Genomic DNA, 230,686 nt, shown 5'->3' with positions numbered 1-230,686 from the left:
CGTGCGATCGTGCGGTTGTCCAAAGAAGTCGGGATCGGCCACCTGCTCCTGCAGCGTCTGCAGTTCGGCCTCGAGGGCTTCCAGCTTCTGCGGCAGCTGTTCCAGCTCGCGCTGCAGGTTATAGCTTAGTTTGTTCCCGCCGCGTTTGACAGTTTCTGCTTTTGGCTGAGCGACTTCCAACGTTTTTTTCGCTGCCGGCTGCTTCTGCGCCAACGACTGGGCCTGCTGTCCGCGGGCGTCGTGATAGCCGCCGATATACTGGCCGATGCGACCGCCGCCTTCGAAGATCCAGCATTCGGTTACGGTGTTATCCACGAACTGACGATCGTGGCTCACCAGCATCACGGTGCCCTGATAGCCATCGATCAGCTCTTCCAGCAGCTCCAGCGTTTCGACATCCAGGTCGTTTGTCGGTTCATCGAGAATCAACAAGTTGCTGGGTTTCAAAAACAGCCGCGCCAGCAGCAGGCGGTTACGTTCCCCGCCAGAGAGCGCCCGCACCGGAGTCATCGCCCGTTTCGGATGGAACAGGAAGTCCTGCAGATAGCCCAGCACATGGCGCGGCTTACCGTTAACCATCACCTCCTGCTTACCTTCCGCAAGGTTATCCATCACCGTCCGGTCCGGATCCAGCTCTGCGCGGTGCTGGTCGAAGTAGGCAACTTCCAGTTTGGTACCAACGTGGATCCGCCCGCTGTCGGCCTGCAGCTGGCCAAGCATCAGCTTCAGCAGCGTGGTTTTCCCACAGCCGTTGGGGCCAATCAGGGCAATCTTGTCGCCGCGCTGGATCTGCGCGGAGAAATCTTTCACCAGCACTTTGCCATCAACCTGATAGTTGACGTTCTCCATTTCGAAAACGATTTTGCCGGAGCGCGAAGCCTCTTCAACCTGCATCCTGGCGCTGCCCATCACTTCCCGGCGCTCGCCGCGCTCACGACGCATCGCCTTCAGGGCGCGAACGCGGCCTTCGTTACGCGTGCGGCGCGCTTTGATCCCCTGACGGATCCACACCTCTTCCTGAGCGAGCTTGCGGTCGAATTCCGCATTCTGCAGTTCTTCAACCCGCAGGGCTTCTTCTTTATCCAGCAGATACTGATCGTAATCGCCCGGGTAGGTCACCAGCTTGCCGCGATCGAGGTCGACGATGCGCGTCGCCATATTGCGGATAAAGGAGCGGTCGTGCGAAATAAAGATAATGGTGCCTTTAAAGGTTTTCAGGAACCCTTCCAGCCAGTCGATGGTTTCGATATCCAGGTGGTTGGTAGGTTCATCGAGCAGCAGCACGCGCGGCCCGCTGACCAGCGCGCGGCCCAGCGCCGCTTTACGCAGCCAGCCGCCGGACAGGGAGGCCAGCTGCGCATTGGCGTCAAGGCCAAGCTGCTCAATCACTTCGTTAATGCGGCTGTCCAGCTGCCACAGCCCCAGGTTATCGAGCTGCTCCTGCAGGCGCGCCAGTTCATTTAAATTTTTGTCGCTCGGATCGGTCATGACCTGATGTGATACGTCATGGTAGGCCTTCAGGTAGGCCGCCTGCTCGGCGATGCCTTCCGCGACAAAATCGTACACCGTACCGGCGACATTACGCGGCGGATCCTGCTGCAGACGCGCCACAATCAGATCCTGTTCATAAATAATGCGCCCGTCATCCAGCCCCTGCTCGCGGTTGAGGATCTTCATCAGGGTCGATTTACCGGCGCCGTTGCGTCCGACGAGGCAGACGCGTTCGTTATCTTCGATATGCAGCTCGGCATTATCCAGCAGCGGCGCATCGCTGAAGGAAAGCCAGGCGCCATGCATACTAATCAGTGACATTCTTTATTCCTTTCAGGCTGCGGTAATCAGCCAGCAGTTGTGGATCTGACGGTTGCGGGCAAAATCCTGCGACAGCGTTTTTTGCGAAATCTCTTGCGCCTTCAGGCCAAGCGCCGCCAGCCCGTCATGATCCATACGGAAACCGCGTTTGTTATTCGAGAACATAATGGTGCCGCCTTTACGCAGCAGACGTTTCAGATCGGTCATCAGGCGAATGTGATCGCGCTGGACGTCGAAAGCATCTTCCATTCGTTTGGAGTTGGAGAAGGTCGGCGGATCGATAAAGATCAGATCGAACTGCTCGGTGCTCTCCCGCAGCCAGCCCAGGACGTCCGCCTGCATCAGGCGATGCGCGCGGCCGGTCAGGCCATTGAGACGCAGGTTGCGTTCCGCCCACTCCAGATAGGTGCGCGACATATCCACCGTGGTGGTGGAGCGAGCGCCGCCGAGGCCGGCGTGGACGCTGGCGCTGCCGGTATAGGAGAACAGATTGAGGAAATCCTTGCCTTTGCTCATCTGGCCAAGCATACGGCGGGCGATCCGGTGGTCGAGGAACAGACCGGTATCCAGGTAGTCGGTGAGGTTGACCCACAGACGCGCGTTGTACTCCTGCACCTCGATAAAGTCGCCTTTCTCCGCCATCTTCTGATACTGATTTTTCCCCTTTTGCCGCTCGCGGGTCTTCAGCACCAGCTTATTCGGCGCGATTCCTAACACCGCGATAGTCGCGGCGATAATATCGAACAGGCGCTGGCGCGCTTTATGCGCGTCGACAGTTTTCGGCGGGGCATACTCCTGGACCACCACCCAGTCGGCGTAGCGATCGATGGCCACGTTGTATTCCGGCAGGTCAGCATCGTACAGGCGATAGCATTCAATGCCTTCCTGACGGGCCCATTTTTCAAACTTCTTCAGGTTCTTACGCAGACGGTTAGCAAAATCTTCCGCCAGCATCGCCGGCTTGCCGCCTTCGCTCTCCGCCAGGTGATAATTCTTCTGCACGCAGTCCAGCGGGCCGTTCTTGGCTTTAAACTGTTTGTCGGCGCGCAGCTGCAGGCAGCTTAACAGCTCCGGCGAGGCGCTGAACACCGACAGGTTCCAGCCGCCAAACTGACTTTTCATGATCCGGCCCAGCAAGCTGTGCAGGGCGATCAGCGCCGGCTCGCTTTCCAGACGCTCGCCGTACGGCGGGTTGCTGATCACGGTGCCGTACGGGCCTTTCGGCAGCGGATTATTCAACTGGGCGACGTCTTTGACTTCAAAATCGATCAGCTCGCCGATGCCGGCCCGACGGGCGTTGCGGCGGGCGCGGTCAATGACGCGTGCGTCGACATCGGATCCATAGAAGCGTGAACCATATGCCGCCAGCCCCTGACGGGCGCGGGTTTGCGCTTCCGCTTTGACCTCTTTCCAGATGACGTCGTCGTGCTGCGCCCAGCCGCCAAAGCCCCAGTGGCCGCGGTGCATGCCCGGCGCGCGGTCGGTCGCCAGCATCGCCGCCTCAATCAGCAGGGTACCGGAGCCGCACATCGGATCGAGCAGCGGGGTGCCCGGCACCCAGCCGGAGCGCATCACGATCGCCGCCGCGAGGTTTTCTTTGATCGGCGCCATACCGGTGCCATCGCGGTAGCCGCGCAGGTGCAGACCTTCGCCGCTCAGATCCAGCGAGATGTGCGCCGTCTCTTTGTTCAGCCAGACGTTGATCCGCAGATCGGGCGACTCACGATCGACGTTCGGGCGCGGCAGATTCTTACGGGTGAAGCTGTCGACAATAGCGTCTTTGACCTTCAGCGCGCCGTACTGGCTGTTGCGGATCTCCTCATTGAGGCCGCTAAAATGCACCGCGAAGGTGGCGCCAGGGTTGAACATCTCCGTCCACGGAATGGCCTGTACGCCGAGGTACAGATCCAGATCGCTGTATACGCGACACTCGCCCAGCGGCAGCATGATGCGCGAAGCCAGCCGGCTCCACATCAGGCTCTGATACAGCAGGCGCGTATCCCCCTGAAAATGGACCCCGCCCTGGACTACCTGGCAGTCCGTCGCGCCAAGCCCTTCCAGTTCAGTTTTTAACAGCTCTTCCAGCCCACGAGCCGTACTGGCAAACAGAGAATTCATATCGTCACTTTTACTTAAAGAAAATTGGTGCGCATTATAGCCAATATGTGCCCTATGTCATAAAGTTATAGGCTTATTTTTGGAACCCGGAGGCAGCGTATGGTAACGCTCTCGCGTCTTTTTATTCATCCCGTTAAATCCATGCGCGGCATGGGCCTGACCCACGCCTTTGCCGATATCAGCGGCCTGGCCTTCGATCGCCTGTTTATGGTCACCGAAACCGACGGCACCTTTATTACCGCCCGTCAGTTTCCGCAAATGGTGAAATTTATTCCGGCGCCGCTGCATGATGGCCTTCACCTGACCGCACCGGACGGCAGCAGCGCCGTGGTGCGTTTTAACGATTTCGCCCCTCAGGCCGAACCGACAGAAGTCTGGGGCAACCATTTTACCGCCCTTATCGCGCCCGCAGCGGTTAATCAGTGGCTCAGCGGCTTTTTCAATCGCGACGTCCAGCTGCGCTGGCTGGGGCCACAGTTAACCCGCCGGGTGAAGCGCCACGATGCGGTACCGCTCTCCTTCGCCGACGGCTACCCTTACCTGCTGGCGAACGAAGCCTCCCTGCGCGATCTGCAGCAGCGCTGCCCGGCCAGCGTAAGCATAGAACAGTTTCGCCCTAATCTCGTGGTCACCGGCGCGGCGGCCTGGGATGAAGATAGCTGGAAAGTGATCCGCGTCGGCGAGGTGGTATTTGACGTCGCCAAACCGTGCAGCCGCTGCATTTTTACCACCGTCAGTCCGGAGCGCGGGCAGAAGCATCCCAGCGGAGAGCCGCTGGAAACTTTAAAGCGCTTCCGTACCGCGCAGGATAATGGCGATGTCGACTTTGGTCAGAACCTGATTGCCCGTAACAGCGGCGTGATCCGGGTGGGGGATGAAGTGGAAATCCTCGCCCGCGGCCCGGCGAAAGCCTACGGCGCCGGCGAAAGCGACGATACCTCGGCTCCCGAGGCGCAGCAGCAGGCCACGGTTGCCATTGAATGGCAGGGTCAACAATTTACCGGCAATAACCAGCAGGTGCTGCTGGAACAACTGGAGCAACAGGGCATTCGCGTACCCTACTCGTGTCGGGCGGGGATCTGCGGCAGCTGCCGCATCCGTCTTGAAGAGGGGGAAGTGAGTCCGTTAAAGAAAAACGCGGTCGCCGGAGATGGCACCATTCTCGCCTGCAGCTGCGTGCCGAAAACGGCCCTGCGCCTGGCGCCTTAAACCGCCTGCCCCAGGCTGTAGCTGACCGCGCTCTGCGCCGGCTGCAGCCTGTCGTTCATGATTTTAATGACATCGCCCAGCTGCATAACCCGGCCGGCAAGCGTAAGACCCGGCTGAGCCAACAGACAGAGCGCGGCGTTATCGCCCGGCTCCACCACCAGTAAATTCACCTGCTCGCCGGTATCGCTCAGCCAGACGCAGGCCGCGTCGCCGCCGCTCGGCTGCCAGTGATGGGTATGGGCGATAAAGTGCCAGCTTTTCGGCATCTGCGGTTTGAGAAAACGGATGGCGGTGAGCGCGTTAAGGACTAATTCCGCCCGCTGCTCTTTCGATAGCTCGAGATCGCGACATTTTTCTTCAAAAGAGAAATAGAGCGCGGCGTCATCAACGCAGAATCCCGATGGGGCAAAGGCGTCCGGCGTCAGCATGCGCCGGGCGAAGCGCGAGCGAAATAACATGCCATTGGCCAGATCGAGCATCATGCGGTCGTGCTCTTCATCGTAATACCAACGCCAGTTATCGTCAGGTTTAATCCGCATTTTTCCCCCTGTCCCCTTTCATACGCCTCTGCAAAGCTGTTGCGACTTACCGCAGAATATTTTCTAAAATTAAGAAAAGTCTAAAATGTTTAAATAAGCAACAGTGAGGGAATATAAAACAACCAGGGCCGGAAATAAAGCCCTGGGGGGATTCAAAGGAGGAAAAGATTAGATGTGGGTAACAATTTCTTTAATCAGCGGCGGACCTTTAAAAATAAATCCGGAATAAATCTGCACCAGCGATGCCCCAGCGGCCATCTTTTCCCGCGCGGCAATCACGGAATCAATACCGCCCACGCCAATGATAGGCAAACGGCCATTCAACTCTGCGGAGAGCATGCGAATAATTTCGGTACTCTTTAATTGTAATGGACGACCGCTAAGCCCGCCGGTCTCATCGCAATGTTTCATTCCCTGGACCAGAGAACGATCGAGAGTAGTATTGGTGGCAATCACCCCATCAATATTATGACGCACGAGGCTATCGGCAACCTGGATCAATTCCTCAGGCAAAAGATCCGGCGCGATCTTCACGGCGACCGGAACATATTTTTGATGCTTCTGCTGCAGCTCAAGCTGCTTATTTTTAATACCGGAGAGTAAATCGTCGAGCGCTTCGCCGTATTGCAGCGTGCGCAGCCCCGGGGTGTTCGGCGAGGAGATATTAATGGCGATATAGCCAGCGTAAGGATAGACTTTTTCCATACAAATCAGGTAATCATCTTTCCCGTGCTCAACCGGCGTATCTTTATTTTTACCGATATTGATGCCCAGCACGCCGTCAAAATGCGCCTTTTTCACGTTCTCGACCAGGTTATCGACGCCATGGTTATTAAAGCCCATGCGGTTGATCAACCCCTCAGCATCCACCAGACGGAAGATCCTTGGCTTATCGTTGCCCGGCTGCGGACGCGGCGTCACGGTGCCGATCTCAATGGAGCCAAAACCCATCGCGCCCAGCGCGTCAATGCATTCCCCGTTTTTATCCAGCCCGGCCGCCAGACCCAGCGGGTTTTTAAAGGTCAGCCCCATGCAGGTGACAGGCCTGGCCGGCACCTTCTGGCGAACCAGGATTTCCAGCGGCGTCCCGGTGACACGGCGTAATTGTTGAAAAGTAACTTCATGAGCGCGCTCAGGATCGAGCTGAAAAAGGGCTTTACGAACGAAGGGGTAGTACATGAACTCTCCTGGATTCCCGGTGTGCAAACCGGGGGCGTATTATGTGCGATCTGTTGCGGAAAGGGAATTGACCTGCGACAAAAAATCCCCCATCAGCGCAAACGATTACCTCCCCGCGCGCCGTTATGCGCTTTTCGGCTATCTAACGGTGGATAAATCATTTAGGGAAATAATGGCCCTCTGTCACACTCACTATAAATGTTATCAATTATAGATAAATGCAAACATTTAGTTATAAGGAGAGAGAGATGCGCGTCATTACGCTTGCGGGCAGCCCGCGTTACCCTTCCCGTTCCAGCGCCCTGCTGGAATATGCCAGAGAGACGCTCACCGCCGCCGATATCGAAGTCTGCCACTGGCATCTGCAGAACTTTGCCCCGGAAGACCTTCTCTACGCTCGCTTTGACAACCCGGCGCTGCAGACGCTCAATGAGCAGCTTGCCGGGGCTGACGGCTTGATCATCGCCACGCCGGTGTATAAAGCCTCGTTTTCCGGCGCCCTGAAAACGCTGCTCGACCTGCTTCCTGAGCGGGCGCTGGAGGGCAAAATCGTACTGCCGCTGGCCACCGGCGGCACCATCGCCCACATGCTGGCGGTGGACTACGCCCTGAAGCCGGTGCTGAATGCCCTCAAGGCTCAGGAGATCCTCCACGGCGTCTTCGCCGACGACAGCCAGGTGACCGATTACCAGCACAAGCCGCAGTTTACCCCGAACCTGCAGCGGCGCCTCGATGAAGCCCTCGAGACCTTCTGGCAGGCGCTGCACCGCCCCAGCAGCCGCGCGCCGTCATTAACGTCTCTGCGTGGGGTGGAACATGCTTAATCCTCTCCGCGCTCTGACCCTCGGCGGACTGCTGCTCTTTTCCACCCTGGGCCACGCCGCCCCGGCGGCGCCTGACGCCCTGCGCATTGGCTATCAGAAAGGCAGCGTCAGCATGGTGCTGGCGAAAAGCCATCAGCTGCTGGAGCAGCGCTACCCAAAGACCCATATCTCGTGGATAGAATTCCCGGCCGGTCCGCAGATGCTGGAGGCGCTGAACGTTGGCAGCATCGATATCGGCAGCACTGGCGACATTCCGCCTATCTTTGCGCAGGCGGCGGGCGCCGACCTGGTGTATATCGGTTCGGAACCGCCCAAGCCCAAAGCGGAAGTGATTCTGGTGGCGCAGGGCAGCCCGATTCATAACGTTGCTGAGCTGAAAGGAAAAAAGGTCGCTTTTCAGAAAGGCTCCAGCTCCCACAATCTACTACTGCGCGCCCTGCAGCTGGCAGGTTTGAAGTTTAGCGACATTCAGCCGGTCTATCTCGCCCCCGCCGATGCGCGCGCCGCCTTCCAGCAGGGCAATGTCGACGCCTGGGCGATCTGGGATCCGTATTACTCCGCCGCGCTGCTGCAGGGCGGCGCCCGCGTGCTAACCGACGGAACAGACCTGAAACAGACAGGATCCTTCTATCTCGCTTCCCGCCCTTACGCTGAACGCAATGGCGCCTTTATTGAGGGTGTACTCGATACCTTTACGCAGGCCGATGCCCTGACCCATAGCCAGCGCGCGCAAAGCATTACGCTGCTGGCGAAAACGATGGGGTTACCGGAGGCGGTGATCGCCAGCTACCTGGACCATCGTCCCCCCACCTCGGTTACCCCGGTGAGCGCCGAAACCGCCGCTCGCCAGCAGCAGACGGCCGACCTGTTCTATGAGAACAAGCTGGTGCCGAAAAAAGTAGATATCCGGGCCCGCATCTGGCAGCCCACCGCCGCACAAGGAGCGAAATCATGAGTCTGAATATGTTCTGGTTTTTACCGACCCATGGTGATGGTCGTTATCTGGGTACCGAAGAGGGAGCCCGTCCGGTCGATTATGGCTATCTGCAGCAAATCGCGCAGACGGCGGATCGGCTGGGGTTCACCGGCGTGCTGATCCCGACCGGGCGCTCATGTGAAGATGCCTGGCTGGTTGCGGCCTCGATGATCCCGGTAACGCAGCGGCTGAAATTTCTTGTCGCCCTCAGGCCAAGCGTGGTGTCGCCGACGGTGGCCGCGCGCCAGGCGGCGACCCTGGACCGACTGTCAAACGGCCGGGCGCTGTTCAATCTGGTCACCGGCAGCGATCCCGCCGAGCTGGCTGGCGACGGTGTCTTCCTCGACCACACCGAGCGCTATGAGGCCTCGGCTGAATTTACCCACATCTGGCGCAAGCTGATGGAAGGGGAAACTGTCACCTTTAACGGTAAGCATCAGCGCGTTCGCGACGCTAAACTGCTGTTTCCGCCGCTCCAGCAGCCGCGTCCGCCGCTCTATTTCGGCGGCTCGTCTGAGGTGGCGCAGGATCTGGCCGCTGAGCAGGTCGATCTCTATCTTACCTGGGGGGAACCACCGGCCCAGGTGGCAGAGAAAATTGCTCAGGTGCGGGAGAAAGCCGCCCGGCACGGTCGCCGGGTGCGTTTCGGCATCCGCCTGCATGTGATCGTGCGGGAAACCAATGAGGAAGCCTGGCAGGCAGCGGACAGCCTTATCTCTCATCTTGATGATGAGACTATCGCCCGCGCCCAGGCAGCCTTCGCCAGAACCGACTCCGTCGGCCAGCAGCGGATGGCGGCCCTGCACAATGGCCGACGCGATAAGCTGGAAATCAGCCCCAACCTGTGGGCTGGCGTCGGTTTAGCGCGCGGCGGCGCCGGGACCGCGCTGGTGGGCGATGCCGCCACCGTGGCCGAACGGATCAATGAGTACGCCGCGCTGGGTATCGATAGCTTTATCTTCTCCGGTTATCCGCATCTGGAAGAGGCGTATCGGGTCGGCGAACTGCTGTTCCCGCTGCTCGACGTCGCGGTGCCGTCTGTCCCGCAGCCGCAAAGCCTGCGCCTGCAGGGAGAAGCCGTCGCTAACGAGTTTATCCCGCGTAAAGTGGCGCAGAGCTGAGGAGGTCGTGATGGCAAAATCAACCCATCCCCTGTTATTACGCCTCGCCCCCTGGCTGCTGCCGGTGGGAACGGTCATTGTCTGGCAGCTGGCCTCGTCCGTCGGCTGGCTGTCGACGCGGGTGCTGCCCTCGCCGGAGGGCGTATTGAAAGCGTTCTGGACCCTCTCGGCCAGCGGTGAGCTGTGGCAGCATCTGGCCATTAGCTCGTGGCGGGCGCTGGTCGGCTTCGCCATCGGCGGCTCCATTGGGCTGGTGCTCGGCTTGATCAGCGGTCTGTCACGCTGGGGCGAGCGCCTGCTGGACACGTCGATCCAGATGCTGCGCAATGTGCCGCATCTGGCGCTGATCCCGCTGGTGATCTTGTGGTTCGGCATCGATGAGACCGCCAAGATCTTCCTCGTATCGCTGGGCACCCTGTTCCCGATCTATATCAACACCTGGCACGGGATCCGCAATATCGACCGTGGACTGGTGGAGATGGCGCGCAGCTATGGTTTATCCGGCTTTGCTCTTTTCCGTCACGTGATTTTACCCGGCGCCCTACCCTCGATTATGGTCGGCGTGCGTTTCGCCCTCGGTCTGATGTGGCTGACGCTTATTGTCGCCGAAACCATCTCGGCGAACGCCGGTATCGGCTACCTGGCGATGAATGCGCGTGAATTTCTGCAAACCGACGTGGTGGTGGTCGCCATCATTCTTTACGCCATTCTTGGCAAACTGGCCGACGTCAGCGCCCAGCTGCTGGAGCGGCTCTGGCTGCGCTGGAACCCGGCGTATCATCTTCAGGAGGCGAACGCATGAACACTGCCCGTCTAAACCCAGGTATCCCGCTGCTGCTGAACGGGGTGACTAAACGCTATGGCGACAACACCATTCTTAACGAGCTGGATCTGCATATCCCCAGCGGCCAGTTTGTGGCGGTGGTGGGCCGCAGCGGCGGCGGCAAAAGTACCCTGCTGCGCCTGCTGGCGGGCCTGGAAACCCCGAACGCTGGCGAGCTGCTGGCGGGCGCAACGCCGCTGGCGGCGATCCAGGACGACACCCGGATGATGTTTCAGGATGCGCGCCTGCTGCCGTGGAAAACGGTGATTGATAACGTGGGGCTGGGGTTAAAAGGCGCCTGGCGCGAAGCCGCCCTGCAGGCACTGGCCAGCGTCGGACTCGAGAGTCGCGCGCAGGAGTGGCCGGCGGCGCTGTCGGGCGGGCAAAAGCAGCGCGTTGCGCTGGCCCGCGCCCTGATCCATCGCCCGCGCCTGCTATTGCTGGACGAGCCGCTGGGGGCGCTGGACGCCCTCACCCGTCTGGAGATGCAGGAGCTGATCGTCTCCCTGTGGCAGGAGCATGGCTTTACGGTCCTGCTGGTGACCCACGACGTCAGCGAAGCGGTGGCGATGGCCGACCGGGTGCTGTTAATTGAAGAGAAGAAGATCGGTCTCGATTTGAACGTGGATATTCCGCGACCGCGGCGCACCGGTTCGGCGAAGCTGGCCGAGCTGGAGGCGGAGGTACTGGATCGGGTGATGAAACGCGGCAAGAGCGAGAGCGTGCCGCGTTTATTTAGTCATGGCTGACCGGAGTAACGGTCTGCTGTCAGAACGGGGGCATATCGTCATCCGACATGTCCCCGGCTCGCGCTTTGCTCAGCCGGGCGACCAACGACAAATCTGCCGCGTATTCCAGACCGGGTAAGCATCGCGCCACCCGACAACATCACCGCGGCACCAGGTAACCCGGACAGGGCGCAATGTGCGCCGCAATCCGGGTTTACGCCACGGTTACGCCAGCGCCTTACTGATTTTCTCGTACAGATCGCCTGAGAGATCCTTCAGACCCTTCAGCTGCTCCAGCGCGGCGCGCATCAGCGCCTGGCGTTTCTCATCGTAACGCTTCAGGCGAATCAACGGCTCAATCAGTCGCGATGCGACCTGCGGGTTGCGCTGGTTAAGCTCGGTCAGCATCTCCACCAGGAACTGGTAGCCGCTGCCGTCTTCCGCATGGAACGCCGCCGGGTTGCTGCTTGCGAAAGCGCCGATGAGCGACCGCACGCGGTTCGGGTTGCTCATGCTGAACGAACGATGGTTCAGCAGACCGCGTACCGTTTCGACCACATTGGCCGCCGGGCTGGTGGACTGCAGGATAAACCACTTGTCCATCACCAGGCCGTCCTGATGCCATTTGTCGTCATACTCCTGCATCAGCGCATCGCGGCACGGCAGCTCAGCGGCAACCGCCGCCGACAGCGCGGCCAGCGCGTCGGTCATGTTATCCGCCTGGTGATACTGCGCCGCCACCAGCTTATCGCCCAGCGTCGGTTCTGCGAACGCCAGATAGCGCAGGCAGGTATTGCGCAGGGCGCGCTTACCGATATCGGCATGCTCCACCCGGTAGCTGTCGAGCTTATTGGCGTTATATACCGCGAGGAATTCGTCCGCCAGCTCGTTCGCCAGGGTGCGGGTGAGCGCCTCGCGCACGGTGGCGATGGCGATAGGATCGATAATGGCGAACATCTCGGCGATTTCGTTGGCCGACGGCAGGGTTAAGATCTCGGCGGCCAGCGCCGGGTCAATCTTCTCGTCGAGCAGAATCGCGCGGAAGGCGTCCGCCACGTGCACCGGCAGCGACAGCGGCTGTCCCTGCTGATGACGGTTAACGTTCAGCTTGATGTAGGTCGCCAGCAGACTCTGCGCCGCATCCCATCGCGAGAAATCATTCCGCGCATGGCGCATCAGGAAGGTGAGCTGCTGATCGCTCCACTTGTATTCCAGTTTCACCGGTGCTGAAAACTCGCACAGCAGGGCCGGTACCGGCTGGAAATAGACATTATCAAAGACGAAGGTCTGCTCAGCCTGAGTCACATTAAGCACCGGGTGCAGCGGATGGCCGCCCTTCTGCAGGGGGATAACCTTACCTTCGTTATCGTACAGCTCGATGGCAAACGGAATATGCAGCGGTTGTTTCTCAGCCTGCTCGGCGGTCGGCGGCGTGCGCTGGCTGATGGTGAGCGTATACTGCTCGGTTTCCGGGTTATAGTCGTCATGGACGGTGACGATCGGCGTACCGGACTGGCTGTACCAGCGGCGGAAGTGCGACAGATCGACGTTCGAGGCATCTTCCATCGCCTGGACGAAATCGTCGCAGGTGGCGGCGCTGCCGTCATGACGTTCAAAATAGAGCTGCATCCCTTTCTGGAAGTTTTCTTCACCCAGCAGAGTGTGCAGCATGCGGATCACTTCGGCGCCCTTTTCGTAGACCGTCAGGGTGTAGAAGTTGTTCATCTCGATAACCATATCCGGGCGGATCGGGTGCGCCATCGGGCTGGCGTCTTCGGCAAACTGCAGCCCGCGCATAGTGCGCACGTTGTTGATGCGGTTCACCGCCCGCGAGCCGAGGTCGGAGCTGAACTCCTGATCGCGGAACACGGTCAGCCCCTCTTTCAGGCTTAGCTGGAACCAGTCGCGGCAGGTAACGCGGTTGCCGGTCCAGTTATGGAAATACTCATGACCAATTACCCGCTCAATATCAAGGTAGTCTTTATCGGTGGCGGTATCGGTCCGCGCCAGGACATATTTGGAGTTAAAGACGTTGAGTCCTTTGTTCTCCATGGCACCCATATTAAAGAAGTCGACGGCGACAATCATATAGATGTCGAGGTCATACTCGAGGCCAAAGCGCTCCTCATCCCATTTCATGGAGTTTTTCAGCGACGTCATCGCCCACGGCGCGCGGTCGAGATTGCCGCGATCGACGTACAGCTCCAGCGCCACTTCACGCCCGGAGCGGGTGGTAAAAGTGTCGCGCAGGACGTCGAAATCACCGGCCACCAGCGCAAACAGGTAGCACGGTTTCGGGAATGGATCCTGCCACTGTACCCAGTGACGACCGTTCTCCAGTTCCCCTTCCGCCATACGGTTGCCGTTGGAGAGCAGGAACGGATATTTGGCTTTATCGGCGATAATTTTGGTGGTAAAGCGCGCCAGCACGTCCGGACGGTCCAGATACCAGGTGATGTGGCGGAAACCTTCCGCTTCACACTGGGTGCACAGCGCTTCGCCTGACTGATACAGGCCTTCCAGCGCGGTGTTCGCCGCCGGGCTGATCTCATTGACGATGGTCAGGGTGAAATGCTCCGGCAGGCCGCCGATCACCAGCTGATTGTTTTCTTCTTTATAGTCGCTCCACGGCTGTCCGTTCACCTGCAGCGAAATCAGAGTCAGATCTTCGCCGTCCAGGCGCAATGGCACATCAGACGCTGCCGCGTGGCGGGAGACCTTGCTCTCGGCCGTAACAACGGTTTTTGCGGCATCCAGGTCAAAGGTCAAATCGATATCGCTAATCAGATACTCCGGCGCACGATAGTCGTGGCGGTATTTGGCTTGGGGCTGTTGTGTCATAAAAAACCTTTCGCATCTTCGGTAAAGTGTCGTCCCAGTCTATTCCCGTTGTGTCAATCGCGCTATGCAGAATCTTCATCTTTTCAACGTGAAACACGGAAATCGCTACATTTTGTTAACACTCGCGGCACGAAATGCCCTCGACCCGACGCAAAGCTTGTGGTGTGATCCATGTTCAATATATTAAACTAGGCCTCGCAAATGACCGTCAGCGTCGCCATTGCTCGCCATCGCGGGACAGAGCCGGGTAATAAAGGTATACTCCGCCTCCTTTTTCCGCGTTGGTTTCGATGGAACGCTCCAGTGAGAGGATGCTACTGCGCACCATGACACAATTCACTTCTCCTGTACTGCACTCGCTGCTTGATACGGATGCCTACAAGCTGCACATGCAGCAGGCTGTCTTCCACCGCTACGGCGATGTACATGTGGCGGCGGAGTTTCGCTGCCGCGGAGACGACCTGCTCGGCATCTATGCCGACGCGATCCGCGAGCAGGTGGAGTCCATGCGCGACCTGAGGCTGCGGGATGATGAATATCGCTGGCTGTCCACCCTTCCTTTTTTTCGCCAGGATTACCTCGACTGGCTGCGCGATTTTCGCTATGACCCACGCCAGGTCACGGTCACCAATGACAACGGCAAGCTGAACATTCGCCTCACCGGCCCGTGGCGGGAAGCCATCATGTGGGAAGTCCCCCTGCTGGCGGTGATAAGCGAGCTGGTCCATCGCTACCGTTCACCCGAGACGGGCGTGGAACAAGCGCTAAACGCGCTTGAACATAAGCTAGGCGACTTCGCCACCATGACCGCTGACCTCGATATGAGCGCCTTCCGCCTGATGGATTTCGGCACCCGCCGTCGTTTTTCACGCGAGGTGCAGGAAGCCATTGTGCAACGCCTGCAGCAGGAGCCATGGTTTGTTGGCACCAGCAACTACGATCTGGCGCGCCGTCTCAACTTAACCCCGATGGGCACCCAGGCCCATGAGTGGTTCCAGGCTCATCAGCAGATCAGCCCGAACCTGGCCAGCAGCCAGCGGGCGGCCCTCGCCGCCTGGCTGGAAGAGTATCCTGACCAACTGGGCATCGCGCTGACCGACTGCATCACCATGGATGCGTTCCTGCGCGATTTCGGTCCGGAGTTCGCCACCCGCTATCAGGGTTTGCGCCACGACTCCGGCGACCCGGTGGAATGGGGTGAAAAAGCCATCGCCCATTATCAGAAGCTGGGCATCGATCCGCTGAGCAAAGTGCTGGTCTTCTCCGATAATCTCGATCTGGCGAAAGCCGTCGACCTGTATCGCCACTTCGCCTCGCGGGTGAAGCTGAGCTTTGGGATCGGCACCCGTTTAACCTGCGATCTGCCGCAGGTTAAACCGCTCAATATCGTGATTAAGCTGGTGGAATGTAACGGCAAGCCGGTGGCGAAACTCTCCGACAGCCCGGGGAAAACCATCTGCCACGATAAGGCCTTCGTCCGCGCCCTGCGCGAAGCGTTCGACCTGCCGCCGATTAAAAAAGCGAGCTAATTTTCTTAAGGAGCCTTTCAGGCTCCTTTTTCTTTATTATTTATTGCCGAATTATCCGCTTATGATGCGAAATCTACTTGTCTGATGGAAGATGACAGGTAACATAGATATCCCCCCCGCTGTAGGGGGAAGAGACTTTTTTATTGGACTATATAGAGAGATTATTATGAGCGTTGTGCCTGTAGCCGACGTACTCCAGGGCCGCGTTGCCGTTGACAGCGAAGTCACGGTCCGCGGATGGGTGCGTACCCGCCGAGATTCAAAAGCTGGCTTTTCATTCCTCGCCGTCTATGACGGTTCCTGCTTTGATCCTGTACAGGCCGTTATTAATAATTCTCTGCCCAATTACAATCAGGAAGTGCTGCGTCTGACCACCGGTTGCTCGGTGATTGTCACCGGTAAAGTCGTGGCTTCCCAGGGCCAGGGTCAGAGCTTTGAGATCCAGGCGACCAACGTGGAAGTGACCGGCTGGGTGGAAGACCCGGACACTTATCCGATGGCGGCCAAGCGCCACAGCATCGAGTATCTGCGTGAAGTGGCCCACCTGCGTCCGCGCACCAACCTGATCGGCGCGGTTGCCCGCGTGCGTCACACCCTGGCGCAGGCGCTGCATCGCTTCTTTGATGAGCAGGGCTTCTTCTGGGTCTCCACCCCGCTGATCACCGCCTCCGATACCGAAGGCGCTGGCGAAATGTTCCGCGTGTCGACGCTGGATCTGGAAAACCTGCCGCGTAACGATCAGGGCAAAGTCGATTTCGACAAAGACTTCTTCGGTAAAGAGTCGTTCCTGACCGTTTCCGGCCAGCTGAATGGCGAGACCTATGCCTGCGCGCTGTCGAAGATTTACACCTTCGGCCCGACCTTCCGCGCGGAAAACTCCAACACCAGCCGCCACCTGGCGGAGTTCTGGATGCTGGAGCCGGAAGTGGCCTTCGCCAATCTGAACGATGTTGCCGGCCTGGCGGAAGCGATGCTCAAGTACGTCTTTAAAGCGGTACTGGAAGAGCGCGCGGACGACATGCAGTTCTTCGCCGAGCGCGTTGATAAAGACGCTATCGACCGTCTGCAGCGCTTTATCACCGCTGATTTTGCGCAGGTGGATTATACCGACGCCGTCACCATTCTGGAAAACTGCGGCAAGCAATTCGAGAACCCGGTGTACTGGGGCGTGGATCTCTCCTCCGAGCACGAACGTTACCTGGCTGAAGAACACTTCAAAGCGCCGGTGGTGGTGAAAAACTACCCGAAAGATATTAAGGCGTTCTACATGCGCCTTAACGAAGACGGTAAAACCGTCGCGGCAATGGACGTCCTGGCGCCGGGTATTGGCGAGATCATCGGTGGTTCCCAACGTGAAGAGCGCCTCGACGTGCTTGACGCGCGTATGGCCGAGATGGGCCTGAATAAAGAAGACTACTGGTGGTATCGCGATCTGCGCCGCTATGGCACCGTTCCACACTCCGGCTTTGGCCTGGGCTTCGAGCGTCTGATCGCCTACGTGACCGGCGTGCAGAACGTCCGCGATGTCATTCCGTTCCCGCGGACCCCGCGCAACGCGACATTCTAAATTTTTCTGACATAAACCTGAAAGGCCAGCGCAAGCTGGCCTTTTTTTATGTCAATTACTGTTATCAAAATTCAACAAACTTAAACATCAAGGCCTCGAATTCACATTTATGTTACGCACTGTTTCGGTGCATCCTGGTGATACAGATCGCACTTTTTGTTCATAACAGAGCAAAACCCCTGATTAATTTGCTCATTTTTTAACCATACGCCGCACATCTTGCCAAGACAAAGGCTGAATAAAAAGAAGGCGAATTCAACACATAAAATGAGCAAATTTACCTTTATCCAAATTAATCATAAATATTTCATATAGATAGATATGGAAGGGCGATTTACCTCACCATGTGGAACGGAATTTTGATTAAGTTCACAAAGTTCCCAAAAATACATATTTAGTTACATGTTTTTTCGTTTTGTTACTCATATGAGATATTAGTAGCATTTTCCGGCTAGCGAAACGTTGTCGCGGATGGAAAGATGCCTTCAGACACCAAACTCTCATCAATGGTTCTGTAAGTTTTTATTGACAGAACTTATTGACGGCAGTGGCACGTGTTCATATAAAAAATATTAATGAGGGTAATAAATAATGATGAAGCGCAATATTCTGGCAGTGGTGATCCCTGCCCTGCTGGTAGCCGGTGCAGCTAACGCTGCAGAAATCTATAACAAAAACGGCAACAAACTGGACTTCTATGGAAAAATGGTCGGCGAGCACGTCTGGACCACCAATGGCGACACCAGCAGCGACGATACCACCTACGCCCGTATCGGCCTGAAAGGCGAAACCCAGATCAACGATCAGCTGACCGGCTACGGTCAGTGGGAATACAACATGGACGCCTCCAACGTTGAAGGTTCCCAGCCGACCAAAACCCGTCTGGCGTTCGCAGGTCTGAAAGCGGGCGAGTATGGTTCATTCGACTACGGCCGTAACTACGGCGCAATCTACGACGTCGAAGCAGCAACCGATATGCTGGTTGAATGGGGCGGCGACGGCTGGAACTACACCGACAACTACATGACCGGCCGTACCAACGGCGTGGCAACCTACCGTAACTCTGACTTCTTCGGTCTGGTTGACGGCCTGAGCTTCGCGCTGCAGTACCAGGGTAAAAACGACCACGACCGTTCGATTCACAAGCAGAATGGCGACGGCTTCAGCACCGCGGCGACCTACGCGTTCGACAACGGTATTGCGCTGTCTGCTGGCTACTCCGGTTCCAACCGTAGCGTAGATCAGAAAGCTGACGGCAATGGCGACAAAGCCGAAGCCTGGGCAACCTCTGCAAAATATGACGCCAACAACGTTTACGCGGCCGTCATGTACTCCCAGACTTACAACATGACCCCGGAAAACCAGGGTAACTACTTCGCTGGCAAAACCCAGAACTTCGAAGCCGTTGTACAGTATCAGTTCGACTTCGGCCTGCGTCCGTCCATCGGCTACGTACAGACCAAAGGCAAAGACCTGCAGGCGCGCGGCGGCTTCTCCGGCGGCGATGCGGATCTGGTTAAATACGTCGAAGTGGGTACCTGGTACTACTTCAACAAGAACATGAACGTCTATGCGGCGTACAAGTTCAACCAACTGGACGACAACGCTTATACGCGTGAAGCTGGCGTAGCGACCGACGACCAGGCGGCCGTGGGTATCGTTTACCAGTTCTAATTTGCAGTACACCCCTTCGTGATATGCCTTCAGAGCAGGACTTCGGTCCTGCTTTTCTCTATTCGTGAGGCAAAGATCGTATCTTTCGAAAACCTTCGCGCTTTTTGTCGCAAACGGTTGGCAATTCGTTGTTCTCCCGTTAACCTGATAGCGGATTTCCCTTCAGTAATCACAATGGAACCTCGTCATGTTTGAGAACATTACCGCCGCCCCAGCCGACCCGATTTTAGGTCTGGCCGATCTGTTTCGTGCCGATGACCGCCCTGAAAAGATTAACCTCGGAATTGGTGTTTACAAGGATGAAACTGGTAAAACCCCCGTTCTGACCAGCGTCAAAAAAGCAGAGCAGTACCTGCTGGAAAATGAAACGACTAAAAACTATCTGGGCATCGATGGTATTCCTGAATTTGGTCGCTGCACCCAGGAGCTGCTGTTCGGTAAAGGCAATGCGATTATCGCCGATAAACGCGCCCGCACCGCGCAGACCCCGGGCGGTACCGGTGCACTGCGCGTCGCCGCAGACTTCCTCGCCAAAAACACCGACGTGAAACGCGTGTGGGTAAGCAACCCGAGCTGGCCAAACCATAAGAGTGTGTTTACCTCCGCCGGGCTGGAAGTGCGTGAATATGCCTACTACGACGCGGCTAACCACGCGCTGGACTTTGATGGTCTGCTTGCCAGCCTGAACGAAGCCCAGGCGGGCGACGTGGTACTGTTCCACGGCTGCTGCCACAACCCGACCGGTATCGATCCCACGCTCGATCAGTGGCAGACGCTGGCGCAGCTGTCGGTCGAGAAAGGCTGGCTGCCGCTGTTCGATTTCGCCTATCAGGGCTTCGCCCGCGGCCTGGAAGAAGATGCTGAAGGGTTGCGCGCCTTTGCTGCTCTGCATAAAGAGCTGCTGGTCGCCAGCTCCTACTCGAAAAACTTTGGCCTGTACAACGAGCGCGTCGGCGCCTGCACTCTGGTCGCCGCCGATCAGGAGACTGTAGACCGCGCATTCAGCCAGATGAAGTCGGTGATCCGCGCTAACTACTCCAACCCGCCTGCGCACGGCGCGTCCGTGGTGGCGACCATTCTGAGCAACGATGCGCTGAGGGCGATCTGGGAGCAGGAGCTGACCGATATGCGCCAGCGCATTCAGCGCATGCGACTGCTGTTCGTCAACACCCTGCAGGAGAAAGGCGCGAGCCGCGACTTCAGCTTTATCAGCAAACAGAACGGTATGTTCTCGTTCAGCGGCCTGACGAAAGAGCAGGTGCTGCGTCTGCGTGAAGAGTTCGCCATCTATGCGGTCGCGTCCGGCCGTATCAACGTGGCCGGCATGACGCCTGACAACATGGCGCCGCTGTGCGAAGCCATCGTCGCCGTGCTGTAAGCAATATTATTCGATATCAAGAAAAAGGCCGCGAATGCGGCCTTTTTTATGTTCGCGTCAGGTGGGTTACCAGACCGGCATCTCATCCTGCAGGAACGGGTTGTTGCGGCGTTCCTCACCCAGCGTCGACAGCGGACCATGGCCGGGAATAAAGGTCACGTCATCGCCCAACGGCAACAGCTTATCCTTAATGGCAGCGATCAGCTGCCCATGGTCGCCGCGTGGAAAATCACTGCGCCCCACTCCGCCTTTGAAAATCACATCCCCGGAAATAAGCAGTCGGGAAGCGTCATCAAAGAAGACCACATGACCCGGCGTATGACCTGGGCAGTGCAGCACCCGCAGCGCCACATTCCCTACATTAACCACATCGCCTTCATTGAGCCAGCGATCCGGACGCAGCGGCTGGCAATCCTCCAGGCCGAACATCCGGCTTTGCGCCGGTAAGCCTTCCAGCCAGAACTCATCTTCTTTTTCCGGACCAATAACCGGCACGCCATAATGCTCCGCCAGTTCCGCAGCGGCGCCGACGTGATCGAGGTGGCCATGCGTCAGCAGAATCTGCATCAGCGTGACGCCAGCCTCCGTCACCACCGCTTTGATACGTTCAGCATCGCCGCCAGGATCGACCAGCGCCGCCAGCCGGGTTTGTTCGCACCAGATAAGAGAACAGTTCTGCGCGAACGCGGTAACCGGAATAATACGATAGTTCATGACGCTCCTTTCGTTACCAGTGCCTTACGGGACCGGTATCAATATGCACAAAGTTACTACGTGGGTAATATCCTACACCACCTGCGCGCATAGATAACGCCGCTTTGCGAATATTGCTTAACGAAATACCTTCAATATGGAAATCCATTGCCTGCCCCTTGGTGTGATAGCTGTGTTTTGCTACACCACGGCTTCGTGCGCGAAGCTCATCATTGGTATCGAGGGAACGATAGCCAGAGATAAGCTGGACAGGTTTGTTGGTGCCAAGTAGTCCCTGCAACCGATAAAGATGATCGAACAGATTTGGATCGATGGACTTAATTTTATTCGCGCGGTAATCACGGAAAAAATGGTTAAGTCTTGCTAATTCATCCTGAATATAGCCTCTGCCATCGAAAAACTCCGCCTTGAGTGATTCACCAGTATGCAGGTTATTCAGCGTCAAAATACGCGGACGGGGGGTCGAGAGGGTGGCAAATGCCGGCGCAGGGAGAATGGCGGCAGCACCCAGCGCAGCACCACCCAACGCCAGCAATCTGCGGCGATTAGCGTCAAATTTGTCCATGATAATCAGGTCTACAGTCAATGAATCGTTATATACTTTTTCCGCCTTGCGCGATGCTGAACCTCAGCACGCCATCGCTCGCCACAGCCGTGATGCAGCCCGGCAAAAGAGAGCGTTCGCGCTGACCGCGCCACGCATTGAGCGGAATGATATGTATATGCACTTCTGGCGCACGAAAGGCACCTTACCGGGCATTATTGCCAACGTCAAGGCAGCCTCACCCCAGGAAAATCGGGCGCTGCAGAGGAGCAGCGCCCTTTTTTACCCAGTGCTAGGACAACAAAATCCATTGAACTACTTCATTTACCTGATTAATTGTTCAGCTTTCGTCAGAATTTGTGCGCTGGATCGCGCGGTGATATCGTAATTGTAAATATCTGTTCGATATTGTGTACGTCCATCAGCGTCCACAAACGCCGTTAAGTAATATAAATTCACCGGTATATTTTGCCGAATATTGACATAGCGCGTGTCCCCTTGCTTCAGGGCATCAGAAATACGCGAGTCATTCCAGCCCGCATCCTGCAGCAGCATATTGGCCAGCTCCGAAGCCTTATTCACCCTCACACAGCCGGAACTGAGCGCACGAACATCCTTCTGGAACAGATTATGGTTCGGCGTATCGTGCAGGTAGATAGCATCGGAGCTCGGCATATTGAACTTGTAGCGTCCGAGCGAGTTACGCGCCCCGGGCGCCTGCTGGAAGCGGAACGGTAAGTTGTTCTCGGTGATGGTCGACCAGTCAACCCGATAAGGATCGATGGTCTCTTTACTGTTCCAGCCGCGCATCACGGTGTAGCCATGCTGCTCCAGATAGCCTGGATTGTTACGCACCTTCGGCAGGATATCTTTGCGCGCCAGGGTTGGCGGCACGTTCCACGGAGGATTGACCACCACGTTATTCAGCGCGCTGCTCATCATTGGCGTTTTGCGGTCCGGACGCCCCACAATCACCCGCGAGGCCAGCACCTGGCTGCCGTCCTGGTAATAGACCAGCGAGAACGCCGGAATATTGACCATAATGCCGGTGGATAGTTTGCCCGGCAGTAAGCGTAAACGCTGAATGTTCAGGGCCAGCACCCCTGCGCGCTGCGCGGAAGAGACGTTGAGCCAGTCGCGAGTCGACTGGCCGATGACGCCATCCGCCCCCAGCCCCTGCATCGCCTGGAAGCGCTTAACCCCCTCCACCAGCTGGCGATCGTACACGCCGCGCGCCGCGGGTTTGCTCTTTTTCTTCGCCGACGGGCTCACCACATCGCCAGGCAGAACGATATTGGCGGTATTGTCCAGCATCCCGGTACGCTGGAGGATCTCGCGCAGGGCACCGATATCATTGCTCCATTCGCCGGGGCGCAGCGAGCCGCTGCCGGTCATCTGCGGCCACGGGCGAGAATCAGCCACCAGCGCAAGCAGCGACTGATGCATGGCTTCATACTGCGGATGATGCGGCGCCAGGCCGGCGATAAACGCCGGCAGGGAGCCATTGTCCAGCGCCAGCTGCCACTGGTTAATCACCGACAGCGGCGGGGTCGCCATCTTGTACGGCGTTGAACTGTACAACCAGCGGGTCCCCTGGGTGGGGATGCCGCTGATAAAGTGCAGATAGCCCATCATGGCGTCCGACAGCACCACATCGCGCGCCATGCCGCTGACGGCGGGATCGGTCAGCAGACTGACCCAGGTGGTAAATTGCGGCTGAAAACCGGCGATGGCGATCTCCGCCAGCTGCTGCTGGAACGCCTGCACCGCCTCGCGGTTTTCCCACATCGGTTTCATATCCCTGGCGGCGTACAGCGACACCAGCGGATTCATAAAGACGGGTTTATACCCTGCCGGCAACAGCGCCTCGATCTGGGCGCGACTGTTTGCCGCCGTCGCCATCGACAGCGGCTGCTCACCGGCCAGCTTCGCGACCGCCGGCGATTGCCCATCGCTTTGCGCCAGCGCGACAGAGACCTCAGCGGGCGTCGCGGAACTGTCGCCGGGTACGACTTCAGGCTCTTCGGCCTGGACATTGAACAGCGGAGCAAATGCCAGTGCCAGGCTCAGGCTGAGCGCTGACAATGGACGACCATACCGTTTCTTTAGCAACATCCCTTGCCCCCTGTTGTCACACATTGCAGCCCACAAAATTGGGGCTCTTTTTCAGTATATAAAGACGAAAAGGCTTTTGCCTTACCTAATGTAAAGAAGTTTAAAGATTATACCACCCTGGCATACCGGGCTGGATAGAAAAAAAGGGCAACTTAACGTTGCCCTCTTCACCGCTTAGCCGCCAGAATGTTGCCGCAGCCTCAGGAGGCGTCGGCCGTTCCCGGCAGCGCTTCCGGCAGCGGCGCGGCAAACCCGCGCAGCCCCACCACGTGGACGTGTTCGTGATTATTGAACACTTTACGCACCAGTTTATAGGTGGTGCCTTTCTCCGGACTGATGTTCTCCGGCGCCGCGATAATCAGCTGCATCTCCAGACGTTCGCACAGCTCGAACAGCGTGGCGATGGAGCGGGCATCGAGACGCGCCGCTTCATCGAGGAACAGCAGACGGCAAGGCGAGATATCCTTGCCGCGCAGCCGGCGGGATTCATCTTCCCAGCTCTGGACGACCATCACCAGAATCGACATCCCGGTACCGATCGCTTCCCCGGTGGACAGCGCGCCGGACTCCGCGCGTAGCCAGCCGTCGGAGCCGCGGTTAACTTCCACTTCCATCTCCAGATAGTTGCGGTAGTCGAGCAGCTCTTCACCGATAGTTTGCGGCGTGCGCTGCCCCATGTCGATCTGCGGATTCAGGCGCTGATAGAGCTTAGCCAGCGCTTCCGAGAAGGTCAGGCGGTTGCTGTTGAAGAGATCCTGATGCTGTTCATGCTGCTCGGAGAGCACATCGAGCAGCATCGAATGGGTCTCACGCACATTGACGTTCAGACGCACGCTGTTGACCTGGCCGAAGGAGACGCTCTGCAATCCCTGATTGAGCATCCGGATACGATTCTGCTCGCGCTGAATGGTTTTGCGAATAATGTTGGCCACGCTGCGGGAGCTGATGGCCAGCTTCTGTTCGCGGTTTGTTAGCTCTTCGGTCAGGCGGCTGAGCTCAATCTCCATCTGCTCGATCGCTTCCACCGGATCATCGGTGCGGATAATATCCTGGCGGATACGCTCGCGCAGATGCTGGTAGACGGCAACGAAGAACTGAATTTTGCGCTCCGGACGCTTCGGATCTTCCGAGATACGCAGCACGTCGCGCAGATGTTCGTTATCAGCGACCGCCAGACGCAGCGCACCGAGCGCCTTATCCGACATGGAGCGCAGCTCGTCGGCGGAAAGATAGGCCAGCTCGCGGCGGTGCAGACGACGCTCGACGCCGTTGTCTTTCACCAGGCGCATCACCGCGCACCAGCCCGCCTTGGCGGTCACCACCTGCTCGCGCATTTCGCAATAATCGCGCTCTAACTTGCGCAGTTTGCGGGTCAGGTTGTCCATTTCCGCTTCGCAGAAGGTCAATGCTTTCTCCAGCTGATTGCGACGGGAGCGGTTATTGCTCAGCTGCATGTGCAGCTCATCGCGACGCGCACGGGCCCGCTCTTCCGCGCCGGCATCGGCGCGCACGCCAATGTCCTGCAGCTCTTTATACAGATCGTTAAGCAGCTCTTTCTTGGTGTCATACGAGCTCTTCAGCGAGGCCAGCACCTGATTGTACTGGCTAAGCTGCGCCGCATGGGCACGCATCGCGTCGCGCGCGCGGCTGCGTTCGGTTTCCGCCTGCTCCAGGCGCTGGCGCAGCTTCTCGTTGAGATCGCTGTTGCCGCTGAGCATTTCCGCCGAATCGGAGTAGCTGAAGTGGGCCCGGCGCTGGACGACTTCCGCCAGGGCAAAAGCCTGCTGGCGCGCATCGCGCTGGGTCTGCTGCGCATAGGCGTAATCTTCTTTCAGCTGCTCAAACTGCTCCGGATCGCTCTGCAGCACCGAAACAATAGGCTCCAGCTTCGCCAACTGATTGCCGTGCTGCTGAATAAAGCGCGCGGCCTCCTGCGCTTCATCCAGACGTTCCTGGATCTCGTCCACGCGGTCGGCCAGCGTATCATCCGCCAGCAGATTCAGGCGCGGCAGCAGGCGGTTAAGCGCCGACACGCCCTCTTTCGCCTGCTCATACTGCACGCGGTTCTGTTGGTTATCGCTTTCATGGGCGCTCAGCGCGCGCTCCAGCTCGCCGCGGCGGCTGTTGAGTTTGCGGATCTCTTCTTCCGGATCGTCCTCGAAGGCCACCGCCAGATGGCTGCCGATGAAGCGGCTAAAGGCCTGATGCAAACGCTGTGTTTTCTGCACGTCAAACGACAGGGTCGCAAAACGCTCGGACAGCGATTCACGCTCGGCATGCAGGGTTTCAATGCGGTTTTCACGCGCGGCGCGGCCAAACAGCGGCAGCGACGGGAAGCGCGAATAACGCCACTGGCGGTCGGCAATCTTCACCACCACCGCTTTTTCCAGCTCGTCCACGCTGAATACGCTATCGTCAAAGGACTGCGGATCGCCTTCGATCAGATAGAGATCTTCGGGACAATCTTCCAGCCCTTCAAGCTGCTCGGCTACCTGCGACAGATCCGGCACCACGATGGCATGGCGCGACGGACCGTACAGCGCGGAGAAGTACGGCGCATCGTCAAGGCTAACATCATCGTAGATCTCGGACAGCAGAACGCCGCCGAACCGTTCCGCCAGCGCGTTGAGGCGCGGATCTTCCGAACCGCCCGGCTGGCTGAGACGCTCGATTTCTTCGTCGATGGCGCGCTTGCGGGCGCCGACCTCGTCACGTTCAACGATAGCTTCGCGCTCGCGCTCCAGCAGCTGCTGCAGGTATTCGGTAACCTCCTGGCCGGATTCAAACTGCTCGCCGCTCTGCTCGCACAGCTGGTTAAGGCTATTCTGCGCCGCCAGCCAGACCGGCGCCCGGCGCATCAGCGTCTGAGTGCGCGACTGCAGCTGCTCCAGCTCCTGGCGCAGGGTCATGCGCTGTTCCTGAGCGTTAGAAACGCTGTCGGCCAGCGAAGCGATGCGCGCTTCCAGCTCCTGATGCAGCGTTTCCAGATCGTCGATATCGTAGCGTTTGCCCTGGCGTTTGCAGAACTCAGCCAGCTGGCGCTCGGCGTCCTGCTGCTCGCGCAGGCGCTGCTCCAGCTCGTTGAGGCGGCTGCGCAGCCCCTGCGCCTGCTCGGCCTGGTGGCGCTGGTTCACGCCGTCGCGCAGCAATTCGCGCGCCACGTCCCAGGCTTCATTGCGCGCCAGCGGGCCGTTAATCGCCGCCACCAGCTGGTAGGCCTGTTCAAACTGGCTGTGCGCGGTTTGCGCCACGCTCATTTTCTGTTCCAGCGACAGCATTTTCTCCGTCGCTTCCTGCTCTTTCGCCTGGAAGGTTTCCAGCCACTCGTCGGCGCTCTCCGGCGTCAGGTCCGGCAGATGGCACAGCGCCTTCGCGCGCTCCAGCGCCTGCAGCGCCTGGTGATACTGAATGGCTCGGGTCTGCTGCACGTCAAGCGCCTGCTGATAGTCGGCGAGCTGGTTTTTCAGCTCATCCACTTCCAGCTCGGCGGCCTCGGCGCGGGCTTCGTTCTCTTCCTGGCGATCGATGGCTTCCGCCACCACTTCGTTCTGCTCTTCCAGACGGATCTGCAGCTCGTCGAGATCCGCTTCGTAGCGCTCGATTTTTTCCTGCTGACGCAGCGCGGTCTGCACCAGGTTCAGGTGATCGCTGGCGGCCTGGTAATCCGCTTCCAGATCGCCTTCTGCGCCGTTATGCTCCTGCAGCTCGCGCGCCATGTCGACGTGCTTATACTGCTCCGCCGCCAGTTGCGAACGCGAGGTAAAGAGATCGCGACGATACTCCAGCGCCTTATCAAGATGAATACGCCGCTCGTTGGCGTGACGCATATAGTCCGCCGCCACGTAGTTGGTGGCTTCGCTAATCAGATGTTTGAACAGATCGCGATCGGACTGGGTGACGCGGATCGCCTCGAGAGTCATGCGGTTTTCCCGCAGCGCCGCTTCCATATCCTGGAATGCCTTACGCACGCCGCTGTTTTCCGGCAACAGGTAGTCGCGCAGCGAGCGGGTAATGGTGCTGGAGATCCCGCCGTATAGCGAGGCCTCGATCAGGCGATAATATTTACTTCGGTCGGAGGCGGAACGCAGACGGCGCGCCACCACGCCCAGATCGAACATCAGCGAATGATACTCGGTGATCGAGTTGAACTGCTTAAACTGGACCCCTTCCATCGCCTCGAGCTTGTCTTTCAGCTCATTGAGACTGACTACGCGCGCCTGGCGATCGTTCAGCGTTTCGGTTAACAGCTGGGTCGGCAGGATAGAGGTGGGCAGCCCCTGAATGGCGAAAGGCTTGATATCGACTTTGCGATCGCGCCCGGCAACCTGCTGCAGGCGCACGCCGACCACCACGCGCTGATGGCGGGAGTTGATAACGTCGAGCACTGAGTAACAGACGCCGGCGCGCAGCTTACCGTGCAGGCCTTTATCGCGTGAGCCGCTGGTGGCCCCCGCTTCGGTGGTGTTACGGAAGTGCAGCAGGGTTAAATCGGGGATCAGCGCCGTGACGAAGGCCGCCATGGTCGTCGACTTACCGGCGCCGTTCCCCCCGGAGAGGGTGGTGACCAGTTCATCAAGATCAAAGGTCCGGGCAAAGAAGCCGTTCCAGTTAACCAGCGTCAGCGAGCGAAACTTACCGCGTTCAATCATTACTCTTCCTCCCCGCTATCCGGCTGGTTCTCTTCATTCTCATCATTGAGCTGCAGGTGATTTTCCAGGGCCATCGCTTCCCCGTCGCGGATCAGGCGGCGCTGCGCCTCGCGCGGGTCGTCGCCGGCGCGTACATCGGCGCCAAAGCGGAATACCGATTCGGTAATGCGGAACTTACTGCTGTCGTGGCCCATAAACCACACCATCCCCAGACGGCGCAGGCGGTTTAGCGACGCGCGCATTTTTTCCTGCAGCTTCTGACGGTCCAGATCCGAACCGGTGGAACGGTTGTTGACCAGCTTCAGCAGCCTGGATTCATCCGCCAGGGTCAGCAGCTCGTCATACAGCTCCTGCTGGGTGAAAATTCCTTCGTTTGCCAGGCGCTCCGGGCTGAGATAGAGATAGCAAAGAATTTTGCCCACCATCATATCCAGTTCGGACAGCACCGAGCGTGAAATCAGGGTTGTGGAACGCGGGCGCAGGTAGAAAAACCCCTCCGGCGCGCGGATCAGCTCGACGTTATAGCGAGCGTAAAACTCTTCCAGATAATCCTGGAAGTCCATCAAAAATGCGTGATTATCCAGCTCGTCGAGGCCGATATGTCGGCCCGCGCGCAAGGCGCTGTCCAGCGCCGGAAATAACGGATTGGCTAACGCCTGCGCCAACTTAACCGGCATCACTTGTTCAATATTTGTCAATGACATGCGCCTGTACCTTGGCTCCGTAATCATTAATCGGCTGCCATTTGGCTGGCAGTCCGGTGAAATCTGCTTGGGCGACGCCCAGCTGTACCGCCTGATCCACGACGATCCGCGCCACGTCGAAGTGACGCCCGCGCGGATACTGCGCCAGGAACTCCCGCGCCACCAGGCCGAGATCCAGCGGTATTCCTTTCTCTTTATAGACCGCCAGCTGCGCTTCGATCAGCGCCGCCAGCTGCTCGCGAATTTCGTTAAACTCTTCAAATTCGAGGTCCGCCGGCAGCTCGCCGGTGACCTCTTCATCGCGCAGGGCCATCTCCTCGTCGCGCATATCCAGCAGACGGTCGGCGTTGGCGTAAGTCAGCGCCCACGGCTCATCAAAATAGGTCTGTACCGACTGGCGCAGACGCTGGGCGAAGACGCGGTTCTTATCCATATCGATAGCGGTACGGATAAACTTGTGCACGTGGCGGTCATAGCCGATCCACAGGTCAATCGCCTGTTGGCCCCAGCTGACGATGCGGTCGAGCTTGCTTTGCAGGTCGAACACCAGCCGGTCGACAAAATGGAGATCGTCGCGCGCCATGGTCGAATCCTGAATGCGCAGCAGATTCGCCTGCAGCTTATCCCCCGCCGCATCCAGCGTATCCTGCAGTTCACGCAGGGTGCCAGAGGTTTCCGACAGCAACAGTTCACAGCTGGAAATCGCCGCGCGCCAGTCTTTGTTCAACAGCTGCGCGATATCGTCTTTCACCAGCTGCTGCTGCTCATCCATGATGCGCTGCGTCAGGTCGATGCTGTCGAAAATTTCCGCTACCGAATACTTCAGCGGGGCAAAAACGTTGCGATGCCAGTGAAACTCATCGCCGCCCTCTTCCGCAGCATCCGCCGCGCGCTTCAGCTCGCCGGCGACGATCGACAACTGCATCGAGAGACGCAGCGTCGAAAATTCGCGCTGCCGGATATAATAATCGGTGATCCCGATCCCCAACGGCGTCAGACGATAGATTGCATTGCCTTCGGTAATTTCGCTGGTAAAGCGGTTCAGCAGACGCTGGCGCACCAAATCGTTGATGGCGTTATTGGCGCGCTGGCTGATGGTTTCGCTGGTCTGCTCAAACGCATCACTCACGTGGCGGAACGCATCCACCAGTTCTCCCTCGCTCATTTCCCCTTCCAGCCGTTCGCCATTCAGGGTGGCGATCGCCAGCAGGAAAGAGAGTCTGTCGACCGGCAGCGAGATAGAAAAATCATTTTTCCTGGCCCAGGCAACCAGTTCGGGGACTGTCTGGGAAAATTCACTCATACTTTATCCTTGCATCTGCGGCTATGAGCCTGGCTCTTAAGCGCGGTGACATGAATATAACGGCCCAGGCTGAGGTACGGCTCCTGACGACAGTAGCGCGTCTCCAGCTCCAGCAGCGCCGCATAGCTGTCATGCTGTTGGCGTTTTTCACGCAGATAATCATGAAACACCCGCACGCCGGTTTTGCTGACAATCTGCCAGCCAATCTCTTCCAGCCAGTGATAAACCTGCTGCGGCTCACGCGGATAGTCCGGCGACAGCGTGCGTTTTTTCTTTTTTGGCATGCCCAGTTGTACGTAATCGAAATTACCGGCAACCATATTGTGCATCAGCAGGCCGTTAGCATTGTAGAACATCAACGACAAGCCGCCGCCAGGACGCAGCGTCGACCACAGGGTACGCAGCACCGCCTGGGGCTCCGCCACCCACTCCAGCACCGCATGAAACAGTACCAGATCGACCGGGCTTTCCAAGTGCTGCGCAATATCCTGAGCCGCGCATTGTACAAAATGCATGTTGTCGATCACACCTTTATCGACAGCAGCCTGGCGGGCGCGGGCCACCATTTCAGCGGAGAGATCGCACAGCGTCACGTGATGGCCCAGTTGCGCCACTTTAATGGCCGTTTGCCCTTCGCCGCCGCCGGCATCCAGTACCCTCAGCGGCCCCGGCCCCAGCTGCGCCAGCAGCGGCTCCAGATCCTGCCAGAGGATCGCCTGGCGCAGCTGGCCTTTTGTGGTGCCGTAAATATTGCGCGAAAACTTTTCAGCAATGTCATCGAAATTGCGATCCTGCACGGGCGACTCCACAAGCCAACACAAAACCGCTATTTTGTCATACCCACGCCGAGAATGAAGCGATCTGTTATAAGATCCGAACATAACTTTGGTTATATGGTTAAAAAAGGAACCATCTGGCATGCTTTTCACGCTAAAAAAGATCGTCGGCGGTCTGCTGCTACCGCTTCCTGCCCTGCTGTTGCTGATCGGTATCGGGATCGCCCTGTTATGGTTCAGCCGCTTTCAACGTACCGGGAAGTTTTGCGTGAGCCTCGGCTGGCTGCTGCTGACGCTGCTGAGCCTGCAGCCCGTGGCAGACAGCCTGCTTAAACCGATAGAAGATCGCTATCCCACCTGGCGCGGCGAGCAGCCGGTGAGCTACGTGGTGGTGCTGGGCGGCGGCTATACCTGGAACCCGGAGTGGGCGCCTAGCTCTAACCTTATCAGCAACAGCCTGCCGCGCCTGACGGAGGGCATTCGCCTGTGGCAGGAGAATCCGGGATCGAAAATGATCTTTACCGGCGCGGCGGCAAAAACCAACCCCGTCAGCACGGCGGAGGCCGGGGCGAGAGTGGCGGAGAGCCTCGGCGTACCGCGCAGCGATATCATCGTGCTCGATAAGCCGAAAGATACGGAAGAGGAAGCGCTGGCGGTGAAGGGCGCCATCGGCGACGCCCCCTTCCTGCTGGTCACCTCGGCGTCGCATCTTCCGCGGGCGATGATCTTCTTTCGCCATGCCGGTCTGGATCCGCTGCCCGCGCCGGCTAATCAGATGGCGGTCACATCACCGCTCAATCCGTGGGAGCGGGTCATTCCTTCACCGGTGTGGCTGATGCACAGCGACCGGGTCGGCTATGAAACGCTTGGTCGCGTCTGGCAATGGCTGAAAGGCAGCTCAGGCGAGCCAGGGCAGGAGTGATTTTGCGGCGAGGTCGAAACGGGCGCGGTCAAAGCGCCCGGTATTGACCAGGCTATCCACCTCATCCCACAGCAGATAAAGCCAGCGCCGCCAGACAAAGGCCTCGGAGACCGGCGCCTGCTGCAGATAACGCCATAGCAGCTGCTCGGCCTGGCCCCCCTCCGCGAGACGGAACAGTTCGTACTCCCGCGGCGCCCACAGCATCATCCCCGGACCAACCATCGCCAGCAGCTGATCGCTGCGCGGATCTTTCAGCATGCTGCGCAGGGTGAAATTGCCGTGCACCAGTACGGCATTATCATTGAAATCGCGGAACAGCTCCGGCAGACACTCGCGGGAGCGGAACAAAACCCGCTTATCCTGCATGGTCAGACCGGTGTCCTGATACAGGTTCAGGGTGCTCCACAACATCGCCACCCGCTGCCGGTACCAGTTCGGCCACAGATTGTCCTGGGTATTATCGACCATCCCCACGCAGCCGCCGCTGTCCTGACGATGCCAGGCCAGCAGCGCCTCGACGATCTGCTCCTGCAGCTGCTCCCAGCGCGCCGGGGTGCGGGTGGGCGCCTCCACCGGGACGCCGCGCAGACGCTCAAGCAGCAGCACGTCCGGCCCGGGATGCTCTTCATGCGTCATCACGCCATAGACCACCGGCATGCGCACCGTACCGCTGCGCGCCAGAGTGGAGATCTTCCAGGCCAGCTGCCGCGCCACGCCGGGGGTGGTGAAACTTCGCGCCAGCAGCGGCATCGGATTTCCCTGCGCGTCATACAGGGACCACAGCGCCGTAGCGGCTTTTTCACTGACACACTCCACCCGGCTCAGCTTTTCGCCAAGCAGGTGACTCAGTTCGGTTCGCAACTGTTCCATTGTCGATTACCCCTATGAACACTACTGATTTCATAATGAGCGCCCGCACCTGGGTTGTCATCGGATAAGATCAAAAATGGGCAAAAAAAGCATAAAACCGGTGGGGATATCCCCTCCTGCAAGGAGGGGACAGAGGACTAACGCAGTTCAGCGCGGACGCGCGCCAGATCTTCAGGGGTATCGACGCCGGTGCCGGGCACTTCGGCCGCCACGGCGACATGGATCTTCTCGCCATACCACAGCACCCGCAGCTGCTCGAGCATTTCTATCTGCTCCAGCGGGCTTGGCGCCCAGCTGACATAGCGGCGAATAAAGCCGGCGCGATAGCCATAGATGCCGATGTGGCGCAGCAGAGAATCACCAATGGCGTCGCGGGAGTGGGCAAAGCGATCGCGATCCCAGGGAATGGTGGCGCGGGAGAAATAGAGCGCATAGCCCTGCGCATCCATCACCACTTTGACCGCATTTGGATTAAACGCCTCTTCCGCATCGTGGATCGGTACCGCCAGCGTCGCCATTCCGCTGGTGCTGGCAGCCAGATTCTCCGCCACCTGGCGGACGATAGCCGGGGGGATCATCGGCTCATCGCCCTGGATATTGACGATGATGGTGTCATCGCTGAACGCGCACTTCTCCACCACCTCCGCCAGCCGTTCGGTGCCGGATTGATGGTCGGCGCGGGTCATGCAGACCTCGCCGCCGGCGGCTTCAACCGCCCGGGCGACCTCTTCGTGATCGGTGGCGACAATAATGCGATCCGCGCCGGATTCGCGGGCGCGCTCCAGCACATGGACAATCATCGGCTTGCCGTTAATGTCCTGCAGTGGTTTTCCCGGCAGGCGCGTGGAGGCGAAACGCGCAGGAATAATGACCACGAAACTCATGAGTGACTCTCTTCTACCGCCAGCGGACGCGCTTCTGTCTCCAGCAGCACAGGGATACCGTCGCGCAGTGGAAACGCCAGACTATCAATTTTGCAAATAAGTTCTTGCTTATCCTGACTGTAATACAGCTTACCGTTACAGACCGGGCAGGCGATGATTTCAAGTAAACGGTGATCCATGTTTCCTCCTGATGGACCGGATAGATTTCTCAGCAGCATAACACAGGAAGGTCGGCGCCGGGATCAATCGGCATCGATTTCCCATCCTCGCTCCTGGCCGACAAACAGCCCTTCCGGCAGGCGTCGACACAGGATCCGGTCTGCCGATTGCCAGCGTGCGAAGTCGTTGATCGCCCGGCGCAGCCCCTGCTCCAGACCACGGGTGATCTTCACCTCATCCTCCAGCCACAGGGCGAAGATCTCCAGCTCCCGGCTTTTGCGATGCATTTTACTGTCCATCCGCCCGACCAGTTTCCCCTGGTGCAGCAGAGGCAGTACGAAGTAGCCATACTGACGCTTCGGCGCCGGGGTATAGCACTCCAGGCGATAGCTGAAGTTGAACAGTTGCTCAGCGCGCTTCCGATCCCAGACCACCGGGTCGAAGGGCGAGAGCACGGCGCTATGGCTGGCGGTAAGTTTACCGCCGGGCGCGGACTCCAGCTGCGCCAGCGCGTCGCGATGCAGCCACATCTCGCCAAGCGCTTCCACGTCGACTGGCACAACCAGGCCCTCTTCCTGCCAGGCCGCCAGCAAACCCGGTAGCGCCGGCTGACGTAAACGATAGTAATCCGCCAGCCACTGGGGGCGAAAGATGCCGAGGCTGCGGGCGCTGTTGCGCAGCATGATGGCCTCTGCAGCGTCGCGGGACAGCGCATCGCGCTCGTCGTCCCAGTGCGGCATCACCCGCCGGGTTAAATCATACACGCGGTGAAAGTTGCGCCGCTCCACCACCATCACTTCACCGGCGGTAAACAGCCCTTCCAGGTGGCGCTTATGCGGTTTCCACTCCCACCAGCCGCTGGCGCCTTTGCGTGGGTGGGCAAAATCCGCCGAGCGAACCGGTCCGTTTTGTCCGATATGCGCCACCAGCTCTGCAATACTTCCGGCATGCTCCTCCATCCACGCGCGATGATATTTCCAGCCCATCTTGTCGGGGTTCAACATCCGGTGGCGCACAAGGGCGAAATCGCTGCGCGGCAGAAAACAGGCTTCATGCGCCCAGTATTCCATCAGCTCGCCGCTGCGCAATGACTCATCCAGCCAGTGCTGCGGATAGCTGCCGAGGCGGCTGAACAACACCAGGTAGGGGCTGCGGGCCACCACGTTGATGGTATCGATTTGCAGCAGCGACATCTGCTGGATGGTGGAAAGGATGTCATTCGGGCGAGCGCGACGCCGGGGCTTTTTTAATAACCCCTGCGCCGCGAGATGGAGATGGCGCGCCTCATTAAGCGATAGTTGCAATACCGGCATGCAGGTTCTCCGTCAGGAATTCCAGCACAGCGGCGAGCAAAGCCGGCGCGTCGGTTAACGTTGCGCCAACGTCGCTAAGTCCGCAAGCAACCGCTGTGCGCGTTCATCGGCCATTATGGCGTCGACCGGTAAATACCACCAGTTCGCAGCGGCGAAATCGCGACATTTCACGGCGTCTTTCTCGGTCATCAGCAGCGTCTGCCCGGCGGTTACCAGAGCGGCGACATCGGCCTGGCTCAGCGCCTGATGGTCCGCCAGCGCCACGGTTTTGACCGGCTGGACGCCACAGCTTTCGAGGGTGGCGAAAAAGCGCGGCGGATGGCCGATGCCGGCCATTGCCACTACGTTAGTGAAGGTAGAGACATCGCGACGTTCGCCGGTGAGCAGGTTGACTGCCATCCCGGGACGCAGCTGCATCGGGATCTCTCCCGGACGCGCCACGCCGCCGTTGACGATAATCGCATCAACGCTTTGCAAGCGCGATGCCCGCTCACGCATCGGCCCGGCAGGCAGCCACCAGCCGTTGCCAAAGCGGCGCACGCCGTCGATGACGACAATTTCCCGGTCCCGCGCCAGCTTATAGTGCTGCAACCCATCGTCGGTCACGATAATCTGCAGCTCGTGCGCGCTGAGCAGCGCTTTCACCGCGTCGCTGCGCAGCGGAGAGACCGCCACCGGCGCGCCGGTGCGCTGATGGATGAGCACCGGTTCATCGCCTGCCTGCGCCGTACTGGTCCGGTCAGTTAATACCAGCGGGTAGCGTTCGGCTTTACCGCCGTAGCCGCGAGAGACCACCCCAACGCGAATGCCGCGCTGCTGCAGTTGCTCCACCAGCCAGATCACCACCGGCGTTTTACCGTTGCCGCCGGCGGTCAGGTTACCGACCACCACCACCGGCACCGGCGCGCGCCAGGCTTTTTTCCACCCCAGCTGATAGCTGAGGCGAATCAACGCGCTCACCAGGCCATACAGCCAGGAGAGCGGCAGCAGCAGGCGCCACAGCGGCGACTCACCGGACCAGATGCGCGCGATCATTCGCCGAATTGCATCTTATGCAGCTGGGCGTATACGCCTTTATGCTCCAGCAGGTCGTGGTGCGTTCCGCGCTCCACGATCCGCCCGTCTTCAACCACCACAATCTCATCAGCCTGCTCAATGGTTGACAGACGGTGGGCAATAACCAGCGAGGTGCGGTTTTTCTGCAGCTCATCCAGCGCCGCCTGAATCGCACGCTCGGACTCGGTATCCAGCGCCGAGGTGGCTTCATCGAGGATCAGGATCGGGCTGTTACGCAGTAGCGCACGGGCGATAGCAATACGCTGGCGCTGGCCGCCGGACAGCATCACGCCATTTTCGCCGATGATGGTATCCAGGCCATTGTCCATCTTGTTGATGAAGTCCATGGCGTAGGCCATTCGCGCAGCCTCTTCAATCTGCTCGCGGCTGTACTCTTCAGTACGGGCATAGGCGATGTTATTGGCGACGGTATCATTGAACAGGTGCACGTTCTGTGAAACCAGCGCTACCTGGTCGCGCAGCGAGCTCAGCTTGTACTCGCGCAAGTCATGGCCATCCAGCAGGATCTGCCCATCGTCGACATCGTAGAAGCGCGTGATCAGGCTGGCGATGGTCGATTTACCCGAACCGGAGCGTCCCACCAGCGCCACAGTTTTCCCTTCCGGGATATCGAGATTGATATTGCGCAGCGCGGCCACTTCGCGACCCGGATAGGTAAAGGTGACGTTCTCGAACTTGAGATTGCCTTTCGCCCGCTCAATGACGCGGGTACCTTCGTCTTTCTCCTGCTCGGAATCGAGGATCGCAAACAGCGTCTGGCATGCCGCCATCCCGCGCTGGAACTGGGCATTGACGTTGGTCAGAGACTTCAGCGGACGCATCAGCGCAATCATGGAGGAGAAGACCACGGTAATGGTCCCAGCGGTCAGGGTGTCCATCACGCTCGGGAAGCTGGCGGCATACAGGACAAAGGCCAGCGCCAGGGAGGCGATAAGCTGAATGATCGGGTCGGAGATAGACGAGGCGGAAACCATTTTCATCCCCTGCAGGCGCATTTTATTGCTGACCTTATCAAAACGTTTGGTTTCCACTTCCTGGCCGCCAAACATCAGCACCTCTTTGTGCCCTTTCAGCATCTGCTCAGCGCTGGTGGTGACCTGCCCCATCGTGTTCTGCATATTCTTACTGATATTGCGAAAACGCTTGGAGACCACGCGGATTGCTACCGACACGATCGGCGCCAGTACAATTAGGATCAACGACAGCTGCCAGCTGTAATAGAACATCATCACGAACAGGCCGATAATCGATGCCCCTTCGCGGACCACGGTGATCAGCGCGCTGGAAGAGGAGGAAGCGACCTGTTCAGAATCATAGGTGATACGTGACAGCAGCGTCCCGGTAGACTGCTTGTCAAAGAAAGCCACCGGCATGCCCATCATGTGGCCGAACAGGCGACGACGCATGGTCATTACCACTTTGCCGGAAACCCAGGAGATACAATAGCTCGAGATGTAGCTGGTGATCCCACGCAGCACCATCAGCCCGATAACCACCAGCGGCATCCATAGCAGCACTGAGCGATCCGTTTTACCAAAACCATCATCCAATAACGGTTTAAGAAGCGATAACATGAAGGTGTCACTGCCCGCGTTAAGCACTAACGCCACCGCCGCTACGATTAGCCCGGCTTTAAACGGTGCAATAATCGGCCAAAGTCGGCGGAAGGTCTGCCACGTGGAGAGATCTTTATCGTTCTGCATTCAATAAACCAGCTTGTGTTGAAATAGCCGCATATTCTACCCGTTATCGGCGGGCGCGCCAAACCACTGATGATACCAACGAGGTAAAACTTGATCCCGTAAGCTATGGATTTGCCACCCTTCTGCAGAAAAAACCACCGTTATCTGCCCCTGCTGCGGCGTGGCGAACCAGCGATACCCCCGCTGGCGATAGCGCTGAACGACCTTGTGCGAGGGCATCCGCCACGCATTGTAGCGCGAAGCGGAAACCAGCGCGGCCGCGCCATCCACCCGCCGGACCAGCAGTTCGCTGGAAGAGGTGTTGCTGCCGTGATGGGGAACCTGAATAAGTGTAGACGCCAGATGCTGCCAGTAGCGGCTGATCATCGCCTGCTCCGCCTGACGTTCTATATCGCCGGTCAGCAGGATGCTGGAGCGACCATCATCGATTCGCACCACGCAGGAGTGATTGTTTCCCTTTGCCGCGCTGCCCGGCAGCGGCCACAGCGCCTGGAAAGTGAGTCCCTGCCACTGCCAGCGTTCGCCGCGATGGCACGGCAGATGATGCGCCCAGCCTAAAGGGCTGCGCACCCACGCCTGCGGCCAAGCCTGCAGCACAGATTCGAGGCCGCCGCGATGGTCAAGATGCTCGTGGCTCAGCATAATCCCCTGCAGCTGCAGATGGTGCCAGCGCAGCCAAGGGATAATCACCTGTCGACCGCTGTCGCCCTGCGGCCATGCCGGCCCGGTATCGTACAATAACGCCTTGCCGTGACGTTCGATCACCATCGCCAGCCCCTGTCCGACATCCAGCATCGTCACCCGCCATTGGTCCGCGGGCGGTTGCCGGCTGAATGGCCGCGCCAGCAAAAACAGCACACTCAGGCACAGCGCCGGAGTATACCGCCAGCTCTGAAAACGCCAGCCCATCACCAGCAGCCACGGCAGGCTACTGATCCAGAGCCAGCGGGCATCCAGCGTCAGCCAGCCGTCCGGTAAACGTCGTAACCCCCAGAACAACACCGCCAGCACGCGATCGGCTGCCAGCCAGATCAGCGACGCCACCACCTCCGGTCCAGTGAGATGCAGGAGCATTCCGGCGAGAATGAGCGGCACCGCCAGCAGGGTCACTAACGGTACCGCCAGCAAATTAGCGGCCATCGACGTCAGGCTTATGCCATGGAAGAGCAGCAGCTGCAGCGGCATCAGCAGCAGCGTCACGCCAGCCTGCAAATGCACGAGGGCGAACAGCGCTTTCCACGGCCAGCGCCAGCGACTGTCAGGCAGCGGTAACCACTGGAACCAGAAGATCAGCCCCGCCACCGCGAAGGCGGATAGCCACAGGCTTTGCGACAACACCGCCAGCGGATCGGCAACCAGAATCGCCCCCAGACAGCAGAGCCACACCTGCCACGCCGTCCAGCGTTGACCCGACAAACGTAAAGCACAACAGACTGCAAGCCCTACGCAAGTGCGCAGGGCCGGTGGCTGCATACCGGTCAGCCAGGCATAGCCGACGGCGCCCGCCAGCCCGGCCAGCAGCGGTAGCCGCCAGCCGATCCAGCGCCCCGGGAAAAGGGACTGTAAACCGCGCAGCAGGAGCACGATCAGGGAAGCCGCAAGGGCAATATGCAAACCGGAGATAGCCATCAGGTGGGAGGTGCCTGTGTTCTGCATCAGGACTTTGATCTCCGCCGGCAGCACCAGCCGCTCCCCCATCCCCAGGCCCAGCATCACCGGATGCCAGGGATAAGTCTGCAATCGCCGGGTCAGCGACGCCAGGTAGCGGGCGCGCAGACTGCAGCGGGTATCCAACGCGGAAGCGGCGACGATCCCCCCGCTCAGCGGCCGATGCTGGGCCAGCGCATAGCGCTGGCTGTCGAAGCCTCCGTCATTGAGCTGCCCATGCACCGGCCGCAGGCGCAGCGTCATTATCCAGCGCTGCCCCGCACAGACGGGGGCTGGTGCAAGTTCCCCGTATAACGTCACGCCAACCGGGGGGAACAGGAAGCGGTCCGCCAGGCGCACAATCTGTCCGCGGTGCAGAGTCTGGCCATCCGTCTCGTGGAGGAACACTTCCGCCTGCCGGGCGGCGCCGGTGAGGTGCTGCGTTGGCCACAGCGCCTGATATGCGCTCAATACTCCCCAGACCATCAGCAGAAGCGTCATCGCCACAACGGCGATGACCGTCCCGCGCAGACGGGTCAGCAACAGCGCCAGTACGCCGGCGAACGCCAGAATGCCCGGGCCCGGCAACGCGGGTAGCCAGAGTAGCGGCAGTATCGCGATGATGGCGCATCCGGCAAGCCATGGTAGACGCATAAACACCTCCCTGTGAGCGGGCAGTGTTACGTAAAGCGAAGCTGACGTCCTCGGGCTGAATTCAGACGCGCGTGCAGCGTTCCAGACAATCGTCACGCTTGCAGTCAGGCGCTTTTTTTTTGCGAAGCGGGACGTAAATGGCGGGCACAAAAAAAGCACCCGAAGGTGCTTTTATCGTCAGGCCGGTTGCACGTCGTGCAACTCACCCTTCATAAATATTGGCGCGGTCACGTAATTCTTTCCCGGGCTTAAAGTGCGGAACGTACTTACCTTCCAGTTCGACTTTATCACCAGTTTTCGGGTTACGTCCGGTGCGAGGTGCACGATAGTGCAGAGAGAAGCTGCCGAAACCGCGGATTTCAATGCGCTCACCTTGAGCAAGCGTTGAGGCCATATGTTCCAGCATTTCTTTAACAGCATCTTCCACCGCTTTCGCCGGAATGTGAGATTGCTGGCTGGCAAGTCTTTCAATCAATTCTGACTTGGTCATTATTCCTCCGGTTTCCTTCAAGGCAAAAATTAGCTAACAGCTTAAACAAGGGCGGCCGTAGCCGCCCTTTGTGCTTGATTACAGGACGAATCCTGCAATCTGTCAAGTAAACTCGTCACTATTCAGGTTGTTATTACCTGAATGACAAAGATTACTCGCCTTTCGCTGCTTTGAACGCTTCAGCCATGGCGTTGTTGGAGAAGTTCGCGTCTTCCTGCTTGTTCACGGTAGCGATAGCGTCTTTTTCTTCCGCTTCGTCTTTCGCACGTACAGACAGGCTCACTACGCGGTTCTTACGATCCACGCCAGTGAATTTCGCTTCAACTTCGTCGCCAACGCTCAGAACCAGAGTTGCGTCTTCAACGCGGTCACGGGATGCTTCAGAAGCACGCAGGTAACCTTCTACGCCGTCAGCCAGTTCTACGGTTGCGCCTTTAGCGTCAACTGCAGTGACTTTACCAACAACGATAGCGCCTTTCTTGTTCAGAGCAACGTAGTTGTTGAACGGATCTTCCGCCAGCTGTTTAACGCCCAGGGAGATACGCTCACGCTCTGCGTCAACCTGCAGAACAACTGCTGCGATTTCGTCGCCTTTTTTGTATTCACGAACTGCTTCTTCGCCTGCAACGTTCCAGGAGATGTCAGACAGGTGAACCAGGCCATCGATGCCGCCGTCCAGGCCGATGAAGATACCGAAGTCAGTGATAGACTTGATTTTACCTTCAACACGGTCGCCCTTGTTGTGGGTTTCCGCGAACTGCTGCCATGGGTTAGATTTGCACTGCTTCAGACCCAGGGAGATACGACGACGTTCTTCGTCGATATCCAGAACCATCACTTCCACTACGTCGCCAACGTTAACAACTTTGGACGGGTGGATGTTTTTGTTGGTCCAATCCATTTCGGAAACGTGAACCAGGCCTTCAACGCCTTCTTCGATTTCAACGAAGCAGCCGTAGTCGGTCAGGTTAGTCACGCGACCGGTCAGTTTGGTACCTTCCGGATAACGTTTAGCGATAGCTACCCACGGATCTTCGCCCAGCTGTTTCAGGCCCAGGGATACACGGGTACGCTCGCGGTCGAACTTCAGCACTTTAACAGTGATTTCGTCGCCAACGTTTACGATTTCGCTCGGATGCTTAACGCGTTTCCAGGCCATATCGGTGATGTGCAGCAGGCCGTCAACGCCGCCCAGATCAACGAATGCACCGTAGTCAGTGAGGTTCTTAACGATACCTTTGACTTCCATGCCTTCCTGCAGGTTTTCCAGCAGCTGATCGCGCTCTGCGCTGTTTTCGGATTCGATAACGGCACGACGAGAAACAACAACGTTGTTACGCTTCTGGTCCAGCTTGATGACTTTGAACTCAAGCTCTTTGCCTTCCAGGTGCAGCGTGTCGCGCACCGGACGAACGTCTACCAGGGAACCCGGCAGGAACGCACGAATACCGTTCAGCTCAACAGTGAAGCCACCTTTAACTTTGCCGTTGATAACACCGGTAACAGTTTCAGCGTCTTCGTAAGCTTTTTCCAGCGTGATCCAAGCTTCGTGACGTTTAGCTTTCTCACGGGACAGCAGAGTTTCACCGAAGCCGTCTTCTACTGCATCCAGAGCAACGTCAACTTCGTCACCAACCTGGATTTCCAGCTCGCCCTGGGCGTTTTTGAACTGCTCAGCCGGGATGGCGGACTCAGATTTCAGACCGGCGTCAACCAGTACTACGTCTTTGTCGATAGCAACAACAACACCACGAACGATGGAACCCGGGCGGGTTTCGATTTCTTTTAAGGATTCTTCAAACAGTTGAGCAAAAGATTCAGTCATGTTTAATCTTCAGGTTAATATTAACGTCCACCTGGCTCCGTGCCGGATGGGGTTGTTTCACATACCCGCTGACCATCCATTGCCGCGGGGTACTGCTATAATTCGGAGGCTTCGGCGCGTTACCGGTTAAGGCTTACGCAACGGCCAATTTTTCGCGCGCATATTGTAGCGCTTTTTCAATCACTTGCTCAATGTTTAGTTCAGTTGAATCGAGAACTAATGCATCGGCAGCCGGGACAAGCGGCGCCACGGCGCGATTTCTATCGCGATCGTCACGCTCTTTTATCTCGGACAAAAGACGTTCAAAGTTAACATCAAAGCCCTTTTCCTGCAACTGCCGCATGCGGCGATGCGCTCGCTCATCGGCCGAGGCATCGAGGAAAATTTTCACCGGCGCGTCCGGGAAAACCACCGTGCCCATATCGCGCCCGTCGGCGATAAGCCCCGGCAGTTCACGGAAGGCGCGCTGGCGGCGCAGCAGCGCTTCGCGAACGCGAGGGAAAGCCGCCACCTTCGAGGCGGCGTTCGCGACCTCCTGGGTGCGAATTTCGCCGCTGACATCTTCCCCTTCCAGCACCACTTCCAGGTTGCCGTCAGTAGAAATAAAGCGCACGTCAAGATGGGCAGCCAGGGGTACCAGCGCCTCTTCGGACTCCACGTCAACATGATGATGCAGCGCCGCCAGCGCCAGAACGCGGTAGATCGCGCCTGAATCTAACAGATGCCAGCCCAGCGCTTCCGCCATTGCCTTGCACAACGTACCTTTACCCGCACCGCCAGGCCCATCAATGGTGATTACCGGAATATTCGCCGTCATCTTTTTCTCCTTCAGCAAGGCGCATGGAATATAAACGCCGCGCATTATACGCATCAATACGCCGGAAAGTGAGCATTGCTTGTAAATTACGGACTACAGGAAATGAAAAGCAGAAGTTTTGCGCAATTATAGCGGGCTGACAGGACATCAGCCCGCGGGATGACAAAGTTTTACTCAGGCAAGGGTACTAATCCGCGCCAGTTGCTCAAAATAGTCGGGGAACGTTTTCGCCGTACATTTGGGATCAAGGATAGTCACCGGCGTATCAGACAGCGCCACCAGCGAGAAGCACATCGCCATCCGGTGGTCGTTATAGGTGCCGATTTCAGCAAACTTCAGCGTCGCCGGCGGGGTGATGCGAATATAATCTTCACCCTCTTCCACCTCGGCGCCTACTTTACGCAGTTCTGTCGCCATGGCGAACAGACGGTCCGTCTCCTTGACCCGCCAGTTGTAGATATTGCGCAGCGTGGTAGTGCCTTGCGCGAACAGCGCGGCGGTGGCGATGGTCATCGCGGCGTCCGGAATATGGTTCATATCCATATCGATAGCCTTGAGCTCGCCACGGGTGCAGGCGATGAAATCGTCGCCCCAGGTGACGGTGGCGCCCATTTTTTCCAGTACGTCGGCGAAACGAATGTCGCCCTGTACGCTGCCGCGGCCGATACCGGTAACCTTCACCGTGCCGCCCTTAATGGCGCCAGCGGCGAGGAAATACGAGGCCGATGAAGCATCTCCTTCCACCAGGTAATCCCCCGGTGACTGATACTGTTGCTTGCCGCGCACCACAAAGCGCTGATAAGACTGGTTGTCCACCTCAACCCCGAAGGTTTTCATCAGGTGCAGGGTGATGTCGATATAGGGTTTCGACACCAGATCGCCCTTAATGGCGATAACGGTATCCTGCGGCGCCAGCGGCGCGGCCATCAGCAGCGCGGTCAGGAACTGGCTGGAGACACTGCCGTCAACGTCGACGTTGCCCCCCTGGAACCCCCCGCGCAGGCGCAGCGGCGGATAATTGTCCTGCTCCAGATAGTCGATCTGAGCGCCGCCCTGACGCAGGGCATCCACCAGATGGCCAATCGGGCGCTCTTTCATTCGCGGCTCGCCGGTCAGCACGATATCGTTGCTGCCAAGGCACAGAGCTGCCGCCAGCGGGCGCATCGCGGTACCGGCGTTGCCGAGGAACAGCTCCAGCGCCGCTGCGGCATGCAGCGGGCCGCCGTTGCCGGTCACTTCACAGCGGGTACGGTCAGCAGACAGGGTATATTGAACCCCCAGCGCACTCAGGGCATTCAGCATATGGCGCACATCGTCGCTGTCCAGCAGGTTGGTCAGCACCGTCGTGCCGCGGGCCAGGGCGGCCAGCAGCAGCGCGCGGTTGGAGACGCTTTTCGAACCTGGCAGGTTCACGGTGCCCTCTACGCGTGCGATGGGTTGTAACGTCAGGGATTCCATCAAACTTCACTCTCAAACAAACAGAATAAAAACCCCGCAGACAGGCCGCGGGGAGGAAGAAAGAAACGGGCGATTAACCGTGGCGGCGTTCGAAGTCCAGCATAAAATCGGTTAACGCCTTCACGCCGTCCAGCGGCATCGCGTTGTAGATGGAGGCACGCATGCCGCCCACCACCCGGTGGCCCTTCAGCGCGTGCAGCCCGGCGGCAAACGACTCTTCAAGGAACAGTTTATCCAGCGCGCTGTCCGCCAGCTGGAACGGCACGTTCATGCGGGAGCGGTTGGCTTGCGCCACATCGTTACGATAGAAGCCGCTGTTATCGATCACGCCATACAGCAGTTCGGCTTTCTGCTGGTTGATCTTGTCCATCGCGGCGACGCCGCCCTGCTGTTTCAGCCACTTAAACACCAGACCGGCCAGATACCAGGCGAACGTCGGCGGCGTGTTAAACATCGAGTCATTCTCGCTTAACACGGTGTAGTCGAGGATTGACGGGCAGGCCACGCTGGCTTTACCCAGCAGATCTTCACGCACGATAACCAGCGTCAACCCTGCCGGGCCGATATTCTTCTGCGCGCCAGCGTAGATCACGCCGTAGCGGTTGACATCAATTTCGCGAGACAAAATAGTGGAGGAGAAATCGGCGGTCACGATGACGTCGTCGCCGAAGTTCGGCGTATCGTCAATCGCGATACCGTCAATGGTTTCGTTCGGGCAGTAGTGCAGATACGCCGCGCCCGGCGTCAGCTGCCACTCGCTCATTGGCTTGACCGCGCGCTTGCCGTCGACGGTGATTTTCGCCTCGATGACGTTAGGCGTGCAGTATTTCTTCGCCTCTTTGACCGCGCTGGCCGCCCAGTAGCCGGCGTCCACATAGTCAGCGACGTTTTTATCGCCGAGGATGTTCAGCGGGATCCCGGCGAACTGGCCGCGGCCGCCGCCATGGCAGAACAACACTTTATAGTTGGAAGGGATGTTCAGCAGAGAACGGAAGTCCTGTTCTGCCTCTTCTGCCACCTGGATGAACTCCTTACCACGGTGACTGATTTCCATGACCGACGTACCCAAACCGTGCCAGTCGCACAGTTCCTGCTGAGCCAGTTTGAGTACTTCCGCCGGCAGCATTGCCGGGCCCGAACTGAAGTTATAGACCTGAGCCATTTCCCCTCACCACGTTGCTATGTTGTTTTGCCCGCGAACCGCCGCGGGCATAAGTTATTCCTGTGGCTATCGGTTTTATCATTCAGTGACACGGTCCGCAATGGCTAAAACTCGCCGACGGCAAAACGCGGCGGCCGTCACACAACAGAATCTATCGGCTTGACGTAATAAAACCGACATATTTGCTGTCAGGTGAGCCGTTTCGCCCGGCTGGCCTTCGACCATTCTGCATTTGCGCAGCGGGGACATATTCGCTTTTCTCCCGCCTGCATCGCCATCACGATGCTGCAGCGTACGCAGGCGTAGATCCCTTCCTGAGGAATAGTGGTATAGCGCGTGGTGCAGTGCGTCGGGAGGATCGACAACCCGGCCCTCACCTCGTCATCGGGATAATAAAACACGCTGATCTGGCCGTTGGTTTCAAGGATCGCCAGCCGCACCTGGCCGAGCTGCTCGACGCTGTTGACCCGCAGCTCCATAAAAAATTCGAATTCGGTCATATTTTCCGCATGCAGTTTCTCCCAGGCCAGCTGCCCCTCCTCCACCACCACGATAGGTTTCCCCTCCAGCAGATCCTCCAGCTTTTCGCTATGTCCCATCAGCCACATGATGCCGCGATAAAGCAGCGCCAGCGTGACGAAGACCACCAGCACCGGCAACAGCGGGACATCGTCATAAAACGCCACGTCCCCCGCCGCCGAACCGAGGGTCAAAATAATCAGCACCTCAAACAGCGACATCTGCCGCACGCCGCGCCGTCCGGTAATTTTGAGGAAAATAAAGACCAGAACGAAGGTGTAGAGGCTGCGCAGCGCCACCTCGCCGAGAAATTCCACCGGCACTTTATCGAGCGCCATCCGCTGCCAGTCAAAGGCTTTCATTATCATCTCCCTGAGCATTAAAAGATGTCTCTAAGCATAGCCAGATGATGGAGATAGCACCTGTCAGATAAAAGCCGTATCATTGCGCGCTTTCCGTACGACAAAAGTGATCGCCATGACCCAAACGTTTATTCCCGGCAAAGATGCCGCACTGGAAGATTCCATCGCTCGCTTCCAGCAAAAATTGCTCGACCTCGGATTTGATATCGAAGAGGCCTCGTGGCTGAACCCGGTGCCGCACGTGTGGTCCGTTCACATTCGCGATAAGGAATGCGCGCTGTGCTTTACTAATGGTAAAGGCGCCACCAAAAAGGCAGCCCTCGCCTCCGCGCTGGGCGAATATTTCGAGCGCCTGTCCACCAACTATTTTTTCGCTGACTTCTGGTTAGGCGACACTATCGCTAATGGCCCGTTCGTTCACTACCCGAACGAAAAGTGGTTCCCGCTGACCGAAAACGACGAGGTCCCGGAAGGTCTGCTGGATGCCCGCCTGCTCGCGTTCTACGATCCGGACGATCAGCTGACGGCCAGCATGCTGGTGGATCTGCAATCCGGTAATGATGAGCGCGGCGTGTGCGGCCTGCCCTTTACCCGCCAGTCCGACGGCGAAACGGTCTATATTCCTATGAATATCGTCGGTAACCTGTATGTCTCCAACGGCATGTCCGCCGGCAACACCCGTAATGAAGCTCGCGTGCAGGGCCTGTCCGAAGTCTTTGAGCGCCACATCAAAAATCGCATCATCGCCGAAAGCATCAGCCTGCCGGAGATCCCGGCGGAGGTCATGGCGCGTTATCCGGGCGTCGTGGAGTCGATCGCCAAACTGGAAGCCGAAGGTTTTCCGATCTTTGCCTATGATGGCTCGCTGGGCGGCAAGTATCCGGTTATCTGCGTCGTGCTGTTTAACCCGGCAAACGGCACCTGCTTCGCCTCTTTCGGCGCCCACCCGGACTTCGGCGTGGCGCTGGAGCGTACGGTCACCGAACTGCTGCAGGGCCGTAGCCTGAAAGATCTCGACGTCTTCACGCCGCCGACCTTCGACGATGAAGAGGTCGCCGAGCACGCTAACCTTGAAACCCACTTTATCGACTCCAGCGGACTGATTTCCTGGGATATGTTCAAGCAGGATGCCGACTATCCGTTCGTTGACTGGAGCTTCTCCGGCACCACAGAAGAAGAGTTCGCCACCCTGATGGCCATCTTCAAGGCCGAAGATAAAGAAGTGTATATCGCCGACTACGAGCACCTGGGCGTTTACGCCTGCCGTATCATCGTCCCGGGGATGTCGGATATTTACCCAGCGGAAGATCTGTGGCTGGCGAACAACAGCATGGGCGCTCATCTGCGCGACACCATTCTGTCCCTGCCGGGCAGCGAGTGGGAAAAAGAAGATTACCTGGCGCTGATCGAGCAGATGGACGATGAGGGTCTGGATGATTTCACCCGCGTTCGCGAACTGCTGGGCCTCGCCACCGGCAAAGACAACGGCTGGTATACCCTGCGCGTCGGGGAGCTGAAAGCCATGCTGGCCCTGGCCGGCGGCGATCTGGAGCAGGCGCTGATCTGGACCGAGTGGACCATGGAATTCAACGCTTCGGTCTTCAGCGCCGAACGTGCTAATTACTATCGCTGCCTGCAGACCCTGCTGCTGCTGAGCCAGGAAGAGGAGCGTCAGCCGCTGCAATACCTGAACGCCTTCATCCGTATGTACGGCGCCGAGGCGGTCGAAGCCGCCAGCGCGGCGCTGAGCGGGGAAGCGCCGTTCTATGGCCTCCAGGCTGTCGACAGCGATCTGCAGGCCTTCCCGGCCCATCAGTCGCTACTGAAGGCTTATGAAAAACTGCAGCGGGCGAAGGCAGCGTTCTGGGCAAAATAAGCCCTAAGCGCGCCATCGTGGTTGCCAACAACGGAGCCCAATGTGGCTCCGTTGATTTCACCTGACGAGGTGGCCACTATAGTTTGTAGTTGTAAAGTTAATTAATAGTAAATAACGCGCATATAACATTTACCATTCGTTAATTTTAAATAAAATACTCCATATTAATTAACTCAAGAAATGGCGTGAAAACGAAAAAATTCAACATAATTTATAAATTTTAAAATTTATTTTCCTCATAATATTCAATCACTTAATTCAATAAATCACAAAAACCACACACTAAAAAGGCATATAGTTCCGGTGAGATATGATCTATATCAATTTCCCTTCTATAATGCTTTGTTAGTATCTCACCGCCAACTTATATAAAGAGAGAGTTAGTGTGAAAGCTGACAACCCTTTTGATCTTTTGCTCCCTGCCGCGATGGCGAAAGTCGCCGAAGAAGCAGGTGTCTATAAAGCAACGAAGCATCCGATGAAGACCTTTTATCTGGCGATCACCGCTGGCGTTTTCATCTCCATCGCTTTCGTATTCTATATCACCGCGACCACCGGCACTGCCGCGATGCCTTATGGGATTGCCAAGCTTATCGGTGGGGTCTGTTTTTCCCTGGGTCTGATTCTGTGCGTTATCTGCGGCGCTGACCTCTTTACCTCTACGGTATTGATCGTGGTGGCGAAAGCCAGCGGTCGAATTACCTGGGGGCAACTGGCAAAAAACTGGCTCAACGTCTATTTTGGTAACCTGGTGGGCGCACTGCTGTTTGTGCTGCTGATGTGGTTATCAGGCGAATATATGACTGCCAACGGCGGTTGGGGGCTTAATGTCCTGCAGACCGCTGACCACAAAATGCACCATACTTTTGTGGAGGCCGTGAGCCTGGGTATCCTCGCTAACCTGATGGTTTGTCTCGCCGTATGGATGAGCTATTCCGGTCGTAGCCTGATGGATAAAGCGATGATCATGGTCCTGCCGGTAGCGATGTTCGTTGCCAGCGGCTTTGAGCACAGCATCGCCAACATGTTTATGATCCCGATGGGTATCGTAATCCGCAACTTTGCAAGCCCGGAATTCTGGACCGCAATCGGTTCGACTCCGGAAAGTTTCTCTCACTTGACCGTTATGAACTTCATCACTGATAACCTGATTCCGGTAACTATCGGGAACATTATCGGCGGGGGTCTGCTGGTCGGGTTGACATACTGGGTCATTTACCTGCGTGGCAACGACCATCACTAAGGGTTGTTTCAGGCAGTAAATAAAAAATCCACTTAAGAAGGTAGGTGTTACATGTCCGAGCTTAATGAAAAGTTAGCCACAGCCTGGGAAGGTTTTGCGAAAGGTGACTGGCAGAATGAAGTCAACGTCCGTGACTTTATTCAGAAAAACTACACCCCATATGAAGGCGACGAATCCTTCCTGGCTGGCGCGACTGAAGCGACCACCAAGCTGTGGGACACCGTAATGGAAGGTGTAAAACAGGAAAACCGCACTCACGCGCCTGTTGATTTTGACACTGCCCTGGCTTCCACCATCACCTCTCACGACGCAGGCTATATCGAGAAAGGTCTGGAAAAAATCGTTGGTCTGCAGACCGAAGCGCCGCTGAAACGTGCGATCATCCCGTTTGGTGGTATTAAAATGGTTGAAGGTTCCTGCAAAGCGTACAATCGCGAACTGGACCCGATGCTGAAAAAAATCTTCACCGAGTACCGTAAAACTCACAACCAGGGTGTTTTCGACGTCTATACTCCGGACATCCTGCGCTGCCGTAAATCCGGCGTACTGACCGGTCTGCCGGATGCTTACGGCCGTGGTCGTATCATCGGTGACTACCGTCGCGTTGCGCTGTACGGTATCGACTTCCTGATGAAAGACAAATTCGCCCAGTTCAACTCACTGCAAGCGAAACTGGAAAGCGGCGAAGATCTGGAAGCGACCATCCGTCTGCGTGAAGAAATTGCTGAACAGCACCGTGCGCTGGGCCAGATCAAAGAGATGGCGGCTAAATATGGCTACGACATCTCCGGTCCGGCAACCACCGCTCAGGAAGCTATCCAGTGGACCTACTTCGGTTACCTGGCTGCCGTGAAATCTCAGAACGGCGCGGCAATGTCCTTCGGTCGTACCTCCAGCTTCCTGGATATCTACATCGAACGTGACCTGCAGGCGGGTAAAATCACCGAGCAAGACGCGCAGGAAATGGTTGACCACCTGGTCATGAAACTGCGTATGGTTCGCTTCCTGCGTACCCCGGAATACGATGAACTGTTCTCCGGCGACCCGATTTGGGCAACGGAATCCATCGGCGGTATGGGCGTTGACGGCCGTACTCTGGTGACCAAAAACAGCTTCCGCTTCCTGAACACCCTGTACACCATGGGGCCGTCTCCGGAGCCGAACATCACTATCCTGTGGTCTGAAAAACTGCCGCTGAGCTTCAAGAAATTCGCGGCTAAAGTGTCCATCGATACCTCTTCTCTGCAGTATGAGAACGATGACCTGATGCGTCCGGACTTCAATAACGACGACTACGCTATCGCATGCTGCGTAAGCCCGATGGTTGTTGGTAAGCAAATGCAGTTCTTCGGTGCTCGCGCCAACCTCGCGAAAACCATGCTGTACGCTATCAACGGCGGCGTGGATGAAAAACTGAAAATGCAGGTGGGTCCGAAATCTGAACCGATCAAAGGCGACGTCCTGAACTTCGACGAAGTCATGGAGCGCATGGATCACTTCATGGACTGGCTGGCTAAACAGTACGTCACTGCGCTGAACATCATCCACTACATGCACGACAAGTACAGCTACGAAGCCTCTCTGATGGCGCTGCACGACCGTGACGTTATCCGCACCATGGCGTGTGGTATCGCGGGTCTGTCCGTTGCTGCTGACTCCCTGTCTGCTATCAAATATGCGAAAGTTAAACCGATTCGTGACGAAGACGGTCTGGCTGTTGACTTCGAAATCGAAGGCGAATATCCGCAGTTTGGTAACAACGATGCTCGCGTCGATGACATGGCCGTTGACCTGGTTGAACGTTTCATGAAGAAAATTCAGAAACTGCACACCTACCGCAACGCGATCCCGACTCAGTCTGTTCTGACCATCACCTCTAACGTGGTATATGGTAAGAAAACCGGTAACACCCCAGACGGTCGTCGCGCTGGCGCGCCGTTCGGACCAGGTGCTAACCCGATGCACGGTCGTGACCAGAAAGGCGCTGTTGCCTCTCTGACCTCCGTAGCGAAACTGCCGTTTGCTTACGCGAAAGATGGTATCTCTTACACCTTCTCTATCGTACCGAACGCACTGGGTAAAGATGACGAAGTTCGTAAGACCAACCTGGCGGGTCTGATGGATGGTTACTTCCACCACGAAGCGTCCATCGAAGGTGGTCAGCACCTGAACGTGAACGTGATGAACCGCGAAATGCTGCTCGACGCGATGGAAAACCCGGAAAAATATCCGCAGCTGACCATCCGCGTATCTGGCTACGCTGTACGTTTTAACTCCCTGACTAAAGAACAGCAGCAGGACGTTATTACCCGTACCTTCACTCAGACCATGTAATTCCCTGTCTGACTGAAAAAGCGTACAATAAAGGCCCCACATCAGTGGGGCCTTTTTAACAAGCAATCCCCGCCCTAGCCTGCTTTGCCAGTTATCTATACTTTGGGTATCTGTCAAAACAGACTCGACACAGCCGCTGAGCTGTGCACCAACACGGCCCCGGATGGGCCACATCTGGAGAAAACACCGCAATGTCAGTTATTGGTCGCATTCACTCCTTTGAATCCTGTGGCACCGTTGATGGCCCGGGCATCCGCTTTATTACCTTTTTCCAGGGCTGCCTGATGCGTTGCCTGTACTGCCATAACCGTGATACATGGGATACCCACGGCGGCAAAGAAATCACCGTTGAAGAGCTCATGAAAGAGGTGGTGACCTACCGTCACTTTATGAATGCTTCCGGCGGCGGCGTCACCGCATCGGGCGGTGAGGCGATCCTGCAGGCGGAGTTTGTTCGCGACTGGTTCCGCGCCTGTAAGAAAGAAGGTATTCATACCTGTCTCGATACCAACGGCTTTGTCCGTCGCTACGATCCGGTTATCGACGAACTGCTGGAGGTAACAGACCTGGTGATGCTGGATCTCAAGCAGATGAATGATGAGATTCACCAGAACCTGGTCGGCGTCTCTAACCATCGTACGCTGGAATTCGCCCAGTATCTGGCGAAGAAGAATATCAATGTCTGGATCCGCTACGTGGTGGTTCCGGGCTGGTCAGACGATGATGACTCCGCGCACCGCCTGGGCGAATTTACCCGCGATATGGGCAATGTCGAAAAAATCGAGCTGCTGCCCTACCATGAGCTGGGCAAACACAAATGGGTAGCGATGGGCGAAGAATACAAGCTGGACGGCGTCCATCCGCCGAAGAAAGAGACCATGGAGCGGGTAAAAGGCATCCTTGAGCAGTATGGCCACAAAGTGATGTACTAATCCCGTCCGGGCCGGTGAAGCACCTATGCCGGCCTGCAACGGCGTGGGAAGCCGTATCCGTCCAGCCATTGCCTTCTCATGCAAAGCGACAGGTTAGTTCTGCAGCAGTAAACATAGGTAATTGAAACGGATGACGCGCAGCATACGCTGCGCGTTACAGGATCAGGCATGCGCCACCGGCGTTGGATGATGCCCGGCTTTGCGCAGCAGGGTCAGCAGATAGATAAACGACACGCTGGCGATCATGATAAACAGCAGGTTATCAGAGAAGTTCTGCATCAGCATCGCCGTCAGCGTCGGGCCCAGCAGGCTGCCGATGGTATAGCTCATCAGCAGCGCCTGGTTCATCGCCACCAGCTGATGGTGCTCCACTTTCTCACAGGCCCAGGCCATCGCCACCGGATACAGAGTGAAACCGGATGCCCCAAGCACAAACAGCGCCGGCGCCATTGCCGCCTGGCTGAGCATCGCCAGACATCCCAGAATCACCACAAAAACCTGCACCCGCAGCACCAGCAGGCGACCGTAGCGGTCTGCCAGCCGCCCTACCGGCCACTGGCCGAGGATCCCCGCGCTCACCATCACCGCCATCCAGAAGCCAATGCCGGCGTCGCTGACGCCCTGATGGTTCAGCCACAGCGGCATCAGGCCATACAGCGAACCGAGGACAATCCCCGAGATAATACAGCCATTGACCCCGTGGCGCGCCTGGCGCAGTTTCAGCATTGGCCAGATACGAACTGTTTCATGCGGCTCTTCAGCCTGTCCCATAATACGGGTAAACAGCAGCGGCAGGATCGCCGCCAGCGCCAGGCCCGTCACCCACGGCAGGACGCTCATTAAATCAGTGGGTAGTTTACTGACCATCAGTTGGCCGAGTACGGTACCAACGTAATAAACCATCATGTACGCCGCCAGCAGACGACCGCGGCTGCGAGAAGTGCCGCTGCAGACCAGCGCGCTTTCCACTACCACCCAAATCATCGCGCAGCCTACGCCGGCGATAAACCGCCAGCTCAGCCACGTCCAGAAGCCCACGGTGATCCCCAGCCCTACGCAGCCGACGGCAAAGATTAACGACGCGAGATAATAGCTGCGGTTAAACCCCAGGCGCTTGATCACCCAGCCGGCAAGCAACGTACCGGCCAGGTTGCCGGTAAAATAAGATGACCCCACCATGCCGACCTGCCAGGTTGGCATATTTTCATGGGCGAGCCACAGCGGGACGAGCGTATTCAGCACCGCTATCGCCAGGGTCAGTAAAAGCAGGCCACAGAGCAGCATTTGCACTGGCCGGGTGTAGATGGTCATGGGTAAAAACCGTGAGGAATGTTCAGATCGCGAGCGCATCATGCCACCGCTAAAAACATTGTCAATCCACCTGAAATCAGGCCTGACGCGGTTTTGCAGGGCACGATAGAAGTTTTTTATCCACAGAAGGGGGAAAGGTGAGGCAACAAATAATACGCTATTGTTTTTCTTAATTTATTAATAAATCCCGGCGTTAATTTCAGTCGAAAAATTTCATCTATCAACAGCACGTTTTCATCATGCCGGCACGCCTGCGCCGGCATGATGAGGCTGATTAACTGGCGATAGCCATCCCGACGGTCATATGCAGACCATAGAATACGCCGCGGCCAATCATCTCTCCCGCCAGCACCAGAACAAACGCCAGGCCGAGCAGCGAGAGCGCCGGCTTGCGGCCGCGAATCTGCGGCACGCACCAGCAGGCCAGGGCCAGCGCTAGCAGCACCACGCGCCAGGCCATAAGCAGCCCATAATCCGGCACCAGGGCGGAGGCCTGCTGAACTGAGCTGCGGATAGTGGCGAGTTCAATCCCCTGCATCAGGACCACCACAATACTCGCCAGCAGCGCCAGCAAAGTGACCACCGGCAGCAGGCGCATCGCCCAACCGTCGACGCCTGCGACGCGCAGCAGCAGATAGCCCAGCAGCGGGCCGCCGATAAACAGCGTCAGGAAGAAGCTCAGCGGCGTCCAGACGGTATACCAGGTCGGCACCGTGTCGATGGTGTTATAGACCCGCACCATCATCCAGACGAAGATCACCCCCAGCGCCATGGTCACTACCAGCCACAGGCTACGCAGTCCGGCAGGCAGCTTTTTGCACACGGCCAGCAGCCAGCCAATCCCGCCAATGGCGAAGAAGATCGCCCCGCTGGCTATCTCATTACTCAGCGACGAGGCCCCCACGCGATTGAGCGAATTAAAGGCCCGCAGCGGCGAACCGAGGTGCATTGTCGAGGCGATAAACCCGACCCCCATCAATACCCACAGGCCGAACATGCTACCTACCACGCGCTGCTCCTGCTCACGGGAAAGCTTGCCCGTCATCAGCGCCAGCGCCAGGACGATGAAGCCGCCCGCGACGCACTGGCCGAAGACCGTAAAGATCATCAGCGGCCATTCATGCCATCCGTTTCCCATATCACACCTCCTTCGGGTTCGCCAGGTAACCAGTGGTATCGCCACACGGCCGGGCATTGGCGTTAGGTTTGATCACGATGCTCGGCCGGGTAAAGTGCGCCGAAGGCAGCGGCGCCACCGCCGCCAGCTGGCCGTGCTTAGCGCGCAGTTCGGCAATCGGCCCGAAATCGAGCGCCCGCAACGGGCAGGACTCGACGCAGATCGGCTTTTTCCCTTCGGCGACGCGCTCATGACAGCCGTCGCACTTAGTCATATGGCCTTTATCGGCGTTATACTGCGGCGCGCCGTACGGACAGGCCATATGGCAGTAACGGCAACCAATGCAGACCTCTTCGTTGACCACCACAAAACCGTCTTCGCGCTTGTGCATCGCACCGCTCGGGCAGACCTTGGTGCAGGCCGGATCTTCGCAGTGGTTACAGGCGATGGAGAGGTAATAGGCGAACACGTTCTGATTCCAGACGCCGTTATCCTCCTGCCAGTCGCCGCCGGCATATTCATAGATGCGGCGGAAGCTGACCTCCGGGGTCAGATTTTTGTAGTCCTTACAGGCCAGTTCGCAGGTCTTGCAACCGGTGCAACGGGCGGAATCAATAAAAAATCCATACTGAGTTGTCATCGGTTACTCCTTACAGCTTCTCAACCTGGACGAGGTTGGTATGCGACGGGTTTCCCTTCGCCAGTGGCGAGGGGCGCTGGGTGGTCAGCACGTTGATGCTGCCCGCCTGATCCACACGCGAGGCGTCCGGGTTATACCAGGCCCCTTCCCCCAGCGCGACCACGCCGGGCATCATGCGTGGGGTCACCTTCGCTTCGATATGCACTTCCCCACGGTCGTTGAAGATGCGAATGCGATCGCCGTTGGCAATGCCGCGCTGGCGGGCATCGATCGGGTTAATCCACATCTCCTGCCGACAGGCGGCCTTCAGTACATCAACGTTGCCGTAGGTTGAGTGAACGCGTGATTTATAGTGAAAACCGGTCAGTTGTAGCGGGTATTTTGCCGTCAGCGGATCGTTGTAGTTTTCGAAGCCCGGGGTGTATATCGGCAGCGGATCGATAACATCCCCTTCCGGCAGCTCCCAGGTGGCGGCGATTTTCGCCAGATCCTGCGAGTAAATTTCGATCTTGCCCGAAGGCGTGGTCAGCGGATTAGCCTGCGGATCCTCACGGAAGGCTTTGTAGGCCACATGATGACCTTGCGGATCGCGCTGCTTATAGATGCCCTGCTGACGGAAGGTGTCGAAATCCGGCAGGTCGGGAATCGCTTTGCGCGACTGCTCATACAGATAGCGCATCCAGCCTTCCTGGGTACGGCCTTCGGTAAATTTCTCCTCGACGCCAAGGCGCTTCGCCAGCTCGCTGGTCATCTCATAGATGGTTTTACATTCGAAACGCGGCTTAATGGCCTGGTCGGCAAAGATGACGTAGGACATGTTGCCGCAGGAGGCATCCAGCGCGAAATCCATCTGCTCAGAGGCGGTGCAGTCCGGCAGCAGAATATCGGCGTATTTCGCTGACGAGGTCATATGACAGTCGATGACCACAATCATCTCGCACTTCTTATCGTCCTGCAGGATTTCGTGGGTGCGGTTGATCTCAGAGTGCTGGTTGATCAGGCAGTTGCCCGCATAATTCCAGATCATTTTGATCGGCACATCGAGCTTATCTTTGCCACGCACCCCATCGCGCAGGGCGGTCATTTCAGGGCCGCGCTCAATCGCATCGGTCCACATAAACATCGAGATGCTGGTCTGAACCGGATTCTCCAGCGTCGGCATACGTTCAAACGGCAGGCTGTAGGAGCCCTCGCGCGCACCGCTATTGCCGCCGTTGATCCCGACGTTACCGGTCAGAATGGCGAGCATCGCGATAGCCCGGGTGGCGATTTCGCCGTTGGCATGACGCTGAGGCCCCCAGCCCTGGCTGATATAGGCCGGTTTAGCGGTGGCAATTTCCCGCGCCAGTTTAACAATGCGTTCGCGCGGAATACCGGTAATGGTCGAGGCCCACTCCGGCGTTTTGGCGATACCGTCAGTGCCCTCGCCAAGAATGTAAGCTTTGTAATGACCATTGGCTGGCGCACCGGCGGGCAGCGTTTTCTCGTCGTATCCCACGCAGTATTTATCGAGGAACGGCTGATCGACCAGATTCTCGGTGATCATCACCCACGCCAGACCCGATACCAGCGCCGCATCGGTGCCGGGGCGAATCGGGATCCATTCATCTTCGCGTCCGGCGCCGGTGTCGGTATAGCGCGGATCGATAATGATCATCCTGGCATTGGATTTCTGGCGCGCCTGCTCAAGATAGTAGGTCACCCCGCCGCCGCTCATCCGCGTTTCCCCGGGGTTGTTGCCGAACAGCACTACCAGCTGGCTGTTTTCAATATCCGACGGGCTGTTGCCATCTGCCCAGCCGCCGTAGGTGTAATTCAACCCGGCAGCAATCTGCGCGGATGAATAGTCGCCGTAATGATTGAGATACCCGCCGCAGCAGTTCATCAGACGGGCAATCAGGGTTTTCCCCGGCGGCCAGGAGCGGGTCAGCGTGCCACCCAGCGTGCCGGTGCCGTAGTTCAGATAGATGGACTCGTTGCCGTAATCTTTAATCAGCCGCTGCGTCGTGCTGGCGATGATATCGAAAGCCTCTTCCCAGCTGATTTTCTCGAATTTACCCTCACCGCGTTTACCTACGCGCTTCATGGGATATTTCAGCCGATCGGGGTTATAAACCCGGCGGCGCATAGAACGTCCGCGCAGGCAGGCGCGCACCTGATGCAGGCCGTCATAGTTATCGTCACCGGTATTATCGGTTTCAACGTATTTAATCGCGCCATCCACCACGTGCATGCGCAGCGGGCAGCGGCTACCGCAGTTGACGGTGCATGCGCTCCAGACCACCTTCTCACTGGCCGGGGCTGGCGTGTCGGCGGCATGGGCCATACGGGTAAAGGGTAATGTTAGTGCGTTGCTGGCCAGCGCCAGGCCGCCTATTGCCGTGGTTTTCATCAGACCACGGCGGCTTACCTCAGCAGCCAGTAAAGCATCGGGGGCTTTAATTTTCATGGATACTCGCTTTGGTTGCTCACAATAAACTGATAAGCGCTATATAGTCATATATATAATGCTTTGAAATATTATTGGTTTTTTATGCTGATTTAATCCAAAGGGAGTATCACTGCATTCGCGGAAGGGATTATTGCCCGGTATCAATAAGGGTGTAAAAAAAGCGCCCGCAGGCGCTTTTAAGGGAGAAGGTAAAAATTAACCGATATATTCGAGGCCGCGCATATACGGGCGCAGGATTTCCGGGATCTCGATACGGCCATCGGCCTGCTGATAGTTTTCCATCAGCGCCACCAGCGTACGACCAACCGCCAGGCCAGAACCATTCAGGGTATGAACGAGACGGGTCTTCTTGTCGGACTTGCTGCGGCAGCGAGCCTGCATACGACGCGCCTGGAAATCCCAGACGTTAGAGCAGGAAGAGATCTCACGGTAGGTGTTCTGCGCCGGGACCCACACTTCGAGGTCATAGGTTTTGCAGGCGCTGAAGCCCATATCGCCGGTGCACAGCGCGACCTTACGGTACGGCAGGCCCAGCAGCTGCAGCACTTTCTCGGCGTGGCCGGTCATCTCTTCCAGCGCCGCCATGGAGTCTTCCGGACGGACAATCTGCACCATCTCAACTTTATCGAACTGGTGCATACGGATCAGACCGCGGGTGTCGCGACCATAAGAACCCGCTTCGGAACGGAAGCACGGCGTATGGGCGGTCATTTTGATCGGCAGATCGTCTTCATCGATAATTTCATCACGCACCAGGTTGGTCAGCGGCACTTCCGCCGTCGGGATCAGCGCGTAGTTGCTGCTGTCAGCCTCTTCTTCCAGCGGGCGAGTATGGAACAGGTCGCCGGCGAATTTCGGCAGCTGGCCGGTGCCATACAGGGTGTCCTGGTTTACCAGGTACGGGACATAGTTTTCGCTATAGCCATGCTGTTCAGTGTGCAGATCCAGCATGAACTGCGCCAGGGCGCGGTGCAGACGGGCCAGCTGGCCTTTCATCACCACGAAGCGCGAACCGGTGAGCTTAACGGCGGCGGCAAAATCCAGCCCGCCGTGCATTTCACCCAGCGTCACGTGATCGCGCACGTCAAAATCGAACTGGCGCGGCGTGCCCCAGCGGCTGACTTCAACGTTGTCGTTTTCGTCACGGCCAACCGGCACGTCATCGTGAGGAATATTCGGGATCGCCAGCGCGATATCGCGGATTTCCGCCAGCAGCGCTTCCAGCTCGGATTTTGCGGCATCCAGCTGTTCGCCGAGTTTGTTCACTTCCAGGCGTAATGGCTCGATGTCTTCCCCGCGCGCTTTCGCCTGGCCAATGGATTTCGATCGGGAGTTGCGCTCCGCCTGCAGGTTTTCCGTTTGCACCTGCAGAACTTTACGACGCTCTTCAAGCGCGCGAAGTTTATCTACATCCAGCTTAAAGCCCCGGCGTGCCAGTTTTTCTGCGACTGCGTCTGGCTCGGTACGCAGCAGATTGGGATCGAGCATGCTTATCCTGTGCTTATCGAATTAAAAAAAGAAAAGTGGCCGCAGGCTACGGCCACGGAAATAGTGTAATAACCTTACCGCAACGCCTCAATTAGCGGTAGCGTTTTATCGGGCTATTTTGATCCTGTTCAGCGAGCCAGGCGAGCTTTTCGCCAATTTTGCCCTCAAGCCCCCGGTTTGTCGGGTGATAATAGCGCGTTTGCGCCATTTCCTGCGGGAAGTACTGCTCGCCGGCGGCGTAGGCGTTAGGTTCGTCATGAGCGTAGCGATACTCCTGCCCGTAGCCCATCTCTTTCATCAGCTTCGTCGGCGCATTGCGCAGATGCACCGGAACGTCATAGTCCGGACGGTCTCGCGCATCGGCCAGCGCCGCTTTAAAGGCGGTGTAGACCGCATTGCTCTTCGGCGCGCAGGCCAGATAGACAATAGCCTGGGCAATCGCCCGTTCGCCTTCCGCCGGCCCGACGCGGGTGAAGCAGTCCCACGCCGATATGGCCACCTGCATCGCCCGCGGATCGGCGTTGCCGACGTCTTCCGAGGCAATCGCCAGACAACGGCGGGCAACATACAGCGGATCGCCCCCGGCGGTGATGATCCGCGCGTACCAGTAAAGCGCCGCGTCCGGCGCGCTACCGCGCACCGACTTATGCAGGGCGGAAATCAAATCGTAGAAACGGTCGCCTTTATTATCAAAGCGCGCGCTGCGCTCGCCGGCGATCTCGGTCAGCAGTTCCGCCTTCAGCACCCGCTTGCCCGCATCATCGCTCTCGGCCATATCGGCCATCATTTCCAGGGTATTCAGCGCCCGCCGCGCGTCGCCGTTCACCAGTTCGGCGATGGCCCTGCGGGTCTCATCCGGCAAAACGATATCCTGGCCACCGTAGCCGCGGGTTTTATCGTTCATCGCCTGGTCAAGCACCCGCTCGATATCGTCGGTAGTGAGCGATTTCAGTAAATAGACGCGGGCGCGGGAGAGCAGCGCTGAGTTAAGCTCAAAGGAAGGGTTTTCGGTGGTCGCGCCAATAAAAGTGATAGTGCCATCTTCAATATGCGGCAGAAAGGCATCCTGCTGGCTTTTATTGAAGCGATGCACTTCGTCAACAAACAGAATCGTTCGTCGGCCGGCGTTGCGATTCTGCCGCGCGCGCTCAATGGCCTCGCGGATCTCTTTCACCCCGGAGGTCACCGCCGAGATCCTTTCGACATCGGCGCTGGCATAACGGGCGATAACTTCCGCCAGGGTAGTCTTGCCGGTACCCGGCGGCCCCCAGAGGATCATCGAATGCAGGTGCCCGGCTTCGATCGCCCGCGGCAGGGGTTTGCCCGGCGCCAGCAGGTGCTGCTGGCCAATATACTGCGCTAAATTTTCTGGCCGCATGCGAGCGGCCAGAGGTTGAAACGCGTTGTCGGAAAAATCGAGCGACAGATTGCTCACTTTCGCCTCTACTTACGTTGATCGTCCACCGTCACCCCTTTCGGCGGCGTAAAGGTGAACTTAGATGCGTCGACGGCGCCGTTCTGCTGCGATTTCAGCTGATAGCTGCTGCGCTGATCGTCCTGCTCGACGGCGCTGAACTGATGGATGGTGCCGTCCCGACCGACGTTGATCGTGAACTGCTTCAGGTTGCCGCTGCCGCTTTTCGGCGTCAGCACAAAATCATCGCCGTTTTGTTTGATATTGTACTGCTGCCAGTCGCTGGACTGGTTGCGGGCAATCAGCATAAACGGCGTGTTGCTGGTGGCGTCTTTCAGCCAGGTCGCCGTGGCCTGCTCGACGAACGGGTTATAGAACCACAGGGTTTTACCATCCGAAACGAGGACGCTCTCATCCGGCTGGGTCATATGCCAGTTAAACAGATTCGGGCGTTTTACCCACAGGTCGCCCTGTCCGTCCTGCACGGCGTTGCCGCTGCCGTCGGTGACTTTTTGCGTGAAGCTGGCATGGAAGCTGCTCACTTTATCAAGACGGCTTTTTAAGTCACTGGCCGCATCTGCCCAGACCTGGCTGACGACCATACCAGACAGTAATGCACAGGTGATTGCGAGTTTTTTCATTGTTCTTCCTTAATGTGCGTCACTCCCGACGCGGGAGCCTCTTCTGCCCCTAATGTAGGACCGCCGACGGCGGCGGGACAGAAGAATTGGCTGATTTTGCGCTTATTTACCCAACTTTGCACTCATTCAAAGGGCGGCGGCGCCAGCACTTCGCGGTTACCGTTATGGCCCTGCTCGCTGACAATGCCCTGCGCTTCCATCTGTTCGATGATACGCGCGGCACGGTTATAGCCAATGCGGAACTGGCGCTGCACCCCGGAAATCGACGCTTTACGCTTCTCGGTCACAAAGCTGACCGCCTGATCGAACAGCGGATCCAGCTCTTCACCGCCGTCGAAACCGCCGCCGCCGCCTTCGCTTTCGCTGTCGGAGGTAATGCCGTCAACATACTGCGGACGACCGCGGGCTTTCCAGTCCTGAACCACAGCGTGGACTTCCTGGTCGCGAACAAACGCCCCATGGACGCGCACCGGCGTGGTGGAGTTCGGCCCGGAGTAGAGCATATCCCCCATCCCCAGCAGCGATTCCGCACCGCCCTGATCGAGAATGGTACGCGAGTCAATTTTACTCGACACGGTAAAGGCGATACGCGTCGGAATGTTGGCCTTAATCAGACCGGTAATGACATCCACCGACGGACGCTGCGTCGCCAGCACCAGGTGGATCCCCGCCGCACGCGCTTTCTGCGCCAGGCGAGCGATCAGCTCTTCCACCTTCTTACCGACGGTCATCATCAGGTCGGCGAATTCGTCCACCAGCACCACTATGTACGGCAGCTTTTCCAGTACCGGGTGCACGGCGTCCATACTGTCGCCTGGCTTCCAGTATGGATCCGGGATCGGACGGCCCATGCGTGCCGCTTCAGCAATCTTCTCGTTATAGCCCGCCAGATTACGTACGCCCAGCGCCGACATTAGCTTGTAGCGACGCTCCATCTCGTTGACGCTCCAGCGCAGCGCATTGGCGGCGTCTTTCATGTCGGTGACCACTTCCGTCAGCAGATGCGGAATACCTTCGTAGACCGACAGCTCGAGCATTTTCGGGTCGATCATAATGAAACGCACATCTTCCGGCTGCGCTTTGTAGAGCATGCTGAGGATCATGGCGTTGACGCCGACTGACTTACCGGAACCGGTGGTACCGGCCACCAGCAGGTGCGGCATTTTCGCCAGATCGGCCACCACCGGATCGCCGGCGATGTCTTTACCCAGCACCACGGTCAGCGGCGACGGGTTATCACGGAACTTGCTGTTGTCGAGCACTTCACGCAGGTAGACGGTCTGGCGCTTTTTATTCGGCAGCTCAAGCCCGACATACGGTTTACCCGGGATCACTTCCACCACGCGCACGGCGACCGTGGACAGCGAACGCGCCAGATCCCGTGACAGGTTAGAGATTCGCGCCGCTTTGACGCCAGGCGCCAGATTCAGTTCGAAACGGGTGATCACCGGCCCCGGCGAGTAGTTCACCACATCCGCTTTAATGCGGAAGTCGGCGAGTCGCGCTTCCACCAGTCGTGCCATCTGCTCAAGAGCAAAGGTATCCACCGGCTCGACTTCACTGGGCGGCGGCGTGAGCAGATCCAGCGACGGCAGCGGCGTTGTCGGCTTTTGCAGCGGTCGACTATCGCCATTGCGCATCAGCAGCGGGTGGATCAGGCTCTCCTGCGGCGCAGGCGCGGCAGGCTGGTGCCCCTGCGGGGCAACCGGCTGTTGCGGCACTGGCTGAGGGTGTACCGGCTGGTGCTGCGCAGGTTGATAACCCTGCTGCGGAGCGGCGGCCGGTTGTTGATAGTGCTGGGCTGGCTGCTGCGGCTGTACTTCCGGTGTCGGCGTAAACAGCGGCTCGCTCGGACCCTCATTGACCAGCGTTTTCATCGGCGAGAATTCATAATCCGCCGGCGAGAACGGATTAGCGCCCGGCGGCTGCTCGGAGGCGTAGCGCTGCTGCTGGGTGGCGGCAAACTGGCGCGCCAGCTCCGCTTCCGCCGCGGCATCGGCGTCATCGTCATCAGTCGCGTTCTCGTCTTCCCAGCGATGGCCATAGCGCTGCTGTTGAGTGGCGGCGAACTGGCGAGCCAGCTCATCCTGCTCCATAGCATCCGCTTCCTCATCCGAGAGCAGCTCATCATCATAATGGGGGTCGCGCTCGGCCTGCCGCGCGCGCTGTTCAGCTTCCCGCTGCGACGGTAGCTTGATGCCGTAGGAGGCCAGTTCCCGACGCGTCGGGACGCGAACGCGATTTGGCCGCGGTAGTTTTGGACCAATGCCCTCTTTCACCTGGACCCGCGGTCCGCTGGAGGCCGGGCTGAACAATGGCGCTGTCGCTGCGGACGCGGCGGTCGCCGTCTTCGCAGCGGCTGCGCCGCCGCTGGCAGCCGTTGCCTGATGCACTCCTGCCGCCACCGCAGAAACTACGGTTGACTCCACGGGCGGTTTGGACGGCGAGGCGGGCGGCGTCAGCGGTTTGGTGGCGATCGGACTTTCCGGCTCCGGAATAGGCTGATACCAGGAAGCCAGCAGCTCGCGTTCGCGCGCCCGCTTCTCTTCCACTTCCTCGAAATAATAGAGCGGCGGACGTTTCACTTCTTCCTGCACGACCTCAGGCTCTGGCTGCGCGGCAGGTACCGGCGCGGGCTCAGGCTGATACGCCTGCGGCGCAGGCTGACCGGCATGCGGATCGTAAGCCGGCTGCTGATACGGCGCAGGCTCGGGTTGATACCCCTGCGGCGCAGGCTGGACAGCATGCGGATCGTAAACCGGCTGCTGATACGGCGCCGGCTCTGGCTGATACCCCTGCGGCGCAGGCTGAGCAACATGTGGATCGTAAACCGACTGCTGATACGGCGCCGGCTCTGGCTGATACCCCTGCGGCGCAGGCTGGACGGCATGCGGATCGTAAACCGGCTGCTGATACGGCGCAGGCTCAGGCTGATACGCCTGCGGCGCAGGCTGACCGGCATGCGGATCGTAAGTCGGCTGCTGATACGGCGCAGGCTCGGGTTGATACCCCTGCGGAGCCGGCTGACCGGCATACGGATCGTAAACCGGCTGCTGATACGGCGCAGGCTCGGGTTGATACCCCTGCGGCGCAGGCTGGCCGGCATACGGATCGTAAACCGGCTGCTGATACTGCACTGGCTCAGGCTGATACGCCTGCGGTGCCGGCTGACCGGCATGAGGAGCATAAGCAGGCTGCTGATACGGTGCCGGCTCTGGCTGGTAGGGCTGCGGCGGGTAACCAGCTTCCGGCTGATAAACCGGCGCAGCGCCCTGATGACCAGCCGGTGATTCGGCCCACGGCTGCGGCGCGGCAGTGGCCGCCGCCGCTGCGCCCACCGGCTCAGCGATACTCTGGCCGTTCAGCAACGGATCGTAAGGGTCGAAATCGCCCGGGCGCGCGGCGCTGGCGCCGGAGAACAACACATCATTCTCGGCGGGACGCGCGGCGCTGGCGCCGGAAAACAGTACATCGTCGGCGGCAACAGGCGCACCGCTGGCGCTGTACTGCACTGCCTCTTCCCCGTCATCCATCCGTTTGCCGGAGAAAAGCGCCGCGTCGGTTTTACGCCCCATGGGGTTGGTAAACTTCTCAGCGAGACGTTTACGCCGCGCCAGTGCGCTGCGCAAGATACGGGCGCGACGCGACTCCAGGGGGGTTGCCGCCTCTTCGTCGTCGTACTCTTCATCGTCGTCTTCGTATTCGCCTTCATCGACCCAGGTATCATCCCGACGGGTACGATTGCTGGCAAAGGTGAGCACGGACAGGATGCCGCCGCCCAGTTTTTCCGCAATGCTGACCCACGACCAGCCGGTAAACAGCGTCAGGCCGGCCGCCCAGATGCACAACAGCGCAATGGTGCCGCCGCTGCTGTGCAGCAGCGGTTGCAGGGTGGTGCTCAGCAGGCTGCCAATCACCCCGCCAGAGGCGAAGTACCAGATATCATCGGCGTTAATCGCCGCCAGACCGCAGGAGGTCAGGATCAGGGCTAACGCACCGATGAGGCGCAGCGAAACGGCGAAATAATCAATATATTCGTCATTTTCCTGATGCCGCCAAGCAAACCAGCATCCGCCGATGATGATCACCGGGATGGTGTAGGCCATGACGCCAAAAATGAAAAAGAGGGTATCGGCAAGCCACGCGCCGGGGGCGCCGCCTAAATTATGGATAGGCTCATGCCATGCCGTTTGCGACCAGCTTGGGTCCGAGGGGTTAAAGCTCAGTAATGCCGCCATCAGCCAGATGGCGAAGAGGGAGCAAAGGATGAGCATCGCCTCGAGGAGTCGGCGCCCGCTGCTGAGTTTGGTAAGTTTGACTTCTTTGTCTTCGGTGTATTCCTGGCTCAAGAAAGGCTCTCCAGGTATCAGGCTGTTTCCTGCCTGCTGCTAAAACGGACAACAGCGCCGGGTCTCCCCGGCACTGTTGCTGTATGGATTAACAGGAGTGTAATCAAACTACGTCGAGTTTGCACCTGTTCCGTGTTAGCGCGTCTTAATAACCAGACGATTACTTTGCTTGACTTCTTCCATTACCACATAGGTACGGGTGTCGTTAACGCCCGGCAGGCGCAGCAAGGTCTCGCCCAGTAATTTACGATACGCTGACATATCCGGTACGCGGGTTTTCAACAGATAGTCGAAATCACCGGAAACCAGATGACACTCTTGAATTTCTTCAAGTTTTTGCACTGCGGCGTTAAATTGCTCAAACACATCCGGTGCGCCACGATTCAGAGTAATCTCAACAAATACCAGAAGTGATGCATCCAGATAATGCGGGTTGAGCAGCGCCGTATAGCCCTGAATAAAACCCTGTCTTTCAAGACGACGCACACGCTCAAGGCAAGGCGTCGGAGAAAGTCCCACCCGTTTAGAAAGCTCGACGTTAGAAATTCGCCCATCTTTTTGCAATTCATTCAGGATGTTACGATCAATGCGGTCGAGATCTTTGCCAGGGCGCTTCTTGCTATCTACCATTATTATTGTCTCTCTGTATTCCTTCCCTACTCCTGTTCCGGCTCTGTGCCTTCACTGCCAGAGCCCATCCTGTTATTACCCGTACGACATTGGGTAACCCAGGGGTACGTGAGAAGCCCGTTGCCTGACGGCAGTCACCGACATCACGCATGGCGTCTGTCCACACCATGCGTAGATTTCGTTAACCCGGATAAAAATGGCATTTGCGTGCATGAAAATTCGCCGCACGCCAAATACTGCTTTTCTTCTTCCTTGAATGTTTTCGCAAAAGCACAGGGGATTGTCAAAGCAAAACATCGATTTTTAGTACAAGATGCCAGATATTCATCATCTACCCTGGTTGATTCTCATTTTTTCGTCTTATAATTGTCCCGCCAACAGTAGAAATAGTTATATTCCTTGCCGGGAAAATCGCCAATTCATCGGCCGCTTCTATTGCACACATCGTTAACAAAATCGCTGCGCTCTTTTTTTACGACAACAAATTCCCTACAATCCCAGCCCAATGTATGCCAATTATTATGGGGATCTCATGGGCACAGCCAAACACAGTAAACTGCTTATCCTTGGTTCTGGACCTGCGGGATACACCGCGGCGGTCTATGCCGCACGCGCCAACCTGCAGCCGGTGCTGATCACCGGGATGGAAAAAGGCGGTCAGCTGACCACCACGACGGAAGTGGAAAACTGGCCAGGCGATCCGAACGATTTGACCGGTCCGCTGCTGATGGAGCGCATGCACGAGCATGCCACGAAATTTGAAACCGAGATTATTTTCGACCATATCAGCCGCGTCGATCTGCAAAACCGGCCGTTCCGTCTGACCGGCGACAGCGGCGAATACACCTGTGACGCGTTGATTATCGCCACCGGCGCTTCCGCCCGTTACCTGGGCCTGCCTTCCGAAGAAGCCTTCAAGGGCCGCGGCGTTTCCGCCTGCGCCACCTGTGACGGATTCTTCTATCGCAACCAGAAAGTGGCGGTGATCGGCGGCGGCAACACCGCGGTTGAAGAGGCTCTGTATCTGTCAAACATCGCCTCTGAGGTACACCTTATCCACCGTCGCGATTCCTTCCGTGCGGAAAAAATCCTCATCAAACGCCTGATGGACAAAGTGGAAAGCGGCAACATCGTGCTGCATACCGATCGCACCCTCGAAGAGGTGACCGGCGACCAGATGGGCGTCAGCGGCCTGCGTCTGCGCGATACCAAAAACAGCGACAACGTCGAGTCCCTGGAAGTAGCCGGTCTGTTTGTCGCCATCGGCCACAGCCCGAACACCGCCATCTTTGAAGGTCAGCTGGAGCTGGAGAACGGCTACATCAAAGTGCAGTCCGGTATCCATGGCAATGCGACCCAGACCAGCATCCCGGGCGTGTTCGCCGCCGGCGATGTCATGGACCATATTTATCGTCAGGCTATCACCTCCGCCGGCACCGGCTGCATGGCAGCGCTGGACGCTGAACGTTACCTCGACGGTCTGGCTGACGCCTGCAAATAATCTTTACAAGTCAGTAACAAAGGTAAAGAAGGCGACGAAAAGTCGCCTTTATTTTTGCCGCGATGTAACATTGCCGTGCCCAATATTCCGATAACGACACCTGCAAAGCGCGCAATGAATAAAACCCGTCAACAAGAGTTAACCCGCTGGTTAAAACAGCAAAGCATTATCTCCCGTCGCTGGTTGATGATTTCCCGCCTCCTTGGCGTGGCGAGCGGTCTGCTGATCGTGGCGCAGGCCTGGTTCCTGGCGCGGATCCTGCATCGGATGGTGATGGAGAATATTCCTGCGACCGCCCTGCTGCTGCCGCTAACCCTGCTGGTGCTGACCTTTGTGCTGCGCGCCTGGGTGGTCTGGCTGCGTGAACGGGTCGGCTTTCAGGCCGGGCAGCATATTCGCTATGAAATTCGCCGCCAGGTGCTCGACCGCCTCCAGCAGGCGGGCCCGGCGTGGATCCAGCGCAAACCGGCCGGCAGTTGGGCAACGCTTATCCTTGAGCAGATCGATGATATGCACGATTATTATGCCCGCTACCTGCCCCAGATGACGCTGGCGGCCTGCGTACCGCTGCTGATCGTTATCACTATTTTCCCGATTAACTGGGCCGCCGCGTTGATCCTCCTCGGCACCGCCCCGCTGATCCCGCTTTTCATGGCGCTGGTCGGGATGGGCGCCGCCGATGCCAACCGGCGTAATTTCCAGGCGCTGGCCCGCCTCAGCGGCCACTTCCTCGACCGCCTGCGCGGCATGGAAACCTTGCGTATTTTTCACCGCGGCCAGGCCGAAACGGATAATATTCGCGACGCCTCGCAGGATTTTCGCCAACGCACCATGGAAGTCCTGCGCCTGGCGTTCCTCTCCTCCGGGGTACTGGAATTTTTCACCTCGCTCTCCATTGCGCTGGTAGCGGTTTATTTCGGCTTCTCATACCTTGGCGAGCTTAACTTCGGCCACTATGGCGCGGGCGTCACGCTGATGGCGGGCTTCCTGACGCTGATCCTCGCCCCGGAGTTTTTCCAGCCATTACGTGACCTGGGCACCTTCTACCATGCCAAAGCCCAGGCCGTGGGCGCCGCAGACAGCCTGAAAACGTTTATGGAAACCCCATTGACCCAGCTGGAGCGCGGCGAAAAAACCTTAAATGACAACGATCTGATTGGCGTGGAAGCGCACGACCTGCTGATTAAATCTCCCGAAGGGAAAGTCCTGGCCGGGCCGCTTAACTTTTCACTGCCTGCAGGCGCGCGGGTGGTGCTGGTGGGTCAGAGCGGCTCCGGGAAAAGTTCACTGCTGAACACCCTGCTCGGCTTTTTGCCCTATGAGGGTTCGCTGAAGGTCAATGGCGTGGAGCTGCGCGAGCTGGACGCCGATCGCTGGCGTCGCCTGTTAAGCTGGGTGGGGCAGAATCCCCAGCTTCCTGCCGCCACGCTGCGGGAAAATGTGCTGCTGGCGTGGCCGGAAGCCAGCGATGCCCAGCTTCGACTGGCGCTGGACAAGGCCTGGGTGAGCGAGTTTATCGCCCTGCTGCCGGATGGGATCCATACCGCCGTGGGCGATCAGGCGGGCCGTCTGTCGGTCGGCCAGGCGCAGCGTATCGCGGTCGCCCGCGCGCTGTTGGTGCCGTGCCGCCTGCTGCTGCTGGATGAACCCGCCGCCAGCCTCGACGCCCACAGCGAACAACGGGTCATGCAGGCATTGACCCACGCCTCCACCCAGCAAACCACGCTGCTGGTTACCCATCAGCTTGAGGGACTGGCGGACTGGGATGCCGTCTGGGTGATGCAGGACGGACAGATTATCGAACAAGGCGACTACGCCACGCTGGCCCGCGCCGGCGGGGTCTTCTCGGCGCTGCTGGCCCATCGTCAGGAGGAGATTTAAATGCGCGCGCTCTTACCCTATCTGGCACTGTACAAACGCCACAAATGGATGCTGCTGCTCGGCATCGTACTGGCTATTGTGACCCTGCTGGCCAGTATCGGCCTGCTGACGCTCTCCGGCTGGTTTCTCTCCGCCTCTGCGGTGGTGGGCGTCGCCGGGATCTACAGTTTTAACTATATGCTGCCCGCCGCGGGCGTCCGCGGCGCAGCGATTATCCGGACCGCCGGACGCTACTTCGAGCGTCTGGTCAGCCACGACGCCACCTTCCGCGTGCTACAGCACCTGCGCGTCTTCACCTTCAGCAAACTACTCCCCCTCTCTCCGGCGGGGCTGGCGCGCTTTCGCCAGGGTGAACTGCTCAACCGCGTGGTAGCCGACGTCGACACCCTGGATCATCTCTACCTGCGGGTCATTTCGCCGCTGGTCGGCGCGCTGGTGGTGATTGTGGTGGTGACCTGCGGATTAAGCCTGCTCGATGTCACCCTCGCGCTAACGCTCGGCGGTATCATGCTGGTGACCCTGCTGGTTATGCCGCCGCTGTTCTATCGCGCCGGTAAACCGGCCGGAGAGAGTATGACCCAGCTGCGCGGCCAGTATCGGCAACAGCTTACCGCCTGGCTGCAGGGCCAGGCGGAGCTGATGGTGTTTAACGCCAGCGACCGCTATCGCGCGCAAATGGAAAAGACCGAGCTCAGTTGGCAGGAGGCGCAGCGTCGCCAGGCCGAGCTGACCGCGCTTTCGCAGGCGCTGATGCTGTTGATCGGCGGTATCGCCGTGGTGGCCATGCTCTGGCTGGCCTCAGATGGCGTCGGCGGCAACAGTCAGCCCGGGGCGCTGATCGCCCTGTTCGTCTTCTGCGCCCTGGCGGCTTTCGAAGCCCTGGCGCCCGTCACCGGCGCTTTCCAGCATTTAGGTCAGGTGATCGCCTCCGCGCTGCGGATCTCGCAGATCACTGACCAGCAGCCGGAAGTCTCCTTCGTCGAGGGCGAGGCCTGCAAGCCTGCGCAGGTGGCCTTAGATTTCAGGCAGGTCACCTTCCGCTACCCGCAGCAGCCCTCCCCCGCTCTGGAGAACATCTCCCTGCAGATTGCCGCCGGGGAACATATTGCTATTCTTGGCCGAACCGGCTGCGGAAAGTCGACGCTGTTGCAGTTACTCACCCGCGCATGGGATCCGACACAGGGTGAAATATTGCTCAACGATCAGCCGCTGTCCGGGCTCAGCGAAGCCACCCTGCGGCAGTCAATGAGCGTGGTACCGCAGCGCGTGCACCTGTTCAGCGCCACCCTGCGCGACAACCTGCTGCTGGCGGCGCCTGAGGCTGATGACACTCTGCTCTGCGCCACCCTTGAGAAGGTAGGCCTGGAAAAACTGCTGGAAGATGGCGGACTCAACGGCTGGCTGGGCGAAGGCGGACGCCAGCTTTCCGGCGGCGAACTGCGCCGGCTGGCCATTGCCCGCGCGCTGCTCCACGATGCGCCGCTGATGCTGCTGGACGAACCGACAGAAGGTCTGGATGCGGCCACCGAAAGCCAGATCCTGCATCTGCTGGCGGAAGTCTTACGCGAGAAAACCGTGCTGATGGTCACCCACCGCCTGCGAGGCCTGGCGCGTTTTAATCAGATAATAGTCATGGACAACGGCCAGATAATTGAGCAAGGTAGTCACGCGGAGCTGCTCGCTAAACAGGGCCGGTACTTCCAGTTTAAACAGCGTCTGTAGGCTATTATCTAATTTTTGCTGATGCGTATTGAGGTTAAAATGCGTCTGGTTCAGCTCTCCCGGCATTCTATCGCCTTCCCTTCTCCGGAAGGCGCCCTGCGTGAACCTAACGGCCTGCTGGCGCTCGGCGGCGATCTGAGCCCCGCGCGCCTGCTGATGGCCTATCAGCGTGGTATTTTTCCCTGGTTTTCCCCCGGCGACCCGATCCTCTGGTGGTCGCCCGATCCCCGCGCGGTGCTCTGGCCGGAACAGTTCCATCTCAGCCGCAGCATGAAGCGCTTTCATCAGCGTTCGCCCTACCGCGTCACGCTCAACCACGCCTTTGGCGAGGTGATTGAGGGCTGCGCCAGCGATCGTGACGAAGGCACCTGGATAACCAGCAGCATCGTTCGCGCCTACCACCAGCTGCATGAGCTGGGGCATGCCCACTCCATTGAAGTCTGGCAGGAGAATACTCTGGTGGGGGGAATGTACGGCGTGGCACAGGGGGCGCTGTTTTGCGGCGAGTCGATGTTCAGCCGGGCGGAAAATGCCTCCAAAACCGCGCTGCTGGTATTTTGCCAAGACTTTGCGCAGAGCGGCGGTAAATTAATTGACTGTCAGGTGCTGAACAACCATACCGCATCATTAGGCGCGGTGGATATTCCCCGCCGCGATTATCTGGACTATCTGTCAGTATTACGCGGCTACCGTCTGCCCGAGCGATTTTGGGTACCGCGGGTGCTATTTCCGGGCGGACAATAAAATGTTTTCAGCACATTTTGCGTCAGGATGGTATAATTGCGCGGTAGAGTAGCTTCTGCCTGTTGCCCCGCCGCCGTTTGGGAATAATAAGAGTCAGATAACGCCCATCGTTCTGTCACTCCCCTTTACGTTTGCGCCTGTCACGCGGCATGGCCGTGTGTGTCCCGGGCAATGCGCCAAAACTACTTCGGCGATTCATACCCGTCATATTTCCATTGCCGGCGTGCTGACTGCGCGCCTTGCGGCAAGGTGAATGATTCAGGGTAGACACGTAAAACTTTACTTACATGATGAACTTCGGCATTATCTTGCCGGTTCAAAACTACGGTAGTGATACCCCAGAGGACTAGATGGCCAAAGAAGACAATATTGAAATGCAGGGCACCGTACTTGAAACGTTGCCTAACACTATGTTCCGCGTAGAACTGGAAAACGGTCACGTGGTAACCGCGCATATCTCCGGTAAAATGCGTAAAAACTACATCCGCATTCTGACGGGCGACAAAGTGACTGTTGAGCTGACCCCGTACGACCTGAGCAAAGGCCGCATTGTCTTCCGTAGTCGCTGATTGTTTTCGCCCTTAAGGCGTCAGATGCTGAAGGCCGGGATAATTCCCGGTCTTTTCATTTCTACCGCCAGTTGGCAAAAAAAAACCGGCCCCTGGCCGGTTTTTTACATTGAAGATATCGCCTTAATGGGCGGCTTCCGGTTTGTGCTTCGGCGCGCTCTGGAAGTCGTAGGTCAGCGTATTTTTCGCGCTGTCCAGAGAGACCGTCACCTGCCCGCCGTCGACCAGCGAGCCAAACAGCAGCTCGTTCGCCAGCGGTTTTTTCAGGTTGTCCTGAATGACGCGTCCCATTGGACGTGCCCCCATTGCCCGGTCGTAGCCTTTTTCCGCCAGCCAGTCGCGCGCTTCCTGGCTGACTTCCAGGGAGACGCCTTTCTGATCCAGCTGAACCTGCAGCTCGACGATAAACTTGTCGACAACCTGATGGATCACCGTGGTGGAGAGGTGATCGAACCAGATGATGTTGTCGAGACGGTTACGGAACTCCGGCGTAAAGATCTTCTTGATCTCATCCATTGCGTCCGGACTGTTGTCCTGCTGGATAAGGCCAATCGATTTACGCTCGGTTTCCCGCACCCCGGCGTTGGTGGTCATCACCAGCACCACGTTGCGGAAGTCCGCTTTACGTCCGTTGTTATCGGTCAGCGTGCCGTTGTCCATCACCTGCAGCAGCAGGTTGAACACGTCCGGATGCGCTTTTTCGATCTCATCGAGCAGCAGCACCGCATGCGGATGTTTAATCACCGCATCGGTCAGCAGCCCGCCCTGGTCGAAGCCGACGTAGCCCGGAGGCGCCCCGATTAAACGACTGACGGTATGACGTTCCATATATTCGGACATATCAAAACGCAGCAGCTCAATACCCAGCGCCTTCGCCAGCTGCACGGTCACTTCGGTTTTCCCCACCCCGGTCGGCCCGGCGAACAGGAATGAACCCACCGGCTTGTGCTCATGGCCCAGCCCGGCGCGCGCCATCTTGATGGCTTCCGTCAGCGCCTCGATGGCCTTATCCTGACCAAAGACCAGCATTTTCAGTCGATCGCCAAGGTTTTTCAGCGTATCGCGATCGCTGCGGGAGACGCTCTTCTCAGGGATCCGCGCAATGCGCGCCACCACGGACTCGATATCCGCCACATTGACCGTTTTCTTACGCTTGCTGACCGGCATTAAGCGCGCCCGCGCCCCCGCCTCGTCAATTACGTCAATCGCCTTATCCGGCAGATGGCGATCGTTAATGTATTTCACCGCCAGCTCAACCGCCGCACGCACCGCCTTGGCGGTATAACGCACATCGTGGTGCGCTTCGTACTTCGGCTTCAGGCCGTTGATAATCTGGACGGTCTCTTCCACCGACGGTTCGGTAATATCGATTTTCTGGAAACGGCGGGCCAGCGCACGATCTTTTTCAAAGATGTTGCTGAACTCCTGGTAAGTGGTGGAGCCAATCACCCGGATCTTGCCGCTGGAAAGCAGCGGTTTGATCAGGTTAGCCGCATCGACCTGGCCGCCAGACGCCGCTCCCGCACCGATGATGGTGTGGATCTCATCAATGAACAGGATGCTGTTGGTATCCTGCTCCAGCTGTTTCAGCAACGCTTTAAAGCGTTTTTCAAAATCGCCACGGTATTTCGTCCCGGCCAGCAGAGAACCAATATCAAGCGAGTAGATGGTGCAGTCAGCCATGACTTCCGGCACATCGCCCTGCACAATACGCCAGGCAAGGCCTTCGGCGATGGCGGTTTTACCGACGCCGGATTCCCCCACCAGCAGCGGGTTATTTTTACGCCGACGGCACAGCACCTGAATGGCGCGCTCCAGCTCTTTTTCACGGCCGATCAGGGGATCGATGCCGCCAACGCGAGCAAGCTGATTGAGGTTGGTGGTGAAGTTTTCCATACGTTCCTCCCCGCCGGCTTGCTCTTCATTGCCAGGCTGGCTTCCGCTGTTATCGGAAGACTGGCTCGGCTCATCTTTGCGTGTACCATGAGAAATGAAGTTCACCACATCGAGTCGGCTCACTTCATGTTTACGCAGCAGGTAGGCGGCCTGCGACTCCTGCTCGCTGAAAATGGCCACCAGCACGTTGGCGCCGGTCACTTCGCTGCGGCCAGAAGATTGCACGTGGAAAACGGCGCGCTGCAGCACACGCTGGAAGCTCAGCGTCGGCTGGGTGTCGCGCTCTTCTTCCGTGGCTGGCAGGACGGGTGTGGTTTGTTCGATGAAGGCTTCAAGTTCCTGACGCAATGCCACCAGGTCCACTGAACACGCTTCCAGGGCCTCACGGGCCGAGGGGTTGCTTAGCAGAGCCAGCAGCAAGTGCTCGACGGTCATAAACTCATGACGGTGCTCGCGCGCTCTGGCGAAAGCCATATTTAAACTGAGTTCCAGTTCTTGATTGAGCATAGGCACCTCCCCCAATTTTCATGCCTGAATTCAGGCTTTTTCCAGCGTACACAGCAATGGATGCTCGTTCTCCCTCGCGTACTGATTCACCATAGCGACTTTGGTCTCCGCCACTTCCGCGGTAAACACGCCACAAATCGCCTTACCTTCATAGTGAACCGTGAGCATCAGTTGCGTTGCACGTTCAACATCATAAGAAAAGAATTTTTGTAACACGTCAATAACAAACTCCATTGGAGTGTAGTCATCATTGACCAATATCACTTTATACATAGATGGCGGTTTAATCGCATCACGAACTTCGTCGTCAACCAGGTGCTCGAAGTCCAGCCAATCTCTCTTACTCATCGTCAGTGTTCATCATCGGTTGCTGTTGCCAACAGGCGGAGGCCTGTCGATGACCAGAGGTTATGCTCATCACAAATCTACAACAGATCATAGATAACTATCATCTATCGCTTCTATCCGCGACGGCTGTCACATTCCCCGGCAATAGCGTTAACTGCTTCAAATTTTGACGCATTTTTCGCCGTTCCCCCTCCTCAATCGCTTGACGCGTTTTCGTATTTCTCTAAATTGTAGTGGCGAGAGTTGGCGAGCAATTGAACAACTCGTCACTCCACCACCGGTTCATTCCATCTTACTAATAAAGATTTACGAAGGATGTCGAAGTATGGAAATGGGTACTGTTAAGTGGTTCAACAATGCCAAAGGGTTCGGTTTTATCTGCCCTGAGGGCGGCGGCGAAGACATTTTCGCCCATTACTCCACCATCCAGATGGATGGTTACAGAACGCTAAAAGCCGGACAAGCCGTTCGGTTTGATGTTCACCAGGGGCCAAAAGGCAACCACGCCAGCGTGATCGTCCCTGTGGAAGCGGAAACGGCTGCATAACTCTTTTGCTTCATTGTGTACATCCTGCTAATAAAATGCCAGTCCTTCTGACTGGCATTTTTATTTCTCATCCCGACTACTCCCGCGCCAGGGCATCCACCGGATCGAGCCGCGCCGCATTGCGCGCCGGCAGCCAGCCAAACAGCACCCCGGTTAACGTCGAACAGAGAAACGCCGTCACCAGCGCCAGCGGCGAAAAACCGATCTCCCAGCCCGGGAGAAACAGTTGCAGAATAAACGCGATCATCAGCGACAACGTCACCCCCAGCGCACCGCCGACCAGGCAAACCAGCACCGCCTCGATGAGAAACTGCTGCAGCACATCGCTGGCCCGCGCGCCAACCGCCATGCGGATGCCGATCTCCCGCGTCCGTTCGGTCACCGACACCAGCATAATATTCATTACGCCAATCCCGCCGACCACCAGGGCAATCACCGCCACCAATGTCAGGAACAGCTGTAAGGTATGTGTGGTCCTTTCGGCGGTTTTCAAGACGCTGTCCATATTCCAGGTGAATACATCTTTTTTACCATGCCGCAGCTCCAGCAGACGCAGCAGCTGTTTCTCTGCGGTTTCACTGTCGTAGCCTTCATGAACGCGCACAGTGATGGAGTTCAGCCACGACTGGCCCATTACTCTTCCCGCCATGGTGGTGTAGGGCAACCAGACGCGGAGAATTTTGCTGCTGCCGAACATCGACTGCTTTTCATCCGCAACGCCAATCACCGTGGCCGGCATATTGCCCACCAGAATCACCTCGCCCACCACTTTCGCTTTATTGGGAAACAGCTGCCGACGGGTATTGCTGTCGAGCACTACCACCTGTGCCCGACTGTTGAGCTGCAGTTCATTGAAGGTATTGCCTTCGCTAAAGGTCATGCCGTAGACATTAAAATACTGTGGACCGACCCCCTCCGCACTGGCGGCAACGTCAATATTGTTGGCGCGCAGGCGCAGGCTTTTTGAAACCGCCGGCGTGGCGGAGCGCACCCACGGCTGCTTCTGGATCGCCAGCAAATCGTCATACTTCAGCGCCTGCTGGTAGCGCGGGTCGTCGTCGCCAAAATCCTTACCAGGATACACATCAATGGTATTGGTGCCGATGGCGCGAATATCTGCCAGCACCATCTGCTTGGCGGCATCCCCCACCACCACGATCGACACCACCGAGGCAATACCGATAATAATGCCGAGCATGGTCAGCAGGGTACGCATTTTATTCGCCGCCATCGCTCTCCAGGCCATCACCAGCGCTTCGCGAAAGCCGCTGGTAAACTGACGCCACGCCGAAGGCTCCGCCTGCGGACGGGCGCGCAGTCCGCCGCCCTGGCGGCTGGCGGGCGGGTTGCGGACGATCTCGCCATCGCGGATCTCGACGATCCGCTCCGCCTGAGCGGCGACCTGCGGATCGTGGGTCACAATGATGACCGTGTGCCCCTGCGCTTTTAGCTGGTGCAGGATCGCCATTACCTCTTCGCCGGAATGGCTGTCCAGCGCGCCGGTGGGCTCATCGGCGAGGATCACTTCCCCACCGTTCATCAGGGCGCGGGCGATACTGACCCGCTGCTGTTGGCCGCCGGACAGCTGCGACGGTTGATAGTCGGCGCGCTCGCCCAGCCCCAGGCGCGCCAGCAGCTCATGAGCGCGCGCCAGGCGCGCGCGCCGTTCACTGCCGGCATACACCGCCGGCACTTCGACATTCTGCGCGGCGGTCAGATGGGACAGCAGATGGTAGCGTTGAAAGATAAAGCCAAAGTGTTCCCGCCGCAGACGGGCCAGCGCATCGCCATCCAGCTGCGCGATATCGGTTCCCGCCACCCGATAGGTGCCGCTGGTGGGTTTGTCGAGGCAGCCAAGGATATTCATCAGCGTCGATTTTCCCGAGCCGGAGGCGCCCACGATCGCCACCATCTCCCCGGCATGGATACTGAGGGTGATCCCCTTGAGGACCTCAACGCTGCCGTCGCCGGAAGGATAGCTGCGACGAATATCACGCAGCTCGAGCAGGGCCGTCATTTTGCCGCCCCGTTCGCGCTCTCGCCGACGATCACCTCATCCCCCTCTTCAAGACCCTGTACCACCGCGACGTCGGTATCATTGCGCGCGCCAATGACAATCTCACGCTCTTTGACCTCGCCGGTACGCAACAGCCGGACGTGGTAGCGGTTATCACCGACCGCATCACCCAGGGCGCTCAGCGGGATGGTGATCACGTTCTTCACCTCGGCCAGTTGGATATGCACCTGCGCGGTCATGTCGAGGCGCAGAATTCCCTGCGGGTTCGGGACCTCGAAGCGGGCATAATAGAAGATGGCGTCGTTGACTTTTTCCGGCGTCGGCAGAATGTCCTTCAGCTTGCCTTCATAGCGAGTTAGCGGGTCGCCCAGCACGGTAAACCACGCCTTTTGTCCCGGTCTGAGGTGGATGACATCCGCTTCGGAGACCTGCGCTTTCACCAGCATGGTGCTGAGGTCCGCCAGGGTCAGAATGTTCGGCGCCTGCTGGGCAGCGATCACCGTCTGTCCCTGCAGGGTAGTAATTTGCGTCACTTCACCAGCCATCGGCGCCAGGATCCGCGTGTAGTCGAGGTTGGTCTTCGCCGTGTCGAGCGTTGCCTGGTTGCGCTTAATTTGCGCTTCAATGGTGCCGATTTGCGCCTGTTTCACCGCCAGGTCGGTGGCCGCGGTATCGAGGTCTTGTCGCGAGACCAGCTGGCGCTGCGCCAGCTGCTGCTGACGGGCCAAGGTCACCTGCGCCAGCTTACTCTCCGCGCGCGCCTGATTGAGCTGGGCGCGCAGCTCCATTAACGTCGCTTCCACCTCTTTGATCTGGTTTTGCGCCTGCTCAGGATCGATAACCCCCAGCAGTTGGTCCTTTTTGACCTTATCGCCGATATTCACGTGCAGCGTCTTCAGCTGTCCGCTGACCTGGGCGCCGACGTCAACTTTTCGCAGGGCATCCAGCTTGCCGGTGGCCAGCACGCTCTGCTGGAGATCGCCTTTGCGCACCACCAGCGTCTGGTAGTGCGGTAGCGGCGCATTGAGGATCCGCCATCCCCAGACAGCCAGACCCAGCACAACGATCGCCAACAGCCACCAGACGGTCCTGCGTTTTCCCTTCACTTTCATATTCCGATTCCTGCTGTTTCCCTGCCGCTCCAGGCGGAGATTCTATCGAAACCCGTCGGCAACAGGACACCCATTTTTCGCGCCAATGATGTTTTGTTTAGCTGCCGGAGAGCTTTGCGCCGCCGAAATTTCCGACGGCGAAGAGATTAATCAGCGCGACCGCGGGCCAGCCACAGTACCCGCGAGAACATTTTTTTCAGCAGCGTCGGCACAGCGTCCACCCCACGGCGGCCGGCTTCCATTGCCACCTCAATCGCCAGGTCCGGCTTGGATGAGCGATGGATGGCCTTGGTGATCACCCGCCGCATATTCATGGGCACATTATCCGGGATCTGCGCCACCCGGTGGTAAACGTCATCAAATCCCTGACGATACATAAAGTGTTCCATATCCAGCGCCGGCAGAGCGGTCAGATGGTCGCGCTCCAGCTCGCGATCGTTATTCAGCAGACCGCGTACGGTCGCGGCATATTTTTTTCCTGCCTCATCGCCATCCACCAGCACGTGCCACTGGATCCCCATCCGGCGGGCGAATTTGATCAATGGCTTCAGGCCCGACTGGGCGAATTCAATCACTTTCACCCCTTCAGCATCAAAATGATGGCCGCACTGGCGGGCCAGCTCGTTGATAACCCAGGTTTCCGTCTCCCCCTCCACCAGCAGCCAACAGCGGGCGAAGAGCGATGAGGCGCGATTGAAGCGGATGTGAAAGGCAATGCGTCGACTCTCTTCGGCATTCATTCCGCCCGGCCCCAGCCGCCATGCCGACACCCGCGCCGATTCACGCACCAGCCGACAAACCTGCTCCACCGGCGTCAGGGACAGCAGCTCTCCGGAGTTGGTGGTGGTCACACGCTGCAACGGCAGCAAATTCAGCAGATGCCAGGCGACGGAGAGCATGATCGGGTGCAGGCGGGTCTCGGGATCCTCAATCAACAGCAGCGGCCGCGCGTCGCGATCGAGGCGCACCGTCCCTTTCGCCTGCAGCAGGGTAGCAAACAGCCCCAGCAGGATCACCCGATGGCTGCGCCCGCCGGGCTTGTCGATCATGCGGTTGATAATATCCAAATAACGCCAGCTACGCTGCTCATCATGGGAACGTCGACGCATCAGGCGATGTCGCGTCTGGGCGCTGCTTTGCTCGGCAAAGTAATGCTCCAGCAGCTGCACCATGGCCGACAACCCCTGACGGATCTGACCGTCGGATAAATTTTGCGGATGGCTGACCAGCTCTCTGGAGAGAAAATCCAGCTGGCGGGCAGTGATCTCTATCTGCGGCGAGTGCGGTACCGTCCCGTTATGAATGCGCCGCATAAAGCGCGCGTCGCGCAGGCGCAGCACCGGCATCAAACGCACCAGGTGTCTGGCCAGCTCATCGATATCCTCCAGCGCCAGCGCTTCGCCTTCGCCATCGATAAAACTGCGCAGGGTCATCACGCTGTCGTCATCGGCGAGTTCGCCTTCCAGGCGGTAGAACACCCTGTGATACCCGTCATCACAGGGCACCCAACAGCGCTGAAGCGGACGGAAACGCCGCACCCGATGGCGCCCCGGCTCGGTTTCACGAAAGGTCAGAATAATATGCAAATGGTGCTCGCGCCCCTGGATGTCGCCCGCGGGGAACCAGAAGTCATCGCGGACAAAGTGATAAAGATCGAACTCTGGCGACAAAAGCAGGGTCAGCGCATCAAGCAGACTGGACTTCCCCCACGCGTTCTCCCCGATCAGGACGTTATTTTGCTCCAGCATCAACGACAGACGATTGATACCGCGAAAACCGACGATTTCTACGCGCTCAAGAAGCATATCCCCTCCGCTACACCACCACTCTCCTTCAGTAATCAACAGTATAGCGAGGGCGGCGGCAAGATGACACTCCGCTTAATCACCTCTGCGCATCCTATTCAGGAGATTAAATATATTCATAAAATTACGCACTTATCGTCTATTAACGGCTATTGATTATTCATCAAACAAAATAGTTTTATTTCAGACGTTATGTTCTACACTATTGATAATCTTGGATGGATATAGGAAGAGTTAAACTGGCAAACGCAATCCCTTCACCTTGCCCTAAATCAAATAATATCAATATATTTAACTGGCTCTGGGATGGCGATTATCTCTAGAATAACGCCGCTTTATTTTTATCGTCGTCCCTTATCACGATAAATAAAGACCGGCACGGTCCGCTCGTGCGCGTATACATTTAAATTGAGGTGGTTATGTTCAGAAAATTAGCAGCCGAATGCTTCGGCACCTTCTGGCTTGTATTTGGCGGCTGCGGTAGCGCCGTACTTGCCGCAGCATTTCCCGAGTTGGGTATCGGTTTTGCCGGCGTGGCGCTGGCATTTGGTTTAACCGTATTAACCATGGCGTATGCGGTTGGCCATATTTCCGGCGGTCATTTCAACCCGGCGGTAACCTTAGGCCTGTGGGCCGGTGGTCGTTTCCCGGCGAAAGAGGTCATTGGCTATATTATCGCCCAGGTGGTCGGCGGAATTATTGCCGCCGCGGTGCTGTACGTGGTGGCCAGCGGTAAAGCCGGATTTGATGCCGCCGCCAGCGGCTTTGCCTCAAACGGCTATGGCGAACACTCCCCGGGCGGCTTCTCTATGCTGTCGGCTATCGTTATTGAAATCGTACTGACCTGCGGCTTCCTGCTGGTTATCCATGGCGCGACCGACAAACACGCGCCGGCGGGCTTCGCGCCGATCGCTATCGGCCTGGCGCTGACTCTCATCCATTTAATCAGCATTCCGGTCACCAACACTTCCGTCAACCCGGCGCGCAGCACCGCGGTGGCGATTTTCCAGGGCGGTTGGGCGCTGCAGCAGCTGTGGCTGTTCTGGGTCATGCCGATCGTCGGCGGGATCCTTGGCGGCGTGCTGTACCGCACTCTGCTGGAAAAACGCGATTAATTCTTTCTAAGCCCGGGTCTCCGGGCTTTTTCTTTCTGGCGACAGCTTTACTCGGCCCGGCTATTTGGGTAGTGTCATGAGCGCTATTCTCATCATGCAAGGGCTGCATCGTTCATGTTCTCGGGACTGTTCATCATTCTGTTGCCGCTGGTCGTCGGCTATTTACTGCCTCTTCGTCACTCCTCTGCGCTAAAACTGATTCACCGGATGCTGAGCTGGATTGTCTATGTGATCCTCTTTTTTATGGGTATCAGCCTGGCGTTTCTCGACAATCTGGCCAGCAATCTGCTGGCGATATTGCATTACGCCGCGGTGAGCGTGGTCATCATTTTACTGTGTAATATTACCGCTCTGCTGTGGCTGGAAAGAAAAATGCCCTGGCGCAGTCTGCATCGTCAGGAGAAATTACCCTCGCGCCTGGCCATGGCCCTTGAATCACTCCAGCTGTGCGGGGTGGTGGTTCTCGGTTTTTTGCTTGGCCTGACCGGCCTGCCTTTTTTACAACACGCCACCGAAGCCAGCGAATATACGCTGATCTTTCTCCTGTTCCTCGTCGGTATTCAATTACGCAATAATGGAATGAGTCTGCGACAAATAGTCCTTAACCGCCGGGGAATGATCGTCGCCGTGGTGGTCACGATCAGTTCATTACTCGGCGGCATCCTCAACGCCTTTATTCTGGATTTGCCGCTAAAGACCGGTCTGGCGATGGCCAGCGGCTTCGGCTGGTATTCACTCTCCGGTATTTTACTGACCGAATCCTTTGGCCCGGTAATCGGCAGCGCGGCGTTCTTTAACGACCTGTGCCGCGAGCTGCTGGCCATCATGTTAATTCCGGGCCTGATTCGCCGAAGCCGCTCCACGGCGCTGGGTCTGTGCGGCGCTACCTCCATGGACTTCACCTTACCGGTGCTGCAGCGTTCCGGCGGCGTGGAGATCGTCCCTGCCGCCATCGTACACGGTTTTCTGCTGAGCCTGCTGGTCCCGATCCTGATCGCCTTTTTTGCCGCCTGAGTAGGCGCTGGCGGCAGACTTCCTGCCGCCAATTTTGCGCTAAATCAATCTCCCTTTAAGTTGTATCAGAAATACCTTTTCTCCTCACGCGCTCGGGCATAACCTTAAACATGTATATCAAATATAACTTTAAAGGTGTGACCATGTTTTGTGTGCAATGTGAACAAACCATTCGTACCCCGGCCGGCAACGGCTGCTCTTACGCGCAGGGGATGTGCGGTAAAACAGCGGAAACCTCCGATCTACAGGATCTGCTGATTGCGTCACTGCAAGGCCTCTCCGCCTGGGCGCTTAAGGCCCGCGAATATGGCATTATCGATCATGAGGTCGACAGCTTCGCCCCCCGCGCCTTCTTCTCTACGCTAACTAACGTCAATTTCGATTCTCCGCGCATCGTCGGCTATGCCCGTCAGGCGATTGCCATGCGTGAGGCGCTGAAAGCGCAGTGCCTGGACCTTGATGCCAGCGCCAAAGTTGACAGCCCGGTGGCCGACCTGCAGCTGGTCGGCGACGATCTGGGTGACCTGCAGCGTCAGGCGGCAGACTATGCCCCGAATAAAGATAAAGCCGCTATCGGCGAGAATATCCTCGGCCTGCGCCTGCTGTGCCTGTACGGCCTGAAAGGCGCGGCAGCTTATATGGAACACGCGCACGTGCTCGGCCAGTACGACAACGCCATTTATGCCCAGTACCACAAGATCATGGCGTGGCTGGGCACCTGGCCTGCGGATATGAATGCGCTGCTCGAATGTTCGATGGAAATCGGCCAGATGAACTTCAAAGTGATGAGCATCCTTGACGCCGGCGAAACCACCAAATATGGCCACCCAACGCCGACTCAGGTCAACGTAAAAGCCACCGCAGGTAAATGTATCCTGATCTCTGGCCACGACCTGAAAGATCTCTATAACCTGCTGGAGCAGACGGAAGGCACCGGCGTCAATGTCTATACCCACGGCGAAATGCTGCCGGCGCACGGCTATCCGGAGCTGCGTAAATTCAAACATCTGATCGGCAACTACGGCAGCGGCTGGCAGAACCAGCAGGTGGAATTCGCCCGCTTCCCAGGCCCCATCGTGATGACCTCTAACTGCATCATCGATCCCACCGTCGGCGCTTACGACGATCGCATCTGGACCCGCAGCATCGTCGGCTGGCCGGGCGTGAACCACCTGGAAGGCGAAGACTTCTCCCCGGTCATTGCCCAGGCGCAGCAGATGGCGGGCTTCCCGTACAGCGAAATCCCGCATCTGATCACCGTCGGCTTTGGCCGTCAGACCCTGCTCGGCGCGGCGGATACGCTGATCGATCTGGTCAGCCGTGAAAAACTGCGCCATATCTTCCTCGTCGGCGGCTGCGACGGCGCGCGCGGGGAACGTAACTATTTCACCGATTTTGCCACCAGCGTGCCGGATGACTGCCTGATCCTGACGCTGGCCTGCGGTAAATACCGCTTTAACAAGCTGGATTTCGGCGATATCGAAGGCCTGCCGCGTCTGGTCGACGCTGGTCAGTGTAATGATGCCTATTCGGCGATTATTCTGGCGGTCACGCTGGCGGAAAAACTGGGCTGCGGCGTCAACGATCTGCCGCTGTCGCTGGTGCTCTCCTGGTTCGAACAGAAAGCGATTGTCATCCTGCTGACGCTGCTGTCTCTCGGCGTGAAAAATATCGTCACCGGCCCGACAGCGCCAGGCTTCTTCACTCCGGATCTGCTGGCTGTCCTCAATGAGAAGTTTGGTCTGCGTTCCGTGACTACCGTGGAACAAGATATGCAGCAGCTGCTGAGCGCGTAAGGAGTCCCTGATGACCATGCCAACTTCGCAATGCCCGTGGCGGATGCAGGTTCACCACATTCACCAGGAAACCCCGGACGTGTGGACCCTTTCGCTGCTGTGCCACGATTACTATCCGTATCGCGCCGGGCAGTACGCCCTGGTCAGCGTGCGTGATTCCGCGGAAACGCTGCGCGCCTACACCCTCTCCTCTACGCCGGGGGTCAGCGAGTATATTACGCTGACCGTTCGCCGCATTAACGAGGGCGCGGGTTCACAATGGTTAACCCACGAGGTCAAACGCGGCGATTATCTTTGGCTGTCCGATGCGATGGGCGAGTTTATCTGCGACGATAAGGCGGAAGACAAATTCCTGCTGCTGGCCGCCGGCTGCGGGGTGACGCCGATAATGTCGATGCGCCGCTGGCTGGCGAAGTACCGCCCGCTGGCAGACGTGCAAGTGATCTATAGCGTTCGTTCGCCGGAGGATGTGATCTTTGCCGAGGAGTGGCGCAACTATCCGGTTACCCTGGTGGCGGAGCACAACGCAACGCACGGTTTTGTCGCCGGCCGTCTGACCCTGGAGCTACTGCAGAGCGTGCCGGATATCGCCAGCCGCACCGTGATGACCTGCGGGCCAGCGCCGTATATGGAGAAGGTTGAGCAGGAGGTGGCCGCCCTGGGTGTCACCCGCTTCTTTAAGGAGAAGTTCTTCACCCCGGTGGCAGAGGCCGCCACCAGCGGGCTGAAATTCACCAAACTGCAGCCGGCGAGAGAGTTTTACGCGCCGGTGGGCACCACCCTGCTCGAGGCGCTGGAGAGCAATCAGGTGCCGGTGACCGTCGCCTGCCGCGCCGGCGTCTGCGGCTGCTGCAAAACCAGAGTCGTTTCCGGGGAGTATAGCGTCACCAGCACCATGACGCTGACCGAAGATGAAATCGCCGACGGCTATGTGCTGGCCTGCTCCTGTCACCCGCAGAGCGATCTGGTTCTCGCCTGAGGTCAAAATCCCCGGTGGCGCTACCGCTTACCGGGGCTACAGCGCTGTGCGATTTGGTAGCCCGGAGAAGGCGCAATGCGCCGCCTCCGGGAAAACCCCTGGCGACAATAAACTCTCAGGTGACATGAGATAAACGCTTTCCCGGACTGAAAAGCTGCCAACCGACAACAGTATCGACTTTACGCCCCAGGACGAATGAGGCATTTTTACCGCCAAACCGACTGACCGGCCAGCGAGTAACGCCCGGCGCCCAAAAGCGCAATCGCCAGCGCGCCAACAAAGAAATAGACCAGATTCTCGATCGCCCACGCCCCCACCGCATCAAGCGCAAATGTCTTGCCGAGACCGACCATCAGCCACGCTACCACCATGGTGAAAGCCAACACCAGCGCCGCAGGGCGCGTCAGGATGCCGACAATCAACAAACAGGGGGCGACCACCTCCCCCACCAGCACACCGTAGGCGATAAACCCCGGCAACCCCTTCGCCGCCAGCATCCCGCTAATGCCGTCCACGCCATCCAGCAGCTTGTGCAAACCGTGAAACAGCATTAACCCACCGACGGCGAGTCGTAACAAGAGTTTACCGGCGTCTTCATGCGACAGCGTTCTGTTTACTGCGTTTAACAATCCCTTAACCATTTGATGTGCTTCCTGTTTTACATCCTGTGAGATCCCAGAGTATGCCCAATGCTTCAGCAATAAAACCAGCAAAAAATTGAGGGCAATCGGCAACGTAAGCTGCAGTTTCATCTAAGCTTGAAGGCGTTATCAAAAAAAGGAGATGGAGATCATGAAACAAACCGTGGCCGCATACATTGCCAAAATGCTGGAACAGGCCGGCGTGAAACGTATCTGGGGCGTCACCGGCGATTCCCTCAATGGATTGAGCGATAGCCTGAACCGCATGGGCACCATCGACTGGATGGCCACCCGGCACGAAGAGGTTGCCGCTTTCGCCGCCGGCGCGGAGGCGCAACTGACCGGCGAACTGGCGGTCTGCGCTGGTTCCTGCGGACCGGGTAACCTGCATCTGATCAACGGTCTGTTTGACTGTCACCGCAACCATGTCCCGGTGCTGGCGATTGCCGCCCACATTCCATCCAGCGAAATCGGCAGCGGCTATTTCCAGGAGACCCATCCCCAGGAGCTCTTCCGCGAATGCAGCCACTACTGCGAGCTGGTCTCCACCCCGGAGCAGATCCCGCAGGTGCTGGCGGTGGCGATGCGCAAGGCGGTGATCAACCGCGGCGTTTCGGTGGTGGTGCTGCCCGGCGACGTGGCGCTGAAGGCGGCCCCGGAGAGCGCCAGCAGCCAGTGGTATCATGCGCCGTTGCCGACGGTCACCCCGGCGGAAGAAGAGCTGCGCAAGCTGGCCCAGCTGATCCGCTACTCCAGCAATATCGCGCTCATGTGCGGCAGCGGTTGCGCCGGCGCCCACCAGGAGCTGGTGGAGTTCGCGGCGAAAATTAAAGCTCCCATCGTCCATGCGTTGCGCGGTAAAGAGCATGTGGAGTATGACAACCCGTATGATGTGGGCATGACCGGGCTGATTGGCTTCTCTTCTGGCTTCCACACCATGATGAATGCCGACACTCTGATCCTGCTCGGCACCCAGTTCCCCTATCGCGCCTTCTATCCGACCGACGCCAAAATTATTCAGATCGACATTAACCCCGGCAGCATCGGCGCGCACAGTAAGGTCGATATGGCGCTGGTGGGCGACATTAAATCAACGCTGAAGACGCTGCTGCCGCTGCTGGAAGAGAAAACCGATCGCCGCTTCCTCGATAAGGCGCTGGAGCACTATCGCGACGCGCGAAAAGGACTCGACGATCTGGCGAAGCCCAGCGAGAAGGCGATCCACCCGCAATATCTGGCGCAGCAGATCAGCCATTTTGCCGATGAAGACGCCATTTTCACCTGCGATGTCGGCACCCCGACCGTCTGGGCGGCACGCTATCTCAAGATGAACGGCAAACGCCGCCTGCTGGGTTCATTCAACCACGGCTCCATGGCCAACGCCATGCCGCAGGCCATTGGCGCCAAGGCCACCGCGCCGGAGCGTCAGGTGGTGGCCATGTGCGGCGACGGCGGGTTTAGCATGCTGATGGGAGATTTTCTGTCGCTGGCGCAGATGAAGCTGCCGGTGAAAATTATCATCTTTAACAACAGCGTGCTGGGTTTCGTGGCGATGGAGATGAAGGCCGGGGGCTATCTCACCGACGGCACAGAGCTGCACGACACCAACTTCGCCCGCATCGCCGAAGCCTGCGGGATTAAAGGTATTCGCGTTGAGAAAGCCGCCGAGGTGGATGAAGCGCTGCAGACCGCCTTCCGCACCGACGGTCCGGTGCTGGTCGACGTCGTGGTCGCCAAAGAGGAGCTGGCGATCCCGCCGCAGATCAAGCTGGAGCAGGCGAAAGGCTTTAGCCTGTATATGCTGCGGGCGATCATCAGCGGGCGCGGCGATGAAGTCATCGAACTGGCGAAAACCAACTGGCTCAGGTAAAACAGAAGCAATACTCTGAACCAGAACAAGGAATAGCCGTGATCGATCTGCGCAGTGATACCGTTACCCGCCCCGGGCGCGCCATGCTGGAAGCCATGATGGCCGCCCCGGTCGGGGACGATGTGTATGGCGACGACCCTACCGTCAATGAACTTCAGCGCTACGCCGCCGACCTGGCCGGCAAAGAGGCGGCGCTGTTTCTGCCCACCGGCACCCAGGCCAACCTCGTCGGCCTGCTCAGCCACTGCCAGCGCGGCGAAGAGTATATCGTCGGCCAGGGGGCGCATAACTATCTATACGAAGCCGGCGGGGCGGCGGTTCTCGGCAGTATTCAGCCGCAGCCGATTGACGCCGCGGCGGACGGTTCGCTGCCGCTGGATAAAGTCGCAGCGAAAATCAAACCTGACGATATCCATTTTGCCCCGACCCGCCTGCTGAGTCTGGAAAACACCCATAACGGTAAGGTGCTGCCTCGCGACTATCTGCAGGAAGCCTGGGCGTTTACCCGCCAGCGCAATCTGGCGCTGCACGTCGACGGCGCGCGCATCTTTAACGCCGTGGTGGCCTACGGCTGCGAGTTACGCGATATCGCCCAATACTGCGACTCCTTCACCATCTGCCTGTCAAAGGGGCTTGGCGCCCCGGTAGGCTCGCTGCTGGTCGGTAGTGAGGCGTACATTCGTCGCGCCGTTCGCTGGCGGAAAATGGTCGGCGGCGGGATGCGCCAGGCGGGCATTCTGGCCGCCGCCGGACTGTACGCGCTGAAAAATAATGTGCAGCGCCTGCAGGAGGATCACGATAACGCCGCGTGGATGGCGGATCAGCTGCGCGCCATCGGCGCCGACGTCACCCGTCACGATACCAACATGCTGTTCGTTCGCGTCGGTGATGAGCAGGCCCGGGCGCTCGGCGAGTTTATGCAGGCGCGCGGCGTGCTGATCAACGCTTCGCCAGTCGTCCGTCTGGTCACTCACCTGGATGTCGACCGTCAGCAGTTGAGCGAGGTGGTCGCCCACTGGCAGGCTTTTTTACAACGCTAAGGAGTCAGGCGTGTCGCAATCTGTTCTGGTGCTCGGCGCCAGCGGCTATATTGGCCAGCATTTAGTCCGCGAGTTAAGCGCGCGGAGATATCCGGTGCTGGCGGCGGCGCGCCATACCGACCGACTGCAAAAGCTCGATTTGCCCGGCGTCACCTGCCGGTCCGTCGATCTCAATCAGCCGCAGGCTCTGCCTGCGCTGCTCACGGGTATCGATACGCTTTACTATCTGGTACATGGCATGGGCGAAGGCGGCGATTTTATCGTCCATGAGCGTCGGGTGGCGACGCATGTTCGCGATGCCCTGCGCCAGACGCCGGTGCGTCAGATTATCTTTCTCAGCTCGCTGCAGGCACCAGCGCAGGAGCAGTCCGACCATCTGCGCGCTCGTCAGGTCACCGGCGATCTCCTGCGCGAGTCGGGCGTGCCGGTCACCGAGCTGCGGGCCGGAATTATCGTCGGCGCCGGCTCCGCCGCCTTCGAGGTGATGCGCGACATGGTCTATAACCTGCCGGTGCTGACTCCTCCGCGCTGGGTGCGTTCGCGTACCACCCCTGTCGCGCTGGAAAACCTGCTCGTTGACCTCGTTGAGCTGCTGAATCATCCTTCCGACGCGCACCGCGTCTTCGAAGCCGCCGGTCCGGAGGTGTTAAGCTACCAGCAGCAGTTCATTCGCTTTATGGCCGTCAGCGGCAAACACCGCCCGCTTATTCCGATTCCCCTGCCGACGCGCTGGATCTCGGTGTGGTTCCTCAATGTCATCACCTCGGTGCCGCCGACCATCGCCAAAGCGCTGATTCAGGGGTTGAAGCACGATCTGATCGCCGATGACCGGACGCTGCGGGCGCTGATCCCGCAAACGCTGATCCCCTTCGATCAGGCGGTTCGCCGCACCCTGAAAGAAGAAGAGCAGCTGGTAAACTCCAGCGACTGGGGCTACGACGCCCAGGCTTTCGCCCGCTGGCGACCGGAGTATGGCTACTATCCGAAACAGGCAGGCTGCACCGTCGCCACTCCGGCGAGCCGCGAAGCCTTGTGGCAGGTCGTTAACCAAATCGGCGGTAAAGAGGGATATTTTTTCGGCAATCTGCTGTGGAAAACCCGCGGCGCGATGGATCTGCTGGTCGGCCACCGGCTGGCCAAAGGGCGACCGCAGCGCGACTATCTGCAGACCGGCGATACGGTCGACAGCTGGAAGGTGATTATTGTGGAGGAAGAAAAACAGCTCACTCTGCTGTTCGGCATGAAAGCGCCGGGGCTGGGCCGGTTAAGCTTTACCATTAACGATAAAGGCGATCGTCGTGAACTGGACGTCCGCGCCTGGTGGCACCCGCACGGTATGCCGGGCCTGGTCTACTGGCTGCTGATGATCCCGGCGCACCTGTTTATTTTCCGCGGTATGGCGCAACGCATCGCCCGGTTGGCCGAACAAATCTCAGGCAGAGTCGAAGGATAAGCATTATTCTTTCATGATTCTCATTGCATAGTCGGGAGAATCACGGAAAAATGCGCACGAAATTCTTTTCTGGGACAGTAGAGTGATATGAAGGTACTGGTTACCGGTGCGACCAGCGGATTAGGCCGCAACGCAGTGGAATATCTGCGCAACAAGGGCATCAGCGTGCGAGCGACCGGGCGCAACGAAGCGATGGGTAAGCTTCTGAGCAAAATGGGGGCGGAATTCATCCCGGCGGATTTAACCGAGCTGGTCTCTTCGCAGGCTAAAGTGATGCTCGCCGGTATCGATACCCTGTGGCACTGCTCAAGCTTTACCTCGCCCTGGGGCACGCAGCAGGCTTTCGATCTCGCTAACGTCCGCGCCACCCGTCGCCTCGGCGAGTGGTCGGTAGCATGGGGCGTACGCAATTTCGTTCATATCTCTTCGCCCTCGCTCTATTTTGATTATCACCACCATCGCGATATTCAGGAAGATTTCCGCCCGCACCGCTTCGCCAACGAGTTTGCCCGCAGCAAGGCAGCCAGCGAAGAGGTGATCAACCTGCTGGCGCAGGCCAACCCGCACACCCGTTTTACCATTTTGCGCCCGCAGAGCCTGTTCGGGCCGCACGATAAAGTCTTTATTCCCCGGCTGGCGCAAATGATGCAACACTATGGCAGCGTCCTGTTGCCACGGGGCGGCAGCGCGCTGGTCGATATGACCTATTATGAAAACGCCGTCCACGCGATGTGGCTGGCGAGCCAGCCGGCGTGCGATCATCTTCCCTCCGCCCGCGCGTGGAATATCAGCAACGGCGAACCGCGCACCCTGCGCAGTATCGTGCAGAAACTGATCGACGAGCTGGGCATCAAATGCCGGATCCGCTCAGTCCCCTACCCGATGCTGGATATTATCGCCCGCAGCATGGAGCGTTTTGGCGATAAAACGGCCAAAGAGCCGGCCTTTACCCACTACGGCGTCTCGAAACTGAATTTTGATTTTACGCTCGATATCACTCGCGCGCAGGATGAGCTGGGTTATCAGCCGGTGGTGACGCTGGACGACGGGATTGTGCGTACCGCCGCCTGGCTGCGCGACCACGGTAAACTTCACCGCTAACCCTGACCATACTTTTCTAACAGCGCCTCGGCTATCGCTTCGGTTTGCGCATCTGCTACGCCATCCCAGCGCTGGGGGCGGAAGTGCATCTGGAAGGCGGTAATCACTCGTTTTTTCTGCGCGGGAGTCATCTCCGGCGTGACCTGATAGCCGTAGCGCGCCAGCAAATCCAGTACTACCTCAGGGTCCACTGGCTCACTGGCCGGGCGCCCGTTCAGATAGAAAGCCACCCGCTGCTCGTCCGGCCAGGCGCCAATCCCCTGCTGCGCCAGCTGTTGCCAGGGGAACAACGGTCCCGGATCGTCTTTGCGCTGCGGGGCGATATCGGCATGGGCTACCACGTTCTGCGGCGCGATGTGGTAGCGGGTGATAATATCGCGCGCCAGCGGGATCAGGGCCGCGATCTGCTCCGGGTGAAAGGGGGTAAAGCTTTTACCCCCCGCAGTCTTCTGCCAGCCGCGGTTTTCCAGTTCAATACCAATGGAAGTATCGTTGATGCGCGTGCTGCCGCGCCAGTAGCTCACCCCGGCGTGCCAGGCCAGATCCTCTTCCGGCACCAGCTGCCAGATCCGCGGTTTATGATGGTGGCGCGGCGGCTGTTCAGGAATTAAATAGTGGGAGCTGACCTCTTTATCAGTCAGGGTTGCCAGGGAGACATCAAAATTATCTGCGGTATAGTGGATAACCAGCACTTTTATGCGCGGATAGGCCGCCTGCGCCGGATGGCGAGTGTCCAGCTGATATCCGTCGCGATCGATGATGCCTTTTTCCCCCGCGCAGCCGGCCAGCAGTAGCGCCAACAGGAGTACATAGGCAATCCGTTTCATCCCTTCTCCCTTGCCCGGCAGCGTCTCCGGGTTAATAAGACCATTGATTACGTCCTTTATTTTTCGCCTGGTACAGCGCACTGTCCGCCCGGGCGATCAGCGTCTCCATCGGGACCGTGCCATCGGAATCGACGATCCCGATACTGACGGTCACCACCGACGCCACCTCTGATGCCTCATGAGGAAGCGCCGCCTCGTGAATTTTCTGCTGAATGCGCTCGGCAATCGCGGTGGCATGCACCAGGGGAACCCTAGGCAACGCCACCACAAATTCCTCGCCGCCATAGCGAGCCACCAGATCATCTTCGGCCCGGACCGCCATTTTCAGCACCTGCGCGACAGAAGATAAGCACTCGTCACCAGCCTGATGACCATAGCGATCGTTATAGCGTTTAAAGTAATCGACATCGATCATCATCAGCGACAACGGCGTGTTTTGCTGCCAGATCTCCGCCAGATACGCATTCAGCGCCCGGCGGTTAGCGGTCCCGGTTAATGCATCCTGGTTGGCAATACTTTCCAGCCGCTGAATAAGCTGCATATTTTCCTGATGCGTATCCCAGGCTTCATCGTACCAGCGCTGGAGAATACGTCGTCCATACAGCAAAATCGCCGTAAAGATGGTCCACAGGATCAAAAAGCGAATTTCAGCGTGATAGTGGATCTGAATTCCCGCTAGCAAGGCCGTCCCCCATAGCGGCAGCATAAAAGCGATAATGCCCGGCCAATGGTGATACAACGCAGTGAGGCCAGTGGTCAACAATATAACCAGCAGCGGCCAGGCGAAGGGCAAAGCCCAGAAAAAGATAAAACAGTAATTACTCAGGGACCAGCACAGGCTGAGCACCAGCAGCAGCGCGGTGATGATATTCAGCGTATAACGCCCCTGCGCCAGACGCGGCGTGATGGCAATAATCACTAAAATGGCCGAAATAATAATAACCGCAATCAGCGCTATTTCGATATAAGGAATAACCGCCTGGTGAGTCAGGAGCTTCTTATCAAAATAGGTAAAAATAAAGTTGCGGGAGAAAATCATTAACGCAAACGCGATATTGACAAAAGCCAGCCAGGGTAGACTCATTGACAGCGCATGGCGCTGGACATCATCTCTGGTGGCCCACAACGCGGTTCGCTGCTGCCGGGCGCGCTCTCGCTTATTTGTTAACATCTTATCTCCCTGGTGACCTGCATGACCATAGGCGCAGCCCCTGCTTGTCTATATGATAAACTATGTTTCCGGGAATGTCTGTCCGCGCGCTGTCTCCCCTGCCCCGGCCTCTTAAGCTGATTTTCAGCTAATGTCAGTAGAAATTGGTATGCTCCGTTCACGATGTGTAAACGGCCAAAAAAAGCAAGCATTATCAATGCGAATTCTGTCATCTTTTCTTTAAAAAAGAGTTAACTAGCCGTCATAAAATTGCAGTATTTTGCTTGAAAAAAAAGCAGTGTTAGTACAATCTGAAATCGCTCATTGGTGAGTTAAAACAAGAGCATGATGATAGCAAGATAAACAATGGAGTCTAAAAATATGAAATATGCAGCTTTAGTGGCAGGTGCGGCATTGTTTTTAACGGCGAACGCCTTCTCCGCTGAGATTTTATCGAAAGAAGCTTTTGATAAGGTCCATACGCAATACACCAAGATCGGCACCATTTCTTCTACCGGCCAGACCGCACCGAGCGACGCTCGTGAAGAGCTGATTAAAAAAGCTGATGAAAAAGGCGCGGATGTTATCGTGCTCTCTTCCGGGAACACGGATAAAAAACTGCACATTTCCGCTAATATCTATAAGAAGAAATAACTAATCTTATCTCTCAAGAAACACTACCCTGTTTCCGGGGTAGTGTTTCTTGTTTATGCAAAGCCATAATTTATTTTTATCCCGCCGTGATTTTTTCTGCCTGAAAACCGCCGTCCTCCCCCTGCTGATTTCCAGCCCTAAGGCTGTAGCCACATCAAGGTCTTAGCTCTTTGCGTCAAGTACAATCCGCACGCTATACGCTATGCTTTAACGGAAACTGAAAACGTAGTTCGCTTATAAGGAAATCATCATGCGCTACAAACTTCTTGCAGCACTTCTCCCTTGCGCGCTGGCGCTCAGCGCCTGTACGACCGTCACCCCGGCCTATAAAGATAATGGCACCCGCAGCGGCCCTTGTGTCGAAGGCGGCCCTGACGACGTAGCGCAAAAATTCTATGACATTCAGATCCAGAACCGTACTCAGGATCCGGCGGCGCTGCGCCCCTATCTCAGCGACGGCCTGGCGAAGTTACTCAATGACGCCCGTCAGGATCCGGCCAACAGCAAGCTGCTGCAGGCTAACCCGTTCTCCAGCAGCAGCACCCCCGCGGACAGCGCCGTCGTCGCCAGCGCCTCAACCATCCCTAATCGCGATGCGCGCAACATTCCGCTGCGCGTGGAGCTGAAACAGGGAACCCAGAACTGGAAAGACGAAGTGCTGATGATCCAGGAAGGCCAGTGCTGGGCCGTCGATGACGTTCGCTATCTCGGCAACAACAGCCACGCGCCGGCCGGAACGTTGCGACAGAGTCTGGAGAAACGCTAGTTCGGGAGTTGAAGCGACGCCGCTGAAACGATAACCCCGGTAAAATGTCGGTATTCGCCCCGAGAATACCGACATTTACGCCCCCCTCACCCACCAGGCAATATTTTGTGCTAACTTTAAAGCTAAACGTGGTTTAGATTTAACTTTTAACGCATAAATATTGCATAACTATTCTGCCAAAGGTACTATTTGCGGCCTCAATAGCTATTCGTATCAGACTGCCCAGATGAGTATTAAACTAAACGGCATTAATTGCTTCTACGGCGCGCACCAGGCGCTGTTCGACATCACGCTGGATTGCCCGCAGGGGGAAACGCTGGTGCTGCTCGGCCCCAGCGGTGCCGGGAAGAGCTCGCTGCTGCGCGTACTCAACCTGCTGGAGATGCCGCGTTCCGGTTCGTTAACCATCGCCGGTAACCATTTCGACTTCACCAGAGCGCCGTCCGATAAAGCGATTCGCGAACTGCGGCAGAACGTCGGCATGGTTTTTCAGCAGTACAACCTGTGGCCGCACCTGACGGTACAGCAGAACCTGATCGAAGCCCCCTGTCGCGTACTGGGGTTAAGCAAGGATCAGGCGCTGGCTCGCGCCGAGAAGCTGCTGGAGCGCCTGCGTCTGAAGCCCTACAGCGATCGTTACCCGCTGCATTTATCCGGCGGCCAGCAGCAGCGTGTGGCGATCGCCCGCGCGCTCATGATGGAGCCGCAGGTTCTGCTGTTCGATGAGCCTACCGCGGCGCTCGACCCGGAAATCACCGCCCAGATCGTTAGCATCATCCGCGAGCTGGCTGAAACCGGCATCACCCAGGTTATCGTCACCCATGAAGTTGAAGTGGCGCGCAAGACGGCCAGCCGGGTGGTGTATATGGAAAATGGCCATGTCGTCGAGCAAGGGGATGCCTCCTGCTTCACGCATCCGCAAACTGACGCGTTTAAAAACTATCTTTCACATTGATGTTTTTCGGGGAAATGACGATGAAAAAAGTACTGATTGCCGCCCTGCTCGCAGGCATGAGCCTCTCCGCTTCCGCCGCGCAGACCATTCGTTTCGCCACCGAGGCCTCCTACCCTCCGTTTGAGCTGGTGGACGCCAACAACCAGATCGTCGGTTTCGATGTGGATCTGGCTAACGCGCTGTGTAAAGAGATCGATGCCACCTGTACCTTCACCAACCAGGCCTTTGACAGCCTGATCCCGGGGCTGAAATTCCGCCGTTTCGACGCGGTCATGGCCGGGATGGACATCACGCCTGAGCGTGAAAAGCAGGTACTGTTCTCCACCCCGTATTATGACAACTCGGCGCTGTTCGTCGGTCAGCAGGGCAAGTTCACCAGCATTGATCAGCTGAAGGGCAAAAAAGTGGGCGTACAGAACGGTACCACGCACCAGAAATTTATCACCGATAAACATCCGGAAATCACTACCGTCCCTTACGACAGCTACCAGAATGCGAAGCTGGATCTGCAGAACGGTCGTATTGACGCGGTCTTTGGTGATACCGCCGTGGTCACCGAATGGCTGAAGAGCAATCCGAAGCTGGCGGCCGTGGGCGAGAAAGTGACCGACAAAGCCTATTTCGGCACCGGGCTGGGCATTGCCGTGCGTCAGGGCAACACCGACCTGCAGCAGAAATTTAACGCTGCGCTGGAAAAAGTGAAGAAAGACGGCACTTACCAGACCATCTATAACAAATGGTTCCAGAAGTAAGACTGAATGAACGAAATTTTTCCATTAGCAAGCGCCGCCGGGATGACCGTCGGCCTTGCCGTTTGCGCGCTCGCCATCGGCCTCGTCCTGGCGATGCTCTTCGCGGTACTGGAGTCAGTGAAATGGCGCCCGGTAGCCTGGCTTGCAACCGGCATTGTGACCATCCTGCGCGGACTACCTGAAATTCTGGTGGTGCTGTTTATCTATTTTGGCTCGTCCCAGCTGCTGCTGACGCTCTCTGACGGTTTTACCATCCCGCTCGGGTTCATCCAGATCCCGGTGCAGATGCAGATTGAGAACTTTGACGTCAGTCCGTTCCTCTGCGGGGCGATCGCCTTGTCGCTGCTGTATGCCGCCTACGCCTCGCAAACGCTGCGCGGCGCGCTGAAAGCCGTTCCGCAGGGTCAGTGGGAGTCCGGCCAGGCGCTCGGGCTGTCGAAAGCGGCCATTTTCTTCCGCCTGGTGATGCCTCAGATGTGGCGCCATGCGCTGCCCGGTCTCGGCAACCAGTGGCTGGTGCTGCTAAAGGACACCGCGCTGGTGAGCCTTATCAGCGTCAACGATCTGATGCTGCAGACTAAAAGCATCGCCACCCGCACTCAGGAGCCCTTTAACTGGTATATCATTGCCGCGGCAATCTATCTCGTCATCACCCTGTTGAGTCAATACATCCTTAAGCGGATTGACCAGCGTGCGACGCGCTTCGAACGGAGACCAGGCTGATGCTCGACTACTTACCCGAACTGCTGAAAGGACTGCATACCAGCCTGACGCTGACCGTGGCGTCGATTATCGTGGCGCTGATCCTGTCGCTGATCTTTACCATTATCCTGACGCTGAAGACGCCGGGGCTGGTGTGGATAGTGCGCGGCTACATCACCCTGTTTACCGGTACGCCGCTGCTGGTGCAGATCTTCCTGATCTACTACGGCCCAGGACAGTTTCCTTCGCTACAGGAATATCCCTGGCTCTGGCACCTTATCTCCGAGCCGTGGCTGTGCGCCCTGATCGCCCTGTCGCTCAACAGCGCCGCCTATACCACCCAGCTGTTTTATGGCGCCATCCGGGCGATCCCCGACGGGCAATGGCAGTCGTGCAGCGCGCTGGGGATGAGTAAAAAGGATACCCTGGCGATCCTGCTGCCGTATGCCTTTAAGCGCGCGCTGTCGTCCTATTCCAACGAAGTGGTGCTGGTCTTTAAGAGTACCTCTCTGGCCTACACCATCACCCTGATGGAAGTGATGGGCCACGGCCAGCTGCTGTACGGACGGACCTACGACGTGATGGTGTTCGGCGCCGCCGGGATTATCTATCTCATCGTCAACGGGCTGCTGACGCTGCTGATGCGGCTGGTGGAGCGCAAAGCGCTAGCCTTCGAGCGGCGTAATTAGCGCCTGGCGTATTTTGCATAATAAGTGAACAACAAGACGGACAAGTCTAATACCTGTCCGTCTTTTTTTATATCAAATAAAATACTTAATCATTTTTATTGCATACAAATTCATTTAATGGCATTGTCACCCTATGCCGCAGACACGGCGAATAATCATAAGATTGACAGACGGGAGTTCCACGATGAAAAAGTTAGTTCTGGCTGCACTGCTCACCACGTTCACCTTCGGCGCCGCCGCCGCGGAGAAAATCAGCTTCGGCGTGTCCGCGACCTATCCGCCGTTTGAATCGATGGACGCTAATAACCAGATTGTCGGCTTTGATATCGATCTGGCCCATGCGCTGTGCAAACAAATGCAGGCAGAATGCACCTTTACCAACCACGCGTTTGACAGCCTGATCCCGGCGCTGAAGTTTAAGAAGTATGACGCGGTGATTTCCGGAATGGATATTACGCCGGAGCGCAGCAAGCAGGTCGCCTTCACCGACCCGTACTACGCCAACTCCGCGCTGGTGATCGCCAAAAAAGACGCATTCCACTCGTTCGATGATTTGAAAGGCAAACGGATCGGCATGGAAAACGGCACCACCCACCAGAAATATCTGCAGGATAAACATCCTGAGGTGAAGACCGTCGCCTATGACAGCTACCAGAACGCGATTATCGATCTGAAAAATGGCCGTATCGACGGCGTGTTCGGCGACACGGCGGTGGTCAACGAGTGGCTGAAAACCAACCCGCAGCTGGGGGCAGCCACGCCGAAAGTGACCGACCCGCAATACTTCGGCACCGGCCTTGGGATTGCCGTGCGCCCGGATAACAAGGCGCTGCTGGAGAAACTGAACGCGGCGCTGAAGGCGATTAAAGCCGACGGTACCTACCAGAAAATCAGCAACCAGTGGTTCCCGGAGTAACTTTTTTGCCGGGTGGCGCTGCGCTGACCCGGCCTACACTTTCCCCGTAGCCGGGTAAGGCGTAGCCGCCACCCGGCAATTTCTCAAAGTGGCACGAAGAACCTGAACCGCGCCCCGCTTACCGACTCCACCAGCCTGATCCCGCCCCCGTGCAGCTCCAGCATTCGTTTCACAATCAGCAGCCCTAACCCGCCGCGATCCTCCCGCGACGCCTGGGCAGACAACGCCGACGGCCGCTGGAACAGATCGTCGCGCAGCGCGGCATCGACGCCCGTTCCGTTGTCAGCCACTTCGACCTGGATCTGTTGATTCTCCTGCCAGACCGCCAGACGAATCTCCCCGCCGACGGGAGTATGCCGCATGGCGTTGTCGAGCAGATTGGTCACCACCCTCTCAATCATCGACACATCGGCGTTAACCAGCGGCAGCGGCCCCGGCACATCAATTTGCAGGTTCACCTCGCGCGTGCGGGCGGTTAATTCAAACTTCTGCGCCACGTCGGAAATCAGCTCCCCCATCGCGAAACGCTCGCGCTGCGGCTTAATGCCCCCGTGCTCCAGTCGCGCCAGCTCAAACAGCTGCTGCGAAAGATGGCGCACTTTGTTGCCCTGGCGCAGGGCGATGGTGAGATACTGCCTGCGCTCCTCGGCGGTCAGCCGTTCGTCCTTCAGGGTCAGCGTTTCCAGATACCCCAGCAGCGAGGTGAGCGGCGTACGTAAATCGTGGGAAATATTGGCCACAAATTCGCGGCGCTGGCGGTCGCTGTTGGCCAGCCGATCCCACTGACCGGCTATCTGCCGGGCAAGGTCAATAAAGCGATTTTCGAGCACCGCCACCTCGTTACCGGGATGGGGCTCCGGCGTGCGGGCCGCCAGGGTTTTGATGGCGCTGATGCTGTCCCGATCGTTCGCCGCCACCTGGGCGGTGAGCTGGCGGACCGGCCGGGTCACCCAGAACCATGCCAGGCCTCCCGCCAGCAGGCCAAACAGAGCCACCAGCAGCAGGGTCCACAGAACAATGCTCCACAGCGTTTTTTGCCAGGCGTCGGCCGCCAGCTGATTAAAGGTCTCCCCCTGCAAAATGATATACAGGTAACCGCGCAGCTGGCCGTCGACGCGCAGCGGGGCGGCGCTGAAGACTTTTCGCCCGTCAAGGCTGCGGGGATCGTCGCCATACACCGGCGACGTACTGCCGGTGAGAAAAACCTGCACCGGCGCCATGTCGATCCGCTGGCGTTGGATATGTCCCGGCGGCGCCGCATCGGCCAGCAGGTCGCCATCCGGCGACAGCAGATAGAGCTCCACGCTGGGATTAAAGGTCATCAGACGGTCAAACAGCGACTTCAGGGTTTGCCGGTTGACCTCGCCGTGGGCGTCCAGCAGCGGTTCGCGGGCCACAATTTGCTGAGCCAGCCCGGCGGAGAGGCGCTGCACCATGGCGTTGCCATACTGCGCGCTGCTATGTAACTGAACGACGCACACCGCCGCCGCGCACAGTATCAGCAGGGAGACCACCACCAGCGCCAGCCGCTGGCTGAGGCTCAGGCGGCGGATCACGGGGCGGCCTCTTGCGTCACCGGGGCGAACTTATAGCCTCTGCCCCAGACGGTCAGAATGATGTCCGGCTCGGCCGGGTCACGTTCGATTTTGCTGCGCAGGCGGTTGATATGGGTATTGACCGTGTGCTCATAGCCCTCGTGCTGATATCCCCAGACCTGCTCCAGCAGCGCCAGCCGCGAAAACACCTCCCCGGGATGGCGGGCAAAGTAATACAGCAGCTCGAATTCGCGCGGCGTGAGGTCCACCAACTCGCCGCGCAGCCTCACTTCGCGAGACAGCGGGTCGATGCTCAGACCATGGCAGGACAGGCGCCCGGCGTCCATCAACAGGTTCTGCCCCATCGCCTCCTGGCGACGAAACAACGCTTTAACGCGGGCGATAAGCTCCAGCAGCGAAAAGGGTTTCGCCAGATAGTCGTCGGCGCCCATCTCCAGGCCCAGCACGCGGTGCATTTCGCTGGTGCGAGCGCTGATGATGATCACCGGCAGATAGCGGGTCATCTGGCGGATACGCCGGCAGATCTCCAGGCCATCGACGCCGGGCAGCATCAAATCGAGGATCACCGCATCCCAGACCCGCGTTTCCAGCCGGGCGAGAGCCTGGCCGCCGTCGGCCTCATGCACAATCTGATAGCCCTCATCCTGAAGATTGAGCCGCAGCAGCGTGGCAATATCCTCATCATCTTCCACCAGCAGAATGGTTTTGGCCATTAGATTCCCCCCACCAATAACAAAACATGCTGCGTCAAGCTTACCCGATCTCTGCGACGCAAAGCCTTCACATTTTGTTTAAACTTCGCGGACCAGCAGGGTCAGCACTTCGTAGTGGGCGGTGTGGGGGAACATATCAAACAGCTGGACCCGCTCGACGCGATAGCCGCTAAGAAGAGCCATGTCGGTCGCCATGGTGCGGGCGTTACAGCTGGAATAGATAATATAGGGCGGCGCCATGCGGCTTAAATAGTCGCACAGTTCGGCGCCAATGCCGCGACGCGGCGGGTTGACCAGCACCAGCTGCGGGATATCCGCTTCATGCGTGGCGAACTGCGTGGAGTCCAGCGCCTGAAAATGCAGATTGCTGAGCCCCAGCTGCGCGGCAGACTGCCTGGCGCAGGCGATCGCCTCCGGGGCAATCTCTATACCGGTCAGGCGCATCGCCGGCGTCGCGCAGTGCAGGCCAAAACCCCCGACGCCGCAAAACAGATCCCACATATGCTGGACCGGCAGCGCGCGCACCCAGTCGCGGGCGGTGGCGTACAGCCGGCTGGCTACCGTCGGGTTAGTTTGAAAGAAGCTTTGCGGACGGATCCACAGCGGCACCTCATTAAAGACCTCCCCCAGCGCCTGCTGTTCAGTGAAGAAGATCTCCTGCTCGCCTTCCATAATAGCCATATGCACTGGCTGGATATTCGCCGTGATCACCTTAAGCTGCGGCAACTGTGCCTGTAACCAGGGCAGCGCGGCGCGCAGCTGGGCCAACTTGGCCTCTGAGCGCAGCACGAAGCGCAGCATCATCTCCCCTTGCTGGCTGGCGGTTAGCAGCAGATATTTCAGCTCCCCGCGCTTGCGCGCGACGTTGTAGGGGGTTAACCCGGCGCGGGCGATAAAGGGCTTCAGGACGGCAAATACCGGCGCAAACTCGGCGGGATAGAGCGGGCAGTCGGTGAGATCCACCGGGGTGCCGTCGCGGTGCAGCATCCCCAGCAGCGGACGCTCAACGCTGCCGCTGACCACCATTTTGGCCTTGTTACGGAATGCCGCCTCCGGCCCGCTGACCGGCTCGCCCCAGTCGGCGACAGGGATCGCCGCCAGCAGCGTGCGCAGGTCGGCCATTTTATCGGCGAGCTGTTGCGGAACCGACCGTTCCAGCCATTGACAGGAGCGGCAGCGGCCGGCGTCGTAGAGTGCGCAATGCATAATTGACCTTCAAAATTCCAGGGGCGGGGATTGTATCACCGTTATTGCAGGCGGAAAAACCGGCGGCAGTTCGCAGGCACAAACAGCAGCGTCAGGACCAGCAGATCCGGCAGTTTTTGCATCACCAGCGAGTGGAAGATCTCCCGTTTGGATTCGCCGGGAATGCTGAACAACTCCGGATACCCGTAGCCCAGCGACGCCGCCCACAGGTAGCCGGCGGCTATCATCTGCGTCAGCAGATAGACCCAGCGCGCCCAGTTGCGCCCTTTCACCAGCGAGAAGGCGCACCAGATTTCGATAAACACCAGCGCCAGGCTGCCGAGGAAGACCAGCGTCAGGTTCCAGGTCTGGACGCTACGGTGTATGAATTCGTTCAGCCCCTGCAGGCCCAACAGATTGAGGATCATCAGCAGATCCAAACCGCGAATCAAAATAATCGCAAAGGCCGCCACCTGCACCAGCGCAGGGACGTTAAGGCGGGCATGCGATGAGCGAGTTTTCGTAAACAATCCCAACGTAATGTCTTCCATGAAAACGGCGCCACAGGGTGGCGCCGACCGGAGGCTGCTGTACCGATTTTAGGTGGTTCAGCCTTGTCTTGCACGCTGGATATCGCGCACTCGCTGCTTTTCTGCGCGGGCCATCAAATACCAGGCGATAAAACCAACAATACCAACCACGCCGAGGATGAGCGTCGCCAGGGCGTTGATCTCCGGGTTGACCCCCATGCGCACGCTGGAGAAGACCAGCATCGGCAAGGTCGTGGCCCCGGGACCGGAGACAAAGCTGGCGATCACCAGGTCATCCAGCGACAGCGTGAAGGCCAGCAGCCAGCCGGAGATCACCGCCGGCATAATCATCGGCAGCGTGATGACGAAGAAGACCTTCAGCGGCGCGGCGCCCAGATCCATCGCCGCCTCTTCGATCGAGTGGTCCAGCTCACGCAGGCGCGAGGAGATCACCACCGCCACGTAGGCGGTACAGAAGGTGACGTGCGCCAGCCAGATGGTCAACATCCCGCGATCCGACGGCCAGCCGATGGCGTGACCCAGCGCCACGAACAGCAGCAGCAGCGAGAGCCCGGTGATCACGTCCGGCATGACCAGCGGCGCGGTGATCATAAACGCGAAGCCGTTGGAGCCGCGAAAACGCCCAAAGCGCACCATCACCACCGCGGCGATGGTGCCCAGGATCGCCGCCGCCGTCGCCGCGCAGGCGGCGATAGTCAAGCTCAGCCCCACCGCGCTCATCATCGCGTCATCGTGGAACAGTTCGCTATACCAGCGCGTCGACCACCCGGCCCAGACCGTCACCAGCTTTGAGCTGTTGAACGAGTAGATCACCAGCATCAGCATCGGGGCATAAAGGAAGGTGAATCCGAGCACGAGGATCAGAATGCGCCACGGCGAGCGTACTACAGGCAAGTCGTTCATCCCTGCTCTCCCATCTGTTTTTGCTGGTGCTTGTGGAACCACATGATCGGCACAATCAGCAACAGCAGCATGACAATCGCCACCGCCGAGGCGACCGGCCAGTCGCGGTTGTTAAAGAACTCCTGCCACAGCACGCGGCCAATCATAATGCTGTCCGGCCCGCCCAGCAGCTCCGGGATCACGAACTCCCCCACCGCCGGGATAAACACCAGCATGGAGCCAGCGATAATCCCCCCTTTGGTGAGCGGAACGATCACCTGAAAGAAGGTCTTCAGGGGCCGGGCGCCGAGATCCAGCGAGGCCTCCACCAGCGAATAGTCGATGCGGGTCAGCGCGGTGTAGATAGGCAGCACCATAAACGGCAGATAGGCGTAGACGATACCGATATAAACCGCCAGGTTGGTGTGCAGGATCTCCAGCGGCTGATCGATAACCCCTAGCCACAGCAGGAAGTTATTCAACACCCCGTTGCTCTTCAACAGTCCCATCCAGGCATAGACGCGGATCAAAAACGACGTCCACGACGGAAGGATCACCAGCAGCAGCAGAATATTGCGCGTCGATGGCTTGCTGTGCGCCACCGCCCAGGCCAGCGGATAGCCCAGCAGCAGGCAGCAGAGCGTCGAAATGCCCGCCACCTGCAGCGACTGCAGATAAGCCTCGAAATAGAGCGGATCGTCGGTCAGCTGCAGGAAGTTGGCAAAGTTAAGGGTCAGCGTCAGCTGGCCATCCGCCCACTCCATCAGATCGGTGTAGGGAGGGATCGCCCGCGCCATCTCGGCAAGACTTATCTTGAACACGATCAGGAACGGCAGCATAAACAACAGGATCAGCCACAGATAGGGCAGCGCGATCACCAGCTTGCGGCCATGCGCCATCTGCAGGCGCGCCACCCACAGCGCGAAGCCGCCCGGTTTTTTCGCCCCTGACGGGGATTCAACGGTACTCATCGCCCTCTCCTTACACCGTCAGTACAACGCAGCTGTCCGCATCCCAGCATAAACGCACCTCGTCACCCCAGGTGGGCGTCCCTTTCCGATGGCGGTGCTCATTCTGCAGCTGGGCGCTGATCATCTGCCCGCTTTGCAGGCGCACATGATAGATAGAGAGATCCCCCAGATAGGCGATATGAATCACCTCGCCGACGGCAAAATTGTAGCCATCCGCCGGCGGCTCATCGCACAGCATGATCTTCTCCGGACGCAGCGCCACCCATACCGGCACGTTGTCCACCACCGAGGCGTCGGGGTCAACCTTCAGCGGATGCACCAGGCCCGGCGAGCTCAGCACCAGGCCATCTTCGAGGCGCTCTTTCACCAGTCCTTCAAAGACGTTCACCGAGCCGATGAACTCGGCGCTGTAGCGGGTGGTCGGGTGTTCGTAAATCTCTTCCGGTTCGCCAATCTGCACAAACTTGCCGCGGTTCATGATGGCGATACGGCCCGCCATGGTCATGGCCTCTTCCTGATCATGGGTCACCATCACGCAGGTCACGCCAACGCGCTCAAGAATATCCACCACCTCCAGCTGCATGCGATCGCGCAGCTTTTTATCCAGCGCCCCCATCGGTTCGTCGAGCAGCAGCAGCTTAGGTCGTTTCGCCAGACTGCGCGCCAGCGCGACACGCTGGCGCTGGCCGCCAGAGAGCTGGTGCGGCTTACGTTTAGCGAACTCCTGCATGTGCACCAGAGCCAGCATCTCCTGCACCCGGGCGGTGATTTCCGCCTTCGGCAGACGATCCTGTTTCAGGCCGAAGGCGATATTCTGCTCAACGGTCATATGGGGAAACAGGGCGTAGGACTGGAACATCATATTGATAGGCCGCTGATAGGGCGGCACGCGCGCCAGATCCACGCCGTCGAGCATAATCTGTCCGGCGGTCGGTTGCTCAAAGCCCGCCAGCATGCGCAGCAGGGTCGATTTCCCGCAGCCTGATGCGCCCAGCAGAGCAAAAATTTCGCCTTTGTAAATAGTGAGACTGACATCGTCGACAGCATGCTGGCCGTCAAACGACTTGGTTAAGTTACGGATTTCCAGCAGCGGGGTCAGCGCTTTGGGGGCTTTCGCCTGTGGGCGGGGCATTACGTCGTTCAATCGGGTGCTCTCCGGCAAAAAAACGATCACCATATGGTCCGGTGCCATACTTCGTGCTTAACAGTGCATGTGCACCATCCTGGTGCTTCTGCTCGCCGGGCGCGCTGCCATTTCCCGGCGAGTGCCGTTCTGATTCGGCCCGCTTACCGGGCCGTCAGAGTTTATTTACCGCTCTTCACTTTGGTCCACGCGCGGGTACGCACGCGGTCGATCTTCGGATCCTGCACCTTCAGCGTGAACAGTTTGGCGAACACATCCGCTGGCGGATAAATCGCCGGGTTGTTACGGATAGTCTCGCTGACCAGCGGCGTGGAAGCCTTGTTGCCGTTGGCGTAGAACACCTGGTCGCTGATTTTGGCGATCACATCCGGGCGCATCAGATAGTTAAGGAACTGATAGGCCTCATCTTTATTTTTGGCGTCGGCCGGCATGGCAAAGACGTCAAAGAACGCCAGCGCGCCCTCTTTCGGAATAAAGTAAGAGACGTTGACGCCGTTCTTGGCCTCTTTCGCACGGTTTGCCGCCTGCCAGACGTCCCCTGCCCAGCCGATCGCCACGCAGATGTCGCCATTGGCGAGGTCGTTAATATATTGCGAAGAGTGGAAGTAGCGGATGTTCGGCCGCAGCTTCAGCAGCAGATCGGTAGCCGGACCAGTGTAATCATTCGCTTTGCTGCTGTTCGGATCCTTGCCAAGGTAGTTCAGCACAGTGGCGAAAATCTCTTCCGGCGCGTCGAGGAAGGAGACGCCGCAGCTTTTCAGTTTTTCAAGATTCTCCGGCTTCAGCACCAGATCCCAGCTGTCCACCGGCGCATCTTTGCCGAGGACGGCTTTCACTTTATCCACGTTATAGCCAATGCCCGTCGTCGCCCACAGGTAAGGCATAGCGTATTTATTATCCGGATCATGCTTGGCGACCAGCTTCAGCACTTCGGGATCAAGGTTCTTCCAGTTCGGCAGCTTGCTCTTATCCAGCGGCTGGAACACCCCCGCCGCCAGCTGGCGCTCAAGGAAGCTTGCCGACGGCACCACCAGATCGAAACCGGTGCTGCCGGCCATTAATTTGCCTTCCAGCACTTCATTGGAATCAAAAACGTCATACACGACTTTAATCCCGGTCTCTTTTTCGAAATTGGCCACAGTGTCCGGCGCAATATAATCAGACCAGTTATAGACATGCAGGGTTTTTTGTTCGGCGGCGAGCGAACCGGCAGAGACGGCCATCAGCGCACCCGTAACCAGACCTGTTAACCATTTTTTACCAAAGGCGGTCATATCTCTTTTCCTTCTCAACGCCCGTTAACTTACGGGCTCAAATATACGCATTTCTACGCATGCAAAAATCATGCATATTTTTTCATTGCCTGAGAAAAGGAGAGCGGATCTCTCCCGGAGTGGTTGCTCGCAACTGGAAGCATCGCCAGAATAACTGTAGCCAGAATAAGAGGCTATAGCCCAGGTAAAAAAACGCCTTTTATCAAATTTTTATGCAGTAACGGTCTACGTGATAAGCCAAAACGGCCTGAATGGCGGTGAATAATGCTTTAAAGAAAGGTTAAATACAGAATAAAAGCGGGTAATACGCAGCCGCTGCGGTAGTGGCTGCGCTAATTTTAGGCAGGTTTAGTGAAGAAAATGGTATTGCACGTTTTCCGCGGCCGGCTCTTCTTCTTCGCCTTTGTACAGCAGCTGATTGGCGCCGGCTTCAAGGATCACCATCGAGATCTGCTCCTCGCTTTGGCGGAAGAACCAGGCGAACTGCTCCATGGTCACCCCAGGACCGATAGACAGCGACTGGCAGACCACCAGCTTGGGCAAATTATCGTCCTGAATGTCGATAAACGCCTTCACGGTTAACGAGCTGGCGTTGATGGCCGAGAGATCCGCTGACAGCGCCAACAGAGCAGTCGGCTTCACCTCCGCCAGGGCGGAAAAGAGCACCACGTTGTCCACCAGGTCAATTTTGGCATCAAAAATACCGTCGAAATTCTGCATATGCGGCAGGTGCAATGCCTGGCAGGAATCGCACTCAAAAAAGCTGATGCCGATCTCATCCAGCCAGCGACGTAGCGTATCCAGACCCGGTACGACCAGTGAATCCATAGTGCCTGTGACCTCTTACAGTGGAAAAACGACGCCATAGCTTACGCAAAAAAAGCGCCGCATACCATGACAGTCTTGCATCCGGCGGTTAGCCGCCTATTTTCAAACAGAATTCCGGTGTCGCCTGGCGCTCGATCCAGGCGATCATCCTGCTGGCGATGTCCACACCGGAGGTGGTTTCCACCCCTTCCAGCCCGGGCGAGGCATTTACCTCCATCACCAGCGGCCCGCGGGTGGCGCGTAAAATATCGACACCGGCGACGTCCAGCCCCAGGGTTTGCGTCGCCTTGATGGCGATGGCCCGCTCCTCGTCGCTAATCTGCGCCACCGAGGCCATGCCGCCGCGGTGCAGGTTAGAGCGAAAATCGCCCTCTTTCGCCCGCCGTTCGATCGCCGCCACCACCTCATTGCCGACCACCAGGCAGCGAATATCGCAGCCTTTTGCCTCGGCAATGTACTCCTGCACCAGGATGTGGGCGTTCAGCCCGCGAAAGGCGTCTATCACGCTCTCCGCCGCCTGACGGGTCTCCGCCAGCACCACGCCGATCCCCTGGGTGCCCTCCACCAGCTTCACCACCAGCGGCGCGCCGCCGACCATGGCGATCAGATCGCTGGTGTCATCGGGGGAGTGAGCGATGCCGGTCAGCGGCAGATCGATGCCCTGGCGCGCCAGCAGCTGCAGCGAGCGAAGCTTATCGCGAGCGCGGGTAATAGCGACCGATTCGTTCAGCGGATAGCTTCCCAGGAGCTCAAACTGTCGCAGGGCCGCGGTGCCATAGTAAGTGATCGCTGAGCCAATGCGCGGGATCACCGCATCAAAGTGCGGCAGCTGGCGACCTTTGTAGTGGATCGACGAGGCCACCGGACTGACGTTCATATAACAGGAAAGCGGATCGAGGATCTCGACCTGATGCCCGCGCTGTTGCGCCGCTTCGCGCAGGCGTCGACATGAATAAAGCGTTCCATCCCGGGATAATATGGCAATTTTCATCCTGCACCTCTGCAAAAAGACCCGCTCTGGCGGGCCTCAGCTATCGAACACATTTTCACCTTTCCTGCCGCCAGCGGTGGATACCGCCTGGCCGGAGCAGCAGTGTACACGTAATCAGCGCGTTGCCCACCCCTGCTTATGCAGATAGTCGAGAATAAACGGACGACTCTCTTTCACGATAGTGCGACGGATATGATCGCTCCAGGTATCGCGGCGGGCGTTGCTGCCGCGCGACAGATAATAGTGCGCCAACTGGTCGTCATACTCCGCCAGCAGCGCGTTATCCAGCGGCTGATAGCGGTTCTCATGCACCAGCATGGCGGCCGGCATCCGCGGCTTGATGTCCGGGTTATCCGCCGGCCAGCCAAGGCAAAGGCCGAACAGCGGCAGGACGTGCTTTGGCAGCTCCAGCAGCTCGGTCACCGCCTCGATGCTGTTGCGCAACCCGCCGATATAGACGCCGCCCAGCCCGAGGGACTCGGCGGCGGTCAGCGCGTTCTGCGCCAGCAGCGCCGTATCGACAACGCCGATCAGCAGCTGTTCCGCCAGCCCCAGCTCCGCCTGCGGGCAGATCTGCAGGTGGCGATTAAAGTCGGCGCAGAAGACCCAAAACTCCGCCGCCTGGGCGACATGCTGCTGGCCGCCGGTCAGCGGGACCAGACGTTCACGCAGGGCCGGGTCAGTAATACGAATGATGGAGGTGCACTGTAAAAAACTCGAGGTAGATGCCGCTTGCGCGCTGGCGATAATCGCCGCGCGCTGTTCGTCGCTCACGGGCGCATCGGTGAAGTGGCGGATAGAACGGTGGCTGCGCAGCAGCTCAATGGTCGGCGTCATTTCGTTTTTCTCTGTCAGACAAGGATTCAGGCTCAGGAGAGTGGGTTAACTGCGGGGCCACGATCTGCGCCATCCGCCACATCACGACGATGGCGGCAGGGATCATCAGCGCGATCCCGGCAAAGAGCATCACCAGCGCCGCGGTCGGGCTGGCAATGGGCGCAGGCAGCTGGACATACTGGTTAAGTGAGAGCCAGGCAAGGGTTAACAGCCCCATCCCGAGGATCTCAACCAGCAGAATGCTTTTCGGCATCGGGGCAAATTTTCGCATCACGCCTCTCCGGTTGATAAACGCAACGCGCCAGCCAATGCCGCCGCGCCGCCGGGTCAGTATACGGGTTTTGATAGTAAGACATTTATCAAACATAGCCGTAAACCATCGAAGCAAAAGGCAGAACCTGCTTTCCCTCACCGACCAATGCAGGCATCATAAGCGCCATTCGCCATCCGGCTGAGGTTTAAGGAGAGAAGCAATGTTTACTGTTATTTTTGGTCGTCCAGGCTGCCCTTACTGTGTTCGCGCCAAAGAGCTGGCCGAAAAACTGACCAACGAGCGTGATGATTTTAACTACCGTTACGTGGATATTCACGCCGAAGGCATCAGCAAAGCTGACCTGGAAAAAACCGTCGGCAAACCGGTTGAAACCGTACCGCAGATTTTCGTCGACCAGAAACACATCGGCGGTTGCACCGATTTCGAAGCCTGGGCGAAAAAGAACCTTGGCCTGTTTGCCTGAGTAAATTTATTTGCTCGATGAATGACTGCGCCAGGTATCAAGCCAGGCGCAGATAAACAAAAAGCACAACGCCCCCAGCGCACACCAGAACACCGCGCTCAGTACCCACGCCATCTCCTGCCAGAACGTCCGGTGCGTGACGAAAAACAGCCGCATCGTCACCATACAGACCGGCGCCGCCAGCATCGCGCCGAGCAAAGGACGCAGCACCCGACGACCGGGAGAGAGACAGCTCGCCGCCGCTCCTGGCAGCAAAAAGAAGAGCAGGCCCAGCTCCGGGTTGCCGCTGGCGCGAAAGGCCCCTTTCATATGTAACAACAACGATAAGCACACCACAATGAACAGAACGAAGCCACAGATAATGCCGGCCCAACTACGCTCAGATTTCACCGTATCCTCCTGATGTTGCCTCTAACTCACGTCCACGTCGCCCAGTCAGATAAAGCATTTCGGCAATCCATGCCAATAACTCCCCTGCCAGCCTGAAAACGATTGTCACTAGCCGCCGCATCCAGGAAGGATTAAACTAGCGGGTATATTTTTGCTGGTTATAACAGGGTGCCAGAATAGGTTCGCGACAACGCGAACGCCTGAGCAACCTTAGACCAAATAACCATTTCCTTCAACAACTTACTAGTAAACGAGAAGTTGGCTTTCGTGAATATAAACGTCGCAGATTTGTTAAACGGGAATTACATCCTGTTATTATTCGTTGTACTTGCATTAGGACTATGCCTGGGAAAACTGCGTCTCGGCTCAGTACAACTTGGTAATTCCATTGGCGTTTTAGTCGTTTCTCTATTATTAGGTCAGCAGCATTTCGCGATTAACACCGATGCCCTTAATCTCGGCTTTATGCTGTTTATTTTTTGCGTCGGCGTGGAAGCCGGTCCTAACTTTTTTTCGATTTTTTTCCGTGACGGGAAAAACTATCTGATGCTGGCGCTGGTGATGGTCGGCAGCGCGATGCTGATCGCCATGGTGCTGGGTAAAGTCTTCGGCTGGGATATCGGGCTCACCGCCGGTATGCTGGCGGGGGCGATGACCTCCACCCCGGTGCTGGTGGGCGCGGGGGACACCCTGCGCCATTTCGGCCTGCCCAGCGATCAGCTGGCGCAGTCGCTTGACCATCTGAGCCTCGGCTATGCCCTGACCTACCTGGTTGGTCTGGTGAGCCTCATCGTCGGCGCCCGCTATATGCCCAAGCTGCAGCATCAGGATCTGCAGACCAGCGCCCAGCAAATCGCCCGCGAGCGCGGCCTCGATACCGATTCCAAACGTAAAGTTTACCTGCCGGTGATCCGCGCCTATCGCGTCGGCCCGGAGTTGGTGGCGTGGGCGGATGGCAAAAATCTGCGCGAGCTGGGCATTTATCGCCAGACCGGCTGCTATATCGAACGCATCCGCCGCAACGGCATTCTGGCCAACCCGGACGGCGACGCGGTGCTGCAGATGGGCGACGATATTGCGCTGGTGGGCTACCCGGACGCGCACGCTCGCCTCGACCCGAGCTTCCGCAACGGTAAAGAGGTGTTCGACCGCGATCTGCTCGACATGCGCATCGTCACCGAAGAGATTGTGGTTAAGAATCACAACGCCGTCGGCCGCCGCCTGGCGCAGCTCAAGCTCACCGACCACGGCTGCTTCCTGAACCGGGTTATTCGCAGCCAGATCGAGATGCCTATCGACGACAACGTGGTGCTGAACAAAGGCGACGTGCTGCAGGTCAGCGGCGACGCCCGCCGCGTGAAGACCGTAGCCGATCGCATCGGCTTTATCTCCATTCACAGCCAGGTGACCGACCTGCTGGCCTTCTGCGCCTTCTTTATCGTCGGCCTGATGATCGGCATGATCACCTTCCAGTTCAGCTCCTTCAGCTTCGGCATCGGCAACGCCGCCGGCCTGCTGTTCGCCGGCATCATGCTTGGCTTCCTGCGCGCCAACCACCCAACCTTCGGCTATATCCCGCAGGGGGCGCTGAACATGGTGAAAGAGTTTGGCCTGATGGTGTTTATGGCCGGGGTCGGGCTCAGCGCCGGGGCCGGGATCAATAACGGGCTGGGCGCCGTCGGCGGCCAGATGCTGGCGGCAGGGCTTATCGTCAGCCTGGTGCCGGTGGTGATCTGCTTCCTGTTTGGCGCCTATGTGCTGCGCATGAACCGGGCGATGCTGTTCGGCGCCATGATGGGGGCGCGCACCTGCGCCCCGGCGATGGAGATCATTAGCGATACCGCGCGCAGCAACATTCCGGCGCTCGGCTATGCGGGCACCTACGCCATCGCCAACGTGCTGCTCACCCTCGCCGGGACGCTCATCGTGATCATCTGGCCGGGGCTACAATAAATTTTTTGCGAAAAAAGCCGCCACAGGCAGAACTTTTTCTCAGGGCATCAGTCATAAGTAATGCCACTGCTTTTCTTTGATGTCCCCATTTTGTGGAGCCCATCAACCCCGCCACTTCGGTTCAAGGTTGATGGGTTTTTTGTTGCCTGCGTTTAGCCATTCCGGGTGAAACGCCGCCTCAGCACTCCTCTTCCTGCGCCCTCTCCCCCGCCAGCTGCCCGACCATCATGCGGATCGCCGCCTTCGACAGCGGCGCGCGGTCGGTGACAAAGTGCAGGGTCATCCCTTCAATAAAGGCGTCGAGGCCGCGGGCGGTGTCAGGGGCAAACCACTGCTCCAGCGTCTGCTGGCTGCGCCGCATCCAGTTCTGCATCACCGCCTTCAGCGCTGGCTGGCTGCTACAGAACGCGTACAGCTGGTACATCAGCTCCATATTGCGCGCCGTGGTCACCTGGGCGCTGAAGATCAGCTCCGCGATGGCATCGCAGGCTTGTTGCCGGTTCGCTACCCCGGCGAAGCTTTGCTGATACTGCGCCGACATCTCGGCGGTAAACAGGCTGAACGCCTCCTCGATCAGCGCCTCGATGCCGCTGAAATAGTAGGTCAGCGACCCCAGCGGCACATTCGCGCAGGTGGCGATTTTACGGTGCGTCACCGCATGGACGCCGTGCGCCGCGATGGTGTCCAGCGTCGCCTGCAGGATGCGCTCGCGGCGCTGCGGATCGTTCGGTCTACGGGCCATGATTTTCCTCTTCCGGTTTATGTACAAATGTACACATGCTTGCTACTGTTGTCTTCACTCTTCTCCTTTAAGGCGTTTACGGATGACGACGCAATCTTCGCGCAGAGCGCTCCAGCTTCGACTGTGGGCGCTGTTTATGTTCTTTTTCATCCCCGGCTTGTTAATGGCCTCCTGGGCCACCCGCACGCCGGCGATCCGCGATCTGCTGGCGCTTTCTACCGCAGAGATGGGCGTCGTGCTGTTTGGCCTGTCGGTGGGGTCGATGAGCGGTATTCTCTGCTCGGCGTGGCTGGTGAAGCGCTTCGGCACCCGCAAGGTCATCCGCACCACCATGTCCTTCGCCGTACTCGGCATGCTGGTGCTCAGCCTGGCGCTGTGGCTTGCCTCCGCCCCGCTGTTCGCCTTCGGTCTGGCCATCTTTGGCGCCAGCTTTGGCTCGGCAGAGGTCGCCATTAACGTCGAAGGCGCGGCGGTTGAGCGGGAGATGAATAAAACGGTGCTGCCGATGATGCACGGCTTCTACAGCTTTGGCACCCTGTTCGGCGCCGGGGTGGGCATGGCGGTGACCGGGTTCGGCCTTCCCGCCGCCCCGCATATCCTGGCGGCCGCGCTGGTGGCCATCCTGCCCATCGCCATTGCTATCCGCGCCATTCCGGAGGGTACCGGTAAAAATGCCGCCGAAGCCGCCCACGGCGAGGCGAAAGGTCTGCCGGTATGGCGCGATGCGCAGCTGCTGCTTATCGGGGTCATCGTCCTGGCGATGGCCTTCGCCGAAGGCTCAGCCAATGACTGGCTGCCGCTGCTGATGGTGGACGGCCACGGCTTTAGCCCCACCTCCGGCTCGCTGATCTATGCCGGCTTCACCCTCGGCATGACGCTGGGCCGCTTTACCGGCGGCTGGTTTATCGATCGCTACAGCCGGGTGACGGTGGTTCGTGGCAGCGCGGTGATGGGCGCTCTGGGCATTGGCCTGATTATCTTCGTCGACAACCCCTGGGTGGCGGGCATTTCGGTGCTGCTGTGGGGCATTGGCGCCTCGCTCGGCTTCCCGTTGACCATCTCCGCCGCCAGCGATACCGGTCCGGATGCCCCTAAGCGCGTCAGCGTGGTGGCGATTACCGGGTATCTTGCTTTCCTCGTCGGGCCGCCGCTGCTGGGCTTCCTCGGCGAGCATTTCGGCCTGCGCAGCGCCATGATGGTGGTGCTGGGCCTGGTGATGGTGGCGGCGCTGGTCGCCCGCGCGGTGGCTAAGCCACAGTCTGAACCCGTTATGGAGAACAGCTAATGAGCATCAAACTGATTGCGGTGGATATGGACGGCACCTTTTTAAGCGATGCCAAAACTTACAACCGGCCGCGCTTCCTCGCCCAGTATCAGCGAATGCGCGAGCAAAACATTCGCTTCGTGGTCGCCAGCGGCAACCAGTACTACCAGCTGATCTCCTTCTTCCCGGAGATCGCCCACCAGATCGCCTTCGTGGCGGAAAACGGCGGCTGGGTGGTGAGCGACAATGAAGACGTCTTCAACTGCCAGCTGCCGGTTCACCATTTCAACGCCGTGGTCGACCATCTGCAGACGCTGCCGAATATCGAAATCATCGCCTGCGGGAAGCGCAGCGCCTACACCCTCAACCGCTACAACGACGCGCTGAAGACGGTGGCGGCGAAGTATTATCACCGCCTTGAACTGGTGGATGATTTTAACCATCTCGATGACACCATCCTCAAATTTGGTCTCAACGTGCCGGACCGCCTGATCCCGGAGATTCAGCCGAAGCTGCACGCGGCGCTGGGGGACATGGTGACAGCGGTAGCCACCGGCTACGGTAGCATCGACTTAATTATCCCGGGGGTGCACAAAGCCAACGGCCTGCGTATTTTGCAACAGCGCTGGGGTATTGAAGATCACGAGGTGGTGGCGTTCGGCGACAGCGGCAACGATATCGAAATGCTGCAGCACGCCGGATTTGGCTTCGCCATGGCCAACGCCCGGGAAGACGTCAAAGCCGTCGCCCGCTATCACGCGCCGCACAATAACGAAGAGGGTGTTCTGCAGATTATCGATAAGGTATTGGATCGCGAAGCGCCATTCGCCTGATAAGACCCGGATGCGAGCGCATCCGGGTTTTCAACCGGTTATCCCTGCTGCGAATTGCCGACGCTTTTATCTTTCAGGAAGTAGATCATCAGCCCCAGCCACAGTACCCCGCCCAACAGGTTAAACAGGCTGAACAGCCCGTTGCCGCCGAGCTCGTAAGCATGTTTGCTGAGCTCGATGCCGACGGTGAAGATCAGCATCTGCAGCATCCCCATCGCCGCCGAAACAGTGCCTTTGCTCATCTCGCTGGCGAACAGGGTTAAGCGCACCAGGCCGGCGTTCGCCAGGCCAATCCCGAAGGCGTAGAAGCTCAGACCGGCGGTCATCCACAGATAGGCGTGGGAAGAGACCACCGTCGCCGCCGCGGAGAGGAGCAGGCCAAACACGATCGGCCAGCCGCCCATGATAATCAGCGAGCGCACGGTACGGCGCGAAGTCAGGCGCGCCAGCACCAGGTTGCCGGCAATCAGCGCGCCGAAAATCGGCACCTGCAGCATGCCATACTCATAGCTTGTCGCCTGTTCGCCGCTGATAATAATCACCGGCGACTGGGCGATCCACGCCAGCAGCGGCAGGCTGACAAAGCCGGTAGCCAGCGCGCCGGCGACGAAGCGCAGGTTCTTTAGCACCAGCCGATAGTCGCGGCCCAGCTCTTTGACCGACAGCTTTTCACCCAGTCGCGTCGCGGTTTCCGGCATCGCCCGCTGCAGGCCGACAAACGAGATAGCCGCCAGCACGGCGAACAGCACGAACATCATCTCCCACGGCAGGATATGCACCCAGGCGGCGCCCACCAGCGGCCCCAGCAGCGGGGCAATCAGCGCCACGTTGGCCATCAGGGCGGTGATTTTAATACACACCGCCTCCTCAAAGGACTCCTGGATCGCCGCGTAGCCGACCGCGCCGATAAAGCACAGGCTGATCCCCTGCAGGAAGCGCAGCAGGGTGAACTGTTCAATGGTCTGCGCCAGCAGCGTCGCCAGGCAGGTGACGATAAACCACACCACCCCGGTCAACATCACCGGACGGCGGCCAATACGGTCCGACAGCGGCCCCAGCAGCCACTGTAGAAACATGCCGCCGGCCAGATAAGCGGTCATCGAGGTGGGTACCCACTCGTTGCCCACCTGAAACTCCTGAACCACGGCCAGCATACCCGGCTGGATCATATCGTTGCCGATATAGGTGGAAAACTCGTACAGCACCAGACATAGCGGGAACAGCAGCGCCTGCCTTCCGAGGCGGCGACCTGAAAGCGAATAATTTTGCATGAAATCTCTTATCTATCAAAAATCGCGCAAAGTGTAATGAAACTCCCGGCGCGGAGATAGTGAATTGTGGGTGACACCGCACAATATTGCGAGTTGCGCGCCAGCATCAGGGCTCGCCTTAGCAATTCACTCTGCGTATATATTCCGTTTATGTTTCAGCCATGTGACAAAGGATATACTGACGCTTTTCAGGGGGTTAGCGCCGCACCTCAGAAGGCGACATTTCTTAACAACCTGATATTTAAGACAATACTGCTTTATCTCCGCACCGCTTTTATTTAGGGTAAGCGGCTTATTTGCTATCGGACCAACGAGCCTGGAAGTCTATGCTGGAAAATATTAACTACGCGCTGTTCGCCCTGCTCAACGCGACCCCGGCCTCGCCGCAGTGGGCCATTGAGGTGGCGATTTTCATCGCTAAAGATCTAATTCTGATCGTGCCCCTGCTGGTGGTGACCTTGTGGCTGTGGGGGCCTGCCCAGCGGCAGATGGTGTTTAAGCTGATGCTGGCGCTAACCATCAGCCTGACCGTCTCATGGGCGATCGGCCACCTCTATCCGCACGATCGGCCGTTTGTCGCTGGCGTGGGCTATAACTTCCTGCACCACGCGGCGGACGATTCCTTCCCCAGCGACCACGGCACCGTCAGCTTTACCTTTGCCCTGGCCTTCCTGTTCTGGCACCGCGTCTGGTCCGGCGCCCTGCTGATGGCCCTTGCCGCCGCCATCGCGTGGTCCCGCGTCTATCTCGGCGTCCACTGGCCGCTGGATATGGTCGGCGGCCTGCTGGCCGGGATGTGCGGCTGCCTTGGCGCGGCGCTAATCTGGCATACTGTCGGCTCGGCGCTGTACCGTCAGCTGCAGCGCCTCTATCGCCTCTGCTTCTCCCTGCCGATCCGCAAAGGCTGGGTGCGCGGCTAAACGCCGACCGTCGCGGCGGCGACCGCGTGACTAACCCGCAAGCGACAGGTAAAATCCCGCTAACGCCCTGCCTCCGCAGGGCGATTTTAGCGCAGAGGGAATATGGAAACTCGCCGTGACGAACGCATCAGTCAGCTCATTCAGGCACTCAAGCGCAGCGATAAGCTGCATCTGAAAGAAGCGGCCTCCCTGCTCGGGGTGTCGGAAATGACCATTCGTCGCGACCTCAACGGCCACAGCGGTCCGGTCGTGCTGCTCGGCGGATACATTGTGCTGGAGCCGCGCAGCGCCACCCATTACCTGCTCAGCGACCAAAAAACCCGGCTGGTCGAGGAAAAACGCCGCGCCGCCCGCCATGCGGCCGCGCTGCTGGAGGCCCATCAGATGGCCTTCTTCGACTGCGGGACCACCACCCCGTGGATCATCGACGCCATTGACGACGCTATGCCCTTCACCGGCGTCTGCTACTCCCTGAACACCTTTCTGGCCCTGCAGGAAAAGCCCCAGTGCCGCGCGGTCCTGTGCGGTGGGGAATTTCATGCCAGCAACGCGATTTTTATGCCGCTGAGCCTTGAGGATACCCTCAGCCATCTGAGCCCTGACATCGCCTTTTACTCGGCGGCGGGCATTGACTGCGAGCAAGGGGCAACCTGCTATAACCTGGAGGAACTGCCGGTCAAGCACTGGGCGATGCGACACGCGCGCTACCACGTGCTGGTGGTAGACCACAGCAAGTTTGGCAAAGTGCGTCCGGCGCGCATGGGGGCGTTAGCAAAGTTTGATGTGATCGCCAGCGATATCTGCCCGGATGACGAGCTGGTCGCGCTGGCGAAGGCGCAGCAGATTTCGCTGCTGTACTGAACATGAACGGACCGCGCCCCGCCGGGCGCGGTCATGACATCAGGAGAACCAGCTGCCGAACCAGCCGTGCAATTTCATCAGTACGAAGTCGATCATTCGGCTGAAGAAGCCACCTTCTTTCACCGGCTCCATGACGATCAGCGGGCGCTGCTCGATGGTTTTATCATTCAGCTTAAAGTCGATAGTCCCGACCACCTGCCCCTTCTCCAGCGGCGCGGTAAGCTGCGGCTGGTTTAAGGTGTAGCTGGCTTTCAGGTTTTTCAGCTGCCCCTTCGGCAGGGTGATAGAGCCCGCTTCGCCAGCCCCCAGTTTCGCTTCGCTGCTGTCGCCAAACCACACGCGCTGAGTGACGAAGGTGGCATCCGGTTTAATCGGCGTCACGGTTTCATAGAAGCGGAAGCCCCAGGTCAGCAGTTTTTCTGACTCGTTAAAACGAATGCGGTCGGTTTTGGTCCCCAGCACCACGGCAATCAGACGCATATCGCCCTGCGTGGCCGAAGAAACCAGGTTATAGCCGGCCCCGGCGGTGGTCCCGGTTTTCACACCATCGGCGTTGAGGTTGGTGCTCCACAGCAGACGGTTACGGTTTGGCTGACGAATTTTATTAAAGGTGAACTCTTTCTCTTTATGTACCGCGTACTCTTCCGGTACATCGTGGATCATCGCTTTGGTCAACAACGCCATATCGCGAGCGGTACTGAACTGCCCCGGCGCATCAAGGCCGTGAACGGTCATAAAGGTGGTGTTGGTCAGCCCCATTTTTTTGGCGTAGCCGTTCATCAGGCTGACGAAAGCGTCCTGGCTGCCCGCCACGTAGTCCGCAATGGCAATGCTGGCGTCGTTACCGGACTGAATGATGACCCCTTTGTTCAGATCTTCCACGGAAACCTGCATGCCGGGCTTGAGAAACATCACCGATGAGCCGCGCAGCGCCGGGTTGCCGGTCGCCCAGGCATCGCGCCCGACGGTCACCATATCGGTCAGTTTAATTTTTCCCGCTTTTATCGCCTGCCCCACCACGTAGCTGGTCATGATCTTCGTCAGACTGGCCGGGTCGAGTTTTTCATCGGCATTGCCTTCGCTCAGCACCTTCCCGCTGGCGTAGTCCATCAGGATCCAGGCGCGAGCGTCAATCGAAGGGGCGTCGGGGAGTTGTTCTGCAGCCTGCACCGCAGGTGCGACAAGAAATAACAGCGCGCAACCTGCCGCGAGGCCGCGAAGGGAAAAAGCGTCATGCATCATAAGAGCCACCCAAGTATCCTTTCCAAACAAAATATGCCGCGCCACTCTGACCGCGCCGCAGCAACCGGTGAGTAAAGCGTACAAATGACCTTAAAGAAACAGCGAGTTGGTAAAGTTTTTAAAGTTTACGCAATAACATGCCGCCGTGCTTTAATCAGAACAATTTTTTTGATCGTGATTGCCTAAATATTAACTTTATCCCAACATGATCGCCGATCGCGCTGCAACGGCAGTGAAACAAACTCAGGAGCGAAAATGATTACACTGTGGGGACGTAATAATTCGACCAACGTGAAGAAAGTGCGCTGGGTGCTGGAGGAGCTGGATCTGCCGTATGAGCAGATCCTCGCCGGGCTGGAGTTTGGTCTCAATCATGACCCGGAATATCTGGCGATGAACCCCAACGGGCTGGTGCCGCTGTTAAAGGACGATGCCACCGGGGTGGTGTTGTGGGAATCAAACACGATTATTCGCTACCTTGCCGCCCAGTATGGCGTTGACCGTCTGTGGCTGGCCGCGCCGGCGCAGCGCGCGCAAGGCGAAAAGTGGATGGACTGGTCCAACGGCACCCTCTCTCCCGCCCATCGCCCGGTGTTAATGGGCCTGGTGAGGACGCCGCCGGAGCAACGCGACCCGGCGGCCATCGCCGCGGGGATCAGCGCCTGCGAAGCGCTATTCGCCATGCTGGATGACGAACTGGCCAAAATGCCGTGGCTCTCTGGCGAGCAGTTCGGCCTTGGCGATATTGCCGTCGCCCCCTTCGTCTACAACCTGTTGTCGATCCTCGACAGCTGGCAACCGCGGCCCCATCTGCAGCGCTGGTATCAGCAGATTAGCCAGCGTCCCGCCTGGCGCGAAGTGGTGCAGATCCCGGTCACCTGACGCTACTTCTCCGGACTCAGCCGCAATAGCTCGCCGTTAGACTCGTCGGTTAACACATACAGATAGCCGTCGGGTCCCACGCGAACGTCGCGGATGCGTTTCCCGCGCGCCTCCAGCAGGCGCCCCTCCTCGCGGACCTGATTGCCGTCCACCGCCAGAACAATCAGCGACGTCTCCTTCAGCGCGCCGATAAACAGCTTATGTTGCCACTGGGGAAAGGTCTGCGCCGCGTAGAAGGCCATCCCGCTTACCCCGGGCGAGACCGGCCAGACATACAGGGGAGGCTCGGTTCCCGGAACCGTTTTGCCCCTGGCCTCCGGAATGGGCAGGCCGCTGTAGTTAATGCCGTGCGTCGCCAGCGGCCAGCCGTAGTTTTTTCCCGCCTGCGGGATATTAATTTCATCCCCGCCGCGCGGGCCGTGCTCGTTCAGCCACAGCGCCCCGCTCCACGGATTTATCGCCATTCCCTGCGGGTTGCGGATGCCGTAGGCCCAGATCTCCGGCCTCACGTCGGCCCGGCCAACAAAGGGATTATCCGGCGGCACACCCCCGTTCTCCGTCAGGCGGACCACTTTTCCCTGCAGCTTGTCGAGATCCTGAGCGGTGGGACGCTGATTGTTCTCCCCGAGGCCAATAAAGAGATGCCCTTTGCCGTCAAACACCAGCCGGCCGCCAAAATGATTGCCGACGGAGAGTTTCGGCTGCTGGCGAAACACCACGGTGAAATTCGTCAGTTGGGTGGCATCCTGGCTCAACTGCCCGTAGCCCACCGCGGTGCCCGCTTTGCCGCTGGCGTCGCTTTCCGCATAGCTTAGCCACACCCGCCGCGACTGCGCGAAATCCGGGGCCAGCGCCACGTCCAGTAAGCCCCCCTGGCCGTTGGCCCACACCTGCGGCACGCCGGCTATCGGCGCCGACAGGCCTTTACCCGGCTGCCAGCGCTTGAGCTCGCCGCCACGCAGGGTAATCAACATGCCCTGGTCGCCGGGGAGAAATGCCAGGCTCCACGGATGGGCCAGCCGGTTCTGCAATACCTCCACCCGCGCCGCGGCCTGGCTCAGGGCCGGCAGCGACAGGGCGCTCAATAGCAACAGCAGCGGGATCGGACGCATGGCATTCTCCTTTCGTCAGCTCTGCGCTAAAGGGTAGCCAGCGGGGAAATTTGCGCGGGGATTTTTACATAACCTTTAACAGGGGAAGCATCCACTTCCCCTGGGTTTCAGCCGATCAGGCATGAGGAATTGGCGACAATTTATTCAATTTATGAATATTTGAAGTCAATCCTGTCAGACAGCGTTCTAGCTTCTCTACGTTAACAGCGATGTACAGCGGACAATCATGATGCCCGCTCATCAGGCATACTGCAGCGGCGGCGACGGACTCGCCGGCCAAACGAAGGGCATCCTTTTCCTCCGGTGAAATGACATGCTGCAGGCGCGGCGCCTGGGCACGCATTTCACGGCAAAGCTCAAACAAGTTTTCACGCAGATGGTCATTTTCGCTGACTGACATGTAGCCTTTGGCCTTCCGCAGCTGCAGATAGGCGTCAATATCGATATTGGCGTTAATGAGCTTCTGCAAAAGGTGGCGGTATAGTCTGTCAACGGTCATCACGGTTCCTCCTCTGTCGTCCTTTACCCTATCCATAATACGGTTATTTTTTGTACAAAATGATGCGCCAGGTCAATTATTCCCAAGACTTTAACACCATTTACAATTTGACAACCTTGCCGCTTTGTCAGGTCCATAACAAAAATAATGTAACACGATCACATTTAATTTCGCAAAGAAACAAAATCGCCATAATCGCCATTAAGTGGCCAAAATAGTGCTGCAATGATCACATTATATCGCAGACGCTATTGCACGATCGTAAGGCAGAATGCCATAACAAATCATTAATGTAATACGTATAACATTTAATAAAAACAGCGACCGCGGCCGCGGTTCGCTGATAATCTCTCTGCCCGTTTGCAAGGAACTGAACCATGACGCCCGGTAAAAGAAACTACCTTCTGTTGAGTCTATTCGATTTCCTCTACCTGTTCGCCTGGTCGTCGACCATGGCTTTCTTTGTCATTTGGACCACCCAGCATCTTGGCATCAGCGCCACGAAGACCGGCCTGCTCTACTCGGTCAACGCCTTTATCGCCCTGCTGATGCAACCTTTCTTCGGCTTTATCTCCGACAAGTTCGGCCTGAAAAAACGGCTTATCTGGCTGCTGGTCGCCCTGCTCCTGCCGGTGGGCCCCTTCTTTATCTATGTTTACGCGCCGCTGCTGGTGCACAATTTCTGGTTCGGCGCGCTGCTGGGGGGGATCTATCTGGGGATCATCTTTAACTCCGGCTGCGGGGTAATCGACTCTTATATCGATAAGATTTCCCGCCGCTACCAGTTCGAATACGGTCGGGTGCGGATGTGGGGCTCGTTAGGCTGGGCGGCAGCGGCCTGGATCGTCGGTAAATATATCGACAGCAATCCCAATCTGGCCTTCTGGCTCGCCAGCCTCGCCATCGTCATCGCCGCCGTCTGCTTTATGCTGACCAAAATTGAATTAACCGACGCTGATGTGGCGCGAAGCGAATCGCTGAAGGTCTCCCATGCCCTCGAGCTGGCGAAGAACGGTCAGTTCTGGATGCTGCTGCTCTTTACCCTGTTCGTCACGCAAATTTATGACACCTACGATCAGCAGTTTGCCCAGTACTTCTCGCAACAGTTCCCGACGCCGGAGGAAGGCAACCGCTGGTATGGGATCCTCGCCTCCATTCAGGTTTGCGGCGAAACGCTGTTCTTATGCCTGATGCCGTGGTTTGTTAACCGGACCGGCGCCAAGTGGGCGCTGATCATTGCCGGGCTGATCATGTCGGTACGTATTGTTGGTTCGGCGGTGCCTCTCGGACCGGTGTGGATTGGCGCAGTAAAAATGATGCATGCCCTGGAGAAACCGTTAATTCTGGTGTCGGTCTTTAAATTCATCGCCGCCAACTTCGACCACAAGCTCTCTTCGACAGTCTATTTACTGGTGCTGTTTGTCGCCTCGATCGCCACCGCCATTTACTCCCCGCTGGCTGGCTATCTGTACGATACCATTGGCTTCGCCGACACCTATCTGATCCTCGGCGGCATCGCCGGGCTCTTTACTTTGATCTCTGTCTTCACGCTGCAGGATAAGCGCGAGCCGAAAAAGCCCGGCGCCGCCCCCTCCGGAGCCGTCACCCCGGCGCAATAAGTCTCTGCCCGGCAGCAACGCCGGGCGTGAATCGCCGCCTGCGCGCACGGCTTGCCGGAAGCGTTTCCCGCCCCTCTGCTCCGGGGCGTGCGGGATCCGCTTTAGCGGCAGGGGCATGAAAGGCAGGGCTGGGTGCGCTTTTTCACCATTAACCGTGACGGAGCTATACTCTTTTTCGCAAAGATCTGTAGAATTCCTGCCCTGACCATTCCAATAATTGAACACTTTTTAAGCTATGAGCAATGTCACGCACCAGCCGAAAATCGGCTTCGTCTCCCTGGGCTGCCCGAAAAACCTCGTGGACTCAGAGCGTATCCTGACCGAACTGCGTACCGAAGGTTATGACGTCGTCCCTACCTACGACAACGCCGATATGGTGATCGTTAATACCTGCGGCTTTATCGACAGCGCTGTGCAGGAATCGCTGGAAGCGATCGGCGAAGCGTTGAAAGAGAACGGCAAAGTGATCGTCACCGGCTGTCTCGGCGCAAAAGAGGATCAGATCCGTGAAGTGCACCCGAAGGTGCTGGAGATCACCGGTCCGCACAGCTATGAGCAGGTGCTGGAGCACGTCCACCACTATACGCCAAAGCCGAAGCACAACCCGTTCCTCAGCCTGGTGCCGGAACAGGGCGTTAAGCTGACGCCGCGCCACTACGCCTACTTAAAAATTTCTGAAGGCTGCAACCATCGCTGCACCTTCTGCATTATTCCGTCCATGCGCGGCGACCTGGTGAGCCGTCCGATTGGCGAAGTGCTGGCGGAAGCCAAACGCCTCGCTGACGCTGGCGTGAAAGAGCTGCTGGTGATTTCGCAGGACACCTCCGCCTACGGCGTCGACGTCAAGCACCGCACCGGTTTCCACAACGGTATGCCGGTGAAGACCAGCATGGTCAGCCTGTGCGAAGAGCTGGCGAAGCTCGGCATCTGGGTGCGCCTGCACTATGTCTACCCGTACCCGCACGTTGACGATGTGATCCCGCTGATGGCAGAAGGCAAAATTCTGCCGTACCTCGATATTCCGCTGCAGCACGCCAGCCCGCGCATCCTGAAGCTGATGAAGCGTCCAGGTTCCGCGGACCGTCAGCTGGCGCGCATCAAGCAGTGGCGTGAAATCTGCCCTGATCTGACCCTGCGCTCCACCTTTATCGTGGGCTTCCCGGGGGAAACGGAAGAAGATTTCCAGATGCTGCTCGACTTCCTGAAAGAGGCGCGTCTCGACCGCGTCGGCTGCTTCAAGTACAGCCCGGTTGAAGGCGCCACCGCCAATGAGCTGGCGGATCAGGTGCCGGAAGAGGTGAAAGAGGAGCGCTGGAACCGCTTTATGCAGCTGCAGCAGCAGATCTCTGCCGAGCGTCTGCAGGAAAAAGTGGGTCGCGAAATCCTGGTGCTGGTGGATGAAGTTGATGAAGAAGGCGCCATTGGCCGCAGCATGGCCGACGCCCCGGAAATCGACGGCGCGGTCTACCTGAACGGCGAAACCCGCGTTAAGCCGGGTGACGTGGTGCGGGTGAAAGTCGAGCACGCCGACGAATACGACCTGTGGGGAACCCGGGTCTAGTCCAGCTTCCCGGATAGCGGCTTAGTGCATTCCCAGCCTACGGGGTCCTCCCGTAGGCTCCCCCCCCAGGCCCGCGCAAGCGCAGCGCTGCCGGGCAAGCGTTGATGACCTTCCAGGCAACCCTGTTGCGCCGTTATTTTGCCGGGTGGCGCTACGCTTACCCGGCCTACGGGGTCCAGTCCCAATATGTGAATCGCCGCCGGACATGGGGCCGCTGAAACTGCCGGTGCTGGCCGGAGCCCGGGGGTACAGAGGGCGGCGGCGACTGGCCGCCCCCTGTGCGCTCCCTGCGCTATGAGAGACATAACGCAGAAGATTAACCGGGAGCGCAATGTGCGCTGAAGCCACAAATAATATAAAGCACCGCACGGCGGTGCTTTCCCTCACCCTACCCCTTTAACTTCGGATCCAGCGCATCGCGCAGGCCATCCCCCAGCAGATTAAACGCCAGCACGGTCACGAAAATCGCCACCGCCGGAAACAGCGCCACGTGCGGGGACATCACCATATCCGCCCGCGCCTCGTTGAGCATCGCGCCCCACTCCGGCGTGGGCGGCTGCGCGCCGAGACCGAGAAACGACAGACTGGCCGCCGAGATAATCGATACCCCAATGCGCATGGTGAAATAAACCACGATCGACGACACCGTCCCCGGCAGGATGTGGTGGAAGAGGATGGTGGCATCGCTGGCGCCAATGCTGCGCGCCGATTCAATAAAGGTCTGCTGCTTTAATACCAGGGTGTTGCCCCGCACCAGCCGGGCGAACGCCGGGATCGAGAAGATCGCCACGGCGATAATCACGTTGGCCATCCCGCTACCCATGACGGCGACCACCGCGATCGCCAGCAGGATCCCCGGAAAGGCGAACAGCACGTCGCACAGACGCATAATCAGCCGGTCCCACCAGCCCTCATAGTAGCCGGCCAGCAGCCCAAGCACCGTGCCGATGGCCGCGCCAATCAGCACCGCCAGCACCCCCGCGGCCAGCGAGATCTGCGCCCCCACCAGCACCCGGCTGAAAATATCGCGCCCCAAAGAGTCGACACCGAACCAGTGCACCAGCGAAGGCCCCTCGTTAAGCCGGTCGTAGTCGAAATAATTTTCCGCATCGTACGGCGCTATCCATGGGGCGACGATGGCCACCGCAATCAGCAACAGCACGAAAATACCGGCGCCCATGGCCACCGGCTGACGCCGAAAGCGCCGCCAGAACTCATGCCAGGGGGTATGGATCTCGCCGGGCCTGATGCCCGGCATGGCGTTCAGCGCCGCCTGCCTTCTCCAGTTAAGCAATCGCACCTTACTTATACCTGATAGCCGGGTTTATGGCCGCGTACAGCACATCCACCACTAAATTGATAAGAATAAACTCCAGCGAAAAGAGCAGCACTTCCGCCTGAATCACCGGGTAATCGCGCATTTCTACCGAATCGACCAGCAGTCGCCCCAGCCCGGGCCAGTTAAAGACCTTCTCCACGACGATCGAGCCGCCGAGCAGGAAACCGAACTGCAGCCCCATCATGGTGACCACCGGGATCATCGCATTGCGCAGACCATGCTTGAGCACCACCCGCGTTTCGCTCACCCCTTTCGCCCGGGCGGTACGCATATAGTCTTCATGCAGCACATCGACGAACGACGCGCGGGTAAAGCGCGCCATCACCGCCGCCACCGCCGCGCCGAGGGTCAGCGACGGCAAAATATAGTGCCGCCAGCTGTCGGCGCCCACCGTCGGCAGCCAGCCCAGCTCAACCGAAAACACCTGCATCAGCAGCATGCCGAGGGCAAAGGCCGGAAACGAAATACCGCTCACCGCCAGCGCCATTCCCAGACGGTCAGGCCAGCGATTGCGCCACACCGCCGCCGCGATCCCCGCCGCCATGCCAAACAGCACCGCCCAGCTCATGCTGGCCAGCGTCAGCCACAGGGTGGGCATAAAGCGGCTGCCTATCTCACTGGCAACGGGACGCCGCGAGGCCATGGACATGCCAAAATCGCCGCGCAGCACGTTGGTGATGTAGTGCCAGAACTGGACGTGCAGCGGCTGGTCAAGCCCCAGCTGCTGGCGCACCATCGCCACCACCTGGGCGTCGGCCTCTGGTCCGGCAATCAGCCGCGCCGGGTCGCCGGGCAGCATATGGACGAAGAGAAACACCAGCACCGCGACGATTAGCAGGGTGGGGATCAGCCCCAGCAGGCGCTTAATCACATAGTTGAGCATCGTACCTCCACAACCCGCCCCGCGGAAAAACCGCCCTCCGCCCACTAGCGCCGGAGGGCATCATCTCGACCTTCACGGTGTTAAATCTGCCTGTTCGAAGCTGAAGCCGGTGTCCGGCTGGATATAGAAGCCGGTGAGGTTCTTGCTGTGGGCGGAGACCAGTTTCTCCACCACCAGCGGCACCCACGGCGACTCTTTCCAGATAATATCCTGCGCCGCTTTATAGAGTTTGGTTTTCTCTTGCGGATCGGTGGTTTTCAGCGCCTCGCTCAGCGCGCTATCCACCTGCGGGTTGCTGTAAAAAGCGGTGTTGAACAGGGTCGGCGGCCAGTTTTGGGAAGCAAACAGAGGCGACAGCGCCCAGTCGGCTTCGCCAGTGGAGGCGGACCAGCCGGTATAGAACATCCGTACCCCGCTCTCTTTCTGCCCTTTACCTTCCACTTCCGCCGCCCGCTGACCGGCGTCCATCGCCGTCACCTGCGCCTTTATGCCCACCTGCGCCAACTGCTGCTGGGTAAACTGCAGCACTTTCTGCGCGGTGCTGTGGTTATGTGACGACCACAGCGTAGTGCTAAACCCGTTGGGGTAGCCGGCCTCTTTTAGCAGCTGGCGCGCTTTCGCCGGATCGTAAGGCCACGCGGGGTAGCTCTGAGCGTAGGCAATCGATGGCGGCACCACGCCGGTCGCCGGGGTGGCATAGCCGGCAAACGCCACCTTGACCAGCGCCTGGCGGTTGATGGCGTAGTTGATCGCTTCGCGCACCTTCGGATTATCGAACGGTTTCTGCGTCACGTTCATGCTGATGTAACGCTGCATGATCGACGGACTGGCCACCAGCTCCAGTTTGCTGTTTTTCGCCAGCAGCGGCGCCTGCTCGTAGGGGATCGGGAAGGCAAACTGCGCCTCGCCGGTCTGCAGCATCGCCGCCCGGGTATTGTTATCGACCACCGGTCGCCAGGTAATGGAATCCAGCTTCGGCAGCCCCGGCTGCCAGTAGCCATCGAACTTGCTGACCTTCACGAAGTCGGTCTGGTTCCAGGTATCAAGCTTATACGGCCCGGTGCCCACCGGGTGGAAGCCGATATCCTTGCCATATTTTTTCAGCGCCGTCGGCGAAATCATCGCTGTCGCCGGATGGGCGAGAATATTAATAAACGCCGAGAACGGCTGTTTAAGGGTGATTTTCACCGTGGTCGGATCAACCGCCTCGGTGCTGGCGATATTTTTATACAGGTTATAGCGCTTGAGATGGTTTTCCGGGTTGCTGGCGCGGTCGAGGTTAGCCTTGACCGCCTCGGCGTTAAAGTCGGTGCCATCCTGGAATTTCACCCCGCTGTGCAGCTTGATGGTGTACACCAGGCCATCCGGCGACACGGTGTAGCTCTCGGCAAGGACATTTTGCAGCTTCATCTCTTTATCAAGGCCGAACAGGCCTTGATAAAAGGACTTCGCCACCGCCTGCGACAGAGTATCGTTAGCATCATAGGGGTCGAGCGTCGTGAAGTTAGACCCGACCGCCACCACCACATCTTTGGCGGCAAAAGCGGGGGCGCTCGCCAGGGCCGCCGCGATACTCAGCGCTAGCCACCATTTGCGTGAAACAGGTTGTGTCATCGTGTTCTCCTGAAAAGGTGCGTTATGTGTTGTTATGTTCTGCCCAGCACGTCGGCGGCGTCGCGGGCGACAAAGTGGCCCGGCCCAACTTGCTGCAATGGCGGGCTGGCGATCTCCTCGCCCCGCTTATAGATATTGCCCGGGACGTCATCAGACAGCAGGACCCGCTGCGGATGACGGTAGGCCGGGTCGGCCACCGGTACGGCAGCCATGAGCTTACGGGTATAGGGGTGCTGCGGGTTTTCAAACACTGCGCGGCGCGGGCCGATTTCGACAATCCGGCCGCGATACATCACCGCCACGCGGTGGCTGATGCGCTCCACCACCGCCATATCATGGGAAATAAACAGAAACGCGATGCCCATCTCGCGCTGCAGGTCGAGCATCAGATTGATAATCTGCGCACGAATGGAGACATCCAGGGCCGACACCGACTCATCGGCAATCACCACCTTCGGATTCAGTGCCAGCGCGCGGGCAATGCAGATCCGCTGCCGCTGGCCGCCGGAAAAGGCGTGGGGGTAGCGCCAGGCATGCTCCGGCTGCAGCCCCACGCGCTTCAGCAGCCAGGCGACCCGCTCGCGCGCCGCCTCCCTGTCCAGCAGGCCATGCACCCGCAGCGGCTCCATAATCGAATCGCCGACCGTCTGGCGCGGATCGAGCGAGGCGTAAGGATCCTGAAAAATAAACTGAATATTGCGCCGCAGGGACTGCAGCTTGCTGCCGGAGAGGGTATCGATCCGCTGACCGTCGAAGGTAATGGTGCCACCCTGGGTCTCAACCAGCCTCAGCAGCGCCCGGCCGGTGGTCGACTTGCCGCAGCCGGACTCCCCCACCAGAGAGAGGGTCTCTCCCGGCCAGAGATCAAAACTCACCTTCTCCACCGCATGCACTTCGCGCGTCACGCGATTGAGCAGCCCGCCGCGCACCGGGAAACGGGCCACCAGATCGCGCACCTGCAGAATCGGCTCCCCCGCCACCACCGTGTCTGGCGTTTCTGTCTCCGCCAGCGGCTGCCCCGGCAGCGGAAAGCGGCGCGGCAGATCCCGACCGCGCATCTCCCCCAGCCGGGGGACCGCCGCCAGCAGCGACTGCGTATAAGGGTGCTGCGGTGAACGGAAAATCTCCTCGACGCTGCCGGTCTCCACCGCCTCGCCGCGATACATGACCAGCACCCGATCGGCGATATCGGCCACCACCCCCATGTCATGGGTGATAAAGATTACCCCCATCGCCATCTCCTTTTGCAGGACGGCGATAAGTTGCAAAATTTGCGCCTGAATGGTGACATCCAGCGCCGTGGTCGGCTCGTCGGCAATCAGCACCGCCGGCCGACAGGAGAGCGCCATGGCGATCATCACCCGCTGGCGCATGCCGCCGGAGAGCTGGTGCGGATAGCGTGAGAGCATCTCTTCCGCCTGGGGAATACGCACCTGGTCGAGCATCTTTTTTGCCGCGCGCAGCGCCTCTTCGCGCCCCAGCCCCTGGTGCAGACGCAGGGATTCGGCGATCTGCTCGCCGATGGTGAACACCGGGTTCAGCGAAGTCATCGGCTCCTGAAAAATCATCGCCAGGTCCGCGCCGCGTACCCGGCGCATTTCGGCCTCCGATTGCTCATTGAGCGCGATCACCTGCCGGTTGCGCCGTCGCAGCCACAGCCCCTCGCTGCTCACCTCGCTGCTGGCGGCGTCAAGCAGACGCATCAGCGCCAGAGCGGTGACCGATTTTCCCGAACCAGACTCCCCGACAATCGCCAGCGTCTCGCCGCGGCGCAGGCTGAAGGAAAGCTGACGCACGGCCTGCACCTCTGGCGCATCCTGCTGGCGAAACGCCACGTTCAGGTTGCGCACCACCAGTACTTCGCAGGTATCCGTTTCGTGAGTTTGCGGCACTCTCCCTCTCCCTTGTTCTATTCGCGATAAATGCCAATGGTCGGCGTATCGCCGGCATAGCACCAGGCGCGGTACATGCCTTCGCTGTTAAACGGTAAAACGACGTTGCCTTCGCGATCGACGGCAATCAGTCCGCCGCTGCCGCCGAGGGCCGGCAGCTTCTCCATCACCACCCGCTCGCAGGCAGAATAGAGACTGAGCTGACCGTACTCCATCAGGGCGGCGATATCGTAGGCCGCCAGAGTACGCATAAAGACTTCGCCGGTGCCGGTGCAGGAGACCGCCACGCTGGCGTTGTTGGCGTAGCACCCCGCGCCCGGCAGCGGGCTGTCGCCAACGCGTCCGGGCAGTTTGTTGGTCATGCCGCCGGTGGAGGTCGCCGCCGCCAGATTGCCGGCCAGATCGAGCGCCACCGCCCCGACGGTGCCCATTTTCTGGCGTTCGTCGAGCGGAGCGGCATGGTGGTCAAGGATGATCTCCCCACCCGCTTTCGCCTCCTGCAGCTGCAGCAGGCGCTCGGGGGTGGAAAAGAGATCGTTATCGACGCGCGCCATTCCGTGGGAGAAGGCGAAATTTTCCGCCCCCTCGCCGATCAGCAGCACGTGCGGGCTCTTCTCCAGCACCAGACGCGCCGCCAGCACCGGATTACGTAAATGTTTGACCCCGGCCACCGCCCCCGCCTGCAGGCTGTAGCCGTCCATCACGCAGGCGTCCAGTTCGTGGGTTTGATCGTGGGTAAATACCGAGCCGATCCCGGCGTTAAACAGCGGACACTCCTCCAGCAGACGGACGGCCTCGGTCACGGCATCCAGCGCACTGGCGCCCGCAGCCAACATTTTCTGTCCGCTTTCGACGATAGCCGACAGCGCCGCCACGTACTCCCGCTCCCGCTCCGGCGTCATCTGCGCGCGAGAAATCGCCCCTGCGCCGCCGTGAATTGCTATAACCGCCTTGCCCATTTCGCCAGTCCTTAACGATGAAGTGGATAGCCCCCGCCCTGTCGTAGCGCGTCGCGGCGCCGGTCACGTCAGGAATAAGGGTATTGATATCATTATATTGCTGAATGTCTTATACAATTTTTGAATATAGAAAGAGCGGCGGGCGATGTAAAGCCTCGTACCCAGGTGGCATACAGCCCGCGCCGCTTTTCTGCCATAATAGGCGTTTTCGCCGTTTTGCCCGCAGGAGTGACCCATGGATTTTACCGCCGGACTGATGCCGCTCGACACAGCCCTCACCCAGATGCTCGATCGTATTACGCCGCTGAGCGCCACGGAAACTGTACCGCTGTTGCAGGCCTTCGCGCGCGTTACCGCCCATGACATTATCTCCCCGCTGGATGTCCCCGGCTTTGATAACGCGGCGATGGATGGCTATGCCGTCCGGTTGAGCGACCTTCGCGACGGCGCGGCCCTGCCGGTCGCCGGGAAGGCCTTCGCCGGCCAGCCGTTTCACGACGCCTGGCCCACCGGCACCTGTATCCGCATTATGACCGGCGCGCCGGTGCCTGCAGGCTGCGACGCGGTAGTCATGCAGGAAGAGACTGAACAGACCGACGCCGGCGTGCGCTTTACCGCGCCGGTGAAAGCCGGGCAGCATATTCGCCGCCGCGGAGAAGATATCGCCCATGGCGCGGTGGTCTTCCCGGCGGGAACACCGCTGACGGTAGCCGAGCTGCCGGTGCTGGCCTCGCTGGGCATTGCCGACGTCGAGGTGGTGCGCAAGGTTCGCGTCGCGGTCTTCTCGACCGGCGATGAGCTGCAGCTGCCGGGTCAACCGCTCGGCGACGGCCAGATTTACGATACCAACCGCCTGGCGGTGCATCTGATGCTCGAACAGCTGGGCTGCGAGGTCATTAACCTCGGCATTATTCCTGACGATCCGGCGCAACTGCGTGAGGCCTTTATCGCCGCCGACCAGCAGGCCGACGTGGTCATCAGCTCCGGGGGCGTCTCGGTGGGCGAAGCCGACTACACCAAAACCATTCTTGAAGAGCTGGGGGAGATCGGCTTCTGGAAGCTGGCGATCAAGCCGGGCAAACCCTTCGCCTTCGGCAAGCTCAGCAGCAGCTGGTTCTGCGGCCTGCCGGGCAACCCGGTTTCCGCCACCGTCACCTTCTGTCAGCTGGTGCAGCCGCTGCTGGCGAAGCTCTCGGGCAAGTACGGCCCGCTTCAGGCAACCCGCCTGCGGGTACGCGCCGCCACACGACTGAAAAAGTCGCCGGGCCGCCTCGATTTTCAACGCGGTATTCTGCAGCGCAACCCGGACGGCGAGCTGGTGGTGACCACCACCGGCCATCAGGGCTCGCACATATTTAGTTCCTACAGCCTCGGCAACTGCTTTATCGTGCTGGAGCGCGAGCGCGGCCACGTTGAAGCGGGCGAATGGGTCGAGGTCGAACCGTTCAGCCATCTGTTTGGGGGGCTGTAATGGCCGTGGAGCTGAGCGATGAAGAGATGCTGCGCTATAACCGGCAGATTGTTTTGCGCGGTTTTGATTTTGACGGCCAGGAGCGGCTAAAGGCCGCTCGGGTGCTGGTGGTCGGCCTCGGCGGGCTTGGCTGCGCCGCCGCGCAGTATCTGGCCGCCGCCGGGGTGGGGCAGCTCACCCTGCTCGATTTCGACACCGTCTCGCTCTCCAATCTGCAGCGCCAGACGCTGCACAGCGATGCCACCCTCGGCCAGCCTAAGGTGGATTCCGCCCGCGAGGCGCTGGCGCGCATTAATCCGCACGTTCATCTGGTGCCGCTCAATGCCTTACTGGATGAACCGGCGCTGGCGGCGCAGATTGCCGGGCACGATCTGGTGCTCGACTGCACCGACAACGTCGACATCCGTAACCAGCTCAACGCCGGCTGCTTCCGCCACCAAACCCCGCTGGTTTCCGGGGCGGCGATCCGCATGGAGGGGCAGATCAGCGTCTTCACCTATCAGCAGGGCGAACCCTGCTACCGCTGCCTGAGCCGCCTGTTTGGCGAAAATGCCCTCACCTGCGTCGAAGCCGGCGTGATGGCCCCGCTGGTGGGCACTATCGGTTCCCTGCAGGCGATGGAGGCCATTAAGCTGCTGACCGGCTACGGCACCCCTGCCAGCGGAAAAATCGTGATGTACGACGCCATGACCTGCCAGTTTCGTGAAATGAAGCTGATGCGCCACCCGCAGTGCGAGGTATGCGGTACGCGCTAACGTTCAACCACCGGCGAGGATCGTCGCCGGTGAGGTTGTGACCTCTGCCGTTATTCTATCCCCTGGCGATTATCTCCATCCCGCTTGTTGATTTGCATCAATATAACTTTCATTCGAAAGTGTTTTTATATTCATACGCAAACTAGAGGGTAAGCCATGATCTTCAATATCCAGCGCTATTCCACCCATGACGGCCCAGGGATCCGCACCGTCGTCTTCCTGAAAGGCTGCTCGCTGGGCTGCCGCTGGTGCCAGAATCCGGAGAGCCGCGCCCGCAGCGAAGACCTGCTGTATGACCCGCGCCTGTGCCTTGCCGGCTGCGAGCTGTGCCAGCAGGCGGCGCCGGCGGTTATCACCCGCACCCTCGATGGCCTGATCATTCACCGGCAACACGTTAACGACAGCCATATCGCCGCGCTGCGCGACTGCTGCCCCACCACCGCGCTCACGGTGTGCGGCGAAGAGAAGAGCGTCGAGGAGATCATGGCGACGGTGCTGCGCGATAAACCCTTTTACGATCGCAGTGGCGGCGGCATCACCCTTTCCGGCGGCGAACCCTTTATGAATCCGGGCCTGGCGCGGGCGCTGTTCGAGGCCAGCCATCAGGCAGGGATCCATACTGCTGTGGAAACCTGCCTGCACGTCCCCTGGAAATACATTGAACCGGCTTTACCCTTCGTCGACCTGTTTCTCGCCGACCTGAAGCATGTCGACGAGGCCGTTTTCCGGCAGTGGACCGACGGCAGCGCCCGCCGGGTGCTGGACAACCTGCAGCGTCTGGCGCAGGCGGGGAAAAACATGATCATTCGCGTGCCGTTAATCCAGGGATTCAACGCCAGCGAAGCCGACATCACCGCCATCACTGATTTTGCCACCGACCGCCTGCGGGTCAGCGAAATCCATTTCCTGCCCTACCACACGCTGGGAATGAATAAATACCAGTTACTCAGTCAGCCCTACACCGCACCGGATAAACCGCTGGATGCTCCCGAGCTGCTCGCCTTTGCGCAGGATTATGCGCGGAGCAAGGGGCTAACGGCGATCTTACGAGGATAACCCTATGACTACCCTGAAACTCAACACCCTCAGCGCCCGCATCCAGGCCCATAAAATGGCGCTGGTGCATATTGTCAAGCCACCGGTCTGTACCGAACGCGCCCGCCACTACACCGAGATGTATCAGCAGCATCTTGATAAGCCAATCCCGGTGCGTCGTGCCCTGGCGCTGGCGCATCACCTTGCCGAGCGCACCATCTGGATCAAGCACGATGAGCTGATCGTCGGCAACCAGGCCAGCGAAGTGCGCGCCGCGCCGATCTTCCCGGAATACACCGTCAGCTGGATCGAAAAAGAGATCGACGATCTCGCCGACCGCCCCGGCGCCGGCTTCGCGGTCAGCGAAGAGAACAAGCGCGTGCTGCATGAAGTGTGCCCGTGGTGGCGCGGCCAGACCGTACAGGACCGCTGCTACGGCATGTTTACCGATGAGCAGAAAGCGCTGCTCGCCACCGGCATTATTAAGGCAGAGGGCAATATGACCTCCGGCGACGCCCACCTGGCGGTCAACTACCCGCTGCTGCTGGAGAAAGGCCTGGACGGCCTGCGCGCGAAAGTCGCCGAACGCCGGTCGCGCATCAATCTGACGGTGCTGGAAGACCTGCACGGCGAACAGTTCCTGAAAGCGATTGATATTGTGCTGGCGGCGGTCAGCGACCACAGCAAACGCTTCGCCGCGCTGGCGCGCGAGATGGCGACGGCAGAATCCCGTGACGCACGCCGCGAGGAGCTGCTGACGATTGCCGAAAACTGCGACATCATCGCCCATGAGCCGCCGAAGACCTTCTGGCAGGCGCTGCAGCTGTGCTACTTCATTCAGCTGATCCTGCAGATTGAATCCAATGGCCACTCGGTCTCGTTTGGCCGCATGGACCAGTACCTCTATCCGTACTACCGCCGCGACGTTGAGCTGCAGCAATCGTTGGATCGCGAACAGGCCATTGAGCTGCTGCACAGCTGCTGGCTGAAGCTGCTGGAGGTTAACAAGATCCGCTCCGGCTCGCACTCCAAGGCCTCGGCCGGCAGCCCGCTGTATCAGAACGTCACCATCGGCGGCCAGAACCTGGTGGATGGCCAGCCGCAGGACGCGGTCAACCCGCTGTCGTATGCCATCCTGGAATCCTGCGGTCGTCTGCGTTCGACCCAGCCGAACCTCAGCGTGCGCTACCACGCCGGAATGAGCAACGATTTCCTCGACGCCTGCGTCCAGGTGATCCGCTGCGGCTTCGGTATGCCAGCGTTTAATAACGACGAAATCGTGATCCCGGAATTTATCAAGCTGGGTATTGAGCCGCAGGACGCCTACGATTATGCGGCCATCGGCTGTATCGAAACCGCGGTCGGCGGCAAATGGGGCTATCGCTGCACCGGCATGAGCTTTATCAACTTCGCGCGGGTGATGCTGGCGACGCTGGAAGGCGGCCGCGATGCCACCAGCGGCCAGGTGTTTCTGCCGCAGGAGCACGCCCTGTCGAAAGGCAACTTCGCTAACTTCGACGAGGTGCTGGCCGACTGGGACCGCCAGATCCGCTACTACACCCGTAAGTCGATTGAGATTGAGTACGTGGTCGATACCATGCTGGAAGAGAACGTCCACGATATTCTCTGTTCGGCGCTGGTGGACGACTGCATCGAACGGGCGAAGAGTATCAAGCAAGGCGGCGCGAAATATGACTGGGTGTCCGGTCTGCAGGTGGGCATCGCCAACCTCGGCAACAGCCTGGCGGCGGTGAAAAAGCTGGTCTTCGATCAGGGCGTTATCGGCCAGCAGGAGCTGGCGAAGGCGCTGGCGGAAGATTTCGACGGCCTGACCCACGAGCAGCTGCGCCAGCGGTTGATCAACGGCGCGCCGAAGTACGGTAACGATGATGACAGCGTGGACACGTTGCTGGCGCGGGCCTACCAGACCTATATCGACGAGCTGAAGCAGTATCACAACCCGCGCTATGGCCGCGGCCCGATCGGCGGCAACTATTACGCCGGCACGTCGTCTATCTCCGCCAACGTGCCGTTCGGCGCGCAGACCATGGCGACGCCGGATGGCCGTAAAGCGCACACCCCGCTGGCGGAAGGGGCCAGCCCGGCTTCCGGAACCGACCATCTGGGGCCGACGGCGGTCATCAGTTCGGTGGGTAAACTGCCCACCGGGGCGATCCTCGGCGGCGTGCTGCTTAATCAGAAGCTGAATCCGTCCACCCTGGAGAACGAGTCCGATAAGCAGAAGCTGATGGTGCTGCTGCGCACCTTCTTCGAGGTGCATAAAGGCTGGCATATCCAGTACAACATTGTCTCGCGCGACACGCTGCTGGAGGCGAAGAAACACCCCGACCAGTACCGCGATTTGGTGGTGCGCGTCGCCGGGTACTCGGCGTTCTTTACCGCCCTGTCGCCGGATACCCAGGACGATATCATCGCCCGTACCGAGCATACGCTCTAACCCCTCAGGCCCGCTGGCGCGACGCTTAGCGGGCCTTCCCTGTCCTGCAGGCCGGGAAAGGCAACGCCGCCTCCCGGCATTTTCTGAATGCATGAACTTTCATTCGAAATAAATTTGTGCTCCCCATCACATTGTAATTAGAATGTTACTGGTCGAAGTTAAGCCAGGAGCACCCCCTTATGACCGTTAAAGTTATCGTCACCGATATGGACGGAACTTTTCTCAATGACGCCAAAACCTACGATCGCGCACGGTTTCTGGCGCAATTCGCCCAGCTGCAGCAGCGCGGCATTGAATTCGTTGTCGCCAGCGGCAACCAGTACTATCAGCTGATCTCCTTCTTCCCGGAGATCCGCGAGCAGATCTCATTCGTCGCCGAAAACGGCGCACTGGTCTTTGCGCATGGTAAGCAGCTGTTCCACGGCGAACTGACCCACCACGAATCGCAGGTGGTGATTGGCGAACTACTCAAAGATCCGCAGCTGAACTTCGTCGCCTGCGGCCTGCAGAGCGCTTACGTCAGCGATAACGCCCCGGATGCCTTCGTCGACCTGATGTCAAAGCACTACCACCGTCTGCAGCGGGTCAGCGACTATCACGCCATCGACGATACGCTGTTCAAATTCTCTCTGAACCTGCCGGACAGTGAGATCCCGCAGCTGATCGATAAACTGCACGTGTCGCTCGACGGCATTATGAAGCCGGTCACCAGCGGCTTTGGCTTTGTCGATTTGATTATTCCCGGCCTGCATAAAGCCAACGGCATCAGCCGCCTGCTCAAGCGCTGGAACCTGTCGCCGCAGCAGTGCGTGGCCATCGGCGACAGCGGCAACGACGCCGAAATGCTGAAGCTGGTGAAATACGCTTTCGCCATGGGTAACGCCGCCGACAGCATTAAGGCTATCGCCGGATACGCGACCGACGATAATAACCATGACGGCGCGCTGAACGTCATTCAGGCCGTCCTCGATAACAGCGCTCCCTTCAACGATTGACCTCTCTCCGGGGCTGCACGCCCCGGCTTGTCCATTTTGTGCGCCGCAGCAAGATTTTAAACTTGCATTAACTCCATTTTAACTTAAATTAACGTTTGTAAGATTTAATACTTTCGAATGAAAGATACAGCGAGGTTATTATGGCTGCTCTCCCGACCCACGAAACACTCCCCGCCGACCACAAAGCGGCGATTCGCCAGATGAAGCAGGCGCTGCGGGCGCAAATCGGCGACGTCCAGGCGGTGTTCGATAAGCTCTCAGCGCGCATCAGCGAGCGCCTGCAGGAAATTGAGACGCTGAAAGCCGCAGGCCAGGAGGTCTGGCCAACCATTCCGTTCCGCGATATCGCCGAGGGAACCGTGAGCGATGCCCAGCGCGCGGCCATTAAGCGTCGGGGCTGCGCGGTGATCAAAGGCCACTTTCCGCGCGAACAGGCGCTGGCCTGGGATACCGCGATGCTGGAATATCTGGATCTGAACCATTTCGACGAGGTCTACAAAGGGCCAGGCGACAGCTTCTTCGGTACGCTGGAGGCTTCGCGGCCGGAAATCTATCCCATCTACTGGTCGCCCTCGCAAATGCAGGCCCGCCAGAGCGATGAAATGGCGGCGGCGCAGTCCTTCCTCAACCGCCTGTGGCGCTTTGAGCAGGACGGCAAGCGCTGGTTCGATCCGGACGTCAGCGTCATTTACCCTGACCGCATTCGCCGCCGTCCGCCGGGAACCACCTCGAAGGGGCTGGGCGCGCATACCGATTCCGGTGCGCTGGAGCGCTGGCTGCTCCCCGCCTACCAGCAGGTCTTCGCCAACGTGTTTAACGGTCATGTCGACGCTTACGATCCGTGGGACGCCGCGCACCGTACGGAAGTGGAAGAGTACACCGTCGACAACACCACCAAATGCTCAGTGTTCCGCACTTTCCAGGGCTGGACCGCGCTGTCGGACATGATCCCGGGTCAGGGGCTACTGCACGTGGTGCCGATCCCCGAGGCGATGGCTTATGTTCTACTGCGCCCACTGCTTGACGATGTGCCGGAAGATGAGCTGTGCGGCGTCGCGCCGGGCAGAGTACTGCCGATCTCTGAGCAGTGGCACCCGCTTTTGATCAAAGCCCTCAGTTCGATTCCGGCGCTGAACGCTGGCGATTCCGTCTGGTGGCACTGCGACGTCATTCACTCGGTGGCGCCGGTGGAAAATCAGCAGGGCTGGGGCAATGTGATGTACATTCCGGCAGCGCCGATGTGCGAAAAGAACCTCGCCTACGCGCAGAAAGTGAAAATTGCTCTGGAAAAAGGGGCCTCGCCGGGGGATTTCCCGCGCGAGGACTATGAGGCCAGCTGGCAGGGGCGCTTCACTCTGGAAGATCTGAACATCCACGGCAAGCGGGCGCTGGGTATCCCGGTTTAATCGTCATACAGCCCCTGCGGCTCCACGGCGGTATGGCCTTTGCCCGGCCGGATCCGCCGTACCGAATCGCGCACCACCAGCGTGCCGTGCAGCAGCAGCGAACCGTGCGGCGCCTCCGGGCGCAGCAGGCGCTGCTGCAGGAGATGCACCGCCTCGCTGCCCAGTTCATCCCGCGGCACATGCACCGCGGTCAGCGGCACCTCCTGGATCGCCGCCAGATTAAACCCGTCGATGCTCATCACCGAGACATCCTGCGGCACCCGCAGGCCGCGCTTTTGCAATGCGCTGACCGTGCCGGCGGCCATGAAATCGCCGCCCACCAGGAAGGCGGTGGGCAACGGCCTGCCCTGTAAGCCATCAAGCCAGGCCCCCACCTGCTCTTCGGTCTCTCTGGCGCTAAAGTTGGCGACGCTGATGAGATCCCGGCTGGCGGTAAAGCGCAAATTGCGCGCGCGCCACGCCTCCTCGATCCCCCCCAGCCGCAGCTCCATGGTATAGCGGCGCAAACACATGACGTTCATCACCACCCGATGCCCCATATCAAACAGATAGCGGGCGGCGCACTGGCCAATCAAACGATGATCGGGGGCAATGGACGGCAACCGCATCCCTTCATCCCGACAGTTTATCAAGACGCAGGGTTTACCCAGATCCGCCGCCAGGCCATGAATATGCGGATCGTCGATCCCCAGCAGCACCGCGGCCTGGGTTTCCGCTTCGTTCATGCGGGCAAGAAACAGATTGGCGTCGCTGTCGTTTTCGTCCAGCGCGCAGTAGCGCAGGCGCACTTCATGCGCCGCCAGCGCGTTATTGATGCTCTGGATCACCCGGTAGTAGAAGATATCCGACCGCTCATCGAAGGCGCGCTGCGGGGCAAACACCAGCAGATTATTGAGCAGCAGACGCCCGGCGGCCAGCCCCTGCATGACCCCCAGCTCGCGGGCGCACTCCAGCACCGCCCGGCGCGCCTTGTCGCTGGTATTCGCCTTTCCGGCCAGGACGCGCGAAACGGTACTGGCCGACAGCCCAGTGCGGGCAGCGATTTCGGCGACGCGCAGCTTTTTATCCATTTTGTGATCCAGCTCCGATTGGAAAATGAAAGAATTTTCATAATCGCCAAAGCGCTCCCTGTAAGCAAATGACAGAGCAAAATTTGAGATCCCGGTCATTTCATGAAAAAACTTGCATAAATAGCACTTTGCCCGCCGTTTTTTCTCCCTTAGCCTGAATTGGTCCAACATCTCCCATACTAGTTATACCAATGATGTTGAGATAAAAAAATAGACTATTCAAATAGTTAATAACACTACGTGGCCACTCAAGGATTGAGGTCGTCACTTTCCCCCTACTAACGTCATGTGGAGTGTGCTATGAGTCAAGGCCTCAACAATGATATCGCGGTCAGCAAAACGCGCCGGGTGGTAAAAAACCTGCGCTGGTGGGTGCTGGTCCTGTTTTTACTTGGCGTCACCGTCAACTACATCACACGCAACTCGCTGGGGATTATCGCCCCGGAACTGAAAGCGACGCTCGGCATTACCACCGAACAATATTCCTGGATCGTCGGCGCGTTTCAGCTGGCTTACACGATTTTCCAGCCGCTCTGTGGCTGGCTTATCGACGTCATCGGCCTGAAGCTCGGGTTTATGATCTGCGCCACCTTGTGGGCGCTGGCCTGTATCGCCCACGCCGGGGCCGGCAGCTGGCTGCACCTGGCGATATTGCGCTTCTTTATGGGCGGGGCCGAGGCGGCCGCCACCCCGGCCAACGCCAAAACCATCGGCGAGTGGTTTCCGAAGTCTGAACGGCCAATCGCCGCCGGCTGGGCTGGCGTCGGGTTCTCTATCGGCGCAATGCTCGCCCCGCCGATTATCTACTTCGCCCACGCTTCCTTCGGCTGGCAGGGGGCGTTTATGTTTACCGGCGCGCTGGCCCTGCTGTGGGTGGTGCTGTGGTGGGCCTTCTATCAGAACCCGGAAAAGCACCCCAACCTCAGCAAAAGCGAGCTGGAGTACATCAAGCAGGATAACGAAGCGCCGCCGGTGAAACAGCCCTTCTTTACCGCACTCAAAACCGTCTCGAAGAATAAACGTTTCTACGGGATCGCCATTCCCGCGTTTATGGCCGAGCCCGCCTGGGCGGTTCTGAGCTTCTGGGTACCGCTGTACCTGGCCAAAGAGCACGGCATGGATCTCAAGCAGATCGCCATGTTCGCCTGGCTGCCTTTCCTCGCCGCCGACCTCGGCAGCGTGGTCAGCGGCTACCTCACCCGCCTGTACGTTCGCTGGTTCGGCTGTACGCGAGTCAACTCAGTGATCGCCAGCTCGGTGACCGGCGCATTTCTGATGATCTCCCTGGCCCTCGTCGCTATCACCCGCGATCCCTATATCACCATCGTCCTGATCTCCATTGGCGGCTTCGGACATCAGATCATCTCCTGCATGCTCAGCGCGCTGGTGGTGGAGTCGTTCGACAAGGGACAAATGGCGACGGTAAACGGTATGCGCGGATCCGCGGCGTGGATCGCCAGCTTCCTGTTTTCGTTATTAATCGGGGTGACCGCCGACAAAATTGGCTTCAACCCGCTGTTCATCGCCATGGGGTTCTTTGACCTGATTGGCGCCGTTTTCCTGGTGGCATTTATTGCTGAACGTCGCGCTAAACGCGCCTGAGAGTGGATGTAAGATATGAAAACGTTGAAACACTGGAGTTTACATCAACAGCTGGAGCATCACGTTGAACTGACGGTCGATGGCCAGCACACCCTGTGCCTGTACGTACTGGAAGAGAATTTATTCCGCGTGCTGCTGAAACGCCAGGGCCAGCTGGCGCTGGATCGCACCTGGAGTATCGCTCCGCAGCAGGATGTGCCGTGGGAAGGCCGCGCCCGGGATGACCTCAGCGGTTTTAGTCTCCCGGCCTGGCAGCTGACACAGGAGGCCGATACGCTGACCATCGCCACCCGCCAGCTGCGCGTCACCGTCCATCAGCCGCTGTGGCTGGAGTGGAGCTATCGCGACGACGCCGGGGAATGGCAGCAGCTTGCTAACGACCGCCCCACCAGCGCCTATCTGGCCAATGCCCACGGCGACGGCGTCGCCCACTATCTGAGCCGCCGGAAAGACGAGCGTTTCTATGGCCTGGGCGAAAAGGCCGGCAATCTGCAGCGCACCGGTAAGCGTTATGAGATGCGCAACCTCGACGCCATGGGCTACAACGCCGCCAGCACCGACCCGCTGTATAAACATATTCCGTTCACCATCACCCAGCGCAGCGACGTCAGCTATGGTCTGTTTTACGACAACCTGAGCAGCTGCTGGCTGGATTTGGGTAACGAAATCGACAACTACCACACCGCCTACCGCCGCTGGCAGGCGGAAGCCGGCGATATCGATTACTACCTGTTCACCGGTAAACAGGTGCTGGATGTCACCAAAGCCTTTGTACGTCTGACCGGTAAAACCCTGTTCGGGCCAAAATGGAGCCTCGGCTACAGCGGCTCGACCATGCACTACACCGACGCGCCGGATGCGCAAAATCAGCTGATGAACTTCATCCGCCTGTGCGATGAGCACGCTATTCCGTGCGATTCGTTCCAGCTCTCATCCGGCTATACCTCGATTAACGGCAAGCGCTACGTCTTTAACTGGAACTACGACAAGGTGCCGCAGCCAAAAGTGATGAGTCAGTCGTTTCACGACGCCGGGCTGAAGCTGGCCGCCAATATCAAACCCTGCCTGCTGCAGGACCATCCGCGCTATGGCGAGGTGGCGGAGCGCGGCCTTTTCGTTCGCGATTCGCAAACCGACGCTCCGGAGCGCTCCAGCTTCTGGGACGATGAAGGATCGCACCTCGACTTCACCAATCCGCAAACCGTGGCCTGGTGGCAGGAAGGGGTCACCAGCCAGCTGCTGGAGATGGGCATAGACTCGACCTGGAACGATAATAACGAGTATGAGGTGTGGGACGGCGAAGCGCGCTGCTACGGCTTTGGCCGCGAAATCGCCATCAAGCATATTCGCCCGGTGATGCCGCTGCTGATGATGCGCGCCTCGATGGAAGCCCAGCAGCGCTTTGCGCCGGAAAAGCGCCCGTATCTCATCTCTCGCTCCGGCTGCGCCGGGATGCAGCGCTACGTCCAGACCTGGAGCGGCGATAACCGCACCAACTGGGATACGCTGCGCTATAACATCCGCATGGGGCTGGGCATGAGCCTTTCCGGGCTGTTTAACGTCGGTCACGACGTCGGCGGTTTCTCCGGCGATAAACCGGAGCCGGAGCTGTTTGTGCGCTGGGTACAAAACGGCGTGATACACCCGCGCTTTACCATTCACTCATGGAATGACGACCAGACGGTCAACGAAGCCTGGATGTATCCGGCCGTTACCCCGGCCATTCGTTCCGCGATTGAGCTGCGCTACCGCCTGCTGCCCTATCTGTATACCCTGCTGTGGCAGGCGCATGCTGACGACGAACCGATGCTGCGCCCGACCTTCCTCGATCATCAACACGACGCGCAGACCTTCGCCGAATGCGATGACTTCCTGCTGGGGCGCGACCTGCTGGTGGCCAGCGTGGTCGAGCCTGGCGCCCGTCAGCGTGAGGTGTGGCTGCCGGATAATCAGGCCGGCTGGTATGATTTCTACAGCCACCAATGGTTCGCCGGCGGCCAGTGGGTCACCCTCGACGCGCCGCTGGAAAAGCTGCCGCTGCTGGTCCGCGCCGGGGCCGGATTGCCGCTCAGCGAGCGCATCCGTCATGTTGCGGCGCAACAGGACGATCGTCGCGAACTGCAGCTGTTCCCGCTGAAAGGCGTCGGGACCTCTTCGGGTCTGCTGTTTGAGGATGACGGCGAAAGCTGGGGCTATAAACAGGGCGATGCGCTATGGCTGGAGTGGGAAATGGCGTGCGACAGCAGCACCATCAACCTGAAGGTCAACGCCCGCGGCAACTATCGCCCGGCGTGGAAAGCGCTGAAGCTGTCATTACCGGCGGGAGAAAAACGCAAACTGCTGGTGAATGGCGTTGAAGGAACGGAGTGGAGGCGCTAAGCGATATGCCGGGCGGCGGCTTACGCCTTGCCCGGCCTGGATTTAATGATGTTCCCGGATTGCGCTACGCTAATCCGGGCTACAAACGGGTGGCCTCAAAATCCACGGTGGCGCTACCGCTTACCGGGGCTACAGCACTGTGCGGTTTGGTAGCCCCGGTAACGGACAGTTCCAGTAACCATGGGTACAAGATAGGGCTCTTAAGCTCACAATAGCACCGACCGTAGGCCGGATAAGGCGCAGCCGCCATCCGGCGCGAAAGTGGCTCTTTACCCGCGGTTATTGCCCGGCGGCGCTACGCTTGCACGGGCCTACAGATCCCATGCCAGGCGTAGCCCGGGTAAGGCATAGCCGCTACCCGGGTAACGAAGAGGGATTACTCGATACCTTTGCTGCGCAGGTAGTCTTCGTAGTTGCCGCTGAAGTCGATCACCCGTTCCGGGGTAATCTCCAGCACGCGGGTGGCCAGCGAGCTGACGAACTCACGGTCGTGGGAGACGAATATCAGGGTACCCTGATACATCTCCAGCGCCATGTTCAGCGATTCGATGGATTCCATATCCAGGTGGTTGGTCGGTTCGTCCATGATCAGGATGTTTGGCTTCTGCATCATCAGTTTACCAAACAGCATCCGCCCCTTCTCACCACCGGACAGTACTTTCGCCGGCTTCTTGATGTCATCCTGGCTAAACAGCAGTCGACCAAGGATACTGCGCACCGCCTGCTCGTCGTCGCCTTCCTGTTTCCACTGGCTCATCCACTCGAAGACCGTCAGGTCGTTTTCGAACTCGTATTCATGATCCTGCGCGTAGTAGCCAAGTTGCGCGTTTTCAGACCATTTCACGGTGCCGTTATCGGGCTGCAGTTCGCCCACCAGGGTTTTCAGCATCGTGGATTTACCCACACCGTTGGCGCCCAGAATGGCAATCTTCTCGCCCACTTCCAGCAGCAGGTTGACGTTTTTGAACAGCGGACCTTCTTCAAAGCCTTTGGTGAGGGCTTCCACTTCCAGTGCGTTACGGAACAGTTTCTTGTCCTGCTCGAAGCGGATAAACGGGTTCTGACGGCTGGAGGCTTTAACCTCTTCCAGCTTGATCTTGTCAATCTGACGCGCGCGCGAGGTGGCCTGACGCGATTTAGAGGCGTTGGCGCTGAAGCGGCTAACAAAGGACTGCAGGTCAGCAATCTGCGCTTTTTTCTTGGCGTTGTCCGCCAGCAGACGCTCACGCGCCTGGGTGGCCGCCGTCATGTATTCGTCGTAGTTGCCCGGATAGACGCGCAGCTCGCCGTAGTCCAGATCCGCCATGTGCGTACAGACCATGTTCAGGAAGTGACGGTCGTGCGAGATGATAATCATCGTGCTGTCGCGGTCGTTCAGCGTCTGCTCCAGCCAGCGAATGGTGTCGATGTCCAGGTTGTTGGTCGGTTCGTCGAGCAACAGAATGTCCGGGTTAGAGAACAGCGCCTGCGCCAGCAGGACGCGCAGCTTCCAGCCCGGGGCGACTTCGCTCATCGGGCCGTAATGTTGTTCAACCGGAATGCCCACGCCCAGCAGCAGTTCGCCCGCGCGCGCTTCAGCAGAGTAGCCGTCCATTTCGCCATATTTAACTTCCAGGTCGGCCACTTTATAGCCATCTTCTTCGCTCATCTCTGCGAGGGCGTAGATGCGATCGCGCTCCTGCTTCACTTCCCACAGCTCGCTGTGGCCCATGATCACCGTATCCAGCACGGTGAACGCTTCAAAGGCGAACTGATCCTGACGCAGCTTACCGATGCGCTCGTTCGGGTCGAGAGAAACGTTGCCCAGCGTCGGTTCGAGATCGCCGCCGAGGATCTTCATAAAGGTCGATTTACCGCTGCCGTTGGCGCCGATCAGACCATAACGGTTGCCGCCGCCAAATTTAACGGAGATATTTTCGAACAGCGGCTTACTGCCAAACTGCATGGTAACGTTGCTGGATACTAGCACGGGGATATCCTGAAAAAAGAGTATGAGGGGTGTGATACAGCAGACATTATGCCAGTAAATGACGCACTTTTCACGGTCTGCGGTAAATTCCGCCGCGGCGCTTGTGCTATGGTCTTTGTCAGATGCGCCAGAGACCTGCGCGCAAACCGTTATTCTGTACGTGATGATGAGGAGTCCCATGACCACCAGCCTACCGCGACATCCGGCCTTTTTATCCCTGCAGGGCGGCATCAATTTTCGCGACCTGGGCGGCCAGCGCACCGCCGACGGACGCCGGGTACGCAGCGGCAAGCTGCTGCGCTCCGGCGCGCTAAACCGGCTTACGGCTGAGGATCTCAACCACCTGGATACCCTGCCGCTCAGCCGGGTGCTCGACTACCGCGACCCCGGTGAAGTGCAGCGCACCCCGGACAAACTGAGCCCGCTCACCCACTATCTCAACGCGCCGGCCAATCCGCCGCTCGGCGAGGTCAATGCGAAGGTCACCGAGCTGAATGCCGCCACCCTTAATGCGCTGAACGGCGAGCAGTTTATGCTGCAACTCTATCGCCAGCTGCCGTTTAACAACCCGGCTTATCGCCAGCTCGCCGCGTGGCTGACGACCCCTTTCGAAGGCGCCTTGCTGCAACACTGCGCGGTCGGTAAAGATCGCACCGGCGTCGGCTGCGCGTTAACCCTGTTCGCCGTCGGATGCGACAGCGAGACGGTGATGGAGGAGTATCACCTCACCCATGGCATGCTGACGCAGGTGGAGGCCTGGATGCTGGAGATGCTCGGCAACGACCTGACGGCCCAGGGGCGCCAGAGCCTGGCGGACATCCTGACGGTGAAAGAGTCCTATCTCGCCGCCGCACTGTCGGCCATTCAGCAGCGCTATGGCAATGTCGACGCCTGGCTGGCGGAAGAGTATCAGCTCACCGCCCCAGCCCGCGTCGCGCTGCAGGCCCGGCTGCTGGAAGACTAACCCCTGTCGCCCCGAACGCCAGGGCGCGGCAGCCGAGGCGACAGGGAAAAAAATGTGATTTCGTACACATCTGATTTACCTGTTCAGCGGAATGCACATATAATGCGCTCCCATCTACTGTCTCAATCATTAACAAAGGCCTGTGTGGCGTTGATTTCGCACACGACATTAAAAACTATGAAATTATCTACACTCTTAGCGGCAGCCTTCGCCATCGTAGGCTTTTGCAATACAGCGTCTGCTGTCACCTATCCTTTGCCAACCGATGGCAGCCGTTTGGTTGGTCAGAACCAGGTCATCACCATTCCGGATGATAACAAGCAGCCGCTGGAATACTTCGCGGCCAAATATCAGATGGGGCTTTCCAACATGCTGGAAGCCAACCCGGGGGTGGATACCTATCTGCCGAAGGGCGGTAGCGTCCTGAACATCCCTCAGCAGCTGATCCTGCCGGATACCGTGCATGAAGGGATCATCATCAACAGCGCGGAAATGCGTCTGTACTACTACCCGAAAGGCACCAATACCGTGATCGTTCTGCCGATCGGCATCGGCCAGTTGGGTAAAGATACGCCAATCAACTGGACCACCAAAGTCGAACGTAAGAAGGCCGGTCCGACCTGGACGCCGACCGCCAAGATGCATGCGGAATACGCTGCCGCCGGCAACCCGCTGCCTGCCGTCGTACCGGCCGGTCCGGATAACCCGATGGGTCTGTACGCGCTGTATATCGGCCGCCTGTACGCCATCCACGGTACCAACGCTAACTTCGGTATCGGCCTGCGCGTGAGCCACGGCTGCGTGCGTCTGCGCAACGATGACATCAAATTCCTGTTTGAGAACGTGCCGGTCGGCACCCGCGTGCAGTTTATCGATGAGCCGGTAAAAGCCACCACCGAGCCGGACGGCAGCCGTTACATCGAGGTTCATAACCCGCTGTCGACCACCGAAGCCCAGTTCCAGGGCGGCGAGATCGTGCCGATCACCCTGACTCAGCCGGTACAGGCGATCACCAGCCAGTCTGATGTCGATCAGAGCGTGGTTGAGCAGGCTATCCAGAACCGCTCCGGTATGCCGGTGCGTCTGAACTAAGTTCTGCATGACAAGAAAAACGGCGGGCCTGATGCCCGCCGTTTTTTTATCTGTATTGTCTCTGGCTGCGGCTGGCTAAACCTGACAACACCGTGGCCCTGCTGAGCGCTGCGCCGGCAGGGTCCCCCGGTCTAGCCGTTATTCACCAGAATAATCCCGCCGTGGTCGTAGCGATAGTGGCAGTGGGCGTACTCCAGCGGCGTGCCGTCTTCCAGATAGATAACCTGCTCCACCTCCAGCACCGGATCGGTGGCCTCGCAGTGAAGATGCTGTTTATCCAGTTCGTCCGGCTTCATCGCCCGCACCACGCGGTAAGATCCCATCAGCTTCAGCCCCAGCGTCTCCTGCACGTAGCGAAACACCGACCCCTCCAGATGGCTTTTGGTTAACCCCGGCACCAGCCCCACCGGCATGACCGTCAAATCCAGCGACACCGGCTCGCCGTTGAGCAGCCGCAGGCGGACAAAGTCATACACCGGGGCATCGGCGTCGATCAGCAGCGAACTCTGCTCCTTGTCAGTGGGAAAACGCACCTCGAAGCGCACCACTTCGCTTTGCACCTCGCCAAGATGTTCCCAGGTTTTGGTGGCGCCGAAATAGTCGCTGCCGGGCAGCTCCCACTGCGACAGCTGAAGGAAATTTTTCCGCACAAAGGTGCCCTGCCCTTTGCGAGTATAGATAAGCCCTTCGACGATTAACTGGCGCATCGCCTGCTGGATGGTCATCCGGCTGGTGTTGAACTCCGCCGCCAGCGCAAACTGGTCGGGTAGCGGCGCGCTGGCAGGATACTGCTGGCTGATGATGCGTTTTTTTATTTCCCGCGCAATTTGCAGATACTTCGCCGTCATTCCCGGTCCTTTTACATTCTGTGAGTGACTGGCGGGCAGCATACTAGACCTGACCGCCAGAACATCGTTACATCACGTCGCCGTTGCTGTGGATCACCTGCTTCAGCCACGCATAGCTCTTCTTCGGCACCCGCCGCAGATCCTTGAGGTCATGGTTCTCGCGATTGACGTAGACCACGCCGTAGCGCTTACGCATATCACCCTGCGAGCTCAGGATATCGATTAATCCCCAACCGAGATAGCCGATCACCTGCGCCCCATCCTCAAACATGGCCGCTTTCATGGCGTTGATATGGTCGCGATGGTAGGCGATGCGGTAATCGTCGGCAACCGGATGTTCACCGTCCCACGACTCAATCACCCCGATGCCGTTTTCAATCGGGAACACCGGCAGGCGCCAGTCGTTATAATAGCGGGTGATGATGGTCCGGAAGCCCAGCGGATCGATCTGCCAGTTCCATTCTGTCGCTTTCAGGAACGGGTTATCCTGATTGCCAAACAGCATATAGTTGTTAACCGCCGTTCCCACCGGGATGGTGTCGCTGTTCAGCGTCCGGCTGGCGTAATAGCTGAACGCCAGATAATCGACCTTCACCGTCGCCATCAGCGCCAGATCCTCCGGACGATAGATATCATCGAACCCTTCAGCGGCGACAAAATGCATCACTTCCGGGCTGTAGCCCTCCCCGGCGTAAGCCCGCAGCAGGTTCTGGTTTAAAAACTCGTCCAGCTGCTGGGCGCACAGGATATCGCGCGGTTTGCAGGTCGCCGGATAAACCAGGGCGTGGGCCAGCATTCCGCCCATCAGACACTGCGGCTTCGTCTGATGCAGGTGATCGGTCAGATGGACGTGCGCCATCATCACATGATGCTGGATCAGATACAGCTCGCGCAGGGTCTTCTCCCCCTGCAGGTAGCCGGAAATCAGAAACGCTTCCGGCGAATGGTACAGATTCTGTTCATTAAAGGTGAGCCAGTATTTCACCTTGTCGCCATAGCAGGCGATCATCTTCTGGCCATAGCGAATAAAGGCGTCCATCACCCGGCGGTCGGTGAATCCGTTGTAGCGCTCCGCCAGCGAGAGCGGCATATCGAAGTGGTACAGGCAGATCATCGGCTCGATGCCGCGGGCGATCAGTTCATCAATAAACTGATGGTAGAAGGCGATGCCCTCTTCATTAAATTCGCCGTCTCCCTCAGGACACACCCGGCTCCAGGCGATCTGAAAACGGTAGCAGTTCATGCCCAGATCCTGCATCAGATCGAAATCTTCCCGATAGCGATGATAGGAGTCGGTCGCCACCTTCCAGTCGGAAGCGAATTCCGCCGGTTGCCGGATATCGTACACCGACATCCCCTTGCCGCCCTCGTTCCACGCCCCCTCCGTCTGCATGCTGGAGACGGAATTACCCCATAAGAAATCTGCCGGTAGTCTGTTCTTCATCCTGCGCCTCGGTATATGACTAGTCATTTAAATTTCATGACTAGTCATATACCGAAAAGCGAACGGATGCGCAAAGCCAGGGATCGTTTTCTGTGAGCCGGGCAAAAAAAAGATCGCCCCGAGGGGCGATCCTGTCGAACGGCGTGGAGGGCGGCGTACCGCTGCGGAAATCAGGCGCAGAGTTTGAAGAGCCAATAGCCGGTAAGGGCCGCCCACAGCAGCATGGGAATGGAGTAGAGATGGAAACGCCACCAGATCCGCCGATCGCCTGCCATGCGCAGCGCGATGATATTGGCCAGCGAGCCCGGCAGCAGACCAAAGCCGCCCACGTTAACCGCCCAGGCGAGCAGGATCGAAGGCGGGACATAGTTGAGCAGCAGAATGGTCGAGGGCACATTGCTGATCACCTGCGACAGGCCGATGGCGGTCAGCCACAGTCCACCGCCGGAGAGCGTCCCGACCCCGCTCAGCACCTGGTGCAGCGCCGGAAGCTGGGTCAGCAGATGGACGTCGATAAACATCACCATAAACACCAGCAGTAGCGACCAGTCTACATGGACGATCACCGCCCGGGCCAGTATCAGGAAGCCCAGCAGCACCAGCGCCAGCCCCCACAGCGCCTGATTCATCTCCAGCGCGGTCAGGAACACCAGATACAATCCCAGACAGCTCCAGACCAGCTTTGGCTGCCACGATGGCGCCTTATCGCTACTCTGGTAGTTGAGCCGGTTTGCCGGGAAACAGAACCAGCACAGCGCCAGCAGGGTCAGCATCATTGCCGCCGCCAGCGGCAGCATCTGGCCGATGAATCCAGGGAAAGAGAGACCGGAGCGTCCCCACAGTAAGATATTCTGCGGGTTGCCGATCGGCGTCAGCAGCGACCCGGCGTTCACCGCCAGCGCTTCGAAAATAATCAGCCGGTTCACCGGGATGGCGCACCACTTCTTCAGCGTCAGGGTCAGGGGCACCACGATAAACAGCGCGACGTCGTTGGTGAGGAAGGTGGATAGCAGCGCCGCCGCCAGCACCATAAACATAGCCAGCTGGCGCTCGGTGACAAAGCGGCGGGCCATTTTACGCCCCAGCACGTCAAAATAACCGCTCAGTTCAATCCCCTTGGTCAACAGCATCAGGCCGCTGAGGGTGATGATAGTATGCCAGTCAATGGCCGCCGGCCAGCTTGCCGGGACAAACGGCACCATCACGCTGAGTACGCAGGCGATAATCAGCAGCAGATGGAGAAAACGGTCGCGCAGCAGCGACTGGACGAAGGGAAGAGTCATGCTTCCTGAGATCCCTGTGTTTGGGTAAATTTCAGGAACATCGCCAGCGTCTCCTCGCTCACGTGATGCTCCATTCCCTCCGCATCGCGGCGGGCAATCTCCGGGCTGACGCCGATAGCCAGCAGGAAGTTCTCCACGATTTGATGGCGCTCGCGGCTCTCCTGGGCCAGCTTCTCACCCTCCGCCGTTAAGAATATGCCGCGCCACGGGATCTGTTCGATAAGGCCGACGCTGGCCAGCCGTTTGAGCATCTTGGCGACGGTGGGCTGCGAGACCCCCAGCCGGGCGGCCATATCCACCTGACGCGCCTCGCCCACCTCGCGGATGAGATCGGAAATCAGTTCAACATAGTCGTCAATCAGCTCGCGCCGATGCGCTTCCCGCACCTGGCGGAATCCTTCAACGTGCTCTTCAACATTTACCAACTGCGTCACTTTTTTTGTTATTGGCTTACCTGCGCGACGGTTCATTGTGCTTCCTCATTCGTGTGACGCGTCAAGCATCATATAAAAAGATCCACATTGTAATGGATTGCGCCAAGAGCACAAAAAATTAACGTTTTAGCCATAGCTATAAAATATAGCCTGTGCTATATCTGTATATAATGCAAACATCCATCAGGGAATGATGGAGCGAACAGGCAGGAGGAGAGCAGATGAACGAATTCAAGAGGTGCTTAAACGTGTTTAGTCATTCCCCCTTTAAAGTACGCTTAATGCTGCTCGGTATGCTGTGCGAGATGATCAACGGTAAACCGCAGCAGGACAAACCCCATTCCTGAGGCGGCGTCGCGGTACGCCGCTTCATTTTTCTGTCATCATCCGCCGCTAAACTGACCGGTTTATCCCGTCCCCCCCACCTTTTTTCAAGTTTTGTAAGCGCCCTCGCAAAACAATCTGTTATGTCTGGTTGACCTTACCATTTACAAGCCCTATCTTTGCACAGCCCTGCCACATTCGCGGCTCGCAGAGACCCTCTTCACGCACTGTCCAGCAGGTTTTACCCCTTGACGCCAGGGGATGCGCATGGCCTCTTTTTGATTGTTTACTATGAATGTCACCACCCTGAAAGATACGCTGGTCGCCCGCCGACTGGCACTGAACCCATGGACAGGATTCTACTTTTTACAATCGCTGTTGATTAACCTGGCGCTGGGCTATGAATTTAGCCTGCTCTATACCGTGGCATTTACCTGCGTGTTACATCTTCTGTGGCGCGCCTTTCCGCGCGTGCAGAAAGGGGTGGTCGGCGCCTATTCTCTGCTGGCGGCCCTCTACTACCCCTTTGGCCAGGCTTACGGCGCGCCCAACTTCAACACCCTGCTGGCGCTGCACGCCACCAACGTGGAAGAGTCCACCGAAATTCTCACCATCTTCCCGTGGTACAACTATCTGCTGGCGGTATTTATCTTCGCGCTGGGGATCATTGCGGTCCGCCGCAGGATCGTCGAGCAGACCCGCTGGGGAAAAATGGAGACCCTGGGCCTGCTGTTCAGCATCGGGATCTTTTTTCTCCAGCCGGTGCAAAATCTCGCCTGGGGCGGGGTATTCAAGGTAATCGATACCGGTTACCCGGCCTTCCGTTTTGTCAAAGACGTGGTGGTGAATAATAACGAGGTGCTGGACGAGCAGGCGCGGATGGCGCAGCTGGCCGGCATGAAAGACAGCTGGCACGTGCTGGCGGTGAAGCCGAAGTACCATCTCTATGTGGTGGTGATCGGTGAAAGCGCCCGCCGCGACGCCCTCGGCGCCTTCGGCGGCCACTGGGACAACACGCCGTTTGCCAGTTCGGTGAACGGGTATCTGTTTAACAACTACGTCGCCGCCAGCGGCTCTACGCAAAAATCCCTCGGCCTGACGCTTAACCGGGTGGTCGATGGCAAACCGCAGTTTCAGGATAACTTTGTCACCCTCGCCAACCGCGCCGGTTTCCAGACCTGGTGGTTCTCCAATCAGGGACAGATCGGCGAGTACGACACCGCTATCGCCAGTATCGCCAAACGGGCGGATGAAGTGCAGTTCCTGAAAAACGGCGATTTCGAAGCCAATAAAAACACCCAGGACGAGCAGTTACTCAAGTTGACCGAGCAGGTACTATCCACCCAGCGCACCCAGCCGCAGCTGATTGTTCTGCACCTGATGGGCTCGCACCCGCAAGCCTGCGACCGGACCAAAGGCAAATACACGGTTTTCGTCCAGTCGAAAGAGACCTCCTGCTATCTCTACAGCATGACGCAAACCGATACCCTGCTGGCTAAGCTCTACAGTCAGTTGCAAAATTCCGGTGCCACCTTTTCCCTGACCTACTTTTCCGATCATGGTCTGGCGTTCAAGGAGCGAGGCAAAGAGGTGCAGTATCTGGCGCACGACGATAAGTTCCAGCAGAACTTCCAGGTGCCGTTTATGGTGCTCTCCAGCGATGACAAAGCGCATAAAGTGATTAAGGCGCAGCGCTCGGCGAATGATTTCCTCAGTTTCTTCTCGCAATGGACCGGAATCAAGGCGGCGGAAATCGCCCCGCGCTATCGGTTTATCTCTGAGCAGAAGGCCGGCCCGGTGTATATCACCAACTTCCAGCTGCAGAAGGTAGACTATTCACACCTCGGCAGCGATGAGTTCACCATCAACTAAAACGACGCGATCAGCGCCGGCCAACCGGCCGGGCTGGCGATCGCCAGGCAAAAAAAATCCGCCCCGGGAGGCGGATTTTTTATATCACCGGAGTGATTAGAAGCGGTAACCCACGCCAGCAATCCAGGTGCCGACGTCAACGTTACGAATACGAGACTGCTCGTAGGAGAAGTCCAGGGCAACGTTTTCGATCGGGTTGAACTGCAGACCAGCACCGTAGGAGAAACCGTAGTCGCTCATATCGGATTTATTAGGGAAGTTGTTGTTCTGGAATTTACCGTAACCAACACCCACTACGCCGTAGATGCTTGCCCAGTCGTTCAGACGGTAAGCCGGACCTGCGGTGATGCCGTAGTACTGACCTTTGTTGTAAGTACCGTTGCTGTTGTTATCCTTCTCGGTGTAGGTGAAGGAACCGATAACACCCAGCGGGTTGTTATCTTGCTCGTAACGGTATTTCAGGTTGAAACCGCCAGCTTTGTTCGCTTTACCCTGCATGTCGCTCTGCGCGTAACCGCCGGTTACAGTAGAAGTTGCAGCAAATGCAGTGGTACCTACGGATGCAGCCAGAACAACGGCCAGTGCTGAAAGACGTGCAATTTTATTCATAACCACCTCAAATGTGTTTCTAATAAGTCCTAAGCCTTAAATATATCAAAAACTTTTGGGAAACTCTTTGGAGTTTACATTGTCTAACATACTTTTTCATGTAACCAAAAGTTTCCATATTTCTATAACAATATGGAAAACAACAGTTTTTGGCGTTAACTTACAGTTTAACGCTCATTAAGAAATTCGCAAGCATCCAGATTAATCCTAATCACTTGGTGAATTTCTCAGCAACGTTCGCCATTGTACTGTTTTTGCCCGTGTTTTTTTCAACATTAGCTCAACCGTCAGCAGCTAATTCCAGTACACTGGAACTTTTACCCCTTTTGACAAAAACTGACAGGAGAAAGGATGCCCGGTCCATCCCGAAAAGCGGCGGCATGGTTGCCGATAGTGGTGATTTTAATCGCTATGACCTCGATTCAGAGCGGCGCATCGCTCGCCAAATCGCTGTTCCCGGTGGTCGGCGCCCCGGGGGTTACCGCCCTGCGCCTGGCGCTCGGGACGCTGATCCTGGTGGTGGTGTTCAAGCCCTGGCGGCTGCGTTTCTCTCCGGCCCAGCGCGTGCCGCTGCTGCTATACGGCCTGGCGCTCGGGGCGATGAACTATCTGTTTTATTTATCCCTGCAGCGTATTCCGCTCGGCGTGGCGGTAGCCCTCGAGTTTACCGGCCCGCTGGCGGTGGCGCTTTTCGGCTCGCGCCGCCCGCTGGATTTTGTCTGGGTGGCGCTGGCGATCCTCGGGCTGTGGTATCTCCTGCCGCTGGGCCAGAACGTGGCGCAGGTGGATTTAACCGGCGCGCTGTTCGCTCTCGGCGCCGGAGCCTGTTGGGCGGTCTATATTCTGACCGGCCAGCGCGCGGGCGAGGAGCATGGTCCAGCCACGGTGGCGATGGGGTCGCTTATCGCCTCGCTGGTCTTTGTCCCGTTAGGCATGGCGCAAGCTACCGATACGCTGTGGCAATGGTCGCTGCTGCCCCTGGGGCTGGGGATTGCCATTCTCTCCACTGCACTCCCCTACTCCCTGGAGATGATGGCCCTGACGCGCCTGCCGACGCGCACCTTCGGCACGCTGATGAGCCTCGAGCCGGCGCTAGCCGCCCTGTCCGGTATGGTCTTCCTCGGCGAAACCCTGAATCTCTCCCAGACCCTGGCGCTGGGCGCTATTATCATCGCCTCAATGGGCGCCACGCTGACCATGCAGCGGCAGAGCAAAATTAAGCAAGTCGATATCAATTAACATTCTGTTACGGCGGCGGCCCGCGCGAGTTACGGGCCCGCCAGCCTCCGCTAACCTTCTGACTTAGCTTGCTTTTTCAAATAGCCAACCACTTTACGCTATCGGAGTAATATGGCCTGCCGATGCCTCATACTTTAAAACCCTTGCTATACTTAGTCCCGAAGTTACCTGGGACAACGCTCCACATCATTCAGCTTTGAAGTGTGACGAGCATCAATATCAAGAGGATATGAAACGATGAGTACCGCTAAACTGGTTAAATCAAAAGCATCTAATCTGGTCTATACCCGCAACGATGTCGCTGACAGCGAAAAGAAAGCGACCATTGAGCTGTTGAATCGCCAGGTGATCCAGTTCATTGACCTGTCCCTTATCACCAAACAGGCACACTGGAATATGCGCGGTGCGAACTTTATCGCCGTGCACGAGATGCTGGATGGCTTCCGTACCGCGCTCACTGAGCATCTGGATACCATGGCGGAGCGCGCCGTACAGCTGGGCGGCGTCGCCCTGGGCACCACTCAGGTGATCAACAGCAAAACCCCGCTGCAGAGCTATCCGCTGGATATCCATCATGTTCAGGATCACCTGAAAGCGCTGGCGGACCGTTACGCGGTAGTGGCGAACGATGTGCGCAAAGCGATCGGTGAAGCCAAAGACGAAGATACCGCAGATATCTTCACCGCCGCTTCCCGCGACCTGGATAAATTCCTGTGGTTTATTGAAGCGAACATCGAGTAAGGCTTTGCCGTCGGCCGCAGCGCGGTCGACGGCGCCTTTGCTTTCCCATCCCAACCCTTGCTGTTTTTCCCCTCCGCCTTTCCCTCACCCGCTGCCCTTGCACCATTTCAGGGCGTCAAATTGATGAAAATGCGCACAAAAGTAAAACAATTGTAATAATCACCTCACACAATCGTTACACCGAGATTGTTTTCCCATCAGGGTTTGCGCTAAAAATGGGCTCGTTATTCAGCGACCACAGGATGCACCAAAATAACGCCCCGTTATGGTGCACTCTTTGCCTGAAATGATCGATATTGTGCAGCGGCTACCGCTTCGTTTGTTTAAAAACAACAGGTTGTAAAAGTGGCACGATTTTTTCATTAGGCTAGTCGTTCTCGCAGGGGATCGTCCCGTGGATATAAAAGGAAATGCTATGAAGTCTGTATTTAAAGTTTCACTGGCTGCACTGACCCTGGCTTTTGCGGTTTCTTCCCATGCCGCCAATAAGACCCTGGTTGTCGCCACCGATACGGCGTTCGTCCCGTTCGAATTTAAGCAAGGCGATAAGTATGTGGGTTTTGACGTTGACCTGTGGGCGGCCATCGCCAAAGAGCTGAAGCTCGACTACACCCTGAAGCCGATGGACTTCAGCGGCATTATCCCGGCGCTGCAAACCAAAAATATCGATCTGGCGTTGGCGGGGATCACCATTACCGACGAGCGTAAAAAAGCCATCGACTTCTCTGACGGCTACTACAAAAGCGGCCTGCTGGTGATGGTCAACGCCAATAATAACGACATCAAAGATGTGAAAGATCTGAACGGCAAAGTGGTCGCGGTGAAGAGCGGCACCGGCTCCGTTGACTACGCCAAAGCTAATATCAAAACCAAAGATCTGCGTCAGTTCCCGAACATCGATAACGCCTATATGGAGCTGGGTACCGGCCGCGCGGATGCCGTCCTGCACGATACGCCGAACATCCTCTACTTCATCAAAACTGCGGGCAACGGCAAATTCAAAGCGGTAGGTGAATCACTGGAAGCGCAAAACTACGGTATCGCCTTCCCGAAAGGCAGCGACGAGCTGCGTGAGAAAGTGAACGGTGCGCTGAAAACGCTGCGCGAGAACGGCACCTACAACGAAATTTATAAAAAATGGTTCGGCACTGAACCAAAATAATAAAAATGTCCTTCGCCGGGCGCAGGCCCGGCGACATCACAACGGTCTTCCGGCACAGACGCTGCGGAAGACCGTATTTTGGCGGAGGCTTTCCTCTGCTCTCGACACGGTAACAGGAACGTATTATGCAGTTTGACTGGAGTGCCATCTGGCCCGCCATTCCGATTTTGCTGGAAGGCGCCAAAATGACGCTGTGGATTTCCGTCCTCGGCCTGGCCGGCGGCCTGATCATCGGTCTGGTGGCCGGTTTCGCCCGCTGCTTCGGCGGCTGGATCGCCAACCACATCGCGCTGGTGTTTATTGAAATCATTCGCGGCACCCCGATTGTGGTGCAGGTTATGTTCATCTACTTTGCGCTGCCGATGGCCTTTAGCGATCTGCGCATTGACCCCTTCTCCGCGGCGGTAGTGACCATCATGATTAACTCGGGCGCCTATATCGCGGAAATTACCCGCGGCGCGGTGCTCTCCATTCATAAAGGCTTCCGCGAAGCGGGCCTGGCGCTCGGCCTGTCGCGTCGCGAAACCATTCGCCACGTGATCCTGCCGCTGGCGCTGCGCCGCATGCTGCCGCCGCTGGGCAACCAGTGGATCATCAGCATCAAGGATACCTCGCTGTTCATCGTCATCGGCGTCGCCGAACTGACCCGTCAGGGACAGGAGATCATCGCCGGCAACTTCCGCGCGCTGGAAATCTGGAGCGCCGTTGCCGTGATCTACCTGATCATCACCCTGGTCCTGAGCTTTATTCTGCGTCGCCTTGAAAGAAGGATGAAAATCCTGTGATTGAATTTAAAAACGTCTCCAAGCACTTTGGCCCAACCCAGGTGCTGCACGATATCTCTCTGAAAATCAATCAGGGTGAAGTGGTGGTCATCATCGGCCCGTCCGGCTCCGGTAAATCGACGATGCTGCGCTGTATCAATAAACTGGAAGAGATCACCAGCGGCGATCTGATTGTCGATGGCCTGAAGGTCAACGATCCAAAGGTGGACGAACGTCTGATTCGTCAGGAAGCAGGAATGGTGTTCCAGCAGTTTTACCTGTTCCCGCACCTGACGGCGCTGGAAAACGTGATGTTTGGCCCGCTGCGGGTACGCGGCGCCAGCAAACAGGCAGCGGAGAAGCTGGCGAAAGATCTGCTGGCGAAAGTCGGTCTGGCTGAGCGCGCGCATCACTATCCGTCTGAACTCTCCGGCGGCCAGCAGCAGCGTGTGGCCATCGCCCGCGCGCTGGCGGTGAAGCCGAAGATGATGCTGTTTGATGAGCCCACCTCCGCGCTCGACCCGGAACTGCGCCATGAAGTGCTCAAGGTGATGCAGGATCTGGCGGAAGAGGGTATGACGATGGTGATTGTGACCCACGAAATCGGCTTTGCCGAAAAAGTGGCCTCGCGACTGATCTTTATCGACAAAGGACGAATTGCCGAAGACGGCAATCCACAGGAGTTGGTGAACAACCCGCCAAGCCCGCGTCTGCGCGAATTCCTGCAGCACGTCGCCTGACCCACAACGGCTCTCTCCCTCGCGGAGAGAGCCGCTTTCCAGATTCCTCTTCCCTCCCCTTCCGCCAGCGGCTTCTATACTTACCCGTTTACGTTGCAACGGAGGTGCCCATGCCGTGGATCCTGCTTTTGCTCGCTGCGCTGTTTACTGCCCCGCTTTCCGCCGCCGCCCTGCCCGGCGTGCCGACCGCTAACGCCGATAAAACCAGCGCCAGCGAACCCGATGTAGAACAGAAAAGAGCGGCCTATGCCGCGCTGGCCGACGTGCTGGCCAACGACGCCGCCCGTCAGGAGCTCATTGACCAGCTGCGTAAAGCGGCCGCCACGCCGCCGCCCGACAGCACCCCGACGCTGACGCCGCCGGCGGTGAAAGAAGAGACCACCGTGCTGGAGAACGTCACGCAGATCAGCCGGGAATATGGCGATGAGCTCTCATCGCGCTTTTCCCAGCTGTGGCGCAATATTACCGGCTCGCCGCATAAGCCCTTTAATCCACAAACCTTTACCAGCGCCGCCTGGCATTTTTTACTGCTGGCCGGGCTGGTGTTTGCCTTCTGGTGGCTGGTACGCCTCGCGGCGCTGCCGCTGTATCGTAAAATGGGCGAATGGGGACGGCATAAAAACCGCGATCGCGGAAACTGGCTCCAGCTGCCGTTGACCATCGCCGGGGCGTTTATTATCGATCTGCTGCTGCTGGCGCTGACCCTGTTTGTCGGTCAGCTGTTGAGCGATCGTCTGGATGGCAACAACCCCACTATCGCCTTTCAGCAGAGCCTTTTCCTCAACGCCTTCGCGCTGATCGAGTTCTTTAAAGCCATCCTGCGGCTCATTTTCTGCCCGCGCATTCCAGCGCTCAGGCCCTTTAACCTCAGCGACGAGGCCGCCTCCTACTGGAGTCTGCGCCTGAGCGCCCTCAGCAGCCTGATCGGCTACGGCCTGATCGTCGCGGTGCCGATTATCTCTAACCAGGTGAATGTTCAGGTCGGCGCGCTGGCTAACGTCATCATCATGCTGTGCATTACGCTGTGGGCGCTGTATCTGATTTTTCATAACAAAGCGGTGATTACGCAGGGGCTGATCCATCTGGCTGACCGCTCGCTCTCCTTTTTTAGCCTGTTTATCCGCGCCTTCGCCCTGATCTGGCACTGGCTGGCCTGCGCCTACTTTGTGGTGCTCTTCTTCTTTTCCCTGTTCGACCCAGGCAACAGCCTGAAATTTATGATGGGCGCCACCCTGCGCAGCCTGGCGATTATCGGCGGCGCGGCGCTGGTGTCCGGCATCCTGTCGCGCTGGATAGCCAAAACCATCACTCTCTCCCCTGCCACCCAGCGCAACTATCCTGAGCTGCAAAAGCGGCTGAACGGCTGGATCTCCGCCTCGCTGAAGGCAGCGCGCATTCTCACCGTCTGTGTCGCCATAATGCTGCTCCTGAGCGCCTGGGGGCTGTTTGACTTCCGCGAATGGCTGCACAACGATGCCGGGCAAAAAACGGTGGATGTGCTGATCCGTATCGCTCTTATCCTCTTCTTCTCCGCTATCGGCTGGACGGTGCTGGCCAGCCTGATCGAAAACCGTCTGGCCTCGGATATCCATGGCCGTCCGCTGCCCAGCGCGCGGGCCCGTACGCTGCTAACCCTGTTTCGCAACGCGCTGGCGGTGGTGATCAGCACCATCACGGTGATGATTTTGCTCTCGGAGATTGGGGTTAATATCGCGCCGCTGCTGGCGGGCGCCGGGGCGTTAGGGCTGGCCATCTCGTTTGGCGCGCAAACCCTGGTTAAAGACATTATCACCGGCATTTTTATCCAGTTTGAGAACGGGATGAATACCGGCGACCTGGTCACCATCGGGCCTTTGACCGGCACGGTGGAACGGATGTCGATTCGCTCAGTGGGAGTGCGCCAGGATACCGGCGCCTATCACATTATTCCCTGGTCCTCGATCACCACCTTTGCCAACTTCGTGCGCGGCATTGGCTCGGTGGTGGCTAACTATGACGTCGATCGCCATGAGGATCTGGATAAAGCCAGTCAGGCGCTGAAGGCGGCAGTGGACGATCTGCTGGCCCAGGAGGAGATCCGCGGCCTGATCATTGGCGAACCGTCGTTCGCCGGGCTGGTGGGGTTGAGCAATACCGCCTTTACGCTGCGCGTCAGCTTCACCACCCTGCCGCTGAAGCAGTGGACGGTGCGCTTTGCCCTTGATACCCAGGTGAAAAAGCACTTCGATCGCGCCGGGGTTCGCGCCCCGGTACAGACCTGGCAGCAATTGCCGATGCCGGGCGCCGACAGCCCGGCCGTGGAGTAGTTAGAACGGACAGCGGCGTTTGGCGTCGTCCATAAAGCTCCAGGCGATAAAGCGGCTCTGCTTTTGCCCCTGGGCCATCTCTTTTTTCACCACTTTCACTGCCCCGACCTCGGTCAGCAGGCGGTAGAGCGGCGGCAGATTGTCGCCGCGCGACACCAGCGAGGTAAACCATTTCACCTGGTGGGCGAAGGCCTGACTTTCGCGGATCATCTGCGAGATAAAGGCCACTTCGCCCCCCTCGCACCACAGCTCCTGCTGCTGACCGCCAAAGTTAAGCCCGCTGTCGGCGCCGAGTCCGAGATTGCGGCGCTTGCGCTCGCCGCCCGCCCGGGCGCTCTCTGCGGAGTCATGGAACGGCGGATTGCACAGGGTGGCGTCATAGGTCTCGTTTTTGTGGATCACGCCGTGGAAGATGGCCTGGCTCTCTTTTTGCCGACGCAGACGGATCTGCCGGGTCAATCCCGGGTTGCCATTAACAATCGCCTGCGCGCTGGCGAAGGCTTCCGGGCTGATTTCGCTGCCGGTAAAGCGCCAGCCATATTCGTGAACGCCGATCAGGGGATAGATGAGGTTGGCGCCGGTGCCAATATCGAGGATCGTGGCTTGCTTCGGCACTTCGCCGCTGTCCCCGGCCAGCAGATCCGCCAGATGATGAATATAATCGGCCCGCCCGGGCACCGGCGGACAGAGAAAACCGTCAGGAATGTCCCAGTGTTTGACCGCGTAGAAATGCGCCAGCAGCGCTTTATTCAACGCCTTAACCGCCTGCGGATTGGCAAAATCAATGGTCTGCTCACCCCGCGGATTGAGCGTAATGTATCCCTGCAGGTCAGGATGCGCCTGGCAGAGCGCGGGCAGGTCGTAGCGTTGATGGTGGCGGTTACGCGGGTGTAACCCCGGTTTCTGGGCTTTCATGACAATCTCCTTTGAACAGCCGCGTAAGATACCCGTTGACGGCGGCGCGGTAAATAAGGGAGTCTGGATATCTCCTTTATCCGTGACAGGTGCAGCATGTACTTTTATCAACCTTCGCAGGGCCACGGCCTGCCGCATGACCCGCTGAACGCGATAATCGGGCCTCGCCCGATAGGCTGGATCGCCTCGCAGGACGCCGAGGGCCAGCGTAATCTGGCGCCATACAGCTTTTTTAACTGCTTTAACTATCGTCCGCCGATCATTGGTTTCGCCAGCAGCGGCTGGAAAGACAGCGTGCGAAATATCGTCGAAACGAAGGAGTTCGTCTGGAACCTGGCGACGCGCCCGCTGGCCGAAGCGATGAACGAAACCTCCGCCTCGATCCCGCACCATGAGGACGAATTCGTGCGCGCCGGGCTCACCGCCGCCGCCAGCCGCCTGGTCAAGGCCCCCCGGGTGGCGGAGAGCCCGGTGAACTTTGAGTGCCGCCTGTCGCAATGTATTCAGCTCGCCACCGCCGACGGCAACCTTGTCGATACATGGCTGGTGCTCGGCGAAGTGGTCGCCGTGCATATCGATGAATCACTGCTGGATAACGGCATCTATCAAACCGCCCGCGCTCAGCCGATCCTGCGCGCCGGAGGTCCGAGCGCCTATTACAGTATTGATGACAGCCTGCGTTTTGACATGATCCGCCCGGACGCCCGCTAAATAATTTACCGGCCAGAGTATCGCTACCCTGCGCCGGTAGCATGCAAAACGCCTTGTTTTTGCATAAAAAATTCCCTGCTGCGCGGTCTGGAAAGGCCTACACTTAAGCTATGTCCCATGCTGTTTATGAGGATATGCTGATGAAAATCACCTCGCTGCTGTTTGCCGCTGCGCTTGCCGCTCAGGCCAATGCGGCCTCTTCCCTGCCGCTGACACCTGAACTGCCCTATGACGGGCCACTGCGCCCTGTCGGCACCGTCTCCGCCTCCGGCGCCCCTACCCTTGACGACCTGGTTGCTGCCCTCGCGGATAAGGCCCACCGCCGTGGGGCGATAGCCTGGCGGGTCAATGCCGCCAGCAGCGGTAACCGGCTGTACGGTTCAGCTATAATTTATCAATAACCTTTTACAGGAGGCAGACGATGGCATCAGGTTGGGCAGGCGACGGCGCCGTTCAGGATCAGATCGACAGCACCATTGACGATGCGGTGGCTCGCGCCCGCCGCGAGCTTCCACGCGGCGAAAGCAACAAATTTTGTGATGAATGCGGAGAACCGATTCCGGAGGCTCGCCGACAGGCTATTCCTGGCGTCAGATACTGCGTGAAGTGCCAACAGGAGAAAGATTTACATAACAATACATTTTCAGGATATAATCGCCGTGGTTCCAAGGATAGCCAGCTACGCTGACTTTCCTTTACCGTTCATGACAGCTTTTCGCATTATCTTTTCGCGCACACTTTTTGGCGATAAATGTCGCAATATGTGCCCTTAAGCGTGCCGGTCTCCCTCGCTCCGCCATCAGACGAAAAGAATCAGAAATAATTTATTAATAATCAGTAAATTATTAGTCATTCAAAAAAATCGATGAAGACTGTGAATTTCCTTCGATTTTATCTCCCGCAAAAAAGCGTGATACTTATCACATCGACGGAACATCGTCCCCTGAACAGAACAACCTGCGAGAGATTAACTATGAAAAACATCAAATATGCTGCCGCTGCCATCGCTCTGACCGCCCTTTCCTTCGGCGCCTTTGCCGCCGAGCCGGTTACCCCCGCTCAGGCTGAAAGCATGAATAAGATCGGTGTGGTGTCTGCGCAAGGCGCAACCACATTAGATGGTCTGGAAGCGAAACTGGCTGCTAAAGCCGAAGCCGCTGGCGCAACCGGCTATAGCATCACTTCCGCTAACACCAACAACAAACTGAGCGGTACCGCGGTTATCTATAAATAATCGCAACTAAACCCTGTAAGCCACTGAATTAACCCTGAAAAGACCTTTAATACCCTTGCCTTGCCCGTCCGAGCCACCGGACGGGCTTTTTTTTTATCCTGCCGACCCGCTCACCAGCAGTCGTTGACGCGGCTGAGACCCTGCTCAAGGGTTGAGACCTCGCCGCAGGCCAGCAGACAGCAGGCGAGCTGGATCTTCAGCGAGTGGGGTACCGGTTCGACGCCGGCGACGCAGCGCTCGATCCAGCGCGCGGTCACTTCGGGATCTTTCGAGGCCGGCAGAATAACTTCCGCCGCCGCCTCGGTCTGGCGGTCGCACAGCACCCGCACGCCCTGGTCATCAATCAGGCTGATCTGCGGGCAGCGCTGCGGGTTGGCGTACACTTCGCCTTCGGTACCGTGCATCAGCAGCGCGCGGCCACCGGTCTCGCGAAAGAAGCCCGCCACCCGGGGAACATATTCCGGATGCGACACGCTGGAGAGGCGTAGCGCCTCCCCTTCGCCAAACGGCGTGGCCAGTTTGGCCAGCGTATGGGCGCTGTTGCGTACGCCCATCCGCCAGCGCATCGCCAGCTGTTTCTCCAGCGGCGGGCAGAAGGCGCCCACCGGGATATACACCGGTTCATGCCCCTCCAGCTGCGCCTGCGCCTGACCGGCATGCCGGGTAGCCGGAATGTCCAGCAGGGTAAAAATGGTCTCGGTCAGCACCCGGGTCGGATCGTGACTGACGCCGTGAACCACGACCGGAAACCCCAGCTTATGCAGGAGCATCGCCAGCAGCGGCGTCAGGTTCGCCTGCTTGCGCGCGCCATTGTAGCTGGGGATAACGATCGGCATCGGCTTGCCTGCCGGCGGGGTCAGGCGCAGCGTATGCTGCTGCATCGCGGCGTAAAAGCCTTTCATCTCCGCTTCGCCTTCGCCTTTGATGCGCAGGGCGATTAATATTCCTCCCAGCTCCAGCTCCGGCACCTCGCCGTTCAGCATCCGCGCGTAGAGCGCACGGGCGGTCTCTTCATCCAGGTCGCGGGCATGATTCTTACCGCGGCCCACCTCTTTTATAATTTTGCTGTACTCCATGGCTCCCCCTGGTGCAACGCGCCGTCGTCAGCGACGTTTGCGGCCTGTCTGTTTTGCTGTCTGTTTTGCTTTCCGTTTTACTATAACCTCCGGAACGCCCGGCTGCTCAATGGGAAAAACAGGTAACGCGTTCAGTAGACGCGCGCCGTAGTTTTTGGTCAACAGACGCTTATCGTAAATCACCACCTCTCCCCAGCAGTGATGGCTACGGATCAAACGCCCCACCTGCTGAATAAGATTAAAGGAGGCGCTGGGCAAACTCTGTACCTCGAAGGGATAACGATTGAGGCTTTTCAGCCATTCGCCTTCGGTGATCACTACCGGGCTGTCGATGGGCGGAAAGGCGATTTTATGGATATGTACCTGGCTTAACAGATCGCCCTTTAAATCGAGACCTTCGGCAAAGGACTGCAGGCCCACCAGCACGCTGCGCTCGCCGCTTTCCACCCGTTTGCGATGCAGCTCCACCAGCCGGTAACGCGGCTGGTCGCCCTGCACCAGCAGCATCAGACGCAGGTCGGTCACATGCTCCAGGAAGCGATTCATCGCTCGCCCACTGGCAAACAGCACCAGCATCCCGAGATGCTTCTTGCTCTCCACCTGCTGGCGAAAATAGGCCGCCATCTCGGCAATGTGCTGCTCTTCGTTATCCATCAACGGTTCATAGCGCATTTGAGGAATAATAATTTTCCCCTGCTCCACGTGGTTGAACGGCGAATCCAGCGCCACGAAGCGGTCACCCGCTTTTTCCTTCAGGCCGCTCATCTCCTGCAGGCGCGAGAAGCTGTTAAGAGAGCGCAGCGTCGCTGACGTCACCACGATATGCGGCACGCTGCGCCACAGCAGCCGCTCAAGCTGATCGCTGACGCGGATGCCGACGCAGTGGAACCAGACGTGGATCTGGCCGTCTCGCACTACCCGCGTCGCCCATTTGGTCACCGGCGCGCCAGAGGACTGCGCCAGCGACGCCAGACGCCACAGCTTGCTTTGGCTTTCAAACATGCCGAGGGCGCGGTTCATCTGCAGCAGCACCCGATGCAGACGCACCACGTCATGGCTGCCGGTCTTTTCGCTGAGATCGTTAAGAAACAGCTCCGCCAGCCCGCGCAGCGTCTCGGTGAGCTTCGCCAGCCGCTGGCAGATCTCCATCACCTCCTGCGGCAGTTCGCCCATCGGGAAGCGATGCTCCGCTTCCTGGCCGGCGGGCATGTAGAGATTGAGAATATTATTCAACGACGCAATCAGCTCGAACAGCTCTTCGCAATGGCCGGCGAGCCGCTCCGGATTGGCCAGCGGCGGCGTGGTTTTCGGGCGGAACTGCTCCATGCAGGTAGCCACCAGCTTGCAGAACAGATCCAGCTGCAGGCGAAACCAGGGGGTGGTGATCTCGGCGCTCATCTCCAACGCGTCGCGGGCGACGTCCGGCAGATGATGGCCTTCATCAAGGACCAGCAGCAGGTTTTTCGGCTCCGGCAGCACCGCCTCGCTCTCCATCGCCGCCATCACCAGCGCATGGTTGGCTACCACCACTTCCGCCTCCTGAATTTCCCGCCGCGCCACAAAGAACGGACACTCGCGATAATAGTGGCAGTTGCGGTTCAGGCAGCTGGCCTTATCGGTGCTCAGCCGGCTCCATAGTCCATCGTCGATGGGTTTGTCGGTATGGTCGCGCAAGCCGTCCCAGCGATAGCTGTCAAGGTCCTGCTTCAGCGTCGCGCACAGTTTCTGCTCCGCCTGGTTGTTCGGGGTGAGATCGTCGTCGAGGAAAGCCAGCAGATCCTGCTGCGTCGGCTCGGTGCTGGCCAGCGCCGCCAGGTTGCGCGGGCAGACGTAGCGTCCGCGACCAAAGGCGGCGGTGAAGCGCAGGTCGGGGATAATCTTGCGCAGCAGCGGCAGGTCTTTACTGTAGATTTGATCCTGCAGGGCGACGTTGGCGGTGCTGACCACCAGCGTTTTTTGTTCCTCACGGGCGATGGCAATGCCAGGGATAAGGTATGACAGCGTTTTACCGACGCCGGTCGGCGCTTCGATAGCCAGATGCCTGCCCTCATCCCCGGCGAGGGTTTTCGCCACATCAGCGATCATCTGCCGCTGCGGGGGGCGGGGAATAAAGTCCGGGATCTGTTCCTGAAGCGCCTTATACCAGGCGGCGATTTGCGCTTTCAGCGCAGCGGTCAAAGCCATGAGAAAACCTGAATACTGTATAAACAGCCACTATTGTGCCATTTTTACCCGTCCGGAGGTATTGCTTTCTGCTGTGTGTGGAAGCGTGCTCGACAAATAGTGTAATGGAAAGAAAAAGGCCCGCCGCCGCGTAGCGGACAGACGGGCCTGAGCCGTGCTTAACCGCGTTATCGCGGCCCGGGCATCAGCCTGTTATTCGCCAGCCGGTTTACGCGGGCGACGGCGGCGCGGCGGTTTGCCGTCCTGAGTGCGCGCTTTCGGCGCCTCGCCGTCCTGACGACGCGGGGCGCTGCTCTGGCTGCGCGGCTGTCCGCTGCGCCCCTGCCCCTGGCCGCCGCGTCCCTGCCCCTGACCACGACCGCCGCCGCGCTGCTGGCGACCGTTCTGGATAGGTTCGGCTTTAATCGACGGGTCCGGCTCATAGCCGGCAATCGCGATGCGCGGAATCTCTTTTTTCAGCAGGCGCTCGATATCGCGCAGCAGCTTGTGCTCATCGACGCACACCAGCGACAAAGCTTCGCCGGTGGCCGCCGCGCGACCGGTACGCCCAATACGGTGGACATAATCTTCCGGCACGTTCGGCAGCTCGTAGTTCACCACGTGCGGCAGCTCTTCGATATCCAGTCCGCGGGCGGCGATATCGGTCGCCACCAGCACGCGAATGCCGCCGGATTTAAAGTCGGCCAGCGCGCGGGTACGCGCCCCCTGGCTCTTGTTGCCATGGATCGCCGCGCTGCGGATGCCGTCTTTGTTGAGCTGCTCCGCGAGGTGGTTGGCGCCATGCTTGGTGCGGGTAAAGACCAGCACCTGCTGCCAGTTGCCTTCGCCGATAAGCTGCGACAGCAGTTCGCGCTTGCGGTTCTTATCAACAAAATGGACGTGCTGGGTGATCTGCTCGGAGGCGGTGTTGCGACGCGCCACTTCCACTTCCAGCGGGTTGTGCAGCAGTTTCTCCGCCAGGCCTTTGATCTCGTCGGAGAAGGTCGCCGAGAACAGCAGGTTCTGCCGACGCGGCGGCAGTTTAGCCAGTACGCGGCGGATGTCATGGATAAAGCCCATATCCAGCATGCGGTCCGCCTCATCCAGTACGAGGATTTCCACTTTATCGAGGCTGACGGCGTTCTGATGTTCGAGGTCCAGCAGACGGCCCGGGGTGGCGACGAGGATATCGACGCCGCCGCGCAGCTTCATCATCTGCGGGTTGATACTCACGCCGCCGAACACCACCAGCGAGCGAATATTCAGATATTTGCTGTAATCCCGCACGTTCTCGCCCACCTGCGCCGCCAGCTCGCGGGTCGGGGTCAGGATCAGCGCGCGCACCGGACGACGGCCCTTCGCGTGCGGCTCGTTCTGGATCAGGCGCTGCAGCAGCGGCAGAGTAAAGCCCGCCGTTTTACCGGTGCCGGTCTGGGCGCTGGCCATCAGGTCGCGGCCCTGCAGTACCGCCGGGATCGCCTGCTGCTGGATAGGGGTCGGCTCAACGTAGCCCTGCTCAGCGACAGCGCGCAGGATATCGGGATTCAGGCCAAGGGAATCAAAAGACATAACAACTCCGAACCGCCCCGGCCCGGTGAAGGGCGTAGTTTTCAGGGAGATTATTGCGATAAGAGATGGCAAAAACCACAATGCCATGAAGGGGCGCAGTCTAGCAGATTTTGTGACAGGCCGCATAAAATCTGTAAAAGAATGCCGCGCCTGGCTGGCGGGAGGAAGAAGGCCGCTGAGAGCGCTCAGCGGCCAGGCGCGTCGCCGCAGCGCGGTTAACGCAGACGATACTTAATCTTTTCGACGATCTTCGCGGTGGAGATGCCGTAGCGATCGTGGAGGGTCGGCAGCGCGCCGGCCAACAGAAACGCGTCAGGCAGACCAACGGTATCCATCTCGCAGCGAACCCCCTTGCGCATCAGCAGGGCGGCCACCGCCTCCCCTAACCCGCCGACAGCGGTGTGGTTTTCGGCGGTGACCACCAGCCGACCCGGCTTCGACGCCTGTTCAATAATCGCTTTTTCATCCAGCGGTTTGATGGTCGGCACGTGCAGGACCGCCACGCTGATATTATCGGCCCGCAGCTTTTCAACCGCCTCCAGGGCGCGCATGGTCATCAGCCCGGAGGAGATAATCAGCACGTCGTTGCCGTCCTCCAGCAGCTTCGCTTTGCCCAGTTCGAACTGATAGTCGTATTTATCCAGCACCAGCGGCACCTTCCCGCGCAGCAGACGCATATACACCGGACCCTGGTGATCGGCAATGGCCGGTACCGCCTGCTCAATCTCCAGCGCATCGCAGGGATCGACGATGACCATGCCGGGGATACCGCGCATGATCGCCAGATCTTCGGTGGCCTGATGGCTGGGGCCATAGCCGGTCGTCAGGCCCGGCAGCGCCGCGCAGATCTTGACGTTCAGATGTTCTTCAGCGATCACCTGATGAATAAAATCATAGGCGCGACGGGTCGCAAAGGCGGCATAGGTGGTGGCGAAGGGAATAAATCCCTCCTTCGCCATGCCTCCCGCCGCCGCCATCAGCAGCTGCTCCGCCATTCCCATCTGGAAAAAACGATCCGGGAAGGCCTGGGCGAAAATATGCAGGTCAGTATATTTTGACAGGTCCGCGGTCATACCGACGATTTCAGGGCGCTGCGCCGCCAGTTTCGACAGCGCGACGCCAAAGGGCGCAGAGACGGTCGCCTGGCCTTCATCGGCAATCGAAGCAATCATCGCCGACGTTTTTAAACGGGGTTTACTCTGGCTCATTACAGCACTCCTTCCGGTTTGTTAGCGTCCAGCACCGCAATCGCTTTTTGCCATTCGTCGGCATCGACGCGAATAAAATGGTTCTTATCGCGGGTTTCGAGGAACGGCACCCCTTTGCCCATCAGCGTGTCGCATAAAATGACCCGCGGCTGGTTGCCGGAATAACTTTTCGCGTTGTCAAAGGCGGCCATCACCGCCGGCAGATCGTTACCGTCTACGCGCTGTACGTACCAGCCGAAGGCGGCCCATTTATCCTGCAGCGGCTCAAAGCCGAGGATCTTGCGTGAATCGCCGTCGGCCTGCTGTTTGTTGACGTCGACAAGGTTAATCAGATTGGTCAGGCCATAGTGAGCCGCCGACATCGCCGCTTCCCAGGTCGAACCTTCGTCCAGCTCCCCATCGGACATCGAGTTGTAGACCCAGGCTGTGCTCTGTTTCTGCCGCAGCCCGAGCGCCATGCCGACGGCGATAGACAGCCCCTGCCCCAGTGAGCCGCCGGACATCTCCATCCCCGGCGTGTAGGTCGCCATGCCGGACATCGGCAGGCGGCTGTCGTCGGAGCCGTAGGTTTCCAGTTCCGCTTCCGGAATAATGCCCGCCTCCAGCAGCGCGGCATAATAAGCGATAGCGTAATGGCCATGAGAAAGCAGGAACCGATCGCGCCCCTCCCACTCAGGATCTTCCGGGCGATAGGTCATGGCGTGGCTGAAGGCGGTAGCCAGCACATCGGCATATCCCAGCGCCTGGCCAATATAGCCCTGCCCCTGCACTTCCCCCATTTGCAGGGCGTAGCGGCGGATACGCCACGCCGCCGCAGCGACTTTTTGTGATTCGGTGATCTTCATCTCTGTGCCTCGCTTAGTGAATTAACATGCCGCCGTTAACATCCAGGGTGATACCGGTGGAGTAGGAAGAGAGGTCGCTGCCGAGGAACAGCGCGGCGCGGGCGATGTCCACCGCGTCGCCGAGGCGGTTCATCGGAATGCCGGCAAGAATATTGGCCGTCATGTCGTCCGTCAGCTTGCCGGCGGTGATGTCGGTCTGAATCAGCCCTGGGGTAATGCAGTTAACGCGGACGTTATCCGGGCCAAGTTCGCGCGCCATCGCTCGCGCCAGGCCGAGCACGCCGGCTTTTGCCGCGCTGTAGTGCGGACCGCCGAAGATACCGCCGCCGCGCTGGGCGGAAACGGACGAGATGCAGACGATGCTGCCGGATTTTTGCGCCCGCATCGTGGGGATCACCGCCTGCGACATCAGCAGCGTGCCGCGCAGGCTGACATCGAGCACCGCGTCATAGTTGGCGCGCTTGATGTCCATCAGCTTCAGCGGCTGGGTGATCCCGGCGTTATTGACCAGCACATCGACCCGGCCGTATTTCGCCAAAATTTGTTCGATGGCCACCTGCACCTGCACTTCGTCGGCGACGTTCGCCGCCAGGCCGAGATGGCCTTCGCCCAGTGCCGCCGCGGCGGTTTTACTGGCTTCGCCATTGAGGTCGATAATGACCACTTTCGCGCCGTTTTCGGCGAATAATTTCGCAGTCGCAAAACCCAAACCGCGTGCGGAGGCCGCGCCAGTAATAATGGCGACTTTATCTTTTAATAACATAGTTTCACTCCATGACATTACGTCATATTAATTAACAGGATCTATTTTCGTTATTGTGGCTCATCGAGGAAAAGAATCACCACCAACCCCAATGCGGCGCAGATACCAAAATAGGTAAATACAGAATTAAAGCTCCCCGTCTTATCCAGTAAGAAACCGGCCACCATCGGCGCTACAAATCCGCCGAGGTTACCGCCGCTATTTATAATAGAAGAGGCAATGGGATAAGTTTTCGTATCCGAAACCGCCATACCGTAGGCGGTAAAAGCCGGCCAGCCGATATTCAAACAGAAACCGACAAAGAATAAACCAATACAGACCGCCAGGGTGCTTGCCGGTATATTTAGCATAATTAACATCATGACTACGGTTGATACCGCTGTGAATATCATGGTGGGTTTGCGCCGGCGGCCTAATAATTTATCCGAAATCCATCCGCCGCCAATCGCGCCAATAAAGCCGCCAATGCACGGCATACTGGCTACGAAGCCCATACTCATCACATCGAAACCGCGCTCTTTCACTAAATACAGCGGAATCCAGGTTAATAACCCATATAACACGCTGACCATCATAAAATAGGCCAGGCAGTCTCCGAGAATATTTTTTGAGGTAAATAAGCCCTTCGCCGTATCCACAGGCGCCATTTTTTTCACCCGAATAATTTTATCCAGCCAGGTGAAGCGATCGGCGATTAATATATTTTCGCGTACACCGTCGTTATGATGGCTGTCGCGCCCGGCGTTAATCTCTGCCAGTTCGCTTTGAGATACAAATCCGCTCTCCGCAGGCTTTGACTTGACCAACAGGTACCACGCTATCGCCGCCACGATCCCGGGAATGGCAAAGGAGAAAAAGACCCACCGCCAGCCCCAGGTCACCGCAATCCACACCGCCAGCGGCGGCACGATAATCGGCGCAAACATGGTCGCCGCAATGTAAACGCCGGTTGCTGTGGCTTTCTCTTTCGGCGGAAACCAGTTATTTATCGTCGACGCCAGCCCCACCGGGCAGGGACCTTCGCTCAGCCCCAAGCCCAGCCGCACCAGCTTCAGGCCAAACACGGAGCTCACCGTGCCCATCAGCCAGGTAAAAGCGGAAAAGCCGAAAATGGATAGTGAAACCAGCCCCCGGGTGCCGCGTCTGGCGATGAAAAAGCCGGCCGGGATCTGGCTGACCGCATAGCCGAGGAAAAACATACTGGCAATCGCCCCGGCCTCAAAATTATTGATATGAAATTCATCAATGATAAACGGCAGTACCGCGCCGATATTCGTTCTGTCGGCGTAATTGATGGCATACACCAGGAAAATCATCGTCAAAACCACAAAACGATATTTTGTTTTCCTGGCGTCAGTACAGACCAGCGTATCTATACGTGACATAGGGTTTCCTCATCTTATACCTCATCCACTTCGCCGTAGGTTGCCGTCTGGGTCGCCGCGTTTCACGCGCCCCGGCGCAACAAGAGAGACATGTCTTTTTGCACAGCGAAACAGGTGGTTAGGTGTTTTATTATTGCGATCCAAGCGCATCGCAGTTTGTGATCAGGCCTGTGAGGGGAATATAACAACCCAAAAATGAAACGGTATTCAAAAAAGCTCAATTATGATTGAGAAAAATTGAGTTAGTGACTCCCCGCAAATTTTTAGCGTTTACTGAGAGGCGTGCTTTTAACGAGATAAATTGTTAAGCCCATCACAAATTAAAATGGTTTTTTCGCTTTTCCCTGGGCTGTTCATCACGGCTGCGCCACGCTGTTCGCCATTTTCTTTTATTCGCGCCCCGCGCAGGATGCCGCCATGAGTCAACCACTGCCCAATAAAAATCTGCCGATGCCCTCTTTACGCAATATCCAGGCTTTTATTGAAGTCGCCGCGACCGGCAGCCTCAACCTGGCGGCAGAGAATCTCAACATTACCGCCTCGGCGGTCAGCCATCAGATAGCCAGTCTTGAGCACTTGCTGGGAAAAAAACTGTTTTCCCGCAGCAGCAAAGGCGTGATGTTAACCACGGTGGGAGAAAAATATCTTAAAGAGGTCTCCGCAGCGCTGAATATGATTGGCCAGGCCACCAGCCAGGTGATCAACGATATTCATCAGGATTATTTACGCATTCACTCGGCGCCGAGCTTCGGCCTGCTGTGGCTAATGCCGCGGCTGGATAAATTCCGTCAGGCGTGGCCGGAGCTAAAAATCAGCCTCACCTGCTCTTACGAAAGCATTCAGTTTTCCCGGGATAATATTGATATCGATATTCGCCACGGGCTGTCGCAGTGGCCGACGCTGCTGGTCAGAACCATTAAAAATGAGTGCGTCCTGCCCTACAGCGCCGCCTCTTATTTAACCCGCCATGCGGTTCACGCCCCGGAAGATCTGCTGGCCTGCGATCTGATCCATTCCGACAGCACCTTAATTAACTGGAGCAACTGGCTGTCGTGGCACAAGGTCCGCGGCTGGCACAAAAACTTTATTTTTAATTTCGACCGGTCGTACATGAGCATCGAGGCGGCCCGGATGGGGATGGGGGTGATCCTGGAAAGCAATCTGCTGGCCGGCGGCCATGTGCGCCAGGGACAGCTGACGCCGGTGTTTGCCGACGAACGGAGCATGCCGGTCGGCGCGCACCACTTCGTCCTTCCCCACGCTAATGAACAGAAGGAAAAAGTGCAGCGCTTCTTCGCCTGGGTCGCCGGGGAGCTAGAGGAAGACGGCTTTCATATTTAGCCCTGGCGGGTGGACAAAGCGCCAGTCGACGCCTAAAGTTAATCAATCGATTGATTAATTTTTAAGAGCGCGATGACCAGTAAAGGCGAACAGGCAAAAAGTCAGCTTATCGCGGCCGCTATCGCCCAGTTTGGCGAGTATGGCCAGCACGCCACCACCCGCGACATCGCCGCCCAGGCCGGGCAGAATATCGCCGCTATCACCTACTATTTTGGCTCGAAAGACGACCTGTATCTCGCCTGCGGCCAGTGGATCGCCGATTTTATCGGTGACAATTTTCGCCCGCACGCCGAAGCGGCGGAGGCTCTGCTCGCCGGAGAGTCGCCGGATCGCCAGGCGATCCGCGCCCTTATCCTCAGCGCCTGCCATAACATGATCCTGCTGCTGACCCAGGAGGATACGGTCAACTTGAGCAAATTTATTTCCCGGGAACAGCTGGCGCCCACCGCCGCGTACCATCTGATCCACCAGCAGGTGATCGCCCCCCTGCACCACTATCTCACCCGGCTAATCGCCGCCTGGACCGGCCGCGATGCCGGTGATACGCAAATGATCCTTCATACCCACGCCCTGCTGGGCGAGGTGCTCGCTTTCCGTCTCGGGCGTGAAACTATCCTGCTGCGCACCGGCTGGACGCAGTTTGACGCGCAAAAAACCGAACAGATTTTTGAGGTCATTACCTGTCATATCGATTTCATCCTGCATGGGTTATCGCAAAGGAGTTTGGGCTGATGAAAAAACCCGTCGTCGTCATTCTGCTGATCGTGATTCTTCTCGCCGCGCTGGGCGGCGGCTGGTGGTGGTACCAGAGCAGCCGGCAGCAGCCGCTGACCCTGTATGGCAATGTCGATATCCGCACCGTCAATATGAGCTTCCGCGTCGGCGGCAGGCTGGCCTCGCTGACCGTCGACGAAGGCGACAGCATCCGCGCCGGGCAAACCCTCGGCGCGCTTGACCGAGCTCCCTATGAAAACGCCCTGCTGCAGGCGCAGGCCAACGTCTCCACCGCCCAGGCGCAGTATGACCTGATGATGGCCGGCTACCGCTCGGAAGAGATTGCCCAGGCCGCGGCGGCGGTAAACCAGGCGCAGGCCGCTTACGACTACGCGCAAAACTTTTATCAGCGCCAGCTGGGTTTACGCGCCAGCAGCGCCATTTCCGCCAACGATCTGGAGAACGCCCGCTCCTCGCGCGACCAGGCGCAGGCAACGCTGAAGTCAGCGCAGGATAAACTGCGTCAATACCGCGCCGGCAACCGTCCGCAGGAGATAGCCCAGGCCAAAGCCAGCCTCGAACAGGCGCAGGCGGCGCTGGCGCAGGCCAAACTGGACCTGCACGATACGGTGCTGACCGCCCCTTCCGACGGCACGCTGATGACCCGCGCCGTCGAGCCCGGCACCATGCTCAACGCCGGCAGCACGGTGCTGACGCTGTCATTAACCCATCCGGTATGGGTCCGGGCCTACGTTGATGAGAAAAACCTCGGCCAGGCGCAGCCGGGACAAGAGGTGCTGCTCTATACCGACAGCCGGCCGGATAAGCCCTATCACGGCAAAATCGGCTTTGTCTCGCCAAGCGCTGAGTTCACGCCGAAGACCGTTGAAACGCCGGATCTGCGTACCGACCTCGTTTATCGTCTGCGTATTGTGGTGACCGATGCCGACGGCGCGCTGCGCCAGGGGATGCCGGTGACCGTCTCCTTTAACCACGGGAACGGACATGAGTGAGGCCGTCATCGCCTTAAACGGCCTGAGCCGCCGTTTCCCCGGGATGGACAGGCCAGCGGTGGCGCCGCTGACCTGTACGATCCGCGCCGGCTACGTCACCGGGCTGGTAGGCCCCGACGGCGCAGGGAAAACCACCCTGATGCGGATGCTCGCCGGGTTGCTCAAGCCTGATGAGGGCAGCGCCAGGGTGATCGGCTTTGATCCGCTAAAAGACGACAGCGCTCTGCACGCGGTGCTCGGCTATATGCCGCAGAAGTTCGGCCTGTATGAAGATCTGACGGTGATGGAAAACCTGACCCTGTACGCCGACCTGCGCAGCGTCACCGGCGAGGCACGGAAGAAAATTTTCGACCGCCTGCTGGATTTTACCGCCCTTGGCCCGTTCACCGAACGGCTGGCGGGCAAGCTCTCCGGCGGTATGAAGCAAAAACTGGGGCTCGCCTGTACCCTTGTGGGTGACCCGAAGGTGCTGCTGCTGGATGAACCCGGCGTCGGCGTCGACCCGATCTCCCGCCGCGAGCTATGGCAGATGGTGCACGAGCTGGCCGGCGACGGCATGTTGATCCTGTGGAGCACCTCTTATCTCGATGAAGCCGAGCAGTGTCGCGATGTGCTGCTGATGAACGAAGGCAAATTGCTTTATCAAGGAGAGCCGACGGCCCTGACGCAAACCATGGCCGGGCGCAGCTTTCTGGTCTCCAGCCCGCAGGAGAACAACCGCCGCCTGCTGCAGCGGGCGCTGAAGCTGCCGCAGGTTAGCGACGGCGTGATTCAGGGCAAATCGGTGCGTCTGATCCTGAAAAAGGAGGCCCGCATCGATGAGGTTCAGGAACATGACGATATGCCGCCGCTGCAGGTGGCAGACACCGCGCCGCGCTTTGAAGACGCCTTTATCGACCTGCTCGGCGGCGCCGGCACCGCCGAATCGCCGCTGGGGGCGATTATCCATCGCGTTGACGGCAGTAAAGACGAAACGGTGATTGAGGCGCAGTCGCTGACGAAAAAATTTGGCGATTTCGCCGCCACCGACCACGTCGATTTCCAGGTCAAGCGCGGCGAGATCTTCGGCCTGCTCGGCCCCAACGGCGCCGGGAAATCCACCACCTTCAAAATGATGTGCGGCCTGCTGGTGCCCACCTCCGGCAAAGCGCTGGTGCTGGGGATGGATCTTAAGGTCAGCTCCGGCAAGGCGCGTCAGCATCTGGGCTATATGGCGCAAAAATTTTCGCTGTACGGCAACCTCAGCGTCGAGCAGAACCTGCGCTTTTTCTCCGGCGTGTACGGCCTGCGCGGCCGGGCGCAAAATGACAAAATCGCCCGCATGAGCGATGCCTTCGGTCTGAACAGCATTGCCCGCCACGCCGCCGACGAGCTGCCGCTCGGCTATAAGCAGCGGCTGGCGTTGGCCTGCTCGCTGATGCATGAGCCCGACATTCTGTTTCTCGACGAACCCACCTCCGGGGTCGATCCCCTCACTCGTCGCGAATTCTGGCTGCATATCAACAGCATGGTGGATAAAGGGGTGACGGTGATGGTCACCACTCACTTTATGGATGAGGCGGAGTATTGCGACCGCATTGGGCTGGTCTATCACGGCAAGCTTATCGCCAGCGGCACCCCGGACGCGCTGAAGGCCCAGGCGGCGGATGACAACCAGACGGACCCGACCATGGAGCAGGCGTTTATTACCCTGATTAACCGTTGGGATAAGGAGAATGGCCATGAGCAGTAACCTTCTCTCCTGGCGACGGGTCCGCGCCCTGTGCGTGAAAGAGACCCGGCAGATCGTCCGCGATCCCAGCAGCTGGCTGATTGCGGTGGTGATCCCGCTATTGCTGCTGTTTATCTTCGGCTACGGCATTAACCTCGACTCCAGCAAGCTGCGGGTGGGGGTTCTGCTGGAGCAGCAGAGCGAAGAGGCGCTGGATTTCGTCCATACCATGACCGGCTCACCCTACATCGACGCCACCGTCAGCGATAATCGCCAGCAGTTAATTCAGCTGATGCAGGCCGGTCGCATCCGCGCCATGGTGGTCATTCCGGTGGACTTCGACCGCCAGATGGCCCGCCCCGGCGCCAGCGCGCCGCTCCAGCTCATCACCGACGGCAGCGAGCCCAATACCGCTAACTTCGCCCAGGGCTACGTGGAGGGGATCTGGCAGATCTGGCAGCAGCAGCGGGCGGAAGATCGCGGCGAGACCTTTGAACCGCTGATCGACGTGCAGATGCGCTACTGGTTTAACCCGGCGGCTATCAGCCAGCACTTTATTATCCCCGGGGCGATCACCATTATCATGACCGTAGTCGGCGCGATACTGACCTCGCTGGTGGTGGCGCGGGAATGGGAGCGCGGCACCATGGAGGCGCTACTGTCGACGGAGATCACCCGCGCCGAACTGCTGCTGTGCAAGCTCATTCCCTACTACTTCCTCGGCATGCTGGCGATGCTGCTGTGTATGCTGGTGTCAGTATTTATTCTCGGCGTGCCCTATCGCGGTTCGCTGCCGATCCTGTTTGTCATCACCAGTCTGTTTTTGCTCAGCACCCTGGGGATGGGGCTGCTTATCTCAACCATTACCCGCAACCAGTTTAACGCCGCGCAGGTGGCGCTGAACGCCGCGTTTTTACCGTCGATTATGCTGTCCGGGTTTATTTTCCAGATAGATAGTATGCCGGCGGTGATCCGCGCCGTGACCTACGTGATCCCGGCGCGCTATTTCGTCAACACCCTGCAAAGCCTGTTTCTGGCGGGCAATATTCCAGTGGTACTGCTGGTGAATGTGCTGTTTTTGATTGCTTCGGCGGTGATGTTTATCGGTCTGACATGGTTGAAAACCAAGCGGCGTCTGGATTAGGTTTTGCCCGGTGGCGCTGCGCTGACCGGGCCTACGGTTTAACCAACATCGATTATACGGTTCGCCGATCCTCCCAGGCCGGGCAAACGCAGTGCCGCCCGGCGTTGTTGAATGGGCCAAAGGAGCTATTATGTTTCACCGTTTATGGACATTGATTCGCAAAGAGCTGCAGTCGCTGCTGCGCGAACCACAGACGCGGGCAATTTTAATCATGCCGGTGCTGATTCAGGTGCTGCTGTTTCCCTTTGCCGCGACGCTGGAGGTGACCAACGCCACCATCGCCATCTACAACGAAGACAGCGGTCGCCACGCGGTGGAACTCACTCAGCGCTTTGCCCGCGCCAAAGCCTTTACCCACGTCCTGCTGCTGAAAAGCCCGCAGGCGATCCAGCCGACCATCGATGAACAAAAAGCCCTGCTGGTGGTGCGCTTCCCGGCGGATTTCTCACGCAACCTCGACAACTATCAAACCGCCCCGCTGCAGCTCCTGCTCGACGGGCGCAACTCCAACAGCGCGCAAATCGCCGCCAACTATCTGCAGCAGGTCGTGAAAAATTACCAGCAGGAACTGCTGGAGGACAAAGCGAAGCCGAACAACAGCGAACTGGTGGTGCGCAACTGGTATAACCCGAATCTCGACTACAAATGGTTCGTGGTGCCGTCGCTCATCGCCATGATCACCACCATCGGAGTGATGATCGTCACCTCGCTGTCGGTGGCCCGCGAGCGCGAGCAGGGCACCCTCGATCAGCTGCTGGTCTCGCCCCTCGCCACCTGGCAAATCTTTGTCGGTAAAGCGGTACCGGCGCTGATCGTCGCCACCCTGCAGGCGACTATCGTGCTGGCGATTGGTATCTGGGCCTATCAGATCCCGTTTGCCGGCTCGCTGCTGCTGTTCTATTTCACCATGGTGATTTACGGTCTGTCGCTGGTGGGATTTGGCTTATTGATCTCATCGCTATGTTCAACGCAACAGCAGGCGTTTATTGGCGTGTTCGTCTTTATGATGCCGGCGATTCTTCTCTCCGGCTATGTTTCACCGGTGGAAAACATGCCGCAGTGGCTGCAGGATCTGACGTGGATAAACCCGATCCGCCACTTTACCGATATCACCAAGCAAATTTATTTGAAGGATGCGAGTCTGGAGATTGTGTGGGGAAGTTTGTGGCCGCTACTGGTCATAGCGGCCACCACCGGCTCAGCGGCGTATGCGATGTTCCGAAGAAAGATTGCGTAATTTTTTATCTTTCGCCAGCAGCGAGACCACCGCCGGGCCTGCCAGTATCACCAGCCCGGCGAGGGCCAGCAGCAGGTTGTTGTGCAGCACGCGCGACAGCAACCACAGCGCTATCATGGCGGCGCCGAAGTACCAGGTGGTGGTGAGCTCCTCAAGGAAGTCTCCCACATCGCGCCAGCGCGCCTCATGGTGACGCTGCAGAAACAGCATCGCCAGCAGCGTGACGCTGTAGAGGACGCACAGCCCTAATCCGACGCGCACCAGCGCGCCGCTCATCCATCCCATCACCAGCACTGCCACGACCAGTAGATGCAACATAATCTGCCAGCAACTAAGACCTGTTGCGACGCGTACACGTTGTTGCCACTTCATGGCTTCTCTCCTGAAGGATTTTTCTCTGCTACTCAGAGTACCGCACTTTACGGAAAATTCCGTATCACCGCATCTTTTTGTGACGTCTACTACACTATTTTATTCAGGAAAGTGACATTTACTGGAGAATTATGGCTGAGCCAACGTCGGGATTTTCGTTGAACGTGCTGACAATTAACACCCATAAAGGCTTTACGGCGTTTAATCGGCGTTTTATTTTGCCCGAGCTGCGCGAAGCCGTTCGCAGCGTCAGCGCTGACATAGTTTGCCTGCAGGAAGTGATGGGCGCTCACGAAGTTCACCCGCTGCATATCGAAAACTGGCCAGATAAGACCCATTACGAATTTCTTGCCGACACCATGTGGAGCGACTACGCCTATGGGCGCAACGCGGTCTATCCGGAAGGTCACCACGGGAATGCCGTGCTGTCGCGCTTCCCGATTGAATACTATGAAAATCGCGATATCTCGGTCGGCAATGGGGAGAAACGCGGCCTGCTGTACTGCCGCATCGTACCGCCGCAGAGCGGCGTTACGATTCACGTCATTTGCGTCCATCTCGGACTGCGTGCCGACCAGCGGCAGGCGCAGCTGGCGATGCTGGCGGAGTGGGTCAATACCCTGCCCGCCGGCGAGCCGGTGGTGGTGGCCGGAGATTTTAACGACTGGCGTCAGCAGGCTAACCAGCCGTTAAAGGCCCAGGCAGGGCTGGAAGAGATCTTTACCCGCGCCCGCGGACGGCCGGCGCGCACCTTTCCGGTCAGTTTTCCGCTGCTGCGCCTCGATCGCATTTACGTCAAGAACGCCCACGCCAGCCGCCCGAAGGCGCTGGCCCTCAAACAGTGGCGGCATCTGTCCGATCATGCACCCCTTAGCGTGGAGATTCATTTGTGAAATGTCGTTGGCAGGAAGGCAACCGCATTACGCTACTGGAGAACGGCGACCAGTACTATCCGGCGCTGTTTGCGGCCATCGGTCGCGCCAGCCGGCGGGTGATCCTCGAATCCTTTATCTGGTTTGAAGATGAGGTCGGCTGGCGGCTGCACGCGGTTCTGCTGAAGGCAGCACGCCGCGGCATCCAGGTGGAAGTGCTGCTTGACGGCTACGGCTCGCCGGATCTTAGCGATGAGTTTGTCGGTGAACTGACCGCCGCGGGGGTGATTTTCCGCTATTACGACCCGCGCCCTAAGCTGATGGGAATGCGTACCAACCTGTTCCGTCGTATGCACCGTAAAATCGTGGTGATCGACGACACCACCGCCTTTGTCGGCGGCATCAACTACTCCGCCGAACATATGAGCGACTATGGCCCGGAGGCCAAACAGGATTACACGGTGCAGGTCGAGGGGCCGGTGGTGCTCGATATTCTGCAGTTCGAACTGGAGAATCTGCCCAACAGCGAAACCGCCCGCCGCTGGTGGCGCCGTCGTCGCCATCAGCCGGAGATCAACCAGACCCCCGGCGAGGCGCAGGCGCTGTTCGTCTGGCGCGATAACCAGGATCACCGCGACGATATCGAACGCCACTACCTGAAGATGCTGACCAGCGCCCGCCGGGAGGTGATAATCGCGAACGCCTATTTTTTCCCCGGCTACCGTCTGTTGCATGCGATGCGCAATGCCGCGCGGCGCGGGGTGCGGGTGAAGCTGATCGTCCAGGGCGAACCGGATATTCCGATTGTGAAGTTCGGCGCCCACCTGCTCTACCACTACCTCGTCAAAGGCGGCGTGCAGATCTACGAATATCGCCGCCGTCCGCTGCATGGCAAAGTCGCCCTCGCGGACGACCACTGGGCCACCGTCGGGTCGAGCAACCTCGATCCGCTCAGCCTGTCGTTGAATCTGGAAGCCAATCTGATCATCCACGACCGGGTGTTTAACCAGACGCTGCGCGATAATCTTAACGGGCTTATCGCCCGGGATTGTCAGCGGATCGATAAAACGATGCTGCCGAAACGCAACTGGTGGCGGCTGGGGGTGAGCGTGATGGCCTTCCACTTTCTGCGCCACTTTCCGGCGTGGGTCGGCTGGCTGCCGGCCCATACTCCGCGGCTGGCCAGGGTCAGCCCGCCGGTGCAGCCGGAGATTGAAACTCAGGATCGCGTCGAGTCACCTACCAGGGATAATCCACTATGAGCAAATCGCACCCTCGCTGGCGGATGGCAAAAAGAGTGCTGACCGTACTCTTTTTTATCGCCGTGATCGTCCTGCTGGTGATTTACGCGCAGAAGGTCGACTGGCAGGAAGTATGGAAGGTGATCCGCGGCTACGATCGGCTGGCCTTGTTCAGCGCCATTGCGCTGGTCATCGTCAGCTATCTGATCTACGGCTGCTACGATCTGCTTGGCCGGGCCTATTGTGGGCATAAGCTGGCGAAACGCCAGGTGATGCTGGTGTCGTTTATCTGCTATGCCTTCAACCTGACCCTCAGCACCTGGGTCGGCGGCATCGGCATGCGCTACCGGCTGTACTCGCGGCTGGGGCTCAACGGCGGCACCATCACCCGTATTTTTTCATTAAGCATCACCACCAACTGGCTGGGCTATATCCTGCTCGGTGGGGTGATATTTACAGCGGATCTGGTGAAGCTGCCGCCGCACTGGTACATCAGTCAGACCACTCTGCGCATTATCGGCGGAGTGATGGTGTTTCTCACGCTGTGCTATCTGTTTGGCTGCGCCTTCGCCAAACGCCGTCACCTGACGATCAAAGGTCAGCGGCTGGTGCTGCCCTCCTGGCGATTCGCGCTGCTGCAGATGGGGGTCTCGGCGGCGAACTGGATGGCGATGGGGGCGATCATCTGGCTGCTGTTGGGCAGCGAGATTAACTATTTCCTTGTATTGGGGGTACTGCTGGTGAGCAGTATCGCCGGGGTGATTATCCACATTCCGGCCGGGATTGGCGTGCTGGAGGCGGTGTTCATCGCCATGCTCTCCGGGGAAGAGATTTCGAAGGGAGCGATCATCGCCGCTCTCCTCGCCTGGCGCGCGCTCTATTATTTCCTGCCGCTGCTGCTGGCGACGGTGGCCTATTTGCTGCTGGAGAGTCGGGCGAAAAAGTTGCGGCAAAAGAACCAGCGCAAGCTGGCCCGCGAATGAAATCGCCCGGCGGCGCTGCGCTTGCGCGGGCCTACGGGGTGTGAGCCTGTGAGGGGGGTCCTCCAGGCCGGGTAAGGCGCAGCCGCCACCCGGAAACATCCCGGGTACCGCGCCTGACGTCTCGCCCGGCGGCGCTGCGCTTGCGCGGGCCTACGGGGTGTGAGCCTGTGAGAGGAGCCTGTAGGCCGGGTAAGGCGCAGCCGCCACCCGGCAATACCACGGGTACCGTGCCTGACGTCTCGCCCGGCGGCGCTGCGCTTGCCGGGCGATCGGGGATGCAACCCTTTGATATAAACAGGTTAGCGGCGGTTGCCCATAATACGCAGTAGCATCAGGAACAGGTTGATGAAATCCAGATACAGCGTTAAGGCGCCGAGGATCGAGTATTTACGCAGATTGGCGCTGTCGCGGGTATCAATCTGCTCGCCGATGTTTTTCAGCTTCTGGGTGTCGTAGGCGGTCAGGCCGACAAACAGCACCACCCCGATGTAGGTCACGGCCCACATCAGCGCCTCGCTCTTCAGCCACAGGTTAACCAGCGACGCCAACACGATACCAATCAGCCCCATAAACAGCATGCTGCCGAAGCCGCTCAGGTCGCGCTTGGTGGTGTAGCCGTACAGACTCATCGCCCCGAACATCCCGCCGGTGACCACAAAGGTGCTGGCGATGGAGGAGTAGGTGTAGGCGATAAAAATGCTCGACAGCGTCAACCCGGTGAGCGCCGAATAGAGCATAAACAGGGTGGTCGCCATCCCGGGGCTCAGCCGCTGCACCATCCCCGACAGCACAAACACCAGCACCAGCTGGGCGATGATCAGCCCGAAAAAGGTGATTTTGCTCGAAAAGACGAACATCATCACCGCCGGGGTATTCGCCGCAAACCACGCGATAAACGCCGTCAGCAGCAGGCCGACCGTCATCCAGCCGTACACCTGCGCCATATAAGTCTGCAGGCCGCTGCGGCCCTGCACTATTGAATCGGAACGCGGATATCTGTCCATGACTCTCTCCTGATTAACAAAGTTTCACTCTGTAAGCGTATCACACTACCAGCGCTCTGCCGCCTGACGATCGCTGTCGCGGGCATCGACCCAGCGCTCGCCCTCCGGTGTCGCCTCGCGTTTCCAGAACGGCGCGCGGGTTTTCAGGTAGTCCATCATAAACTCGCCGGCGGCGAAGGCGCTGCCGCGGTGGGCGCTGGTGACGCCGACAAACACAATCTCTTCCCCCGGCCACATTTCGCCGATGCGATGGATAATGGTCACCCGGCCCAGCGGCCAGCGCTCGCGCGCCTGGTCGACAATCTCCGCCAGCGATTTCTCGGTCATCCCCGGATAGTGCTCAAGAGTCAGCGCTTTCACGCTGTCGCCGAGGTTGTGATTGCGCACTTTGCCGGTGAAGGTAACCACCGCGCCGTCTTCATCGCGTTCGGCCAGCCAGAGATACTCCTCGCCAACGCTAAAGCGCGCCGGGCTAACGACGATACGAGTTTGCGTCATGTCAGCCCCCGGTGACCGGTGGGAAGAACGCCACTTCATCCCCGCTGGCGACAGGATGGTCAAAGGCGGTCAGCGTCTGGTTAACCGCCGCCAGCAGCTTGCCCTCCTCCAGGGCCAGCGCCCAGCGATCGCCGCGAGCGGCAAGCTGCTGACGCACAGCCTCAACGGTGGCCAGCTCGCTGGCGTCGAGAGTCAGCGAATCAGTACCCACCAGCTCGCGCACCTGGGCAAAAAACAGAACCTTAATCATGGCGTTCGTCCACCTTAAAATCGCCAGACTTGCCGCCGCTTTTCGCCAGCAGGCGCACCGGGCCAATCACCATATCCTTCTGCACCGCCTTGCACATATCGTAAATGGTCAGCGCGGCAACCGAGGCGGCGGTAAGGGCTTCCATCTCGACGCCGGTTTTGCCGGTCAGGCGGCAGAGCGATTCGATGCGCACCCGGTTATGTTCCGGCTGCGCCTGCAAATTGACTTCCACTTTGCTGAGCATCAGCGGATGGCACAGCGGGATCAGCTCCCAGGTGCGCTTGGCCGCCTGGATCCCGGCGATACGCGCGGTGGCGAAAACGTCGCCTTTATGATGGCTGCCGTCGATAATCATCGCCAGGGTTGTCGCCTGCATCTCGACATAAGCCTCGGCGCGCGCTTCGCGTACCGTTTCCGCTTTGCCGGAGACATCCACCATATGGGCTTCGCCCGCGGCGTTAATATGGGTCAGTTGTGACATACATTATTTCTTCAGGTGAGGAATAAAATTACAAGGACGGGTGCGGGCATCCAGCTGCGGGGCAATGATGTTGTCCCACGCCGTGCGGCAGGCTTTCGTCGAGCCCGGCATAGCGAAGATCAGCGTGTGGTTGGCGACGCCGGCCACGGCCCGGGACTGCAGCGTCGAGGTGCCGATCTCTTCGAACGACAGCATGCGGAACACTTCGCCAAAACCTTCCACCTCACGGTCAAACAGCGGCAGCAGCGCTTCCGGCGCCTGGTCCCCTTCGGTGAACCCGGTCCCGCCGGTGATCAGCACCACCTGTACCTCATCGCTGGCGATCCACACCGATACCTGGGCGCGGATGGCGTAGCGGTTCTCTTTGACTATCGCCTTATCGACGACATGGTGCCCCGCCTCCTGCGCCGCCTCACGCAGCCAGTGGCCGGAAGTGTCGTCCGCTTCGCCGCGACGACTGGAAACGGTAAGAATAGCAATACGGGTCGGAATAAACTCAGCGCTAGCCTGGCTCATCTGAATGCTCCTTTCGAAAACGATTATCCGCCAATATAGGACAGGTTCTGCGTAATACCGGTGTTGCCCTGATGCAGGAAATGGGTCTGCTTTTTATGGGTTAAGGCTTCGGCGATCCGCGCTTCCAGCGCGGCCTGCTGCCGATCATCGGCCATCAGGTCGCGCAGGTCGACGCCGCCTTCGCCAAACAGGCACAGGTGCAATTTGCCGACGGAGGAGACGCGCAGACGGTTGCAGGTGGTGCAGAAGTCTTTTTCGTACGGCATGATGAGGCCGATCTCGCCGGCGTAGTCCGGATGACAAAAGACCTGCGCCGGACCATCGCTGCGCTGGCGGATCTGGTGGATCCAGCCGCGACGCAGCAGCTCGTCGCGCAACACCATGCCGGAGAGATGGTGACGGCGGAACAGGTCGCTGCCCTCGCCGGTTTCCATCAGCTCAATAAAACGCAGCTGAATACGACGCGGCTGGATCCAGGCGAGGAAGGTATCAAGCTGGTGATGATTAACATCGCGCATCAGTACGGTATTCACCTTCACCTTGTCAAAGCCCGCGGCGAAGGCGGCGTCAATCCCGTCCATCACCTGGTGGAATTTATCCTGGCCGGTGATGGCATGGAACTGGCGGGCGTCGAGGCTATCGACGCTGACGTTGATCGCCGTCAGCCCGGCATCGCGCCAGCGTTCGACATCGCGCGCCAGGCGATAACCGTTAGTGGTGACGGCAATCTGACGGATCGCCGGGTTTTCACGCACGGCGGCGATGATCTCGGTGAAGTCACGGCGCAGGGAGGGTTCCCCACCGGTGAGGCGAACTTTTTCAGTGCCCAGCGCGGAGAAAGCGCGCGTGACCCGGCGCACTTCGTCTACGCTAAGAAAGCCGTTGTTATTGACGGCGCCGGGCTTGTAGCCATCCGGCAGGCAGTAGGTGCAACGGAAATTGCACACATCGGTAATCGACAGACGCAGGTAATAAAACTTACGCGCGAATGCATCGGTAAGCTGTGAGGCCATATACACCTTTCCAAATACGGGAGACGCGGTCATTTCTTCCCACGCCCTGGCGACAACCGGCGGCGTCGCGGCCAAACCGCCATATCTTTTGACACAGGCGAAGAGGCTAGAGTGTTAACAGGTTATGCCGATAGTAGCGCGTTCCAGGCGGTTTCGCCATTTGCGATTTCGCTATATATTCTTGTATATATCGCTGCCTTCGTGCATTTTCGCTACAGAATAGCCATAAATCATCTTTTTGCCTTGATATCGGTCAGTTTGTCGGGCTCCTCCCATCGTCTTTTAGGGGTAGATCGGGTAGTGTGTGGCCGTTTATGTGAAATAAGGAATTTCTATGCGCAATCGTACATTCGCTGACCTGGATCGGGTGGTGGCGCTCGGCGGCGGGCATGGTCTGGGTCGGGTAATGTCCTCCCTGTCCTCGCTGGGCTCACGGCTGACTGGCATTGTGACCACCACCGACAACGGGGGATCCACCGGGCGGATCCGCCGCTCGGAAGGCGGCATTGCCTGGGGCGATATGCGCAACTGCATCAATCAGTTAATCGCCGAGCCGAGCGTGGCGTCGGCGATGTTTGAGTACCGTTTTAGCGGCAATGGCGAGCTTTCCGGCCATAACCTGGGAAATCTGATGTTAAAGGCGCTGGATCACCTCAGCGTGCGGCCGTTGGAAGCGATCAATTTGATCAGAAACCTGCTCAAAGTGGACGCTTTTCTTATTCCGATGTCGGAACAACCGGTGGATTTGATGGCGCTCGATCATGAAGGCCATGAAGTTTACGGTGAAGTCAATATCGATCAGCTCGATAGCGTGCCGCAGGAGCTGATGCTCACCCCGCCGGTACCGGCCACCCGTGAGGCGGTGGCGGCCATCGCCGAAGCCGATCTGATCCTTATCGGCCCGGGCAGTTTCTATACCAGCCTGCTGCCAATCCTGCTGCTTGACGAGATGGCCCAGGCGCTGCGTCGCACTCCGGCGCCAATGGTGTTTATCGATAACCTCGGCAAAGAGCACAGCCCGGCCGCGAGGCTGTCGCTGGCGGAGCGCATCGCGATTATGGAGCGCTATGTGGGCAAGCGGGTGGTGGATGCGGTTATCGCCGGCCCAAAAGCCGATATCAGCGGCATCGACAACAGGCTGGTGATTCAGACGCCGCTGGAGGCCAGCGACGTTCCCTATCGCCATGACCGGGCGCTGCTGCGCGGGGCGCTGGAGAAAGCGCTCCAGCTGCCGGGCTGATCCTGCGCGCCGGAGGATCGGCTTTCGGCGCACCTTAAAATCTTAAGGTTGTCTTAAAACAGAGCTGGCATTATACCCATATCTCTTTCTGTAGGTAGGTGTTATGTCTTTATTGCCTCTGCGTCGGCCCGTTCTCAGCCGCACAACGTATCTGATTCTCTTTGCTTGCTATATCGGTATCTTTCTCAACCTGGCTTTTTATCGCCAGGTTTTCCCGCTACTGCCGGTAAATAGCCTGCATAACTGGCTGGTATTCCTCAGTATGCCAATCGTGGCCATTTGCGTGATGAATATCCTCACCACCCTCGCCTCGTTCCTGAAGCTGGACCGGCTGGTGATTAGCCTTTTTATTCTACTCAGCGCTTCGGCTCAGTACTTTATCTGGTCCTTCGGCGTGGTGATTGACCGTTCGATGATCGCCAATATCTTCGATACCACCCCGGCGGAAAGCTTCGCTCTGCTGTCGACGAAAATGGTCATCGTGCTTGGAGTTTCCGGCCTGTTGATGGTTCTGGTGGCCTGGTGGATTAAAGTTCGTAAACCTGCCTCTTTCTGGCGCGGCGTGGCGATGCGTCTGCTCAATATCGCCGTTTCGGCACTACTGATAATTCTGGTGGCCGCACTGTTCTACAAAGATTACGCCTCGGTGTTCCGTAACAACAAAGAGCTGGTGAAATCCCTGAGCCCCTCCAACAGCATTGTGGCGCTGAACTCCTGGTATGCGCACCATCGCATGGACAACCTGCCGCTGGTGAAGATTGGGGAAGATGCCAAACAGAAACCGGTGATGCATAACGCTCCCCGTAAGAACCTGACGATTGTGGTGCTCGGCGAGACTTCGCGAGCGGATAACTTCTCACTGGGCGGCTACGATCGGGAGACTAACCCGCGCCTGCAACAGGACAACGTGGTGTACTTCCCGAAAACCACCTCCTGCGGCACAGCAACTGCGGTTTCCGTGCCCTGCATGTTCTCCAATATGCCGCGCGCGCGCTATGACGAAGAGCTGGCCCATCACCAGGAAGGCGTCCTGGATATTCTGCAGCGCGCCGGCATCCAGGTGCTGTGGAACGACAACGATGGCGGCTGCAAGGGGGCATGCGATCGGGTACCGCATCAGAACGTGACCGATCTGAAGCTAACCGGACAGTGCATCGACGGCGAGTGCTACGACGACGTGCTGTTCCATAATCTCGACAGCTATATCGATAACCTGCAACAGGATGGCATTATCGTACTGCATACCATCGGCAGCCACGGCCCAACCTATTACAATCGCTATCCGGCTGAGTTCAAAAAATTCACCCCAACCTGCGATACCAATGAAATCCAAAGTTGTACGCAACAACAGTTGACCAATACCTACGATAACACCATTCTGTATGTCGACTATGTCGTTGATAAAGCGATAAAACTACTGCAATCTAAACAGGACAAATTCACCACTAGCCTGGTTTATTTGTCCGACCACGGCGAATCGCTGGGCGAAAATGGCGTCTATTTGCATGGTCTGCCGTACTCCATTGCGCCGGATACGCAAAAGCACGTGCCCATGCTGCTGTGGCTGTCGCCGGATTACCAGCAACGTTACGGTGTTTCCAGCCAGTGTTTGCAACAACAGGCTAAGACGAAGGATTATTCACAAGATAATCTGTTCTCCACCCTGCTCGGCCTGCTCGGCGTCAGCACCCACGAGTACCAGGCGGCAGATGATATTTTAACGCCATGTAGAGAGGCTGGTTGATGAAAATCTTAGTCATTGAAGACGATGCGCTGTTGTTGCAGGGGTTAATCCTGGCGATGCAAAGCGAAGGATACGTGTGCGATGGCGTCTCCACGGCGCACGAAGCGGCGCTGTCGCTGGCCAGCAATCACTACAGCCTGATCGTACTCGACCTCGGCCTGCCGGACGAAGACGGCCTGCATTTTCTCGCCCGTATGCGGCGGGAGAAAATGACCCAGCCGGTGCTGATCCTCACCGCCCGCGATACCCTTGAGGATCGCATTAGCGGTCTCGACACCGGCGCGGATGACTATCTGGTGAAACCCTTTGCCCTGGAAGAGCTAAACGCGCGCATTCGCGCCCTGCTCCGTCGGCATAATAATCAGGGCGATAACGAAATCAGCGTCGGCGATCTGCGCCTCAACGTCACCCGCCGCCAGGTGTGGCTCGGTGAGACGGCGCTGGATCTGACGCCGAAGGAGTATGCCCTGCTGTCGCGGCTGATGATGAAAGCCGGCAGCCCGGTACATCGTGAGATCCTCTACAACGATATCTACAGCTGGGACAATGAGCCAGCGACCAATACCCTGGAAGTGCATATCCATAACCTGCGCGATAAGATTGGCAAATCGCGGATCCGCACCGTCAGGGGCTTCGGCTATATGCTGGCTAACCACATCGATACGGAATAGACCATGGCTCTGTTTGCAACCGAAAACTGGACCATGCGTCACCGGCTGCTGTTGACCATCGGCGCCATTCTGGTGGTCTGCCAGCTGATCAGCGTCTTCTGGCTATGGCATGAGAGCAAAGAGCAGATCCAGCTGCTGGTGGCCAGCGCCATCGAAGGGCACAACAACCAAAAGCATGTGGAGCATGAGGTTCGGGAAGCGGTCGCCAGCCTGCTGGTGCCGAGCCTGCTGATCGTGGGTCTGGCGCTGTATATCAGCATGCTGGCGGTACGCAAAATCACCCGCCCGCTGTCACGTCTGCAAAGCGAGCTGGAGAGTCGTACCCCGGACAACCTCACCCCCATCGTGCTCAGCGAATCGGTGCCCGAGGTGACGGCGGTGACCACCGCCCTGAATCAGCTGGTTTCCCGCCTCAATCTGACTCTCGATCGCGAACGGCTGTTTACCGCCGACGTGGCGCACGAGCTGCGCACCCCGCTGGCCGGGCTGCGGCTGCACCTTGAGCTGCTGGCGAAAGTGCACGGCATGGGCGTCGACCCGCTGATCCAGCGGCTCGACCAGATGACCACCAGCATTTCGCAGCTGCTGCAGCTGGCGCGCGTCGGTCAGTCCTTTTCCGCCGGCAGCTATCAGCAGGTGCTGCTGCTGGATGACGTGGTCAAACCGCTGCAGGATGAGCTGGAGACCATGCTGGCCGAGCGCCAGCAACGGCTGCTGCTGACGGATGTCGAAAGCGAGGCCGTCGTCTCTGGCGACGCGACGCTCATCCGCGTCATTCTGCGCAATCTGGTGGAGAATGCCCATCGCTACAGCCCGCAAGGGTCGACGATCCGCGTGTCGGTGAAAGCGGGTCTGATGCCGGTGATGGCAGTGGAAGATGAAGGACCGGGGATTGATGAGGCGAAAAGCGGCGAACTCAGTAAGGCCTTCGTGCGCATGGACAGTCGCTACGGCGGTATAGGGCTAGGACTGAGCATCGTCACGCGCATCGCTCAGCTGCATGACGCCCAGTTCTTTTTACATAACCGCCAGCCGGGGCCAGGGGTCCGCGCGTGGGTGTTATTCCCGCGGCGCGGGGGTCAGAACGTCAGCACCCACTGATGGAAGAAGGCAACAATAATGACCAGGGCGGTGGCGACCGCCAGATATTCACGGAAGTTGATTTTTTGCATGGGCGCTATCCTCATCAGGTTGAGGATAGTGTCGCCTGGCGAGATTAAGCAAACATTAAGAAGGCCGCTTTGCGGCCTTTTTTCTTCACCGCGAATGGTTATCTGGCTGCGGAACAGGGCGATAAGGGCCACGCCTTGTCTGCTTCCCGCACGTCCACCTCCCGGCAGTACACGCCGGGACTCAGGAGGCGGCGATAAACAGTTCGCGCAGCTGATGCAGCTGGTCGCGAATTTGCGCCGCCTCTTCGAACTCGAGGTTTTGCGCGTGCTGCATCATCTGCCCTTCCAGCTCGTGGATTTTCTGCTGCAGCGCTTTTGGCGTCATATCCACGCCGCTGAGCCCGGCAGGCTCGACGGCCTTCGCTTTACCGCGCCCTTTGGCTTTGGTTTTCGCCAGGCTCTGGCCCAGCTGCAGGATATCCACCACTTTCTTGTTGAGCCCCTGCGGCACAATGCCGTGCTCTTCGTTATAGCGCTGCTGTTTCTCCCGTCGACGCTCTGTCTCGCCGATGGCTTTCGCCATCGAGGGGGTGATCTTATCGCCGTACAGGATAGCCTTGCCGTTGACGTTGCGCGCCGCGCGGCCGATGGTCTGGATCAGCGAGCGTTCGGAGCGCAGGAAGCCCTCTTTGTCCGCATCCAGGATCGCCACCAGCGACACCTCCGGCATATCCAGCCCCTCACGCAGCAGGTTGATCCCGACCAGCACGTCAAACTCGCCAAGACGCAGGTCGCGGATAATCTCCATACGTTCGACGGTGTCGATATCCGAGTGCAGATAGCGCACCCGCTCGCCGTGCTCCTCAAGGTACTCGGTTAAGTCTTCCGCCATCCGCTTGGTGAGGGTGGTGACCAGCACGCGCTCGTTGATGGCCGTGCGCAGGCGGATCTCCGACAGCAGATCGTCGACCTGGGTCGCCACCGGCCGCACTTCGATGATCGGATCCAGCAGACCGGTCGGCCGCACCACCTGATCCACCACCTCGCCGCCGGATTTATCCAGCTCGTAGGCGCCGGGGGTGGCCGACACGTAGATGGTTTGCGGCGCCAGCGCTTCGAATTCTTCAAACTTCATCGGCCGGTTATCCAGCGCCGACGGCAGGCGGAAGCCGTACTCCACCAGCGTCTCTTTGCGCGCCCGGTCGCCGCGGTACATACCGCCGATCTGCGGCACCGTGACGTGAGATTCGTCAATCACCAGCAGGCCGTCTGCCGGCAGGTAGTCGAACAGGGTGGGCGGCGGCTCGCCGGGGCCGCGCCCGGAGAGGAAGCGCGAGTAGTTTTCAATGCCCGAGCAGTAGCCCAGCTCGTTCATCATTTCGAGGTCGAACTGGGTGCGCTGGGTTAAGCGCTGCTCTTCCAGCAGCTTGTTGTTGGCCAGCAGCACCTTACGCCGCTCCGCCAGCTCCAGCTTGATCTCTTCCATCGCCTGGACAATGCGCTCCCGCGGCGTCACGTAGTGGGTCTTGGGATAAATGGTGTAGCGCGGCACCGTCGATTCCACATGGCCGGTGAGCGGGTCGAACAGCGACAGGCGCTCAACTTCTTCGTCAAACAGCTCAATGCGCAGGGCGATATCGTCCGATTCCGCCGGGAAGACGTCGATCACCTCGCCGCGCACCCGGAAGGTGCCGCGCTGGAAGGCCTGATCGTTGCGGGTATACTGCAGTTCGGCCAGGCGGCGCAGGATCGCCCGCTGGTCAATCAGCATCCCCACCGTCAGATGCAACATCATTTTCAGATACAGGTCCGGGTCGCCGAGGCCGTAAATAGCCGAGACAGAGGCCACCACCACCACATCGCGCCGCTCAAGCAGCGCTTTGGTGGCCGACAGGCGCATCTGCTCGATATGTTCGTTTACCGAGGCATCTTTCTCAATGAAGGTATCTGAGCTGGGGACATAGGCTTCCGGCTGATAGTAATCGTAGTAGGAGACGAAATACTCGACGGCATTCTCCGGGAAAAACTCTTTCATCTCGCCGTAGAGCTGGGCCGCCAGCGTTTTGTTTGGCGCCAGCACCATCGTCGGCCGCTGCAGATCGGCAATCACGTTGGCGATGGTAAAGGTCTTACCGGAGCCGGTGACCCCCAGCAGCGTTTGATGCGCGAGCCCATCCTCCAGCCCCTCTTCCAGGCGGCGGATGGCTTCCGGTTGGTCTCCGGAGGGGCGAAAGGCGGAATGCAGAACAAACGATTTACTCATCAATCAGAACCTGAAAAAGATTTAGCGGCCGGTGTTTAATTCTACCCCCCGGGCCGTTTTTTGCCAATAAATTATACTGGATATTTAAACAGTGCGTGCTTATGATAGCGCCACAATATGGCCTTTTTTGCCGGTAAGCAGGGTATAAAACGCGCGCCGGGCGGAATAATCCTCCGGCCGTCAGGGTTATCCCCAGAAATTTTTACCTTTTAACATTTGTCAAGCGGACGGGTGAAAGTTTTATGGCAGCAGATGACGCTTTTCTTACACCCATTGATTTTATCTAACAAGCTGATATTTAATGTTTTTAAAGAAAAGACGCCTTTCGCGCCAATTCAGCCGCAAGCCGCGTACGCTCTAGCTTACCGCAGGTTTTCTAACTCTAATACACAAGGTTATCCACAGGAATAGTGGATAACTGTCTGCAGCCCAAGACCGCCGCCGCCCGGCGCAAATCGTCTGGCGGCCTAAATCACGTGGCGAAAAATTTTTATCGAACTATTTTTGATAACTATCCGCTTAAAGCCGCTCGATTTTTGCTGCTTTTTGCACCACCCTTTAGCGTCGGGCACCGGAAAAGTGCAGCCCCGGCGCTGGCTGTGCCTGATGGTATCGGCATTTAGCGTTTTTTTCCGAGCGTTCTTTTTCCTGGCAAGAGTTTTGCAGCATCTTTCTGTCGCCCTGACGCCAGGATAAGGAGAAAACGTCCATGTTGAATTTACAGGCAGTAAATCACTTTTACGGCAACCAGCATTCGCTGTGGAATGTCGATCTTGAACTACGCCCGGGGGAGTGCATTGGCGTACTGGGACGCGAGGGCATGGGAAAAACCACCCTGGTTAACTGCATTGCCGGGCACCTGCCGGTGGCCAGCGGCCGGATGACCTGGCATGACATTGGCGCCCCGCCGCAGGATCTCACCCCCCTGTCGGCCCAGTCGCGCAGCGCCATCGGTATCGGCTATGTGCCGCAGGATAAACGCATCTTTTCGCAGCTCAGCGTGGAAGAGAATCTGCATATTGCCCTCGCGGCCGGGAAACCCGGGGCTAACGCCAGCGGCGGCGAAATCTATGAGCATTTTCCCGAACTCTATGCCCTACGGCAGCGCAAAGGCGCCTCGCTGAGCGACGACGATCAGTACCAACTGGCGCTGGCCAGGGCGCTGATTGTCCAGCCTCGGCTGCTGATCCTTGATGAACCCTCGCGCGGCAGAGGGCCGCGCTGTCTGCAAAAGCTGGCGGATCTGCTGCTGCGGTTGAATCGCGATATCGGCCTGACGGTGCTGCTCGCCGAGCAGCACCTGCCCTTTATCCGCCGGGTGGCGGATCGTTTCTGTGTTTTGCACCGGGGCCGTAACGTCGCCGAAGGCGATATTATGGCGCTGGATGAACCGCTGCTGGCGCAGTGGATGACGCCGGATCCAGCGCCCTGAGATCCAGATGCTGGCCGAGATCGTCGCGCTGCGCGATATCGGCAAGCCACGGTATTTCGCCGAGGAACGGCGCGGCCAGCCGGTTTTTCAGCGTCGCCAGATACTCGGCGTGGCGCTTGCCCGGCGGCTGCACGTCATTGGCGATCCACCCCGCGAGCGGCAGCCCTGCCTGGCGTACCGCCTGGGCGGTAAGCATCGCGTGATTGATGCAGCCGAGCTTGACGCCCACCACCAGAATCACCGGCAGCTGCTCCGCCTGCGCCCAGTCGGCAAAGGTCAGGGTTTCCGACAGCGGCGTAAACCAGCCGCCGGCCCCTTCCACCAGCACCCAGTCGGCGAGGCGTTCTAACTCGCGCAGCCCGCTGGAGAGCCTCGCCGCGGCGATCGGCCGCCCTTCGTCGGCGCTGATGATGTGCGGTGAGGTCGGCTCGGCGAAGGTATACGGGTTAACCTGTTCATAGCGCAGCGCGACCCGGCTATGACGCTGCAGCGCCAGCGCGTCTTCATTACGCAGCCCTGCGGCGGTAAGCTCGCTGCCGGAAGCCACCGGCTTGTAGCCAGCGGTGTGAAAACCCAGCTGATTCGCCGCCTGCAGCAGGGCGCTGCTGGCGATGGTTTTCCCGACTTCAGTATCGGTCCCGGTGACAAAAAAACGTTTAGTCACGCTCAATGACTCCTGTAAAAAGAGAATACGTCAGCGGGCAGACGCCCTGCCGCTGCGGCCAGGCCAGCTGTAGCTCGCGCAGTTTGCCGCGACCAAGCGGGGCCGATGCCCGCCCCTGGTGCAAATGGGTGGCGCCGATGCCCTTCAGCGATCGCATGGCGCTCAGCGCGTCGGCGAACGGCAGGCTAATCTGATGCACCTCGCCGGACGCCCGCAGGCCGCTCAGCGCCGCGCACACCGCCGCTTCGCTGAGAAAACGGTTGGCATGCGGCCGGTCGTCGATGGCCTGCCACGCCTGATTGAGCTCCGGCAGCGAGTCGGCCAGCAGCGTGCTAAACGCCACCCTGCCGCCGGGGCGCACCACCCGGTACAGCTCGCCAAGGGCGGCGCGCAGATCGTCGCACCACTGCACCGCCAGATTGCTCCACGCCAGATCGACGCAGGCGTCCGGCAGCGGCAGCGCCTCAATGTCGCCCAGCAGGTAATACTGGGCGGCGTCGTTACGCTGCGCCTCTGCCAGCATCCCGGGGGAGAGATCCAGCGCGGTCACCACGCTGCCCGCCTCACGCCAGCGGCGGCTCATGCCGCCGGGGCCGCAGCCAGCATCCAGCACCCGGGGAAAATCGCGACGCGCCAGCTGGCGCAGCAGCAATTCCGCGCTGCGCCGCTGCAGTTCATCATGTTGCGAATAGCCGCCGGCCGCCCGGCCAAACGCCGCGGCCACCGCCTGCTTATTCACCGTGGCCATGCAGCACCTCCAGTAAACGGTTAATGTCCTCAGCCTGATGGACGGCGGTCAGGGTCAGGCGCAGACGAGCGCTGCCGACCGGCACCGTCGGTGGACGGATCGCCGTCGTCCAGCAGCCCGCGTCGCGCAGACGTGCGGCCAGGCTCAGCGCCCGGCCGTTATCGCCGACGATCAGCGGCTGGATCGCGCTGACGGAGTCGGTCAAACCCAGCGACGTCTCGCCCATCCCCTTGCGGAACTGCCGGATGCGGGCGGCCAGGATGTCGCGACGCTGCTGTCCTTCATTGCTGCGAATCACCCGTAGCGCGGCGCTCAGCGCCACCGCCTGGGCGGGCGGCATCGCGGTGCTATAGATCAAATGACGGGCAAACTGCAGCAGATAATCGGCCATTGCTTCGTCGCACAGCACCGCCGCGCCGCTGACGCCGAAGGCCTTGCCGAAGGTAACCACCAGCAGCTCAGGGCGCACCGCCTGCGCGGCGCAGCTCCCGCGTCCTTCGTCGCCGACCACGCCGACGCCGTGGGCGTCATCCACCAGCAACAATGCCCCGGCGGCCTGCGCCGCGGCGTGAATGGCCGCCAGCGGCGCGCTGTCGCCATCCATGCTGAAAATGCCTTCAGTGACCGCCAACTGTTCGCCCGCCAGCGGCTTAGCCAGCAGTTGCGCGAGGTGCTGCGGATCGTTGTGGGCGAAACGGCGTAGCTGCGCCGGGCTGAGGCTTGCCGCCTCCAGCAGGGAGGCGTGGCTCAGGCGGTCGGCCACGATCCGATCCTCTTTATCCGCCAGGGCGGCGATCAGCGCCTGATTGGCGGCAAAGCCGGAGATAAACAGCAACGCGCGCGGATAGCCCAGCCAGTCGGCAAGTTCCTCTTCCAGCGCGCGGTGGGCCTCGTTATAGCCGCTTACGTGTCCCGAACCGCCGGAACCGACGCCATAACGTTCCGCCCCCTGCTGCCAGGCGGCGATAATCGCCGGATGCTGGCTCAGGCCAAGATAGTCATTGCTGGAGAAGTTAAGCCAGCGCTCCCCTTCCCGCGCCAGCCAGCGCCCGGCGCCGTGCGTCACCGGCAGGCGGCGGCGAAGAGCATCCGCCGCTCGTCGCTCGTCCAGCGCCCGATCGATTCGCTGCTGCCAGCTCATAGCACCGCCGCGTTGTAATATTCCTCAGTGTCCGGGGTGAGTAAGGCCTGCTCCAGGCGCTGCTGCTGCTCATTATCACCTTCCAGCACCGCCGTCTGCTGCGGGTTGATCCCCAGCTTGCGGAACAGTTGCAGGTCTTTATCTTCTTCCGGATTAGGCGTCGTCAGCAGTTTGCAGCCATAGAAAATCGAGTTCGCCCCGGCCATAAAGCACATCGCCTGGGTCTGCTCGTTCATCTGCTCGCGGCCGGCGGAGAGACGCACGTAAGAGGTGGGCATCATGATGCGCGCGATGGCGATAGTGCGAATAAAATCGAAAGCGTCGACATCGTCGTTATCCGCCAGCGGCGTACCTTTGACCTTCACCAACATGTTGATCGGTACGCTTTCCGGCGGCGTGGGCAGGTTAGCCAACTGCAGCAGCAGGCCGGCGCGGTCTTTCACGGTCTCCCCCAGCCCGACGATACCGCCGGAGCAGACTTTGATCCCGGCGTCACGCACTTTGTCCAGGGTATCCAGGCGCTCCTGGTAGGTGCGGGTGGTGATGATGTTGCCGTAAAATTCCGGCGAGGTATCGAGGTTGTGGTTGTAGTAATCGAGGCCCGCCTCGGCCAGGCGCTGCGCCTGGCTGTCTGTCAGAGTGCCAAGCGTCATGCACGACTCCAGCCCCAGGGCCTTCACTCCTTTCACCATCTGCTCCAGATACGGCATATCGCGGTCATTGGGGTTTTTCCACGCCGCGCCCATGCAGAAGCGGGTCGAGCCGGCGTTTTTCGCCTGACGCGCTGATTCCAGCACCTGCTCGACTTCCATCAGGCGCTCTGTTTCGAGCCCGGTTTTATAGCGCGCGCTCTGCGGACAATATTTACAATCTTCCGGGCAAGCGCCGGTTTTGATCGACAGCAGGGTGCTGACCTGCACCTGGCGCGGATCAAAGTGTTGCCGGTGGATTTGCTGCGCTTCGAATAACAGATCGATGAGTGGTTTATTAAATAATTCAGTTACTTGCGACATTGTCCAACGTACGTGGTGAGCCATTGGCTTCTCCAAAGGGTTTTGTTAATTTACGGTTCGGTTTATACTCGTAAACCTAAATGTTTTCAAAATGGTTTACAAGTCGCTTATGACCCTGGACGATCTCGCCTTCGATCGGCGCCACATCTGGCACCCCTACACCTCTATGACTTCCCCCCTGCCGGTCTACCCGGTGGTTTCCGCCCACGGTTGCGAGCTGTCCCTCGCCGGCGGCGAACAACTGGTTGACGGTATGTCCTCCTGGTGGGCGGCAATCCACGGCTACAATCACCCGCGTCTTAATGCGGCGATGAAAGCGCAAATCGACCAGATGTCGCACGTCATGTTCGGCGGGATCACTCACCCCTCGGCGGTGGCCCTGTGCCGCCAGCTGGTGGCAATGACTCCGGAATCGCTGGAGTGCGTTTTCCTCGCTGATTCCGGTTCGGTGGCGGTTGAGGTGGCGATGAAAATGGCGCTGCAGTACTGGCAGGCGAAAAGCCAACCGCGTCGACGTTTCCTGACCTTCCGCAATGGCTATCACGGCGATACCTTCGGCGCGATGTCGGTCTGCGATCCGCAGAACTCGATGCACAGCCTGTGGCAGGGCTATCTGCCGGATAACCTGTTCGCCCCCGCGCCGCAGAGCCGCTTTGACGGCGAGTGGGATGAAATGGATATAGTGCCCTTTGCCCGCCTGATGGCCGCGCACCGTCACGACATCGCCGCGGTGATCCTCGAACCGATCGTACAGGGCGCGGGCGGGATGCGGATGTACCATCCGGAGTGGCTGAAGCGGGTGCGTAAAATGTGCGACCGGGAAGGGATACTGCTGATCGCCGATGAGATTGCCACCGGCTTTGGCCGCACCGGCAAGCTGTTCGCCTGTGAACACGCCGGGATTACCGCCGACATACTGTGTCTGGGCAAGGCGCTGACCGGCGGCACCATGACCCTCTCCGCCGCGCTGACCACCCGCGAGGTGGCGGAAACCATCAGCAACGGTGAAGCTGGCTGCTTTATGCACGGCCCGACCTTTATGGGCAACCCGCTGGCCTGCGCGGTGGCCAGCGAAAGCCTGCGCCTGCTGGAGAGCGGCGAATGGCAGCGGCAGGTGGCGGCGATTGAAGCCCAGCTGCTGGCCGAGCTGGCGCCGGCGCGGGGATCCGCCCTGGTCGCCGATGTCCGCGTGCTGGGCGCTATTGGCGTGGTTGAAACCCGTCGCCCGGTCAATATGGCTGCCCTGCAGCACTTTTTCGTCGGGCAGGGGGTGTGGATCCGCCCGTTTGGCCGCCTGATCTATTTGATGCCGCCGTACATCATCGCGCCTGAACAGCTGTCCCGCCTGACCCGCGCCGTTAACCTGGCGGTGCAGGACGAAACATTTTTTAGCGAATAAATAGCGGAATTGCGTCGTGGTGCAGGCTACACTTCCAGGTTAATCAGCGCATTATCAATGAGGATGAAGCATGAAACTGATCAGTCACGATCTCCAGGACGGCGGTAAGCTGCCTAATCGTCACGTCTTCAACGGCATGGGCTACGATGGCGACAATATTTCGCCGCATCTGATGTGGGATGATGTGCCCGCAGGAACCAAAAGCTTTGTGGTGACCTGCTACGATCCGGATGCGCCGACCGGCTCCGGCTGGTGGCACTGGGTGGTGGCTAACCTGCCTGCGGATACCCGCGTCCTGCCGCAAGGGGCCGGTTCCGGCCAGGCGGAGCTGCCGGAAGAGGCCGTTCAGACCCGCACCGATTTTGGCAAGGCGGGATACGGCGGCGCAGCGCCGCCGAAGGGCGAAACCCACCGCTATATCTTTACCGTCCACGCCCTGGACGTCGAGAAAATTGAAGTGGATGCCGAGGCCAGCGGCGCAATGGTCGGCTTTAACGTCCATTTCCATTCCCTCGCCAGCGCCTCCATCACCGCCCTGTTCAGTTAATCTTCCCCCGGATAGCGGCTGTCGCCTTATCCGGGCTACTTGCTGGGATAAGTCGAAGGCACCACGAAGTGGCGATGTTGCTGGCCGGAGCCCGGGGGTACAGGGGGCGGCGGCGACTGGCCGCCCCCTGTGCGCTCCCTGCACCATGAGAAACATAACGTAGAAGACATTTCGGGAGCGCAATGTGCTCGGAATTAATACAAAACAACTGTTTTTACCGGATTAAAACCGTTACAAGCCGATAACAGTATCTACAATATCCCCAGGCCCACGCAAGCGCAGCGCTGCCGGGCGATTGCCGCGGGCACTGAGCCGCTTTTATGCCGGGCGGCGGCTGACGCCTTGCCCGGCCTACGGGGGCCTCTCCCAGCCTCACACCTCGTAGCCCCGGTAAGCGCAGCGCCACCGGGGAAATTGGCCTTACTGTTCAGTGGCTACCTGCAGCGCCGTTTTACGCACCCGCGCGTACCACACCACCGTCAGCAGCCCGAGCCAGACCAGGCCGGCAATCAGCGCCATCCGCGTCTCAGCAAACATCCCCAGCACCGCGATAACCAGCCCCATAAACAGCAGCGTCAACAGCGGCGCAACCGGCCAGAACGGGACGGGGAAGGCAATCTGGCTGCGCTCTTCGGCAGACAAACTACGGCGCATGGCGAAATGGGACAGCAGGATCATCAACCACACCCACACCGTGGCGAATGCCGCCAGCGAAGCAATCAGCACAAAGACCTGCTCGGGGATCAGATAGTTCAGCACCACCGCCGCCAGCAGCGCGCCGCCCATGACCACCACCGTCATCCAGGGTACGCCGTTGCTGGCGATGCGCTGGAAGCTTTTCGGCGCCAGCCCCTCTTTCGACATGCCGTACATCATGCGCCCGGCGCCGAAGATATCGCTGTTAATTGCCGAAATGCTGGCGCTGATCACGATGATGTTAAGGATTGTCGCCGCCGCCGGGATCCCCAGACCGTCGAAAATCAGCACAAACGGACTCCCCTGCTCGCCAAAGCTGTTCCACGGGAAAATCGCCATCAGCACCGCCAGGGTGCAGACGTAGAACAGGATAATACGCAGCGGAATGGTATTGATGGCCTGCGGGATGACCTTTTTCGGATCTTTCGCTTCCGCGGCGGTGACGCCGATAATCTCCACCCCGCCGAAAGCGAACATCACGATGCCAAGCGAAGCGATAACGCCCTGCCAGCCGTTAGGAGCAAAGCCGCCGTGGCTCCACAGATTTTCCAGACCGGTAGCCGGGAAGCTATGGCCGAAGCCAAAGAAGATGATCCCGGCGCCCGCCAGCATCATGGCGATAATAGCCACCACCTTCACCAGCGACAGCCAGAACTCCATCTCGCCGAACACCCGCACGTTGCACAGGTTCATGGCACCGATAAAGAAGATGATGCTGAGGATCCAGATCCAGCGCGGGACATCGGGATACCACAATCCCATATAGATGCCGAAGGCGGTGACATCGGCCAGGGCGACGATCACCATTTCAAAAGTATAGGTCCAGCCGGTAATAAACCCGGCCAGCGGCCCGAGATACTGGCGGGCGTAGCTGCCGAAGGAGCCGGAAACCGGGTTGCGCACCGCCATCTCGCCCAGCGCGCGCATGACGATAAACACCGCCGCGCCGCCAATCAGATAGGCCAGCAGCACCGCCGGGCCCGCCGCCTTGATGGCGGAGGCCGAGCCATAGAACAGCCCGGTGCCGATAGCGGAGCCGAGCGCAATAAATCGAATGTGTCGGGCATTGAGCCCGCGCAGCAGATGTGGCTTGTGTTGTTGTTGCATATACAGGTGTCCTGGTTTTTTTATATGACGACAAATATGCGATGTAGGGCGGTCGGGGGAATGACTTCCCCCGACGCGGGTACAGAGAACAACGGTGATTAGTGCAGGCCTGGCAGTACGGCAGGCAGCAGACGCGTCAGGTGACGGGCCGCCAGAAGCGCAATGGCATTATCGATATCCGGGGCGAAGTAGCGATCCTGCGTATAATGAGGGACACGTTCGCGCAGCAGATGACGCGCTTCTTCCAGCAGTGGGCTGGTGGTCAGCCCTTCGCGCATATCCAGCCCCTGCACCGCCGCCAGCCACTCAACGGCCAATACGCCGCGGGTGTTCTCGGCCATCGCCCACAGGCGGCGACCGGCCGCCGGCGCCATCGAGACGTGGTCTTCCTGGTTGGCGGAGGTCGGCAAGCTGTCGACGCTGTGCGGGTGCGACAGCGCTTTGTTTTCACTGGCCAGCGCCGCCGCCGTGACCTGGGCAATCATAAACCCGGAGTTCACCCCGCCATTTTTCACGAGGAACGGCGGCAGTTGCGACATATGGCTGTCCATCATCAGCGCGATGCGGCGCTCGGAGAGCGAGCCGATTTCGGCGATCGCCAGCGCGATATTATCCGCGGCCATCGCCACCGGCTCGGCGTGGAAGTTACCGCCGGAGATGACGTCATTTTCAGCGGCAAAGACCAGCGGGTTATCAGAGACCGCGTTGGCTTCGGCCAGCAGCACTTCCGCCGCCTGGCGGATCTGGGTCAGGCAGGCGCCCATCACCTGCGGCTGACAGCGCAGGGAGTACGGGTCCTGCACCTTGCTGCAGTTATGGTGCGACTGCGAGATCGCGCTATCGTCGGTCAGCAGATGGCGATACAGCGCCGCCGCATCAATCTGCCCGCGCTGGCCGCGTACCTCATGAATACGCGCATCGAACGGACGACGCGAACCCAGCGCCGCTTCGGTGGTTAACGCCCCGCAAACGACCGCGGAGGCGAACAGATCTTCGGCTTCGAACAAACCGCGCAGGGCAAAAGCGGTCGAGGCCTGGGTGCCGTTGAGTAGCGCCAGCCCCTCTTTCGCCGCCAGGGTAATCGGCTCCAGCCCAACCTGACGCAGCGCTTCGGTGGCCGGCAGCCATTCGCCGCCGCGTACCCGCGCTTTGCCTTCGCCAAGCAGGGTCAGCGACATATGCGCCAGCGGCGCGAGGTCGCCGGAGGCGCCGACGGAACCTTTCGCCGGGATCCACGGCGTCACGCCGGCATTCACCAGGCCAATCAGCGCCTGGATCACGCTCAGGCGGATCCCGGAGAAACCGCGGGACAGGCTGTTAATCTTCAGCACCATAATCAGGCGCGCCAGGTCATCGTCCAGCGGCTCGCCAACGCCCGCCGCATGGGACAGCACCAGCGAACGCTGCAGGTTCTCCAGATCTTCCGTCGAGATCCGGGTCTGCGCCAGCAGGCCAAAACCAGTGTTAATGCCGTAGGCAGTCCGCCCTTCGGCAAGGATGGCGTTGACGCAGGCCACGCTCTCGTCGATGGCGGCAAACGCGCCGCTGTCGAGGGTAATATTCACCGGGTGGCTGTAGATGTCGCGGAGCTGCGACAGGCTGAGTTGACCCGGGATCAGAGTTAAAGATTTCATTTCGCGTTCCCCTGCGTTGCCGCGACCATCGGAAGATTGAGACCCTGTTCTGCTGCGCATTCAATGGCAATCTCGTACCCCGCGTCGGCATGACGCATCACACCGGTGGCCGGGTCGTTGTGCAGGACGCGGGCGATACGCGCCGCCGCTTCATCGGTGCCATCGCAGACGATAACCATCCCGGAGTGTTGCGAGAAGCCCATGCCTACCCCGCCGCCGTGGTGCAGCGACACCCAGGTCGCGCCGCTGGCGGTGTTGAGCAGGGCGTTGAGCAGCGGCCAGTCGGAGACCGCGTCAGAGCCGTCGCGCATCGCTTCGGTTTCGCGGTTTGGGCTGGCGACGGAGCCGGAGTCAAGGTGATCGCGGCCAATGACGATCGGCGCGGAGACTTCGCCGCTGCGCACCATTTCGTTAAACGCCAGGCCCAGCTTCTGCCGCCATTCCAGACCGACCCAGCAGATACGCGCCGGCAGCCCCTGGAAGCTGATGCGCTCGCGCGCCATATCCAGCCAGTGGTGCAGATGCTTATCATCCTTAATGATCTCTTTCACTTTGGCGTCGGTTTTGTAGATATCCTGCGGATCGCCGGAGAGCGCTACCCAGCGGAACGGTCCGATACCCCGACAGAACAGCGGGCGGATATAGGCCGGCACGAAGCCCGGGAAATCAAAGGCGTTGCTGACGCCCACTTCCTGAGCCATCTGGCGAATGTTGTTACCGTAGTCGAAGGTCGGGACCCCCATCTCATGGAAGGCCAGCATCGCCTGCACGTGGTCGGCCATCGAGCGTTTCGCCGCCAGAATGGTGCCCTGCGGATCGGATTCGGCTTTCTGCTGATACTCTTCCCAGCTCCAGCCTTTCGGCAAATAGCCGTGCAGCGGGTCGTGGGCGCTGGTCTGGTCGGTGACCATATCCGGGCGCACGCCGCGTTTCACCAGCTCCGGCACGATCTCCGCGGCGTTGCCGCACAGGGCGATGGAGATAGCGCGACCTTCGGCAGTGTATTTCTTGATGCGCGCCAGGGCGTCATCCAGAGAAGTAGCTTGTTCGTCCACATAGCGGGTGCGCAGACGGAAATCGATGCGGCTCTGCTGGCATTCAATGTTCAGCGAGCAGGCCCCGGCCAGCGTCGCGGCCAGCGGCTGCGCGCCGCCCATGCCGCCCAGCCCGGCGGTTAGCACCCAGCGGCCTTTCAGGCTGCCCTGATAGTGCTGACGACCGGCTTCGACGAAGGTTTCGTAGGTGCCCTGCACGATGCCCTGGCTGCCAATGTAGATCCAGCTGCCAGCGGTCATCTGGCCGTACATCGCCAGCCCTTTGGCATCCAGCTCGTTGAAGTGTTCCCAGGTCGCCCAGTGCGGGACCAGGTTGGAGTTAGCGATCAGCACGCGCGGCGAGTTTTCATGGGTTTTGAAAACGCCCACCGGCTTGCCGGACTGGACCAGCAGGGTTTCGTCGCTTTCCAGGTTCTTCAGCGCCTTCACGATAGCGTCATAGCATTCCCAGTTGCGCGCTGCGCGACCAATACCGCCATAGACCACCAGCTCGTGCGGGTTTTCGGCGACATCGGGATCGAGGTTATTCATTAACATACGCAGCGGGGCTTCGGTCAACCAGCTCTTCGCGGTCAGCGTCGTGCCTCTTGGCGCACGGACGTCCAGCTGGCGATATTTGCTTTGCGACATCGGGGTTTCTCCTGACAATGAACGTTGTTTACGTAGATACATATACTTGTCTATACAAGCATGCGCAAGGCAGGATTTAACAGAAATGATACAATTTTGTTATATTGCGTCAGCAATCACGTTTTGCTGACGCCAGAGTGGATCAGGAGCCAAAGCGGCCCTGCAGACGATAACGGCTGCCGGGGAACAGCAGGCGCGCGTGGGAAACGATATGGGTTGTCGACCAGGTGCGGCGACGGATCAGCAGGCAGGGATCGTGGGCGTGAATATGCAGCAGCGCGCACTCTTCCGCTGTGGCCTGCACCGCTTCAACAATATGTTCACCTTCGGTTAACGGGGCGATCAGCGACAGATAATCATGGGGCGTGGTGGCGGTATAATCCTGCTGGAGATAGTTCGGCACCACCGCGGCATTGACGCAGCGATCTTCGATTTGTACCGGCACCTCGTTTTCGTAATGCACCATCAGCGAGTGAAAGATGCGGGTGCCTTCCGCTACGCTGAGCGCCGTCGCCTGAATATGATCCGCCCGGGTCTCCTCCAGCAGCAGCACCTCGCAGCGGTGCTGATGGTGACGGGCAAGAATTTCTTCGGCAATGCTGCGCACCTCAAACAGCGCCGACTGCCCTTTCGGCTCGGCGACAAAGGTCCCCACCCCTTGCAACCTGACCAGCAGGCCTTCATCCGTTAGCTCGCGCAGCGCGCGGTTGATGGTCATCCGGCTGAAGCCGAACTGGGCCACCAGCTCCGCTTCCGAAGGGATACGGTCATGCGGTCGCCAGACGCCGCTGTGAATTTTTTCACCGATAGCCTGCTTCACCTTCTCATAAAAAGGCGCGGGCGCGGAACGGGGTTGCTGTGAAAACATAGCCTGGCTTTCCTTTTGCAAAATGGGCGGCGAAACACCCAGAATATACCGGAATGGCTACTGCCACCAATGGGCGATTTGCCATGCCAGACGGGCCGCCGCGCGGGCGCCCTGACCGTCAATGTCAAACTGCGGGTTGAACTCCACCAGATCCACCGCCTGCAGCTTACCGCTGCGGCACAACGGCTCTACGATGCGCAGCAGGGTCGCCAGCGGCACGCCCAGCGCCGCCGGCGCGGATACCGCCGGCATTTCGCGCGCCGGCAGCACGTCGAGATCGATAGTCAGATACAGACGGTCGAATTGCGCGATATTGCGCTCAAGCTCCGCCAGCACCCGGGTTTCGAAGGCCTCTAATACCTGTAGATCCTCCACAATAGCCACCTCGCGCCGCGCCGCTTCCTCCCAGAGCGCCTGGGTGTTGGCCGCCCGACTGACCCCAATGCAGGTATAGTGAAAACCGCGCTGCTGCGCGTCACACTCCAGCGCCAGCTGGCGGAACGGCGTCCCGGAGCTGGCGCACTCGGCAAAGCGCAGATCCAGATGCGCATCGAGGTTAATAATGCCCACTTTTTCGCCGGGGAAGGCATCCAGTATCCCGGCGCCATGACCGAAGGCGGTCTCGTGGCCACCGCCCAGTACCAGCGTGCGTTTGCCGGCGCGCTGGCAGGCGGTCACCGCCTCGCGCAGCGCCTGATGCGCGGCTTCCAGCTGGTCGCCTTCGACGCTAATCGTGCCCATATCCACGCAGCGGTCGTGGCCCTGATGGCTGGCCATATTGGCCAGCGCCCGGCGTAGGGTCGCCGGGCCGTCAGCCGCTCCGGTACGCCCTTTGTTGCGCCGGACGCCTTCGTCACAGGCGAAGCCGAGCAGCGCGATATCGCCGGGCATCTCCTGCGGCGCGAAGCGTTCGGCGCGGGGAATGGTCTGGAACAGACGCAGCGCATTCGGCGCTTCCGCGCTGTCGTCGCGACCTTGCCAAAGGTTAGCGGGGGTAGCTTGCCACAACATCACTGTAGTTCTCCTCGTACCACACGCTGCCAGAGCGGACTGCGCCCCGGCTCATACACCATCTCGACCGGATGCTCAGCATCCCAGATGGCAAAGTTCGCCACAAAGCCCGCCGCCAGCTGGCCGTGGCTGTTCTGCCGCCCCAGCGCCCGCGCGGCATGGCGCGTCACGCCGGCCCACGCCTCTTCCGGCGTCAGGCCAAATTTGACGCAGGCCATGTTCATCGCCAGATGCAGGCTGGCGAAGGGGCTGGTGCCGGGGTTGAAATCCGTCGCCACCGCCATCGGCACCTGGTACTTGCGCAACAGTTCCACCGGCGGTTTGCGGGTTTCATTGAGGAAGTAGAACGCGCCGGGCAGCAGGGCCGCCACGGTGCCGCTCTCGCGCATCGCCGCCACCCCCTCTTCCGTCAGATATTCGATATGGTCGGCGGACAGTCCGTGATAACGGCTCACCAGCTGCGCGCCGCCCAGCGAAGAGAGCTGCTCAACGTGACCTTTAACCGGGATGCCTAGCGCCTGCGCCGCCTGAAACACCCGCTCGGTTTGCTGCGGGCTGAAACCGACGTTTTCGCAGAAGACGTCGACGCTTTCAAACAGTCCCTCCCGCCACATCGTCGGCAGGATCGTCTCGCAGACCAGCGTAATATAGCCGTCGGCGTCGCCTTGATATTCCGGCGGCGTGGCGTGGGCAGAGAGCAGCGTCGCCGAAAGCTCGACGCCATTGTCGTCGGCCAGCTGGCGGGCGACCCGCAGCATTTTGCGCTCGTTTTGCAGATCGAGACCGTAGCCGGATTTGATCTCCAGAGTGGTTACCCCTTCACGCAGCAGGCGGGCCAGCCGCGGCTGGGCCAGCGCCAGCAGCTCGGCTTCGCTGCTGTCGCGGGTGGCGCGCACGGTGGCATTAATCCCCCCGCCGCTGGCGCTGATGGTCTGATAGGAGACGCCGTTCAGACGCTGCTCCCACTCCTGGGCCCGGCTGCCGCCGAAGACGAGATGGGTGTGGCAGTCGATTAATCCCGGCGTGACCAGCCGGCCTTCGAGATCGATCCTGCGCCCGCTGGGAAGGTCATCTTCGGCGACGATCGCCTCAATGCGACCGTCGCGGACCAGCAGCGCGTGGCGCTCCAGCAGACCGTACGGTTGAGCGTGGTCGGGGTTCAAGGTGGCGAGACGGGCGTTTCGCCAGATAACGAGTTCGGAAGTGGCTTCAGTCATAGCGCTTAACTTGTCATGGGTTGTATAGACATTTATTTTCATAACGCCGGGAATGTCAACAAAAGCGCGACTAAATGTTATTTATTTGTGACTAGGGACCGTCCCGGAACAGCGTTCATTGCGTAAAGAAGGTAAGTTTTTCAGCCCGCATCTTCCCGTTTCGTTCAAGTTAGTATAAAACAGCAGGTTTTAAAGGACTTATACCCTGGCGTCTCAGCCGGGGTATTTCACTACGCTTAATTTTGCCCGGAGCAACATGAACACATATTCCGTTTCCCGTCTGGCGCTGGCGCTGGCCTTCGGCGTGACGCTGTCCGCCTGTAGCTCGACGCCTGCCGATCAACAGCCCTCAACGCAGACTGCACCGGGCACCACCGCGCGTCCCATTCTGAACGCCGATGAAGCGAAAAACTTTACCCCGGCGGCCTATTTCCAGTCGCTGAACCCCAATGCCGCGGCCTGGACGCCGTCCGCCATCAGCCTGCCGGCGCAACCTGACTTTATCGTCGGCCCGGCGGGAACCCAGGGCGTGACCCATACCACCGTCCAGGCAGCGGTGGATGCGGCAATTGCCCGCCACTCTAACCGTCGCCTGTTTATCGCCATCATGCCGGGCGAATACCCGGGCACCGTCTACGTTCCGGCGGCGCCGGGCGCCCTGACTCTGTATGGTACCGGCGATAAACCGATTGACGTAAAAATCAGCGAAGCCATTGATTCTGAAATGGATCGCAATACCTGGCGTCGTCTGGTCAACCCGGGTGGCAAATACATGCCGGGCAAACCGGCGTGGTATATGTTCGACAGCTGCCAGAGCAAATCCACTGCCACCGTCGGCGTGATGTGCTCCGCGGTCTTCTGGTCGCAGAATAATGGCCTGCAGCTGCAGAACCTGACCATCGCCAACAACCTTGGCGACAGCGTCGATGCCGGTACCCACCAGGCCGTTGCCCTGCGCAGCGATGGCGACCAGGTGCAGATCGATAAGGTGAACATTCTTGGCCGCCAGAACACCTTCTTCGTGACCAACAGCGGCGTGCAGAACCGTCTGCAGGACAACCGTCAGACTCGCACCCTGGTAACCAACAGCTATATTGAAGGCGACGTGGATATCGTTTCTGGCCGTGGCGCCGTGGTGTTTGATAACACCGACTTCCGCGTGGTGAACTCCCGTACTCAGAAAGAAGCCTATGTCTTCGCGCCGGCCACCCTGAAGAGCGTGACCTACGGCTTCCTGGCGACTAACAGCCGCTTCACCGCCTCCGGGGATAACGTCGCGCAGCTCGGCCGCGCGCTGGATGTTGACGGTAACAGCAACGGTCAGGTCGTGATCCGCGACAGCGCCATCAACGAAGGCTTTAATATCGCCCAGCCGTGGGCGGCAGCGGTAGGCTCCGGCCGTCCGTTCAGCGGCAACACCGGCAGCGCGGATGACAAAGGCAATCTGCAGCGCAACCTCAACGACAACAGCTTCAACCGCATGTGGGAATATAACAACCGCGGCGTGGGAAGCAGCGTGGTCGCCGAGCCGAAACAGTAAAGCGCAACAAGCGTGAAGCATAATAAAAGAGGGGGCGATGCCCCCTCTTTCCTTTTTCGTTCAGCGCTTCACGCCGTCAGGCGGTTCGCCATTTGCGGGTCAGCGGTTTTTCCAGCTCCACGATCAGGAACATGGCGAAGCCGATGATAAAGGTGATCACCCAGTAGCGGAACGGCAGCCCGGTGGTGCCAAACAGCATCTGCATAAACGGCGCATAGATAATCAGCAGCTGCAGCACCAGCAGCACGCCGCTGACGATCCAGATCCCCTTGTTAGCCAGCAGACCTTTGGTTAACGAGAAACCATCCGACACGCGGCAGTTCAGCATATAGAACCACTGGGCGGTGACCAGGGTCTGCAACAGCACGGTACGGATAAACTCCGGCGAATAGCCGCGCGGCTGCAGCCAGGCTTCGAGAATAAAGGCGCTGACCGCAATCATCGACCCCACAAACGCCACGCGCCAGATGGCAAACCCGTCCATGACGTGAATTTTCGGGTCGCGCGGCGGCCGCCGCATAATATTTTTCTCACCGGCTTCAAACGCCAGACCAAACGACAGCGTGGCGGAGGTGGCCATGTTCATCCACAGGATCAGCACCGGCGTCAGCGGCAGCACGTTGCCTGCCAGCAGCGCGATCACGATCAGTAAACCCTGCGCAAGGTTGGTCGGCATGACAAAAAGAATGGTTTTCTTGAGATTGTCATACACCCGGCGCCCCTCGCGGACCGCGCTGGCGATGGTGGCGAAGTTGTCGTCGGTCAACACCATATCGGCGGCTTCCTTGGTGACTTCGGTTCCCTTGATCCCCATCGCCACGCCGACGTCAGCCTGCTTCAGCGCCGGGGCATCGTTCACCCCGTCTCCGGTCATGCCGACAATCTCTTTCTTGCTCTGCAGAGCCTGCACCAGACGGAACTTATCTTCCGGGCTGGTGCGGGCGAAGATATCGAACTGCTGCGCGGCGACGCTCAGCTGCGCGTCGTCCATCACCTCCAGCTCGCGCCCGGTGATGGCGTTACCCGCATTGCCAATCCCCAACATTTTGCCGATGCTCATCGCCGTTTGCGGATGGTCGCCGGTGATCATCTTCACGCGAATCCCGGCCTGCAGGCAGTCGGCAATCGCCGTGATCGCTTCCGGACGTGGCGGATCCATCATCCCGGCAACCCCTAATAAAATGACCCCCTGCTGCAGATCCTGATGGGTCAGCTCGGTCTGGCCTGCGGCAGCCGGCTTCCAGGCCGCGGCCACCATGCGCAGCCCCTCCCGGGCGTACTCTTCAATTTTGCTTTCCCAGTACGGGAGATCCAGCGGCTGCAGTCCGTTGTCGCTCTGCTGATACTGGCACAGGCGGAACAGAACGTCAGGCGCGCCGGTGACCAGCACCACCTCCTCTTCGCCCAGCCGGTAAAGCGTCGACATGTATTTATATTGCGAATCAAAAGGAATTTTACTACGCAGCTCGCTGGGCTGCGGCGGCAGGGTTATCTTCGCCGCCAGCACCTTCAATGCCCCCTCGGTGGGGCCGCCGGTAATTTTCCACAGCCCGCCTTCCTCTTTGATAAGCTGGCTGTCGTTACACAGATCGATGGTGCGCAGATAGCGCTCAAGAAGCGATCCTGGCGCCACGGCGATCGGCGTCGGGTCGTCGATGGCATGGATTTTACCGACCGGCTCATAGCTGTCCCCTTCCACCCGATAGACGCTGTCCGCGGTGATCACCGCCTTCACCGTCATTTCGTTCATGGTCAGGGTCCCGGTTTTATCCGAGCAGATAACGGTCATCGCACCGAGGGTTTCCACCGTCGGCAGCTTGCGGATAATCGCTTTCTGACGGGCCATCGCCTGCACGCCAAGCGACAGAATAATGGAGATAATCGCCGGCAACCCTTCCGGGACCGACGCCACCGCGAGGCTAATTAACGACAGCATCAGTTCGGAGACCGGCATATCGCGGAACAGCAGGCTAAAGACGAACAGCGCCGCCATCATCACCAGAATGAGGATAAAAATGGCTTTGCCCAGCTTATCCATCTGCACCAGCAGCGGGGTGCGATGTTTCTCAATGCCCGCCATCATCTGGTTGATGTGGCCCAGCTCGGTATCGCCGCCGGTGGCCACCACGATCCCTTTCCCCGCCCCTGAGCTGACGGTGGTCCCGGAAAACACCAGGTTGCTGCGATCGCCGAGCGGCAAATCACCGCTTAGCGGCTCGGTGGTTTTTTCCACCACCGTCGACTCGCCGGTGAGGATCGCCTCTTCCACCCGCAGGTTGTGCGCCTCAATCACCCGTAAATCGGCGGGGATTCGGTCGCCGGCGCGGATCACCACGATATCGCCGGGTACCAGCGAGGTGGTGGGGATGGTTTCATGGTTGCCCTGGCGGATCACCACCGCCTCGCTGGAGAGCATATTACGGATACTCTGCAGCGATTTTTCCGCATTACTCTCCTGAATGAAGCCGATCAGCGCATTGACCACCGCCACCGCGAGGATCACTGACATGTCGATCCAGTGGCCCATTACCGCCTTGAGCAGCGCCGCCGCCAGCAGGACGTAGATCAGCACATCGTTAAAATGCACAATAAAACGCAGCCAGGCGGGTTTACCCGGCTTCTGCGGCAGGGCGTTTTCGCCATACTGCTGCAGGCGCGTGGCCGCCTCTGTTCCGCTAATCCCGTCCGGCGAACTCTGCACGCTGGCGAGCGTCTCCTCGACGGAGCGCTGATAGTAGGGCGCCCCCGGTTTATCTGTATTCATACTCTCTCCCTCGATTTATGAAGCGGAAGTCAGGACGACATCCCGCCGTCATCAGCGCACAACGAAAACCGGTACATGGGCATAGCGCACGATATTGGCCGCTTCCGAGCCCAGCAGGTGAGTCTGGATCCCCGGATTGCGTGAACCGACAATCACTACGTCCGCTTTTAGCTCATCGGCCAGGGCGATCACTTGATCGCGAACATTGCCACTGCGCACATAAAGATGGCTGGCGTCTTCCGCCAGGCCATTTTTTTTGACCAGCTCGGTCAGTTTTTCCTTAGAGGTAGTAATCAAATGGTCTTCCATCTTTCGGGCATCAGAGATAAATCCACGCGTTAACACCGGAGAGAATGCCGGAATGACATGGACAAGATGAATTTGCCCGGCAGAATGTTGGGCAAGGAATTTTGCATGAGAAAGCGCTTTGTCGGCCAGGCCTGCATCAAAAACGTCAACGGGAACAACGATATTTTTATACATGAGATAATCCTTTTATTACCAATACAATGCGTAGTGATGAATAACCCCATACTTGGGGAGGAACGAAATCTCAACAACAGAAGCGGCGAGCGGAATAGATGTTATTAAACGTAGCACAGGAAAATTAACATTAGAAAATGACGGATTAATAGACTGAAAAATATTATAAAAAGCTCTTATCACCTGCGAATCTCCTGCCCTTTCCCCAACGATGCCGCCAACGCTCGGGGTATTCACTTTTTTAACACTTCACCTTTTCTCCGACTATGCTGATTACAAGCAGGAGTGCCGCTCCGAATGTCCAGTGGTCACAGCGAGGGCCGAATTAAATGACATTCGCGGTTCGGGTGGGTGTTAAGGGAGAAAATCATGTTTGGTTATAGCCTGTTACGTCTGGGATTCTTTGTCGCGCTGGCCATTGTCGCCTGCACGCTGGTGGGACTATTCACCTATCTGGTTGTCGCCGCCCTCGCCGAATAAGCGTGCGCCGCGTAATAAAAATGTAAAATAAATCCTGAATCTGAGGGGAATACTGTGAACCGTTATTTTTCTCTCATCCCGGTTGTTATTTTATTGGCAACCGCTTGCGATCAGAAATCGCCATCCGTCGAGTCCGCCCCGCGCATGGTCAAGGTGGCGCAGGTGACCGCCGTGGGCAATACCCAGCAGCGAACGTTTCCGGCACGTATCGAGTCTGGCGACTCCACCGAGCTGTCGTTTAAGCGGGGGGGCCAGGTGGAATCGCTGGATATTCGCCAGGGGGCGACCATCGCCCAGGGACAAACGCTGGCGCGCCTGAATGCCCGCGAGGCCCAACAGCGGGTCAATGAGCGACAAACGGCGGCCACCCTCGCCCAGCGTCAGTTCGACCGCTTCCAGACCCTGGCGGGACGTCAGGCCATCTCCCAGGCGGAAATGGACGTGCAGCGCGCCAATCGCGATGCCGCCAACGCGGCCTTAAAAATCGCCCGTGAAGAGCTGGCGCAAATGAGCCTCACCGCGCCCTTCGGCGGGATTGCCGCCGGCGTGCATATCCGCAACCATCAGGTGGTCGCCGCCGGCCAGCCGGTGATCACCCTGACACGGACCGACCTGCTGGATGTAGTCTTCAGCATTCCCGAAAATCTGTTCACCTCCCTGGATATCCGTAATACCGCCTACCGTCCCGTCGTCAGGATCAATACCCTGCCGGGCCGCGAATTTACGGCGGAATACAAAGAGCATACCGGCAGCAGCGATAACAGCACCCTCACCTGGCAGATCATTTTAACCATGCCGCGGCCGGATGATTTTCCCACCGTCGGCGGGGTTAGCGGCACCGTGACGGTCAACCTTGGCAATTTACCGGCCAGCGCCGGAAAGGAAACCCTCGTGGTGCCAGTGGAGGCGGTGTTTAACCCGGATAACCGGCCGAAGAATGAACCCATCGTCTGGGTGGTGAAAGGCGACAATGCGCATCGGTTTCTTGAAGAGCGCAAAGTCACCGTCGGCGAGGTGACCGCGCAGGGAGTGACTATCACCGACGGTCTCCACGCGGGTGAGCAGGTGGTCGCGGCGGGCGTGAGCGAGCTGCATGCCGGGCAGCCGGTGCGGATCTGGACGCGTGAACGAGGATTATAAATGGACATTTCCCGTCAGTTTATTAATAACCCGACCCGCGTCTGGTTAGCCATTCTGCTGCTGGGGGTGGGGGGTCTGTTCGCCCTGCTCAATATCGGCCGTCTGGAAGATCCTGCCTTCACCATTAAAACGGCGGTGATCGTCACCCACTACCCTGGCGCGTCCGCTCAGCAGGTGGAGGAGGAGGTGACCCTGCCGCTGGAAAATGCGATTCAGCAGCTTCCCTCACTGGATAACGTCAGCTCCATCTCCTCAAATGGCTTATCGCAAATTACGGTGAATATCGCTTCGCAGTACCATTCCAGCGAGCTGCCGCAAATCTGGGATGAGCTACGTCGCCGCGTCGGTGACGCCAGCCGACTTTTCCCGCCTGGCGTCGTGACCCCCTTCGTCAATGACGACTTTGGCGATGTGTTTGGCTTTTTCTTCGCCATCTCGGGCGACAGTTTTACCAACCCCGAACTGGTGCGCTATGCCGAACAGCTGCGTCGGGAGCTGGTGCTGGTTCCTGGGGTCGGTAAAGTCGCTATCGGCGGCGTCATTCCGCAACAGATCAATGTTGATATCTCGCTGGCGAAGATGGCGGCGCGCGGGATCACGCTCAACCAGCTCGCCGCTATCCTGACCCGGCTCAACGTGGTGTCCAGCGCCGGAGAGATCCGCGTTGGCAGCGAATCGATCCGCCTTCACCCCACCGGAGAGTTTCAGAGCATCGATGAGCTGGGGGATCTGCTGGTCAGCCCTCACGGCGCCAGCGCCACCACCCGACTGCGGGATATTGCCACACTGTCGCGCGGGCTGACCGACTCGCCGTCCAGTATCTATCATGCCAACGGCCGCCAGGCGGTGACCATGGGGGTCTCTTTTATTCCTGGCGTCAACGTCATTGACGTCGGGCACGCCCTTGAAGCCCGCCTCCAGCAGATGGCCGCCGACAAACCGGCGGGGATCGACATCGCCATTTTTTACGATCAAGCGGCAGAGGTCGCCCACTCGGTCAATGGCTTTATTACCAACTTCCTGATGGCCCTGGCGATCGTGGTCGGTGTGCTGCTGGTGTTCATGGGGGTGCGCAGCGGGATCATTATCGCCCTGTCGCTGGCGCTCAACGTTCTCGGCACCCTGCTTATCATGTATATCTGGGGGATAGAGTTACAGCGGATCTCCCTCGGGGCGCTGATCATCGCCCTGAGTATGCTGGTGGACAATGCCATCGTCATTGTCGAAGGGGTGCTGATCGCCCGCCAGCAAGGTTCGCCGCTGCTGGGCGCCATTAACTATGTGATCCGCCGCTCCGCCCTGCCGCTGCTCGGCGCCACGATCATCGCCATCCTCGCCTTCGCGCCGATTGGCCTCTCGCAGGACTCCACCGGGGAGTATTGCAAATCCCTGTTCCAGGTGCTGCTGATCTCGCTGATGCTAAGCTGGTTCTCCGCCCTGACCATCACGCCGGTACTCATTAAGTGGTGGTTGTTTAAGCACGCCCCGTCGGCCGCCGCGTCGGCGGAAAAAGCCGATCCATACCGCGGCCGCTTTTATCGCGGCTATCAGCAGACGCTGCGAATACTGCTGCAGCAAAAGACCGTGACCCTGGTGCTGATGGGCGCCCTGCTGGCCGCGGCTATCTGGGGCTTCACCTTCGTTCGGCAGAATTTCTTTCCGTCATCGAATACGCCCATTTTCTTTGTCGACCTGTGGCTCCCCTACGGTACCGATATTAACGCCACCGAGCAGATGACCCGCGATATTGAGCGGTCGATCGCCGGCCAGCCGGGGGTAGTCACCACCGTCGCCACCATTGGCCAGGGCAGTATGCGTTTTATTCTTACCTACAGCGGCCAGCGGCAGTACAGCAACTACGCGCAAATTATGGTGCGGATGGACGACCAGCGCGGCATCGCCCCCGTCACCCGCCACGTGGAAGCCTGGATCGCCAGAAACTACCCGCAGGTGAACGCCAGCACTAAACGCATTATGTTCGGCCCCTCCGGGGATAGCGCAATTGAGGTGCGCATTAAGGGCCCTGACCCGGATACGCTGCGCGCGCTGGCCAGTCAGGTGAGCGATATTCTCGCCGAAGATCCGGCCACCGACAGCGTGCGTAACGACTGGCAGAACCGCAGCAAGGTGATCCGCCCACAGTACTCCCCGGCGCTGGGGCGCGAGCTGGGGGTGGATAAACAGGACATTGATCATGCGCTGGAGATGAATTTCTCCGGCAGTCGCGCCGGGTTATATCGCGAGGGCGCCGATCTGCTGCCGGTGATCGTCCGGCCGCCGGCAACGGAGCGACAGGATGCCAACCACCTGAATAACGTGCTGGTCTGGAGCCAGAGCCGCCAGCAGTATATCCCGTTGAGTAACGTCATCCATGGCTTCTCACTGGAGTGGGAAGATCCATTGATTCTCCGCCGGGATCGCACCCGGGTGCTGACGGTCCAGACCGACCCCAGTCCGCAAAGCGGCCAAACCTCGGGTGATATTCTCGCCCGGGTGAAACCACGCATTGACGCATTGACGCTGCCGCATGGCTACCGTATCGAATGGGGCGGCGATGCGGAGAATTCCAGTGAGGCGCAGCAAGGGCTGTTCACGACCCTACCGCTTGGCTATCTGGTGATGTTTATCATTACGGTGCTGATGTTCAGTTCGCTAAAAAACGCCGTCGCCATCTGGCTGACCGTGCCGCTGGCGCTGATCGGCGTCACGCCCGGCTTTTTGCTGACCGGCATTCCCTTCGGCTTTATGGCCTTAATCGGCCTTCTCAGCCTCAGCGGCATGCTGATCCGCAACGGCATTGTGCTGGTGGAAGAGATAGAGCAACAAAAACAAGAGAAAGATCAACGACAAGCGATCATTGATGCGGCAACATCCCGTCTGCGGCCAATCCTGCTGACCGCCTTCACCACCGTGCTTGGCCTTGCCCCGCTGCTGCGCGATGTTTTTTTCCAGAGTATGGCGGTGGTGATTATGTTCGGTCTGGCCTTCGCCACCGTGCTGACGCTGCTGGTTCTGCCGGTGATTTACGCCTGCTTTCACCATAAGGATATGACGCCTCAACGATGAACAGTACCGGTCTGAGCATTATTAAGACACTCGGCTGTATGACAGCGGTGACTTTTTTCACCATCTATAACACCTGGGATCGCTTTGATTATGACTATCACTGGATCCTCGGGCTGCTGACCTTCGTCTCGACCATCGCCACGCCGCTGTTTTTTGTGGTAGCCGGCTATCTTGACGCGCAGACGCGTCACGACGCCAACTGGCAAATTGGCAAAATTAAAAGCGTGGTGATCGTCTTTCTGTTTTGGATGACGGTCTATTATGTCTGGGAGCCTTATCAGCGCGGCTACCTGATCCAGCCCTGGTTTATTTTCGCCCTGATCGTCATCTATACCTTCCATCCCCTGATTGCCTGGCTCAGTCAGCGGCGCGGCCTGTTTTTCACCGTGGTCCTGACGCTGCTGTGCTGCTCTTATGGTTACGACCTGCTCTCAGTGCTCTATCCGGAAAGACATCTTTTCAGCCTGGCGCCGCAGTATCGTCTGTGGACATGGCTACTTTTTTATTTAACCGGGCAGTTGTTTAACGATCCGCGAGTCACGGAGTGGATACGCGACCCGCGGGTCATTAAAGGGTCGATTATCGCTCTGCCCTTTGTCTATTTATTTACCTGGTTTTATGAGCGCCACTTTTTCTTCGCGCTGTTTAAAGCCGATCGCAATGCGTTCATTCTCACGGGGTCGCAGATTTATATTCTGATCGTCCTGCTGGTGATCGCCGCTAACGCCGTGCAGTTTAAAAAGAACCGCGAACTGAAGGAGGCGGTGCTGGCGACGGTTAGCAAAGCGATGACCGGGGTCTATATTCTGCACTACTCCGTTTTTCACCTGCTGGTGATGCTGATCCCTATACACTCGTTAGCCACCAAGCTGGGAGTGATTGCGCTAACGTTTGTCCTGTCGGTGCTTATTTCCCTTGCCGCGCTCTCCAGTACGCTGCTCAAGAAGGTGATAACCCTGTAACCGACAACGCGGCGATTTAGCGGAAGCTCCACTGAATGCTGATCACAAACACGCTGGGAATAATGATGCCACTCTCAAGAGCGAAATAGTCGGTAAAGTTGTACTGGATGGCATGGTAAATATAAGGTGAAAAGCCGATCCCGGTGGCATCCTTAAAATCTTTATAGGAGCCATGATCGCCGCAATGCTCGAAGGCGTCGAAGAAGAATTCGCCGGTATAGCCGTAAACGCCTTTGAAGGTCCATCCGCTGCCGTTGTGGTACCAGTCTCTTCTCACGCCCAGCGCCAGGCAGCGATCGTCGAAGCTATTATTCATAGTGCCAATCAGCAGACTGTATTTCGAGTCTTCTGAGAATTTACGTTCCACTGAGAAAAAGTGGTTTTCGAAATTTTCAGTATATTGTCCATGGTTATTGGTCAGATGGTAAACATAGGAACCGGTATTCATTGAATAGAGGTTAATCTCTTTCGCCTGCGCGAGAGTCGCTAACCCGGCCAGGAGCATCACGGTTCTACCGCGCATTTTCCCTCCTCAGTCTTCAAGGCCTGTCCATGGACAGATAGCTTCTGCCATATTTATCCGTCGGGACAAGGGGAAAAGCCCGACAGGGAAATGGGGGAAAGATAACGATGCCGAACCGCCACATCGTTATTAAAAAGCGTAGCACACCCCTTATCCGCCAACAAACTGAGCAAACCGACAACGAAATGACCGATGTGTTACCCTTTACCTAATTGTGCAAAAAAAAGACAAAACCTCACCTGCTTTTCGTTATGATCAGCGTCCGACGCGGAAGAAAGCCACCTGTCGACGACAGAGTTGCTGTGTACCCCTTCCTGCGTCGGCGCTATTTCATCCAGCACGCCGGTCAAAACATCACCTTCTCATTATCGTCAGCCTCTTCCCGCCAGTTTTACAAAGGTATCTTGCACAAACCGGATTTTATGTACAAGTAATGCAAACAACAAAATTCTTTAAAATCAATCAATTAATACAAAATACAAAAATAAGTCGTTCCGTTGTACATATAGCCCTGAAAAAAGTTGTACATAGCAGAATCACCGTCTATAGTTTTGGAGTGTTAACTGCTTGTTGCGCAACGAAGCGGGGATGTTTAACGGTGGCGCGGCAAGTCAGGCGGTGGTTCCTGGTTTTGCATTTCCTGTTCGTGACTTAGCGCGTACCAATGGTACGTAGCGACTTTTATTGTCAGTTTGCGTTATACGTGGGAGAGTTCGAGCTATGCATATTAAAAATACCATTCCAGCAGAGTTTGTCTTCAATTCGGCCCTGATGAAGAATATTGAAAATACGCTCATTAAGCAGCACAGAACGATAAATAATGAGCGGATGATTACGGAAATCCAGCATCGCCTGCAAACGGAAAGTAATGAAATACTTTCCGACCTCTATTTGCAGGCGCTGGATATGCTGTCCAGCAAACCTCATCATTAATTAACCCCGCGGAGCTGGCAGCAGGCTCAACCCTGCGGTGCCGGCACGCCTGGGTCTCTATCGGCTAACTGAGGCAAATAAAATGTCACACCATAATACCTGCTATCGTACTGAATATTACGATCTGTGGTTTGATAATCGTTTTCTTCTCTACGGGATGTCGCTGATCCTGAATAGTCTGCCGGCATCTTACTTTCGCAAAAAACATGTTTTCTTTACCAGCGACAATTATTTCGCGGTACTGCAGCACAACTATAATCGTCGGGATACGTTATTTATTCTGTTAACCGAAGGCAACGATCTTAATTTTCTGAGTGAACTGCCTATGCTGCGCTTACCGGCCAATTCAACGCCGGAAGAGTTAAAGATATTTCTGCACCAGCCCACCCGCTACTATAAAACCCACCCGGCGCCGGGCGCCTCGGTGCAGTTTACCGAGCGGGAAAAGAAAGTTATTCAACTTATCAGCAATGGCGAAGCGGTCGCCAGCATTGGCCGGTCGCTGAATCTGCATATTAAAACTATTTATCAGATCCGGCTGAATCTGATTAAAAAGCTCGGCTGTAGCGGTAGAACCGATTTTTTTAATATCAGCCGCAGCGAAACCTTTAAATCCTGGAGCCAGATCCACCTGTAACCCGGCGCGTTAGCCCCGGTCTGCTTTGCGGATCGGGGCGATTAATTATTACCGTGAAAATGGATGCTGAAGCCCTGCTCTTGCCAGTGGCTGAGCAGCTCTTCCTGCAGAGGGGTGGCAGCGCGTCCGGTCCAGACGAAGATGTGCTGCCCGGGAAACAGCTCGGGCCGCGGCGACTCCAGCGGTTCGGCGAGGACGTTGACGTGCCAGCCACGCTGGGAAAGACGCCATGCCTCCAGCCACAGACGGGTCCTGTCCTCATTGCTCCAGCCCACCAGCAGCGTCTCCCTGCCGTTCTTCTTACGCGCTTCGGCAAGAAACAGCGCCACGCAGTCAATCAACAGACCATCCAGCATACTGCTAATCACCAGCGAGGTATTCTGATCGAGCTTCAGACGCTGACGTACCGGCACTAACAGGCTGTCGATGAGCGTGTCGACGGGGTGTTGATGGCTTAGTGCCAGTAATTTGGCACGGATTCTGGCAGGCTGCATATAACGCAGAATGGACATCATCTCTTCCTGAAGATGCGCGGATTCGTCGCGCGCCGCCGGCAGGTTATCCTCCAGCAGCGCTTTAACTTTCCCTACTGATACACCGCGCTCTATCCAGCGCTTGATCTCTTCAATGCGCAGAATATCTTCTTCATCAAATTGTCGATGCCCACCTTCGCTACGCTGCGGTTTCAGTAGACCGTAACGACGCTGCCAGGCGCGCAGTGTGACCGGATTGATTCCGCAACGTTCGGCTACCTCACCGATACTGTAAAACGCCATAGCAGCCTCACATCAATCTGATACTTTAATACCTAAACTAACGAATTCAGGCATCCTGTACAACTCTATTTTCTTGTACAGATAAAGATATCAGGTTGTGGCTCACAGCGCTTGGGAAAAAGATGAAAAAATAATTAGCTGATTTCGAGATGGATCATTTTTTCTCTGGCCAGGCGACGGCAGGCAAGCCTCCCAGACGCGCGCTGGCGAACAAATTCCCCTGAAACTGCGAAATACCGGCTGATTCCAGCCACATCCACTCTTCAGCGCGCTCAACGCCGACGGCTGAGACCGCAATCTCCAGTGAAAAACAGCATTTGATAATCGCCTGTACAATCGACTGGCGCGGCCCATCCTGGTGGATATTGCGGATCAGCTCATGGTCGATTTTAATTCTGTCGGGCTGGTATTGCGCCAGCAGTGACAGCCCGGCAAACCCGGCGCCGAAGTGGTCGATGGCGAGATTGATGCCCGCCCCCTTTAGCTTTCGCACCGCATCGGTAAAATCATCCATCCGCGAAATCACTTCCCGCTCGGTAAACTCGACAATAATCTGCTCAGGAATAAGATCATTCCGCTGAATTTGATCGAGCAGGAAACCCACCGCGTTCGGCGCTTTAACCAGCGTCATCGGTAGTAAATTAATACTTAACGCCTTATTGCGTAAGCCTAATTTCCCCGCCAGCGACAGCGCCACCCGTTTACTGTGCAGATCGGCGAGATAAATGTCGTCCCCGGAAAGCCCGGCAAAATAGGCGCCAGGCGACTGGCCGTCCGGTGCGCGTAACAGCGCTTCCCACGAAATAATTTCGCAGGCGAAAGGGTCGACGATCGGCTGGAAGGCAAAGGACCAGCTTTCCTTATTATCAATTATCGGGGTATCAGGATAGAAAGTATTCTGATCGGGGATGAATACCCAGCTGTCAGCGGAAGGAATCTCAAAATAGTTCGCTTTTTCCGTTGATTCGACGAAGGTACGGAAAAATTGCAGTGCCCGGTCGTCATAGGTGAGCTGATATTTTGAGGTCCCGCGGTCCATCACCGTCTGCAGCACTTCCTCGCGATCATGTTCGCGTAAATCAAACAGTTCCATGCCGACATTACCGAAACGGCGGGACGGCGCATAGTCGCACAGAAGCTCCACCAGGTTATAGTGGCGGGGATCGCGGCAAATATGCTGATAAATATCCCGAACCTTTTCTTCAGGCCCCTCAATGAGTTGAAAAAAATGCGTCCCGTTAAAAAGTAAAATACCGGTGACATCCGCCTGCCCATTTCTCTCGTTTGCCCTGGCAACCATGGCCTCGATCGATTTGAATGAGACATTGTCGCAAATATGGCTGCGATAAATGATGGTGGTTAGCATAGTGATTCCAGATGGGAGGGATAAGCATTCACAGTAGCAGTTATCAGGCTAATCGTCTTGTAAAACTAGGTTTTGTCTTAACAAAAAAGATACACTAAAAATCCATGTTTTGTGCAAGGCTTTTGCATTTTTCTTTTCTTGTACAACATGCAACGCTAACCCCTACCTTTACAAACCAGAATCTCGCCAAACACAAAAAAATTAACTTAATATAAATCAGAATCTTAACATTTTTTGAATCATTTCTGTGCAACTTTGTGTGTACAGGTTAATAATTATTGTATAAGTTTAATGACAGTTAACAGATGAATGAAATGAAAGGAGCACATATGCAGCAGAATGGTTACATTCCAGATACAGCGAACGCAATTGCCCAGTATTTCAACAAAGCATCGTTACCTTCCCAGCAGGAAACGCTGGGTCAGATTGTGATGGATATTCTCAACGAAGGGCGTCATCTCAACCGCAAAGCGCTGTGCACCAAACTGTTGAGCCGCCTCGACCGCGCCCGTGCCCCAGAGGAAGAGAGTCACTATCAGACCTTAATTGGTCTGCTGTTTGCCGGTCAGGAATAACGTCATCGATCGTCGCCTGTTGCGCCGCAGTAGCAGATGAGGGGCGATCGCATCCACAAACCTGCTGCTGACCTGAATGCCCGTTCGCAGGTTCAGGGAGAGAGTGGCATGCAGAGAGACGGTTATGAATAGCAGTGAAACTGAGGAAATCACCGATGAGATCATCGGCGAGGCGGTGCTCGCGCTTCTGAAAACGAATCGCCCGATTACCACCCCGACCCTGCTGGTTCGACTTCGGTTGATGCAGGCGACAGAGTCAGACCGACAGCGAAGAAAGGTCATCGCTGCTGTGATCGAAGAAATTTGCACGAAGCTTGCCCGTCAGCGCAAGCAAGCGCCTTTGCAGGTAAAGAAAATCAATGGCCGTTGGGAAACCCGAGGTTCGCCGACACAAAGCGCCATGGCGCTGGAAGGTAAAAAGATCCACTGAGTCTCCCAACCATGGTGAATAACACAGAGTGAGAATGTGATGAGACAGACTATGCATCAGCAACCCGATATTTACGCAGGACTGCAGGACACCGCGCTCTCCGACTATTTCCGTAACGCCGGTGATAAGCTGGTTGATGAGTCCGCCGTGATGTCGCTGGCCATCAACAGTATTCTCCAGTCCGAGGGTCACCTGAACAATAAGGCCATTATTTTATGGTTGATTCAGGCGCTGGAAAGCACCGATGACGTGGTGACCGCAGACGTGATCCGTAAAACGCTGGAGATTGTCGTCGGCTACACCATGGACGATATCTAAAGCCATCACGCTTCAGGTCTACCAGGGCAACACCTTCCCTACAGAGCCTGTCCGCTCTGATCAAAAAAACCTCGCTCACGCGAGGTTTTTTCTTTTACCGCCTGACGGATCAGTGAGCGTTGACCACCACCCACATCGGTCCCTGCCCGACCGCATAGCGGCCTTTCTCCTGCAGCAGCCCCTGCTCGCCGGTAATTTCGTACACCGCGATATGGTGCGACTTCTGCCCGGCGGCAATCAGATACTTACCGCTGTGATCGAGATTAAAGCCGCGCGGCTGGGTCTCGGTCGGCTGATAGCCTTCCACCGCCAGCACGCTACCATCTTCCGACACGCTGAACACCGTGATGATGCTGGCGGTACGATCGCAGGCGTACAAATGACGCCCGTCCGGAGTGATATGAATATCCGCCGCCCAGCGCACGCCGGTGAAATCAGGCGGCATCATATCCAGAGTTTGTACACATTCGATGTTGCCATTCGGGTCTTTCAGCTCCCAAACGTCAATTGAGCTGTTCAGCTCATTGACGCAGTAACCATACTGCTGATTCGGATGGAACACCATGTGGCGCGGACCCGCCCCCTCGACGGTGGTGACTTCCGCTGGCTCCTGGGCGGAGAGGAAACCATCTTCGCTGAGGGTAAACAGGCAGATGCGATCCTGCTTCAGCGCCGGCACCCACAGGGTACGGTTGTCAGGGGAGATATTGGCCGAGTGGCAGCCTTCCAGCCCTTCCACCACGGTGATAGTTTCACCCGGCAGGCCATCCTGCAGCGGGGTCACGCTGACGCAGCCCTGATTGTAGGAGGCGCTGAAGACAAAGCGGCCATGATGATCGGTAGAAATGTGGGTCGGGCTGCCCGGCAGCGCCGCTTCCCCCGCAAAGGTCAACGCCCCGTTATCCGGCGTGATGCGATAAGCTAACACGCGAAACTCCGGACGAACGCCAACGTACAGATACTCCTTATTGGGACTGACCACCATCGGCTGGACCTGACCCGGGGCATCAACCACCTGCACCAGCGTCAGTTTGCCGTCCGCTTCAAGACTCCAGACGTGGATTTGTTGGCTTTCCGGGCTGGCGGTATAAACGGTTTGTTTCATGACTACTCCTTCCCTCACTGCACGTGGATTTTTCATTTTCAGGATAACAGCACCCTGAAAATTATAAGACATCCGCCCATGATACTCGCATCGCCGACCGAATTACCGACGGACGGCGGCACAAAGGGCATACAGACATTCACGGCAGATGTGGAAAAATTGGTCCTGACGCCACGGCGGTGTACCATC

General features: G+C 58.5%; 196 protein-coding genes, 2 pseudogenes and 1 riboswitch (1 of these 199 only partly in view). Of the genes and pseudogenes, 93 read left to right on the top strand and 105 right to left on the bottom strand.

Annotated features, from left to right (window positions below; all coding sequences use genetic code 11):
* Both GQR96_RS08535 and rlmKL read right to left on the bottom strand, forming a co-directional pair.
* Positions 1-1,812 carry the 5' portion of an ABC transporter ATP-binding protein gene (locus GQR96_RS08535; protein ID WP_004201421.1) on the bottom strand. The gene continues 96 nt to the left of window position 1, outside the view, so the window shows 1,812 of its 1,908 coding nt (coding positions 1-1,812); its start codon is at positions 1,810-1,812; the stop codon falls past the left edge of the window.
* 12 nt (positions 1,813-1,824) lie between these two features.
* Entirely contained in the window at positions 1,825-3,930 is a 2,106-nt protein-coding gene (rlmKL, locus tag GQR96_RS08530; RefSeq protein WP_065904903.1) for a bifunctional 23S rRNA (guanine(2069)-N(7))-methyltransferase RlmK/23S rRNA (guanine(2445)-N(2))-methyltransferase RlmL, read from the bottom strand.
* A gap of 99 nt (positions 3,931-4,029) precedes the next feature.
* On the opposite strand from rlmKL, the gene GQR96_RS08525 reads away from it, so the two are divergent.
* Complete coding sequence (locus GQR96_RS08525; protein WP_032455793.1) at positions 4,030-5,139, top strand: YcbX family protein; 1,110 nt, start codon at positions 4,030-4,032, stop codon at positions 5,137-5,139.
* Here GQR96_RS08525 and zapC read toward each other — a convergent pair.
* Positions 5,136-5,678 carry a cell division protein ZapC gene (gene zapC, locus GQR96_RS08520; protein WP_002898308.1) on the bottom strand — a complete coding sequence of 181 codons (543 nt, stop codon included), beginning with the start codon at positions 5,676-5,678 and terminating at the stop codon, positions 5,136-5,138. The two genes, GQR96_RS08525 and zapC, sit on opposite strands and share 4 nt — an antisense overlap.
* A 168-nt stretch (positions 5,679-5,846) precedes the next feature.
* On the bottom strand, positions 5,847-6,857 hold the full coding sequence (gene pyrD, locus GQR96_RS08515) for a quinone-dependent dihydroorotate dehydrogenase (RefSeq protein WP_004201417.1): 1,011 nt from the start codon (positions 6,855-6,857) through the stop codon (positions 5,847-5,849).
* Between the two features lie 248 nt (positions 6,858-7,105).
* Here pyrD and ssuE point away from each other — a divergent pair, with 248 nt between their 5' ends.
* The 5 genes and pseudogenes from ssuE to ssuB all read left to right on the top strand — a co-directional run bounded on the left by ssuE (position 7,106) and on the right by ssuB (position 11,350).
* On the top strand, positions 7,106-7,681 hold the full coding sequence (ssuE, locus tag GQR96_RS08510) for an NADPH-dependent FMN reductase (protein ID WP_004201416.1): 576 nt from the start codon (positions 7,106-7,108) through the stop codon (positions 7,679-7,681).
* Positions 7,674-8,673: pseudogene (locus GQR96_RS08505) on the top strand (sulfonate ABC transporter substrate-binding protein). The gene ssuE and the pseudogene GQR96_RS08505 overlap by 8 nt, the downstream one beginning before the upstream one ends.
* Positions 8,633-9,778, top strand: coding sequence for an FMNH2-dependent alkanesulfonate monooxygenase (ssuD, locus tag GQR96_RS08500; protein ID WP_004201414.1), 1,146 nt, complete (start codon positions 8,633-8,635; stop codon positions 9,776-9,778). Before GQR96_RS08505 ends, ssuD begins: the two are co-directional and overlap by 41 nt.
* A 10-nt stretch (positions 9,779-9,788) precedes the next feature.
* Entirely contained in the window at positions 9,789-10,580 is a 792-nt protein-coding gene (gene ssuC / locus GQR96_RS08495) for an aliphatic sulfonate ABC transporter permease SsuC (protein WP_004201413.1), read from the top strand.
* On the top strand, positions 10,577-11,350 hold the full coding sequence (gene ssuB / locus GQR96_RS08490; RefSeq protein ID WP_004201411.1) for an aliphatic sulfonates ABC transporter ATP-binding protein: 774 nt from the start codon (positions 10,577-10,579) through the stop codon (positions 11,348-11,350). Before ssuC ends, ssuB begins: the two co-directional genes overlap by 4 nt.
* 204 nt (positions 11,351-11,554) lie before the next feature.
* On the opposite strand, the gene pepN is transcribed toward ssuB, so the two are convergent.
* Complete coding sequence (gene pepN, locus GQR96_RS08485; RefSeq protein WP_017899454.1) at positions 11,555-14,170, bottom strand: aminopeptidase N; 2,616 nt, start codon at positions 14,168-14,170, stop codon at positions 11,555-11,557.
* Between the two features lie 326 nt (positions 14,171-14,496).
* On the opposite strand from pepN, the gene pncB reads away from it, so the two are divergent.
* The 4 genes from pncB (at position 14,497) to GQR96_RS08465 (ending at position 20,318) form a co-directional block, all read left to right on the top strand.
* Positions 14,497-15,699, top strand: coding sequence for a nicotinate phosphoribosyltransferase (gene pncB, locus GQR96_RS08480; RefSeq protein ID WP_004201408.1), 1,203 nt, complete (start codon positions 14,497-14,499; stop codon positions 15,697-15,699).
* A 166-nt stretch (positions 15,700-15,865) separates the two neighbouring features.
* The gene (gene asnS, locus GQR96_RS08475; protein WP_017899452.1) at positions 15,866-17,266 is read left to right on the top strand and encodes an asparagine--tRNA ligase; all 1,401 of its coding nucleotides are present in this window, start codon (positions 15,866-15,868) and stop codon (positions 17,264-17,266) included.
* Between the two features lie 591 nt (positions 17,267-17,857).
* Positions 17,858-18,940: a porin OmpK35 gene (gene ompK35, locus GQR96_RS08470; RefSeq protein WP_004201406.1), complete on the top strand. Its 1,083-nt coding sequence runs from the start codon at positions 17,858-17,860 to the stop codon at positions 18,938-18,940.
* A 187-nt stretch (positions 18,941-19,127) separates the two neighbouring features.
* Positions 19,128-20,318 carry an amino acid aminotransferase gene (locus GQR96_RS08465; protein WP_017899450.1) on the top strand — a complete coding sequence of 397 codons (1,191 nt, stop codon included), beginning with the start codon at positions 19,128-19,130 and terminating at the stop codon, positions 20,316-20,318.
* A 66-nt stretch (positions 20,319-20,384) separates the two neighbouring features.
* Here GQR96_RS08465 and GQR96_RS08460 read toward each other — a convergent pair whose 3' ends face one another.
* The 7 genes from GQR96_RS08460 to cmoM all read right to left on the bottom strand — a co-directional run bounded on the left by GQR96_RS08460 (position 20,385) and on the right by cmoM (position 31,144).
* The gene (locus tag GQR96_RS08460; protein WP_004201404.1) at positions 20,385-21,032 is read right to left on the bottom strand and encodes an MBL fold metallo-hydrolase; all 648 of its coding nucleotides are present in this window, start codon (positions 21,030-21,032) and stop codon (positions 20,385-20,387) included.
* A 13-nt stretch (positions 21,033-21,045) separates the two neighbouring features.
* Positions 21,046-21,597, bottom strand: a complete 552-nt coding sequence (locus GQR96_RS08455; protein ID WP_004201403.1) for a YcbK family protein — start codon at positions 21,595-21,597, stop codon at positions 21,046-21,048.
* 303 nt (positions 21,598-21,900) lie between these two features.
* Positions 21,901-23,691: a L,D-transpeptidase gene (ldtD, locus tag GQR96_RS08450; RefSeq protein ID WP_004201402.1), complete on the bottom strand. Its 1,791-nt coding sequence runs from the start codon at positions 23,689-23,691 to the stop codon at positions 21,901-21,903.
* A 200-nt stretch (positions 23,692-23,891) separates the two neighbouring features.
* Positions 23,892-28,340: a chromosome partition protein MukB gene (mukB, locus tag GQR96_RS08445; RefSeq protein ID WP_023320073.1), complete on the bottom strand. Its 4,449-nt coding sequence runs from the start codon at positions 28,338-28,340 to the stop codon at positions 23,892-23,894.
* Complete coding sequence (gene mukE, locus GQR96_RS08440; protein ID WP_004150840.1) at positions 28,340-29,044, bottom strand: chromosome partition protein MukE; 705 nt, start codon at positions 29,042-29,044, stop codon at positions 28,340-28,342. Before mukE ends, mukB begins: the two co-directional genes overlap by 1 nt.
* A complete protein-coding gene (gene mukF, locus GQR96_RS08435) occupies positions 29,025-30,347 on the bottom strand; it encodes a chromosome partition protein MukF (protein ID WP_002898189.1) in 1,323 nt (440 codons plus the stop codon). The genes mukE and mukF overlap by 20 nt, the downstream gene beginning before the upstream one ends.
* Positions 30,344-31,144: a tRNA uridine 5-oxyacetic acid(34) methyltransferase CmoM gene (gene cmoM, locus GQR96_RS08430; protein WP_017899447.1), complete on the bottom strand. Its 801-nt coding sequence runs from the start codon at positions 31,142-31,144 to the stop codon at positions 30,344-30,346. The genes mukF and cmoM overlap by 4 nt, the downstream gene beginning before the upstream one ends.
* Positions 31,145-31,265: 121 nt before the next feature.
* Between cmoM and elyC the strand changes: the two genes are divergently transcribed.
* Positions 31,266-32,045: an envelope biogenesis factor ElyC gene (gene elyC / locus GQR96_RS08425; protein ID WP_004201396.1), complete on the top strand. Its 780-nt coding sequence runs from the start codon at positions 31,266-31,268 to the stop codon at positions 32,043-32,045.
* Here elyC and GQR96_RS08420 read toward each other — a convergent pair.
* The 13 genes from GQR96_RS08420 to GQR96_RS08360 form a co-directional block, all read right to left on the bottom strand.
* A complete protein-coding gene (locus GQR96_RS08420) occupies positions 32,022-32,915 on the bottom strand; it encodes a YcbJ family phosphotransferase (protein ID WP_004201393.1) in 894 nt (297 codons plus the stop codon). The two genes, elyC and GQR96_RS08420, sit on opposite strands and share 24 nt — an antisense overlap.
* A gap of 137 nt (positions 32,916-33,052) precedes the next feature.
* Positions 33,053-33,799 carry a 3-deoxy-manno-octulosonate cytidylyltransferase gene (kdsB, locus tag GQR96_RS08415; RefSeq protein ID WP_004201392.1) on the bottom strand — a complete coding sequence of 249 codons (747 nt, stop codon included), beginning with the start codon at positions 33,797-33,799 and terminating at the stop codon, positions 33,053-33,055.
* Entirely contained in the window at positions 33,796-33,978 is a 183-nt protein-coding gene (gene ycaR, locus GQR96_RS08410) for a protein YcaR (protein WP_065904910.1), read from the bottom strand. Before ycaR ends, kdsB begins: the two co-directional genes overlap by 4 nt.
* Before the next feature lie 63 nt (positions 33,979-34,041).
* Positions 34,042-35,271 (bottom strand): winged helix-turn-helix domain-containing protein, encoded by a 1,230-nt coding sequence (locus GQR96_RS08405; protein WP_065904911.1) that lies wholly within the window; start codon positions 35,269-35,271, stop codon positions 34,042-34,044.
* A 54-nt stretch (positions 35,272-35,325) separates the two neighbouring features.
* Positions 35,326-36,306, bottom strand: a complete 981-nt coding sequence (gene lpxK, locus GQR96_RS08400) for a tetraacyldisaccharide 4'-kinase (protein WP_032455788.1) — start codon at positions 36,304-36,306, stop codon at positions 35,326-35,328.
* Positions 36,303-38,051, bottom strand: coding sequence for a lipid A ABC transporter ATP-binding protein/permease MsbA (gene msbA / locus GQR96_RS08395; protein WP_004201387.1), 1,749 nt, complete (start codon positions 38,049-38,051; stop codon positions 36,303-36,305). Before msbA ends, lpxK begins: the two co-directional genes overlap by 4 nt.
* A 36-nt stretch (positions 38,052-38,087) precedes the next feature.
* Positions 38,088-40,352 (bottom strand): ComEC family protein, encoded by a 2,265-nt coding sequence (locus GQR96_RS08390; protein WP_069734266.1) that lies wholly within the window; start codon positions 40,350-40,352, stop codon positions 38,088-38,090.
* A gap of 202 nt (positions 40,353-40,554) precedes the next feature.
* Positions 40,555-40,842: an integration host factor subunit beta gene (gene ihfB / locus GQR96_RS08385; protein ID WP_002898165.1), complete on the bottom strand. Its 288-nt coding sequence runs from the start codon at positions 40,840-40,842 to the stop codon at positions 40,555-40,557.
* Between the two features lie 151 nt (positions 40,843-40,993).
* Positions 40,994-42,667, bottom strand: coding sequence for a 30S ribosomal protein S1 (gene rpsA / locus GQR96_RS08380; RefSeq protein WP_002898162.1), 1,674 nt, complete (start codon positions 42,665-42,667; stop codon positions 40,994-40,996).
* A gap of 133 nt (positions 42,668-42,800) precedes the next feature.
* Positions 42,801-43,484 carry a (d)CMP kinase gene (gene cmk, locus GQR96_RS08375; protein ID WP_004201385.1) on the bottom strand — a complete coding sequence of 228 codons (684 nt, stop codon included), beginning with the start codon at positions 43,482-43,484 and terminating at the stop codon, positions 42,801-42,803.
* A gap of 174 nt (positions 43,485-43,658) precedes the next feature.
* The gene (gene aroA, locus GQR96_RS08370) at positions 43,659-44,942 is read right to left on the bottom strand and encodes a 3-phosphoshikimate 1-carboxyvinyltransferase (protein ID WP_004201384.1); all 1,284 of its coding nucleotides are present in this window, start codon (positions 44,940-44,942) and stop codon (positions 43,659-43,661) included.
* 73 nt (positions 44,943-45,015) lie between these two features.
* Positions 45,016-46,104: a 3-phosphoserine/phosphohydroxythreonine transaminase gene (serC, locus tag GQR96_RS08365; protein ID WP_069734265.1), complete on the bottom strand. Its 1,089-nt coding sequence runs from the start codon at positions 46,102-46,104 to the stop codon at positions 45,016-45,018.
* Between the two features lie 188 nt (positions 46,105-46,292).
* The gene (locus GQR96_RS08360) at positions 46,293-46,985 is read right to left on the bottom strand and encodes a DUF421 domain-containing protein (RefSeq protein WP_004201382.1); all 693 of its coding nucleotides are present in this window, start codon (positions 46,983-46,985) and stop codon (positions 46,293-46,295) included.
* Between the two features lie 115 nt (positions 46,986-47,100).
* On the opposite strand from GQR96_RS08360, the gene ycaO reads away from it, so the two are divergent.
* The 4 genes from ycaO (at position 47,101) to pflA (ending at position 53,370) form a co-directional block, all read left to right on the top strand.
* The gene (gene ycaO, locus GQR96_RS08355; protein WP_069734272.1) at positions 47,101-48,861 is read left to right on the top strand and encodes a 30S ribosomal protein S12 methylthiotransferase accessory factor YcaO; all 1,761 of its coding nucleotides are present in this window, start codon (positions 47,101-47,103) and stop codon (positions 48,859-48,861) included.
* Positions 48,862-49,246: 385 nt separating this feature from the next.
* The gene (gene focA, locus GQR96_RS08350) at positions 49,247-50,104 is read left to right on the top strand and encodes a formate transporter FocA (protein WP_004201380.1); all 858 of its coding nucleotides are present in this window, start codon (positions 49,247-49,249) and stop codon (positions 50,102-50,104) included.
* A 51-nt stretch (positions 50,105-50,155) separates the two neighbouring features.
* Complete coding sequence (pflB, locus tag GQR96_RS08345; protein WP_004201379.1) at positions 50,156-52,438, top strand: formate C-acetyltransferase; 2,283 nt, start codon at positions 50,156-50,158, stop codon at positions 52,436-52,438.
* Positions 52,439-52,629: 191 nt separating this feature from the next.
* Entirely contained in the window at positions 52,630-53,370 is a 741-nt protein-coding gene (gene pflA / locus GQR96_RS08340) for a pyruvate formate lyase 1-activating protein (protein WP_002898145.1), read from the top strand.
* 162 nt (positions 53,371-53,532) lie between these two features.
* Here pflA and GQR96_RS08335 read toward each other — a convergent pair whose 3' ends face one another.
* The 9 genes from GQR96_RS08335 to lrp form a co-directional block, all read right to left on the bottom strand.
* Complete coding sequence (locus GQR96_RS08335) at positions 53,533-54,681, bottom strand: MFS transporter (protein WP_004201378.1); 1,149 nt, start codon at positions 54,679-54,681, stop codon at positions 53,533-53,535.
* A gap of 274 nt (positions 54,682-54,955) precedes the next feature.
* Positions 54,956-55,819: a dimethyl sulfoxide reductase anchor subunit family protein gene (locus tag GQR96_RS08330; protein WP_065878988.1), complete on the bottom strand. Its 864-nt coding sequence runs from the start codon at positions 55,817-55,819 to the stop codon at positions 54,956-54,958.
* A 1-nt stretch (position 55,820) separates the two neighbouring features.
* Positions 55,821-56,438, bottom strand: coding sequence for a DMSO/selenate family reductase complex B subunit (locus GQR96_RS08325; RefSeq protein WP_004201375.1), 618 nt, complete (start codon positions 56,436-56,438; stop codon positions 55,821-55,823).
* Between the two features lie 10 nt (positions 56,439-56,448).
* The gene (gene dmsA / locus GQR96_RS08320) at positions 56,449-58,887 is read right to left on the bottom strand and encodes a dimethylsulfoxide reductase subunit A (protein WP_064178113.1); all 2,439 of its coding nucleotides are present in this window, start codon (positions 58,885-58,887) and stop codon (positions 56,449-56,451) included.
* A gap of 198 nt (positions 58,888-59,085) precedes the next feature.
* Complete coding sequence (serS, locus tag GQR96_RS08315) at positions 59,086-60,378, bottom strand: serine--tRNA ligase (RefSeq protein WP_004201371.1); 1,293 nt, start codon at positions 60,376-60,378, stop codon at positions 59,086-59,088.
* 91 nt (positions 60,379-60,469) lie between these two features.
* Positions 60,470-61,813, bottom strand: coding sequence for a replication-associated recombination protein RarA (gene rarA, locus GQR96_RS08310; RefSeq protein WP_004201370.1), 1,344 nt, complete (start codon positions 61,811-61,813; stop codon positions 60,470-60,472).
* 8 nt (positions 61,814-61,821) lie between these two features.
* Positions 61,822-62,433 carry an outer membrane lipoprotein periplasmic chaperone LolA gene (gene lolA / locus GQR96_RS08305; protein ID WP_004201368.1) on the bottom strand — a complete coding sequence of 204 codons (612 nt, stop codon included), beginning with the start codon at positions 62,431-62,433 and terminating at the stop codon, positions 61,822-61,824.
* A gap of 122 nt (positions 62,434-62,555) precedes the next feature.
* Entirely contained in the window at positions 62,556-66,782 is a 4,227-nt protein-coding gene (locus tag GQR96_RS08300) for a DNA translocase FtsK 4TM domain-containing protein (protein WP_236948504.1), read from the bottom strand.
* 135 nt (positions 66,783-66,917) lie between these two features.
* Positions 66,918-67,412: a leucine-responsive transcriptional regulator Lrp gene (lrp, locus tag GQR96_RS08295; protein ID WP_000228469.1), complete on the bottom strand. Its 495-nt coding sequence runs from the start codon at positions 67,410-67,412 to the stop codon at positions 66,918-66,920.
* Positions 67,413-67,944: 532 nt separating this feature from the next.
* On the opposite strand from lrp, the gene trxB reads away from it, so the two are divergent.
* The 5 genes from trxB to infA all read left to right on the top strand — a co-directional run bounded on the left by trxB (position 67,945) and on the right by infA (position 73,829).
* On the top strand, positions 67,945-68,913 hold the full coding sequence (gene trxB / locus GQR96_RS08290; RefSeq protein ID WP_004201366.1) for a thioredoxin-disulfide reductase: 969 nt from the start codon (positions 67,945-67,947) through the stop codon (positions 68,911-68,913).
* Between the two features lie 114 nt (positions 68,914-69,027).
* Entirely contained in the window at positions 69,028-70,794 is a 1,767-nt protein-coding gene (gene cydD / locus GQR96_RS08285; RefSeq protein ID WP_065878985.1) for a heme ABC transporter permease/ATP-binding protein CydD, read from the top strand.
* Positions 70,795-72,516: a heme ABC transporter ATP-binding protein/permease CydC gene (gene cydC / locus GQR96_RS08280; RefSeq protein WP_017899436.1), complete on the top strand. Its 1,722-nt coding sequence runs from the start codon at positions 70,795-70,797 to the stop codon at positions 72,514-72,516.
* Between the two features lie 39 nt (positions 72,517-72,555).
* Positions 72,556-73,260: a leucyl/phenylalanyl-tRNA--protein transferase gene (gene aat, locus GQR96_RS08275; RefSeq protein WP_017899435.1), complete on the top strand. Its 705-nt coding sequence runs from the start codon at positions 72,556-72,558 to the stop codon at positions 73,258-73,260.
* A gap of 350 nt (positions 73,261-73,610) precedes the next feature.
* A complete protein-coding gene (gene infA, locus GQR96_RS08270) occupies positions 73,611-73,829 on the top strand; it encodes a translation initiation factor IF-1 (RefSeq protein ID WP_001040187.1) in 219 nt (72 codons plus the stop codon).
* A 123-nt stretch (positions 73,830-73,952) separates the two neighbouring features.
* On the opposite strand, the gene clpA is transcribed toward infA, so the two are convergent.
* Positions 73,953-76,232 carry an ATP-dependent Clp protease ATP-binding subunit ClpA gene (gene clpA, locus GQR96_RS08265; protein WP_004201360.1) on the bottom strand — a complete coding sequence of 760 codons (2,280 nt, stop codon included), beginning with the start codon at positions 76,230-76,232 and terminating at the stop codon, positions 73,953-73,955.
* Positions 76,233-76,262: 30 nt separating this feature from the next.
* Positions 76,263-76,580 (bottom strand): ATP-dependent Clp protease adapter ClpS, encoded by a 318-nt coding sequence (clpS, locus tag GQR96_RS08260; protein ID WP_002896520.1) that lies wholly within the window; start codon positions 76,578-76,580, stop codon positions 76,263-76,265.
* 325 nt (positions 76,581-76,905) lie between these two features.
* Between clpS and cspD the strand changes: the two genes are divergently transcribed.
* Positions 76,906-77,127, top strand: a complete 222-nt coding sequence (gene cspD, locus GQR96_RS08255) for a cold shock-like protein CspD (protein WP_002896516.1) — start codon at positions 76,906-76,908, stop codon at positions 77,125-77,127.
* Between the two features lie 76 nt (positions 77,128-77,203).
* Here cspD and macB read toward each other — a convergent pair whose 3' ends face one another.
* The 3 genes from macB to GQR96_RS08240 all read right to left on the bottom strand — a co-directional run bounded on the left by macB (position 77,204) and on the right by GQR96_RS08240 (position 82,061).
* A complete protein-coding gene (gene macB / locus GQR96_RS08250) occupies positions 77,204-79,144 on the bottom strand; it encodes a macrolide ABC transporter ATP-binding protein/permease MacB (RefSeq protein ID WP_065878984.1) in 1,941 nt (646 codons plus the stop codon).
* Positions 79,141-80,256 carry a macrolide transporter subunit MacA gene (gene macA / locus GQR96_RS08245; protein WP_064187636.1) on the bottom strand — a complete coding sequence of 372 codons (1,116 nt, stop codon included), beginning with the start codon at positions 80,254-80,256 and terminating at the stop codon, positions 79,141-79,143. Before macA ends, macB begins: the two co-directional genes overlap by 4 nt.
* A gap of 146 nt (positions 80,257-80,402) precedes the next feature.
* Positions 80,403-82,061, bottom strand: coding sequence for an ATP-dependent endonuclease (locus GQR96_RS08240; protein WP_023320055.1), 1,659 nt, complete (start codon positions 82,059-82,061; stop codon positions 80,403-80,405).
* Positions 82,062-82,480: 419 nt separating this feature from the next.
* On the opposite strand from GQR96_RS08240, the gene aqpZ reads away from it, so the two are divergent.
* From aqpZ to hcr, 4 genes are all read left to right on the top strand, one after another.
* Positions 82,481-83,176, top strand: a complete 696-nt coding sequence (gene aqpZ / locus GQR96_RS08235; protein ID WP_004201355.1) for an aquaporin Z — start codon at positions 82,481-82,483, stop codon at positions 83,174-83,176.
* Between the two features lie 114 nt (positions 83,177-83,290).
* Positions 83,291-84,190, top strand: a complete 900-nt coding sequence (locus GQR96_RS08230; RefSeq protein ID WP_004201354.1) for a LysO family transporter — start codon at positions 83,291-83,293, stop codon at positions 84,188-84,190.
* A 143-nt stretch (positions 84,191-84,333) separates the two neighbouring features.
* Positions 84,334-85,986 (top strand): hydroxylamine reductase, encoded by a 1,653-nt coding sequence (gene hcp / locus GQR96_RS08225; RefSeq protein WP_004201352.1) that lies wholly within the window; start codon positions 84,334-84,336, stop codon positions 85,984-85,986.
* A gap of 10 nt (positions 85,987-85,996) precedes the next feature.
* Positions 85,997-86,965: an NADH oxidoreductase gene (gene hcr / locus GQR96_RS08220; RefSeq protein ID WP_043522152.1), complete on the top strand. Its 969-nt coding sequence runs from the start codon at positions 85,997-85,999 to the stop codon at positions 86,963-86,965.
* Between the two features lie 206 nt (positions 86,966-87,171).
* On the opposite strand, the gene GQR96_RS08215 is transcribed toward hcr, so the two are convergent.
* Entirely contained in the window at positions 87,172-87,606 is a 435-nt protein-coding gene (locus tag GQR96_RS08215) for a DoxX family protein (protein WP_004201350.1), read from the bottom strand.
* A 151-nt stretch (positions 87,607-87,757) separates the two neighbouring features.
* On the opposite strand from GQR96_RS08215, the gene poxB reads away from it, so the two are divergent.
* From poxB to GQR96_RS08195, 4 genes are all read left to right on the top strand, one after another.
* Complete coding sequence (poxB, locus tag GQR96_RS08210; protein ID WP_069734264.1) at positions 87,758-89,476, top strand: ubiquinone-dependent pyruvate dehydrogenase; 1,719 nt, start codon at positions 87,758-87,760, stop codon at positions 89,474-89,476.
* 38 nt (positions 89,477-89,514) lie between these two features.
* On the top strand, positions 89,515-90,516 hold the full coding sequence (gene ltaE / locus GQR96_RS08205) for a low-specificity L-threonine aldolase (protein WP_004201348.1): 1,002 nt from the start codon (positions 89,515-89,517) through the stop codon (positions 90,514-90,516).
* A 10-nt stretch (positions 90,517-90,526) separates the two neighbouring features.
* Positions 90,527-91,969: an SDR family oxidoreductase gene (locus GQR96_RS08200; protein WP_069734263.1), complete on the top strand. Its 1,443-nt coding sequence runs from the start codon at positions 90,527-90,529 to the stop codon at positions 91,967-91,969.
* Positions 91,970-92,056: 87 nt separating this feature from the next.
* Entirely contained in the window at positions 92,057-93,070 is a 1,014-nt protein-coding gene (locus tag GQR96_RS08195; protein ID WP_002896399.1) for an NAD-dependent epimerase/dehydratase family protein, read from the top strand.
* Here the strand turns inward: GQR96_RS08195 and GQR96_RS08190 are convergent.
* Both GQR96_RS08190 and GQR96_RS08185 read right to left on the bottom strand, forming a co-directional pair.
* Positions 93,067-93,897, bottom strand: coding sequence for an N-acetylmuramoyl-L-alanine amidase (locus GQR96_RS08190; protein WP_004201345.1), 831 nt, complete (start codon positions 93,895-93,897; stop codon positions 93,067-93,069). The two genes, GQR96_RS08195 and GQR96_RS08190, sit on opposite strands and share 4 nt — an antisense overlap.
* A gap of 31 nt (positions 93,898-93,928) precedes the next feature.
* Positions 93,929-95,068, bottom strand: a complete 1,140-nt coding sequence (locus GQR96_RS08185) for a sensor domain-containing diguanylate cyclase (protein ID WP_004201344.1) — start codon at positions 95,066-95,068, stop codon at positions 93,929-93,931.
* Between the two features lie 360 nt (positions 95,069-95,428).
* Between GQR96_RS08185 and yahO the strand changes: the two genes are divergently transcribed.
* The 7 genes from yahO to artJ all read left to right on the top strand — a co-directional run bounded on the left by yahO (position 95,429) and on the right by artJ (position 100,481).
* Entirely contained in the window at positions 95,429-95,701 is a 273-nt protein-coding gene (gene yahO, locus GQR96_RS08180; RefSeq protein WP_004201342.1) for a DUF1471 family periplasmic protein YahO, read from the top strand.
* A gap of 250 nt (positions 95,702-95,951) precedes the next feature.
* Positions 95,952-96,467 (top strand): lipoprotein, encoded by a 516-nt coding sequence (locus GQR96_RS08175; RefSeq protein ID WP_004201341.1) that lies wholly within the window; start codon positions 95,952-95,954, stop codon positions 96,465-96,467.
* 226 nt (positions 96,468-96,693) lie between these two features.
* Entirely contained in the window at positions 96,694-97,422 is a 729-nt protein-coding gene (artP, locus tag GQR96_RS08170) for an arginine ABC transporter ATP-binding protein ArtP (RefSeq protein WP_004201340.1), read from the top strand.
* 20 nt (positions 97,423-97,442) lie between these two features.
* Positions 97,443-98,174, top strand: a complete 732-nt coding sequence (artI, locus tag GQR96_RS08165) for an arginine ABC transporter substrate-binding protein ArtI (RefSeq protein WP_065879026.1) — start codon at positions 97,443-97,445, stop codon at positions 98,172-98,174.
* 6 nt (positions 98,175-98,180) lie between these two features.
* Complete coding sequence (gene artQ, locus GQR96_RS08160) at positions 98,181-98,897, top strand: arginine ABC transporter permease ArtQ (RefSeq protein ID WP_004201339.1); 717 nt, start codon at positions 98,181-98,183, stop codon at positions 98,895-98,897.
* Entirely contained in the window at positions 98,897-99,565 is a 669-nt protein-coding gene (artM, locus tag GQR96_RS08155; RefSeq protein ID WP_004201338.1) for an arginine ABC transporter permease ArtM, read from the top strand. The genes artQ and artM overlap by 1 nt, the downstream gene beginning before the upstream one ends.
* Positions 99,566-99,749: 184 nt before the next feature.
* The gene (artJ, locus tag GQR96_RS08150; RefSeq protein ID WP_004201336.1) at positions 99,750-100,481 is read left to right on the top strand and encodes an arginine ABC transporter substrate-binding protein ArtJ; all 732 of its coding nucleotides are present in this window, start codon (positions 99,750-99,752) and stop codon (positions 100,479-100,481) included.
* 83 nt (positions 100,482-100,564) lie between these two features.
* On the opposite strand, the gene GQR96_RS08145 is transcribed toward artJ, so the two are convergent.
* The 12 genes from GQR96_RS08145 to GQR96_RS08090 form a co-directional block, all read right to left on the bottom strand.
* Entirely contained in the window at positions 100,565-102,037 is a 1,473-nt protein-coding gene (locus GQR96_RS08145; RefSeq protein WP_065878981.1) for a sensor histidine kinase, read from the bottom strand.
* The gene (locus GQR96_RS08140; protein WP_032455769.1) at positions 102,034-102,750 is read right to left on the bottom strand and encodes a response regulator transcription factor; all 717 of its coding nucleotides are present in this window, start codon (positions 102,748-102,750) and stop codon (positions 102,034-102,036) included. The genes GQR96_RS08145 and GQR96_RS08140 overlap by 4 nt, the downstream gene beginning before the upstream one ends.
* A gap of 78 nt (positions 102,751-102,828) precedes the next feature.
* On the bottom strand, positions 102,829-103,956 hold the full coding sequence (rlmC, locus tag GQR96_RS08135) for a 23S rRNA (uracil(747)-C(5))-methyltransferase RlmC (protein ID WP_049004310.1): 1,128 nt from the start codon (positions 103,954-103,956) through the stop codon (positions 102,829-102,831).
* A gap of 41 nt (positions 103,957-103,997) precedes the next feature.
* Entirely contained in the window at positions 103,998-104,486 is a 489-nt protein-coding gene (locus tag GQR96_RS08130) for a YbjO family protein (RefSeq protein WP_004201332.1), read from the bottom strand.
* A gap of 57 nt (positions 104,487-104,543) precedes the next feature.
* A complete protein-coding gene (gene potI / locus GQR96_RS08125; RefSeq protein WP_002896372.1) occupies positions 104,544-105,389 on the bottom strand; it encodes a putrescine ABC transporter permease PotI in 846 nt (281 codons plus the stop codon).
* Positions 105,386-106,339 (bottom strand): putrescine ABC transporter permease PotH, encoded by a 954-nt coding sequence (gene potH, locus GQR96_RS08120; RefSeq protein WP_017899417.1) that lies wholly within the window; start codon positions 106,337-106,339, stop codon positions 105,386-105,388. The genes potI and potH overlap by 4 nt, the downstream gene beginning before the upstream one ends.
* A 10-nt stretch (positions 106,340-106,349) precedes the next feature.
* Positions 106,350-107,483, bottom strand: a complete 1,134-nt coding sequence (potG, locus tag GQR96_RS08115; RefSeq protein ID WP_004201330.1) for a putrescine ABC transporter ATP-binding subunit PotG — start codon at positions 107,481-107,483, stop codon at positions 106,350-106,352.
* 161 nt (positions 107,484-107,644) lie between these two features.
* Positions 107,645-108,757 (bottom strand): spermidine/putrescine ABC transporter substrate-binding protein PotF, encoded by a 1,113-nt coding sequence (gene potF, locus GQR96_RS08110; protein ID WP_004201329.1) that lies wholly within the window; start codon positions 108,755-108,757, stop codon positions 107,645-107,647.
* 348 nt (positions 108,758-109,105) lie between these two features.
* The gene (locus GQR96_RS08105) at positions 109,106-109,585 is read right to left on the bottom strand and encodes a type III secretion system chaperone family protein (RefSeq protein WP_017899416.1); all 480 of its coding nucleotides are present in this window, start codon (positions 109,583-109,585) and stop codon (positions 109,106-109,108) included.
* An 88-nt stretch (positions 109,586-109,673) separates the two neighbouring features.
* Complete coding sequence (gene rimK, locus GQR96_RS08100) at positions 109,674-110,576, bottom strand: 30S ribosomal protein S6--L-glutamate ligase (RefSeq protein ID WP_004201328.1); 903 nt, start codon at positions 110,574-110,576, stop codon at positions 109,674-109,676.
* 114 nt (positions 110,577-110,690) lie between these two features.
* A complete protein-coding gene (gene nfsA, locus GQR96_RS08095; protein WP_004201327.1) occupies positions 110,691-111,413 on the bottom strand; it encodes a nitroreductase NfsA in 723 nt (240 codons plus the stop codon).
* On the bottom strand, positions 111,397-111,684 hold the full coding sequence (locus tag GQR96_RS08090; RefSeq protein ID WP_065879024.1) for a YbjC family protein: 288 nt from the start codon (positions 111,682-111,684) through the stop codon (positions 111,397-111,399). The genes nfsA and GQR96_RS08090 overlap by 17 nt, the downstream gene beginning before the upstream one ends.
* A 202-nt stretch (positions 111,685-111,886) precedes the next feature.
* Here GQR96_RS08090 and GQR96_RS08085 point away from each other — a divergent pair, with 202 nt between their 5' ends.
* Positions 111,887-112,150, top strand: a complete 264-nt coding sequence (locus GQR96_RS08085) for a GrxA family glutaredoxin (protein ID WP_032455768.1) — start codon at positions 111,887-111,889, stop codon at positions 112,148-112,150.
* Between the two features lie 6 nt (positions 112,151-112,156).
* Here the strand turns inward: GQR96_RS08085 and ybjM are convergent, their stop codons facing one another.
* A complete protein-coding gene (gene ybjM / locus GQR96_RS08080) occupies positions 112,157-112,540 on the bottom strand; it encodes an inner membrane protein YbjM (RefSeq protein WP_004201325.1) in 384 nt (127 codons plus the stop codon).
* A 267-nt stretch (positions 112,541-112,807) separates the two neighbouring features.
* Between ybjM and GQR96_RS08075 the strand changes: the two genes are divergently transcribed.
* Positions 112,808-114,493, top strand: coding sequence for an aspartate:alanine antiporter (locus GQR96_RS08075; RefSeq protein WP_004179131.1), 1,686 nt, complete (start codon positions 112,808-112,810; stop codon positions 114,491-114,493).
* A 178-nt stretch (positions 114,494-114,671) separates the two neighbouring features.
* On the opposite strand, the gene GQR96_RS08070 is transcribed toward GQR96_RS08075, so the two are convergent.
* The gene (locus GQR96_RS08070; protein WP_023320041.1) at positions 114,672-115,235 is read right to left on the bottom strand and encodes a TetR/AcrR family transcriptional regulator; all 564 of its coding nucleotides are present in this window, start codon (positions 115,233-115,235) and stop codon (positions 114,672-114,674) included.
* Positions 115,236-115,317: 82 nt separating this feature from the next.
* Here GQR96_RS08070 and GQR96_RS08065 point away from each other — a divergent pair, with 82 nt between their 5' ends.
* Both GQR96_RS08065 and GQR96_RS08060 read left to right on the top strand, forming a co-directional pair.
* Positions 115,318-116,520, top strand: a complete 1,203-nt coding sequence (locus GQR96_RS08065; protein WP_017900139.1) for an MFS transporter — start codon at positions 115,318-115,320, stop codon at positions 116,518-116,520.
* The gene (locus GQR96_RS08060) at positions 116,520-117,332 is read left to right on the top strand and encodes a Cof-type HAD-IIB family hydrolase (RefSeq protein ID WP_017900140.1); all 813 of its coding nucleotides are present in this window, start codon (positions 116,520-116,522) and stop codon (positions 117,330-117,332) included. Before GQR96_RS08065 ends, GQR96_RS08060 begins: the two co-directional genes overlap by 1 nt.
* A 38-nt stretch (positions 117,333-117,370) precedes the next feature.
* Here GQR96_RS08060 and kdeA read toward each other — a convergent pair whose 3' ends face one another.
* Entirely contained in the window at positions 117,371-118,603 is a 1,233-nt protein-coding gene (kdeA, locus tag GQR96_RS08055) for a multidrug efflux MFS transporter KdeA (protein WP_004201293.1), read from the bottom strand.
* Positions 118,604-118,929: 326 nt separating this feature from the next.
* Here kdeA and ybjG point away from each other — a divergent pair, with 326 nt between their 5' ends.
* Together ybjG and deoR are read left to right on the top strand one after the other, a co-directional pair.
* Complete coding sequence (ybjG, locus tag GQR96_RS08050) at positions 118,930-119,523, top strand: undecaprenyl-diphosphate phosphatase (protein WP_048294431.1); 594 nt, start codon at positions 118,930-118,932, stop codon at positions 119,521-119,523.
* A 102-nt stretch (positions 119,524-119,625) separates the two neighbouring features.
* A complete protein-coding gene (gene deoR / locus GQR96_RS08045) occupies positions 119,626-120,384 on the top strand; it encodes a DNA-binding transcriptional repressor DeoR (RefSeq protein ID WP_032455767.1) in 759 nt (252 codons plus the stop codon).
* Positions 120,385-120,423: 39 nt separating this feature from the next.
* Here the strand turns inward: deoR and dacC are convergent, their stop codons facing one another.
* Positions 120,424-121,626, bottom strand: coding sequence for a serine-type D-Ala-D-Ala carboxypeptidase (dacC, locus tag GQR96_RS08040; RefSeq protein WP_004201290.1), 1,203 nt, complete (start codon positions 121,624-121,626; stop codon positions 120,424-120,426).
* 255 nt (positions 121,627-121,881) lie between these two features.
* Between dacC and GQR96_RS08035 the strand changes: the two genes are divergently transcribed.
* Positions 121,882-122,508, top strand: a complete 627-nt coding sequence (locus GQR96_RS08035) for a glutathione S-transferase family protein (protein WP_017900142.1) — start codon at positions 121,882-121,884, stop codon at positions 122,506-122,508.
* A 2-nt stretch (positions 122,509-122,510) separates the two neighbouring features.
* Here GQR96_RS08035 and GQR96_RS08030 read toward each other — a convergent pair whose 3' ends face one another.
* Positions 122,511-123,620, bottom strand: a complete 1,110-nt coding sequence (locus GQR96_RS08030) for a PQQ-dependent sugar dehydrogenase (protein ID WP_004201287.1) — start codon at positions 123,618-123,620, stop codon at positions 122,511-122,513.
* A 115-nt stretch (positions 123,621-123,735) separates the two neighbouring features.
* Positions 123,736-124,119, bottom strand: coding sequence for a biofilm formation regulator BssR (gene bssR, locus GQR96_RS08025; RefSeq protein ID WP_004201285.1), 384 nt, complete (start codon positions 124,117-124,119; stop codon positions 123,736-123,738).
* Between the two features lie 377 nt (positions 124,120-124,496).
* Between bssR and GQR96_RS08020 the strand changes: the two genes are divergently transcribed.
* Together GQR96_RS08020 and rimO are read left to right on the top strand one after the other, a co-directional pair.
* Entirely contained in the window at positions 124,497-125,738 is a 1,242-nt protein-coding gene (locus GQR96_RS08020; RefSeq protein WP_049092602.1) for an oligosaccharide MFS transporter, read from the top strand.
* 235 nt (positions 125,739-125,973) lie between these two features.
* Entirely contained in the window at positions 125,974-127,299 is a 1,326-nt protein-coding gene (rimO, locus tag GQR96_RS08015; RefSeq protein WP_004141985.1) for a 30S ribosomal protein S12 methylthiotransferase RimO, read from the top strand.
* 388 nt (positions 127,300-127,687) lie between these two features.
* Here rimO and gsiD read toward each other — a convergent pair whose 3' ends face one another.
* The 5 genes from gsiD to iaaA form a co-directional block, all read right to left on the bottom strand.
* Positions 127,688-128,599, bottom strand: a complete 912-nt coding sequence (gsiD, locus tag GQR96_RS08010) for a glutathione ABC transporter permease GsiD (protein ID WP_004886276.1) — start codon at positions 128,597-128,599, stop codon at positions 127,688-127,690.
* A gap of 1 nt (position 128,600) precedes the next feature.
* Positions 128,601-129,521, bottom strand: coding sequence for a glutathione ABC transporter permease GsiC (gene gsiC, locus GQR96_RS08005; protein ID WP_032455765.1), 921 nt, complete (start codon positions 129,519-129,521; stop codon positions 128,601-128,603).
* Between the two features lie 72 nt (positions 129,522-129,593).
* Positions 129,594-131,135 carry a glutathione ABC transporter substrate-binding protein GsiB gene (gene gsiB / locus GQR96_RS08000; RefSeq protein WP_004886272.1) on the bottom strand — a complete coding sequence of 514 codons (1,542 nt, stop codon included), beginning with the start codon at positions 131,133-131,135 and terminating at the stop codon, positions 129,594-129,596.
* Positions 131,136-131,167: 32 nt separating this feature from the next.
* On the bottom strand, positions 131,168-133,027 hold the full coding sequence (gene gsiA, locus GQR96_RS07995) for a glutathione ABC transporter ATP-binding protein GsiA (protein ID WP_017900145.1): 1,860 nt from the start codon (positions 133,025-133,027) through the stop codon (positions 131,168-131,170).
* A 17-nt stretch (positions 133,028-133,044) separates the two neighbouring features.
* A complete protein-coding gene (gene iaaA / locus GQR96_RS07990; RefSeq protein WP_023320035.1) occupies positions 133,045-133,986 on the bottom strand; it encodes a beta-aspartyl-peptidase in 942 nt (313 codons plus the stop codon).
* A 235-nt stretch (positions 133,987-134,221) separates the two neighbouring features.
* On the opposite strand from iaaA, the gene moeA reads away from it, so the two are divergent.
* The 6 genes from moeA to GQR96_RS07960 all read left to right on the top strand — a co-directional run bounded on the left by moeA (position 134,222) and on the right by GQR96_RS07960 (position 142,106).
* The gene (gene moeA, locus GQR96_RS07985) at positions 134,222-135,457 is read left to right on the top strand and encodes a molybdopterin molybdotransferase MoeA (protein WP_069734261.1); all 1,236 of its coding nucleotides are present in this window, start codon (positions 134,222-134,224) and stop codon (positions 135,455-135,457) included.
* Positions 135,457-136,212 carry a molybdopterin-synthase adenylyltransferase MoeB gene (moeB, locus tag GQR96_RS07980; protein WP_065878980.1) on the top strand — a complete coding sequence of 252 codons (756 nt, stop codon included), beginning with the start codon at positions 135,457-135,459 and terminating at the stop codon, positions 136,210-136,212. Before moeA ends, moeB begins: the two co-directional genes overlap by 1 nt.
* A 156-nt stretch (positions 136,213-136,368) precedes the next feature.
* Positions 136,369-137,268, top strand: coding sequence for a glycyl-radical enzyme activating protein (locus tag GQR96_RS07975; RefSeq protein ID WP_065878979.1), 900 nt, complete (start codon positions 136,369-136,371; stop codon positions 137,266-137,268).
* A 4-nt stretch (positions 137,269-137,272) separates the two neighbouring features.
* Positions 137,273-139,705: a formate C-acetyltransferase/glycerol dehydratase family glycyl radical enzyme gene (locus tag GQR96_RS07970; protein ID WP_004886253.1), complete on the top strand. Its 2,433-nt coding sequence runs from the start codon at positions 137,273-137,275 to the stop codon at positions 139,703-139,705.
* Positions 139,706-139,884: 179 nt separating this feature from the next.
* Positions 139,885-140,700 (top strand): Cof-type HAD-IIB family hydrolase, encoded by an 816-nt coding sequence (locus tag GQR96_RS07965; protein ID WP_004886250.1) that lies wholly within the window; start codon positions 139,885-139,887, stop codon positions 140,698-140,700.
* A 140-nt stretch (positions 140,701-140,840) separates the two neighbouring features.
* Positions 140,841-142,106 (top strand): DUF1479 domain-containing protein, encoded by a 1,266-nt coding sequence (locus GQR96_RS07960; RefSeq protein ID WP_017900150.1) that lies wholly within the window; start codon positions 140,841-140,843, stop codon positions 142,104-142,106.
* Here the strand turns inward: GQR96_RS07960 and GQR96_RS07955 are convergent.
* Positions 142,103-143,176 (bottom strand): LacI family DNA-binding transcriptional regulator, encoded by a 1,074-nt coding sequence (locus tag GQR96_RS07955; RefSeq protein WP_004886244.1) that lies wholly within the window; start codon positions 143,174-143,176, stop codon positions 142,103-142,105. The genes GQR96_RS07960 and GQR96_RS07955 overlap by 4 nt on opposite strands.
* Before the next feature lie 300 nt (positions 143,177-143,476).
* On the opposite strand from GQR96_RS07955, the gene GQR96_RS07950 reads away from it, so the two are divergent.
* A complete protein-coding gene (locus GQR96_RS07950; protein ID WP_004886240.1) occupies positions 143,477-144,778 on the top strand; it encodes an MFS transporter in 1,302 nt (433 codons plus the stop codon).
* 15 nt (positions 144,779-144,793) lie between these two features.
* Positions 144,794-147,157, top strand: a complete 2,364-nt coding sequence (locus GQR96_RS07945; protein WP_065878977.1) for a glycoside hydrolase family 31 protein — start codon at positions 144,794-144,796, stop codon at positions 147,155-147,157.
* A gap of 376 nt (positions 147,158-147,533) precedes the next feature.
* On the opposite strand, the gene GQR96_RS07940 is transcribed toward GQR96_RS07945, so the two are convergent.
* Entirely contained in the window at positions 147,534-149,126 is a 1,593-nt protein-coding gene (locus GQR96_RS07940; RefSeq protein WP_004886235.1) for an ABC-F family ATPase, read from the bottom strand.
* Positions 149,127-149,174: 48 nt separating this feature from the next.
* On the opposite strand from GQR96_RS07940, the pseudogene GQR96_RS07935 reads away from it, so the two are divergent.
* Positions 149,175-150,090: pseudogene (locus tag GQR96_RS07935) on the top strand (tyrosine-protein phosphatase).
* Between the two features lie 177 nt (positions 150,091-150,267).
* Positions 150,268-151,182, top strand: a complete 915-nt coding sequence (gene ldtB, locus GQR96_RS07930) for a L,D-transpeptidase (RefSeq protein WP_004886230.1) — start codon at positions 150,268-150,270, stop codon at positions 151,180-151,182.
* Positions 151,183-151,313: 131 nt separating this feature from the next.
* Here the strand turns inward: ldtB and GQR96_RS07925 are convergent, their stop codons facing one another.
* The 4 genes from GQR96_RS07925 to mntR all read right to left on the bottom strand — a co-directional run bounded on the left by GQR96_RS07925 (position 151,314) and on the right by mntR (position 155,227).
* Positions 151,314-152,030, bottom strand: a complete 717-nt coding sequence (locus GQR96_RS07925; RefSeq protein ID WP_004886227.1) for a GntR family transcriptional regulator — start codon at positions 152,028-152,030, stop codon at positions 151,314-151,316.
* A 67-nt stretch (positions 152,031-152,097) separates the two neighbouring features.
* Positions 152,098-153,474 (bottom strand): glycoside hydrolase family 1 protein, encoded by a 1,377-nt coding sequence (locus GQR96_RS07920; RefSeq protein WP_236948503.1) that lies wholly within the window; start codon positions 153,472-153,474, stop codon positions 152,098-152,100.
* Between the two features lie 170 nt (positions 153,475-153,644).
* Positions 153,645-154,757, bottom strand: a complete 1,113-nt coding sequence (locus tag GQR96_RS07915) for an anion transporter (protein ID WP_004886219.1) — start codon at positions 154,755-154,757, stop codon at positions 153,645-153,647.
* Positions 154,754-155,227, bottom strand: a complete 474-nt coding sequence (gene mntR, locus GQR96_RS07910; protein ID WP_004886216.1) for a manganese-binding transcriptional regulator MntR — start codon at positions 155,225-155,227, stop codon at positions 154,754-154,756. The genes GQR96_RS07915 and mntR overlap by 4 nt, the downstream gene beginning before the upstream one ends.
* Positions 155,228-155,412: 185 nt before the next feature.
* Here mntR and mntS point away from each other — a divergent pair, with 185 nt between their 5' ends.
* Positions 155,413-155,538, top strand: coding sequence for a manganase accumulation protein MntS (mntS, locus tag GQR96_RS07905; protein ID WP_004886214.1), 126 nt, complete (start codon positions 155,413-155,415; stop codon positions 155,536-155,538).
* Between the two features lie 268 nt (positions 155,539-155,806).
* Positions 155,807-157,387, top strand: a complete 1,581-nt coding sequence (locus GQR96_RS07900; protein ID WP_004886211.1) for a phosphoethanolamine transferase — start codon at positions 155,807-155,809, stop codon at positions 157,385-157,387.
* Positions 157,388-157,483: 96 nt separating this feature from the next.
* Here GQR96_RS07900 and ompX read toward each other — a convergent pair whose 3' ends face one another.
* A complete protein-coding gene (gene ompX / locus GQR96_RS07895) occupies positions 157,484-157,996 on the bottom strand; it encodes an outer membrane protein OmpX (protein ID WP_004886207.1) in 513 nt (170 codons plus the stop codon).
* A 351-nt stretch (positions 157,997-158,347) separates the two neighbouring features.
* Between ompX and rhtA the strand changes: the two genes are divergently transcribed.
* From rhtA to ybiO, 6 genes are all read left to right on the top strand, one after another.
* Positions 158,348-159,235 carry a threonine/homoserine exporter RhtA gene (gene rhtA, locus GQR96_RS07890; RefSeq protein WP_004886203.1) on the top strand — a complete coding sequence of 296 codons (888 nt, stop codon included), beginning with the start codon at positions 158,348-158,350 and terminating at the stop codon, positions 159,233-159,235.
* 237 nt (positions 159,236-159,472) lie between these two features.
* Positions 159,473-159,976 carry a DNA starvation/stationary phase protection protein Dps gene (gene dps / locus GQR96_RS07885; RefSeq protein ID WP_004886200.1) on the top strand — a complete coding sequence of 168 codons (504 nt, stop codon included), beginning with the start codon at positions 159,473-159,475 and terminating at the stop codon, positions 159,974-159,976.
* A 415-nt stretch (positions 159,977-160,391) separates the two neighbouring features.
* Positions 160,392-161,138, top strand: coding sequence for a glutamine ABC transporter substrate-binding protein GlnH (gene glnH, locus GQR96_RS07880; RefSeq protein WP_004886198.1), 747 nt, complete (start codon positions 160,392-160,394; stop codon positions 161,136-161,138).
* Between the two features lie 125 nt (positions 161,139-161,263).
* Positions 161,264-161,923 (top strand): glutamine ABC transporter permease GlnP, encoded by a 660-nt coding sequence (gene glnP / locus GQR96_RS07875; protein ID WP_002895837.1) that lies wholly within the window; start codon positions 161,264-161,266, stop codon positions 161,921-161,923.
* Positions 161,920-162,642, top strand: coding sequence for a glutamine ABC transporter ATP-binding protein GlnQ (gene glnQ / locus GQR96_RS07870; protein ID WP_004212183.1), 723 nt, complete (start codon positions 161,920-161,922; stop codon positions 162,640-162,642). The genes glnP and glnQ overlap by 4 nt, the downstream gene beginning before the upstream one ends.
* A gap of 110 nt (positions 162,643-162,752) precedes the next feature.
* Positions 162,753-164,948 carry a mechanosensitive channel protein gene (gene ybiO, locus GQR96_RS07865; protein ID WP_004886194.1) on the top strand — a complete coding sequence of 732 codons (2,196 nt, stop codon included), beginning with the start codon at positions 162,753-162,755 and terminating at the stop codon, positions 164,946-164,948.
* Here the strand turns inward: ybiO and rlmF are convergent, their stop codons facing one another.
* Positions 164,949-165,863: a 23S rRNA (adenine(1618)-N(6))-methyltransferase RlmF gene (gene rlmF / locus GQR96_RS07860; RefSeq protein WP_069734259.1), complete on the bottom strand. Its 915-nt coding sequence runs from the start codon at positions 165,861-165,863 to the stop codon at positions 164,949-164,951. It lies immediately after the preceding gene.
* Between the two features lie 96 nt (positions 165,864-165,959).
* Here rlmF and GQR96_RS07855 point away from each other — a divergent pair, with 96 nt between their 5' ends.
* The 4 genes from GQR96_RS07855 (at position 165,960) to ybiJ (ending at position 167,808) form a co-directional block, all read left to right on the top strand.
* A complete protein-coding gene (locus GQR96_RS07855) occupies positions 165,960-166,574 on the top strand; it encodes a flavin reductase family protein (protein WP_023320023.1) in 615 nt (204 codons plus the stop codon).
* 140 nt (positions 166,575-166,714) lie between these two features.
* Positions 166,715-166,975: a YdgH/BhsA/McbA family protein gene (locus GQR96_RS07850; RefSeq protein ID WP_025999233.1), complete on the top strand. Its 261-nt coding sequence runs from the start codon at positions 166,715-166,717 to the stop codon at positions 166,973-166,975.
* Between the two features lie 20 nt (positions 166,976-166,995).
* A complete protein-coding gene (locus tag GQR96_RS07845) occupies positions 166,996-167,262 on the top strand; it encodes a DksA/TraR family C4-type zinc finger protein (protein WP_002895824.1) in 267 nt (88 codons plus the stop codon).
* Between the two features lie 285 nt (positions 167,263-167,547).
* Complete coding sequence (gene ybiJ, locus GQR96_RS07840) at positions 167,548-167,808, top strand: DUF1471 family protein YbiJ (protein ID WP_004176772.1); 261 nt, start codon at positions 167,548-167,550, stop codon at positions 167,806-167,808.
* Positions 167,809-167,918: 110 nt separating this feature from the next.
* Here the strand turns inward: ybiJ and ybiB are convergent, their stop codons facing one another.
* From ybiB to GQR96_RS07800, 8 genes are all read right to left on the bottom strand, one after another.
* Entirely contained in the window at positions 167,919-168,884 is a 966-nt protein-coding gene (gene ybiB, locus GQR96_RS07835; RefSeq protein WP_004886183.1) for a DNA-binding protein YbiB, read from the bottom strand.
* Positions 168,885-168,911: 27 nt separating this feature from the next.
* Positions 168,912-171,068: an ATP-dependent DNA helicase DinG gene (gene dinG, locus GQR96_RS07830; RefSeq protein ID WP_065878974.1), complete on the bottom strand. Its 2,157-nt coding sequence runs from the start codon at positions 171,066-171,068 to the stop codon at positions 168,912-168,914.
* Positions 171,069-171,260: 192 nt separating this feature from the next.
* Positions 171,261-172,616, bottom strand: a complete 1,356-nt coding sequence (rhlE, locus tag GQR96_RS07825) for an ATP-dependent RNA helicase RhlE (protein ID WP_004886179.1) — start codon at positions 172,614-172,616, stop codon at positions 171,261-171,263.
* Between the two features lie 215 nt (positions 172,617-172,831).
* Positions 172,832-173,824: a transketolase family protein gene (locus tag GQR96_RS07820; protein WP_017900160.1), complete on the bottom strand. Its 993-nt coding sequence runs from the start codon at positions 173,822-173,824 to the stop codon at positions 172,832-172,834.
* Positions 173,824-174,669 (bottom strand): transketolase, encoded by an 846-nt coding sequence (locus tag GQR96_RS07815; protein ID WP_017900161.1) that lies wholly within the window; start codon positions 174,667-174,669, stop codon positions 173,824-173,826. Before GQR96_RS07815 ends, GQR96_RS07820 begins: the two co-directional genes overlap by 1 nt.
* A 13-nt stretch (positions 174,670-174,682) precedes the next feature.
* Positions 174,683-175,432 carry an SDR family NAD(P)-dependent oxidoreductase gene (locus tag GQR96_RS07810; RefSeq protein ID WP_065878973.1) on the bottom strand — a complete coding sequence of 250 codons (750 nt, stop codon included), beginning with the start codon at positions 175,430-175,432 and terminating at the stop codon, positions 174,683-174,685.
* Positions 175,433-175,482: 50 nt separating this feature from the next.
* A complete protein-coding gene (locus GQR96_RS07805) occupies positions 175,483-176,817 on the bottom strand; it encodes an MFS transporter (RefSeq protein WP_004886173.1) in 1,335 nt (444 codons plus the stop codon).
* Between the two features lie 288 nt (positions 176,818-177,105).
* Positions 177,106-177,243 (bottom strand): hypothetical protein, encoded by a 138-nt coding sequence (locus GQR96_RS07800; RefSeq protein ID WP_032431308.1) that lies wholly within the window; start codon positions 177,241-177,243, stop codon positions 177,106-177,108.
* On the opposite strand from GQR96_RS07800, the gene GQR96_RS07795 reads away from it, so the two are divergent.
* The 6 genes from GQR96_RS07795 to GQR96_RS07770 all read left to right on the top strand — a co-directional run bounded on the left by GQR96_RS07795 (position 177,235) and on the right by GQR96_RS07770 (position 183,977).
* Entirely contained in the window at positions 177,235-178,158 is a 924-nt protein-coding gene (locus GQR96_RS07795) for a LysR substrate-binding domain-containing protein (RefSeq protein ID WP_065878972.1), read from the top strand. The two genes, GQR96_RS07800 and GQR96_RS07795, sit on opposite strands and share 9 nt — an antisense overlap.
* Positions 178,159-178,215: 57 nt before the next feature.
* The gene (gene cecR, locus GQR96_RS07790; RefSeq protein WP_085956527.1) at positions 178,216-178,890 is read left to right on the top strand and encodes a transcriptional regulator CecR; all 675 of its coding nucleotides are present in this window, start codon (positions 178,216-178,218) and stop codon (positions 178,888-178,890) included.
* Complete coding sequence (gene hlyD, locus GQR96_RS07785; protein WP_017900166.1) at positions 178,890-179,885, top strand: secretion protein HlyD; 996 nt, start codon at positions 178,890-178,892, stop codon at positions 179,883-179,885. Before cecR ends, hlyD begins: the two co-directional genes overlap by 1 nt.
* On the top strand, positions 179,878-181,617 hold the full coding sequence (locus tag GQR96_RS07780; RefSeq protein WP_032455747.1) for an ATP-binding cassette domain-containing protein: 1,740 nt from the start codon (positions 179,878-179,880) through the stop codon (positions 181,615-181,617). Before hlyD ends, GQR96_RS07780 begins: the two co-directional genes overlap by 8 nt.
* Positions 181,607-182,740, top strand: a complete 1,134-nt coding sequence (locus tag GQR96_RS07775) for an ABC transporter permease (protein ID WP_004886164.1) — start codon at positions 181,607-181,609, stop codon at positions 182,738-182,740. Before GQR96_RS07780 ends, GQR96_RS07775 begins: the two co-directional genes overlap by 11 nt.
* 130 nt (positions 182,741-182,870) lie before the next feature.
* The gene (locus tag GQR96_RS07770) at positions 182,871-183,977 is read left to right on the top strand and encodes an ABC transporter permease (protein ID WP_004886162.1); all 1,107 of its coding nucleotides are present in this window, start codon (positions 182,871-182,873) and stop codon (positions 183,975-183,977) included.
* Here GQR96_RS07770 and GQR96_RS07765 read toward each other — a convergent pair.
* Positions 183,939-184,349 carry a YbhQ family protein gene (locus GQR96_RS07765; RefSeq protein WP_012542390.1) on the bottom strand — a complete coding sequence of 137 codons (411 nt, stop codon included), beginning with the start codon at positions 184,347-184,349 and terminating at the stop codon, positions 183,939-183,941. The genes GQR96_RS07770 and GQR96_RS07765 overlap by 39 nt on opposite strands.
* Positions 184,350-184,480: 131 nt before the next feature.
* Here GQR96_RS07765 and GQR96_RS07760 point away from each other — a divergent pair, with 131 nt between their 5' ends.
* The 3 genes from GQR96_RS07760 to GQR96_RS07750 are packed head-to-tail and all read left to right on the top strand — an operon-like array spanning position 184,481 to position 187,445.
* Positions 184,481-185,242: an endonuclease/exonuclease/phosphatase family protein gene (locus GQR96_RS07760; RefSeq protein WP_004886158.1), complete on the top strand. Its 762-nt coding sequence runs from the start codon at positions 184,481-184,483 to the stop codon at positions 185,240-185,242.
* Complete coding sequence (gene clsB / locus GQR96_RS07755) at positions 185,239-186,483, top strand: cardiolipin synthase ClsB (protein ID WP_004886156.1); 1,245 nt, start codon at positions 185,239-185,241, stop codon at positions 186,481-186,483. The genes GQR96_RS07760 and clsB overlap by 4 nt, the downstream gene beginning before the upstream one ends.
* Positions 186,480-187,445 carry a lysylphosphatidylglycerol synthase domain-containing protein gene (locus GQR96_RS07750; protein WP_065878970.1) on the top strand — a complete coding sequence of 322 codons (966 nt, stop codon included), beginning with the start codon at positions 186,480-186,482 and terminating at the stop codon, positions 187,443-187,445. Before clsB ends, GQR96_RS07750 begins: the two co-directional genes overlap by 4 nt.
* A 299-nt stretch (positions 187,446-187,744) precedes the next feature.
* On the opposite strand, the gene GQR96_RS07745 is transcribed toward GQR96_RS07750, so the two are convergent.
* From GQR96_RS07745 to moaA, 6 genes are all read right to left on the bottom strand, one after another.
* Complete coding sequence (locus tag GQR96_RS07745) at positions 187,745-188,449, bottom strand: Bax inhibitor-1/YccA family protein (protein ID WP_065878968.1); 705 nt, start codon at positions 188,447-188,449, stop codon at positions 187,745-187,747.
* Positions 188,450-188,494: 45 nt separating this feature from the next.
* Complete coding sequence (moaE, locus tag GQR96_RS07740) at positions 188,495-188,947, bottom strand: molybdopterin synthase catalytic subunit MoaE (protein WP_004886150.1); 453 nt, start codon at positions 188,945-188,947, stop codon at positions 188,495-188,497.
* Position 188,948: 1 nt separating this feature from the next.
* Positions 188,949-189,197: a molybdopterin synthase sulfur carrier subunit gene (moaD, locus tag GQR96_RS07735; RefSeq protein WP_004886145.1), complete on the bottom strand. Its 249-nt coding sequence runs from the start codon at positions 189,195-189,197 to the stop codon at positions 188,949-188,951.
* The gene (moaC, locus tag GQR96_RS07730; RefSeq protein WP_004886142.1) at positions 189,190-189,678 is read right to left on the bottom strand and encodes a cyclic pyranopterin monophosphate synthase MoaC; all 489 of its coding nucleotides are present in this window, start codon (positions 189,676-189,678) and stop codon (positions 189,190-189,192) included. The genes moaD and moaC overlap by 8 nt, the downstream gene beginning before the upstream one ends.
* Before the next feature lie 3 nt (positions 189,679-189,681).
* Positions 189,682-190,194, bottom strand: coding sequence for a molybdenum cofactor biosynthesis protein B (gene moaB, locus GQR96_RS07725; protein WP_004886139.1), 513 nt, complete (start codon positions 190,192-190,194; stop codon positions 189,682-189,684).
* A gap of 23 nt (positions 190,195-190,217) precedes the next feature.
* Positions 190,218-191,207, bottom strand: a complete 990-nt coding sequence (gene moaA, locus GQR96_RS07720) for a GTP 3',8-cyclase MoaA (RefSeq protein ID WP_004886137.1) — start codon at positions 191,205-191,207, stop codon at positions 190,218-190,220.
* Positions 191,195-191,333, bottom strand: a riboswitch (molybdenum cofactor riboswitch). It overlaps the preceding gene by 13 nt.
* A gap of 208 nt (positions 191,334-191,541) precedes the next feature.
* On the opposite strand from moaA, the gene yvcK reads away from it, so the two are divergent.
* The 4 genes from yvcK to pmrB all read left to right on the top strand — a co-directional run bounded on the left by yvcK (position 191,542) and on the right by pmrB (position 195,963).
* The gene (gene yvcK, locus GQR96_RS07715) at positions 191,542-192,447 is read left to right on the top strand and encodes a uridine diphosphate-N-acetylglucosamine-binding protein YvcK (RefSeq protein WP_065878966.1); all 906 of its coding nucleotides are present in this window, start codon (positions 191,542-191,544) and stop codon (positions 192,445-192,447) included.
* Positions 192,448-192,550: 103 nt separating this feature from the next.
* Positions 192,551-194,191 carry a phosphoethanolamine transferase EptA gene (gene eptA / locus GQR96_RS07710; protein ID WP_065904947.1) on the top strand — a complete coding sequence of 547 codons (1,641 nt, stop codon included), beginning with the start codon at positions 192,551-192,553 and terminating at the stop codon, positions 194,189-194,191.
* A complete protein-coding gene (gene pmrA / locus GQR96_RS07705) occupies positions 194,191-194,862 on the top strand; it encodes a two-component system response regulator PmrA (protein ID WP_004886130.1) in 672 nt (223 codons plus the stop codon). Before eptA ends, pmrA begins: the two co-directional genes overlap by 1 nt.
* 3 nt (positions 194,863-194,865) lie before the next feature.
* A complete protein-coding gene (gene pmrB / locus GQR96_RS07700; protein WP_004886129.1) occupies positions 194,866-195,963 on the top strand; it encodes a two-component system sensor histidine kinase PmrB in 1,098 nt (365 codons plus the stop codon).
* Between the two features lie 252 nt (positions 195,964-196,215).
* On the opposite strand, the gene uvrB is transcribed toward pmrB, so the two are convergent.
* The gene (gene uvrB, locus GQR96_RS07695; RefSeq protein WP_004886127.1) at positions 196,216-198,237 is read right to left on the bottom strand and encodes an excinuclease ABC subunit UvrB; all 2,022 of its coding nucleotides are present in this window, start codon (positions 198,235-198,237) and stop codon (positions 196,216-196,218) included.
* Positions 198,238-198,647: 410 nt separating this feature from the next.
* Between uvrB and GQR96_RS07690 the strand changes: the two genes are divergently transcribed.
* Both GQR96_RS07690 and GQR96_RS07685 read left to right on the top strand, forming a co-directional pair.
* Positions 198,648-198,860, top strand: a complete 213-nt coding sequence (locus GQR96_RS07690) for a hypothetical protein (protein ID WP_032431208.1) — start codon at positions 198,648-198,650, stop codon at positions 198,858-198,860.
* Positions 198,861-198,946: 86 nt separating this feature from the next.
* Positions 198,947-199,669, top strand: a complete 723-nt coding sequence (locus GQR96_RS07685; protein WP_017900923.1) for an ABC transporter ATP-binding protein — start codon at positions 198,947-198,949, stop codon at positions 199,667-199,669.
* On the opposite strand, the gene bioD is transcribed toward GQR96_RS07685, so the two are convergent.
* The 4 genes from bioD to bioB are packed head-to-tail and all read right to left on the bottom strand — an operon-like array spanning position 199,611 to position 203,259.
* Complete coding sequence (gene bioD / locus GQR96_RS07680; protein WP_004886117.1) at positions 199,611-200,333, bottom strand: dethiobiotin synthase; 723 nt, start codon at positions 200,331-200,333, stop codon at positions 199,611-199,613. The genes GQR96_RS07685 and bioD overlap by 59 nt on opposite strands.
* Positions 200,326-201,081: a malonyl-ACP O-methyltransferase BioC gene (gene bioC, locus GQR96_RS07675; RefSeq protein ID WP_065904949.1), complete on the bottom strand. Its 756-nt coding sequence runs from the start codon at positions 201,079-201,081 to the stop codon at positions 200,326-200,328. The genes bioD and bioC overlap by 8 nt, the downstream gene beginning before the upstream one ends.
* Entirely contained in the window at positions 201,065-202,222 is a 1,158-nt protein-coding gene (gene bioF, locus GQR96_RS07670) for an 8-amino-7-oxononanoate synthase (protein WP_065904951.1), read from the bottom strand. Before bioF ends, bioC begins: the two co-directional genes overlap by 17 nt.
* Positions 202,219-203,259, bottom strand: coding sequence for a biotin synthase BioB (gene bioB / locus GQR96_RS07665; protein ID WP_004886109.1), 1,041 nt, complete (start codon positions 203,257-203,259; stop codon positions 202,219-202,221). The genes bioF and bioB overlap by 4 nt, the downstream gene beginning before the upstream one ends.
* A gap of 85 nt (positions 203,260-203,344) precedes the next feature.
* On the opposite strand from bioB, the gene bioA reads away from it, so the two are divergent.
* Both bioA and GQR96_RS07655 read left to right on the top strand, forming a co-directional pair.
* A complete protein-coding gene (gene bioA / locus GQR96_RS07660; RefSeq protein WP_065905022.1) occupies positions 203,345-204,634 on the top strand; it encodes an adenosylmethionine--8-amino-7-oxononanoate transaminase in 1,290 nt (429 codons plus the stop codon).
* A 70-nt stretch (positions 204,635-204,704) separates the two neighbouring features.
* Positions 204,705-205,181, top strand: a complete 477-nt coding sequence (locus GQR96_RS07655; RefSeq protein WP_002895575.1) for a kinase inhibitor — start codon at positions 204,705-204,707, stop codon at positions 205,179-205,181.
* Positions 205,182-205,601: 420 nt separating this feature from the next.
* Here the strand turns inward: GQR96_RS07655 and GQR96_RS07650 are convergent, their stop codons facing one another.
* From GQR96_RS07650 to hutI, 6 genes are all read right to left on the bottom strand, one after another.
* Entirely contained in the window at positions 205,602-206,984 is a 1,383-nt protein-coding gene (locus GQR96_RS07650; RefSeq protein WP_004886104.1) for an amino acid permease, read from the bottom strand.
* Positions 206,985-207,082: 98 nt separating this feature from the next.
* Entirely contained in the window at positions 207,083-208,618 is a 1,536-nt protein-coding gene (hutH, locus tag GQR96_RS07645; RefSeq protein ID WP_032455741.1) for a histidine ammonia-lyase, read from the bottom strand.
* Positions 208,615-210,303 (bottom strand): urocanate hydratase, encoded by a 1,689-nt coding sequence (gene hutU, locus GQR96_RS07640; protein WP_004886099.1) that lies wholly within the window; start codon positions 210,301-210,303, stop codon positions 208,615-208,617. Before hutU ends, hutH begins: the two co-directional genes overlap by 4 nt.
* A 142-nt stretch (positions 210,304-210,445) precedes the next feature.
* Positions 210,446-211,171, bottom strand: a complete 726-nt coding sequence (locus GQR96_RS07635) for a histidine utilization repressor (protein ID WP_017899626.1) — start codon at positions 211,169-211,171, stop codon at positions 210,446-210,448.
* A gap of 57 nt (positions 211,172-211,228) precedes the next feature.
* Positions 211,229-212,185: a formimidoylglutamase gene (gene hutG / locus GQR96_RS07630; RefSeq protein WP_023320005.1), complete on the bottom strand. Its 957-nt coding sequence runs from the start codon at positions 212,183-212,185 to the stop codon at positions 211,229-211,231.
* Entirely contained in the window at positions 212,182-213,441 is a 1,260-nt protein-coding gene (gene hutI / locus GQR96_RS07625) for an imidazolonepropionase (RefSeq protein WP_074384390.1), read from the bottom strand. Before hutI ends, hutG begins: the two co-directional genes overlap by 4 nt.
* A gap of 214 nt (positions 213,442-213,655) precedes the next feature.
* Here hutI and GQR96_RS07620 point away from each other — a divergent pair, with 214 nt between their 5' ends.
* Entirely contained in the window at positions 213,656-214,939 is a 1,284-nt protein-coding gene (locus tag GQR96_RS07620) for a putative acyl-CoA thioester hydrolase (protein WP_004886081.1), read from the top strand.
* Between the two features lie 76 nt (positions 214,940-215,015).
* Here the strand turns inward: GQR96_RS07620 and GQR96_RS07615 are convergent, their stop codons facing one another.
* Both GQR96_RS07615 and GQR96_RS07610 read right to left on the bottom strand, forming a co-directional pair.
* On the bottom strand, positions 215,016-217,703 hold the full coding sequence (locus tag GQR96_RS07615; RefSeq protein ID WP_049116087.1) for a cation-transporting P-type ATPase: 2,688 nt from the start codon (positions 217,701-217,703) through the stop codon (positions 215,016-215,018).
* Between the two features lie 51 nt (positions 217,704-217,754).
* Positions 217,755-218,186 carry a universal stress protein gene (locus tag GQR96_RS07610; protein ID WP_065904954.1) on the bottom strand — a complete coding sequence of 144 codons (432 nt, stop codon included), beginning with the start codon at positions 218,184-218,186 and terminating at the stop codon, positions 217,755-217,757.
* Positions 218,187-218,720: 534 nt separating this feature from the next.
* On the opposite strand from GQR96_RS07610, the gene GQR96_RS07605 reads away from it, so the two are divergent.
* The 3 genes from GQR96_RS07605 to GQR96_RS07595 are packed head-to-tail and all read left to right on the top strand — an operon-like array spanning position 218,721 to position 223,834.
* Positions 218,721-219,806 carry an efflux RND transporter periplasmic adaptor subunit gene (locus tag GQR96_RS07605; protein ID WP_017899624.1) on the top strand — a complete coding sequence of 362 codons (1,086 nt, stop codon included), beginning with the start codon at positions 218,721-218,723 and terminating at the stop codon, positions 219,804-219,806.
* On the top strand, positions 219,807-222,872 hold the full coding sequence (locus tag GQR96_RS07600) for an efflux RND transporter permease subunit (RefSeq protein ID WP_004886066.1): 3,066 nt from the start codon (positions 219,807-219,809) through the stop codon (positions 222,870-222,872). It abuts the gene before it with no gap.
* 38 nt (positions 222,873-222,910) lie between these two features.
* Complete coding sequence (locus GQR96_RS07595) at positions 222,911-223,834, top strand: acyltransferase (RefSeq protein WP_074186554.1); 924 nt, start codon at positions 222,911-222,913, stop codon at positions 223,832-223,834.
* A 16-nt stretch (positions 223,835-223,850) separates the two neighbouring features.
* Here the strand turns inward: GQR96_RS07595 and GQR96_RS07590 are convergent, their stop codons facing one another.
* Complete coding sequence (locus GQR96_RS07590; RefSeq protein WP_004886059.1) at positions 223,851-224,357, bottom strand: hypothetical protein; 507 nt, start codon at positions 224,355-224,357, stop codon at positions 223,851-223,853.
* 720 nt (positions 224,358-225,077) lie between these two features.
* On the opposite strand from GQR96_RS07590, the gene GQR96_RS07585 reads away from it, so the two are divergent.
* Together GQR96_RS07585 and GQR96_RS07580 are read left to right on the top strand one after the other, a co-directional pair.
* Positions 225,078-225,290: a biofilm development regulator YmgB/AriR family protein gene (locus GQR96_RS07585; RefSeq protein WP_004886058.1), complete on the top strand. Its 213-nt coding sequence runs from the start codon at positions 225,078-225,080 to the stop codon at positions 225,288-225,290.
* A gap of 82 nt (positions 225,291-225,372) precedes the next feature.
* Positions 225,373-225,927: a helix-turn-helix transcriptional regulator gene (locus GQR96_RS07580; protein ID WP_004886057.1), complete on the top strand. Its 555-nt coding sequence runs from the start codon at positions 225,373-225,375 to the stop codon at positions 225,925-225,927.
* Positions 225,928-225,968: 41 nt separating this feature from the next.
* Here the strand turns inward: GQR96_RS07580 and GQR96_RS07575 are convergent, their stop codons facing one another.
* Both GQR96_RS07575 and GQR96_RS07570 read right to left on the bottom strand, forming a co-directional pair.
* Positions 225,969-226,703 (bottom strand): MerR family transcriptional regulator, encoded by a 735-nt coding sequence (locus tag GQR96_RS07575; RefSeq protein ID WP_004886056.1) that lies wholly within the window; start codon positions 226,701-226,703, stop codon positions 225,969-225,971.
* A gap of 154 nt (positions 226,704-226,857) precedes the next feature.
* A complete protein-coding gene (locus GQR96_RS07570) occupies positions 226,858-228,069 on the bottom strand; it encodes a diguanylate phosphodiesterase (RefSeq protein ID WP_004886055.1) in 1,212 nt (403 codons plus the stop codon).
* Between the two features lie 329 nt (positions 228,070-228,398).
* Here GQR96_RS07570 and ycgZ point away from each other — a divergent pair, with 329 nt between their 5' ends.
* The 3 genes from ycgZ (at position 228,399) to GQR96_RS07555 (ending at position 229,392) form a co-directional block, all read left to right on the top strand.
* Entirely contained in the window at positions 228,399-228,644 is a 246-nt protein-coding gene (ycgZ, locus tag GQR96_RS07565; RefSeq protein ID WP_004151693.1) for a regulatory protein YcgZ, read from the top strand.
* A gap of 124 nt (positions 228,645-228,768) precedes the next feature.
* Complete coding sequence (locus GQR96_RS07560; RefSeq protein WP_004886052.1) at positions 228,769-229,074, top strand: hypothetical protein; 306 nt, start codon at positions 228,769-228,771, stop codon at positions 229,072-229,074.
* A gap of 51 nt (positions 229,075-229,125) precedes the next feature.
* Positions 229,126-229,392, top strand: a complete 267-nt coding sequence (locus GQR96_RS07555) for a biofilm development regulator YmgB/AriR family protein (RefSeq protein WP_004886050.1) — start codon at positions 229,126-229,128, stop codon at positions 229,390-229,392.
* Positions 229,393-229,501: 109 nt separating this feature from the next.
* Here GQR96_RS07555 and pgl read toward each other — a convergent pair whose 3' ends face one another.
* Positions 229,502-230,497, bottom strand: a complete 996-nt coding sequence (gene pgl / locus GQR96_RS07550; RefSeq protein WP_004886043.1) for a 6-phosphogluconolactonase — start codon at positions 230,495-230,497, stop codon at positions 229,502-229,504.
* Positions 230,498-230,686: the final 189 nt, after the last annotated feature.

The organism is Klebsiella sp. PCX (genome assembly GCF_021869705.1).
In the GTDB taxonomy this organism is placed as follows: Bacteria; Pseudomonadota; Gammaproteobacteria; order Enterobacterales; family Enterobacteriaceae; genus Klebsiella; species Klebsiella quasipneumoniae.
The sequence above is the reverse complement of the archived record's forward strand: the minus strand, read 5'-3'. Positions and strand labels throughout refer to the sequence as shown.

Coding starts and splice junctions, on each gene's coding strand:
- rlmKL (WP_065904903.1), bottom strand. CDS start 3,930: ATGAATTCTCTGTTTGCCAGTACGGCTCGTGGGCTGGAAGAGCTGTTA.
- GQR96_RS08525 (WP_032455793.1), top strand. CDS start 4,030: ATGGTAACGCTCTCGCGTCTTTTTATTCATCCCGTTAAATCCATGCGC.
- zapC (WP_002898308.1), bottom strand. CDS start 5,678: ATGCGGATTAAACCTGACGATAACTGGCGTTGGTATTACGATGAAGAG.
- pyrD (WP_004201417.1), bottom strand. CDS start 6,857: ATGTACTACCCCTTCGTTCGTAAAGCCCTTTTTCAGCTCGATCCTGAG.
- ssuE (WP_004201416.1), top strand. CDS start 7,106: ATGCGCGTCATTACGCTTGCGGGCAGCCCGCGTTACCCTTCCCGTTCC.
- ssuD (WP_004201414.1), top strand. CDS start 8,633: ATGAGTCTGAATATGTTCTGGTTTTTACCGACCCATGGTGATGGTCGT.
- ssuC (WP_004201413.1), top strand. CDS start 9,789: ATGGCAAAATCAACCCATCCCCTGTTATTACGCCTCGCCCCCTGGCTG.
- ssuB (WP_004201411.1), top strand. CDS start 10,577: ATGAACACTGCCCGTCTAAACCCAGGTATCCCGCTGCTGCTGAACGGG.
- pepN (WP_017899454.1), bottom strand. CDS start 14,170: ATGACACAACAGCCCCAAGCCAAATACCGCCACGACTATCGTGCGCCG.
- pncB (WP_004201408.1), top strand. CDS start 14,497: ATGACACAATTCACTTCTCCTGTACTGCACTCGCTGCTTGATACGGAT.
- asnS (WP_017899452.1), top strand. CDS start 15,866: ATGAGCGTTGTGCCTGTAGCCGACGTACTCCAGGGCCGCGTTGCCGTT.
- ompK35 (WP_004201406.1), top strand. CDS start 17,858: ATGATGAAGCGCAATATTCTGGCAGTGGTGATCCCTGCCCTGCTGGTA.
- GQR96_RS08465 (WP_017899450.1), top strand. CDS start 19,128: ATGTTTGAGAACATTACCGCCGCCCCAGCCGACCCGATTTTAGGTCTG.
- GQR96_RS08460 (WP_004201404.1), bottom strand. CDS start 21,032: ATGAACTATCGTATTATTCCGGTTACCGCGTTCGCGCAGAACTGTTCT.
- GQR96_RS08455 (WP_004201403.1), bottom strand. CDS start 21,597: ATGGACAAATTTGACGCTAATCGCCGCAGATTGCTGGCGTTGGGTGGT.
- ldtD (WP_004201402.1), bottom strand. CDS start 23,691: ATGTTGCTAAAGAAACGGTATGGTCGTCCATTGTCAGCGCTCAGCCTG.
- mukB (WP_023320073.1), bottom strand. CDS start 28,340: ATGATTGAACGCGGTAAGTTTCGCTCGCTGACGCTGGTTAACTGGAAC.
- mukE (WP_004150840.1), bottom strand. CDS start 29,044: ATGTCATTGACAAATATTGAACAAGTGATGCCGGTTAAGTTGGCGCAG.
- mukF (WP_002898189.1), bottom strand. CDS start 30,347: ATGAGTGAATTTTCCCAGACAGTCCCCGAACTGGTTGCCTGGGCCAGG.
- elyC (WP_004201396.1), top strand. CDS start 31,266: ATGCTTTTCACGCTAAAAAAGATCGTCGGCGGTCTGCTGCTACCGCTT.
- GQR96_RS08420 (WP_004201393.1), bottom strand. CDS start 32,915: ATGGAACAGTTGCGAACCGAACTGAGTCACCTGCTTGGCGAAAAGCTG.
- kdsB (WP_004201392.1), bottom strand. CDS start 33,799: ATGAGTTTCGTGGTCATTATTCCTGCGCGTTTCGCCTCCACGCGCCTG.
- ycaR (WP_065904910.1), bottom strand. CDS start 33,978: ATGGATCACCGTTTACTTGAAATCATCGCCTGCCCGGTCTGTAACGGT.
- GQR96_RS08405 (WP_065904911.1), bottom strand. CDS start 35,271: ATGCCGGTATTGCAACTATCGCTTAATGAGGCGCGCCATCTCCATCTC.
- lpxK (WP_032455788.1), bottom strand. CDS start 36,306: ATGATCGCGCGCATCTGGTCCGGTGAGTCGCCGCTGTGGCGCCTGCTG.
- msbA (WP_004201387.1), bottom strand. CDS start 38,051: ATGCAGAACGATAAAGATCTCTCCACGTGGCAGACCTTCCGCCGACTT.
- GQR96_RS08390 (WP_069734266.1), bottom strand. CDS start 40,352: ATGCGTCTACCATGGCTTGCCGGATGCGCCATCATCGCGATACTGCCG.
- ihfB (WP_002898165.1), bottom strand. CDS start 40,842: ATGACCAAGTCAGAATTGATTGAAAGACTTGCCAGCCAGCAATCTCAC.
- rpsA (WP_002898162.1), bottom strand. CDS start 42,667: ATGACTGAATCTTTTGCTCAACTGTTTGAAGAATCCTTAAAAGAAATC.
- cmk (WP_004201385.1), bottom strand. CDS start 43,484: ATGACGGCGAATATTCCGGTAATCACCATTGATGGGCCTGGCGGTGCG.
- aroA (WP_004201384.1), bottom strand. CDS start 44,942: ATGGAATCCCTGACGTTACAACCCATCGCACGCGTAGAGGGCACCGTG.
- serC (WP_069734265.1), bottom strand. CDS start 46,104: ATGGCTCAGGTCTATAACTTCAGTTCGGGCCCGGCAATGCTGCCGGCG.
- GQR96_RS08360 (WP_004201382.1), bottom strand. CDS start 46,985: ATGAAAGCCTTTGACTGGCAGCGGATGGCGCTCGATAAAGTGCCGGTG.
- ycaO (WP_069734272.1), top strand. CDS start 47,101: ATGACCCAAACGTTTATTCCCGGCAAAGATGCCGCACTGGAAGATTCC.
- pflB (WP_004201379.1), top strand. CDS start 50,156: ATGTCCGAGCTTAATGAAAAGTTAGCCACAGCCTGGGAAGGTTTTGCG.
- pflA (WP_002898145.1), top strand. CDS start 52,630: ATGTCAGTTATTGGTCGCATTCACTCCTTTGAATCCTGTGGCACCGTT.
- GQR96_RS08335 (WP_004201378.1), bottom strand. CDS start 54,681: ATGACCATCTACACCCGGCCAGTGCAAATGCTGCTCTGTGGCCTGCTT.
- GQR96_RS08330 (WP_065878988.1), bottom strand. CDS start 55,819: ATGGGAAACGGATGGCATGAATGGCCGCTGATGATCTTTACGGTCTTC.
- GQR96_RS08325 (WP_004201375.1), bottom strand. CDS start 56,438: ATGACAACTCAGTATGGATTTTTTATTGATTCCGCCCGTTGCACCGGT.
- dmsA (WP_064178113.1), bottom strand. CDS start 58,887: ATGAAAATTAAAGCCCCCGATGCTTTACTGGCTGCTGAGGTAAGCCGC.
- serS (WP_004201371.1), bottom strand. CDS start 60,378: ATGCTCGATCCCAATCTGCTGCGTACCGAGCCAGACGCAGTCGCAGAA.
- lolA (WP_004201368.1), bottom strand. CDS start 62,433: ATGAAAAAACTCGCAATCACCTGTGCATTACTGTCTGGTATGGTCGTC.
- lrp (WP_000228469.1), bottom strand. CDS start 67,412: ATGGTAGATAGCAAGAAGCGCCCTGGCAAAGATCTCGACCGCATTGAT.
- trxB (WP_004201366.1), top strand. CDS start 67,945: ATGGGCACAGCCAAACACAGTAAACTGCTTATCCTTGGTTCTGGACCT.
- cydD (WP_065878985.1), top strand. CDS start 69,028: ATGAATAAAACCCGTCAACAAGAGTTAACCCGCTGGTTAAAACAGCAA.
- cydC (WP_017899436.1), top strand. CDS start 70,795: ATGCGCGCGCTCTTACCCTATCTGGCACTGTACAAACGCCACAAATGG.
- aat (WP_017899435.1), top strand. CDS start 72,556: ATGCGTCTGGTTCAGCTCTCCCGGCATTCTATCGCCTTCCCTTCTCCG.
- infA (WP_001040187.1), top strand. CDS start 73,611: ATGGCCAAAGAAGACAATATTGAAATGCAGGGCACCGTACTTGAAACG.
- clpA (WP_004201360.1), bottom strand. CDS start 76,232: ATGCTCAATCAAGAACTGGAACTCAGTTTAAATATGGCTTTCGCCAGA.
- clpS (WP_002896520.1), bottom strand. CDS start 76,580: ATGAGTAAGAGAGATTGGCTGGACTTCGAGCACCTGGTTGACGACGAA.
- cspD (WP_002896516.1), top strand. CDS start 76,906: ATGGAAATGGGTACTGTTAAGTGGTTCAACAATGCCAAAGGGTTCGGT.
- macB (WP_065878984.1), bottom strand. CDS start 79,144: ATGACGGCCCTGCTCGAGCTGCGTGATATTCGTCGCAGCTATCCTTCC.
- macA (WP_064187636.1), bottom strand. CDS start 80,256: ATGAAAGTGAAGGGAAAACGCAGGACCGTCTGGTGGCTGTTGGCGATC.
- GQR96_RS08240 (WP_023320055.1), bottom strand. CDS start 82,061: ATGCTTCTTGAGCGCGTAGAAATCGTCGGTTTTCGCGGTATCAATCGT.
- aqpZ (WP_004201355.1), top strand. CDS start 82,481: ATGTTCAGAAAATTAGCAGCCGAATGCTTCGGCACCTTCTGGCTTGTA.
- GQR96_RS08230 (WP_004201354.1), top strand. CDS start 83,291: ATGTTCTCGGGACTGTTCATCATTCTGTTGCCGCTGGTCGTCGGCTAT.
- hcp (WP_004201352.1), top strand. CDS start 84,334: ATGTTTTGTGTGCAATGTGAACAAACCATTCGTACCCCGGCCGGCAAC.
- hcr (WP_043522152.1), top strand. CDS start 85,997: ATGACCATGCCAACTTCGCAATGCCCGTGGCGGATGCAGGTTCACCAC.
- GQR96_RS08215 (WP_004201350.1), bottom strand. CDS start 87,606: ATGGTTAAGGGATTGTTAAACGCAGTAAACAGAACGCTGTCGCATGAA.
- poxB (WP_069734264.1), top strand. CDS start 87,758: ATGAAACAAACCGTGGCCGCATACATTGCCAAAATGCTGGAACAGGCC.
- GQR96_RS08195 (WP_002896399.1), top strand. CDS start 92,057: ATGAAGGTACTGGTTACCGGTGCGACCAGCGGATTAGGCCGCAACGCA.
- GQR96_RS08190 (WP_004201345.1), bottom strand. CDS start 93,897: ATGAAACGGATTGCCTATGTACTCCTGTTGGCGCTACTGCTGGCCGGC.
- GQR96_RS08185 (WP_004201344.1), bottom strand. CDS start 95,068: ATGTTAACAAATAAGCGAGAGCGCGCCCGGCAGCAGCGAACCGCGTTG.
- yahO (WP_004201342.1), top strand. CDS start 95,429: ATGAAATATGCAGCTTTAGTGGCAGGTGCGGCATTGTTTTTAACGGCG.
- GQR96_RS08175 (WP_004201341.1), top strand. CDS start 95,952: ATGCGCTACAAACTTCTTGCAGCACTTCTCCCTTGCGCGCTGGCGCTC.
- artP (WP_004201340.1), top strand. CDS start 96,694: ATGAGTATTAAACTAAACGGCATTAATTGCTTCTACGGCGCGCACCAG.
- artI (WP_065879026.1), top strand. CDS start 97,443: ATGAAAAAAGTACTGATTGCCGCCCTGCTCGCAGGCATGAGCCTCTCC.
- artQ (WP_004201339.1), top strand. CDS start 98,181: ATGAACGAAATTTTTCCATTAGCAAGCGCCGCCGGGATGACCGTCGGC.
- artM (WP_004201338.1), top strand. CDS start 98,897: ATGCTCGACTACTTACCCGAACTGCTGAAAGGACTGCATACCAGCCTG.
- artJ (WP_004201336.1), top strand. CDS start 99,750: ATGAAAAAGTTAGTTCTGGCTGCACTGCTCACCACGTTCACCTTCGGC.
- GQR96_RS08140 (WP_032455769.1), bottom strand. CDS start 102,750: ATGGCCAAAACCATTCTGCTGGTGGAAGATGATGAGGATATTGCCACG.
- rlmC (WP_049004310.1), bottom strand. CDS start 103,956: ATGCATTGCGCACTCTACGACGCCGGCCGCTGCCGCTCCTGTCAATGG.
- GQR96_RS08130 (WP_004201332.1), bottom strand. CDS start 104,486: ATGGAAGACATTACGTTGGGATTGTTTACGAAAACTCGCTCATCGCAT.
- potI (WP_002896372.1), bottom strand. CDS start 105,389: ATGAACGACTTGCCTGTAGTACGCTCGCCGTGGCGCATTCTGATCCTC.
- potH (WP_017899417.1), bottom strand. CDS start 106,339: ATGAGTACCGTTGAATCCCCGTCAGGGGCGAAAAAACCGGGCGGCTTC.
- potF (WP_004201329.1), bottom strand. CDS start 108,757: ATGACCGCCTTTGGTAAAAAATGGTTAACAGGTCTGGTTACGGGTGCG.
- GQR96_RS08105 (WP_017899416.1), bottom strand. CDS start 109,585: ATGGATTCACTGGTCGTACCGGGTCTGGATACGCTACGTCGCTGGCTG.
- rimK (WP_004201328.1), bottom strand. CDS start 110,576: ATGAAAATTGCCATATTATCCCGGGATGGAACGCTTTATTCATGTCGA.
- nfsA (WP_004201327.1), bottom strand. CDS start 111,413: ATGACGCCGACCATTGAGCTGCTGCGCAGCCACCGTTCTATCCGCCAC.
- GQR96_RS08090 (WP_065879024.1), bottom strand. CDS start 111,684: ATGCGAAAATTTGCCCCGATGCCGAAAAGCATTCTGCTGGTTGAGATC.
- GQR96_RS08085 (WP_032455768.1), top strand. CDS start 111,887: ATGTTTACTGTTATTTTTGGTCGTCCAGGCTGCCCTTACTGTGTTCGC.
- GQR96_RS08070 (WP_023320041.1), bottom strand. CDS start 115,235: ATGGCCCGTAGACCGAACGATCCGCAGCGCCGCGAGCGCATCCTGCAG.
- GQR96_RS08065 (WP_017900139.1), top strand. CDS start 115,318: ATGACGACGCAATCTTCGCGCAGAGCGCTCCAGCTTCGACTGTGGGCG.
- GQR96_RS08060 (WP_017900140.1), top strand. CDS start 116,520: ATGAGCATCAAACTGATTGCGGTGGATATGGACGGCACCTTTTTAAGC.
- kdeA (WP_004201293.1), bottom strand. CDS start 118,603: ATGCAAAATTATTCGCTTTCAGGTCGCCGCCTCGGAAGGCAGGCGCTG.
- ybjG (WP_048294431.1), top strand. CDS start 118,930: ATGCTGGAAAATATTAACTACGCGCTGTTCGCCCTGCTCAACGCGACC.
- deoR (WP_032455767.1), top strand. CDS start 119,626: ATGGAAACTCGCCGTGACGAACGCATCAGTCAGCTCATTCAGGCACTC.
- dacC (WP_004201290.1), bottom strand. CDS start 121,626: ATGATGCATGACGCTTTTTCCCTTCGCGGCCTCGCGGCAGGTTGCGCG.
- GQR96_RS08035 (WP_017900142.1), top strand. CDS start 121,882: ATGATTACACTGTGGGGACGTAATAATTCGACCAACGTGAAGAAAGTG.
- GQR96_RS08030 (WP_004201287.1), bottom strand. CDS start 123,620: ATGCGTCCGATCCCGCTGCTGTTGCTATTGAGCGCCCTGTCGCTGCCG.
- bssR (WP_004201285.1), bottom strand. CDS start 124,119: ATGACCGTTGACAGACTATACCGCCACCTTTTGCAGAAGCTCATTAAC.
- GQR96_RS08020 (WP_049092602.1), top strand. CDS start 124,497: ATGACGCCCGGTAAAAGAAACTACCTTCTGTTGAGTCTATTCGATTTC.
- rimO (WP_004141985.1), top strand. CDS start 125,974: ATGAGCAATGTCACGCACCAGCCGAAAATCGGCTTCGTCTCCCTGGGC.
- gsiC (WP_032455765.1), bottom strand. CDS start 129,521: ATGCTCAACTATGTGATTAAGCGCCTGCTGGGGCTGATCCCCACCCTG.
- gsiB (WP_004886272.1), bottom strand. CDS start 131,135: ATGACACAACCTGTTTCACGCAAATGGTGGCTAGCGCTGAGTATCGCG.
- iaaA (WP_023320035.1), bottom strand. CDS start 133,986: ATGGGCAAGGCGGTTATAGCAATTCACGGCGGCGCAGGGGCGATTTCT.
- moeA (WP_069734261.1), top strand. CDS start 134,222: ATGGATTTTACCGCCGGACTGATGCCGCTCGACACAGCCCTCACCCAG.
- moeB (WP_065878980.1), top strand. CDS start 135,457: ATGGCCGTGGAGCTGAGCGATGAAGAGATGCTGCGCTATAACCGGCAG.
- GQR96_RS07975 (WP_065878979.1), top strand. CDS start 136,369: ATGATCTTCAATATCCAGCGCTATTCCACCCATGACGGCCCAGGGATC.
- GQR96_RS07970 (WP_004886253.1), top strand. CDS start 137,273: ATGACTACCCTGAAACTCAACACCCTCAGCGCCCGCATCCAGGCCCAT.
- GQR96_RS07965 (WP_004886250.1), top strand. CDS start 139,885: ATGACCGTTAAAGTTATCGTCACCGATATGGACGGAACTTTTCTCAAT.
- GQR96_RS07960 (WP_017900150.1), top strand. CDS start 140,841: ATGGCTGCTCTCCCGACCCACGAAACACTCCCCGCCGACCACAAAGCG.
- GQR96_RS07955 (WP_004886244.1), bottom strand. CDS start 143,176: ATGGATAAAAAGCTGCGCGTCGCCGAAATCGCTGCCCGCACTGGGCTG.
- GQR96_RS07950 (WP_004886240.1), top strand. CDS start 143,477: ATGAGTCAAGGCCTCAACAATGATATCGCGGTCAGCAAAACGCGCCGG.
- GQR96_RS07945 (WP_065878977.1), top strand. CDS start 144,794: ATGAAAACGTTGAAACACTGGAGTTTACATCAACAGCTGGAGCATCAC.
- ldtB (WP_004886230.1), top strand. CDS start 150,268: ATGAAATTATCTACACTCTTAGCGGCAGCCTTCGCCATCGTAGGCTTT.
- GQR96_RS07925 (WP_004886227.1), bottom strand. CDS start 152,030: ATGACGGCGAAGTATCTGCAAATTGCGCGGGAAATAAAAAAACGCATC.
- GQR96_RS07920 (WP_236948503.1), bottom strand. CDS start 153,474: ATGAAGAACAGACTACCGGCAGATTTCTTATGGGGTAATTCCGTCTCC.
- GQR96_RS07915 (WP_004886219.1), bottom strand. CDS start 154,757: ATGACTCTTCCCTTCGTCCAGTCGCTGCTGCGCGACCGTTTTCTCCAT.
- mntR (WP_004886216.1), bottom strand. CDS start 155,227: ATGAACCGTCGCGCAGGTAAGCCAATAACAAAAAAAGTGACGCAGTTG.
- mntS (WP_004886214.1), top strand. CDS start 155,413: ATGAACGAATTCAAGAGGTGCTTAAACGTGTTTAGTCATTCCCCCTTT.
- GQR96_RS07900 (WP_004886211.1), top strand. CDS start 155,807: ATGAATGTCACCACCCTGAAAGATACGCTGGTCGCCCGCCGACTGGCA.
- ompX (WP_004886207.1), bottom strand. CDS start 157,996: ATGAATAAAATTGCACGTCTTTCAGCACTGGCCGTTGTTCTGGCTGCA.
- rhtA (WP_004886203.1), top strand. CDS start 158,348: ATGCCCGGTCCATCCCGAAAAGCGGCGGCATGGTTGCCGATAGTGGTG.
- dps (WP_004886200.1), top strand. CDS start 159,473: ATGAGTACCGCTAAACTGGTTAAATCAAAAGCATCTAATCTGGTCTAT.
- glnH (WP_004886198.1), top strand. CDS start 160,392: ATGAAGTCTGTATTTAAAGTTTCACTGGCTGCACTGACCCTGGCTTTT.
- glnP (WP_002895837.1), top strand. CDS start 161,264: ATGCAGTTTGACTGGAGTGCCATCTGGCCCGCCATTCCGATTTTGCTG.
- ybiO (WP_004886194.1), top strand. CDS start 162,753: ATGCCGTGGATCCTGCTTTTGCTCGCTGCGCTGTTTACTGCCCCGCTT.
- rlmF (WP_069734259.1), bottom strand. CDS start 165,863: ATGAAAGCCCAGAAACCGGGGTTACACCCGCGTAACCGCCACCATCAA.
- GQR96_RS07855 (WP_023320023.1), top strand. CDS start 165,960: ATGTACTTTTATCAACCTTCGCAGGGCCACGGCCTGCCGCATGACCCG.
- GQR96_RS07850 (WP_025999233.1), top strand. CDS start 166,715: ATGAAAATCACCTCGCTGCTGTTTGCCGCTGCGCTTGCCGCTCAGGCC.
- GQR96_RS07845 (WP_002895824.1), top strand. CDS start 166,996: ATGGCATCAGGTTGGGCAGGCGACGGCGCCGTTCAGGATCAGATCGAC.
- ybiJ (WP_004176772.1), top strand. CDS start 167,548: ATGAAAAACATCAAATATGCTGCCGCTGCCATCGCTCTGACCGCCCTT.
- ybiB (WP_004886183.1), bottom strand. CDS start 168,884: ATGGAGTACAGCAAAATTATAAAAGAGGTGGGCCGCGGTAAGAATCAT.
- dinG (WP_065878974.1), bottom strand. CDS start 171,068: ATGGCTTTGACCGCTGCGCTGAAAGCGCAAATCGCCGCCTGGTATAAG.
- rhlE (WP_004886179.1), bottom strand. CDS start 172,616: ATGTCTTTTGATTCCCTTGGCCTGAATCCCGATATCCTGCGCGCTGTC.
- GQR96_RS07820 (WP_017900160.1), bottom strand. CDS start 173,824: ATGAGCCAGAGTAAACCCCGTTTAAAAACGTCGGCGATGATTGCTTCG.
- GQR96_RS07815 (WP_017900161.1), bottom strand. CDS start 174,669: ATGAAGATCACCGAATCACAAAAAGTCGCTGCGGCGGCGTGGCGTATC.
- GQR96_RS07810 (WP_065878973.1), bottom strand. CDS start 175,432: ATGTTATTAAAAGATAAAGTCGCCATTATTACTGGCGCGGCCTCCGCA.
- GQR96_RS07805 (WP_004886173.1), bottom strand. CDS start 176,817: ATGTCACGTATAGATACGCTGGTCTGTACTGACGCCAGGAAAACAAAA.
- GQR96_RS07795 (WP_065878972.1), top strand. CDS start 177,235: ATGAGTCAACCACTGCCCAATAAAAATCTGCCGATGCCCTCTTTACGC.
- hlyD (WP_017900166.1), top strand. CDS start 178,890: ATGAAAAAACCCGTCGTCGTCATTCTGCTGATCGTGATTCTTCTCGCC.
- GQR96_RS07780 (WP_032455747.1), top strand. CDS start 179,878: ATGAGTGAGGCCGTCATCGCCTTAAACGGCCTGAGCCGCCGTTTCCCC.
- GQR96_RS07775 (WP_004886164.1), top strand. CDS start 181,607: ATGAGCAGTAACCTTCTCTCCTGGCGACGGGTCCGCGCCCTGTGCGTG.
- GQR96_RS07770 (WP_004886162.1), top strand. CDS start 182,871: ATGTTTCACCGTTTATGGACATTGATTCGCAAAGAGCTGCAGTCGCTG.
- GQR96_RS07765 (WP_012542390.1), bottom strand. CDS start 184,349: ATGAAGTGGCAACAACGTGTACGCGTCGCAACAGGTCTTAGTTGCTGG.
- GQR96_RS07760 (WP_004886158.1), top strand. CDS start 184,481: ATGGCTGAGCCAACGTCGGGATTTTCGTTGAACGTGCTGACAATTAAC.
- GQR96_RS07750 (WP_065878970.1), top strand. CDS start 186,480: ATGAGCAAATCGCACCCTCGCTGGCGGATGGCAAAAAGAGTGCTGACC.
- GQR96_RS07745 (WP_065878968.1), bottom strand. CDS start 188,449: ATGGACAGATATCCGCGTTCCGATTCAATAGTGCAGGGCCGCAGCGGC.
- moaE (WP_004886150.1), bottom strand. CDS start 188,947: ATGACGCAAACTCGTATCGTCGTTAGCCCGGCGCGCTTTAGCGTTGGC.
- moaD (WP_004886145.1), bottom strand. CDS start 189,197: ATGATTAAGGTTCTGTTTTTTGCCCAGGTGCGCGAGCTGGTGGGTACT.
- moaC (WP_004886142.1), bottom strand. CDS start 189,678: ATGTCACAACTGACCCATATTAACGCCGCGGGCGAAGCCCATATGGTG.
- moaB (WP_004886139.1), bottom strand. CDS start 190,194: ATGAGCCAGGCTAGCGCTGAGTTTATTCCGACCCGTATTGCTATTCTT.
- moaA (WP_004886137.1), bottom strand. CDS start 191,207: ATGGCCTCACAGCTTACCGATGCATTCGCGCGTAAGTTTTATTACCTG.
- yvcK (WP_065878966.1), top strand. CDS start 191,542: ATGCGCAATCGTACATTCGCTGACCTGGATCGGGTGGTGGCGCTCGGC.
- eptA (WP_065904947.1), top strand. CDS start 192,551: ATGTCTTTATTGCCTCTGCGTCGGCCCGTTCTCAGCCGCACAACGTAT.
- pmrA (WP_004886130.1), top strand. CDS start 194,191: ATGAAAATCTTAGTCATTGAAGACGATGCGCTGTTGTTGCAGGGGTTA.
- pmrB (WP_004886129.1), top strand. CDS start 194,866: ATGGCTCTGTTTGCAACCGAAAACTGGACCATGCGTCACCGGCTGCTG.
- uvrB (WP_004886127.1), bottom strand. CDS start 198,237: ATGAGTAAATCGTTTGTTCTGCATTCCGCCTTTCGCCCCTCCGGAGAC.
- GQR96_RS07685 (WP_017900923.1), top strand. CDS start 198,947: ATGTTGAATTTACAGGCAGTAAATCACTTTTACGGCAACCAGCATTCG.
- bioC (WP_065904949.1), bottom strand. CDS start 201,081: ATGGCCACGGTGAATAAGCAGGCGGTGGCCGCGGCGTTTGGCCGGGCG.
- bioF (WP_065904951.1), bottom strand. CDS start 202,222: ATGAGCTGGCAGCAGCGAATCGATCGGGCGCTGGACGAGCGACGAGCG.
- bioB (WP_004886109.1), bottom strand. CDS start 203,259: ATGGCTCACCACGTACGTTGGACAATGTCGCAAGTAACTGAATTATTT.
- bioA (WP_065905022.1), top strand. CDS start 203,345: ATGACCCTGGACGATCTCGCCTTCGATCGGCGCCACATCTGGCACCCC.
- GQR96_RS07655 (WP_002895575.1), top strand. CDS start 204,705: ATGAAACTGATCAGTCACGATCTCCAGGACGGCGGTAAGCTGCCTAAT.
- GQR96_RS07650 (WP_004886104.1), bottom strand. CDS start 206,984: ATGCAACAACAACACAAGCCACATCTGCTGCGCGGGCTCAATGCCCGA.
- hutH (WP_032455741.1), bottom strand. CDS start 208,618: ATGAAATCTTTAACTCTGATCCCGGGTCAACTCAGCCTGTCGCAGCTC.
- hutU (WP_004886099.1), bottom strand. CDS start 210,303: ATGTCGCAAAGCAAATATCGCCAGCTGGACGTCCGTGCGCCAAGAGGC.
- GQR96_RS07635 (WP_017899626.1), bottom strand. CDS start 211,171: ATGTTTTCACAGCAACCCCGTTCCGCGCCCGCGCCTTTTTATGAGAAG.
- hutI (WP_074384390.1), bottom strand. CDS start 213,441: ATGAAAATAAATGTCTATACAACCCATGACAAGTTAAGCGCTATGACT.
- GQR96_RS07620 (WP_004886081.1), top strand. CDS start 213,656: ATGAACACATATTCCGTTTCCCGTCTGGCGCTGGCGCTGGCCTTCGGC.
- GQR96_RS07615 (WP_049116087.1), bottom strand. CDS start 217,703: ATGAATACAGATAAACCGGGGGCGCCCTACTATCAGCGCTCCGTCGAG.
- GQR96_RS07610 (WP_065904954.1), bottom strand. CDS start 218,186: ATGTATAAAAATATCGTTGTTCCCGTTGACGTTTTTGATGCAGGCCTG.
- GQR96_RS07600 (WP_004886066.1), top strand. CDS start 219,807: ATGGACATTTCCCGTCAGTTTATTAATAACCCGACCCGCGTCTGGTTA.
- GQR96_RS07595 (WP_074186554.1), top strand. CDS start 222,911: ATGACAGCGGTGACTTTTTTCACCATCTATAACACCTGGGATCGCTTT.
- GQR96_RS07590 (WP_004886059.1), bottom strand. CDS start 224,357: ATGCGCGGTAGAACCGTGATGCTCCTGGCCGGGTTAGCGACTCTCGCG.
- GQR96_RS07585 (WP_004886058.1), top strand. CDS start 225,078: ATGCATATTAAAAATACCATTCCAGCAGAGTTTGTCTTCAATTCGGCC.
- GQR96_RS07580 (WP_004886057.1), top strand. CDS start 225,373: ATGTCACACCATAATACCTGCTATCGTACTGAATATTACGATCTGTGG.
- GQR96_RS07575 (WP_004886056.1), bottom strand. CDS start 226,703: ATGGCGTTTTACAGTATCGGTGAGGTAGCCGAACGTTGCGGAATCAAT.
- GQR96_RS07570 (WP_004886055.1), bottom strand. CDS start 228,069: ATGCTAACCACCATCATTTATCGCAGCCATATTTGCGACAATGTCTCA.
- ycgZ (WP_004151693.1), top strand. CDS start 228,399: ATGCAGCAGAATGGTTACATTCCAGATACAGCGAACGCAATTGCCCAG.
- GQR96_RS07560 (WP_004886052.1), top strand. CDS start 228,769: ATGAATAGCAGTGAAACTGAGGAAATCACCGATGAGATCATCGGCGAG.
- GQR96_RS07555 (WP_004886050.1), top strand. CDS start 229,126: ATGCATCAGCAACCCGATATTTACGCAGGACTGCAGGACACCGCGCTC.
- pgl (WP_004886043.1), bottom strand. CDS start 230,497: ATGAAACAAACCGTTTATACCGCCAGCCCGGAAAGCCAACAAATCCAC.